Origin of the sequence: Microbacterium sp. SSM24 (assembly GCF_025989145.1) — a bacterium.
Taxonomy (GTDB): Bacteria; Actinomycetota; Actinomycetes; order Actinomycetales; family Microbacteriaceae; genus Microbacterium.
The window spans coordinates 2279332-2510017 of sequence record NZ_JAPDNQ010000001.1; the positions used below are offsets into that span (position 1 = coordinate 2279332).

Annotated in this window: 209 protein-coding genes, 1 tRNA gene and 1 riboswitch (2 of these 211 running past the window's edge); of the genes, 134 read left to right on the forward strand and 76 right to left on the reverse strand. The window is 69.8% G+C overall.

All coding sequences use genetic code 11. The features are described from left to right. From secA to OL358_RS10535, 3 genes are all read left to right on the forward strand, one after another. Positions 1-509: the final stretch of a preprotein translocase subunit SecA gene (gene secA, locus OL358_RS10525; RefSeq protein WP_264709922.1), read on the forward strand. The gene continues 2320 nt to the left of window position 1, outside the view; 509 of the gene's 2829 nt are visible here — the last part of the coding sequence; the start codon falls outside the window, past its left edge; it ends in the stop codon at positions 507-509. 148 nt (positions 510-657) lie between these two features. Next, positions 658-1884 carry a pyridoxal phosphate-dependent aminotransferase gene (locus OL358_RS10530; RefSeq protein ID WP_264709923.1) on the forward strand — a complete coding sequence of 409 codons (1227 nt, stop codon included), beginning with the start codon at positions 658-660 and terminating at the stop codon, positions 1882-1884. A 67-nt stretch (positions 1885-1951) separates the two neighbouring features. Next, on the forward strand, positions 1952-2302 hold the full coding sequence (locus tag OL358_RS10535; RefSeq protein ID WP_264709924.1) for a hypothetical protein: 351 nt from the start codon (positions 1952-1954) through the stop codon (positions 2300-2302). Between the two features lie 46 nt (positions 2303-2348). On the opposite strand, the gene OL358_RS10540 is transcribed toward OL358_RS10535, so the two are convergent. After that, entirely contained in the window at positions 2349-2783 is a 435-nt protein-coding gene (locus OL358_RS10540; RefSeq protein WP_413631507.1) for an Rv3235 family protein, read from the reverse strand. 135 nt (positions 2784-2918) lie between these two features. On the opposite strand from OL358_RS10540, the gene OL358_RS10545 reads away from it, so the two are divergent. Continuing rightward, a complete protein-coding gene (locus OL358_RS10545) occupies positions 2919-3524 on the forward strand; it encodes a hypothetical protein (protein WP_264709926.1) in 606 nt (201 codons plus the stop codon). A 23-nt stretch (positions 3525-3547) separates the two neighbouring features. Here the strand turns inward: OL358_RS10545 and OL358_RS10550 are convergent, their stop codons facing one another. Then, a complete protein-coding gene (locus OL358_RS10550; protein WP_264709927.1) occupies positions 3548-3829 on the reverse strand; it encodes a helix-turn-helix domain-containing protein in 282 nt (93 codons plus the stop codon). 98 nt (positions 3830-3927) lie between these two features. On the opposite strand from OL358_RS10550, the gene OL358_RS10555 reads away from it, so the two are divergent. Genes OL358_RS10555 through OL358_RS10565 form a run of 3 tightly spaced genes read left to right on the forward strand, consistent with a single transcriptional unit; the run spans position 3928 to position 7317 of the window. After that, entirely contained in the window at positions 3928-4557 is a 630-nt protein-coding gene (locus OL358_RS10555) for an SAF domain-containing protein (protein ID WP_264709928.1), read from the forward strand. Continuing rightward, positions 4554-5819, forward strand: coding sequence for an AAA family ATPase (locus tag OL358_RS10560; RefSeq protein WP_264709929.1), 1266 nt, complete (start codon positions 4554-4556; stop codon positions 5817-5819). The genes OL358_RS10555 and OL358_RS10560 overlap by 4 nt, the downstream gene beginning before the upstream one ends. A 10-nt stretch (positions 5820-5829) precedes the next feature. Next, on the forward strand, positions 5830-7317 hold the full coding sequence (locus tag OL358_RS10565; RefSeq protein WP_264709930.1) for a sensor histidine kinase: 1488 nt from the start codon (positions 5830-5832) through the stop codon (positions 7315-7317). Between the two features lie 5 nt (positions 7318-7322). Here OL358_RS10565 and OL358_RS10570 read toward each other — a convergent pair whose 3' ends face one another. After that, positions 7323-7571: a WhiB family transcriptional regulator gene (locus OL358_RS10570; protein WP_018171995.1), complete on the reverse strand. Its 249-nt coding sequence runs from the start codon at positions 7569-7571 to the stop codon at positions 7323-7325. A 249-nt stretch (positions 7572-7820) separates the two neighbouring features. On the opposite strand from OL358_RS10570, the gene OL358_RS10575 reads away from it, so the two are divergent. Beyond that, complete coding sequence (locus tag OL358_RS10575) at positions 7821-8216, forward strand: histidine kinase (RefSeq protein WP_264709931.1); 396 nt, start codon at positions 7821-7823, stop codon at positions 8214-8216. 36 nt (positions 8217-8252) lie between these two features. Here the strand turns inward: OL358_RS10575 and bcp are convergent, their stop codons facing one another. From bcp to aroA, 3 genes are read right to left on the reverse strand one after another with little or no spacing between them, the layout of a single operon-like run. Then, complete coding sequence (gene bcp, locus OL358_RS10580) at positions 8253-8729, reverse strand: thioredoxin-dependent thiol peroxidase (RefSeq protein WP_264709932.1); 477 nt, start codon at positions 8727-8729, stop codon at positions 8253-8255. Positions 8730-8738: 9 nt separating this feature from the next. Beyond that, entirely contained in the window at positions 8739-9827 is a 1089-nt protein-coding gene (gene rsgA / locus OL358_RS10585; RefSeq protein WP_264709933.1) for a ribosome small subunit-dependent GTPase A, read from the reverse strand. Next, positions 9824-11197: a 3-phosphoshikimate 1-carboxyvinyltransferase gene (gene aroA / locus OL358_RS10590; RefSeq protein ID WP_264709934.1), complete on the reverse strand. Its 1374-nt coding sequence runs from the start codon at positions 11195-11197 to the stop codon at positions 9824-9826. The genes rsgA and aroA overlap by 4 nt, the downstream gene beginning before the upstream one ends. Before the next feature lie 62 nt (positions 11198-11259). Between aroA and OL358_RS10595 the strand changes: the two genes are divergently transcribed. Further along, on the forward strand, positions 11260-11949 hold the full coding sequence (locus OL358_RS10595) for a sigma-70 family RNA polymerase sigma factor (RefSeq protein WP_413631413.1): 690 nt from the start codon (positions 11260-11262) through the stop codon (positions 11947-11949). Further along, positions 11946-12188, forward strand: a complete 243-nt coding sequence (locus tag OL358_RS10600) for an alpha-ketoglutarate decarboxylase (RefSeq protein WP_264709936.1) — start codon at positions 11946-11948, stop codon at positions 12186-12188. The genes OL358_RS10595 and OL358_RS10600 overlap by 4 nt, the downstream gene beginning before the upstream one ends. A gap of 19 nt (positions 12189-12207) precedes the next feature. Here the strand turns inward: OL358_RS10600 and OL358_RS10605 are convergent, their stop codons facing one another. From OL358_RS10605 to OL358_RS10625, 5 genes are all read right to left on the reverse strand, one after another. After that, positions 12208-14760, reverse strand: a complete 2553-nt coding sequence (locus tag OL358_RS10605) for an ATP-binding protein (RefSeq protein ID WP_264709937.1) — start codon at positions 14758-14760, stop codon at positions 12208-12210. Between the two features lie 44 nt (positions 14761-14804). Continuing rightward, a complete protein-coding gene (locus tag OL358_RS10610; protein WP_264709938.1) occupies positions 14805-15059 on the reverse strand; it encodes a hypothetical protein in 255 nt (84 codons plus the stop codon). Next, positions 15056-15340 carry a DUF4242 domain-containing protein gene (locus OL358_RS10615; protein WP_264709939.1) on the reverse strand — a complete coding sequence of 95 codons (285 nt, stop codon included), beginning with the start codon at positions 15338-15340 and terminating at the stop codon, positions 15056-15058. Before OL358_RS10615 ends, OL358_RS10610 begins: the two co-directional genes overlap by 4 nt. Positions 15341-15458: 118 nt before the next feature. Next, positions 15459-16364 carry a diacylglycerol kinase gene (locus OL358_RS10620; RefSeq protein ID WP_264709940.1) on the reverse strand — a complete coding sequence of 302 codons (906 nt, stop codon included), beginning with the start codon at positions 16362-16364 and terminating at the stop codon, positions 15459-15461. Continuing rightward, entirely contained in the window at positions 16361-18028 is a 1668-nt protein-coding gene (locus OL358_RS10625) for an FAD-binding oxidoreductase (RefSeq protein ID WP_264709941.1), read from the reverse strand. The genes OL358_RS10620 and OL358_RS10625 overlap by 4 nt, the downstream gene beginning before the upstream one ends. A 34-nt stretch (positions 18029-18062) precedes the next feature. Between OL358_RS10625 and OL358_RS10630 the strand changes: the two genes are divergently transcribed. The 3 genes from OL358_RS10630 to OL358_RS10640 all read left to right on the forward strand — a co-directional run bounded on the left by OL358_RS10630 (position 18063) and on the right by OL358_RS10640 (position 21690). Then, a complete protein-coding gene (locus OL358_RS10630) occupies positions 18063-18641 on the forward strand; it encodes a TetR/AcrR family transcriptional regulator (RefSeq protein WP_264709942.1) in 579 nt (192 codons plus the stop codon). A 14-nt stretch (positions 18642-18655) separates the two neighbouring features. After that, complete coding sequence (locus tag OL358_RS10635; RefSeq protein ID WP_264709943.1) at positions 18656-20188, forward strand: glycerol-3-phosphate dehydrogenase/oxidase; 1533 nt, start codon at positions 18656-18658, stop codon at positions 20186-20188. 86 nt (positions 20189-20274) lie between these two features. Next, positions 20275-21690 (forward strand): APC family permease, encoded by a 1416-nt coding sequence (locus tag OL358_RS10640; RefSeq protein WP_264709944.1) that lies wholly within the window; start codon positions 20275-20277, stop codon positions 21688-21690. 4 nt (positions 21691-21694) lie between these two features. On the opposite strand, the gene OL358_RS10645 is transcribed toward OL358_RS10640, so the two are convergent. Further along, complete coding sequence (locus OL358_RS10645) at positions 21695-25417, reverse strand: multifunctional oxoglutarate decarboxylase/oxoglutarate dehydrogenase thiamine pyrophosphate-binding subunit/dihydrolipoyllysine-residue succinyltransferase subunit (protein WP_264709945.1); 3723 nt, start codon at positions 25415-25417, stop codon at positions 21695-21697. 178 nt (positions 25418-25595) lie between these two features. Between OL358_RS10645 and OL358_RS10650 the strand changes: the two genes are divergently transcribed. Further along, positions 25596-27053 carry a GuaB1 family IMP dehydrogenase-related protein gene (locus OL358_RS10650; protein ID WP_264709946.1) on the forward strand — a complete coding sequence of 486 codons (1458 nt, stop codon included), beginning with the start codon at positions 25596-25598 and terminating at the stop codon, positions 27051-27053. Between the two features lie 319 nt (positions 27054-27372). Here the strand turns inward: OL358_RS10650 and OL358_RS10655 are convergent, their stop codons facing one another. After that, a complete protein-coding gene (locus tag OL358_RS10655) occupies positions 27373-28341 on the reverse strand; it encodes a hypothetical protein (protein ID WP_264709947.1) in 969 nt (322 codons plus the stop codon). Between the two features lie 320 nt (positions 28342-28661). Here OL358_RS10655 and OL358_RS10660 point away from each other — a divergent pair, with 320 nt between their 5' ends. Continuing rightward, positions 28662-29993 carry a hemolysin family protein gene (locus OL358_RS10660; protein WP_264710280.1) on the forward strand — a complete coding sequence of 444 codons (1332 nt, stop codon included), beginning with the start codon at positions 28662-28664 and terminating at the stop codon, positions 29991-29993. Further along, positions 29990-31048 carry a hemolysin family protein gene (locus OL358_RS10665; RefSeq protein WP_264709948.1) on the forward strand — a complete coding sequence of 353 codons (1059 nt, stop codon included), beginning with the start codon at positions 29990-29992 and terminating at the stop codon, positions 31046-31048. The genes OL358_RS10660 and OL358_RS10665 overlap by 4 nt, the downstream gene beginning before the upstream one ends. 228 nt (positions 31049-31276) lie before the next feature. Here OL358_RS10665 and OL358_RS10670 read toward each other — a convergent pair whose 3' ends face one another. After that, entirely contained in the window at positions 31277-32341 is a 1065-nt protein-coding gene (locus OL358_RS10670; RefSeq protein ID WP_264709949.1) for an NADH:flavin oxidoreductase/NADH oxidase, read from the reverse strand. 31 nt (positions 32342-32372) lie between these two features. Here OL358_RS10670 and OL358_RS10675 point away from each other — a divergent pair, with 31 nt between their 5' ends. The 6 genes from OL358_RS10675 to OL358_RS10700 all read left to right on the forward strand — a co-directional run bounded on the left by OL358_RS10675 (position 32373) and on the right by OL358_RS10700 (position 42702). Beyond that, the gene (locus OL358_RS10675; RefSeq protein ID WP_264709950.1) at positions 32373-33206 is read left to right on the forward strand and encodes an NAD(P)H-hydrate dehydratase; all 834 of its coding nucleotides are present in this window, start codon (positions 32373-32375) and stop codon (positions 33204-33206) included. 79 nt (positions 33207-33285) lie between these two features. Beyond that, entirely contained in the window at positions 33286-34491 is a 1206-nt protein-coding gene (locus OL358_RS10680) for a hypothetical protein (RefSeq protein ID WP_264709951.1), read from the forward strand. Between the two features lie 26 nt (positions 34492-34517). Beyond that, positions 34518-34832: an MTH1187 family thiamine-binding protein gene (locus OL358_RS10685; protein ID WP_264709952.1), complete on the forward strand. Its 315-nt coding sequence runs from the start codon at positions 34518-34520 to the stop codon at positions 34830-34832. A gap of 70 nt (positions 34833-34902) precedes the next feature. After that, positions 34903-36120: an MFS transporter gene (locus OL358_RS10690; RefSeq protein ID WP_264709953.1), complete on the forward strand. Its 1218-nt coding sequence runs from the start codon at positions 34903-34905 to the stop codon at positions 36118-36120. A 173-nt stretch (positions 36121-36293) separates the two neighbouring features. Beyond that, a complete protein-coding gene (locus tag OL358_RS10695; RefSeq protein ID WP_264709954.1) occupies positions 36294-37040 on the forward strand; it encodes an NUDIX hydrolase in 747 nt (248 codons plus the stop codon). A gap of 40 nt (positions 37041-37080) precedes the next feature. Then, positions 37081-42702: a DUF11 domain-containing protein gene (locus OL358_RS10700; protein WP_264709955.1), complete on the forward strand. Its 5622-nt coding sequence runs from the start codon at positions 37081-37083 to the stop codon at positions 42700-42702. On the opposite strand, the gene metX is transcribed toward OL358_RS10700, so the two are convergent. Together metX and OL358_RS10710 are read right to left on the reverse strand one after the other, a co-directional pair. Continuing rightward, positions 42699-43904, reverse strand: a complete 1206-nt coding sequence (metX, locus tag OL358_RS10705) for a homoserine O-acetyltransferase MetX (RefSeq protein WP_264709956.1) — start codon at positions 43902-43904, stop codon at positions 42699-42701. The genes OL358_RS10700 and metX overlap by 4 nt on opposite strands. Positions 43905-43969: 65 nt before the next feature. Further along, positions 43970-44989 (reverse strand): DUF2332 domain-containing protein, encoded by a 1020-nt coding sequence (locus tag OL358_RS10710; protein ID WP_264709957.1) that lies wholly within the window; start codon positions 44987-44989, stop codon positions 43970-43972. A 58-nt stretch (positions 44990-45047) separates the two neighbouring features. Between OL358_RS10710 and OL358_RS10715 the strand changes: the two genes are divergently transcribed. After that, complete coding sequence (locus tag OL358_RS10715; RefSeq protein ID WP_264709958.1) at positions 45048-45989, forward strand: hypothetical protein; 942 nt, start codon at positions 45048-45050, stop codon at positions 45987-45989. 75 nt (positions 45990-46064) lie between these two features. Here the strand turns inward: OL358_RS10715 and OL358_RS10720 are convergent, their stop codons facing one another. Next, positions 46065-47387 (reverse strand): bifunctional o-acetylhomoserine/o-acetylserine sulfhydrylase, encoded by a 1323-nt coding sequence (locus OL358_RS10720; protein WP_264709959.1) that lies wholly within the window; start codon positions 47385-47387, stop codon positions 46065-46067. 148 nt (positions 47388-47535) lie between these two features. Between OL358_RS10720 and OL358_RS10725 the strand changes: the two genes are divergently transcribed. After that, the gene (locus tag OL358_RS10725; RefSeq protein ID WP_264709960.1) at positions 47536-48330 is read left to right on the forward strand and encodes an SDR family oxidoreductase; all 795 of its coding nucleotides are present in this window, start codon (positions 47536-47538) and stop codon (positions 48328-48330) included. Next, entirely contained in the window at positions 48327-49184 is an 858-nt protein-coding gene (locus OL358_RS10730) for a metal-dependent hydrolase (RefSeq protein WP_264709961.1), read from the forward strand. The genes OL358_RS10725 and OL358_RS10730 overlap by 4 nt, the downstream gene beginning before the upstream one ends. 20 nt (positions 49185-49204) lie before the next feature. Here OL358_RS10730 and OL358_RS10735 read toward each other — a convergent pair whose 3' ends face one another. Next, positions 49205-50665, reverse strand: coding sequence for an MFS transporter (locus OL358_RS10735; RefSeq protein WP_264709962.1), 1461 nt, complete (start codon positions 50663-50665; stop codon positions 49205-49207). A 76-nt stretch (positions 50666-50741) separates the two neighbouring features. Between OL358_RS10735 and OL358_RS10740 the strand changes: the two genes are divergently transcribed. Together OL358_RS10740 and OL358_RS10745 are read left to right on the forward strand one after the other, a co-directional pair. Then, positions 50742-51440 carry a uracil-DNA glycosylase gene (locus OL358_RS10740; RefSeq protein WP_264709963.1) on the forward strand — a complete coding sequence of 233 codons (699 nt, stop codon included), beginning with the start codon at positions 50742-50744 and terminating at the stop codon, positions 51438-51440. Between the two features lie 9 nt (positions 51441-51449). Then, positions 51450-52067 (forward strand): GNAT family N-acetyltransferase, encoded by a 618-nt coding sequence (locus OL358_RS10745; RefSeq protein WP_264709964.1) that lies wholly within the window; start codon positions 51450-51452, stop codon positions 52065-52067. Between the two features lie 6 nt (positions 52068-52073). Here OL358_RS10745 and OL358_RS10750 read toward each other — a convergent pair whose 3' ends face one another. From OL358_RS10750 to OL358_RS10785, 8 genes are all read right to left on the reverse strand, one after another. Beyond that, positions 52074-52469, reverse strand: coding sequence for a protealysin inhibitor emfourin (locus OL358_RS10750; protein WP_264709965.1), 396 nt, complete (start codon positions 52467-52469; stop codon positions 52074-52076). After that, entirely contained in the window at positions 52441-53517 is a 1077-nt protein-coding gene (locus OL358_RS10755; protein WP_264709966.1) for a M4 family metallopeptidase, read from the reverse strand. The genes OL358_RS10750 and OL358_RS10755 overlap by 29 nt, the downstream gene beginning before the upstream one ends. Positions 53518-53584: 67 nt before the next feature. Then, positions 53585-54376, reverse strand: coding sequence for an ABC transporter ATP-binding protein (locus OL358_RS10760; RefSeq protein WP_264709967.1), 792 nt, complete (start codon positions 54374-54376; stop codon positions 53585-53587). Next, positions 54373-55161 carry an ATP-binding cassette domain-containing protein gene (locus tag OL358_RS10765; RefSeq protein WP_264709968.1) on the reverse strand — a complete coding sequence of 263 codons (789 nt, stop codon included), beginning with the start codon at positions 55159-55161 and terminating at the stop codon, positions 54373-54375. The genes OL358_RS10760 and OL358_RS10765 overlap by 4 nt, the downstream gene beginning before the upstream one ends. Further along, on the reverse strand, positions 55158-56087 hold the full coding sequence (locus tag OL358_RS10770) for an ABC transporter permease (RefSeq protein ID WP_264709969.1): 930 nt from the start codon (positions 56085-56087) through the stop codon (positions 55158-55160). Before OL358_RS10770 ends, OL358_RS10765 begins: the two co-directional genes overlap by 4 nt. Further along, on the reverse strand, positions 56084-57034 hold the full coding sequence (locus OL358_RS10775; protein ID WP_264709970.1) for an ABC transporter permease: 951 nt from the start codon (positions 57032-57034) through the stop codon (positions 56084-56086). Before OL358_RS10775 ends, OL358_RS10770 begins: the two co-directional genes overlap by 4 nt. Next, positions 57031-58539, reverse strand: coding sequence for an ABC transporter substrate-binding protein (locus tag OL358_RS10780; protein ID WP_264709971.1), 1509 nt, complete (start codon positions 58537-58539; stop codon positions 57031-57033). The genes OL358_RS10775 and OL358_RS10780 overlap by 4 nt, the downstream gene beginning before the upstream one ends. A 140-nt stretch (positions 58540-58679) precedes the next feature. Next, complete coding sequence (locus OL358_RS10785; protein WP_264709972.1) at positions 58680-59642, reverse strand: alpha/beta fold hydrolase; 963 nt, start codon at positions 59640-59642, stop codon at positions 58680-58682. Positions 59643-59783: 141 nt separating this feature from the next. On the opposite strand from OL358_RS10785, the gene OL358_RS10790 reads away from it, so the two are divergent. Genes OL358_RS10790 through OL358_RS10800 form a run of 3 tightly spaced genes read left to right on the forward strand, consistent with a single transcriptional unit; the run spans position 59784 to position 61536 of the window. Then, complete coding sequence (locus OL358_RS10790) at positions 59784-60293, forward strand: carboxymuconolactone decarboxylase family protein (RefSeq protein WP_264709973.1); 510 nt, start codon at positions 59784-59786, stop codon at positions 60291-60293. Beyond that, on the forward strand, positions 60287-61018 hold the full coding sequence (locus OL358_RS10795) for a tyrosine-protein phosphatase (protein WP_264709974.1): 732 nt from the start codon (positions 60287-60289) through the stop codon (positions 61016-61018). Before OL358_RS10790 ends, OL358_RS10795 begins: the two co-directional genes overlap by 7 nt. 56 nt (positions 61019-61074) lie before the next feature. Then, positions 61075-61536, forward strand: a complete 462-nt coding sequence (locus OL358_RS10800) for a siderophore-interacting protein (RefSeq protein ID WP_264709975.1) — start codon at positions 61075-61077, stop codon at positions 61534-61536. A gap of 48 nt (positions 61537-61584) precedes the next feature. Here the strand turns inward: OL358_RS10800 and OL358_RS10805 are convergent, their stop codons facing one another. The 4 genes from OL358_RS10805 to OL358_RS10820 all read right to left on the reverse strand — a co-directional run bounded on the left by OL358_RS10805 (position 61585) and on the right by OL358_RS10820 (position 65888). Further along, positions 61585-62043, reverse strand: coding sequence for a Fe-S oxidoreductase (locus tag OL358_RS10805; RefSeq protein WP_264709976.1), 459 nt, complete (start codon positions 62041-62043; stop codon positions 61585-61587). Further along, positions 62040-62861: an arginase family protein gene (locus tag OL358_RS10810; protein WP_264709977.1), complete on the reverse strand. Its 822-nt coding sequence runs from the start codon at positions 62859-62861 to the stop codon at positions 62040-62042. Before OL358_RS10810 ends, OL358_RS10805 begins: the two co-directional genes overlap by 4 nt. A 163-nt stretch (positions 62862-63024) precedes the next feature. Further along, positions 63025-63786 (reverse strand): PspA/IM30 family protein, encoded by a 762-nt coding sequence (locus OL358_RS10815; protein ID WP_264709978.1) that lies wholly within the window; start codon positions 63784-63786, stop codon positions 63025-63027. A 77-nt stretch (positions 63787-63863) separates the two neighbouring features. Continuing rightward, complete coding sequence (locus OL358_RS10820; protein WP_264709979.1) at positions 63864-65888, reverse strand: TPM domain-containing protein; 2025 nt, start codon at positions 65886-65888, stop codon at positions 63864-63866. Between the two features lie 239 nt (positions 65889-66127). Between OL358_RS10820 and OL358_RS10825 the strand changes: the two genes are divergently transcribed. From OL358_RS10825 to OL358_RS10870, 10 genes are all read left to right on the forward strand, one after another. Then, positions 66128-66964 (forward strand): DUF3097 domain-containing protein, encoded by an 837-nt coding sequence (locus OL358_RS10825; RefSeq protein WP_264709980.1) that lies wholly within the window; start codon positions 66128-66130, stop codon positions 66962-66964. 197 nt (positions 66965-67161) lie between these two features. Further along, positions 67162-67827, forward strand: coding sequence for a tRNA (guanosine(46)-N7)-methyltransferase TrmB (gene trmB, locus OL358_RS10830; protein WP_264710281.1), 666 nt, complete (start codon positions 67162-67164; stop codon positions 67825-67827). Between the two features lie 128 nt (positions 67828-67955). After that, a complete protein-coding gene (locus tag OL358_RS10835; RefSeq protein WP_413631508.1) occupies positions 67956-69170 on the forward strand; it encodes an MFS transporter in 1215 nt (404 codons plus the stop codon). A 12-nt stretch (positions 69171-69182) separates the two neighbouring features. After that, positions 69183-70169 (forward strand): CPBP family intramembrane glutamic endopeptidase, encoded by a 987-nt coding sequence (locus OL358_RS10840; RefSeq protein WP_264709981.1) that lies wholly within the window; start codon positions 69183-69185, stop codon positions 70167-70169. Between the two features lie 111 nt (positions 70170-70280). Continuing rightward, positions 70281-70345, forward strand: a riboswitch (guanidine-III (ykkC-III) riboswitch). A 9-nt stretch (positions 70346-70354) separates the two neighbouring features. Beyond that, positions 70355-70675 (forward strand): DMT family transporter, encoded by a 321-nt coding sequence (locus OL358_RS10845; protein WP_264709982.1) that lies wholly within the window; start codon positions 70355-70357, stop codon positions 70673-70675. Positions 70676-71285: 610 nt separating this feature from the next. Beyond that, the gene (locus OL358_RS10850) at positions 71286-71789 is read left to right on the forward strand and encodes a GNAT family N-acetyltransferase (RefSeq protein WP_264709983.1); all 504 of its coding nucleotides are present in this window, start codon (positions 71286-71288) and stop codon (positions 71787-71789) included. A gap of 482 nt (positions 71790-72271) precedes the next feature. Continuing rightward, positions 72272-72613, forward strand: coding sequence for a PadR family transcriptional regulator (locus OL358_RS10855; protein ID WP_264709984.1), 342 nt, complete (start codon positions 72272-72274; stop codon positions 72611-72613). A 1-nt stretch (position 72614) separates the two neighbouring features. Further along, positions 72615-72989 (forward strand): DUF1048 domain-containing protein, encoded by a 375-nt coding sequence (locus OL358_RS10860; RefSeq protein WP_264709985.1) that lies wholly within the window; start codon positions 72615-72617, stop codon positions 72987-72989. Then, positions 72986-73762, forward strand: a complete 777-nt coding sequence (locus OL358_RS10865; protein WP_264709986.1) for an ABC transporter ATP-binding protein — start codon at positions 72986-72988, stop codon at positions 73760-73762. Before OL358_RS10860 ends, OL358_RS10865 begins: the two co-directional genes overlap by 4 nt. Next, entirely contained in the window at positions 73759-74523 is a 765-nt protein-coding gene (locus OL358_RS10870; protein WP_264709987.1) for an ABC transporter permease, read from the forward strand. The genes OL358_RS10865 and OL358_RS10870 overlap by 4 nt, the downstream gene beginning before the upstream one ends. Before the next feature lie 141 nt (positions 74524-74664). Here the strand turns inward: OL358_RS10870 and OL358_RS10875 are convergent, their stop codons facing one another. Beyond that, positions 74665-74964 carry a hypothetical protein gene (locus OL358_RS10875; RefSeq protein WP_264709988.1) on the reverse strand — a complete coding sequence of 100 codons (300 nt, stop codon included), beginning with the start codon at positions 74962-74964 and terminating at the stop codon, positions 74665-74667. A gap of 218 nt (positions 74965-75182) precedes the next feature. Between OL358_RS10875 and OL358_RS10880 the strand changes: the two genes are divergently transcribed. Next, a complete protein-coding gene (locus OL358_RS10880) occupies positions 75183-75662 on the forward strand; it encodes a GNAT family N-acetyltransferase (RefSeq protein WP_264709989.1) in 480 nt (159 codons plus the stop codon). Positions 75663-75690: 28 nt separating this feature from the next. Here the strand turns inward: OL358_RS10880 and OL358_RS10885 are convergent, their stop codons facing one another. Next, positions 75691-76206, reverse strand: a complete 516-nt coding sequence (locus tag OL358_RS10885) for a methyltransferase family protein (RefSeq protein WP_264709990.1) — start codon at positions 76204-76206, stop codon at positions 75691-75693. A 91-nt stretch (positions 76207-76297) separates the two neighbouring features. Between OL358_RS10885 and OL358_RS10890 the strand changes: the two genes are divergently transcribed. From OL358_RS10890 to OL358_RS10910, 5 genes are all read left to right on the forward strand, one after another. Beyond that, entirely contained in the window at positions 76298-76702 is a 405-nt protein-coding gene (locus OL358_RS10890; protein ID WP_264709991.1) for a hypothetical protein, read from the forward strand. Between the two features lie 241 nt (positions 76703-76943). Continuing rightward, positions 76944-78569 (forward strand): SPFH domain-containing protein, encoded by a 1626-nt coding sequence (locus OL358_RS10895; RefSeq protein WP_264709992.1) that lies wholly within the window; start codon positions 76944-76946, stop codon positions 78567-78569. A gap of 136 nt (positions 78570-78705) precedes the next feature. Then, a complete protein-coding gene (locus tag OL358_RS10900) occupies positions 78706-80082 on the forward strand; it encodes a lipase/acyltransferase domain-containing protein (RefSeq protein WP_264709993.1) in 1377 nt (458 codons plus the stop codon). Continuing rightward, positions 80079-84428, forward strand: coding sequence for a hypothetical protein (locus OL358_RS10905; protein ID WP_264709994.1), 4350 nt, complete (start codon positions 80079-80081; stop codon positions 84426-84428). The genes OL358_RS10900 and OL358_RS10905 overlap by 4 nt, the downstream gene beginning before the upstream one ends. Before the next feature lie 179 nt (positions 84429-84607). Then, positions 84608-87457: a hypothetical protein gene (locus OL358_RS10910; RefSeq protein WP_264709995.1), complete on the forward strand. Its 2850-nt coding sequence runs from the start codon at positions 84608-84610 to the stop codon at positions 87455-87457. 19 nt (positions 87458-87476) lie between these two features. Here OL358_RS10910 and OL358_RS10915 read toward each other — a convergent pair whose 3' ends face one another. Further along, positions 87477-88466 (reverse strand): helix-turn-helix transcriptional regulator, encoded by a 990-nt coding sequence (locus tag OL358_RS10915; RefSeq protein ID WP_264709996.1) that lies wholly within the window; start codon positions 88464-88466, stop codon positions 87477-87479. 62 nt (positions 88467-88528) lie between these two features. Here OL358_RS10915 and OL358_RS10920 point away from each other — a divergent pair, with 62 nt between their 5' ends. Then, the gene (locus OL358_RS10920) at positions 88529-89665 is read left to right on the forward strand and encodes an epoxide hydrolase family protein (RefSeq protein ID WP_264709997.1); all 1137 of its coding nucleotides are present in this window, start codon (positions 88529-88531) and stop codon (positions 89663-89665) included. 54 nt (positions 89666-89719) lie between these two features. Here OL358_RS10920 and OL358_RS10925 read toward each other — a convergent pair whose 3' ends face one another. The 3 genes from OL358_RS10925 to OL358_RS10935 all read right to left on the reverse strand — a co-directional run bounded on the left by OL358_RS10925 (position 89720) and on the right by OL358_RS10935 (position 92374). After that, positions 89720-90463 carry an NYN domain-containing protein gene (locus OL358_RS10925; RefSeq protein ID WP_264709998.1) on the reverse strand — a complete coding sequence of 248 codons (744 nt, stop codon included), beginning with the start codon at positions 90461-90463 and terminating at the stop codon, positions 89720-89722. Positions 90464-90551: 88 nt separating this feature from the next. Beyond that, positions 90552-91154, reverse strand: coding sequence for a response regulator transcription factor (locus tag OL358_RS10930; RefSeq protein WP_264709999.1), 603 nt, complete (start codon positions 91152-91154; stop codon positions 90552-90554). After that, a complete protein-coding gene (locus OL358_RS10935) occupies positions 91154-92374 on the reverse strand; it encodes a sensor histidine kinase (protein ID WP_264710000.1) in 1221 nt (406 codons plus the stop codon). Before OL358_RS10935 ends, OL358_RS10930 begins: the two co-directional genes overlap by 1 nt. 153 nt (positions 92375-92527) lie before the next feature. Here OL358_RS10935 and OL358_RS10940 point away from each other — a divergent pair, with 153 nt between their 5' ends. The 4 genes from OL358_RS10940 to OL358_RS10955 all read left to right on the forward strand — a co-directional run bounded on the left by OL358_RS10940 (position 92528) and on the right by OL358_RS10955 (position 93892). Further along, positions 92528-93073 carry a small multidrug efflux protein gene (locus tag OL358_RS10940; protein ID WP_264710001.1) on the forward strand — a complete coding sequence of 182 codons (546 nt, stop codon included), beginning with the start codon at positions 92528-92530 and terminating at the stop codon, positions 93071-93073. A 157-nt stretch (positions 93074-93230) separates the two neighbouring features. Next, positions 93231-93440 (forward strand): hypothetical protein, encoded by a 210-nt coding sequence (locus OL358_RS10945; protein WP_264710002.1) that lies wholly within the window; start codon positions 93231-93233, stop codon positions 93438-93440. Then, positions 93441-93647: a hypothetical protein gene (locus tag OL358_RS10950; RefSeq protein ID WP_264710003.1), complete on the forward strand. Its 207-nt coding sequence runs from the start codon at positions 93441-93443 to the stop codon at positions 93645-93647. A 65-nt stretch (positions 93648-93712) separates the two neighbouring features. After that, positions 93713-93892: a helix-turn-helix domain-containing protein gene (locus tag OL358_RS10955; RefSeq protein WP_264710004.1), complete on the forward strand. Its 180-nt coding sequence runs from the start codon at positions 93713-93715 to the stop codon at positions 93890-93892. A gap of 98 nt (positions 93893-93990) precedes the next feature. Here OL358_RS10955 and OL358_RS10960 read toward each other — a convergent pair whose 3' ends face one another. Both OL358_RS10960 and OL358_RS10965 read right to left on the reverse strand, forming a co-directional pair. Beyond that, entirely contained in the window at positions 93991-94755 is a 765-nt protein-coding gene (locus tag OL358_RS10960) for a hypothetical protein (RefSeq protein WP_264710005.1), read from the reverse strand. A gap of 20 nt (positions 94756-94775) precedes the next feature. Further along, on the reverse strand, positions 94776-97640 hold the full coding sequence (locus OL358_RS10965; protein WP_264710006.1) for a DUF4365 domain-containing protein: 2865 nt from the start codon (positions 97638-97640) through the stop codon (positions 94776-94778). A gap of 220 nt (positions 97641-97860) precedes the next feature. Between OL358_RS10965 and OL358_RS10970 the strand changes: the two genes are divergently transcribed. The 3 genes from OL358_RS10970 (at position 97861) to OL358_RS10980 (ending at position 101416) form a co-directional block, all read left to right on the forward strand. Continuing rightward, complete coding sequence (locus OL358_RS10970) at positions 97861-98946, forward strand: hypothetical protein (RefSeq protein ID WP_264710007.1); 1086 nt, start codon at positions 97861-97863, stop codon at positions 98944-98946. Positions 98947-99557: 611 nt separating this feature from the next. Further along, positions 99558-100709 carry a DUF262 domain-containing protein gene (locus OL358_RS10975; protein ID WP_264710008.1) on the forward strand — a complete coding sequence of 384 codons (1152 nt, stop codon included), beginning with the start codon at positions 99558-99560 and terminating at the stop codon, positions 100707-100709. Between the two features lie 2 nt (positions 100710-100711). After that, positions 100712-101416, forward strand: coding sequence for a HEPN domain-containing protein (locus OL358_RS10980; protein WP_264710283.1), 705 nt, complete (start codon positions 100712-100714; stop codon positions 101414-101416). 293 nt (positions 101417-101709) lie between these two features. Here OL358_RS10980 and OL358_RS10985 read toward each other — a convergent pair whose 3' ends face one another. The 3 genes from OL358_RS10985 to OL358_RS15860 are packed head-to-tail and all read right to left on the reverse strand — an operon-like array spanning position 101710 to position 103935. Beyond that, positions 101710-102375, reverse strand: coding sequence for a hypothetical protein (locus OL358_RS10985; RefSeq protein ID WP_264710009.1), 666 nt, complete (start codon positions 102373-102375; stop codon positions 101710-101712). Then, positions 102330-102686: an AAA family ATPase gene (locus OL358_RS15855; protein ID WP_413631431.1), complete on the reverse strand. Its 357-nt coding sequence runs from the start codon at positions 102684-102686 to the stop codon at positions 102330-102332. Before OL358_RS15855 ends, OL358_RS10985 begins: the two co-directional genes overlap by 46 nt. After that, the gene (locus tag OL358_RS15860; protein WP_413631433.1) at positions 102610-103935 is read right to left on the reverse strand and encodes a relaxase domain-containing protein; all 1326 of its coding nucleotides are present in this window, start codon (positions 103933-103935) and stop codon (positions 102610-102612) included. Before OL358_RS15860 ends, OL358_RS15855 begins: the two co-directional genes overlap by 77 nt. 262 nt (positions 103936-104197) lie before the next feature. Here OL358_RS15860 and OL358_RS11000 point away from each other — a divergent pair, with 262 nt between their 5' ends. Both OL358_RS11000 and OL358_RS11005 read left to right on the forward strand, forming a co-directional pair. After that, positions 104198-105679 (forward strand): hypothetical protein, encoded by a 1482-nt coding sequence (locus OL358_RS11000; RefSeq protein WP_264710011.1) that lies wholly within the window; start codon positions 104198-104200, stop codon positions 105677-105679. Between the two features lie 33 nt (positions 105680-105712). Continuing rightward, on the forward strand, positions 105713-106138 hold the full coding sequence (locus OL358_RS11005) for a very short patch repair endonuclease (RefSeq protein ID WP_264710284.1): 426 nt from the start codon (positions 105713-105715) through the stop codon (positions 106136-106138). A gap of 51 nt (positions 106139-106189) precedes the next feature. Here the strand turns inward: OL358_RS11005 and OL358_RS11010 are convergent, their stop codons facing one another. The 3 genes from OL358_RS11010 to OL358_RS11020 form a co-directional block, all read right to left on the reverse strand. Continuing rightward, a complete protein-coding gene (locus tag OL358_RS11010) occupies positions 106190-107455 on the reverse strand; it encodes a DNA cytosine methyltransferase (protein WP_264710012.1) in 1266 nt (421 codons plus the stop codon). 50 nt (positions 107456-107505) lie between these two features. Continuing rightward, positions 107506-109155: a sigma factor-like helix-turn-helix DNA-binding protein gene (locus tag OL358_RS11015; RefSeq protein WP_264710013.1), complete on the reverse strand. Its 1650-nt coding sequence runs from the start codon at positions 109153-109155 to the stop codon at positions 107506-107508. Positions 109156-109224: 69 nt separating this feature from the next. Next, the gene (locus OL358_RS11020) at positions 109225-109860 is read right to left on the reverse strand and encodes a hypothetical protein (protein WP_264710014.1); all 636 of its coding nucleotides are present in this window, start codon (positions 109858-109860) and stop codon (positions 109225-109227) included. Positions 109861-109999: 139 nt separating this feature from the next. Between OL358_RS11020 and OL358_RS11025 the strand changes: the two genes are divergently transcribed. The 3 genes from OL358_RS11025 (at position 110000) to OL358_RS11035 (ending at position 114006) form a co-directional block, all read left to right on the forward strand. Next, positions 110000-111400, forward strand: a complete 1401-nt coding sequence (locus tag OL358_RS11025; RefSeq protein ID WP_264710015.1) for a transcriptional regulator — start codon at positions 110000-110002, stop codon at positions 111398-111400. Beyond that, positions 111393-113189, forward strand: coding sequence for a DEAD/DEAH box helicase (locus tag OL358_RS11030; RefSeq protein WP_264710016.1), 1797 nt, complete (start codon positions 111393-111395; stop codon positions 113187-113189). The genes OL358_RS11025 and OL358_RS11030 overlap by 8 nt, the downstream gene beginning before the upstream one ends. Before the next feature lie 205 nt (positions 113190-113394). Beyond that, entirely contained in the window at positions 113395-114006 is a 612-nt protein-coding gene (locus OL358_RS11035; protein ID WP_264710017.1) for a DUF3883 domain-containing protein, read from the forward strand. A 64-nt stretch (positions 114007-114070) separates the two neighbouring features. On the opposite strand, the gene OL358_RS11040 is transcribed toward OL358_RS11035, so the two are convergent. Then, positions 114071-115009, reverse strand: coding sequence for a NaeI family type II restriction endonuclease (locus OL358_RS11040; RefSeq protein ID WP_264710018.1), 939 nt, complete (start codon positions 115007-115009; stop codon positions 114071-114073). A 740-nt stretch (positions 115010-115749) separates the two neighbouring features. On the opposite strand from OL358_RS11040, the gene OL358_RS11045 reads away from it, so the two are divergent. Continuing rightward, positions 115750-116283, forward strand: coding sequence for a tyrosine-type recombinase/integrase (locus OL358_RS11045; protein WP_264710019.1), 534 nt, complete (start codon positions 115750-115752; stop codon positions 116281-116283). Beyond that, complete coding sequence (locus tag OL358_RS11050) at positions 116280-116573, forward strand: hypothetical protein (protein WP_264710020.1); 294 nt, start codon at positions 116280-116282, stop codon at positions 116571-116573. Before OL358_RS11045 ends, OL358_RS11050 begins: the two co-directional genes overlap by 4 nt. A gap of 222 nt (positions 116574-116795) precedes the next feature. Here OL358_RS11050 and OL358_RS11055 read toward each other — a convergent pair. Further along, positions 116796-116868: transfer RNA gene (locus OL358_RS11055), tRNA-Arg, on the reverse strand. Positions 116869-116912: 44 nt separating this feature from the next. Continuing rightward, positions 116913-117725 (reverse strand): SGNH/GDSL hydrolase family protein, encoded by an 813-nt coding sequence (locus OL358_RS11060; protein ID WP_264710021.1) that lies wholly within the window; start codon positions 117723-117725, stop codon positions 116913-116915. Between the two features lie 183 nt (positions 117726-117908). On the opposite strand from OL358_RS11060, the gene OL358_RS11065 reads away from it, so the two are divergent. The 9 genes from OL358_RS11065 to prfA all read left to right on the forward strand — a co-directional run bounded on the left by OL358_RS11065 (position 117909) and on the right by prfA (position 129528). Then, the gene (locus OL358_RS11065) at positions 117909-118751 is read left to right on the forward strand and encodes a transglutaminase-like domain-containing protein (protein WP_264710022.1); all 843 of its coding nucleotides are present in this window, start codon (positions 117909-117911) and stop codon (positions 118749-118751) included. A gap of 40 nt (positions 118752-118791) precedes the next feature. Beyond that, on the forward strand, positions 118792-120456 hold the full coding sequence (gene argS, locus OL358_RS11070; RefSeq protein WP_264710023.1) for an arginine--tRNA ligase: 1665 nt from the start codon (positions 118792-118794) through the stop codon (positions 120454-120456). Positions 120457-120458: 2 nt separating this feature from the next. Beyond that, positions 120459-121271, forward strand: coding sequence for a DUF2993 domain-containing protein (locus OL358_RS11075; RefSeq protein WP_264710024.1), 813 nt, complete (start codon positions 120459-120461; stop codon positions 121269-121271). Positions 121272-121411: 140 nt separating this feature from the next. Then, a complete protein-coding gene (gene lysA / locus OL358_RS11080) occupies positions 121412-122842 on the forward strand; it encodes a diaminopimelate decarboxylase (RefSeq protein WP_413631510.1) in 1431 nt (476 codons plus the stop codon). Continuing rightward, positions 122839-124152: a homoserine dehydrogenase gene (locus tag OL358_RS11085; RefSeq protein WP_264710026.1), complete on the forward strand. Its 1314-nt coding sequence runs from the start codon at positions 122839-122841 to the stop codon at positions 124150-124152. Before lysA ends, OL358_RS11085 begins: the two co-directional genes overlap by 4 nt. A gap of 1 nt (position 124153) precedes the next feature. Further along, positions 124154-125242, forward strand: a complete 1089-nt coding sequence (thrC, locus tag OL358_RS11090; RefSeq protein WP_264710027.1) for a threonine synthase — start codon at positions 124154-124156, stop codon at positions 125240-125242. Continuing rightward, a complete protein-coding gene (thrB, locus tag OL358_RS11095) occupies positions 125239-126183 on the forward strand; it encodes a homoserine kinase (RefSeq protein WP_264710028.1) in 945 nt (314 codons plus the stop codon). Before thrC ends, thrB begins: the two co-directional genes overlap by 4 nt. 192 nt (positions 126184-126375) lie before the next feature. After that, entirely contained in the window at positions 126376-128427 is a 2052-nt protein-coding gene (gene rho / locus OL358_RS11100; protein WP_264710029.1) for a transcription termination factor Rho, read from the forward strand. Between the two features lie 21 nt (positions 128428-128448). Beyond that, on the forward strand, positions 128449-129528 hold the full coding sequence (gene prfA / locus OL358_RS11105; RefSeq protein ID WP_413631511.1) for a peptide chain release factor 1: 1080 nt from the start codon (positions 128449-128451) through the stop codon (positions 129526-129528). A gap of 86 nt (positions 129529-129614) precedes the next feature. Here prfA and OL358_RS11110 read toward each other — a convergent pair whose 3' ends face one another. Next, positions 129615-130295, reverse strand: coding sequence for a hypothetical protein (locus OL358_RS11110; protein ID WP_264710031.1), 681 nt, complete (start codon positions 130293-130295; stop codon positions 129615-129617). A gap of 141 nt (positions 130296-130436) precedes the next feature. On the opposite strand from OL358_RS11110, the gene OL358_RS11115 reads away from it, so the two are divergent. Further along, complete coding sequence (locus OL358_RS11115) at positions 130437-130835, forward strand: phage holin family protein (protein ID WP_264710032.1); 399 nt, start codon at positions 130437-130439, stop codon at positions 130833-130835. Between the two features lie 189 nt (positions 130836-131024). Here OL358_RS11115 and epsC read toward each other — a convergent pair whose 3' ends face one another. From epsC to cysK (OL358_RS11130), 3 genes are read right to left on the reverse strand one after another with little or no spacing between them, the layout of a single operon-like run. After that, positions 131025-131615 (reverse strand): serine O-acetyltransferase EpsC, encoded by a 591-nt coding sequence (gene epsC / locus OL358_RS11120; protein ID WP_264710033.1) that lies wholly within the window; start codon positions 131613-131615, stop codon positions 131025-131027. Next, a complete protein-coding gene (gene cysK / locus OL358_RS11125) occupies positions 131612-132562 on the reverse strand; it encodes a cysteine synthase A (RefSeq protein ID WP_264710034.1) in 951 nt (316 codons plus the stop codon). Before cysK (OL358_RS11125) ends, epsC begins: the two co-directional genes overlap by 4 nt. Before the next feature lie 26 nt (positions 132563-132588). Continuing rightward, a complete protein-coding gene (gene cysK / locus OL358_RS11130; RefSeq protein ID WP_264710035.1) occupies positions 132589-133527 on the reverse strand; it encodes a cysteine synthase A in 939 nt (312 codons plus the stop codon). Positions 133528-133654: 127 nt separating this feature from the next. Between cysK (OL358_RS11130) and prmC the strand changes: the two genes are divergently transcribed. The 13 genes from prmC to OL358_RS11195 all read left to right on the forward strand — a co-directional run bounded on the left by prmC (position 133655) and on the right by OL358_RS11195 (position 144741). Then, complete coding sequence (gene prmC, locus OL358_RS11135; RefSeq protein ID WP_264710036.1) at positions 133655-134533, forward strand: peptide chain release factor N(5)-glutamine methyltransferase; 879 nt, start codon at positions 133655-133657, stop codon at positions 134531-134533. Between the two features lie 51 nt (positions 134534-134584). Then, positions 134585-135271: an L-threonylcarbamoyladenylate synthase gene (locus tag OL358_RS11140; RefSeq protein WP_264710037.1), complete on the forward strand. Its 687-nt coding sequence runs from the start codon at positions 134585-134587 to the stop codon at positions 135269-135271. Beyond that, positions 135268-136431, forward strand: a complete 1164-nt coding sequence (locus OL358_RS11145; RefSeq protein WP_264710038.1) for an MraY family glycosyltransferase — start codon at positions 135268-135270, stop codon at positions 136429-136431. The genes OL358_RS11140 and OL358_RS11145 overlap by 4 nt, the downstream gene beginning before the upstream one ends. Further along, the gene (locus OL358_RS11150; protein ID WP_264710039.1) at positions 136428-136955 is read left to right on the forward strand and encodes a hypothetical protein; all 528 of its coding nucleotides are present in this window, start codon (positions 136428-136430) and stop codon (positions 136953-136955) included. The genes OL358_RS11145 and OL358_RS11150 overlap by 4 nt, the downstream gene beginning before the upstream one ends. Positions 136956-137083: 128 nt before the next feature. Next, positions 137084-137875, forward strand: coding sequence for a F0F1 ATP synthase subunit A (gene atpB / locus OL358_RS11155; protein WP_264710285.1), 792 nt, complete (start codon positions 137084-137086; stop codon positions 137873-137875). A gap of 59 nt (positions 137876-137934) precedes the next feature. Next, complete coding sequence (gene atpE / locus OL358_RS11160) at positions 137935-138174, forward strand: ATP synthase F0 subunit C (protein WP_056121278.1); 240 nt, start codon at positions 137935-137937, stop codon at positions 138172-138174. A gap of 28 nt (positions 138175-138202) precedes the next feature. Continuing rightward, positions 138203-138766, forward strand: coding sequence for a F0F1 ATP synthase subunit B (locus OL358_RS11165; protein WP_264710040.1), 564 nt, complete (start codon positions 138203-138205; stop codon positions 138764-138766). Next, positions 138766-139557: a F0F1 ATP synthase subunit delta gene (locus OL358_RS11170; RefSeq protein ID WP_264710041.1), complete on the forward strand. Its 792-nt coding sequence runs from the start codon at positions 138766-138768 to the stop codon at positions 139555-139557. The genes OL358_RS11165 and OL358_RS11170 overlap by 1 nt, the downstream gene beginning before the upstream one ends. Before the next feature lie 75 nt (positions 139558-139632). Beyond that, positions 139633-141273, forward strand: coding sequence for a F0F1 ATP synthase subunit alpha (gene atpA, locus OL358_RS11175; RefSeq protein WP_264710042.1), 1641 nt, complete (start codon positions 139633-139635; stop codon positions 141271-141273). A gap of 20 nt (positions 141274-141293) precedes the next feature. Beyond that, positions 141294-142190, forward strand: coding sequence for a F0F1 ATP synthase subunit gamma (locus OL358_RS11180; RefSeq protein WP_264710043.1), 897 nt, complete (start codon positions 141294-141296; stop codon positions 142188-142190). Positions 142191-142212: 22 nt separating this feature from the next. Then, positions 142213-143661: a F0F1 ATP synthase subunit beta gene (gene atpD, locus OL358_RS11185; protein WP_264710044.1), complete on the forward strand. Its 1449-nt coding sequence runs from the start codon at positions 142213-142215 to the stop codon at positions 143659-143661. A gap of 2 nt (positions 143662-143663) precedes the next feature. Further along, a complete protein-coding gene (locus tag OL358_RS11190) occupies positions 143664-143924 on the forward strand; it encodes a F0F1 ATP synthase subunit epsilon (protein WP_264710045.1) in 261 nt (86 codons plus the stop codon). Positions 143925-143991: 67 nt separating this feature from the next. Continuing rightward, entirely contained in the window at positions 143992-144741 is a 750-nt protein-coding gene (locus tag OL358_RS11195) for a YaaA family protein (protein ID WP_264710046.1), read from the forward strand. Positions 144742-145089: 348 nt separating this feature from the next. Here OL358_RS11195 and OL358_RS11200 read toward each other — a convergent pair whose 3' ends face one another. Further along, positions 145090-145587, reverse strand: coding sequence for a DUF4282 domain-containing protein (locus OL358_RS11200; RefSeq protein WP_264710047.1), 498 nt, complete (start codon positions 145585-145587; stop codon positions 145090-145092). A 157-nt stretch (positions 145588-145744) separates the two neighbouring features. Here OL358_RS11200 and OL358_RS11205 point away from each other — a divergent pair, with 157 nt between their 5' ends. From OL358_RS11205 to OL358_RS11235, 7 genes are all read left to right on the forward strand, one after another. Next, the gene (locus tag OL358_RS11205) at positions 145745-146488 is read left to right on the forward strand and encodes a DUF5684 domain-containing protein (protein ID WP_264710048.1); all 744 of its coding nucleotides are present in this window, start codon (positions 145745-145747) and stop codon (positions 146486-146488) included. 94 nt (positions 146489-146582) lie between these two features. Continuing rightward, on the forward strand, positions 146583-147581 hold the full coding sequence (locus tag OL358_RS11210; RefSeq protein ID WP_264710049.1) for an aldo/keto reductase: 999 nt from the start codon (positions 146583-146585) through the stop codon (positions 147579-147581). 140 nt (positions 147582-147721) lie between these two features. Beyond that, positions 147722-149455 carry an ABC transporter ATP-binding protein gene (locus tag OL358_RS11215; protein WP_264710050.1) on the forward strand — a complete coding sequence of 578 codons (1734 nt, stop codon included), beginning with the start codon at positions 147722-147724 and terminating at the stop codon, positions 149453-149455. Continuing rightward, the gene (locus OL358_RS11220) at positions 149452-151497 is read left to right on the forward strand and encodes an ABC transporter ATP-binding protein (protein WP_413631444.1); all 2046 of its coding nucleotides are present in this window, start codon (positions 149452-149454) and stop codon (positions 151495-151497) included. Before OL358_RS11215 ends, OL358_RS11220 begins: the two co-directional genes overlap by 4 nt. A 49-nt stretch (positions 151498-151546) precedes the next feature. After that, positions 151547-152389, forward strand: a complete 843-nt coding sequence (locus OL358_RS11225; protein ID WP_264710051.1) for a PP2C family protein-serine/threonine phosphatase — start codon at positions 151547-151549, stop codon at positions 152387-152389. Between the two features lie 66 nt (positions 152390-152455). Beyond that, positions 152456-155326, forward strand: coding sequence for an FtsK/SpoIIIE domain-containing protein (locus OL358_RS11230; RefSeq protein ID WP_264710052.1), 2871 nt, complete (start codon positions 152456-152458; stop codon positions 155324-155326). A gap of 9 nt (positions 155327-155335) precedes the next feature. Beyond that, positions 155336-156904, forward strand: a complete 1569-nt coding sequence (locus OL358_RS11235) for an APC family permease (protein ID WP_264710053.1) — start codon at positions 155336-155338, stop codon at positions 156902-156904. Positions 156905-156962: 58 nt separating this feature from the next. On the opposite strand, the gene ald is transcribed toward OL358_RS11235, so the two are convergent. After that, positions 156963-158078 (reverse strand): alanine dehydrogenase, encoded by a 1116-nt coding sequence (gene ald, locus OL358_RS11240; protein ID WP_264710054.1) that lies wholly within the window; start codon positions 158076-158078, stop codon positions 156963-156965. A gap of 56 nt (positions 158079-158134) precedes the next feature. Next, entirely contained in the window at positions 158135-159124 is a 990-nt protein-coding gene (locus OL358_RS11245) for an asparaginase (protein WP_264710055.1), read from the reverse strand. A gap of 51 nt (positions 159125-159175) precedes the next feature. Between OL358_RS11245 and OL358_RS11250 the strand changes: the two genes are divergently transcribed. Next, positions 159176-159652 (forward strand): OsmC family protein, encoded by a 477-nt coding sequence (locus tag OL358_RS11250; protein ID WP_264710056.1) that lies wholly within the window; start codon positions 159176-159178, stop codon positions 159650-159652. Positions 159653-159661: 9 nt separating this feature from the next. Here the strand turns inward: OL358_RS11250 and OL358_RS11255 are convergent, their stop codons facing one another. After that, a complete protein-coding gene (locus OL358_RS11255; protein WP_413631512.1) occupies positions 159662-160378 on the reverse strand; it encodes a lysophospholipid acyltransferase family protein in 717 nt (238 codons plus the stop codon). Between the two features lie 147 nt (positions 160379-160525). Between OL358_RS11255 and OL358_RS11260 the strand changes: the two genes are divergently transcribed. Both OL358_RS11260 and dxr read left to right on the forward strand, forming a co-directional pair. Continuing rightward, entirely contained in the window at positions 160526-161509 is a 984-nt protein-coding gene (locus tag OL358_RS11260) for an FKBP-type peptidyl-prolyl cis-trans isomerase (RefSeq protein ID WP_264710058.1), read from the forward strand. Between the two features lie 25 nt (positions 161510-161534). Continuing rightward, complete coding sequence (gene dxr / locus OL358_RS11265; RefSeq protein ID WP_264710059.1) at positions 161535-162620, forward strand: 1-deoxy-D-xylulose-5-phosphate reductoisomerase; 1086 nt, start codon at positions 161535-161537, stop codon at positions 162618-162620. 9 nt (positions 162621-162629) lie between these two features. On the opposite strand, the gene OL358_RS11270 is transcribed toward dxr, so the two are convergent. The 3 genes from OL358_RS11270 to OL358_RS11280 all read right to left on the reverse strand — a co-directional run bounded on the left by OL358_RS11270 (position 162630) and on the right by OL358_RS11280 (position 165748). Continuing rightward, positions 162630-164294, reverse strand: a complete 1665-nt coding sequence (locus OL358_RS11270; protein ID WP_264710060.1) for a Mur ligase family protein — start codon at positions 164292-164294, stop codon at positions 162630-162632. A 94-nt stretch (positions 164295-164388) separates the two neighbouring features. After that, positions 164389-165093, reverse strand: a complete 705-nt coding sequence (locus tag OL358_RS11275; RefSeq protein ID WP_264710061.1) for a YcnI family protein — start codon at positions 165091-165093, stop codon at positions 164389-164391. A gap of 73 nt (positions 165094-165166) precedes the next feature. Continuing rightward, positions 165167-165748: a hypothetical protein gene (locus OL358_RS11280; protein WP_264710062.1), complete on the reverse strand. Its 582-nt coding sequence runs from the start codon at positions 165746-165748 to the stop codon at positions 165167-165169. An 82-nt stretch (positions 165749-165830) separates the two neighbouring features. Between OL358_RS11280 and OL358_RS11285 the strand changes: the two genes are divergently transcribed. The 3 genes from OL358_RS11285 (at position 165831) to OL358_RS11295 (ending at position 168883) form a co-directional block, all read left to right on the forward strand. Then, complete coding sequence (locus OL358_RS11285) at positions 165831-167177, forward strand: M50 family metallopeptidase (protein WP_264710063.1); 1347 nt, start codon at positions 165831-165833, stop codon at positions 167175-167177. An 81-nt stretch (positions 167178-167258) separates the two neighbouring features. Beyond that, positions 167259-167627 (forward strand): YciI family protein, encoded by a 369-nt coding sequence (locus OL358_RS11290; RefSeq protein ID WP_264710064.1) that lies wholly within the window; start codon positions 167259-167261, stop codon positions 167625-167627. Next, on the forward strand, positions 167624-168883 hold the full coding sequence (locus tag OL358_RS11295) for an RNA polymerase sigma factor (protein WP_264710065.1): 1260 nt from the start codon (positions 167624-167626) through the stop codon (positions 168881-168883). Before OL358_RS11290 ends, OL358_RS11295 begins: the two co-directional genes overlap by 4 nt. 464 nt (positions 168884-169347) lie before the next feature. On the opposite strand, the gene OL358_RS11300 is transcribed toward OL358_RS11295, so the two are convergent. Beyond that, positions 169348-171267, reverse strand: coding sequence for an anthranilate synthase family protein (locus tag OL358_RS11300; protein WP_264710066.1), 1920 nt, complete (start codon positions 171265-171267; stop codon positions 169348-169350). A 146-nt stretch (positions 171268-171413) separates the two neighbouring features. Next, a complete protein-coding gene (locus tag OL358_RS11305; RefSeq protein WP_264710067.1) occupies positions 171414-172670 on the reverse strand; it encodes a low temperature requirement protein A in 1257 nt (418 codons plus the stop codon). 167 nt (positions 172671-172837) lie between these two features. Here OL358_RS11305 and ispG point away from each other — a divergent pair, with 167 nt between their 5' ends. After that, entirely contained in the window at positions 172838-173968 is a 1131-nt protein-coding gene (gene ispG / locus OL358_RS11310; protein ID WP_264710287.1) for a flavodoxin-dependent (E)-4-hydroxy-3-methylbut-2-enyl-diphosphate synthase, read from the forward strand. Positions 173969-174076: 108 nt separating this feature from the next. Then, a complete protein-coding gene (locus OL358_RS11315) occupies positions 174077-175135 on the forward strand; it encodes a hypothetical protein (protein ID WP_264710068.1) in 1059 nt (352 codons plus the stop codon). Between the two features lie 6 nt (positions 175136-175141). Here the strand turns inward: OL358_RS11315 and OL358_RS11320 are convergent, their stop codons facing one another. From OL358_RS11320 to pcp, 3 genes are read right to left on the reverse strand one after another with little or no spacing between them, the layout of a single operon-like run. Then, positions 175142-176161: a 1-aminocyclopropane-1-carboxylate deaminase gene (locus OL358_RS11320; protein WP_264710069.1), complete on the reverse strand. Its 1020-nt coding sequence runs from the start codon at positions 176159-176161 to the stop codon at positions 175142-175144. Beyond that, the gene (locus OL358_RS11325; protein ID WP_264710070.1) at positions 176158-176829 is read right to left on the reverse strand and encodes a GntR family transcriptional regulator; all 672 of its coding nucleotides are present in this window, start codon (positions 176827-176829) and stop codon (positions 176158-176160) included. The genes OL358_RS11320 and OL358_RS11325 overlap by 4 nt, the downstream gene beginning before the upstream one ends. Positions 176830-176881: 52 nt before the next feature. After that, entirely contained in the window at positions 176882-177517 is a 636-nt protein-coding gene (gene pcp, locus OL358_RS11330) for a pyroglutamyl-peptidase I (RefSeq protein WP_264710071.1), read from the reverse strand. A gap of 73 nt (positions 177518-177590) precedes the next feature. Here pcp and OL358_RS11335 point away from each other — a divergent pair, with 73 nt between their 5' ends. Together OL358_RS11335 and OL358_RS11340 are read left to right on the forward strand one after the other, a co-directional pair. Continuing rightward, a complete protein-coding gene (locus OL358_RS11335) occupies positions 177591-179387 on the forward strand; it encodes a proline--tRNA ligase (protein ID WP_264710072.1) in 1797 nt (598 codons plus the stop codon). Between the two features lie 123 nt (positions 179388-179510). Continuing rightward, complete coding sequence (locus tag OL358_RS11340) at positions 179511-181574, forward strand: PhoX family protein (protein WP_264710073.1); 2064 nt, start codon at positions 179511-179513, stop codon at positions 181572-181574. A 167-nt stretch (positions 181575-181741) separates the two neighbouring features. Here the strand turns inward: OL358_RS11340 and OL358_RS11345 are convergent, their stop codons facing one another. Together OL358_RS11345 and OL358_RS11350 are read right to left on the reverse strand one after the other, a co-directional pair. Further along, positions 181742-182263: a pyridoxamine 5'-phosphate oxidase family protein gene (locus tag OL358_RS11345; RefSeq protein WP_264710074.1), complete on the reverse strand. Its 522-nt coding sequence runs from the start codon at positions 182261-182263 to the stop codon at positions 181742-181744. A 71-nt stretch (positions 182264-182334) separates the two neighbouring features. Beyond that, positions 182335-183168 (reverse strand): DUF1206 domain-containing protein, encoded by an 834-nt coding sequence (locus tag OL358_RS11350; protein ID WP_264710075.1) that lies wholly within the window; start codon positions 183166-183168, stop codon positions 182335-182337. Between the two features lie 178 nt (positions 183169-183346). On the opposite strand from OL358_RS11350, the gene nusA reads away from it, so the two are divergent. The 4 genes from nusA (at position 183347) to rbfA (ending at position 188044) form a co-directional block, all read left to right on the forward strand. After that, positions 183347-184336 (forward strand): transcription termination factor NusA, encoded by a 990-nt coding sequence (gene nusA, locus OL358_RS11355; protein WP_264710076.1) that lies wholly within the window; start codon positions 183347-183349, stop codon positions 184334-184336. 76 nt (positions 184337-184412) lie between these two features. Next, on the forward strand, positions 184413-184685 hold the full coding sequence (locus tag OL358_RS11360) for a YlxR family protein (RefSeq protein WP_264710077.1): 273 nt from the start codon (positions 184413-184415) through the stop codon (positions 184683-184685). A 77-nt stretch (positions 184686-184762) separates the two neighbouring features. Then, complete coding sequence (gene infB, locus OL358_RS11365; protein ID WP_264710288.1) at positions 184763-187531, forward strand: translation initiation factor IF-2; 2769 nt, start codon at positions 184763-184765, stop codon at positions 187529-187531. Between the two features lie 72 nt (positions 187532-187603). Further along, positions 187604-188044, forward strand: coding sequence for a 30S ribosome-binding factor RbfA (gene rbfA, locus OL358_RS11370; RefSeq protein WP_264710078.1), 441 nt, complete (start codon positions 187604-187606; stop codon positions 188042-188044). 3 nt (positions 188045-188047) lie between these two features. On the opposite strand, the gene OL358_RS11375 is transcribed toward rbfA, so the two are convergent. Further along, positions 188048-188914, reverse strand: a complete 867-nt coding sequence (locus OL358_RS11375; protein WP_264710079.1) for an A/G-specific adenine glycosylase — start codon at positions 188912-188914, stop codon at positions 188048-188050. Between the two features lie 61 nt (positions 188915-188975). Between OL358_RS11375 and OL358_RS11380 the strand changes: the two genes are divergently transcribed. From OL358_RS11380 to OL358_RS11390, 3 genes are read left to right on the forward strand one after another with little or no spacing between them, the layout of a single operon-like run. Continuing rightward, entirely contained in the window at positions 188976-189662 is a 687-nt protein-coding gene (locus OL358_RS11380; protein WP_264710080.1) for a uridine kinase, read from the forward strand. Further along, positions 189662-190549: a tRNA pseudouridine(55) synthase TruB gene (gene truB, locus OL358_RS11385; RefSeq protein WP_264710081.1), complete on the forward strand. Its 888-nt coding sequence runs from the start codon at positions 189662-189664 to the stop codon at positions 190547-190549. Before OL358_RS11380 ends, truB begins: the two co-directional genes overlap by 1 nt. Next, on the forward strand, positions 190546-190914 hold the full coding sequence (locus tag OL358_RS11390) for a hypothetical protein (RefSeq protein WP_264710082.1): 369 nt from the start codon (positions 190546-190548) through the stop codon (positions 190912-190914). The genes truB and OL358_RS11390 overlap by 4 nt, the downstream gene beginning before the upstream one ends. A gap of 7 nt (positions 190915-190921) precedes the next feature. Here OL358_RS11390 and OL358_RS11395 read toward each other — a convergent pair whose 3' ends face one another. After that, positions 190922-192007 carry a peptidoglycan DD-metalloendopeptidase family protein gene (locus tag OL358_RS11395; protein ID WP_264710083.1) on the reverse strand — a complete coding sequence of 362 codons (1086 nt, stop codon included), beginning with the start codon at positions 192005-192007 and terminating at the stop codon, positions 190922-190924. A gap of 162 nt (positions 192008-192169) precedes the next feature. Between OL358_RS11395 and OL358_RS11400 the strand changes: the two genes are divergently transcribed. The 6 genes from OL358_RS11400 (at position 192170) to OL358_RS11425 (ending at position 197826) form a co-directional block, all read left to right on the forward strand. Continuing rightward, positions 192170-192619: a hypothetical protein gene (locus tag OL358_RS11400; protein ID WP_264710084.1), complete on the forward strand. Its 450-nt coding sequence runs from the start codon at positions 192170-192172 to the stop codon at positions 192617-192619. After that, a complete protein-coding gene (locus OL358_RS11405) occupies positions 192616-193590 on the forward strand; it encodes a bifunctional riboflavin kinase/FAD synthetase (RefSeq protein WP_264710085.1) in 975 nt (324 codons plus the stop codon). Before OL358_RS11400 ends, OL358_RS11405 begins: the two co-directional genes overlap by 4 nt. Next, positions 193587-194321 (forward strand): hypothetical protein, encoded by a 735-nt coding sequence (locus OL358_RS11410; RefSeq protein WP_264710086.1) that lies wholly within the window; start codon positions 193587-193589, stop codon positions 194319-194321. The genes OL358_RS11405 and OL358_RS11410 overlap by 4 nt, the downstream gene beginning before the upstream one ends. 177 nt (positions 194322-194498) lie before the next feature. Further along, positions 194499-195506: a deoxyribose-phosphate aldolase gene (gene deoC, locus OL358_RS11415; protein ID WP_264710087.1), complete on the forward strand. Its 1008-nt coding sequence runs from the start codon at positions 194499-194501 to the stop codon at positions 195504-195506. 17 nt (positions 195507-195523) lie between these two features. After that, positions 195524-196966, forward strand: coding sequence for an aldehyde dehydrogenase family protein (locus tag OL358_RS11420; protein ID WP_264710088.1), 1443 nt, complete (start codon positions 195524-195526; stop codon positions 196964-196966). Then, positions 196963-197826, forward strand: coding sequence for an aldehyde dehydrogenase family protein (locus tag OL358_RS11425; RefSeq protein ID WP_264710089.1), 864 nt, complete (start codon positions 196963-196965; stop codon positions 197824-197826). The genes OL358_RS11420 and OL358_RS11425 overlap by 4 nt, the downstream gene beginning before the upstream one ends. A 74-nt stretch (positions 197827-197900) precedes the next feature. On the opposite strand, the gene OL358_RS11430 is transcribed toward OL358_RS11425, so the two are convergent. Both OL358_RS11430 and OL358_RS11435 read right to left on the reverse strand, forming a co-directional pair. Beyond that, positions 197901-199337, reverse strand: a complete 1437-nt coding sequence (locus tag OL358_RS11430; protein ID WP_264710090.1) for a cell wall-binding repeat-containing protein — start codon at positions 199335-199337, stop codon at positions 197901-197903. A 127-nt stretch (positions 199338-199464) separates the two neighbouring features. Beyond that, positions 199465-200181 carry an NRDE family protein gene (locus tag OL358_RS11435; RefSeq protein ID WP_264710091.1) on the reverse strand — a complete coding sequence of 239 codons (717 nt, stop codon included), beginning with the start codon at positions 200179-200181 and terminating at the stop codon, positions 199465-199467. A 48-nt stretch (positions 200182-200229) separates the two neighbouring features. Between OL358_RS11435 and coaBC the strand changes: the two genes are divergently transcribed. The 6 genes from coaBC to OL358_RS11465 all read left to right on the forward strand — a co-directional run bounded on the left by coaBC (position 200230) and on the right by OL358_RS11465 (position 207733). Further along, positions 200230-201456 (forward strand): bifunctional phosphopantothenoylcysteine decarboxylase/phosphopantothenate--cysteine ligase CoaBC, encoded by a 1227-nt coding sequence (coaBC, locus tag OL358_RS11440; protein WP_264710092.1) that lies wholly within the window; start codon positions 200230-200232, stop codon positions 201454-201456. A 77-nt stretch (positions 201457-201533) separates the two neighbouring features. Next, entirely contained in the window at positions 201534-202445 is a 912-nt protein-coding gene (locus OL358_RS11445) for a glycerophosphodiester phosphodiesterase (protein WP_264710093.1), read from the forward strand. Between the two features lie 72 nt (positions 202446-202517). After that, positions 202518-203162 (forward strand): hypothetical protein, encoded by a 645-nt coding sequence (locus tag OL358_RS11450; RefSeq protein ID WP_264710094.1) that lies wholly within the window; start codon positions 202518-202520, stop codon positions 203160-203162. A 201-nt stretch (positions 203163-203363) separates the two neighbouring features. Continuing rightward, entirely contained in the window at positions 203364-205520 is a 2157-nt protein-coding gene (locus tag OL358_RS11455; protein WP_264710095.1) for a DEAD/DEAH box helicase, read from the forward strand. A 134-nt stretch (positions 205521-205654) separates the two neighbouring features. Further along, the gene (locus OL358_RS11460; RefSeq protein ID WP_264710096.1) at positions 205655-206683 is read left to right on the forward strand and encodes an ATP-dependent 6-phosphofructokinase; all 1029 of its coding nucleotides are present in this window, start codon (positions 205655-205657) and stop codon (positions 206681-206683) included. A 213-nt stretch (positions 206684-206896) separates the two neighbouring features. After that, positions 206897-207733: a type IV toxin-antitoxin system AbiEi family antitoxin domain-containing protein gene (locus OL358_RS11465; protein WP_264710097.1), complete on the forward strand. Its 837-nt coding sequence runs from the start codon at positions 206897-206899 to the stop codon at positions 207731-207733. Positions 207734-207909: 176 nt separating this feature from the next. Here OL358_RS11465 and OL358_RS11470 read toward each other — a convergent pair whose 3' ends face one another. Next, positions 207910-210033 carry a S9 family peptidase gene (locus OL358_RS11470; protein WP_264710098.1) on the reverse strand — a complete coding sequence of 708 codons (2124 nt, stop codon included), beginning with the start codon at positions 210031-210033 and terminating at the stop codon, positions 207910-207912. 190 nt (positions 210034-210223) lie between these two features. Between OL358_RS11470 and OL358_RS11475 the strand changes: the two genes are divergently transcribed. The 5 genes from OL358_RS11475 to OL358_RS11495 all read left to right on the forward strand — a co-directional run bounded on the left by OL358_RS11475 (position 210224) and on the right by OL358_RS11495 (position 214992). Further along, positions 210224-211528, forward strand: coding sequence for an inorganic phosphate transporter (locus tag OL358_RS11475; RefSeq protein WP_264710099.1), 1305 nt, complete (start codon positions 210224-210226; stop codon positions 211526-211528). Then, positions 211525-211857, forward strand: coding sequence for a peptidase (locus OL358_RS11480; protein ID WP_264710100.1), 333 nt, complete (start codon positions 211525-211527; stop codon positions 211855-211857). The genes OL358_RS11475 and OL358_RS11480 overlap by 4 nt, the downstream gene beginning before the upstream one ends. A gap of 31 nt (positions 211858-211888) precedes the next feature. Then, positions 211889-212827, forward strand: coding sequence for a phosphodiesterase (locus OL358_RS11485; RefSeq protein WP_264710101.1), 939 nt, complete (start codon positions 211889-211891; stop codon positions 212825-212827). 118 nt (positions 212828-212945) lie between these two features. Then, entirely contained in the window at positions 212946-214424 is a 1479-nt protein-coding gene (locus OL358_RS11490; protein WP_264710102.1) for an aspartate ammonia-lyase, read from the forward strand. An 88-nt stretch (positions 214425-214512) separates the two neighbouring features. Beyond that, on the forward strand, positions 214513-214992 hold the full coding sequence (locus OL358_RS11495; RefSeq protein ID WP_264710103.1) for a DUF4190 domain-containing protein: 480 nt from the start codon (positions 214513-214515) through the stop codon (positions 214990-214992). 65 nt (positions 214993-215057) lie between these two features. On the opposite strand, the gene OL358_RS11500 is transcribed toward OL358_RS11495, so the two are convergent. Continuing rightward, a complete protein-coding gene (locus OL358_RS11500; RefSeq protein WP_264710104.1) occupies positions 215058-215921 on the reverse strand; it encodes a fumarylacetoacetate hydrolase family protein in 864 nt (287 codons plus the stop codon). 62 nt (positions 215922-215983) lie between these two features. On the opposite strand from OL358_RS11500, the gene OL358_RS11505 reads away from it, so the two are divergent. The 4 genes from OL358_RS11505 (at position 215984) to OL358_RS11520 (ending at position 218742) form a co-directional block, all read left to right on the forward strand. Beyond that, positions 215984-217195 (forward strand): PrsW family intramembrane metalloprotease, encoded by a 1212-nt coding sequence (locus OL358_RS11505; RefSeq protein ID WP_264710105.1) that lies wholly within the window; start codon positions 215984-215986, stop codon positions 217193-217195. 7 nt (positions 217196-217202) lie between these two features. Continuing rightward, positions 217203-217508: a hypothetical protein gene (locus tag OL358_RS11510; RefSeq protein ID WP_264710106.1), complete on the forward strand. Its 306-nt coding sequence runs from the start codon at positions 217203-217205 to the stop codon at positions 217506-217508. Between the two features lie 161 nt (positions 217509-217669). Further along, entirely contained in the window at positions 217670-218038 is a 369-nt protein-coding gene (locus OL358_RS11515) for an FKBP-type peptidyl-prolyl cis-trans isomerase (RefSeq protein ID WP_264710107.1), read from the forward strand. Between the two features lie 140 nt (positions 218039-218178). Beyond that, positions 218179-218742, forward strand: a complete 564-nt coding sequence (locus OL358_RS11520) for a YceI family protein (RefSeq protein WP_264710108.1) — start codon at positions 218179-218181, stop codon at positions 218740-218742. Here the strand turns inward: OL358_RS11520 and OL358_RS11525 are convergent. After that, positions 218705-219733: a DMT family transporter gene (locus tag OL358_RS11525; RefSeq protein WP_264710109.1), complete on the reverse strand. Its 1029-nt coding sequence runs from the start codon at positions 219731-219733 to the stop codon at positions 218705-218707. The genes OL358_RS11520 and OL358_RS11525 overlap by 38 nt on opposite strands. Positions 219734-219816: 83 nt before the next feature. Then, a complete protein-coding gene (locus OL358_RS11530) occupies positions 219817-221124 on the reverse strand; it encodes an MFS transporter (RefSeq protein WP_264710289.1) in 1308 nt (435 codons plus the stop codon). 199 nt (positions 221125-221323) lie between these two features. Between OL358_RS11530 and rpsO the strand changes: the two genes are divergently transcribed. After that, positions 221324-221593 (forward strand): 30S ribosomal protein S15, encoded by a 270-nt coding sequence (gene rpsO / locus OL358_RS11535; RefSeq protein WP_056121136.1) that lies wholly within the window; start codon positions 221324-221326, stop codon positions 221591-221593. A 185-nt stretch (positions 221594-221778) separates the two neighbouring features. Here rpsO and OL358_RS11540 read toward each other — a convergent pair whose 3' ends face one another. The 3 genes from OL358_RS11540 to OL358_RS11550 form a co-directional block, all read right to left on the reverse strand. After that, entirely contained in the window at positions 221779-222819 is a 1041-nt protein-coding gene (locus OL358_RS11540; RefSeq protein WP_264710110.1) for an isopenicillin N synthase family dioxygenase, read from the reverse strand. Positions 222820-222897: 78 nt separating this feature from the next. Further along, complete coding sequence (locus OL358_RS11545; RefSeq protein WP_264710111.1) at positions 222898-225021, reverse strand: RecQ family ATP-dependent DNA helicase; 2124 nt, start codon at positions 225019-225021, stop codon at positions 222898-222900. Between the two features lie 49 nt (positions 225022-225070). Next, a complete protein-coding gene (locus tag OL358_RS11550) occupies positions 225071-226246 on the reverse strand; it encodes an acyltransferase family protein (protein ID WP_264710112.1) in 1176 nt (391 codons plus the stop codon). 115 nt (positions 226247-226361) lie between these two features. On the opposite strand from OL358_RS11550, the gene OL358_RS11555 reads away from it, so the two are divergent. The 4 genes from OL358_RS11555 to OL358_RS11570 form a co-directional block, all read left to right on the forward strand. Further along, positions 226362-227837, forward strand: a complete 1476-nt coding sequence (locus OL358_RS11555) for a carboxylesterase/lipase family protein (RefSeq protein WP_264710113.1) — start codon at positions 226362-226364, stop codon at positions 227835-227837. A gap of 12 nt (positions 227838-227849) precedes the next feature. Further along, the gene (locus tag OL358_RS11560) at positions 227850-228731 is read left to right on the forward strand and encodes an alpha/beta fold hydrolase (protein ID WP_264710114.1); all 882 of its coding nucleotides are present in this window, start codon (positions 227850-227852) and stop codon (positions 228729-228731) included. A gap of 30 nt (positions 228732-228761) precedes the next feature. Then, positions 228762-230519, forward strand: a complete 1758-nt coding sequence (locus OL358_RS11565) for a glycoside hydrolase family 13 protein (protein ID WP_264710115.1) — start codon at positions 228762-228764, stop codon at positions 230517-230519. Positions 230520-230595: 76 nt separating this feature from the next. Further along, on the forward strand, positions 230596-230686 hold the start of the coding sequence (locus OL358_RS11570) for a N(5)-(carboxyethyl)ornithine synthase (protein ID WP_264710116.1). It continues 1061 nt past the right edge of the window; 91 of the gene's 1152 nt are visible here — the first part of the coding sequence; it begins with the start codon at positions 230596-230598; the stop codon falls past the right edge of the window.

Below are 230686 nucleotides of genomic sequence, written 5' to 3' on the forward strand. Positions count from 1 at the left end.
GCTGGCGCGACCACCTCTACGAGATGGACTACCTCAAGGACGGCATCGGCCTGCGCGCGATGGCCCAGCGCGACCCGCTGATCGAGTACCAGCGCGAGGGCTACCAGATGTTCCAGGCGATGATGGGGCAGATCAAGGAGGAGTCCGTCGGCTACCTCTACAACCTCGAGGTCGAGGTGCGTCGCCAGGGCGAGGGCGAGGCCGAGGTCGAGGCGAAGGGCCTGGGCGCGCAGCCCGTCGAAGGCCAGCGCCTCGAGTACTCCGCCGCGAACGACGCCGGCGAGGTCGAGGTCCGCAACGACCGCGGCCAGGTGCAGCAGGCGGCGACGAACCGCCTCCGCCAGGCCGCCGCGGCCGCATCCGCGCAGCCCGCAGGCGCCCCCGCCCCTGCTCCGGCCGCCGAGCCGCAACGCGGGGCGTTCGGCCAGCGGACGGATGCCGCCGCCGCGCCGCAGCAGGCTCCGCAGAACCGCGCCCAGCGCCGCGCTGCCGATCAGAAGAAGAAGTAGACGCTTTCCCGATCAGGAGATCTGGCCGACCCAGGATGGTTCGTCACGCGAACGTCCTGTGCAGGCCGGATCTCCTGATCTCGTCTCCGGGCTGATCCGGGCCACGCGGCGTCCATTGGCCCCCCTGAGGCCCCGATATCCTGGGCCGATGAGTCCCCTCCGCACTCTCGACCAGTCCAGCAAGCTCAAGGACGTCCTCTACGAGATCCGCGGGCAGGCCCTGGTCGAAGCCGATCGCCTGGAGAACGAGGGGCACACGATCCTCAAGCTCAACACCGGCAATCCCGCGGTGTTCGGCTTCGAGGCACCGTTCCAGATCGTGCGCGACATGATCGAGGCCGTGCCGCACGCGCACGGCTACAGCGACAGCCGCGGCATCATGTCGGCACGTCGGGCCGTCGTGTACCGGTACGAGCAGGACCCGTCCTTCCCGTCGTTCGGCCCCGACGACGTCTATCTCGGCAACGGCGTATCGGAGCTCATCACGATGGTGATGCAGGCGCTGCTCGACGAGGGCGACGAGGTGCTGATCCCGGCACCCGACTATCCGCTGTGGACCGCGATGACGAGCCTCGGCGGTGGCACCCCGGTGCACTACGTGGCCGACGAGCAGAACGGGTGGCAGCCCGATCTCGAGGACATCCGCGCCAAGGTCACGCCGCGCACCAAGGCGATCGTCGTCATCAATCCGAACAACCCGACCGGTGCGGTGTACTCGCGAGAGGTGCTCGAGGGCATCGCCGAGATCGCCCGCGAGAACTCTCTGCTCGTGCTCGCCGACGAGATCTACGACCGCATCCTGTTCGACGACGCCGTGCACATCCCGATGGCGTCGGTCGCTCCCGATCTGCTGGTGCTCACCTTCAACGGGCTGTCCAAGACGTACCGTGTCGCCGGATACCGCTCGGGCTGGCTCGTCATCACGGGTCCGAAGGACCACGCCTCCGGGTTCATCGAGGGGATCACCCTGCTCGCCTCGACACGGCTGTGCCCCAACGTCCCCGCGCAGCACGCGGTGCAGGCGGCGCTGTCGGGGGTGCAATCGATCGATGCCCTCATCGCGCCCACCGGACGACTGCTCGAACAGCGCGACGCCGCATGGGAAGGACTGGAGGCGATCCCCGGCGTCACCTGCGTCCGCCCCCAGGGTGCGCTCTACGCCTTCCCCCGGCTCGATCCCGAGGTGCACGAGATCCGCGACGACGCCAAGCTCGTCTACGACTTCCTCGTCGCGGAGCACGTGCTTCTGGTGCAGGGGACCGGCTTCAACTGGGCGACGCCCGACCATCTGCGCATCGTCACGCTTCCCGAGGCCCGCGTGCTGACCGAGGCGATCGAGCGCCTCGGAAACTTCCTCTCGTCGTACAAGCAGTGAGAGGACGGATGCCGCGGCATCCGTCAACCCCGTCGCGCACCGCCCGCAGCGGCCGTACCGTCGCCCCATGGCTATCGAACTGAACCGGCCCGCCCTGCGTCAGGCGCGCGCACTCGTCCGCGAGGGCAAGGTCGTGCGCGACGAGCCGGGGGACTGGTCGGAGGCAGCGCCCACCGCCGACGAGGAGAACGGCTTCATCGAGAGCGATGGCTGGACCGCATACGCCCACTGGCATCTCGGCGTCGACAAGACGGAGAACCGGGAGACGAAGCAGGCGTGGTCGTTCCCTATCGGCGACTTCCGAAGGGTGCACCGTGCGGGGGTGATCGCCGCGGAGAGTCGTGCCGGGCAGTTCGACCACGACGACGTTCGCGACGCGTGCAAGGCGCTGCTCGACCTGATCGACGCGCAGGAGTGACGACCGACCCGCCGCGAAAGTCGTGACGAGGCCGCCGAATCGCCCGCTAGAGCAGCGCGAGGGATGTCGCGCGCCAGCGCCCGTCCATGCCCTCGAGTCGCAGTGCCACCGCGCGCGTGCGCGCGGGACCCTGGACGATCACGACCGACTCGATGACCCCGTCGGCGGGCGCAGACTCGTGCACCGAGAGGATCACGTGCACCGGGCGACGCGCCGGGACGCCCCGGGCGCTGCGCGCGCGCGCGGCGAGGTTCGACCGCGTCACGAGCTTGCGATAGGGGTCTTCGGTGAGCCAGCGTGCGAGCTGGTCGACCTCGCGCACGCCTGCGAGCACCTCGAGCACACCGCGCGTGATGTTGCGCAGGAACGGCTCGGGCGCGGGCAGCGCGGTGGCGGACGTCCTTTGCGGCGCGAAGAACTCTGAGAGCTCTGCGGGGCTTTCGGGCGCGCGGAAAACGTGGGCAGAGCCCGCGGGCAGCATTGCCATGGGTGCCTAACTCGACAGGGGGGATGTCTTGCGGCAAGTAGAACACACGAGGCGCTCTCCACGGGAATCGGAGTGCCGTCATGTGGATAACTTGTGATCATGTCGGGAGGAGTGCTCTAACCTCGCCGAGTGCGTTGGGACCGCTTCTTCGATGATCTCGAGGGTCAGCTCGCCTCCGAGTGGGAGGCCGAGCGCGCCGCGCTCGATACCGAGGCCGAGCGACTTCGACTGGCCCGGGTGAGCCTGCAGGAGCGTCTCTCGCAGCTCGCCGGCCGCGACGGCGCCGCCCCCGCGCTGTCGTTCGACCTGTCCGACGGCGTGACGCTCCGCGGTGCCGTCACAGGGGTGGGTGCGGACTGCGTGGCGATCCTGCCGGCCGAGGGGCGGCCGGGTGCCGTCGTGGTCCCGTTCGCCGCGATCGCCGGGATCGGGATGCCGCACCACGATCTTCTCCGCAGTGCACGCCCCGCGCCCGCGCGGTCGGCTCTCGCCGAGCGCCTGACCTTCGGGTACGTGCTGCGCGACCTCGTCCGCCGGCGAGCGGGGGTGGCGGTGCATCTGCGCAGCGGTCGCGCGCTCCACGGCACCGTCGATCGGGCCGGCGCCGACCATCTGGACCTCGCCCTGCACGACCCGGGAGCCCCGCGCCGTGCGGATGCGGTGACCGGCCATCGCATCGTGCCGTTCGCGTCCGTGTCGTGGGTGCACGTCGATGGCACCGCGCCGCTGCTCTGACGCGGGCAGCCGGGTCAGTCGGGTCAGTCGGAGTGCCGCACCGGGCCGGAGCCCCACAGCTCGGGGAAGCTCGCGTTCTGCGCCTGCTGCCACAGTGCGGTGCGGCGAGCGACCTCGGCCTGGTCGTCGAGGTAGGCGGCCACACTCGCCTCCTCCACACGCCAGCGCGCGGGCGACCCCACACGCATGCCGGTCAGCTGCCCCTCCATGACGAGCGCCATCACCTCGTCGACCGACACGCCGAGCACCTCGCTCACCTGAGCGGGAGCGAGCAGGCGCACGTCCGATGTCGGGATCTCGGGCATGCCCCCATTATGGACCCGCTCCGAAGAGGGAGGATCGGCACCGCAACCGCTGTGGATAACGAAAATCGCCGACGGCCCGGCTCGGCCACGATGGGGGCATGACCGTCGCAGAGCCTGTTCGAACCCGTCGCCGCGCCTTCTGGGGGGACGCGCGCTTCCTCCTCGGAGTCCTCCTGATCGTGGCATCCGTCGCCGGGGTGTGGTTCGTGGTGGCGGCCGCGCGACAGACAGTTCCCGCCTACGCCGCAGCCCGCACGATCGTGCCGGGCGAAGAGGTCGCGTCCGACGATCTGCGGCAGGTCGATGTCGCGCTGGGGCATCTGGGCGGCGTCTACCTGTCCCCCGGCGCCCTGAACGAGGGCATGGTCGCCACGCGCACGATCGAGGCGGGCGAGCTCGTTCCCGCCGATGCCCTCGGCGCGGCGGAACGCGCGCGCACGACCAACGTCGTGGTGCAGAGCGCGGTCGACGTTCCGGCATCCGTCGACGAGGGCAGCGCGGTCGAGATCTGGGCCGCCCCGCTCGTCGAGCCCGGGGAGTACGACGCGCCCCGGATCCTCGTGGCCGACGCGACGGTGGTGTCGGTGACGCGCGACGACACGCTCATGGGCGGCGGGGCCGCGTCGCTCGAGCTGGTCATCCCGAGAGCGGATGTCGCAGCCACCCTGGCTGCGCTCGCCGACGACTCGGCGCTGTCGATCGTGCCCACCATCGGGGGTGGGTCATGACGCTGCTCGTCGCGGTCGACGACGGGGGGATGCTCGCCGAGGCGCTTCGCAGGGAGGGCCACCAGGTCGTGGCGACGTCGGAGGTGGCGTCGTTGGCCGCCGCGGCCGACGATCTGCTCCTCGGGCCCGATGCCGCGACGCTGCTGCGCGCCGTCGCAGACGCCGACGCCGTCGTGCTCGAGATCCGTCGCGACACGCTGACCGCTGCCGTCGTCGCGGCCTGCGACCGGGCCGCGACGCGCATCATCCCGCTGTGTGCCGATGCCCCGTCGATCCGCCTCGCGGAGGCCTTCGGGCTCGAGCAGCCACTGCCGCTGCCCGTCGAGGCGTGGCGGCTGTCCGAGGTGCTGGGGGCGGCACCCGCGCGGCCCGCCTCCGCGCCGGCACCGCACGGACCGCGCGTCATCGTGGTGTGGGGTCCCGCGGGCGCGCCCGGGCGATCGACCATCGCGGTCGAGCTCGCGGTCGAGCTCGCCCGCGGCGGCCGCCACGTCGGGCTGGTGGATGCCGATTCCCACGCCCCCTCGATCGCGCTCGCCCTGGGTCTGGCCGACGAGGGTCCGGGATTCGCGGCGGCATGCCGCCAGGCCGAACGGGGCGGGCTCGACGCGCGGGAACTCTCGCGGGTGAGCGTTCCCCTCGGCGGATCCGGCGTCGACGTGCTGACGGGGCTCAATCGTCCGTCGCGTTGGCCCGAGCTCTCCGAGACACGGGTCGAGCGCGCGCTCTCGGTGTGCCGCGAGTGGGCGGACTTCACCGTGGTCGACGTCGCGGCCCCGCTCGAGCGCGACGAGGAGATCGTGAGCGACCTCGACGGACCGCGACGAAACGCCGCGACCCTCGCGGCACTGCGCGGCGCCGATCTCGTCGTGGCCGTCGCCGGCGCGGACCCGGTGGGCGTCGCCCGCTTCCTGCGTGCTCATTCCGACCTGCGCGCGGCCGTCGGGGCGACGCCGGTCGCGGTGCTCGCCAACCGGCTTCGCCCCGGCGCCCTCGGCGTCGACGCCCGTGGTCAGGTGCGCCGGACCCTCGACCGCTTCGGCGGCATCGGCGACGTGTGGTTCCTCCCGCTCGACGCGCGGGCGGCGGATGCTGCGCTCCTCGCCGCGCGCCCGATCGCCGAGATCGCACCCAAGTCTCCCGTCACGCTCGCGCTGCGGCGGTTCGTGGGCGAGGCCATCGTCACGGCACCCGCGGCGGACGCGTCGCGCCGGGTCTCCCGGCGGTCTGCGCGCGCCGAGCGTGTCTCGGGCGGCGTCTAGGCTGAGAGTCGTGTCGACCCTCAGCGATCTCGTGTACGCCCAGGGCCGTTCCAGCGCGGAGGACGTGGAGTGGCTCCACCGTCTCGCGGGTGACGGCCAGCTGCTCGCCGACCTGGCCTTCGCCGACATCGTGCTGTGGGTCCCGACATCCGACGATTCCTTCGTCGCCGTCGCCCACACGCGTCCGAGCGGCGCGGCCACGCTCTTCTACCGTGACATCGTCGGCGACCGGGTGCGCCCGCAGTGGCGCACGCAGGTGCGCGACGCGTTCCAGACCGGACGGATCGTCGACTCGGCATCGCCCGACTGGTTCGAAGAGACGCCGACCCGCGTGCGGGCCGTCCCCGTGGTCCGCTCGCGGGGGAGCGAGCCCGCGCTGACGATCGGCGTGGTGACCCGGCACACGAACCTCGGCGAGGCGCGGACGCCCTCCCGCCAGCAGATCACGTTCAACGACTGCGCCGATGAGCTGTTCGGCATGGTGGCGACGGGCGACTTCCCCGACATGTCCGCGCCGACGTCGCCTCGGCGCGGCGCACCCCGTGCATCCGACGGGCTCGTGCGGCTCGACGTCGACGGCGTCACGACGTTCGCGAGCCCCAATGCGCTGTCGGCCTTCAACCGGCTGGGGTTCGACGACGAGCTCGAGGGCGAGTCGCTGGTGGAGGTCGTGACGCAGATCCTCCCCGAGAAGCGCCAGTTCGACGAGTCGCTCCCGGTCGTGGTGACCGGTCGTGCACCGTGGCGGGCCGACGTCGAGGCGCGCGGCGTCACCGTGTCGCTGCGCACGATTCCGCTCCGCGATCACGGCAAGCGCATCGGCGCGATCGTCCTGTGCCGCGACGTCACCGAGATCCGGCACCAGGAGCAGGAGCTCATCACCAAGGACGCCACGATCCGCGAGATCCACCATCGCGTGAAGAACAACCTGCAGACGGTGGCGTCGCTTCTGCGCATCCAGGCTCGCCGCTCGCACAGCGAGGAGGCGCGGGAGGCCCTCACGCAGGCGATGCGGCGTGTGTCGGCGATCGCGGTCGTGCACGACACCCTCTCGGAGGGGCTCGCGCAGAACGTCGACTTCGACGAGGTCTTCGCGCGCGTCCTGAAGCTCGTGGCCGAGGTCGCCTCTGCGCCGAACACGCGTGCGCGCACTCACTCCACCGGACGCTTCGGCACGCTGCCGAGCGAGTACGCGACGCCGCTGTCGCTGGCGCTGACCGAGCTGGTGACCAACGCGGTCGAGCACGGCCTCGCCGGTCAGGAGGGCGATGTCGAGATCATCGCCGAGCGCACCGACGAGCACCTCGAGGTGCGCGTGCGCGACACGGGGTCGGGGCTTCCCGAAGGTCAGGTCGGCCGCGGGCTCGGCACCCAGATCGTGCGCACGCTCATCCAGGGTGAACTCGGAGGCACGATCGACTGGCACACGATCATGGGAAGCGGCACCGAGGTCACGATCGAGATCCCGCTCCGCTACATCGAGCGCGGCAGGGGCTGATCAGCTCACGAAGCGCGGCGGGCGCGTGCGGCGCGGCGCTTGAGGGCGCGGCGCTCGTCTTCGGAGAGACCTCCCCATACGCCCGAGTCCTGACCGGTCTCGAGGGCGTACTGCAGGCAGATCTCGGTGACGGTGCACCGGGCGCAGACGGACTTCGCCTTCTCGATCTGATCGACGGCCGGTCCGGTGTTCCCGACAGGGAAGAACAGCTCGGGGTCGACGGTCAGGCAGGCGGCTTTGTCGCGCCAGTCCATGGTGGTGCTCCTTGATGCGGGGGATTTTTTTGACGAAGATGGCGCCGGATTCGGGTCCGGTACCCTGTGGAGTGCGAGGATTGCTCGCCCCACGTCGCTGTGGGAGCACACTGCTTCATCAATCGTCCCATAGCGGTTTACCCAGATCAAGGATGCGCGACAGGAATCTGTGCATTTTGCTGAGTATTCCCTCTGCGACATAGAGGGTTCGCACAACCCCGAGCCGTTCGACCCGAAAGATCACCAGCAATGCGAACAAACCGGATCGGACGCGTCGCGGCCGTCCTCGTCGGACTCGAGGGAGCCGGCCTGGTCGCGCTCGCCGTGTGGCAGATCTTCGCGATCGTCGCCGGCGACACCGCGTCGATCGACAGCGCACTCGCCCTCATCGTGCTCACCGCGGTGGGCGCTGCGGCGGTGATCGCGTTCGCGATCGCGATCTGGCGGGGCCGCTCGTGGGGGCGCTCCGGTGCGATCGTGACGCAGCTGCTGATCCTGGCGGTCGCGCTCGGCGCGGCGACGGGAGCCTACGCCGAGCCTGAGGTCGCGCTGGCGATCGCCGCACCCGCGGTCGTCACTCTGGTGCTGCTCGTCCTCGCCGTGCGCGAGGCCGGGCGGGAGTCGCGGGACGAGGCATCCGTCTGATCGCACGCGCCCGACCCGACGCATGCGTGCCGGGTTCTAGGCGGCGTCCAGTCCCACGAGCTTGCGCACGCGGGCCACGTGACCCGTGGCGCGGACGTTGTACAGCGCCTGCTCGATGCGACCCTCGGGATCGATGACGAACGTCGAGCGGATGACGCCCATGAACGTCTTGCCGTAGTTCACCTTCTCGCCCCACACCCCGTACGCGTCGTGCACGGCGTGGTCGGGATCGCTCAGCAGGTCGTAGGTGAGTCCGTCGCGCTCGCGGAAGCGCTGCAGCTTCTCGGGCTCGTCGCGGGAGATGCCCAGCACCGTGTAGCCGGCGGCCTGGAGCGGCGCGAGACTGTCGCGGAAGTCGCACGCCTCTTTCGTGCAGCCCGGCGTCATCGCCTCCGGATAGAAGAAGAGGATGACCCGGCCACCACGCAGGGCCGACAGCGAGACGGTGCGGCCGTCCTGGTCGACGAGGGTGAAGTCGGGTGCGGGGGAGCCGGTCTCGAGGCGCGTGGTCACCCCACCAGCCTAGGCTCCGTCGCGACCGGCGGTGTCGCGCGAGCCGCTGGCGGCGTCGCGCTTGGCGAACGTCTCGAGCAGGCGCTGGAGCGAGTCCAGACGGGCCGCGCCGCCCGGCCCGAGGCGCCCCTCCGCGACGGCTTCGACGATCGCGCAGTCGGGAGCATCCGGCAGGTGCGTGCAGCCCCGCGGGCACTCCTCGGCGATCTCGGCGAGGTCGGTGAACGCGCGCAGGATGTTCGCCGTATCCACGTGCCCGAGCCCGAACGACCGCACCCCGGGGGTGTCGATCACCCAGCCGTTGCCGTCGGTGCCGACGTAGCGCAGCGACACCGTCGAACTCGACGTGTGGCGGCCGCGGCCGGTGACCACGTTGACGTGGCCCGTCGCGCGCCGGGCTTCGGGTACGAGGGCGTTGACGAGGGTCGACTTGCCGACGCCGGAATGGCCGACGAACACCGTCGAGTGCCCCACCAGCGACGCGCCGATCCGTTCGAGCGGCATCTCGTCCTGCCCGCTCGTGAACACCTCGAGATCGAGGCCCTCGAAGTGCGCGAGGAACGCCGTCGGGTCGGCGAGGTCGGTCTTCGTCACGACGAGGAGAGGCCGGATGCCGGCATCCAGCGCCGCCACGAGGTAGCGGTCGACGAGCCGGGCGCGGGGCTCGGGGTCGGCGGCGGCCACGACGACGAGCATCTGGTCGGCGTTCGCGACGATGACCCGCTCGACCTGATCGGTGTCGTCGGCGCTGCGCCGCAGGAGCGAGGTGCGCTCCTCGATCCCGATGATCCGTGACAGGGTGCCTTCGTCGCCGGAGGTGTCGCCGACGACACGGGCGCGGTCGCCGGTGACGATCGCCGTCTTGCGCAGCTCGCGCGCTCGGACCGCCAGGATCGTGCGCTCGTCGTCGAGATCCTCGTCCACGAGCACCGTGTAGCGGCCCCGGTCCACGCCCAGCACGCGGGCGATCTGAGCGTCGGCGTGCGCGGGCCGGCGTTTCGTGCGGGGGCGGTTCGCCTTCGGGTTGGGGCGGACGCGCACGTCCGCCTCGTCGAACTCGGGTTCGTCGTCCTCGTCGAGATCGTCGAGCCAGCTCACGATGCCCGCATCGTCTCCGTCGCGTGGGCGGCGGGGTCGCCGCCGTCCTCGAGCATCGCCTGCCACAGCTCGGGGAATTGGGGCATCGTCTTCGCGGTCGTGCCGATGTCGTCGATCTCGACCCCCGGGACGGCGAGCCCGATGAGGGCACCGGTCGTGGCCATGCGGTGGTCGTGGTGGGCGCGCCAGGTGCCCCCGTGGAGCGGGCGGGGCACGATGCGGATGCCGTCGGGCAGCTCGTCCGCCTCGCCGCCGAGGCTGCGCAGTTCGCCGACGAGCGCCGCGATGCGGTCGGTCTCGTGCCCGCGGATGTGGCCGATGCCGTGCAGCGTCGACGGGGCGTCGGCGAACGCGGCCAACGCGAAGATCGTCGGGGTCAGCTCGCCTGCCGCGGACAGGTCGAGGTCGATTCCCTGGATGCCGCTGCCCGCCGTGACGGTGAGCGCGCCGCCACGCCGCTGAACGCGGGCGCCCATGAGCGCGAGGATCTCGGTGAGCATCGCGCCGGGCTGCGTGGAGTGGGCGGGCCAGCCGGTGACCGACACGGAGCCGCCGACGAGCATCGCGGCGGCGAGGAACGGCGCGGCGTTGGACAGGTCGGGCTCGATCGCGACGTCCTTGCCGCGCACGGCGCCGGCCGGCACGATCCACTCGCCCTGGGCGGGACGTTCGACGTGGACGCCGCGGTGGGCGAGCGCCTCGACCGTCATGTCGATGTGAGGGATGCTCGGCAGTCGCTCGCCGGCGTGGTGCAGGTGCAGGCCGACGTCGAAGCGGGGAGCGGCCAGCAGCAGGCCCGACACGAACTGGCTCGAGGCGCTCGCGTCGATCGTGACCTCGCCACCGCGCGTGTGCCCGTGTCCGCGGATGATGAAGGGCAGTGCCCAGTGCCCCCCGTCGTCGATGTCGACGCCCACGTCGCGCAGCGCGGTGATCATCGCGCCCATCGGGCGGTGGAGCGCGCTCTCGTGGGCGGTCAGCGTGACGTCGCCCCTCGCGAATCCGCCGAGTCCCGCCACGAACCGCATCACGGTTCCGGCCTGACCGCAGTCGACGACGCTGTCGCCGCGGAGCGGCCACACGGGGGTGACGATGATGTCGTCGCCGAAGCGACCGGCGCCCGGCTCGAGCTCGATGCCCACGCCCAGAGAGCGCAGCGCCTCGACCATGCGAGCGGAATCGTCGGAGTGAAGGGGCGAGATGAGCCGGCTCGGCGCGTCGGCCAGCGCGGCGAGGATCAGCTCGCGGTTGGTCAGCGACTTCGAGCCCGGGACGGTCACGGTGGCGTGGAGCGGGCCGTCGGCGACGGGAGCGCGCCAGGGTCCGCGCCCGTCCGGCGCGCTGCTCGGGGAATAGCCGCTGCCTGTCATCGGGTTCTACCCTACTGAACCCCGCACCCACGGGCCGGGATCGATGACAGAAGTGGAGCCGGATGATCGCCACCCTCGATCGCCTCGATATCGAGGCGACGCCATGGGACCTCTCGGGCAGCCGGGAGGCGCCCGCCGTAGACTTGCGCGTGATGAGCGACCCGATCGACCAGGTGCCGGACGCACGCGCGCAGTTCGAAGAGCAGGCGCTGCCCTTCATGGACCAGCTGTATGCCGCGGCCATGCGCATGACACGCAACCCCGCCGACGCGGCCGACCTCGTGCAGGAGACCTTCGTGAAGGCCTTCGCCTCGTGGAAGACGTTCACGCAGGGGACGAACCTCAAGGCGTGGCTCTACCGCATCCTGACGAACACCTACATCAACATCTACCGCAAGAAGCAGCGGGAGCCGTACCAGGGCACCATCGACGAGCTCGAGGATTGGCAGCTCGGCGGCGCCGAGTCGACGACCGCGACCAGCGCGCGGTCGGCCGAGGCCGAGGCGATCGACCATATGCCCGCGTCGGTCGTCAAGGACGCGCTGCAGTCCATTCCGGAGGACTTCCGGTTGGCGGTGTACCTCGCCGACGTCGAGGGCTTCGCCTACCAGGAGATCGCCGACATCATGAAAACCCCGATCGGCACGGTCATGAGCCGTCTGCACCGTGGCAGGCGCATGCTTCGTGAACTGCTGGCCGACTACGCGAAAGAGCGCGGCATCGCCACCGCCGCCACGAGGAGCACGACATGACCGACTGCGGCTGTGAGAAGGCCCGGCGCGACCTGGAGGAGTACCTCCGCAACGAAGTGTGCAAGACCCAGCACACCGATATCGCCGAGCATCTGGAGCACTGCGACGGATGCCGCGACGAGGCGCTGGTCTCGCGCACCCTGACCGAAGTGGTCGCACGCGCGTGCAAGGAGACCGCCCCTGAAGAGCTGCGTGACCAGGTGCTCGCCAAGCTCCGCGCGGTCCAGGCCACGCACTGACCCCGGACCCCCGGGGCGGTCAGTCGAGTCCGAGCGCAGGCGCGGAGCGCACGATGTCGCGCCGACTTGCCATCCCGAGCTTGGCGAGTACCGCCGAGACGTGGTGATCGGCGGTCTTCGGTGAGATGTAGAGCTCGGCAGCCAGCTCTGCGTTCGTGAGCCCGCGCGCGACGAGGCGGGCGACATCGAGTTGCCGATTGGTGAGGCCCGACGGGTTCGCGGCTGTTCCGGCGCGGGGTCGAGACGGCAGTGAACGGATGCCGCGGGCGGTGAGGTTCGCGCGGGCGCGTGCCGCGGTCGCCGGGACGTCGAGCGCGTCCAGTGCCGCCAGTCCGGCCGCCGCGGTCGCCTCGTCCGAGGAGTGCAGTGCCGCGAGCGCGGCATCGTACGGGACGCCGAGATCGCGCCATCCTTTCGCCGACTTCGCGTGCTGCCCGTCGAGCTCGAGCCGATAGGGCTCGGGCAGGTCCGGGGAACCGATCCCGTTCCGGCCGAGGCGCGCGAGCCAGACCCGCAGGTCGCCCGCAGCCCACTGGGTTCCGGGAATCTTCCATGCCATGGCGAGCTCGCGTTCGGCGTCATCGAGGCGGGCGTCCGGCCGGCCGCGATGCCACGCGAGCTCGGCCGTTGCACTGCGCACCGCAAGCGAGACCAGCGCCTCATCCAGCTCGATCGACAGCGCCCACGCTGCGGCGAGGTGTGCGTCGACCTCGTCGGCGCCACCGCGCCGCATGCCGAGCTGCGCCGAAACGATGTGGGGCCACGCCGCCGCGAGCGGCGCCCCGCGGTCGTCGAGTACAGCCGCCGCGTCCTCTGCTGATGCCGCCCACCGGCCGCGGAGGAGATGGAGCCGAGACCGCATGCCGGTCTGCCATTGCCGGCATACCGGGATGTCGCGGTCGATCGTGAGCGGGATCGACTCGGCCAGCACCGCCTCGGCGTCGCTCAGCCGGCGGTGCTCGATATCGAGCGCCGAAAGGTTCGAATAGGCGGTGGTGCCTATCTCGTCGAGCGAGCGCCGGAGAGCGGAGTTCGCGTGCCGCACGAGCTCTTCCCGGGCCGCCGTGCGCCCATCGACGAGGTCGGACGCCGCTTCGGTGATCGATAGGCGCAGGGAGGCGGCATCCGTCGTGGGCGCAGCGCGCTGGGCGGCCGCGATGCCGCGCGCCGTCTCGAGATCGTGTCGCCGGTAGGCGAGGTAGGCGCGGGTCGCCTGGGCGGACGCCTGCGCATCGGGCCCCGCGCCGCTCGAGGCCGCTGCATCGGCGTGACGCTCGGCTTCGCGGCGCCGGGCCGAGTAGTACTCCACGACCGCGCGACGATCATGGGCCGTGCTGATGCCGTCGCCGTCGTTGAGGTGCTCGCGGATCCGTAGAGCGGCGTCGATGGACGAGAGGGATGCCTGCAGCCGGCTCACCATGTACTGCTCGGTGCTGAGCTGCTCGAGCAGGCCGGCGCGTTCGGCCGTATCGGAGTCGAGCTGTGCGAGGGCCAGCGTGAGGAAGGCCACAGCCTCCGTGTGGGAACCGGTGCGCGTGGCGTCCTCAGCCGCAAGCGCCGCGTATCGGAGCGTTCGCTCGGGGTCGCCCGCCGCCGCCGCGTGGTGCGTGAGCACGGCGTCATCGGCGGTGCCGACTCGCTCCCACGCGTCGAGCACCCGGCGATGGAGGAGGGGTGCGGCACCGAGCCCGCTGCTCTCGACGATCGCCAGGCGCGCCAGCTCGTGGCGGAACGCGATGCCGCCGCGGGAGCGGACGAGCAGACCGGTCGCCTCGAGCCGGCGAAGGGTGGGCACGTCGATGTCCATGTAGGGCAGCAGACGATCGTCGAAGGCATCCGGTGCTGTCGCGATCAGCTGCAGCGCCTCCAGTTCGTCGGACGTGAGGCCGGTCGTGCTCGAGATGACGGCATCCCGCACGGTGCGAGGCAGTCCCTCTCCGCGGTGCCGGGCGATCTCGGCGACGAAGAACGGATTTCCCCCGGTGAGCGCGAGGACGCGCTCCGGGTCGGCCTTGTGCTCACCGAGCACCTGGCGCACCGCATCGGCCGACAGCGGCGGGAGGGAGAGGCGGACGGCGGAATCCATCCGCGCCGAATCGCCGAGGAGCGCGAGAAGGTCGTGGCCGAGGGGGACTTCCCGATGCGCGATCACGAGCGCCACGGGCAGAGATTCGATGCGACGGAGCAGGAATCGCAGCACCTCGACCGATGCGGCATCGATCCACTGCGCATCGTCGATCACCAGGACCGTGGGGACCGCGGCGACGTCAGCCGTGAAGCGGGCCTCCACGCCGAGAAGGCTCTCTGCCGCGGTGGTGTCCCCGAGCATCTGCTGCACGTCGCGGATGGGGCCGAGGGGTCGCGGAGTGGTCAGCGGATCGCAGCCCGCGCGCAGCACGCGCATCCCGGCGGGGAGGTCCGCGAGCGCCGCACCGATGAGGCTCGTCTTGCCGGCGCCCGCGTCGCCGGCCACGGTGACGACGGCGCCCGACCAGGACCCGTCGGTCGCGCGGATGCGACGGACGGCCTCTGCGAGCTCGTCCAATTGCGACGCGCGCTCGAACAGCCCCATGGCGCCATCGTAGGCTCCAGGGGGCTGTTCGAGCGGACTCGATGTCACCGAGGTCGCGGACCGCCGAGCGCCGCTTCGGCGTAGGCGCCGATGCGCATGGCCTCGATCGCGCGGTCGACGAGCCTTCGGCGGGCCATCTCGTCGTGGGTGATCGCGGGGCGGTGGTGTGCGCGGTCGGCGAGTGCCGCGGTGCCGGCGGCCACGAACCGCCGTACCGTCGACCACGCCGCGCGCGCCGTCGCACCGTGTTCGACGAGCGATGCGGGCGTGGCGAAGACCACAGCGGGCATGGCGCTCATGCCGCCGCCTCGTCGGCCGTCCGAGGGCCGAACTCGGCGACGACCTCGGCGACGAGGTCTGCCGGGAAGCCGCCGCGGCGGGCGTGCTCTCGGACGGTCTCGGCGTCGGATGTGCGGTGGACGCAGTAGAACTTGTCGCCCGCGACGTAGGTGGTGACCCACTCGTAAGGTACGCCGAGCGAGTCCACCGCGCGGTTGGACGTCCGTGCGATCTCGGCGAGGTCGGCGAGGCTCATCTGCGACGCTCCCGCGATCTCGCGCTCGATGATGAAGGTGTGCATGGGATCTCCGATCCTGGAGGGATCCGGACTTTCCGGATGCCTCCATCGTCGAGATCCGCCGCCGGCGTGACATCGGGAGCAGCTCCCCATGTTCCGTCGGAAGCCTCCCCAGACTCCGTCAGGCAGCGGGCGCGAACACGCGCAGCGCGCGAGGCGCGACGTCGACGGTGAGCGGCAGTGCCCCGATCGGATCGCCGTCGGCGTAGCCGGTCACTCCGGGCGACGCGAGCCGCACCGATCTCACGCGGTGCATCACGACCTCGGGCACCGTCCCGTGCGTGCCGCGATAGACGCGAGGCAGCAGGCGGAGCAGGCGTGCTCGTCCGGCAGGGCGCACCAGCACGAGGTCGAGCAGGCCGTCGGCCGGGTCGGCGGCGGGACAGATCGGGATGCCGCCGCCGTAGGTGCGTCCGTTTCCGACGGTCGCCATCACGAGGTCGCCCACGACGCGCTCGCGCGCGCCGTCGGCGGTTTCGAACTCGACCTCGTACGGCATGCCGACGAGGGTGAGGAACTCGAGCAGGATCGCGATGTTGTAGCGGGAGCCGCCGCGGGGCCAGCGCATGGCGTTGGCCCGGTCGTTCACCTTCGAGTCGAAGCCGCTCGCCAGCACCGTCCCGAAGAACTCCGTCGAGCCGTCTTCGCGGGTCACTCGCGCGAGGTCCACGTCGCGGGTCGCGCCCGCGGCGATCGTGTCGGCGGCGGCGACGGCATCCAGTTCCTTCAGACCGAAGGTCGCGGCGAAGTCGTTGCCGGTCCCTGCGGGGATGATCCCGAGCGGGATGCCGGTGCCCGCGACCTCCTGGATCGCGAGGCGCACCGTGCCGTCGCCGCCCGCGACCGCGACAGCGTCGACACCGGCGTCGATCGCCGTGCGCAGCAGCGCAGAGGACTCCTCGGCGCTGCCGCCGCTCACCAGGGCGGTGCGCACGCCGTGCTCCCGCAGGCGTTCGGCCGCCTGGGTCGCCGCACCCGTGTGCGCTCCCGCGCGGGCGGCGGGGTTGACGAGCAGCGCGACGTTCACGAGCGGCGGCCGTCGTGCGCGTCGGATGCCTCGCTGTGCGCGACGAGGACGCCGGGGTTCATGATCCCGTGCGGGTCGAGCACTCCCTTCACGGCGCGGAGGACCTCGACCCCGAGCGCGCCGATCTCCGCTTCGAGATAGGGTCGGTGGTCGCGCCCGACGGCGTGGTGGTGCGTGATGGTGCCGCCGGCGCCTCCGATCGCGCGGGAGGCGGCATCCTTCGCACCGGCCCATTGCGCCTGCGGGTCGTCGGTCAGCGCGGCGACGACGGTGAAGTACAGCGACGCGCCGGCCGGGTAGACGTGCGAGATGTGGCACAGGACGATCGGCTTCGCGCCGGTCGAGGTCAACGCCGTCGACAGCGCGTCGGTCACCGCCGTCTTCAGGCCGGCCAGCGCCGACCAGGTCGTCGCGGTCTCGAGGGTCTCGGCGAGCACGCCGGCGTCCATGAGCGTGTCGCGCAGCGCGGGTGACGCGAACCGCCCTCGCTCCCACGACGTCGCCGGGTCCTCACCGCGGGCCTTCGCACCGTAGCGGGCGAACACGGTGGCGAGGTCCTCTCGTGTGCGCTCGGCCTCGGCGGCCTCTGCACCCTCGAAGGTGGCGATGGCGAGGCATCCGCTCAGTCGGGTGAGGTGACCGCCCATCGCGGCGTTGACGCGCGTCTCGGTCTCGTCGCTGAGGCGCAGCACCGTGGGACGGATGCCGCGCTGCGTCGCCTCGCGGAACGCCGCCGCGCCCGATGCGAAGTCGGGGAAGGTCCACGCGGCGTACGCGGTGGCGGCGGGGCGAGGACGGATGCGCACGGTGACTTCGGTGAGCACGCCGAAGGCGCCCTCCGAGCCGATGAGCAGCTGGCGCAGGTCGGGACCGGCGGCGCTCGCCGGGGCGCGGCCGAGGGAGAGCTCGCCCGCGGGGGTCGCGACGCGCAGCGCGTGGACGAGGTCGTCGAAGCGTCCGTACCCGCGTGACGCCTGGCCGCTCGAGCGCGTCGCGGCGTACCCGCCGAGCGAGGCGTGCAGGAAGCTCTGCGGGAAGTGGCCGAGCGTGTAGCCGTGCGCCCCGAGGAGCTCCTCCGCCTGCGGTCCGGTGGTGCCGGCGCCGAAGGTCGCCAGGAGCGACGTCTCGTCGAGATCGAGGAGAGCGGCGGTGCGCTCGAGGTCGAGGGCGATGACGGCGCGCTGCGCTCCGGTCTCGGGGTCGACCCCGCCGACGACGGACGTGCCGCCGCCGAAGGGCACGACGGCGATCCGACGCTCCGCGCACACGGCGATGACCGCCGCGACCTCGTCGTGGTCGGCGGGGGAGACGACGGCATCCGGTGCCGTCTGCGGGTCGTCGAGCCGGCGCCGCAGCAGGTCGGGCGTGCTCTTGCCGCCGAGGTGGAGCATGCGCACCGCGTCCGCGGTGGTCGCGTGGCCGACACCGACGAGTGCGCCGAGGGCTGCAAGGTCGGCGTCATCCAGTCGCGACGGCGTGAGCACGGGCGTGCCGCGCCGTGCGACAGGGTGGGCCTTGCCGGGGAGGAGCGTCGCGATGAGCGCCTTCGCGCCGGCGGGGAGACGTGCCGGCTCGGTGCCCCAGGCATCCCAGTCGGAGCGAGGGCGGGGCGCGGGCACCGCGAGCGGGCGAGGAGGGATGCCGGAGGGCGCCGTCGCGGTCATGGCGACAGTATGACACATTATGTATGGTTGTCACATGGCTGACGGAGTCTCCGACACCGAGACCGCGATCCTCGACGCGGCACTCGCAGAAGTGCTGGCGCACGGCATCCGTAGAACGACCGCCTCCGACATCGCGCGGCGCGGCGGGATCGCTCGGCAGACCCTCTACCGGTACTGGCCCGACGCGCAGGCCATCTTCGCCGCGCTCGTCACACGTGAGCTCCTCGCGGTGCTGCCGTCTGGCGGGGCGGACCCCGCATCGCTCGACGACCTCGTCGGCGTACTCACCGAGACCGCCGACCGCGTGCGACGGATGCCGCTGGTCGACCGCCTGCGCGACACCGACCCCGAACTGTTCGCGCGGTACATCCTCGACCGCCTCGGCACCAGCCAGCGCGCGATCGTCGCCGAGACCGCCCGGCGGCTCGCATCCGGGCAGCGGGAGGGGTTCGTGCGTGCGGGCGACCCGTCGCAGCTGGCCGCGATGGTGCTCCTCATCACGCAGTCGGCCGTGCAGTCCGCGCCCCTCGTCGCCGAATGGCTGCCCGGCGAGGCATGGCGCACCGAGCTCGGCGCGGCGCTGCGCGGCTACCTTGCCCCGGTGTCCGTGTGAACATCGTCGGGCGGATGCCGCACCCGTCCGCGCTCACCGCGGTGCGGCGCGCGCGCGAGCTGGACGCACTCGCCGCCGGCCCGCCGCTCGACGTGCTGGTCATCGGCGGCGGCGTGACCGGCGCGGGGATCGCGCTGGATGCCGCGAGCCGGGGTCTGCGGACCGCGCTCGTCGAGCGGCACGACCTCGCCCACGGCACGAGTCGCTGGAGCTCGAAGCTCGTGCACGGGGGACTGCGCTACCTCGCGACCGGCCAGGTCGCGATCGCGCACGAGAGCGCCGCCGAGCGGCATCTCCTGATGACGCGTCTCGCGCCCCACCTCACGAGGGCGCTCGCGCAGGTCGTGCCCCTTTACGCGCCCGGACACGTACCGCGCGGAGCCTTCGTCGGACTCGGCTACGGCCTCGGCGACGGCCTCCGCCGCGTCGTCGGGACCCCGGGCGCCGTGCTCGGTCCGCCCGGGCCGATCGGACGAGCCGAGACACTGCGCCTGGTCCCCTCCGTCGAGCCGAAGGAGCTTCGCGGCGGAGTGCGCGGCTGGGACGGGCAGCTCATCGACGATGCGCGGCTGGTCGTGGCGATCGCGCGCACGGCGGCCGGGTACGGGGCATCCGTCCTCACCCGGGTCGAAGCGGTCTCGGCCGGCGGCGACGGCGCGGTGCTGCGCGACCGGCTCACAGGGTCGGAGGTCTCCGTGCGTGCGCGTGCCGTGGTGAGCGCCGCCGGCGTGTGGGCGGGCGAACTCGATGCGGACGTGCGGCTGCGGCCGAGTCGGGGCACGCACCTCGTCGTCTCGGCCGCGCGCCTGGGCGGATCGGATGCCTCGCTCACCGTGCCCGTGCCCGGGTCGTCGAGCCGCTTCGTCTTCACCCTCCCCGCGCCGCACGGCCGCGCGTACATCGGGCTCACCGACGTGCCCGCCGACGGCCCGCTGCCTGACGTGCCCTATGCGACCGAGCCCGAGATCGACGCGCTCCTGTCGACCATGAACACGGTGCTCGCGCGGCCCCTGACCCGCGACGATGTGCTGGCGACGTTCGCGGGCCTCCGTCCGCTGCTCGCCGGGGCGGACGGCGCCGACGACACGAGCGACCTGTCGCGCCGCCACGCGATCCTGGAGTCGTCGTCGGGACTGCTCAGCGTCGTGGGCGGAAAGCTGACGACCTACCGGCGCATGGCGGAGGACGCGGTGGATGCCGTCATCCGGCGGGATCCGTCCTTCCCGGCGCGCCCCTCGAGCACCCGCGGGATTCCGCTCGCCGGAGCCTGGCCGCGCCATCGGATGGCCGAGATCGCCGCTCCGCCCCGTCTCGTGCGCCGCTACGGCGCGGAGGCCCCCTATGCGGCGGCGCTTCCCGACGGCCCCGCCGCCGCGCGCGGCGTCACGGCGCAGGAGCTGCAGTGGGGCGTCGCCGTCGAGGGCGCGCTCGGTCTCGACGACCTGCTCGACCGGCGCACGAGACTCGGCCTCGTCGAGGCGGATCGCGAGGAGTCGACGGATGCCGCGGCCGCCGCCTTCGCGCGGGCCGGCGTGGAGCCCGTCTGAGCCCGCGGCACGGGTTGGCAGGAATCCGCAGAACGACGTCCGATCCCCGCGAGCGCCATGTCGGGGGCGCACGCGAGACTGGTTCCATGTCCTCGCCCGACGCCGCACCGACACCGCCCCACGGCGGTCTCGGCGTCGTCCAGGGCACCGCGCTGTACATCGCGTCCGTCCTCGGCACCGGCCTCCTGGTGCTTCCCGGGCTCGCCGCCGAGGCGGCTGGGCCGGCGAGCATCGTCGCCGTGCTCGCGGTGATCGGCCTCTCCATCCCCCTCGCGGGCACGTTCGCCGTGCTCGCCGCGCGCTACCCCGATCCGGGCGGCGTCGCCAGCTACGTGCGCAGGGCGCTGGGCGGCACCGCCGCGCGCATGACCGGCTACTGGTTCATGTTCGGCGTGTGCGCCGGAGCCCCCGTCGTGGCCGTGCTCGGCGCGGAGTACGTCGCGGCCGTGGCGGGCATCGACCGCGCCGCGGTTCCTGTCATCGCCCTGGCGATCCTCGTCCCGCCCTTCGCTGCGAACGCCTTCGGCGTGCGGGTCGCGGGCTGGGTGCAGTTCGTGCTCACCGCCCTGCTGCTCACCGTCGTGGTCGTCGTGGTGTCGCTCGCGGCCCCCGCCGTGGAGCCGTCGAACTTCACCCCCTTCCTGCCGCACGGCTGGGCGGGCGTGGGCACCGCGATCAGCCTGTTCGTCTGGGCGTTCGCCGGGTGGGAGGTGGGCACGCACATCTCGGGCGAGTTCCGCAACCCGCGTCGCGCGATCCCGATCGGCACGGCGATCGCCCTGGTCGTCACGGGCGTCTGCTACCTCCTGCTCCAGGTCATCACGGTGGGCGCGCTCGGCGACTCCGCCGGAGACGGGGCGGTCCCGCTGCTCGAGCTGGCGCGGCTCGGCTCGTCCGGCTTCGGACCCATCGCGGTGGGAACGATCGCCGCCATCGTGGCGCTCGGCGTCATGAACGCCTATCTCGCCGCGTTCGCGAAGCTCGGAGCATCCCTCGCCGCCAACCGCGACCTCCCGCGCTGGTTCGCGGCCGGCGTCGAGTCGGGTGCGGTTCCGCGACGTGCGCTCGCCCTCACCGGCGTCGTGGTGCTGCTCTACTTCTCGCTCATGCTGTGGTCGGGGCTCGAGCTGACTCCGTTCATCCTCGTGCACACGAGCAGCATGGTCTCGATCTACGCGGTCGGCATGGTCGCCGCCGTGAGACTGCTGCGACGGTGGTCCCTGGGCTGGTGGATGGCCGTCGTCGCCGCAGTCCTGTGCGCCGGCATGCTCGTGCTCGCGATCGGTTCGCTGCTTCCGGCGGCGATCCTCGCGGCCGGTGCCGTCGCGGTCACGCTCGTGCGGCGTGCACACCGGCTGCGGACCCCCTCGACGTTCGACTCCGCCGGGGTGAAGACGGCGGACAATCCGGCTCGCGGCGCCGACGACGGGCGTGCGGATGCCGCGGCCGAGCGCGCGTCGGCCCTGGAAGCCGAAGCTCCCAGGGCCGACGTGGCGGGCTGAGCCGCTACAGCGTCAGCGCCTTCTTCAGGATCTCGGTCTGCTCGGCGGCGTGCACCTTCGGCGAGCCCGTCGCCGTCGATGCGGCGGCGGAACGCGAGACGCGCCGCACCGTTCGGCCGTGCAGATGCTTGCTGAGCTCGAGTGCGATGAACGGCCACGCGCCCTGGTTCTCCGGCTCGTCCTGCACCCACACCAGTTCGGCGTTCGGGTACTGGTCGATGACCGCGTTGAGCTCGGTGACCGGCGACGGGTAGAACTGCTCCAGCCGGACGAGCGCGATCTCGGGGTTCGGGTTCTTGTCGAGCTCCGCACGCAGATCCCAGTGGATCTTGCCGGCGTGCAGGAGCACGCGCTTCACGGCGTCCTTCTCGAGGCCGCGGTCATCGTCGAGCACGGGCTCGAAACGGCCCGAGAGGAAGTCGTCGACCGGGCTGGTGGCACCGCGCAGGCGCAGCATCGCCTTCGGCGTGAACACGACCAGCGGACGGCGGGGGCGCGCGTAGGCCTGGCGGCGCAGCAGGTGGAAGTACGACGCGGGCGTCGACGGGCGCGCGACGGTCATGTTGTCCTGCGCGCACATCTGCAGGTAGCGCTCGATGCGCGCCGATGAGTGGTCGGGCCCCTGGCCCTCGTAGCCGTGGGGGAGGAGCAGTGCGACGCTCGACTGCTGGCCCCACTTCTGGTCGGCCGACGAGATGAACTCGTCGATGACCGACTGGGCTCCGTTGGCGAAGTCGCCGAACTGGGCCTCCCACAGCACGAGCGAATCGGCCCGCTCGACGGAGTACCCGTACTCGAACGCCATCGCGGCGTACTCGCTGAGGAGCGAGTCGTACACCCAGAAGCGCCCCTGGTCGGCGGCGAGGTTCGAGAGCGGGATCCACTCCTGCCCGTTCGCACGGTCGTGGAGCACCGAGTGGCGCTGGACGAACGTGCCGCGGCGGGCGTCCTGTCCGGCGAGCCGGACGTTCGTCTTCTCGAGCAGGAGCGAGCCGAACGCGAGGAGCTCTCCGAACGCCCAGTCGATCGAGCCGTTGCGGCTCATGTCGAGACGCTTCTCGAGAAGCTGCTGGAGCTTCGCGTGCACCGTGAAACCTTCGGGCTTGTTGACGAAGGCATCGCCGACCAGGTTCACGACCTCGCGGGTCACGCCGGTCGTCTCGGGCTCGCCCACCGCGGGGGCGTCGTCCGCGACATCCGCCTGAATCACCGGCGACGAGCCGGTCTCTGCCGCGTGGGTCTCGGCGAAGGCGATCTCGAGGCGGTTCTGGAAGTCCTGCTTGGCCTTGTCGTACTCTTCCTCGGTGATGTCGCCGCGGCCGACGAGGGCCTCGGTGTACAGGCGCCGGACCGAGCGCTTCGCCTCGATGAGGTTGGTCATGAGCGGCTGCGTCATCGAGGGGTCGTCGCCCTCGTTGTGACCGCGACGGCGGTAGCACACGAGATCGATCACGACGTCGCGGTGGAAGCGCTCGCGGTACGCGAACGCCAGCTGCGACACACGGGTGACGGCCTCGGGGTCGTCGCCGTTCACGTGGAAGATGGGCGCCTGGATCGTTTTGGCGACATCGGTGGCGTACACCGAGCTGCGCGCATCGACGGGCGTCGTCGTGAAGCCGACCTGATTGTTGACCACGACGTGCACCGTGCCGCCGGTGCGGTAGCCCCGCAGCTGCGACATCTGGAGCGTCTCGAACACGACACCCTGGCCCGCGAACGCGGCGTCGCCGTGCACGAGGATCGGCAGCCATGAGAACGTCCCGATCGGCTTGCGGTCCTGCTTCGCGCGGACGATGCCCTCGAGCACGCCGTCGACGGTCTCGAGGTGCGACGGGTTCGCTGCGAGGTACACCGGCAGCTGCTCGCCGCGGTCGTCCACGAAGGTCCCCTCGGTGCCGAGGTGGTACTTGACGTCGCCGGAACCGCTCTTCGAGCCGATCGCGACGGAACCCTCGAACTCGCGGAACACCTGCCCGTAGGTCTTGCCGGCGATGTTCGTCAGCACGTTGAGGCGGCCGCGGTGGGCCATGCCAATGGCCGCGCCGTCGAGGCCGGCCTCGGCCGCACCCTGGAGGATCTCGTCGAGCAGCGGGATGAGCGACTCGCCGCCCTCGAGGCTGAAGCGCTTCTGGCCGACGTACTTCGTCTGCAGGAACGTCTCGAACGCCTCGGCCTGCTGGAGCTTGTCGAGGATGCGCAGCTGCTCGGCGTGACCGGGCTTCTGGTACTTGAGCTCGACGTTCTCCTGGAACCACTTGCGCTGCTCGGGGTCCTGGATGTGCATGTACTCGAGGCCGATGGTGCGGCAGTAGGAGTCGCGCAGCACGCCGAGGATGTCGCGCAGCTTCATCGTGCGCTTGCCGCCGAACCCGCCGGTGACGAACTCGCGGTCGAGATCCCAGAACGTCAGTCCGTGCTGCTCGATCTCGAGGTCGGGGTGCGTGCGCTGCACGTACTCGAGCGGGTCGATGTCGGCCATCAGGTGGCCGCGCACGCGGAACGAGTTGATGAGCTCCTGCACGCGCGCCTGCTTGTCGACGCGCTCGGCCAGGTCGACGTTGATGTCGGCGGCCCAGTGGATCGGTGCGTAGGGGATGCGCAGCGCAGCGAAGATGTCTTCGTAGAAGTTGCGCTGACCGATGAGCAGCTCGTGAACCCGCTTGAGGAACTCGCCTGATCCCGCGCCCTGGATGACGCGGTGGTCGTAGGTGCTGGTCAGCGTGATCGTCTTGCCGATCGCGAGCTCGTTGAGGGTCTTGTCGCTCGCGCCCTGGAACTCCGCGGGGTACTCGAGGGCACCGGCCCCGACGATGCAGCCCTGCCCCTTCATGAGGCGCGGCACCGAGTGCACCGTGCCGATCCCGCCCGGGTTGGTGAGCGAGATCGTCGTGCCCTGGAAGTCGGCCGCGGTGAGCTTGTTGTTGCGGGCGCGCGTGACGAGGTCTTCGTAGGTGGTGAGGAACTCGCCGAAGGTGAGCTGGTCGGCGCGCTTGATGCTCGGGACGAGGAGCGCACGGGTGCCGTCGGGCTTGGGCAGGTCGATCGCGATGCCGAGGTTGACGTGCGCCGGCGCGACCACCGACGGCTTGCCGTCGATCTCGGCGTAGAACACGTTCTGGCTCGGGAACTCCTTGAGCGCCCGGATGATCGCCCAGCCGATGAGGTGGGTGAAGCTGACTTTGCCGCCGCGGGTGCGGGACATGTGGTTGTTGACGACGATGCGGTTGTCGATCATCAGCTTCGCCGGGACGGTGCGCACACTCGTCGCAGTCGGCACCGTGAGCGACTCGTCCATGTTCGCGGCGAGGGTCTTGGGCATGCCGCGCAGCACGGTCACGTGGTCCTCGGCGCTCTCGGTCGCCGCGGAGGGCTCGACCTTCGGCGCCTGGGCGGGGATCGGCTGCGGCGCCGCGGGGCGGGCCGTGGTGCGGGCCACCGGCTGTGCTCCGATGATCGGCACCGGCGCGGTCACCGGGCGCGGCTCGTTCGCGGATGCCGCGGTCGCGGACGGGCTCGCGCCCTCCGAGACCTGCTGCGCCGGCGCCGGCGGCGGAGCCGCGGTGTCGGCCTCGTCGACCGGGTGGTAGGCCTCGAGGACGGGCCACCACGCCTTGTCGACGGAGTTCCGGTCGATCTTGAACTGCTCGTACAGCTCGTCGACGAGCCACTCGTTGGCTCCGAACTCTCCTTCGTTCGAAACCCCGACGCCCGTCACCTGGCTCGACACGCTGAATCGCCTGCTTTCATCGGTGAAGATCTGGGACGCGCGAGGGCTCCCGAAGGCCCCGCTCGCACGACTCTCAAGCGTAACCCAGTCTGACGCGACGATTCCGGCTGTGGAGGAGCCCCGCCTGAAAGAACTCACATCATTACCTGTACAGGAAGTGTCACTACCCTTGACGGACATGGAGTTCTACGGTGACCGCCCCGACGTCGATCTGACGTATTCCGATGTCTTCCTCGTCCCCCGGCGGTCTTCGATCACCAGCCGCCTCGACGTCGATCTGTCGCCGCGCGACGGGACGACGGCGACGATCCCGCTCGTGTCGGCGAACATGAACTCGGTCACCGGCGCTCGGCTTGCGGCGACCCTCGCTCGTCGCGGAGGGCTCGGCGTGCTCCCGCAGGACATGCCGCTCCAAGAGCTCGACGCCGCGATCCGTTGGGTGAAGTCGCAGCCCGTGCCGTGGGACACCCCGCTGGTGCTGCCGCCCGACGCGACCGTGGCCGACGCCGCCCGGCTGCTGCCGGCGACCGAGGGTCACGGCATCGTGGTGGCGGATGCTGCGGCCGGGAAGCTCGACATCGGCGACATCCTCGGCGTCGTGCCCGCGACGCGCCTGGGCACCGCTCTGCCGGACGCCCGCCTGGGCGACCTCGCACGCGGGCGGACGGCATCCGTCGACGCCGTCGACATCGAGAGCGCGCGGCACGCGTTCGACGTGATCGTGGCCGCGGGCGCCGAGACGGTGTGCGTCCTCGACCACGGGCACCTCGTCGGCACGCTCTCGCGGCGCAGCGCGCTGCGCTCGACCCTCTATCGTCCGGCCGTCGACGCGTCCGGACGGCTCATCGTCGCCGCCGCGATCGGCATCAACGGCGACGTCGCCGCGAAGGCCCAGGCGCTCGCCGCGGCGGGCGTGGACGTGCTCGTCGTTGACACCGCCCACGGCCATCAGGAGGGGATGCTGCGCGCGCTGCGCGCGGTCGCCGACCTCGACCTCGGCATCCCGATCGCGGCGGGCAACATCGTGACCGCCGAGGGCGTGCACGACCTCGTGACCGCGGGTGCGGACATCCTCAAGGTCGGCGTCGGTCCCGGGGCCATGTGCACGACCCGCATGATGACGGCGGTCGGTCGTCCGCAGTTCTCGGCGGTGCTCGAGGCCGCCGAGGCCGCCCGCATCATGGGCGCGCACGTGTGGGCGGACGGCGGAGTGCGCTACCCGCGCGACGTCGCGCTCGCGCTCGCGGCGGGCGCGGCATCCGTCATGATCGGCTCGTGGTTCGCGGGCACGATCGAGGCGCCCGGCGAGCTTCAGGTCGACGCGGCCGGCCGCACCTACAAGGAGTCCTGGGGCATGGCCTCGACCAAGGCGGTCCACGAGCGCTTCGGCCGGCTCGACCCGTACGAGCTCGCGCGCAAGGAGCTGTTCGCCGAGGGCATCTCGTCGTCGAAGATCTACCTCGATCCGCTGCGTCCCGGCCTGGAGGACCTGCTCGACATGATCACGTCCGGCGTGCGGTCGTCGTTCACCTACGCCGGCGCCGCGACTGTCCCCGAGTTCCACGACCGCGCGCGTGTCGGTCTGCAGTCCGCCGCCGGGTACGAAGAGGGCAAGGCGCTGCCCGTCAGCTGGTGAGGCCCGCGTCGTCGCGCCGGCGCTTTCGCGCCGCCCGCGCTTCGCGCTCTCCCGGCGCTTCGCGCCGCCCGCGCTTCGCGCTCTCCCGGCGCTTCGCGCCGCCCGCGCTTCGCGCTCTCCCGGCGCTTCGCGCCGCCCGCGCTTCGCGCTCTCCCGGCGCTTCGCGCCGCCCGCGCTTCGCGCTGCCCGCTTCTGCATCCGCGTGGCTTCGGTCGAGTCGCGTTTGCAGGATTGGACAGCGCGAAGCCCGCGCCGGCGAAGCGCGGATCACCGACCGGCCGCGGGGGAGGGGCGAGGAGCGGATGCCGCGGCCGACACCCTACGGACGCCGCCTCGAGCTCGGCAGCCCATCCGCGGTCAGGATGTCGTACACGCGGCGCTCGTCGTCGAGCTCGATGGCCTCGAGCCGTGAGAACCCCCGCACCTCGCGACGGATCTCGTTCTCGCGATTCTTCTCATCGATCACGATCTCCGCGGGGAGGCGGCCGCCGAGGAATTCAGGGCTCATGTACTTCCCGCGTCCGTCGATCTCGAGCCAGTGATCCTGTTCGGGGAAGTACCGATCGCCGAAGACAAGTCGACCGGAGGCCAGAAGGCGACGCTCCTGTGGCCGCGAGACGGGGAATCCGAGCTTGGCGAGCAGAACGCGGGCGTGGGTCTCGCGCACGTTCGCCGCGCCGTCTTCGGCCAGGTGGACGACATGAAGAGCCCGCACGTCACCGCGTTGAGGCGGTCCGGCATCGAGGAGGGCGAGCAACTCGTCCCTGGTTGCGAGTGCCCCTCCGGGCCGCCCGGACCACAGCGCTTGATCCACCGCCGTTGATGCGCGCAGAAAGGGCAAGGTTCGCGCCAGGTCCAGCGCCGTTTGCGCGGGCGTGGTGAGTGCGTGCACGCCGAAGTCGGTCGTCTGAACCTCTTCGAGCCCGCATGCGTGCCTGCACACGGCGCCGCCGGACCGGCCGCCGGTCGCTCGCTCGATCCGGACATCGACCCGGTCGGGCCACTTGCCCAGAACGTCCATTCCGTGCACGGCCGCCGCGGCGAGATGCGACACGACGGCGCCGGGCTCGAGGCGTCGACACACTTCGTGCACGAAGACGCGATGGCGCTCGATCGGGCGCAGCGCGAGCCAATCCACCCGACGGGCATATGCCCCCGTCGTCACCCGCACCCAGATGCCGGAGCGGACGCCCCTCGCCAGTCGACGGTCGTCGACGGCGTCGAGCTGGTCCCGCCGGCGCAAGACGACGATCGGAGGCTGGTAGTCCAGGATGCGCGGCTCGCTCATGGTCGAGCCTCCGTCGCGAAGGCGGGCACGACGGGCTCAGGCGCCGCTCGCGTGGGTTCCGTCGCGACACACTCCTCTGGGGAGGAGTCGCGGAACGCGGCATCCGCTCATCCCCGACACGCTGCCGATTCCTGCACTCGCGGCCTCTTCGAGCCGCCGCGGATGCAGGAACCGACAGCGCGAAGCCCGCAGACGACGGATGCCGCGGCCCGGCCGGCGGGGGAGTCCTGCCGTAGACTTGTCGGCACGATGGACGACCCTCCCAGTTGCAGACCCTCGCCCCACCGACCCGCCTCCCGTTCGATCGGGGGTGATGCGTGATGGATTACGTCATGCTGGGCGTGGGGCTTCTGCTCACGGTCGGGACCGGCCTGTTCGTCGCGAGCGAGTTCGCGCTGGTCAACCTCGACCGCGCTGACCTCGAGGCTCGCCGCGAGGCCGGCGAAACCCGCCTCTCGATGACCATCAGCGCGCTGAAGATCACCTCGACGCATCTCTCCAGCGCGCAGCTCGGCATCACGCTGACCACGCTCCTCACCGGTTACACGATGGAGCCGGCGATCTCGAGCCTGCTGCGCCCGGTGTTCACCGCGTGGGGCCTGCCCGCAGGTCTCGTGAGCCCGCTCGCGGTCATCATCGCCATCTCGGTCGCCACGATCTTCTCGATGATCATCGGCGAACTGGTTCCGAAGAACTTCGCCCTGGCCATCCCGCGCCAGACCGCCAAGCTCGTCATGCCGTTCCAGGTGGCGTTCACCACCGTGTTCCGCCCCGCGATCGTCGTGCTCAACGGCAGCGCCAACGGCGTGCTGCGGGCCGTCGGCATCGAACCGAAGGAAGAGCTGTCCGGCGCGCGTACGGCCGAGGAGCTCTCCAGTCTCGTGCGCCGATCGGCGAGCGCCGGCGTGCTCGAGGAAGACACGGCGTCGCTCCTCGACCGCAGCCTGACCTTCGCGCGCCTCAGCGCGGCGGACGTCATGACGCCGCGCCCCAGCATCCACGCGGTCTCCGCGGACGATTCCGCCGAAGATGTGATCCAGCTCGCGCGCCGCACGGGACACAGTCGCTTCCCCGTCTACGACGACTCGATGGACGACATCACCGGCATCGTGCATCTGAAGGCCGCCGTCGGCGTGCCCCGCGACCGGCGCACGGACGTGCCCGCGGGGGCGCTGGCGACTGAGCCGCTGCGCATCCCCGAGGCTGTCCACCTCGACGCCCTCGTCTCGGAGCTGCGCGCGCGCGGCTACCAGATGGCGGTCGTCGTCGACGAGTACGGCGGCACGGCCGGCGTCGTCACGCTCGAGGACCTCGTCGAGGAGATCGTCGGCGAGGTGCTCGACGAGCACGACCGCCGTCGGGCGGGAATCGTCCGGGCCGAGGGCTCGATCCAGTTCCCCGGCGAACTCCGACCCGACGAGGTGCTCGATCGCACCGGCATCCGCATCCCCGAGGGCGACGTGTACGACACGGTCGGCGGGTACATCATGAGCGTCCTCGAGCGCATCCCCGTCGTGGGCGACCGCATCGAGACCGAGGATGGCGCGATCGAGGTGCAGCGCATGGAGGGCCGCCGGGTCGACCGCGTGCGCTTCACCCCCACCCCCATGCCGCACGACGTGGCCGCGACGGAAGGGGGTGAGTCCCGATGAACGATTGGGCAGGAATCGCCTGGCTCGTGGTCCTCCTCATCGCGAACGCCTTCTTCGTCGGCGCCGAGTTCGCCGTCATCTCGGCCCGCCGCTCGCAGATCGAGCCGCTCGCCGAGAAGGGATCGCGCTCGGCCAAGACCGCGCTCTACGCGATGGAGCACGCGACCCTGATGCTCGCGACGAGCCAGCTCGGCATCACGATCTGCTCGCTGCTGATCCTCAACGTGTCGGAACCGGCCATCCACCACCTGCTCGCGGAGCCGCTCGCCCTCACGGGCCTGTCGGAGGGCGCCGTCGACACGATCGCGTTCGTCATCGCGCTGCTGCTCGTGTCGTACCTGCATGTCGTGTTCGGCGAGATGGTGCCGAAGAACCTCGCGTTCTCGATCCCCGACCGCGCAGTGCTGATGCTCGCGACCCCGCTGGTGTGGGTGTCGAAGGTCTTCCACCCGGTGATCGTCACACTGAACTGGATCGCGAACCACGTCGTGCGCCTGTTCCGCGTCGAGCCGAAGGACGAGGCAGCCTCGACCTTCACGCTCGAGGAGGTCGCCACGATCGTGAACCAGTCGCGCATCGAGGGCGTCCTCGACGACCTCGCCGGCACCGTCTCGGCGGCGCTGGAGTTCACCGACAAGAAGGCCGCCGACATCGCGGTGCCGCTGGCCGACCTGGTGACGCTGCCCGAGACGACGACGCCCGACGAGATCGAGCGCGCCGTGTCGAAGCACGGGTTCTCGCGCTACGTGATCGTCGACACGGCCCGCACGCCGCTCGGGTACGTGCACCTGAAGGACATCCTGCAGGCGGCAGAGGGGCCGGATGCCGCGACCGACGTCGCCCGTCCGATCCCGGCCAAGCGCATCCACCATATGGTCCCGGTGCTCGAGACCACGGACCTCGAGGACGCGCTGGCGGTCATGCGCCGCGCGGGCCGTCACCTCGCCCAGGTGCGCAACGACGACGGCGAGATCACCGCAGTCCTCTTCCTGGAGGACATCATCGAGGAGCTCATCGGCGAGGTGCAGGACGCGACGCGTCGCGGCCTGCGCTGACCCGCGCGGGCCTGTCCCGGCCTGTCGCGGCGCATAACTCCTGCACATTCTCAGCTGGGCGGCGCCCGTGGTGCGGAAACACGGAGCGCTCCGGCCCCGGATCGGTGAAAGTGCAGGAGTTATGCGCCGCCCGGCGGGGCCGCCCGGCGGGGCGGGGCGGCCGGGGCTGGCGGGGCGAGGCGGGGCCGGGCGAGGCGAGGCGGGGGCGGGTGAGGCCGGGCGCGCGGCTCAGCGCCGGGCGCGCAGGTACTGCTTCGGCCAGTAGTCGATCTCGGCGCCGAGCTCGTCGGCGGCGCGGAGGGCGTAGTGCGGGTCGCGCAGCCACTCGCGTCCGGCCATGATCGCGTCTGCCTCGCCGTCGGCGAGGATCTGCTCGGCGTGCGAAGCGTCGTCGATCATGCCCACGGCGCTCACGGGCACGCCGGCCTCCCGGCGAACGCGCGCTGCGAGGTCGACCTGGTATCCGGGGCCGGTCGTGATCTTCTGGTGCGCGACGAGACCGCCGCTGGAGATGTCGAAGAAGTCGGCGCCGTGCTCGGCCGCCCAGCGCGCGACCACGGCGGTCTGGTCGGCATCCCAGCCGCCGTCCGCCCAGTCGGTCGCAGAGAACCGCACCAGCAGCGGGATGCCGGGCGCGGCATCCGTCACGGCGTCGATCACTCGCAGGAGCAGGCGCGCGCGATTCTCGAGCGAGCCGCCGTACTCGTCGCCGCGCAGGTTCGACAGCGGGGACAGGAACTGGTGGAGGAGGTAGCCGTGCGCGGCGTGGACCTCGAGCACCTCGAATCCGGCGGCCACGGCGCGCCGGGCGGCGGACCCGAAGTCGGCGACGACGCGGTCGATGCCGGCGAGGTCGAGTGCGGCGGGCTCGGCGAAGCCGTCGAAGGCGACGGCCGACGGCGCGACCGTGCCCCAGCCGCCTTCGGCTTCGGCGACCGTGCCGCGGCGTCCCGAGAAGGGCGACCACGTCGAGGCCTTGCGTCCGGCGTGGGCCAGCTGCACGGCGGCGACCGCGCCGCGCGAACGGATCGCGGCGACGATCGGCGCCCACGCGTCGCGCTGCTCGTCGGTCCACAGTCCGGTGTCGTCCGGCGAGATGCGGCCCTCCGGTGAGACGGCCGTCGCCTCGGCGATCACGAGCCCGGCCCCGCCCGACGCGAACTGCGCGAGGTGCGTGTGGTGCCACTCCTGCGGCACGCCGCCCACGGCGCTGTACTGGCACATCGGTGAGACCCACAGCCGGTTGCGAAGGGTCAGGTCGCGCAGCGAGAGGGGCGTGAAGAGTGTGCTCATTCGGGGGAGTCTCCGCGGGTAGGGTGGCGCCATGACCCGGTCATGGACGGCGGCGGACGCCGGTCGCGTCCTGCGAAGGCCAACGGCCTCCGACGACAAGTATTCCCGCGGAGTGCTCGGCATCCGCACCGGGTCCGACACGTATCCGGGCGCCGCGGTCCTGGGCGTCGAGGCGGCGTGGCGCACCGGACTGGGCATGGTGCGCTACCTCGGGCCGGAGCGTCCGACGTCGCTGGTGCTCGCGCGCAGGCCAGAGACCGTCGCGGCCGATGGGCGCGTGCAGGCATGGCTGATCGGATCGGGGACGGATGCCGCGACCCGCCCGTCGCACGAGACGGAGGCCCTGCGCGGCATCCTGCACGACACCGATCCGGTGATCGTGGATGCCGGCGCCCTCGACCTCGCGGCGGACGCCACGGCGCCGCGCATCCTCACCCCGCACGACCGCGAGCACGCGCGGCTGCGCTCGGCACTCGGCCTCGGGCACGCCGGGGTCGATCGCGCAGCGTCTGCCCGCGAGACGGCCGAGGCCACCGGGGCGGTCGTGCTGCTGAAGGGATCGTCGACGATCGTGGCCGCTCCCGACGGCGCGGTGATCGAGGTGTCGGCGGGCACGCCGTGGCTCGCGACGGCGGGCACCGGCGACGTGCTCGCGGGTGCGATCGGCGCGCTCGTCGCGGCGGCGGTTGCGGGGGAGAGGGCGACGGATGCCGCGTCCCTCGCCGCACTCGCCGCGTCCGGCGCCTGGCTGCACGGGCACGCCGGCCGCCTCGCATCGGCCGCGCGCGGCGGTGGGCCGATCACGGCGCTCGATGTCGCGGAGTCGCTCTCCCACGCCGTCGCCGACGCGCTCGACGCCGTGTGACGCGCGCTGCGCGACGGCGCACGCGCGCGCACGGGCCGCGCGGCCCGGTGCCGCGCCCGGCGCGAAATAGGATTGCCGAGTGTCGAGGCGAGCATGGCTGTGGGTCGGGTTCGCCGTGGTGCACGTCGTCGTGGCGAGCCTCGGCTTCACGGAGCCGAACGCGCCGATGGGCGACGTCTCCCTCGTGTACGAGCCGTGGGTGCGCGCGGCGGTCGAGAACGGCTCGATCATGGGAATCTCGCAGGAGTGGATCTATCCGCAGCTCGCGATCGTGCCGATGGTGCTCGCCCTCGGTCTGGCGTGGATCGCCGGCTACGAGGTCGCGTGGGCGATCCTGATCACGGCGCTCAACGCCCTCGCGTTCGCGCTGCTCGTGGGACGTGGGCGCTCCGCCGGCCGTACGGTCGCCGCGGCCTTCTGGCTCCTCTTCATCCTGCTGCTGGGGCCCGTGGGCATGTACCGGCTGGATGCCGTCACCGTGCCTCTCGCGCTCGCCGGCGTGCTGTGGCTCGTCGGTCGCCCGCTTCTGGCGTCGATGCTGCTGGCGGCGGCGACGTGGATGAAGGTCTGGCCGGCCGCCCTTCTTGCGGCGGCCGTGATCGCCGTGCGGCGACGGCTCGTCGTGCTCGCCGGCGCGCTGATCGTCACGGGCCTCACGCTCGTGGCCGTGGTCGCCGCCGGCGGGGGAGCGCATGCCTTCGGGTTCGTCGCCGGCCAGACCGGGCGCGGACTTCAGCTCGAGGCGCCCGTGACGGCGTGGTACCTCTGGCAGGCGGTGGCCGGCGTCGAGGGGGCCGCGGTCTACTACGACTTCGACATCCTCACCTTCCAGGTCACCGGTCCGAACGTCGATCCGGTGATCGCGGCGATGACGCCGCTGCTGGTGCTCGCCGTGCTCGCGGTCGCGGCGCTCGGCGCTGTGCAGGCGTGGCGTGGCGCGAGGTTCGCGGCGCTGTTCCCGCCGCTCGCCCTCGCCCTCGTGCTCGCCTTCATCGTGTTCAACAAGGTCGGCTCGCCCCAGTTCCTCACCTGGATCATCACCCCGATCGCGATCGGGCTCGTGCTCGATCGCCGGCGGTGGTGGGGCGCCGCCGTGGCGGGGCTCGCCGCCGCGCTGCTGACCCAGCTGGTCTACCCCCTGCTCTACGACCGCCTCATCCTCGCCGACGCCTTCGCCGCCTCGGTTCTCACGCTGCGCAACCTGCTGCTGATCGCGCTGCTCGTGTGGGCGGTGGTGCGCGTCGTGCGGGCTCCGCGCGGTGCGCGGGTCCGCCTCGCTTCCTGACATCCATCGACCCCTCGGAGGTTCCCATGCTCGTCGCCTTCTCCGTCGCTCCCAGCGGCACCGGCAGTGCGGACGGTTCGGTGCACGACGCCGTCGCCGCAGCGGTCCGCGTCGTGCGCGACTCCGGCCTGCCCCACCGCACCACCTCGATGTTCACCGAGATCGAGGGGGAGTGGGACGAGGTGTTCGACGTCGTCAAGCGCGCCACCGAGGCCGTCCAGCCGTTCGGCTCCCGGGTTTCGCTCGTCCTCAAGGCCGACATCCGTCCCGGCTGGACCGGCGAGCTCGACGGCAAGGTCGAGCGTCTCGAAGCCGCCATCGAGGAGCAGCGCGACGCGTGAGCGGGGCCGGGCGCGGCATCCGCTTCGAATCGATTCGACAGGATGCCGCACCCGCGGCTAGCATGACCGGGTGACCTCCTCGAATCTGACGAGGGGGGCGGCGACGTGGGCGCTCCTCTCCCTCGCCGTCGGCAGCTTCGGCATCGGCATGACCGAGTTCGTCGTCATGGGCCTGCTGCCGAACATCGCCCAGGACCTCCTGCCCGCGCAGTGGGCGTCGAACCCCGCGGATGCCGTCGCCCAGGCCGGCTGGCTCATCACCCTGTACGCGCTGGGCGTCGTCGTCGGCGCCCCCACCATCGCGGGAAGCGTCGCGAAGTATCCGCGCCACCGCGTCATGATCGGCCTCGCCCTCGCGCTCGCGGCGTTCAACGCGCTCACCTTTCTGCTTCCGACGTTCGAGCTGGTCGCGGCATCCCGTTTCCTCGCCGGCCTGCCGCACGGTGCCTTCTTCGGCATCGGCGCGCTCGTCGCCGCCGATGTGCTCGGCCCCGGCAACCGCGCCAAGGGGGTCGCGTTCGTGCTCACCGGCCTGACCGTGGCGAACGTGGTCGGTGTCCCGCTCGGAACCTTCCTCGGGCAGCAGGTCGGCTGGCGCGCGGCGTTCATGGTGGTCGCCGGGATCTTCGCCCTCGCCACGCTGCTCATCGCCCTCTTCGTGCCCGCGCACGCGGGCGAGCCGGGCCGCACGCTCCGCCAGGAGCTGAAGGTGTTCCGCATCGGGCAGGTCTGGCTGGCGCTCGGCGTCGGGGCGATCGGCTTCGGCGGATTCTTCGCGGTGTACAGCTATGTCGCCTCGGTCGTCACCGAGGGCACTGGCTCGCCCGAGTGGGTCGTGCCGATCATCCTCGTGGTGATGGGCCTCGGCATGACGATCGGCAACCTCGTCGGCGGGCACCTCGCCGACGTCGACCTCAAGCGCACGCTCATCGGGAGCCTGATCGCGCTGACGGTCGTGCTCGCCCTGTTCGCTCTGACCGCGCAGTGGATCTGGGCCGTGGGTCTGTTCGCCTTTGCCACGGGCTTCGTCTCTTCGGCATTGAGCCCGGCCATCCAGTCCCGCCTGCTGGAAGTCGCCGGCGACAACCAGTCGATCGCGGCCGCGCTCAACCACTCCGCGCTGAACATCGGCAACAGCGTCGGCGCGTTCCTCGGCGGCGTGGTCATCGCCGCCGGCTGGGGATACGTTGCACCCGCGTGGGTCGGCGTGCTGCTGGCGCTCGGCGGCCTCGCCCTCGCCGCGTTCAGCCTGGCACTCGAGCGACGGCGGGCCCCCGTCTCGGCCTGATCCGGGGCGCGAGTCCCGGGTGCGCGTCGCCGCGGCGTACCCAACTCAGGAGATCCGGACTGTGTCGGCCTACAGATCCCCGGAATTCCGCGGGCGCGGCGGCGCAGGCGGCGAGTTCATCCTGAGTTGGGTACGCCGGGGGTCGTGCCGATCGGCGGCCTAGAGTGGATCGCGTGTCGGAGCAGACCCCCGCAGACCGCGCCTTGCGTGCCGTCGCCGATTCGATCGAGCGGTCGCGGGCCCGCACGCCGCGCGACGCGGTCGATCCCGACATCCCGGTCGCCGCGACGGTGGTGCTCCTGCGCGATGCGCCCGACGGCGCCGAGGTGCTGCTCATCGAGCGCCCCGACCGCGGCTCGTTCGCCGGTGCCTGGGTGTTTCCGGGCGGAAAGCTCGAACCGGCCGACCTCGCCGACGTCGAGGAGATGTCGGCCCGCCGTGCGGGCGTGCGCGAGACCGTCGAAGAGACGGGGCTGGTGCTGGATGCCGCGGACCTCGTGACGCTGTCGTGCTGGGACCCGCCGCCCGGCATCGCCCTTCGGATCCGCACGTGGTTCTTCGTCGCGGCGGCGCCCGCCGGGGACCTCCGCCTGCACCCGGCGGAGGCCGTCGCGGCGGAGTGGGCGCGTCCCGCCGACCTGCTCGAGCGGCACGGGCGCGGCGAGCTGACGCTCTACCCGCCCACATGGGTCACCCTGCACGGGCTGTCGGCCCATCCGGACGCCGCCTCGGCACTGGGGGCCGCGCGGCTGGCGGGTGTCGAGCGCTTCGAGACCGTCGCCCGGAGAGGCGCCGAGGGGCCGATCCTGATGTGGCACGGCGATGCCGAGTACGAGGCGGATGCCGCGTCCGACGGGTCCGGTGCCCGTCACCGCCTCGAGATCGGCGCGCTCCCGTGGCGGTACACCCAGGCGGGGTGACGCCGCCCCGCTGCGCCGGGCCGCCTGCTACCTTGTGCGTGTGCGGCCGATCGGGGGGTTCCGCCGTGAGTGGCTGAAGACGGGCCTCGTCGCAGCAGTCCTCGCGGTACTGCTGCTCGCGCTCATGCCCGCACCTTCGAGCGCCGTGCCGATCGTGCCCTTCGCGGCTCGGTTCTCGACGGACGACAACGGCACCATCGCGATCTTCGGCAACAACCTGCTCACCTGCCCGCCGACGGATGCCCGATGCGCGGGCGCGCAGGCCGGCACGACGGCGCTCAACAACAACAGCTTCGCGATGCGGCACCTCGACGCCGACGCGGATCCGTCGACCTTCAACTCGTCCAGTGCGCAGGTCACCGCCCCGCCTTCGGGCGAAGTCCTGTGGGCGGGACTCTACTGGGGCGCGCGGCTCAGCCGCGCCGCCGGAGGCGTCGCCGGCGCCGGCGACCGCAAGGCGATGCTGCTGCGCGTGCCCGGTGCGCCGGGCTACGCCTCGGTGACGTCGCAGGCGGGATTCGGGCCGACGGCGGGCGATCAGGCCTATCAGGAGTTCGCCGAGGTCACCTCGCTGGTGCGCGCGGCAGGACCGGGCGCCTACTGGGGCGCGAACGTCGTCGCCGGCACCGGCGAGGACCGGTACGCCGGATGGTCGCTCGTGGTGGTCTACCGAGCGCCGGGCCTGCCGCTGCGCAGCCTGACGGTGTTCGACGGCTTCGCCGACGTGGGCCGCGACGAACCGCAGCAGATCGACCTGTCCGGATTCCGCACGCCCGTGACCGGCCCCGTCGAGACGCAGTTGGGGATGGTCGCCTACGAGGGCGACTTCTCCACGTCCGGCGACTCCGCCAGGCTCAACAGCACACTGCTGTCGACCACGCCCCTGTCGCGGGGCAGCAACTTCTTCAACGGCACGAACGACGACAACGGCGCGAGCGTCTCCGCGCGCTCGCCGGCGCACCTCAACATGCTGGGATTCGACATCAAGAATCTGGCGGCGAGCGGCATCCCGAACAGCGCCACTTCGGCCACGGTCTCCCTGGAGAGCACGGGGGACCGGTACTTCCCGGGTGTCGTCACGACGGCGATCCGCCTGTTCGCACCCGATTTCACCACGAGCACGAAGACGGTGGCGAACCTCGCCGGGCGCACCCCCGCGCTGCCCGGCGACGAGCTCGAGTACACGCTGACGTATCCGAACACCGGTCAGGATCCTGCGACGGGCGCGGTCGTGACCGACACGCTGCCGGAGGGGACGACGTTCCTGTCGGCGGACTCGAGCACGGGCTCCTGCACCGGATCCGGCCGTGATGTGACGTGCGCCGCGGGGACCATCGGCGTCGGGGCGACGTGGTCGGCGCGCATCCGCGTGCAGGTCGAGGCGGATGCCGGGGGCACCACTCTCCGCAACGCCGCGGTCCTCGACTACACGGCCGCGACGCTCGCCCGCGCCCTGCAGTACGTCGTCGCGCCCGCGGTCATCGACGTCGCCGCGCTCGCCGACCTGTCGATCGCCAAGACGATGTCTCCCGATCCCGCGTTCGCGGGCGGGCGGGTGACCTCGAGGCTCACCGTCTCGAACGACGGACCGAACGCGGCGACCGGAGTCGTCGTGACGGACCAGCTCCCGGCGGGAACGACCTTCGTCTCGGCGACCGCCGGCCAGGGATCGTGCGCGCCGGCCGCGGGCGTCGTCACGTGCGAGCTGGGATCCGTTCCCGACGGGGCGGCCGTCGACGTGACGATCGTCGTCGACGTCCCGCCGGAGTCGGGCGCGGCATCCGTCGTCAATGTCGCGGGGGTGTCATCGTCGACCTCGGATCCCGACCCGGGCGACAACACGGCCGGAGCGTCGGTCACGCTCGCGCGCGAGGCGGACCTCTCGGTCACGAAGACGGCGTCGCCTGCGAGCGTCACCCCGGGCGGGTCCACGACCTACACCGTGACCGTCACGAACGACGGCCCGTCGAACGCCGTCGACGTGCTCGTCACCGACACCGTGGACGACCCCGGGCTCGTGGTCACCGACGCGACCGCGCCGGGATCCACCTGCTCGATCACCGGCGCCGTCGCCCAGTGCACCACGCCGGTGCTCGCCCCGGGCGCGTCGGTCGTCATGACGGTCGTGGCCCGTCTCTCGCCGGATGCCGCGACCGGCGTCGTGATCGGCAACACCGCGACGGTCGCCTCGAGCACCCCCGACGCCGACGCCGAAGACAACACCGCGACCGCGTCGATCACCGCGACGAGCCCGCAGGCGGACATCCGCACGACGAAGGCCGGTACAGGGGCCACGGCGGGCGGACAGGCGACCTACTCGATCGTGGTCACGAACGCGGGGCCGTCGACGGCCGAGGCGGTGACGCTCTCGGATCCGCTGCCCGCGGGCTTCACGATCGCGTCGGTCACCACGAGCCGCGGCACGTGCACGCCCGGCACGACGGTGACGTGCGACCTCGGGACGCTGCCGGGTCCGGATGCCGCGGGCACTGTGTCGTCGGCGACGATCACCGTGGTCGCCGATGTGGCGCCCGACACGCAGCCGGGGCCCGTGGTCAACACCGCGACCGCCGCGGCGTCGACCGATGACCCGGAGCCCGGCAACGACGCGGGGACCGTGACGACCCAGATCGCCGCCGTCGCCGACGTCTCGGTCACGAAGACCTTCGAGCCGGCGCAGCCGGCCGCCGGGGACGACGTGACCTTCACGGTCGTCGTCGCAAACGCCGGCCCGTCGACGGCGACCGACGTCGTCCTCACCGATGTGCTTCCGCCCGGGCTCACGCTGCTGTCGGTGACGGCGGACGACGCGATCGCATGCACGGGAACGTCGACCATCACATGCGCCGCCGACGCGATCGGCCCCGGCGAGGCGGTCACGGTCGAGGTCCTGATGAACATCCCGAGCGGCTTCGACCTCGACGCGGGTGCCGAGAACACGGCGACCGCCGTGAGCGCGACACCCGATCCGGTGTCCGGCAACGACACGGCGACCGCCTTCGTGACGGCGCGGGCCATCTCGGATCTCGCGGTCCTGAAGTGGGACACGACAGGGTTCCCGACGCCAGACGAGCCACCGCGCGCGTTCGCTGCGGGGGAGACCGTGACGTACTACCTCGCAGCGCTCAACTTCGGGCCGTCGGATGCCGCGTCCGCCCGCGTCGTCGACACGCTTCCGCCGGGCGTGACGTTCGTCTCGTCCGTACCGGAGTGCGTGTTCACTCCCCCCGACCAGGTGGTGTGCGACCTGCCCACCGTTCCCGACCAGTTCGCGGCGATCTTCCCCGTGGTGGTGCGCGTCGACGCCGACCTTCCCGAGGGCGGGCTGCTCACGAACGTCGCGACGATCGAGCTCACCGATCCGGAGCGCGTCGATCCCGTGTCGTCGAACAACTTCGCCGCACGCTCGAACCCGGTGACGACCCGGGCCGATCTGAACGTCGCCAAGCGCACGTACTCGCTCGATCTCCCGAGTTTCGCATTCGTCGAGCCGTCCGCGGCGCCGGCGGGCGCGCCGACGGGCTACTTCATCGAGGTGCGCAACGACGGACCGTCCGTCGCGCGCGACGTGACGCTGGTGGACTCGTCGACGATGACCGACTTCTTCCTCAACCAGGTGCGCCTGATCCGAGGCGACGGGTCGGTGACCGATCTCACCGCGGCGTGCTCGTTCTCGGGAGGCGACCTCCAGTGTCCGCTCGGCGACCTGCCGGCGTTCGCGGCGGGCGATGCCTCGTGGACGATCCAGGTCGACGGTGTCACGCTCTCGAATGCACCTGCCGGCGAGTACACGAACACGGCGACGCTCACGTCCGCCACCTCCGATGCCGACCAGGGCGACAACACCGCGCAGGCGCCCATCACCGTCACCGACCCGGTGGCGACCCTGACGATCGAGAAGGCGCTCATGGGCGGCAGCGACGTGAACGGGGACGGGGACGTCGACATCGTCCCCGGCACGGGCTTCAGCTATCAGCTCACCGTTGCGAACGTCCTCGACCTGAACCGCGAGGGTGCCTCCGACGCGCCCGGCACGGTGGTGACGGACACGCTCCCCGCGGGGTTCACGGCGACGTCCGCGACGTCGACCCAGGGGTCGTGCGAGATCACGCCGCCGAGCACCGTGACGTGCGCGCTGGGCACCGTGCTCGGCCCCGGCCGCGTCCCCGAGCCCCCGCCGGTCACGATCACGATCTCGGGCGATGTCTCCCCGTCGGTCGCGGGCGTCGCGACGGTGACGAACGCGGCATCCGTCATCTCGTCCATCTCCGCGACGGCGACGGCCGAGGCGACCCACGACGTGGTGGCGGTCGCCGACCTGTCGCTCGTGAAGATCCCGGACTCGTCGGAGATCGTCGCGGGCTCGCTCGCGGGGTTCAGCCTGGTGGTCACCAACGCAGGCCCGTCGGATGCGGTCGCGACAGAGGTGGGCGACCTGTTCCCGCCCGAGATCGTGTTCGACGCCGCCTCGTCCGATCCGTCGTGCGCCATCGCGGTCGATCCCGGCACGGGCGCCGAGTTCGTCTCGTGCGCGATCGGCACGCTGGCGGCGGGGGAGAGCCGCACGGTGCGCGTGTCCGGCCGCGTGGCCGCCGACCAGCCGCCCGTCGACGTCGTCAATAGGGCGGCGGCCAGTTCGCCGGTCACCGGGGAATACGACTTCGGCAACAACCTCAGCGAGGTGCCGCTGACGATCGTGCAGAACGCCGACCTCTCGGTCACGAAGGTCGCCGACACCCTCAGCCAGGCGGTCGGCGAAGACGTGGTCTACACCCTCACGGCGACCAACAACGGACCGTCCACGGCCTCCGACGTCGTGCTCGAAGACCGCCTCCCCGCGGGCGTCGACCTCGTCGAGGCCACCGGTGAGGGCCTCGCGTGCGCTTCGTCCGACGACGGCGTCCGCTGCATCGGCGGCGCGCTCGCGGTGGGGGAGAGCGTGTCCGCCACGGTCGTCGTGACGCTGCCCGTGGGCATGGACCCCGGCCCGGTGGTGAACACGGCCGTCGTCTCGTCCGAGGCGACACATGACGCGGTACCCGGCAACAACGGGACGACCGTGACGGTGGATGCGTTCATCCAATCGGATCTCGCGATCGAGAAGTCCCTCGTGACCGACGATCCCGTCGCGGGCGAGCCGCTCGTCTTCGCGCTCGACGTGAACAACGCCGGTCCGCAGCTCGCGCCGAGAGTCGTCGTGAGCGACACGCTCCCCGCCGGCATGACCTTCGTCTCGGGCGTGGTGCCGGGCGGCGGTTCGTGCACGGTCACCGCGCCGGAGGGCGCCGAGGTCGTGTCGTGCGAGGCGGGCGCGCTCGACGTCGGCTCCGGCATCCGCATCCTTCTGACCGTCGCGACCGACCCCGCGCTGCGCTCCGTCGTCAACGGCGCGCTGGTGGGCTCGGCCGCGCAGGACGAGGCGAGCGCCGACAACTACGACGAGGTAACCGCCCTGCTGGCTGCACCCGTCGATCCGGGGCCGGACCCGGGGCCCGGCGGTCCCGGCGCGGCCCCTCCCGGCGGCGGGCTTCCGGCCACCGGCGGCTCGTGGCCGGTGCTCGCGGCGCTGTGGGGCGCGGTGCTCGCCGTCACCGGCGCGCTCCTCTACGTCGGCCGCGGCCTCGTGGACCGTCGGCGCCGAACGACGGGATGCGGAATCTAGGACTCGAGGAGTCGGCGCACGTGCGCGCCGACGAGATGCGTCTCGATGAGGAAGCCGTCGTGGCCGAAGTCGCTCGCGAGAACGACGGCCCCGTCGCCGTCGAGAGTCCCGCCGATGCCGCGGGCGATGCGATGCTGCCCTTCGATCGGGAACAGCCGGTCGGTGTCGATGCCGAGCACGAGCGCCCGCGCCGTCACCCGGGCGAGGGCATCGTCGATGCCGCCGCGGTCGCGTCCGACGTCGTGGGAGTTCATCGCCTCGACGAGGGTGATGTAGCTGTTCGCGTCGAACCGGCGGGTGAACTTGTTGCCGTGGAAGTCGAGGTACGACTCGACGGCGAACCGCCCGCCGTGGCCGAGGGGACTCACGCCGGACTGCCACGACCGCTGGAACCTCTGGTTCAGCTCCGTGGGGGAGCGGTAGTTCAGCAGCGCCATCCGCCGGGCGAGCGCGAGGCCGCGCGTCGGTCCGTCGCCGTCGGCGGCGTCGTAGTACTCGCCCGACTGGAAACGCGGGTCGATGCGGATCGCCTCGATCTGCACGGAGTTGAGCGCGATCTGATCGGCCGTGTTGATCGGAGGGGCGGACAGGATGCCGACCCGCTCGACGCGGTCGGGGAGCCCGACCGCCCACTCGAGTGCGTGCATGCCCCCCATCGATCCGCCCACGACGGCGGCCCACACGTCGATGCCGAGGGCGTCGGCGAGCCGCACCTGCGCCGCGACCTGATCGCGGATCGTCAGGTACGGGAACCGCGAAGCCCACTCGTACCCGTCGGGCGCGATGCTGGCCGGACCGGTGGAGCCCTGGCATCCGCCGAGCATGTTCGGCGCGACGACGAACCAGCGATCGGTGTCGATCGGCGCGCCGGGACCCACGATGTCATCCCACCATCCGCTGGTCGGATGCCCCGGCCCGGCCGGTCCGCGCACGTGGCTGTCTCCGGTGAGCGCGTGGAGGACGAGCACCGCGTTGTCGCGGGCGATGTTGAGCTCGCCCCACGTCTCGAACGCCAGTCGGTACGCCGGCAGCTCGCTCCCGCCCTCGGTGCGGAACGATCCGAACGCCGCGAACTGCCGCTCGCCGACGGGGTCGCCGTCGCGCCACGCGCCGGTCGCGGGCGGGCGGCCGAGGAGCAGGCGGGCGTCCGCCTCCGTCACCGGTGCCGAGGGCACGGTGTCTTCGGAGGTCTGCCAGTCCATTCGCCCATTCTCGCCGGTGGGCGGGAGGGCGGACCGACTGTTACGCGGCGAGAATGCCCGAGACGTCAGGCGCGGAAGGGCGCCGTCTCGTAGGTCGCGCCGTGCTGGCCGGCGAGGGCGATCGGGCGGGCATCCCAGGTCTGCACGAAGCGGTGGTCGGTCGCGGTCCCCGCAGGGACCCGCGCGTCGATCTCGGGCAGCGTGCCGAGCGTCTCGTTCGACAGCCACACGACGCGGCGTCCGATCCGGTCGCCGAGCCCGGCCATGAGGTCGGCGAACTCCCGGCGCCCCTCGGCGTCGAGATAAAGCAGGACCGCGCTGTGGAACACGACGACGGTGGCGTCCGCAGGGGCGGCGGACGCGGCATCCGTCACCCTCTCACGCAGGTCGCCGCGCTCGATCACGGGCGGATCCGCCGCTGCGATCGCCGCCGCTGCCCGCAGCCGGGCGACCCGGGCGTCGTGGTCGGGGCCGGGCCACACGAGCGTGGCGAGCCAGTCGACGGCGTCGGGGTCGCCGGCGTCGATGGGGTCGAGATCGATCCCGCGGCGCGAGACGACGTCGGGGTAGCGAGCGGGGACGGATGCCTGGTCATCAACGCGGCACGACAGCACGACCTCGCTCGGTCCGGCCGGAGGATCGACGCGACGGATCCCGGAAGGCGTGGCGTAGTCGACGCTGTACCGGTCGGGGAAGAGGCAGAGGCCGGCGGCAGCCCCGACCTCGAGGAGGGCGAGCGGGCCGTCGATGCGGGACAGCGGGGGCAACCACGTCGCGCAGCGATTGGCCTCGTTCGTCTGGACGGTGCGGGCGGCTCCCGTCGCGACGATGCGGTCCCAGTGCTCCAGCAGCCACGGCCGCACCTCGTGGTACGGGCTGAGCGGTGCGCCCTCCCAGCGTGCGGCGGCGAACACGAGGTTCGCCTGCCGCTTCGCGTGCGGGAGCGCGGTGAGGCGGGCGAGCACCTCCGGGTCGCGCGCGATGCCCAGCGCCCAGTCCTCGTAGAGCGGCGAGGTGCAGTGCGCCCAGCGCCGCGCGAAGTCGTCGTAGTACGCGGCGATCTGCTCCTGCTGATCCGTGCCCATGCGGTCACCCTACGAGGTCATCCGGCCGGTGTCGTGGGGCCGGTCTAGCATGCGTGGCATGGACGTCATCGAGTACCTACTGAGCGGCGACCCGGCGATCCGGTGGCAGGTGATGCGCGATCTCACCGACGCGCCGCCCGAAGAGGTCGCGGCCGAGCGGGCGAAGGTCGCCACCGAGGGCTGGGGCGCCCGCATGCTCTCCGAGCAGGCCGACGACGGGTTGTGGGACGGCGGCACCTACCGCCCCGGCTGGGTCGACGAATCGAGGCCGTTCTTCGACGCGTGGACGGCGACGCACTTCTCGCTGCAGTCGCTCGCCGAGTTCGGGCTCGATCCCACCTCGCCCGAGGCGCAGCGCGCCGTGGGCCTCGTGCGCGACAACGCGCGGTGGGAGTACAACGGCGAGCTCTACTTCCAGGGCGAGGCGGAGCCGTGCATCAACGGCATCGCGCTCGCTTCAGGTGCGTATTTCGGGCAGGATGCCGCCCCCATCGTCGAGACGCTCCTCGCGACGCAGCACGCCGACGGCGGGTGGAACTGCTGGGAAGAGGATGCCGCCACCCCCGGCTCGTTCCACTCCACGATCTGCGCGATCGAGGGGCTGTGGGCGTGGGAGCAGGCGACGGGCGGCACCGACGCCGGGCGCGAGGCCCGTCGGCGCGGTGAGGAGTACCTGCTCGAGAGGCAGCTCTTCCGACGCAAGACCGATGGATCGATCGTCGACCCCCGGTTCACGATGACGTCGGTTCCCGGCCGGTGGTTCTACGACGTTCTCCGTGCCCTCGACTACCTCCGGCTGGCCCGGCCCGAACGAGACCCGCGTTGCGCCGAGGCGGTCGAGCTGATCCGCGCCAAGCGCCTCGACAACGGGCTGTTCCCGTTCGAGAACCACCACGAGGGTCCGATGCTGTTCGCCCTCGACGGCGAGCACGACGGCTTCCCGAGCCGATGGGTGAGCCTGCGCGCCCTGCGCGTGCTGCGCTGGTGGGACGAGGGCTGACGCCCCACGCCGTGCCGCAGAGACAGCGGATGCCGCGACCCGAGGGGCCGCGGCATCCGCTGTACGAAACGGCGGTCAGGCGCGAGCGGCCTCCGACACGCGACGAGCGGCGGCGAGAGCCTGCTCGAGGTCGGCCTTGAGGTCTTCGATGTTCTCGAGACCCAGCGACAGGCGCACGAGGCCGGGCGTGACGCCCGTCGTGAGCTGCTGCTCGGGCGTGAGCTGCGAGTGCGTGGTCGACGCCGGGTGGATGACGAGCGAGCGCACGTCTCCGATGTTGGCGAGGTGGCTGAAGAGCGTGAGCGAGTTGACGAACTCGCGCCCGGCCTCGACACCGCCCTTGAGCTCGAACGACAGCACCGCGCCGACGCCCTTGGGGGCGTACTTGTTCGCGGCGGCGTACCAGGGCGACGTCGGCAGGCCCGAGTAGTTGACCGAGGCGACATCCGCCTGGTTCTCGAGCCACTCGGCGATCTCCTGGGCGTTCTGCACGTGTCGCTCGATGCGCAGCGACAGCGTCTCGATGCCCTGGATGAGCAGCCACGCGCTCTGCGGCGCGATGGCGGCGCCGAGGTCGCGCAGCAGCTGAACGCGCGCCTTGATGATGTAGGCCAGTCCGTCGCCGACAGCCGCGGTGTACGAGGCGCCGTGGTACGAGGGGTCGGGCACCGTGAGGCCGGGGAACTTGTCGACGTTCTCGGACCATTTGAAGGTTCCGCCGTCGACGATCACGCCGCCGATGACCGTGCCGTGGCCGCCGAGGAACTTCGTCGCCGAGTGGATGACGATGTCGGCGCCGTGCTCGAACGGCTTGATGAGGTACGGCGTCGCGATCGTGTTGTCGACGATCAGCGGGATGCCGTTGTCGTGTGCGACGTCGGCGACCGTGCGGATGTCGAGCACGTTGATCTTCGGGTTGCCGATCGTCTCGGCGAAGAAGAGCTTCGTGTTCGGGCGCACCGCGGCACGCCACTCCTCGGGGTCGTCCTGGTTCTCGACGAACGTCGTCTCGATGCCGAGCTTGGCCAGCGTGTACTTGAAGAGGTTGTACGTGCCGCCGTAGATCGAGCTCGACGACACGATGTGGTCGCCCGCCTCGGCGATGTTCAGCACCGCGAACGTCTCGGCGGCCTGGCCGCTGGCGACGAGGAGGGCACCGGTGCCCCCTTCGAGCGCAGCCAGGCGCTCCTCGACGACGGCCTGCGTCGGGTTCTGGATGCGCGTGTAGATGTTGCCGAACTCGGCGAGCGCAAACAGGTTCGCGGCGTGCTCGGCGTTGTCGAACACGTACGACGTGGTCTGGTAGATCGGGGTCGCACGAGCCTTCGTCACCGGATCGGGCTGGGCGCCGGAGTGGATCTGCTTGGTCTCGAAGCGCCAGTTCTCGGGTGCGGACATGGTGTGCTCCTGCGGGTTCGGGTGGTGGAGGCGGGATGCTCCGACCGGTTCGACAGTACGGAACCGGCCCTGCTGTCAACAACGAACCGGAAATGTGACGTAACCTCACCCGTCCGCGCCGGGGGCGCCGCGTGGGTAGCGTGGAGGCATGACGATCAGACGTGCAGTGGTGACCGGGGCGAGCTCGGGAATCGGGGCGGCGACCGCGCGGGCGCTGCGGACCCGCGGGTGGGAGGTCGTGGCCGTGGCCCGCCGCGCCGACCGGCTGGCGGAGCTCGAAGCGGCGACCGGTGCCGTGGCGTTCGCGGCCGATCTGACCTCCGACACCGACGTGGCGGCGATCGCCGCATTCCTCGAAGACCTCGGCCCGGTGCACTCGCTCGTGCACGTGGCCGGCGGCGCGCGCGGCGCCGATCGCGTCGAGGACGGCAGGGTCGCCGACTGGCAGTGGATGTTCGACGTGAACGTGCTCTCGGCGCAGCGCCTCGTGGCGGCGCTCCTCCCACAGCTGCGGCGCGCGGCCGCACAGGACGGGCACGCCGACGCGCTGTTCGTCACCTCGACTGCGGCGCAGACGGCGTATGCCGGCGGCTCGGGGTACAACGCCGCGAAGGCGGGCGAGGCGATGATCGCCCACGCGCTGCGCCTCGAACTCAACGGCGAGCCCATCCGCGTGATCGAGATCGCACCGGGCATGGTCTACACGGAGGAGTTCACCGCGAATCGGCTCGGAGGCGACACCGCCGCTGCGGAGCGCGTGTACGACGGGGTGCAGGCTCCGCTCACCGCCGAGGATGTCGCCGACGTGATCGCGTACGCGCTCGATGCTCCCGCACACGTCAACCTCGACCTCGTGACCATGCGCCCCGTGGCCCAGTCCGCGCAGCACCTGCTCGCGCGAGGACCGCTCCGTGCCCGCACCGAGGAGGCGCCGCACGCATGAACCCGACGTCGATCACGTACCCCTCGGGCGCTGTGACCTCCACGGGGACGGTGGTGCACGTCACCGAGGCCGGCGATGGCCGCACGGCGGTCGTGCTGGATGCGACCGCCTTCCACCCGGTCGACACCGCGTGGCCGGATCAGCCCGCCGACCGTGGCACGCTGCGTGCGGGCGGTCGCGTGTTCGAGGTCGTGGACGCCGTCGTGGGGGCGTCGGACGGCGGCGAGCTCCTCCTCGGGCCCGACGTGCCCGTGCGCACCGGCACCGAGGGCTGGACCTTCGTCGTCGCGCACCTGATCGAGGGCGAGGCTCCGCTTGTGGGAGCGGATGCCGCGGTCGACGTCGACGCGGACCACCGCGCCGCGCTCTCGGCGGGGCACACCGCCTGCCACCTGGCCTCGCTCGCCCTCGATACCGCTCTCGCCGATGCGTGGCGCAAGGAGGTGCCGGCGGACGCGCTCGGCGCCCCGGCGTTCGATGCGCTCGCGATCTCGGAGTCCCGCATCCTCCCGGATGCCTCGCGCGACGTGTACCGGATCGGCAAGTCGCTGCGCCGGAAGGGGTTCGATCCGGCCGCGCTCGATGACCTCCCCGGTCTCGCCGCGCGGGTGAACGCCCGCCTCGCGGAGTGGGTCGCTGCGGGTGGAGCCGTGCACATCGAGGTGGAGGGCCCCGCGCTCGCCGACCGCCGCACCTGGGTGTGCGAGCTGCCGGGCGCACAGGCCCGCATCCCGTGCGGCGGAACGCACCTCGCGTCGCTCGCCGAGCTCGAGACGGTATCGGTGGCGTTCGCGCTCACTCCCGTCGAGGGCGGCATCGAGCTGGTGATGACGACGACCGCGACCCGTCGCTGACGGGCCGGGCGCGGCATCCGCTACTCGGCGGCCTCTTCGGGGAGGGTGTCGGCGAACGCGACCTTCGGGACGAAGAACAGCAGGACCGCGGCGAGGAATCCGCCGGCCGCGCAGATCGACCAGACGGCCATGTAGCCGCCGAGCGACGCGGCCGTCTCGCTCGCGACGATGCCCGCGCCTGCGGCGAGCACCACACCGAAGACGGCGGAGGCGAACGTGCCGCCGATCGTCTTCGTCGTGTTGGTGAGCGCCGAGGCGATGCCCGTCTGTCCGTGGGGCGCCGCGGCGGCCGCTGCCGCGGGCAGGGCGCCGACGAGCGCGCCGGAGCCGAGCCCGGCGATGCTGAGGTTGAGCAGCACCTGCCACAGCTCGACGTGGAACGGCAGGAACAGGGCGTAGCCGACGCCGACGAGCGCAGACGCGACGATCAGGATCGCGCGCGGGTTGGCGCGGCGGGAGGTCACCGCGAAGAGGATCGCGCCGACGATCAGCGACACGAGATAGATGCCGATCACATACGAGCGCTGCTCGGCGTCGAGGCCGAGACCGTAGCCGAGTGAGGAGTCGGTGCCCGCGTACGTCGAGAGCGGACCCTGCGCACCGAGCAGGCTGATGCCGACGAGGAACGCCGTCGCCTGGACCGGCCACATCTCGGGTCGGCGGAGCACGCGCATGTCGATCGCGGGGTCGGGCTGACGCAGCTCGAAGAAGACGAAGACGACGAACGCGACGATCCCGAGCGCGAGCAGCAGCCACACCAGCGCGAAGCCCGCGCCGTTGAGGCGAAGGAACGTGAGCGAACTGGTGACCAGCAGCAGACCGAACGCCAGGATGACGAAGCCCCACGTGTCCAGTCGCCGCCCGCGCACCGGCTCGGACTCCGGCACCCCCAGCCAGATCACGAGGCACACCAGGGTCACCGCGATCGCCGGGACCATGAGCGTCAACGTCAGGTCCTGCGTCGCGGTGAAGATGCGGCCCGCGGCGAGGGCGCCGATGATCGCTCCGGCCTGGAGCCCCACGACGAGGAGTCCGGCCGCACGCCGGGTCATCGACACACCGCGGTTCTGACGACGGCCGCGCTCGAAGATCAGCGCGATCTCGAGCGGCAGCCACACGACGTAGAAGCCCTGGAGCGCCCACGCGATCAGGAAGCTCCAGAAATCGCCGGCGAACGCCAGCCACCAGCTCGCGCCCGCGGTGAGGATCGCGGCGATCAGCAGGATGCGCTTGTGGCCGTACATGTCGCCGAGCTTCGCGAGCACCGGCACGACCAGCGCCGAGAGCAGCAGCTGCGCCGCCTCGAACCAGTTCACGTCGGAATCGTGGATGCCCAGCTGGTCGACGATGTCGCTGAACAGCGGCACGTAGTAGCCCTGCAGGATGCCGCTGGTCACCTCCACCAGGACGAACCAGCCGATGAGTCCGGCGGTGATGCCGAGGGCGGAACCGCGCAGGCGGTCGACGGCGGAGGGAGTCACGTGGCAGACACTACCGGGCGGCCTAGGGTGGGTGCGTGCGCGAAACGAGGGATCCGGTGCGAGGCGGAGCGGCCGCATGGCGATGACGCTGGCCGAGCTGGCAGACGCCGGACTCGTCGATCCCGAGTGGGCCGCCGCGCTCACCCCGGTCGCACCCGACATCGCGGACCTCGGCGAGCGGCTGCGCGCCGAGGTCGCCGCCGGACGCTCCTACCTTCCCGCGGGCGACCGCGTGCTCCGGGCGTTCCAGCGACCGCTGTCGGGGGTGCGGGTTCTCATCGTCGGACAGGATCCGTACCCGACGCCGGGGCATCCGATCGGCCTCTCGTTCGCCGTCGACCCCCAGGTGCGTCCGCTGCCGCGCAGCCTCTCGAACATCTACCAGGAGCTCGAGGCCGATCTCGGTGTGCCGCGCGCCGAGCACGGCGACCTCTCGGCGTGGAGCGACCAGGGCGTCATGCTGCTCAACCGCGTGCTCACCGTCGCGCCCGGGCAGCCCGCCTCCCACCGCGGCTGGGGGTGGGAGCGCGTCACCGAGCACGCGATCCGCACCCTCGCGGATCGTGGCGGTCCGCTCGTCGCGATCCTGTGGGGGAAGGATGCCGCGAACCTGCGTCCGCTGCTCGGGTCGACGCCGATCATCGAGTCCGCGCATCCGTCGCCGCTGTCAGCCCGCCGAGGATTCTTCGGCTCCCGGCCGTTCTCCCGGACGAACACCCTGCTCGAGGAGCAGGGCGCCGCGCCCGTGGACTGGGCGCTGCCGGCCCGAGCGTAGGCTGGCGGCATGCTCGAGGAGGAATACGATCGCGACCGCCGGCGGCTGCCGCAGCACCTGCGTCGCCTTCCTGAACCGGAGCGGCCGTTCACGTTCGAGATCCGGCCCGTCGCCGAGGGCGACATCCCCGACATCCGGGAGATCTACAACTACTACGTGACCAACTCCGTCGTGACGTTCGACGAGAAGAAGTGGTCGCTGGCGCAGTGGCGGGAGAAGCGCGAGTTCCTCCGCAAGCTCGACCTGCCGTTCCTCGTCGCGGAGTCGCCCAGCGGGCAGATCCTCGGATACGCGCTCGTGCAGCCCATGTCCAGCAAGTCGGCGTACCGCTTCTCGGTCGAGAACTCGATCTACCTGGGTCAGGCGGCCACCGGGAAGGGACTGGGCAAGGCGCTGCTGATCGCCCTCATCGCCGCGTGCGAGCAGATCGGCATCCGCCAGATGGTGGCGGTGATCAGCGACAAGGGCGCCGAGGGCTCGGTCGCCCTGCACGAGAAGCTGGGCTTCGTCGAGGTCGGCCGCATGGGTCGCGTCGGGTTCAAGTTCGGCCGATGGCTCGGCACGATCTACATGCAGAAGGAGCTCAAGCCGGTGAAGAAGCAGAAGCGGAGCTTGTTCTCCCGCTGACCGGCGTCACGCGTTCGCGGAGCGGCTCCAGTCCCGCACGGCATCGATGAGGTCGCGCCAGGCGCCGACGACCTCGTGGTCGGGCAGCTCCGCCTCGCGTTCGACCTGCTCGCCGCAGCGGGCGCGGATCCACCACGTGAACCGGTCGGCGCCGGGTCCGTCGCTCGCGTCGGCGCGGACCGCAGCAGCCACGTCCGCCGGGGCATCCCAGGGGCACTGCGTGATGAGAGCGATCCAGTCGGATGCCTCGGCATCGCCGGGTTCGGCGAGCCAGCGTTTGGTGAGCCCGGCGAAGCCGCCGGTGCGCGTCACAGCGACCTCGACGGGCGCGTTGGCGGCGTCGGGCGCGCTGGGCGCGTCGGGCCGCGACGGCTCAGCCTCGCTGCTCTGCGGCTCGCTCATCGTCGATCACGCCGACGCCGACCCATCCGGACCGCACGGCGGACACCTCCTCCGACTCCTCACCGTACTCCGACGCTGCGGCCGCCAGGGTGGCGCGGGCGAAGGCGGTGAAGTCGGCCGAGGACGACAGCGTGCCGGTCGTGATCGTGCGGTACCAGATCAGCCCGGCGCGCTCCCACGCCTTGCCGCCGAGCGCGGTCGCGATCAGGTAGAACGCGTGATTCGGGATGCCGGAATTGATGTGCACGCCGCCGTTGTCGTCGCGGGTCTCGACGTAGTCGCGCATGTGCGCCGGCTGGGGATCGCGGCCGAGGACGTCGTCGTCGTAGGCCGTGCCGGGGGCGGCGAGCGAGCGCAGCGCGTCGCCCTGGACCGCGTCGGTGAAGATGCCCTCGCCGATGAGCCACGACGCCTGGTCGGCGGTCTGCCCGAGTGCGTGCTGCTCGGCCAGCGCGCCGAACACATCGGCGATCGACTCGTTCAGCGCACCGGACTGACCGCGGTAGACCAGGCCTCCCTCGTCTTCGATCACCCCGTGGGCCAACTCGTGCGCGATGACGGTGAGCGAGTTCGTGAAGCCCGTGAAGACCTCGCCGTCGCCGTCGCCGAACACCATGCGCTCGCCGTTCCAGAACGCGTTGTCGTAGTCCTGGCCGTAGTGGACGGTGGCCAGAAGCGCACCGCCGGCGCCGTCGAGGCTGTTGCGGCCCCACGCGTCCCACAGGAAGTCGAACGTCGCCCCCAGCCCGTCGAAGGCCTCGTCGGCGGCGGCATCGCCCGTCGCGGGATCGTCTTCGCCGCGCACTCTCACTCCGGGCAGCACCTCGCGCTCCTGCGCGTCCGAGATCTCGCGGTCGGGAGCGGGCGTCGTCTCGGCGACGAGCGTGCCGTCATCCTCGATCGACAGCCGCAGGCGCGAGCGGACCGGACGGTAGTGCCGTGGCGCGGCGAGCGTCGACCGGGCGGCCTCGGCGGCGCGTGCCCACGTGGGCTCCTGCACGGCGGCGATGCGGGCGAGCAGGTACGGGGGGACGATCGCGTGGGCCATGCTCCGAGGCTAGCCCCGGCCTCCGACGAGGCGGACTCGGGTGAGCGACGACGCCGGCGTCGCCGGGTCAGGCGCTCGGGTCGATCACGGGGATCGACGCCAGCAGGCGCCGCGTGTAGGCGACCTGCGGCTGGAGCAGCACCTTCTCGGTGGGGCCCTCCTCCACGATGCGGCCGTCCTTCATCACGACCACCTCGTCGCACAGGTTCTGCACGACCCCGATGTCGTGCGAGACCATCACGAGCGTGATCCCGTCGCGAGCGCGGAGCTCGCCCAGCAGCGCGAGGATCTGCGCCCGCACGGTGACGTCGAGCGCCGACAGCGGCTCGTCGCCGACCAGCAGCCGGGGACGGTGCGCGATCGCCCGGGCGAGAGCGATGCGCTGCCGCTGCCCGCCCGAGAACTCGTGCGGGAACCGGTTCGCCATCGCGGCTTCCAGGCCGACATCCTCGAGCACCTCGCGCACGCGCGCACGTCGGTCGCCGTCGATCCCGAGCGCCCACAGCGGCTCGCCGACGATCCGGCCGACGCTCATGCGCGGGTCGAGCGACGCATACGGGTCCTGGAACACGATGCCGGTCTGCCGGCGGAGCCAGTGGAGCGACCGGGCGCCCGCGGTCGCGTCCACGACCCGCCCGTCGAACTCGACCGTGCCGCCGGTGGGGGTGTCGAGGCCGAGCAGCAGCCGCACCAGCGTCGACTTGCCCGAACCCGATTCGCCGATGATGCCGACCGCCGAGCCCTCGGCCACGTCGAGGTCGGCGTCCTCGAGGCCGGTCGTGAAGACGCGAGGGCCGAAGACCGTGGCTTTCGGCGCGGGGTAGCGGCGGGTGAGCCCGCGCGCTCGCACGAGGCTCATGCCGTGCCTCCCGGGCGCCACAGCGTCGCAGTCGCATCGCGCAGCAGACCCTGCGTGACGGGCGAGACCGGCGCGGTGAGGAGGGTCGAGACCGGGGCATCCTCCACGACCCTGCCGTCTTCGAGCACGACCCCGTGCGTCGCGATCTGCGACAGCACGGCGAGGTCGTGGGTGATGAACACGAGCGACATGCCGTCGTCGCGCACGAGCGACAGCAGCAGGTCGAGGATCTCCGCCTGGATCGTCACGTCGAGCGCCGTCGTCGGCTCGTCGGCGATCAGCAGTCGCGGCCGGCACGCGAGCGCCATCGCGATTGCGACGCGCTGACGCTGACCGCCCGACAGCTGGTGCGGGTAGCGCGACACGATCCGCTCGGGATCGGGCAGGGCGACCCGGGCGGCCTCGGCGATCGCGCGGGCCGCGGCATCCTTCTTCGACGCCTTCTCGTGGATGCGGATCGACTCGGCGATCTGCCGCCCCACGGTGCGGATCGGGTTGAGCGCGGTCCGCGGCTCCTGGAACACTATGCCGATCTCGTCGCCGCGCAGCTCGGCCAGCTCGCGGTCGGTCAGGCCGATCAGCTCGCGACCGTTCCAGCGGATGCTGCCGCTCGCCGTCGCCCCGTCGGGGAGCAGTCCGAGCACGGCGAGCGCGGTGAGCGACTTGCCCGAGCCGGACTCCCCGATGAGCCCGACGCGAGCGCCGTCGGGCACCGAGAACGACACCCCGTCGACGACCCGTCTGCCCTGGATGTCGATCGTGAGGCCTTCCACCTCGAGCGTCACGAGACCACCTCCGGCACGTGGGTGCGGGCGACCCTGCCGGCGCCGCGCGCATGGCTGAGCGTCGGGTCGGTGGCCTCGCGCAGTCCGTCGCCGAGCAGGTTGAGCCCGAGCACGGTGACGGTGATCGCCAGTCCGGGCCACACCACCGACAGCGGATGCACCGTGATGAACTGCTGCAGCTCGGCCAGGAGCAGCCCCCACGACGGCTCGGTGACGGGGGCGCCGAAGCCGAGGTACGACAGGCCGGCCTCGGCCAGCACCGCCACCGCCATCGCCCACGACAGCTGCACGATGAACACGGGCGCGACGTTGGGCATCAGGTGGCGCAGGAGGTTCTGCGCCGGCGTGAGGCCCGAGGCGCGACCGGCGAGCACGAAGTCGCTGTGCAACACGCGCCGCAGCTCCGGCCTGGTCACGCGGGCGATGCTCACGCCGAACCCGATGCCGACCGAAAGGATCACGACCCAGAGCGATCCGCCCCACACCGCCGCGATCATCATCGCGATGATCAGCACGGGGAACGCGATGAGGATGTCGACGAACACCGCCACCGATTCGCGGATCCAGCGGGCGGTGAGCGCCCCGAGCGAGGCCAGTGCGACGCCGACGAGCGTGGCGATGACCCCGGCACCGACGGCGACCCACACGGTCGTGCGCGCGCCGGCCATGATGAGGCTCAGGATGTCGCGCCCGGTCGCATCGGTTCCCAGCACGTGCGGCCAGCCCGGCGGCAGCCACCGCGCGGAGATGTCCACCTGCTGCGGATCGAACGGCGTCCAGAACCGGGCGACGATCGCCGTGGTGACCACCGCGATCACGACGATCAGGCCGAACCGTCCCGTCGACAGGCGCCACAGCCGGCCGAGCCACGCCCAGCGCGACGGAGGTGCGTCGGATGCCGCATCCCGCCGATCTTCGGTGCTCATGCCGCCTCCCGCTGCCGGGGATCGATGACACGGTGCACCAGATCGACCACGAAGCCGACGATCAGCACGAAGCCGGTGAGCACCAGGAGCTCGCCCTGCACCATCGGCAGATCGCGCGCGCCCACGTCGGACACCAGCATGCGGCCGATTCCGGGCAGCGTGAACAGCTGTTCGATCACGACGGCCCCGACGATGATCCCGGCCACCTGCAGGCCGAGGACCGTGATGACCGAGAGGCCGACGTCCGGTAGCCCGTGGCGCACGAGTGCGGCGTTGCGTGTGAGGCCCTTCGCGGCGCCGGTGCGCACGTGGTCCTGGCCGACGGCCTGCAGGGTCGCGCTCCGCACGATCCGCATCAGCATCGCGCCCTCCACGATGCCGATCGTGAGGGCCGGGAGGATGAGGGCACGCATGGCGGCGGCCGGATCCTGCCACCCGGCGCGCGGGAACCCCTGCGCGGGGAGCCAGCCGAGCCACACCGCGAACACGACGACCAGCATCATGCCCGCCCACACCACGGGGACCGCGGCGAGCGCCTGCGCGCCGACGCTCAGCGCCGTCCCGTCGCCGCGGCCCCGCCGCACGGCCGAGAGCACTCCGAGCGGGACGCTGAACAGCACGGCGATGGTGAGGGACAGGATGCCGAGGGGCACCGTGACCTCGGCCTTCTCGGCGAGCTCGCTCGCGACCGTCGACCCGGTGAGCAGCGAGCTGCCCAGGTCTCCGCGCAGCACCCCGCCGATCCAGTCGAGATACTGCACCGGGAGCGGCTGGTCGAGCCCGAGTCGCTCGCGGATCGCCTCGATCTGCGCGGGCGTGCTGTTGACGCCCGCGATCAGCTGCGCGACATCACCGGGGAGCACCCGGAGCGAGAGGAAGATCAGCACGCTGGCGACGAGCAAGCCGAGCAGGAGCAGGGCCAGGCGCGTCAGCGTGTATCGGATCACCCGTTGCTCTTGGCCAGCTCAGCGAGATTGAGGCGCTCGTTGACGTTGATCGAGGGCATACCGGTGATGTTAGTCCCGACCGCGACGACGGATGCCCCGTTGTAGAGCCAGTCGCCCGCAGCGTCCTCCGACACGATGCGCGCCGCTTCTGCGAGCAGCTCGGCCGCCTCGGCCTCGTCGGTCGCGGCGAGCGACTGCGCGTACAGGTCCTGCACCTCGGGGTTGTCGTAGGTGAAGTAGTAGTCGGGGTTCGCCCAGTTCTCGAAGTCGCGCGCCTCGGTGTGGAGCACGAAGCTGAGGTCGTAGTCCTGGTTGATGTACACGTCGTTGAGCCAGGTCGAGAAGTCCACGGACTTCACCTCGAGCGTGATGCCGACGTCATTGAGGTTCGAGACGAGGATCTGCGGGATCGTGGTCGCGTAGAAGTTCGGGATCGTGAGCGTCAGCTCCAGGTCGTCCACGCCGGCCTCGTCGAGCAGTGCGCGCGCTGCTTCGGGGTCGTAGGGTGCGACATCCGAGAGGTCCTCGTAGCCCGGATCGAGCGACGGAATCGGCCCGTAGAGGGTCTCGCCCGACGCACCGGACTGAATGAATGCGTCGTGGTCGATGGCCTGGCGGATCGCCTGGCGTACGCGCTGGTCGGCGAGTGGGCCGGAGGTCTGGTTGAACGCGAGGGTGCCCTTGTCGGTGGACTGGCCGAGCTCGAGGGCGAAGTCGCCGTTCGCCTCGACCTGTTCCTTCAGGTTCGCATCGAACCCGGTGAGCACGTCGACCTCGCCGGCGAGCGCCGCGTTGAGGGCGGCCTGGTTGTCGGGGATGTAGTCGAACACCACCTCGGCCACCTGGGCGGGGTCGCCCCAGTAGTCGTCGTTGCGCGAGAACGTGATGCTGTCGCCCTGGCGCCACTGGTCGAGCCGGAACGGACCCGTGCCGTTGGCGGCCGTGCTGTAGTCGACGGTGTCGCCCTCTTTGAGGATGATCCCGGCGCGACCGGTGAGGTTCCACAGCAGGCTCGAGTCGGGCTCGGCGAGCTCGAGGGTGACGACCTGTCCGTCGGCGGTGACGGTCGTGACGTTCGCGAGCCGAGCGGAGTCGCGCCACTCCGGCGTGTTCTTGCGCGTGGTGAGCGACCACACGACGTCCTGCGGGGTCAGTTCCTGGCCGTCGTGGAAGGTGACGCCCTCGCGCAGGGTGAAGGTGTAGGTGAGGCCGTCCGGCGACACGGTCCAGTCCTCGGCGAGGACCGGCACGATCTCCTGCTCGGGCGTGCGGCCGACGAGGCCCTGGTAGACGTTGTCGACGAGGATCTGGTCCAGCGCGGACCCGGCCGTCTGACGGATGTCGAGGTTGCCGGGCTCGAGCACGAGGCGGATCGCGACCGAGGCGTCGGGGTCGGGAGCGCCGGACGAGGTCGGACCCGGCTCGGCGCCGCCGCTGCAGGCGCTCAGCAGGAGCGCGCCGGCGGCGAGTATCGAAGCCGCGGCGAGGGCGGTGCGACGGAGCATGAGAGTCCTTTCGGAGGGGATCCGCGGGGTTCGCGGGAGCCGACGGGGGTGCTGATCTTCCGGCCGGTCGGCGCGCGAGACAAGCCTAGGGAACGCGCGCCGCCGCGGGAGAACCCGGTACACGGAACGCAACAGAAGCGTTAATCGTTCCCCGCGAGGTCGCGCAGCCGCTCGCCGAGCGCCTTCGGGGCGTCCTCCTGCACGTTGTGACCGGCCGGAAGGACGACGACGGCGGCTTCCGGCTGCCTTCTCGAGAACTCCGCGGCGTCGGCATCCGTCACATAGCCGCGCTCGCCGCGGATGAGCGTCGCCGGCGCGCTCGCCGTCGCGAGATCGTCCCATCCGGCTTCGCCGAGCACGGCCGACACGGCATCCTGCGGGGTGCCGTCGACGGATGCCGCATCCGCCGCCGATCCCGCTGCGGCGGCCGCTGCGGCGAGGTGTGCGAAGTGGTGCTTCCACTCCACCCGTCCGTCGGGCCGTACGCGCGAGTTGAAGTACACGCCCCGTGCGGCCTTGCGCCGCGTGCCGCCGCCGAGGCCGAACGCGAGCGCACGATCGACGAGCTCGTCGCGCGAGGCCCAGTCGGTGGGACCGGCGAAGAACTCCCGGATCTGCGACGGCCCCGCGGACGGATCGATCCCAGGGGTGATGTCGATCACGACGAGCTCGCGGACGAGGTCGGGACGGGATGCCGCCACCGCCGCCGCGGTCAGCCCGCCGAGCGACTGCCCGACGAGCACCTGCGGGCGGTCGGTCCAGACATCGATGCCGGCGGCGACGTCGGGGGCGAGAGCGCGCGCGACGTACGCGAAGTCGTCGCGCCACGACGAGTCGCCGTGTCCTGGGAGGTCGATCGCGAGGGCGGGCAGGCCCAGCGCGATGATCGTGGTGTCCCACGTGTGCGCGTTGAGTCCCGCACCGTGCAGGAAGGTGACGACAGGCGCGGCCGTCGTCCCCTCGGGTGCCCAGCGCAGCGCGCTCAGCGCGCGGCCGTCCGGGAGGGTCAGCGTCAGGCGCTCGCCGTGGGGCAGCGGGCCGTCGATGCCGGCGTCGGCGGCCTGGTCGGTCAGGAACGAGAACTCGTCGGTGGGGTCGCTCACCCCGCCATTGTCTCGTCTCCCGCCACCCGCACGATCCGTTTGTGCGGGCGAATGTGCGCATACTCCGGGCGTGTTGCGTCCATTCGCCCGCACAAACGGAAGGGGGGAGGGGAGGGAGAAGGCCGTGGGTAGGCTGGCGACATGACCGAAGAACGGCGTGTCCACCTGTCGCGTTCCGCTCCGCCGGCCTATCAGGCGCTCTCCGCCTTCTCGAAGACGGTCGGCTCCCTCGCCGCCGAGGGCGGCATCGACGCCCGGCTCAAGGAGCTCGTGCAGATCCACACATCGCAGCTCAACGGCTGCGCGTACTGCGTGCGGGTGCACGTCGAGCGGGCGGGCAAGGAAGGGATCACGCCGGACGTCATCGCGCAGCTGCCGGTGTGGCGCGAGTCCGGCGTCTTCTCGGAGCGCGAGCGCGCCGGCCTCGAGCTGGCCGAGGCGTTCGTGTTCATCCACGAGGAGGGCGTGCCCGACGACGTCTACAACAGGGTCGGCACGATCCTCAGCGAGCAGGAGTACGTCGCGCTGAGCTGGATCCTCGTGTCGATCAACGCGTTCAACCGCATCGCAATCGCCGGTCGCTACAGCGTTCCGCCCCGTGACGATCTCGACGGCGAGGACCGCGACGCCGCGAGCGGGGCCGCGTGGTGACATCCTCCGACGCGCTCGAGGTTCCGGGCGCTGTCAATCTCCGCGACGTCGGCGGTCTTCCGGCGGGCGACTCCGTCACCCGTCACGGGGTGCTGTTCCGTTCGGGCAACCTCGCGCAGCTCGAGCCCCAGGGCACGGCGGCGCTGGGGGAGCTCGGACTGCGGCGGATCATCGATCTGCGCGCCGACGAGGAGGTGGCCCACGCGCCGAGCCGCACCGCCGGCCTCGAGGTCACCACGCAGCGCGTGCCGCTCTTCCTCGGATCGGTGGAGTCGTTCTTCGCCGACGACATCAGCCTCGACGAGATGTACCGGCGCCTCGTGGAGGACTCCTCGTCTCTCGTGGTCGAGGTCGTGCGCGGCATCCTCGCGGATCAGCCGGTGCTCGTGCACTGCACGGTCGGCAAGGATCGCACCGGTGTCACGGTCGCGCTCACGCTCGCCGCCGCGGGTGTGGACACGGATGCCGTCATCGCCGACTACGCGCGGACCGAGGGGCTGCTGCCCGAGCGGCGCAACCGGCGGATCGTGGAGTTCCTGCGCTCGATGCACCCCGAGGCCGTGCATCTCGAGGATCTCGCGACGCGCTCGCCCGCGCCGGTCATGCGGGCGCTGCTCGCGGGGGTGGAGGAGCGCTACGGCACGTCGGCGGACTATCTGCGCGCGCACGGCCTGTCCGATGACGAGGTCGACGAGCTCCGGCGGGTGCTGGTGCGCCCGGTATGACGACGGATTGCGACTGAGGTTAGGCAACCCTTCTTTCGCGGTATAGTGGAGTCGTCATGGAACACTCCACCGAGCACACCGCCGCATCCTGCCGCTCGTCGCGGCACACGCGGGTGCAGCACCTCATCACGGCCGACGAGTCCTCGCTCGCCGACCTCGAGATGATGCTCGCGACGCTGCCGATCTGCTCGACCGGTCGCGTGTTCGTGGAGATTCCGGATGCCGCGGCCCAGGCCGACATCGTCGTGCCGAGCCGCATGGTGCTCACGTGGCTCGATCGATCGCAGCGCACCGGCGCGCCGGGAACCGGCCGCGGCTGCGCGGCCGGCGAGGCGCTGTCGCGCGCGGTGAACGCGTGGGCCGACGAGATGCTGTGCGGTGCCGACGACGAGACCCGCATCCACCTGCTCGGCGGCTACCTCGGTACGGCAGACATCGTCGATCACCTCACGGCGCTGGGCATCGACGCGCAGGCGATCCACACGCCCGCGCAGTACGGTCTCGCGACCGCGCGCTGATCCGGCGCGAGCCGATCCGCCGCGCTCCGATCCGGCGCCCGCTGATCCTCAGCGGGTTCCGCGGGGGAGGTAGTTGCCGTCCTCGAGGCCCGCTTCGATCTCGAAGCGGTTGCGCAGCGGGTCGCGTCCGGAGAAGAGGTAGAGCAGCGGCATCAGGAAGCCGTAGCGCTCCCACTGGCGCTTGTGCGCCGCCTCGTGCCGCAGCAGCCGGTCGGTGACGCGGCCGTCGCCGGTGAGGAAGCATCCGCCCACGCACACGCCGCCGCGCGCGAAGGTCCAGCCCGGCATGCCGCGGAACACCCACAGTCCTTCGCGCTTCTCGACGCGGCCGGTGCTCCACAGCGTTCCCCACACCCAGCCGACGGTGGTGCCGTACCAGTAGCCGACACGGCTCACGGGGGAGTCGAGCAGGAACGCCGGGATCAGGCGGTCGACTCGGCGGCCGCGCACGACCGCGCGCTCCGCCGCCGCGCGCCATCCGGTGGGAGGTGCGGGGATCGGACTCATGCGAGCGCTCCGATGACGCGCAGGATCGCGCCCAGGTCGTCGGTGGCGGTGGCGAGCGAAGCGGGCGAGTACCCGGCGAGCGACGAGCCCACCAGGGGCAGCTCGGCCCGCACGGCAGCGATCGTCGCCGTGAGCTCGGCCACCGTCAGCCCGAAAGGCTCCGGATGCGCGTTGCCGGCGATCTCCGCGGGGTCGAGCACGTCGACGTCGACGTGGATGTACACCGCGTCCGCGCCGCTCGCGCGCACGGCCGCGGCGAGGGCGCCGGGGTCGCGAAGGGCGTCGACGGCGAGTGCGGTCACTCCCAGCTCGGCGACGGCGTCGAGCTCGGCGTCATCGTACGAGCGCACGCCGGCCACGAACGTCCGGTCGGGCGTGATCGCGCCCGCCGGCAGCGCGAGCCCGGGCTCGCCGTCGCCGAGCACCGCGCGCAGCACCATGCCGGCGAAGGCGCCGGACGGCGAGGAGCCGGGAGTGTTGAAGTCGGGGTGCGCGTCGAGCCACACGACCGCGAGCGACGGAACCCGCTGGACGGCGTGCGCGATCGGGGCGAGGGCGATGCCGCAGTCTCCGCCGACCGTCAGCACGGGTTCGTCGTGACCGGCGAGGGCCTCTGCGACCTGATCGCGGACGCGCTGCAGCGCGCTGAGCCGATGGATGCCGGTGCCCAGCGACTCGCCGGCCTCCATCGGCACTTCGAGCACCGTGGTGGACGCGCGAGGGAGGTCACCGGCGATGGTCTGTGCCCCGTCGATCAGCTGCATCGCCCGCGACGAGGGGCTGCCCTGCCACTGCGGGACCACGAGGTAGCGCATCATCCCCTCATCCTCTCGCAGCCGGTGGTCGCCGCGCACCGGTGATGCCACGCCGTCGGCGAACAGGCTCGTCCCGAGCCGCACGCTGCACACGCCGCGCACGCCGCGTACGCCGCACGCGACGGAGGCCGCCGACCACGGTCGACGGCCTCCAGTGCGACGGGTGTTACGGCGTGTACGGGGCGCTCGGTGCGTCGATCGCGGCCTGCGCGGGCGCCGCGCCCGACTTGAGGGCCGCGAGGCGCGCCTCGACCTCGGTCAGCTCCCCGACATCCTCGAGGCTCTCGAACTGCGCGTCGAGGCTCGAGGCGGCGAGCTCCTGCTTACCGGCCGCGAGGGCCTCCTGGCGGCGGACCTTGTCTTCGAAGCGGCCGAGCTCGCTCGTCGGGTCGAGGACGTCGATCGACTTGACCGCGTCGTGCACCTTGTTCTGGGCCTCGGCCGTCTTGGCGCGCGCGAGCAGCTCGGAGCGCTTCGACTTGAGCTGCTCCAGCTTCTGCTTCATGCCGTTGAGGCCGTCCTTGAGCTTGGCGACGACCTCGGTCTGCGAGGCGATCGTGGGCTCGACGGCGCGCGCCTCGTTCTCTTCGCTGATCTGACGCTGCAGTGCGATCTTGGCGAGGTTGTCGAACTTGTCGGCGTCGGCGGTGTTGCCGCTCTGGCGCAGCTCGTCGGCCTTGCGGCTCGCGGCGAGCGCCTTGTTGCCCCACTCGGTGGCCGCCTGCACGTCCTCCTGGTGGTCGCGCTCGAGCAGGCGCAGGTTGCCGATCGTCTCGGCGATCGCCGACTCCGCATCCGCGATCGAGTTGGAGAAGTCGCGCACGAGCTGGTCGAGCATCTTCTGCGGGTCCTCGGCGGAGTCGAGGAGTGCGTTGATGTTGGCCTTCATGAGGGTCGAGATGCGACCGAAGATGGACTGCTTCGCCATGGGATTACCTTCCTATCGGACAGAACTGCTGGTACGTCGGTGAGTGCGTGAGTCGTGGACGAGGGCGGTGGATCGGGTCAGAAGCGGCCACCTCCTCGGCGGGCACGGGTTTCCCCGCCGCCGAAGCTTCCCGGACGGATGCCGCCGCCTCCGGAGGAACCGCCGAGCATTCCGCCCAGGCCGCCTCCGAGACCGCCGCCGGACGACCGGCCGCCGCCGCCCATCATGGAGTTGATGAGGATGCCGCCGAGCACGGCTCCCAGCATCCCGCCGCCGTTGCCGCCGCCCTGGGACTGGCCGCCCCCCAGCATCCCGCCGCCGGAGAATCCGCCGACGTCGCTCTGGGCGAGCTGGATTGCCTGTCCCGCGAGCTGGTCGGCTCGCTGCGCATGCTGCATCGCCTGGTCGGGGTCGTTCGCCTGCAGCTGCTGCGCGCGCACGAGTGCGGCGCCGGCTTCGGCGAGGCGCGTGCGCGCTTCGGCGCCGACGGCACCGCGCCGGGCCGTGATGTAGTCCTCGGCCGTCGAGACCTGCGCCTGCGCCTGCATGATCAGCTGGCCGACCATCTGGCGCGCGCGCTGCGTCTGGGCTTCGGCATCCCGGATGCCCTGCACGAGGGAATCGATCTGCTGATTCGCCGCCTCGAGGCTCTGCAGGGTCACCAGGGGGCGCTTGGCCGGACCCGACAGGTTCGCCTTGGCCGCCTCGATCTGCTGCACGGTGGCGGTGATCGCGGCGGCGACGCGTCCGTCGGGGTCGGGGAGCCCGCGTGCCGTCGCGACATCCTGTTCGAGCTCGATGATCAGTGCTGCGGCGCTCTGCTCGCCCCGGGCGAGGTCGTCGGCCAGTTTTCCGATCGCGTTCTCGAGCAGCACGGCCTGGCCGACCGCTTCTTCGGCGGCCCGGATGCCGACGGCGGCCTCGCCGCCCTTATCCGCCCCGATGTCGGCCTGGGCGGCGGCGAGCTGCTCGTCGGCGAACGCGAGCCGCTGGCGCGCCTGATCGGGGTTGTCGGCGACGGTCGCCAGCGCCTCGGGCGCGTACGACGAGCGCAGGGTCTGCAGACGAGCCGCGGCACCGTCGAGAGCGGCCTCTGCGGTGCCCTTCTCGGCCTGCACCCGAGCGAGCGCCTCGGGGGCGTTCTGCTCGAGCTTGCGCAGCTCGTCGAAATCGGCGGCCTTCTCGTCGAGGAGGGTGTTGGCCTGGTCGCAGAGCGCGATGATCCGCTCGTTCCACGCGCGGGTGTCCTGCTCGGAGTCGGCGGTGGCGTCGTCGAGCTGCTGCTTGAGCGTGAACGCCTCATCGAGGTTCGCCTTGGCCCGGGCGAGCGCCTGCTCGAACTCGACCGTCGCCTCATCGCCGAACTGGGCCTTCGCGAACCCGAGCTCCTGCGCGCTCGTCTTGACGGCGTCGTCGGTCTCGACGAGAGCGGATGCCGCGTGCCGCTCGAGGTCTTCAAGGGGAACCTGCTGCACCGCGGGGCCGCCCGCGACCTGACCGCTCTTCTTTCGGCGACGCAGGAACATCACCAGGAGCACGATCCCGACGCCGATGACGACGACCACGAGGAGCCAGGTGAACCAGCTGCCGCCGCCGGATCCGTCGGAGGGCGCGCCCGATCCGCCGCCCTGGGCATCGGTCAGGCCGTCGGCGGCCGCGTCGACGGCTCCGAGCCAGTCGTCCTGCGCGAGGGCGGGCTGGATGCGCTGCTGCTCGATGGCTGCGAGCTGCTCTTCGTTGACGGGGCCGTCGATGTAGCCGGAGAGGTAGTACTGGCGGCCCTCCGTCGAGACGGCGAGCAGGTACTGGGTTGTGCCGAGGCCGTTGTCGTCAGCCGTCTGATTGGCCCAGTCCTCGGAGTTCGATGGATCGGTGAACTCGTCGACGTATACCACCCACAGGTCGAGGCCGGTGTCGGTCTTGAGCTGTTCGAGACGCGCCTGCGCTTCTGCTTCCTCAGCGGGGCTGAGCACGTCGGCGTCATCGAGGACGTAGCCGGACCCGAGTGTGACGGGGGGAGTGGCCACGGCGGCCCCACTGCCGATCGCGATCACGGCGACCACCGCAGCGGACGCCAGCGCTGCAGCCCAACGCAGTCGCATCGATCCCCCCTCTGGGACTTCGGGTTTCCCCTCCCGCGAGTCTATTCAGGCGCGGGGATACGACGATAGCCCACCGTCCGGACACGGCATGTGAGTTCGCCGAGAACCGCGAGCACGAGCGCGCGAGTCGACAAGACACGCCGCGTCTGGTGCAGGTCGAGCGGCGTGTCTTGGCGACTCGCACGTCGCTGCCGCGGGAGTGCCCGCCGAGCGGGTAGCGTCTGCGATCCGGAGGACTCATGGACGATCGCTACGGCACGGACGTGCTCGCGTCGGGATGGCGCACACAGGGGACCCGGCAGCTTGCCCGGGTCGAAGCATCCCGCGACCTCGTCGTCGAGGTGGCAGCCGACGGCTTCTGCGGCGCCGTGGTCGGCCTCTCGTCGGGGATGGTCGAGCTCGAGGACCGCAACGCGCGACGGCGGCTGTTCCCGCTCGGCGCCGGGTTCCTGGTCGACGGCGAGGACGTCGTGCTCGTGCCGCCGGCGGCGGCACCCGCGAGGACCGGGCCGCAGCGGACGGCCTCCGGTTCCTTCGCCGCGCCCGAGGCCCGTGCCCGAGTGGCGCGGGCGAGTCGCATCCTCGTGGAGGGCCGGCACGACGCCGAGCTCGTCGAGAAGGTGTGGGGCGACGACCTGCGCGCCGAGGGCGTCGTGGTCGAGTACCTGCAGGGGATCGATCTGCTGGATGCCGCGCTCGACGAAGAGCCGCCGTCGGCCGAGCGCCGCTACGGCGTGCTCGTCGATCACCTCGTTCCGGGATCGAAGGAGTCGCGCATCGCCGAGGCCGTGTCGCGCGGTCGGCACGGTGCCCACGTGCGCATCGTGGGGCATCCGTGGGTGGACGTGTGGCAGTGCGTGACCCCGCGCGCGGTCGGCATCGAGCGGTGGCCCGAGGTGCCGCGCGGCATCGACTACAAGGTCGGCGTGTGCCGGGGCCTGGGCTGGCCCGCACGCGATCAGGCCGACCTCGCGCGCGCGTGGCAGCGGATCCTCGCGTCGGTGAAGACCTACCGCGACCTCGAGCCCGCGTTCCTGGGCCGCGTCGAGGAGCTCATCGACTTCGTGACCGGCTGAGTCCGCCGGCGGCGCGTCCGCGCCCTCCGCCGCCCGGCGCGTCCGCGCACCACGGCGGCCGGCGCGTCCGCGCACTCCGCCGGCCGCGGTCGGCGCGCGTCCGACCGCCTCGGTAGCCTGGGAGTGTGGCCGACCTCGAACCTCCCGCCCGCACGTTCCGCGACCGTCCGGTGTCGTTCGTGCGTCGCAGCGGGCGCATGTCCGAGGCGCAGGAGCGCGCGTGGATCGAGCTCGCGCCGCAGTACGTGATCGAATCTCCGCGGGATGTCGCGGCCACCAGCATCCGCCCCGGATCCTCGATCGACCCTGCCCAGGTCTGGGGGCGCGCTGCGCCGCTCGTGGTCGAGATCGGCTCGGGCCAGGGTCACGCGATCGTCCACGCCGCGACGGCGCAGCCCGAGACCGACTTCCTCGCGATCGAGGTGTTCCGCGCGGGACTCGCGCGCACGATGCTCGACGCCGACAAGGCCGGCGCGCGCAATCTCCGGCTGGTCGAGGCGAACGCGCCCGAGGTGCTCGAGCACCTCCTGCCCGAGGCATCCGTCAATGAGCTGTGGGTGTTCTTCCCCGACCCGTGGCACAAGAAGAAGCACACCAAGCGGCGGCTCGTCACGAGCGCATTCGCGGCTCTCGCGTCGCGCGCGCTCGTGGACGGTGGGATGCTGCGCCTCGCCACCGACTGGGAGGATTACGCCCTCCAGATGCGCGACGTGATGTCCGCAGCCGCCGGCTTCGAGGCGGGGTTCGAGGGGGAGTGGGCTCCGCGCTTCGACGGTCGCGTGCTCACGGCGTTCGAGCGCAAGGGCGCGCGCGTCGGGCGCGACATCCGGGATCTCTCGTACCGCCGCCTGCCCCGGTCATGAGCGGGGTACACCCCGCGCCGGACGGGCCGCCCGCCGGCTCCGCCCCGGACGCCCCGCCCGCCGGCTCCGCCGCGGCGCGTCGCGATCCGTGGCGCTTCGTGCGGCCGCTCGGCCACCGCGACTTCCGGATGCTGTTCGGCGCGGTCGTGCTGGCGATCTTCGGCGCCGGCATGTGGGCCGTCGTCATGGTCTACACGGTCATCGACGCGGGCGGAGGTCCGGTCGACCTGTCGGTGGTCGCCGCGGCGAACGCGGTCGGGCTGCTCGTGTGCGCGATCCCGGGCGGCATCGCCGCCGACCGCGTGCCGCGACGAATCCTGCTGCGCCTCGTCGCGCTGACCGACCTGCTGGCGATCACCACGGTCGCGGTGGCCGGAACGCTCGACGGCGTCACGATCCCGCATCTGGCGATCGTCGCGTTCGTGCTGGGCGCGGGCGCCGGATTCTTCTTCCCCGCCTACAGCGCGATCCTCCCGCGCATCCTGCCGCCGGCGCAGCTGCTCGCCGCGAACGGGCTCGAAGGGGCGATCCGTCCCGCGCTGCAGCAGGCTGCCGGACCGGCCGCGGCAGGCGTGATCGTGGCCGCCGTGCTCGCCCCGGCTCACGCGGCCTGGGGCGTGGTCGCCGCGTACGCGATCGCGCTCGTGCTGCTTCTCTTCGTGCGCCCCGAGCCGCCGGCGGCTCCGGACGAGGTCCGCGAGGCGCCTGCGGGGGTGCGCGGAGCGCTCCACGACCTGCGCGAGGCCGTCGTCTTCACGGTGCGCACCCCGTGGCTGCTGTGGACCCTGCTGTTCGCGACGGGCTGGGTGCTCGTCTTCGTCGGTCCCGAAGAGGTGCTGCTGCCGTTCGTGACGCGTGACCGCATCGGCGAGGATCCGCGCCTGTTCGGCTTCCTCCTCGCCATCTACGGCGTCGGCGGCGTGCTCGGGTCGATCTTCGTGTCGTCGATGCGCCTGCCCCGCCGGTACCTCACCGCGATGATGGCCGTCTGGGGAGTGAGCACGCTGCCCTTCGCGATCGTCGGCATCACGCATCAGTACTGGCTCATGGGGCTCTGCCTCTTCCTGATCGGCTTCGGGTTCAGCTACGGCAACGTGATCTGGGGCACCCTCCTGCAGCGGCGGGTGCCGCGCCACATGCTCGGGCGGGTCTCGAGCCTCGACTTCTTCGTCTCGCTCGCGCTCATGCCGTTGTCGATGGCGCTCGCCGGGCCCCTCGCCGAGGTGGTCCCGGTCGAGGTCATCTTCATCGCCGCCGGCGTCATCCCCCTCTTCCTCGGCGCGATCGCGTACGTCGTGGCGCGCATGGCGCGCGACGAGATCGCCCATCCCCTCGACACCTGATCCGGAGTCTCCATGCCCGCCCATCCCGCCGCCGCCCCCGTCGCGACGCTGCCCGCGTGGTCGTGGCGCCTCGCCCCGGCGCTCCTGGTGTGTCTCGCGGCGCCGGCGTTCTTCGTGCTGCGAGTGCCGTGGGTCGGCTGGGCGCTGCTGGCTGCGGGGCTCGCGATAGCGGTGCTCCTGGAGCGAGCGGATGCCTCCGCCCGCCGTTCCGCGGGGCCCGACCGCGACGAGACCGACGCGGATGGGGCCGACGGCGCGGGCGGGGCCGACGGCGCGGGCGGTGCGGCCGCCGCGGGCGGGGCCGACGGTGCGGACCCGGGGGAGCGCAGCATCCGGCGCCCGTCGATCGTGCGCGATCTCTCGCTCATCGCGATCGGCCTGCTGATCGTGAGCTCGATCCCGCTCGCCGCCGAGCTCGACGACCTGTCGATCGTGCGGTTCGGCGTCGTGCTCGGCGGAGCGGTCGCGGTGCCGTACGTGATCTCGCGGTGGGCGTACCGCGATCACGCGATCCGCTTCCCCTGGCGCGGGGGCGGACGGTGGAACGCGTTCCAATGGTCGTGGCTCGCCGCGGTGCTCGTGCTCGGCTGGCTGATCCTGCCGTTCTACTTCATCACGTCGGGCGTCTACCTGAACTGGCCGGTGGTCGACACCCCCGACCTCATCGCGCGCCTGTTCGTGGGCGTGGGCGCGGTCGGCATCTGGGACGAGCTGTTCTTCATCTGCACGTGCTTCGCGCTGCTGCGCCGGCACTTCCCGTTCTGGCAGGCGAACGTGCTGCAGATGGTGGTGTTCGTGTCGTTCCTGTGGGAGCTCGGGTACCAGGCATGGGGTCCGCTGCTCACGATCCCGTTCGCCCTGCTCATGGGGTGGATCTTCATGCGCACGCGGTCGCTCGCCTACGTCGTGACGGTGCACCTGCTGTTCGACGCGGTCGTGTTCCTGGTGCTCGTGCACGCGCACAACCCCGGCGTCCTGGACGGTCTCTTCCTGGTCTGAACCCCGCCGGTGTGTGCCGCCGGCCCGCGCACCGCCGCGCACCGGCGCCCGACTGCGCCCGCCGCCGCCCGACTGCACAGGGGGTGCGCAGGATGCCGGGCTACAGTGGAGAGCGGATCCCCGACCGGATCCCCGGACGACGGATCAGTACCCGGTGAGCGACAAGACTGGCCAGGAGCACAGTCATGGCGTGGGTCATCCTCATCCTTTCCGGCGTTCTCGAGGCCGTATGGGCCACTGCCCTCGGCAAGTCCGAGGGCTTCACCAAGCTCTGGCCGAGCATCATCTTCGGCGTCACCCTCCTGCTGAGCATGGGCGGACTGGCGCTGGCGATGCGCGAGATCTCGACCGGCACCGCTTACGCGGTCTGGGTCGGGATCGGGGCATCCCTCACCGTCGCATACGCGATGATCACGGGCGACGAGGCGTTCTCGATCGTGAAGATGCTGCTCATTCTCGGCCTCGTCGGCTGCGTCGTCGGCCTGAAGGTCGTCGGTCACGAGTAGCAGGCGAGCGGATGCCGCGGCATCCGAAATCTCACCTTCAACGTGACGTCGATATGACTTCGCGATGAACTCTTGACGACGTCGGCGGGCTGAGTAGATTCAGTCCTGCGAAGAGAAAACGGAGACGAAAGGAACCCGCAAGGGAACCCGACACAGAGACCACAGATCGCAGAATGATCGCCCCGAGGCTTCGGCTTCGGGGCGATCTTCGTTGTGCCCGGCGGCGGGTGCTGCGCCGGTCCCGGCGCATAACTCCTGCAGTTTGCGGCGCGTCCGCGTCGACACGCCGACGTGGCCGATGCTGCGGTGGGGGATCTTCGTTGTGCCCGGCGGCGGGTTCGGCGCTGGTCCAGGCGCGTAACTCCTGCAGTTTGCGGCGCGTCCGCGTCGACACGCCGACGTGGCCGGCGTCGCGGGGCCAGGTTGCAGGAGTTATGCGCCGGGGGCGGATGCTGCGCCGGGGGCGGATGCTGCGCCTGTCCAGGCGCGTAACTCCTGCAGTTTGCGGCGCGTCCGCGTCGACACGCCGACGTGGCCGGCGTCGCGGGGCCAGGTTGCAGGAGTTATGCGCCGGGGTGGCTGTTCTGACCGCGCCGCCTAGGCTCGGGACATGGACTCCCGCACTCTGACGGACGGCGCCGTGCTGCGCACCGCGCGCCCGGGCGACGAGCCCGGCATCCTCGCGTGCATCCAGGGCCTCGCCGATTACGAGCGTGAGCCCGACGCGGTGGACAACACCGTCGATGCGCTGAGCGAGAGCCTGTTCGGCGCCGATCCGCGAGTGTTCACGCACGTGGTCGAGCGCGACGGCGAGATCGTCGGCATCGCGATGTGGTTCGTGTCGTACTCGACCTGGACCGGCCGGCACGGCATCTGGCTCGAGGACCTCTTCGTCTACGGCGCGGAGCGTGGCCGCGGCTACGGCAAGGCGCTCCTCGCTTCGCTGGCCGAGGTGTGCGTCGAGCGCGGATACTCCCGCCTGGAGTGGACCGTCCTGGACTGGAACGCCCCGTCGATCGCGTTCTACCGTGCGATCGGCGCCGAGCCGATGGAGGAGTGGACCACGCAGCGCCTCACCGGCACCGCCCTCGAAGCCCTGGCCGCCTCGCGCTGACCCCGCCGCCCGCGGGCGCCCTGCAGCACCGTTCGGCCCGCGCGCGCCAAGACCGCTGCCGTTCCCGACGAGCGCGCCACCTCTTTCGTGTAGCGCGTGCAGGAAACGGCAGCGCTCGACGCGCCCCCCGCCGCGGCACGCCGGCCCGCGACCCCCCGCCCCCGCCCCGCGCGCCACCTCTTTCGTGTAGCGCGTGCAGGAAACGGCAGCGCTCGACGCGCCCCCCGCCGCGGCACGCCGGCCCACGACCCCACGCCCCCGCCCCCGGCACCCCGCCCCGCGCGCCGCGGCACCCCCCAACCGGACCACCCCCGCCCGCGACCCCACGCCCCCGCCCCCGCCCCGCCCCGCCCCCGCCCCCCGCCCCGGCATGCCGGCCGGGCGCGGCATCCGAAGAATTCCGGTATTCAGTGTTGCCAAGTACCGGTACTCAGTGTTACCGTCTAGTGGTAGTCAGCGACACAGAGTAGAGGAGGTGGGCGATGGGCAATCAGATGACCGAGATGCTGAAGGGCACTCTGGAGGGCATCGTGCTCGCCGTACTGGCAGGCAGGCCCGCGTACGGGTACGAGATCACCGCGCAGCTGCGCGATCAGGGATTCTCCGACCTCGTCGAGGGCACCGTCTACGCCCTGCTGGTGCGGGTCGAGCAGAAGGGTCTCGTGGACGTGGAGAAGGTCCCGTCCGAGAAGGGACCGCCCCGCAAGGTGTACACGCTGAACGCGCAGGGTCGCGAACAGCTCGAAGAGTTCTGGGGGACGTGGAGCTTCCTCTCCGAACGGATCGATCAGCTCCGCACGAACCACACCGAAGGAGACAACTGACATGGCCGCCAAATGGTACGAACTGGTCACCGGATCGCTTTCCGACAAGAAGGCGTACCGGCAGTACAGGGCCCGCATCGCCGCGCTGCCCGAGCCCTACAAGACTGCCGCGAACGCGTTCGAGCGCTACTTCATGTACAACGGCGGCATCACCGACGGCGACCCCGCGACCATGATCACGATGCTCAACGACTTCGCTGATCTGTGGGAGCGCGCGGCCGCTGACGAGACTCCGGTCGCCGACATCGTGGGCGACGATCCGGTCGAGTTCGCCGAGGCCTTCGCCGCCGCCTACTCGGGCAAGCGCTGGATCGACAAGGAGCGCAACCGCCTCACCGACACCATCAAGGGTCTCGACGGAAAGGAAGAGCGATGACCACCGCGGCCATCTCCGTGCAGGGCGTCGAGAAGGCGTTCAAGGACCTGAAGGTGCTGCGCGGTGTCGACTTCGACGTCGAACGCGGGAGCATCTTCGCGCTGCTCGGCTCGAACGGCGCCGGCAAGACGACGCTGGTGCGAATCCTGTCGACACTGCTCGGATCGGATGCCGGCACCGCCACCGTCAACGGGTTCGACGTCGCCGCCAGCCCGGGCGACGTGCGTCAGTCGATCAGCCTCACCGGGCAGTTCGCCGCCGTCGACGAGGTGCTGTCGGGGCGCGAGAACCTCGTGCTCGTGGCGCAGCTGCGCCACCTCAAGAACCCGGGTGCGATCGCGGACGAGCTGCTCGCCCGGTTCTCGCTCACCGAGGCCGGCGGCCGCAGGGCCGCCACCTACTCGGGCGGCATGCGGCGCCGGCTCGACATCGCGATGAGCCTCATCGGCGACCCGCCGATCGTGTTCCTCGACGAGCCGACCACCGGACTCGACCCGCAGGCGCGCATCGAGGTCTGGCAGACCGTGAAGCAGCTCGCCAAGAACGGCACCACCGTGCTGCTCACCACGCAGTACCTCGACGAGGCCGAGCAGCTCGCCGATCGCATCGCGATCCTGCACCGGGGAACGATCATCCAGAACGGGACCCTCGACGAACTGAAGAAGCTGCTCCCGCCTGCGACGGTGGAGTACGTCGAGAAGCAGCCCACCCTCGAAGAGGTCTTCCTCGCCCTCGTCGGCGAGGATGACCCGGCCCAGAAGGAGCTCTCATGACCACGCACGCGATCGGCGACACCGCCGTTCTCACCGGTCGGTCTCTGCGGCACATCCTGCGCAGCCCCGACACGATCATCACCACCGCCGTCACGCCGATCGCGCTGATGCTGCTGTTCACCTACGTGTTCGGCGGGGCGATCGACCTGGGCTCGCAGTCGTCGTACATCGATTACATGCTGCCCGGCATCCTGCTCATCACGATCGCGTCGGGCATCGCATACACCGCGTACCGGCTATTCCTCGACATGCAGGGCGGCATCTTCGAGCGCTTCCAGTCGATGCCGATCGCGCGATCGAGCGTGCTGTGGGCGCATGTCTTCACATCGCTCGTGGCGATCCTCGTCTCGATCGCCGTCGTGATCGGGGTCGCCCTGATCATGGGATTCCGCACCGGGGCCTCGGTGCTCGTCTGGCTGGCAGTGATCGGCATCCTGGTGCTGTTCACCCTGGCGCTGACGTGGGTCGCGGTGATCGCGGGACTCTCGGCCAAGACGGTCGACGGCGCGAGCGCCTTCAGCTATCCGCTGATCTTTCTTCCGTTCATCAGCTCCGCCTTCGTGCCGACCGACTCGATGCCCGCACCGGTGGCGTGGTTCGCCGAGAACCAGCCGGTCACGTCGATCGTCGACACGATGCGCGCGCTGTTCGCGGGGGAGCCGGTCGGCACCGAGATCTGGGTGGCGCTCGCGTGGCTCGTCGCGATCCTGGTGGTCGCGTACGGCTTCGCGGTCGCGATCTACCGGCGCAAGATGCGCTGACTCCGCAGCGGCAGAACCCCCGCAGCGAGGCCGCACCCGCGGCATCCGATGGCCATCGACCGGCAGACCAGCCGGCCGGTGGCCATCACGCTGCGGTGGGGACTAGGTTGACGGCGGGTTCCGTCGGGTGTCGAGTTCCGCTCACCGGGGGAGTGAGCGCGGCGCGGGGTGGTCGTCCCCCCGCGCGTGCCGCCGCACGGATCGCGCGGCCACGGCCGTGACGATCGCGATGATCGCGAGTGCACCCAGCCAGATCCAGACGTTGGTCTCGATCCCGAGGACGGACTGCTGAGCCGAGCCGCACTCCGAGGTGCCCGTCTCGTCGGCATCGGAGCACCAGCCGAGCGTGATCAGCGGCGCGAACAGCACGGACGCGACGACGCCCGCCGCGATCCCCGTCCAGATGATCGCGCTGATCTTCCATCGTCGCTGTGCTGCCACGGTCTCATTCAACCTGTTCGCGGGTGCACCGTCGAACGAGCTCGCGCGGAGGCGCGGCGCATAACTCCTGCACTCTCGCGCCACGCGCCCCCTTCCCGGCCGGATCGGGGGCATGCGGCCGGGTTTTGCAGGAGTTATGCGCCCGAACCGACGCCGACCAGTCCACGCGTGCGCAAGAGGCACGGTCCACAGAGCGGCGGATGCTGGTGGGATGGGGTGTGCCGAACGAACTCGTCTTCTCCTCCGACTCGTCGACGATGGACGTCGACCTCGTTCACCGGTGGCTGTCCGAACAGGCCTACTGGGCGCTCGGACGCACGCGTGAGACCCACGAACGGGCGATGGCGGGCTCCCGCAACTACGGGGTGTTCGACGCCGAGACGCGGGAGCAGCTCGCGTATGCGCGGGCGATCACCGACGGCGCGACGTTCGCGTGGATCGCGGACGTCTTCGTCGACCCATCCGCTCGCGGCCGGGGTGTCGGCATCCGGATCATGCAGGGGATCGTCGACGACCTCGAACCCCTCGGCCTCAAGCGCACGGCGCTGTTCACCGAAGACGCGCACACCCTGTACGAGAAGTTCGGGTTCCAGCGGCTCACCGATCCCGAAGGCTGGATGCTGCGCTGGGGCACCGGGTTCGCACCGGCCGCGTCGGAGGTGGCTCCGCAGGTCGCCGGCTCGCCGCTCCGCGACTGACCCGGCGCTGCGAGCGGATGCCGGGACGTCACGTGGTCCCGCGCCACGGCGTGAACCGCGGCCACCACCCCGGCACGTTGCTGCGGTATTCGAGGTACTGCTCGCCGTAGGTGCGGGTGAGCGTCGGCTCCTCGTAGCCCCTGACGAAGGCGAAGACCGCGGCGAAGACGATCACGGCGTAGACCAGCACGCCCCAGCTGCCGAAGAGCAGCGCCTGGCCGAGGATGATCGCGAGCACCGCGAGGTACATCGGGTTGCGGACGAAGCGGTACACACCCGTCACGACGAGCGTCTCGGTCGGCGCGACGGGGGCCGGCGTTCCCTGGTGCAGCGCGAACAGCGCGAAGGCGGAGAGCAGGAACGCCATCCCGAGGGCGATGAGGATCCACGCGACCGGCACGATGATCCAGGCAGCACTGCCCCAGTCGTGCCAGGTCCAGCCGGTGAGGAGCCAGGGGATGAGGCCGGCGACGATCCCGGGCGCGAGAAGGAGGAAGACGATCGTCCCGATCCACGCGCGTGCCTGCGCGGCTGCCCCGGCCATGCGCGACACGCTAGCCCGGTTCGCTCGGCGGTGCGAGACGCATCGCCCTCGATCCCGGCCCGGGGTACGCGATCGGCGGTAGCGTCGGGTGATGAGCTCACGCGCGGGTGCGATGGCCGGCTGGCGCACGGTGGCGCGGTGGATGCTGGTGCTGCTGCTCGCCGCAGCGGGTGCGTCGCATCTGTCGTGGGGGAGGCGGGGCTACCGCATCGTGGTGCCGGACTGGTCGACGCGCCTCACGGGTCTCAGCAAGGACGCGATCGTGGTCGGATCGGGCGTGGCCGAGCTGGCGCTCGCCGGCGCGGTCGCCACGATGCCCCGGGAGCGGAGCGTCGGCTGGCTCGTCGCGGCGTTCTTCGTCGCCGTCTTCCCGGGGAACGTGCACCAGTGGCGCACAGGACGTTCGGCGCCGATGCTCCGCACCGACCGCGCCCGATTCGTCCGGCTGTTGCTGCAGCCGGTGCTGGTCGTGTGGGCGGTGTGGAGCACGCGGTAGCAGCCGCGTCGAGGAGCGCACATCGCGGGGTGGGGCGGAGAGTGGATGCCGCGGCATCCGGAATCACCACCCTGCGGGCCGCGCGATCGCCGTACTTCGCGCGATATGCGGCCTCGACCACGGCGGCACCGCGGAGGATTCCACACTCGGCGCCAGGCGGTCGGGGAACCGCTTCCCATCTGGCAGGGTGGAACCGTGCGCGCGGACGCCGCCGCCCGCCTTGTGCCTGAAGGAGTCGCCCATGGAGGTCGCCGGAGTCATCGGCATCCTGACCATCGTCGGTATCGCGGTCGTCGCCGTGATCATCGTCGGACTGATCACGCTGCTGTTCGCCCGAAGCTGGATCAAGGTCGCGCGCGCCGACGAGGCGCTGGTCATCTCGGGACGCAAGCAGAAGGTGCAGAGCACCGTGATCGGCGTCGACGGCTCCAGCCGGTCCGAGATGTCGGAGTCGCCCGTCACGGTGATCGTCAACGGCAAGTCCCTGGTCAACCCGATCACCCAGCGGCACGAGATCATCTCGCTGCGCTCGCGGCAGGTGTCGCTGAACGCCGAAGCCCAGTCGCTCGACAACGTCACCCTGAACGTCGATGGAGTGGCGATCGTCAAGATCGGCTCCGACCCGCTGTTCGTCCGCCGCGCGGCCGAGCGCTTCGCGTCGCAGGACAAGGCGATCGAGCAGTTCACGACCGAGCAGCTCGAGGGTGCCCTTCGCGGCATCGTCGCGACCCTCTCGGTGGTTGAGCTCATGCGGGAGCGCAAGAAGTTCTCCGACCAGATCGCCGCCGATGTCTCGCACGAGCTCGCCGAGCAGGGCCTCATCCTCGACTCGTTCCAGATCAAGGGCATCACCGACGCCGTGGGCTACATCCGGTCGCTCGGTGCGCCCGAGATCCAGGCGAAGCGGCAGTCGGCCGAGATCGCGCAGACGAACGCCGACCGCGCGATCAACCAGAAGATCATCGCCAACCAGGAGGCGAACCTCGTCGAGCAGACCGCGCTCGACACCAACACAGCGAACGCCAACGCCGGCGTCGGCCGTGCGCGTGCCGAGGCTGAGAAGGCCGAGGAGCTCGCGCGGGCCAAGGCCGAGCAGGCGGTGCTCCAGCAGCAGGCCGAGAACAAGCAGGCTCAGCTGGATGCCGACGTCAAGCGCGTCGCCGATGCACAGCGATACGAGGCCGAGACCCGCGCCCAGGCCGAGCTCTACACGCGAGAGCGCTCCGCCGAGGCCGCCGCGATCGAGCAGGTCAAGCAGGCCGAAGCCCGCACCCGTATCGCCGAGCAGCAGGCCGAGGCCGACAAGGCCCGCGCCGCCGGTGAGGCCACGGCAGCCGAGGCGAAGGCCGCGGGTGAGGCGGCGGCACTGCGCTCGCTCGCCGATGCCGAGGCATCCGCTCGCCGTCTTCGCGCCCAGGCCGAGGCCGACGCGATCCGTGCCGAGGGTGAGGCCCGCGCGCGTGCGCTCGAGGCCGAGGCCGAGGCGATCGCGTCGAACCAGGAGGCCTTCCTCTCGCAGCGCGTGCTCGACGTTCTGCCGTCGATCATGGCCGAGTTCGCCAAGGGCTACGCCGCGATCGGCAACGTCTCGATCATCGGCGGGTCCGACGACGGCGCCACCGGCGTCATCGGAGGCGACAGCGCCAAGGCGATGCGGTCGGTCTTCGACAGCGTGGAGGCGGCCACTGGGCTCGACCTCGCCGCGATCATCCAGGGTCAGGCCGTCGGCCGCGGCATCGGCGCCGGAATCTCCGACGTCGCGACGGCGAAGGCGACCTCGTCGGATGGCGCTGCGTCCGGTCGTGCGAAGAAGGCACCGCGCGCGGCGGCGAACGGCGAGGTCGCGGCACCCGAGACCGCGCAGTAGCGGGGCGCCGCTCGGCCCACGCGGGTCCGGGCGGCGCGACAGCGGAGGGCTGTTGCTCTGCGCCCCCAGCGCCCTATCATCTGGCTCAGGGACAAGCTTCGTCCGGCGTCCCATCTCTGGGGTTGGGGGGACGGCGTTGGATGACCTTGTCGTGATCGTGCCCGGCATCCTGGGCTCGACGCTCCACAAGAACGGCGTGCCGGCCTGGGAGCGCTCGGCGGGAGCGGTCGTGAATGCCGTGCGCACGTTCGGTCGCAGCATCCGGGATCTGCAACTGCCGGAAGGGATCGGTGACGCGGCTCCGGACGACGGAGTCGAGCCGGTCGAGATCATGCCCGACTTCCACGTTCTGCCCGGCGTGTGGACCCCTGCCCGCGGCTACTCGAGGGTCATCGAATGGGCGGCGGCGACGCTCCATGCGATTCCGAGCACCGACGACCGGGCGGGGAGCCTGATGCTCTTCCCCTACGACTGGCGACTGTCGAACCGATACAACGGCGAGCGTCTCGCCCGCGAGGTCGAGCGGTCGCTGTCGCGATGGCGCGACTCGCATCGCTCGCGCCGCGATGCGCAGGTGGTCTTCCTCTGCCACTCGATGGGCGGGCTGGTGGCCCGTTGGGCGATCCAGCAGTGCGGCCTCGCCGAGGTCACGAAGCGCCTCGTGACGATCGGCACGCCCCATCGCGGCTCGGTGAACGCGCTCACGCAGTTGGTGAACGGCATTCGCAAGGGTCCGGCGCCGTTCGCGCTCGACCTGACTCAGTTCGCGCGGAGTCTCCCGTCGCTGCATCAGCTGCTGCCGCAGTACGCGTGCATGGATGCCGGAGCCGGCCTTCGCCGAGTCGACGAGACCCCGCTGCCCGACCTGTCGTCCGCGATGATCGCCGACGCGGTGCAGTTTCATCGGTCGCTCGACGCAGACGCTCAGTGGTGGAGCCGAGGATTCCGGTTCCTGCCGGTGCATGGTCAGAAGCAGGACACCGCGACCACCGCGTCGCTGATGAACGGCGCGATCGTCGCGCATTCGACGATCAAGGAGCGCAACGAGTGGGGCGACGGGACGGTTCCGACCCTCGCGGCGACCCCGATCGGATACCCGGTGGACGGCGACGCTGTGTTCCATGTCACGGACCAGCACGGGAGTCTGACCGGGAACAGCGGGCTGCTCGACCACCTCGAGGGGGTTCTGACGGCGAATCCGGTCCAGCACATGGGGCCGCCCCGAGTTGCGATCAGCGTGAGCGCCGAACCGGTGATCGAGGCGGGGAGCGACATCCGGGTCACCGTCGCGGTGCCGGACGGCGAGACTGTACCGCTCGAGGCGGTTCTGAACCGCCCGGGCGGCGCGAGGGTCCGAACCGAGCGGCTGCTCGCCACGAACGGCACGATGAGCGCGGCCTTTCGCTCCCCGGACGCCGGGGGGTATGAGATCGTCGTGCGCGGCGCGACACCATCGGCGCGTTCGGTCGTCAGCGAGGTCACCGCCTCCACCTTCGTCTGGGACGAGCAATGAGCGGCGAGATGCAGACGGGCCCGCACGCCCGGTTCATCGGAGTCGGAGTCTCGTCCTACGACGACACGCACTTCGACGAACTGCCGGACGTCGCGAACGAGATCGAGGAGTTCGCCCGGATCCTGACCTCCCTCGGCGTCGAGTCGATCGTGGTTCCCGGGCTGGGCGAGTACGACATTCATCAGCGCCTGAACGAGACGCTCGTTCCCGGGGCGACGCCCGATCCATCGTCGCTCGTCATCATCTGGACGGGGCACGCGGATCTCCCTCCGGTCGGCGGGCTGCGGCTGGTCGCGAAGGACTCGGTGCCTGAGCGGCAGGCCCTCCTGTCGCCCGCGCAAGTCGTCGGCGCGGCGCTCGCGACGGGCGCGGGTCAGATCCTCGTCGTCTTCGACACCTGCTACTCCGGAGCAGGAGCGATGCGGGCGCTCGCGACGGCGGATGAATGGAGCCAGAACGCGGGCCCGACGACGCCCCGCAACTGGATCGGCTACGTCAGCTCCGCGATGCATTGGGAGCAGGCGAAGAGCGGCCGCCTCGCGGGTGAGCTGCGTCGCATTCTGCGCGAGGGCGCGCGCGGCGACTCCGACGACGTCACCTTCCTCTGGAGCGAGCACAAGCAATGGGTGACAGGCAGCGACATCATTTCGACGCTCCAGGCCGAATGGCCCGACGCCGACACGCAGACGCCGCTGTTCGTGCAATCCGGCTGGTCCCGTGCCTTGATCCCGAACCCCCGTTTCGCACGCGGTGCGCCACCCCGTGTCGTCGCGCACCTCCTCAAGGCCGCACGCGGGGGCTCGACCGAGGACGAGACCTGGTACTTCAGCGGCCGCCACCGGATCGTCGAGCACGTCGTGGGATGGCTCTCGCATACGCCGTCGGGTGTGCTGGTCGTCACCGGCCCGGCGGGGAGCGGGAAGTCGGCGGTGCTGGGACTTCTCGCGTCGCTGTCGAATCCCGGGGAGCGCGAGGTCCTCCTCGCCCAGCGTGACATCGACTACCCCGACCCAGGCGTGGGGAGCATCGATGCCGTCGTCTACGCGCGAGGGGCGACCGTCGATGACATCGCGAGCCAACTGGACGAACAGTTGTTCGGCAAGGGGCGGAAGCAGAAGGCGCCGCGATCGGTAGCGGAATTCATGACGAGGCTGAAGAGCATCGACGAGCCTCCCGCCGTGATCATCGACGGCCTCGATGAGGCGGTCGACGTGGCTGAGATCATCAACACGCTCATCAACCCACTGAGCTTGCAAGCGCGAGTTCTGATCGGAACACGGTCGATCCCTTCGGCGGACGGTGATCTCCTCACCCGCATGCAGCCGGATCCCGCGAGCGTGCTCGACGTCGTCGAGATGTCGAACGATGAGGACGACATCAGAGAGTACGTGGAGCGCCGACTTCGCGCTGTCGACGCACCGCAGATGGATGTCGAGGCCGTCGCGGCGGCTGTCGCGACCCACGCGATGGACGACGCCGACGGTCGATTCCTGCTCGCCTACCTCGAGACCACTGAGCTTCGTCGTCGACCCGTCGACACCTCTGTGGAGGGCTGGGCGCAGGCTCTGAGCGTCAACCTTTCGACCGGAGTCGATGACGCACTCAGCGGGCTGGACGAGCTCACGCGTGACGGCCTTCCCATCGCGGGCGGCATGCGGACTCTGCTCTCGGCGTTGGCATGGGGCGCCGGCTCGGGTCTGCCGGCGGACGTGTGGAGCCTGATAGCGAATGCGCTGTCGGACGACGCGCCTTTCGAGCTTCGCGACGTGTATCGCGTCCTGAGCATCGCGAGCGCGTACATCGTGGAGGCGGGCGCGTTCGGCGACGCCGTCTACCGCCTTGCGCACGCGATCCTCGCCGAGCGACTTCGCGACCGAGGCACGGAGAGCAGCGATGCGCCACTCCGAATCGCTCGAGCGCTCGCCGATGCGTTCCTCGCGCTCGGTCCAACCGTTGCGGAGGACAGCCCCTACCTGAGGCAGAACCTGTGGCGGCACTGCGCAGACGCCCTACTCCCCGGGATCGAGATCCTCGAGGCGGTGGCCGGCCGATCGGATCTCGACTTCCGCGAGGATCTCGCGAAGGCGAACGCCCACGTTGCCCGCGCGCTCTCCGAATCGGGAAGCCCTCACGACGCTGTTCGCCTTGGTGAGACCGCCGAAGCGCTGTTCACTGAACTCGCCGAAGAGAATCCGGACAACTACCTGCAACTCGCGGCCGTGCTTCTGTCCTCCGGCGCAACTCAGTTCGTCCTCGAGGACACGCGGGCCGCCGAATCCATACTCGAACGAGCGGTCCGGCTCATTCGGGCGATCGTCGACGTGGACGAAAGCTATAGCCCCGCTCTTGTCAGTGCGCTTCGCGCGCTCGCCGGGGCACAAGTCGGCAACGAGGATCTGGCGGGCGCGAGTGAGAGCTTCGGGGAGGCGGCGGCGGTCCTCGAGCGCCTCGCGGCGAGCGATCGGGCCAGTGCGCGAGCATACGCGGACACGCTGATCGATCTGGGTCGTACGCTCAACGAGGCGCACGGCTACGAGTCTGCGGCGAAAGCGATCGAAAAGGCGATCGCGGTCATACTGGACCTCGACTCTGAGTCGGTGAGCAGCGGACGCGCCCTCGCTGTCAGTCGGTCAGAGCTGGCTCGTGCCTATTTCGCACTTGATCGGCCATCCGACGGGCTCGAGCAATCCGAGCGCGTTGTCGATTTCTACGCGAGTCTCGGCGATCGCGGAAACGTCGCGGACGGGATGTCACTGTTCTCGGCGCGGCTGGACCTCGCGGTCGGATACATGCGAGTGGAAGATCTCGCGAAGGCCGCTGAGGTGCTGGACGCCCTTATCGATCAGGCCGGCGACCCTCCGTACGCGAATGAGATCGTGCGACGCGCGATGCGGGATGTGCTCATTCCGCGAGCTCTCATCCTCATCGCTCAGGGTGAGGATGCTCGCGCCCTGGGGTTTCTGATGCCGGCGATGGCACTGCTACGCGACGCCGACGAAGACGACCGCGCGCGACGAAAACTTGCTGATGCACTGGTGACCGCGGCGGGAATCCACGCACGGAGCGACCGCCCGGCCGAGGCGATCGGGGCGTTGCAGGAATCACTGGGCCTGATGTCCACCCTTCCCGTCGACGAGGCGTCGCACCTCGAGCAGGTCGTGGACGCACTTCGCCTCCAGGGCGAGTTGTTCGAGGCCGCCGAGGGTCCGTGTCCTCCCATCCCGCCGATGTCCGCTGTCCTCTCGAATGCTCGCACCCTGACCGCTAGCCACCCCGCCCTTCAAGACACCTACGCGAGCCTTCTGGCAGCGGTCGTCAAGACCCGTGAGTCGGGGCAGCAGCCGCCTGACGCGGAGGTCGCTGGCGCGCTCGACGAGCTGGACGATCTCGCGGCACGACAACCCTCCGTCAGGTCGTCGCTCGTGCAAGCGCAGTTGGCGATTGTGCAGCGAGAGATTCGATTGTCGCAACTCGCCAGCGCCGTTCCACGCATGCAACGGATTGCGTCCGTTACGCGGGAGCTCGCGGCGGAAGACCCAGAACGGTTCGGCGCACTGAGTTCACAGCTCTCGACGACCGCGGGCTTCTTCGCAGCCGTAGCCTGGGCCTGGGACGACGCCATTGTCTGGCTGACGGAGGCCATCGAGGTTCTGCGCGGATTGGCTGTGACGGACGAGTCGCAGTTGCCCGCGCTGGCCACGGCGCTTGCAACCCTTGCCGGGGGGCTCGACGAGACCGGTCGGACTGACGAAGCCCTCCACGTCGCCGAGGAGTCGCTGGCGATACAGCAGGATGCATTCGCGCGGGGTCTGGAGGTCAAGCCGGTCGACCTCGTCGTGTCGCGGTTCTCCGTGGCGTCGTTTGAAGTCGCGCTCGGACTGCCCGGGGACGGCGAGGCGCGCGCTCGCGCCGCAGTCGCGGAGCTTCGCGAGGCATGGCAGACTGACCCGGCCGTGCGGGCCTCTATCGCCGGTCCGCTCAACGAGCTCGGTCGGCTTCTCGTGGACTCCGACGAGGCGATCGGCTGGCTTGAAGAGTCGGTCGAGCTCCTGCGTGAGGAACTGATCGGGGAAGTGAATCTCCGTACGGTCTATCTGGTGGCGTCGCTGAACCTCGCCGGCGGATATGTTGCGCACGGGAGAATGGAAGAGGGGCTTCGCGTTGCTCTCGACGCCATCGAGTTCGCACGCGAATGGCACCTTCCACCTGTGACCGCGTTGAGTGACCTGAGACAGCTGCGACACCTCGCCGACCGTGTCGAGGCGAGCGCGCACGGTCAGGCCCTCGACGCATGGGGCCCGGTGCTGGTCGCGGCGGGACGGAGGGGCTGGCCTGCGGAGGAATAGGCCTTGCGCCCGGGACCGAGACCGACGAGCGCGAACGGAAAGTATCAGCGCGTCGCGGCATCCCTCTCCGCAGTATCATCGTGCCAACATCCGGCGCCACCGACGCTTCCGGAGAGGTGTTCATGACCGACGCGACGACACCGCCACCACCGCTGATCCTCGATATCAGGGTCCACGGCGTGAGCAACAGCCCTCCGGCAGAGATGCTCGAGTCCGAACCCGACGCCATCGAGCGCGTCGACGGTGATCCCCTCGGCTCCTTCTGGGCGAGGAAGGACAAAGCGGCGAAAGACGGCGTCACCTCGACGCATGCCTTCTCGTGGGGTGCTCAGACCCGCACCGGGGGAGGGGCGCTCGCCGCGATCGGAAGAGCGTTCGTGCATGTCGGCTGGTTTCTGCTGCTGCCCTACGCCCTGGTGAACCTCGCCTATTGGACGCGCGAGATCAGGTATCAGCGCGATGGCAGCACGCGCGCCTGGCACGGCGACACCGGTTCGGGGACGGTCCGTGTCTTCGGACTCGTGCTCACGCTCATCGCGGTAGCCGCGTTCTGCTCCGTCGCGATCGACCTCGTCGCTGTGCAGTGCTTCCGCGGGAGTGCGACCGAAGCGAACCAGGTGTGCGCGGCGCTGCCGGCGGTGTTCGACGGTCTGCGCGGCCTCGACGTTGACAGTCGGGCGGCGCTGCTCGGGCTCGTGCCGGTGGTCGTCATCCTCGTCCTGTACTTCATCGCACGCAGCGGTCGCGTGCGGTTCGAGGCGCGGGTCGAGACCTTCGGCAAGCAGATCGGAGGCCAGGGCGAGAAGGGCCGGCCGCTTCTGGCGACGCGCGGATTCTGGGCCGCGGCCCGCAGCCGCGACACCACCGAGTGGCTGCACGTCGCCGGATCGCTGCTGCTGGTGCTCTTCCTGCTCGCGTTCGACGCCTCGTTCCCGAAGGCCGACTGCATCGGCGCCCCGCTGACCAAGGACCTCTCCGATTGCCTCGGTGATCCCGATTGGCGACCGCTGGTTTTCGTCGGCATCGCCGCCGTCGGTCTCGTGTTCGTCGTGATCGGCGTGATCATCTCGTCGAGCACGCCACTGCGAGAGGCCGAGATTCCGACCGATCCGAGCAAGAAGGTCAAAGAGGCGGCATCCCCCGACAAGCGCAATCGCCGCAAGCGCGCGTATGCATTCGTCTGCCTCGTCTACGGCGCGGTCGGCTACATCGTCTGGGTGGCGCTGACCTTCACCCCGCTCACCGACACGTCGAAGGTGACGACCCAGTTCATCGGCCTGATCACCGCTCCGCTCGTGCTCATGTCGGCGGCGCTGTTCCTCGCGCTCTACGCGGTGAGCTGGCGCGTCCGGTCGACCTGGCGCCGTCGCACCAGCGCGACGGTGCTCACTCTCGGCGCCGTGGCGCTGATGCTGAGCCAGGTCCTCTCCGACTCGACCCAGCAGTGGATGCTGACCGGAGCAGCCGTCGTGCTCGTGCTGATCCACCTGCTCCTCTCGCGAACTTCCCAGGCGAACCCCGGTGAAGCGAAGGGCGAGTCGGATGCCGGAGAGCTGCGTTTTCGCGCATGGCGCGGCCAGGGCGCAGCCGTCGTGATGCTGCTCTCGCTCTTCGTGTCGATGGCGCTTTCGAGCTTGCTCGTGCTCGGGGTGGCCTCGTGGCTGGGGACGCCGGAGCCCGGCAAGACCGACCGCATCTGGCGCACTCCCGGAGACCCGCTCCCGGTGACGGACTGGGACGTGCCCGACGCCTATGAGCGCTTCGCGGTGCTGCTCATGGTGGTCGTGGTGGCGATCCTGATCCTGCTCATCGTCGCCGCGATCGTCGTGGTGCCCAAACTGGTGCGATTCACCCTGCCGACGTTGGCGTGGAAGGGCAAGGCGCCGAAGGACGAAGGCGACGCCGAGTCTCGGGGCGGTGTGGAAGCACCGCCGGTCAGGTATCCGGACAAGCTCGTGGACCCGGAGGAGCGGGTGCGGATCCGCGCGACCGCGCGTCGGTCGTCGCATCTCCTTCACCGCGGTGAGCCGCTCTTCGCCTGGATCGCCGTGCTCGCCGCTGTCGGTTTCTTCAGCCTCTCGTCGTCGATCGTGTTCGACGCGGCAAAGGGTGTGCTCGAGGGCTGGGCGCCGGGCCTTCCCGCAGGGCTACGCGCTGCGGCGACGGCGATCCTCGTCGCTCTCGCGCTCGCCGCGGTTGCGGCCGTCGTCGCGAACTCGGCGACGAACGGCGACCGCCCGCTCGGCGTCTTCTGGGACGTGGTCGCGTTCTTCCCGCGCGCGGGGCATCCGTTCGCGCCGCCGTGCTTCGCCGAGCGAGCCGTTCCCGAGCTCGCGGAGCACACCCGGCAGTTCCTGCGGACGTCGGCGGGGGACCCCCTGAAGCCGCGGTCGGCCGTGATCCTGACGGCACACTCGATGGGGTCGACGATCTCGGCCGCGACGATTCTCGCGCTGCGCGGTGAGCGGTTCGTGGAGGAGCCTCCTGCAGGCCCGCAGCTGACCGATCGCATCGCGCTGCTGTCGTACGGCAGCCAGTTGCGGGGCTACTTCAGCCGCTTCTTCCCGTCGGTGTTCGGCTACCAGGTGCTGGGAGTGCCGGGCCTTCTTGCGCCGTCATTGTGGAATCCCGATCCGTGGAAGAAGCAGGTGGTCGCCGAGTTCCCGGCCCCGTCGCAACCGGGCGACGAGACGACGAGGGCGGCGGCGAAGGCAGAAGCGGCCGCGAAGGCGACGGCTCGTCAGGAGGTCAAGACTCACGCGTTCAGGAAGGATTCACTGGCGTGGATGCTCGGAGCGAGCGAGACGACCCTGCCGCGCTGGCGCAACCTGTGGCGCCGCACCGACTTCCTCGGCTTTCCGGTCTTCAGCTACGACAGCGACGAGAATCCGGTGGACCGCGGAGCCACCGAGACGGCCCCCGGCTATCAATGGACGGTCGCCAAGCACTCCGCATATCTCGGCACCGAGCAGATCGAGCTCGCCCGGGTCGAACTGGTGGGGGAGTTGTCGAAGGGTCCGGTGGTCTAGGGGTCGCGCCTGCCCAGCCTCACCGCTCCCGCCGCGACCCGTGAAGCCGCGTCTCGCCCCCGGCATCCGCCGCCCGCGCGAACCTCGCGGCCAACCGCTCGAACGCGCCCTTCAGCTCGTCGCCGTCGATGACTTCGACGTCGGCGTCGAGCTGCGCGAGCAGCAGCGCCAGCTGGTCGGGGTCGTCCGATCCGAGCTCGAGGCGGCACGTGGAATCGTCGATCGCCTCGACGTCGACGGGGATGCGGATCGCCGCGGCGACGGTGGCGGCCGGCGCATGGACGACGACGCGCGCCCGGTACGTCCAGCTCGCCTGGACGATGCGTCGGACCACGTGCTCGACCAGGGCGTCTTCCGCGATCACCCGGGGACGGAACCGCACGCCGGTGGGCGGATGCTGCACCATGCGGTCGACGCGGAACACCCGCCAGTCATCGCGGTCGAGGTCCCACGCGAACAGGTACCAGACGGGTCCCCAGCTCACGAGTCGCTGCGGTTCGGTGTGGCGTGCCGACGCGCTGCCGTCGTGCGTCGTGTACCCGAATCGGAGGCGTTCGTGGCCCCGGATCGCCGAGGCGACCGCGCTCAGCACGGCGACGTCGGGTTGCGGGCCGGCGCCCGGGACCACGCTCGTCGCCTCGCGGACCGCGGCGACCCGTCGACGCAGGCGGGAGGGCATCACCTGCTCGATCTTCGCGAGCGCGGTCAGCGACGTCTCCTCGATGCCGAGTCGCCACGTCGCCACCGCGCCCAGCCCGATCGCGACGGCGACGGCTTCGTCGTCGTCGAGCAGCAGCGGCGGCATCGCGGCGCCCGCGGCGAGCCGGTAGCCGCCGGCGACGCCGGGGCGAGCATCCACCGGATACCCGAGCGCGCGCAGCTTGCCGATGTCGGTGCGCACCGTCCGCGTGCTGACGCCGAGCCGGTCGGCGAGTTCGGGACTCGTCCAATCGCGCTTGAGCTGCAGCAGTGACAGCAGCTCCAGCAGGCGGGCGGACGTTTCGAGCATGATCCGATCATTCCGCATATTGCGGAAGCTAACCTGCCGCATTCGTTGGAATCGTCGGGGGCATGAACAACGACACCGGGCTCACGCCCTTCCGCATCGACATCCCGCAGGCCGACCTCGACGACCTGCGCGAACGACTCGCTCGCACCCGCTGGCCGATCCCCGCACCCGACCGTGACGACCGCGATGACTTCCGCCGCGGCATCCCGCTGCCCTTTCTGGCCGAGCTCGCCGACTACTGGCGCGACGGATTCGACTGGCGCGAGCAAGAGGCGAAGCTCAACGAGCACGAGCAGTTCACGACCGTCGTGGATGGGCAGACGTTCCACGTCGTGCACGTGCGATCGGCGAATGCGGCGGCCACGCCGCTGCTGCTGTGCCACGGCTGGCCGGGATCGTTCGTCGAGTACGAGCGAATCATCCCACTGCTGACCGACCGGTTCCACGTGGTCATCCCGTCGCCCCCGGGCTTCGGTTTCTCCACTCCGCTGTCGGCGAGCGGCTGGGAGCTGGGACGGACGACGGATGCCTACGCCGACGTCATGACGCGGCTCGGCTACGAGCGCTTCGCCGTGCACGGCACCGACATCGGCTCGGGCATCGCCGGCCGCCTCGCGGGTGTCTTCCCGCAGCGCGTCATCGGCACGCACCTCGGAGTCGATCGCATGGTCCTGGGGGTGGTCGGCGACAAGTTCCCCATGCCGGACGGCCTGACTGACGAAGAGGCCGGCCAGCTCGCGGCGCTGCAGGCTTCGCTCGCGGCCGAGAGCGGATATCTGGGCATGCACCAGCACCGCCCCGACACGATCGGCCCCGCGCTGACCGATTCGCCGGTCGCCCTGCTCGCGTGGATCGGCGAGAAGTTCAAGACCCGCCGCGACGACGGTCACCACGTGCCGACCGTCGATCGCGATCAGCTGCTGACGACCGTCGCGCTGTACTGGTTCACGCGCAGCGGCGCGTCGAGCCCGCAGTTCTACTACGGGGCCGAGCACACCGAACTCGCGTTCGCCTTCGCTCCCGAGGTGCCCTCCGCCTGGATCGCGTTCGACACGCACCCGATCATCCGCCGCGCGCTGGATCCGTGGGGAGCGGTGACGCGCTGGACCGACCATGCTTCGGGCGGGCATTTCCCCGCGATGGAGGAGCCGGAGCTGCTCGCGGGGGATATCCGCGACTTCTTCGACGGGCTGGAGTGAGGTGCGGCGCGCCGCGGCGAAGGAGAGCGGATGCCGCGGCGCGCCCGATTCCGTCTACTTCGCGGCCCCCTTGGTGATGTTGCGGACCTGCAGGCCTCCAGCGGGTCGAGGTTCGACGGTGAAGGCTTCGGTCGCGCGCACCAGATCGGACAGCTTCGCGTAGCCCCAGTTGCGCGGATCGAAGTCGGGCTGCTGCTTGCGCATGAGACCGCCGACCGCCGACAGGTTCGCCCAGCCGTCCTCTCCTGAAGCCGTCGCGGTGCACGCACGGAGCCCCGAGAGCAGCTTGGTGTTGGACCGGAGCTCTGCGCGCGTGGCGCGGGCCGGCGCCGGAACCTTGGCCGCCCCCTCGACAGCGGGCTCATCCAGCACGTCCAGGTAGGTGAACTGGTCGCACGCGTTGCGGAACGCCTCGGGAGTCTTCCGTTCTCCGAACCCGTAGACGGTTACGCCGTCCTCCCTGATCCGCGAAGCCAGGCGAGTGAAGTCGCTGTCGGACGACACGATGCAGAACCCTTGGAACCGGCGCGTGTACAGCAGGTCCATCGCGTCGATGATCAGCGCGCTGTCGGTGGCGTTCTTTCCCACCGTGTTCGCGAACTGCTGGATCGGCTGTATGACGTGCTCGCTCGCCGACGCCTTCCAGCTGCTCAGGCGCTGCTGAGTCCAGTCGCCGTAGACGCGCTTCACAGATGCCGTGCCGAACCGCGCGACCTCGGTGAGGACGGCGCCGACGCTGGACGGCGGAACGTTGTCGGCATCGATCAGGACTGCGAGGAGGTCGTTGGGCTGCGCCATGCCCTCAGCATGGCACTTGCGGTGGCGTGGTCTCTCGTTACTCCTGTTTAGATGATGCAAGCAGGAACAATGGGATCGATACTCCTACTCAGATCCAGCCGCGCTCCTCGGCCATCAGCACCGCCTGCTGACGCGTCTGGACCGCGAGCTTGGCGAGGATGGCGGAGACGTGGTTCCGCACCGTCCCTGGTGCGAGGGAGAGCGTTCGTGCGATCTGCCCGGTCGTCTCACCGCGCCGTCCCGCACGCAGGACGTCGAGCTCTCGATCGGTCAGGGGGCACCGCTCGTCACTCAGCGCGTCGGCGGCGATCTCGGGATCGACGTAGCGGCCGCCCGCGGCAACGCGGCGGATGATCGCGGCGACCTCGTCCGCGTCTCGCGACTTCGGCAGGAACCCGGCCACCCCTGCAGAGAGCGCACGCCGCAGCACCCCGGGTCGGGCATGGCGGGTCACGATGATGCATCGCGTCGAGATCATGCGCGTGAGTCTCTTCGCCACCTCGACGCCGTCGAGTCCAGGCATCTCGAGGTCGAGCAGGCAGATGTCGGGCCGCAGGCGGATCGCGGCTTCGACCGCTTCCTCGCCGTCGGCGCACTCTGCCACGACGTCGATGTCTTCCTCGAGTCGAAGCAGCGCCGCGAGCGCGGATCGGATCATCCCCTCGTCGTCGGCCAGCAGCACGCGGATCATCAGGCGACGCCTCGCGCCGGAATGGTCACGACGACCGCGAACTCGTCTCCGTCCTGCCCCACATCGAGCGTGCCGCCGGCTTCGGCGGCGCGGCGCTCGATGCCGGCGAGCCCGGCCCCGTCGTCGGAGCGCACGGCATTCGGAGCGACGTCGTTCGTGATCTCGTAGCGCCACGTACTGTCGGGTGTCCGGGTCAGGGTGAGGTGCGCCCGGCGTCCGCCGCCGTGACGCAGAACGTTCGTGGTCGTCTCGCGGATGACCGGTCCGAGAACGTCTGCGGGCGCAGCATCCGCATCTGGTCCGATCGACGCGTCGGCCGAGATTCCCGCCGCGCGCAGCAGGTCTCGCGCGTTGGCCAGCTCGTCGCCGAGAGAGACGGAGCGGAACCGCGTCGCCAGGTCGCGGGTGCCCTGGCGCGCCTCGTCGACGCTCGTCCGCGCGAGCCGCAGCTGCTCGACCGCGGCTTCGGGGTCGCCACGGGAGAGGAGCTTCTCGGTGAGTTCGAGCTGCAGGGCGATCACCTGGAGGTGGTGTCCTTGCAGGTCGTGGACGTCCGTCGCTACGCGCAGCCGCTCCTGAGTGGCTCCGAGGCGTGCCTCCGAGATCCGGGCGCGGTCGAGCATGATCAGCACATCCCACCACCACAGCGAAAGCACGGTGAGGAACGGGACGAATACCGAGTACAGCCCGAGGGTCCAGATGCCCGCCATGTCGGCGGCATCCCCCGTCGCCGTGAACGGGACACCCATGTCGATCAACCACAGGCAGAAGAGCAGGATCGTGCTCGCCGCGACGAACCGCAGACGCACCCCCCGCTGCCAGGAGAGCAGGACGAGCGACTGCACGATCGGCACCGCGCCCACCAGCCAGCTGCCCGAGACCAGGCCCGCGGCGATCCCGTAGACCACGGCGACGAGCACCGGCACGATGACGCGACGACGAAGGGTGGCGGTCGACTCGTCGCGGTGCCGGTAATCGAAGAGAAGGGGAAGGGTGGATGCCGTCCAGACGAGGCCGCCGATCCCGACGATCAGCACCTCGCCGAGGGGCTTGCCCCAGCCGACGAGCATGAGCGACCAGAAGAGCACGAGCGACAGATTGAAGCCCATCACACCCGACAGCGTGTACCACCACGTGACGGTGACGCCGCGCGACATCCGCAGTGCACTGGGGGCGACGGATGCCGCGCCCGAAGTCGACGCGGATGCCTGATCAGTCACGCGTCCACCCTAGGCGCGTGACAAAAGTCACGCCTCGGCCGTGCGAAGCGCCCGTGGATCGGTGACGCATCGGCACTGTCACCGGAGGCCCCGCGTGGATGGACTGGGCTTGTTGCCTATGGGAGCGCCTTCGCCTCCCACGAAAGGACTGTCATGAATCTCGTCGAGAGTTTCCAGAATCTCGTTGCTCAGGTCCCTGAGCTCATCCAGCCGCTGATCATCGCGCTCGCCGGTGCCGTCCCGTTCATCGAGGGGGAGGGCGCCGCGGCGATCGGAATCATCGGCGGACTCAACCCCGTCGTCGCCGCGATGGCGGGGATCGTGGGCAACTTCCTCTGCGTCGCACTGCTCGTGCTGCTCAGCTCTGGCGCCCGCGGTGCCATCGTCAACCGGTCGCGGGCGCGCCGGGTCGGAGTGGGCGCCGGATCGCCCGCTGTGGCGGATGCTGCGGCCGGGGGTTCGAGCCTGGAGGACGGTTCGCCTCGCAAGGCGAAGTTCCAGAAGGCGTTCGAGCGCTACGGCGTGCCCGGTGTGAGCCTGCTCGGCCCGCTGCTGCTTCCGACACAGTTCACCGCGGTGATGCTCGCCGGTGCCGGTGTGTCGAAGGGGCGGATCTTGGTCTGGCAGGGCATCGCCATTGTGCTGTGGACGACGGCGGTCACCCTCGTGATCACGGGTGTGATCTCGGCGGTCGGATGACGGGTGAGCTGGCCGACGCGACCGTGGCGGCCAACCCCGCCGGCGCCGCTTGTCCTCCGAAGAGGGGACATGAATCACCGTCACAGATCGCGGGAAGAGTCGTCCTGTAAAGAGAGTGCGCGCCGTGTGGTGCGCACGTGTCTCTGAGAGGAACGGCATGCGGAAGCAGACCCTGATTGCGTCGGTGTCCACCGTCGCGTTGGCAGGAGCGCTCGTGGTGGGACTGTTCGCCGGAGCGGTGAGCATCGTCGGATTTCCCGCCCGTGCCGTCGTTGGCGCACTCGGCATCGGGCTTGGCGTGGTTGGCAGCTTCTTCCTCTGGAAGGTCGATCAGCAGCGTTGGAGTTCGAAGAGAGTCTGCTTCTAGATGTACTCGCAGGTCGTCGTTGCACTGGGAATCGTCATCGCGACGATGACGATTGGACTCGTCGGTAGCGTGCTGCGGCGCAGAGCAGCGGTGACCGGAGCGGACCTGCCCACGATGCCCCGCTCGCTCATCGTCACGCTGCTCGGAGTTGGTGTGATCGTGCTGCTGATCACGGTCGTGGGGCTACTCGTCGTCGTGGCAACCTAGGCAGTCTGCAACTCGCGTCGTGTGAACAAGACGGAGGGGTGGCTATCGCAGCGAAGGAGAAAGTCATGAACTCATCGCCGAATTCGCTTGCCCTGACGATGAAGGATGCCGCGAAGCTTGTCGGCGTCGACTACCGCACGATCAAGCTCGGGATTGATAGCGGGACCATCCCCACGGTCCAGCTCGGCCCGCGTCGGATGATCCCGCGCGTGCCGCTGCTGCGCGCCTTCGGTGTCGACGCGTGACGGACGCAACGGCGCGGGGTTGACAGCGGGTTCCGGCGCCTCGAGCACGAGCGGGATACCTACCGAAGCCGCAAACAATCACGATCCGGGATCCGTCGTCACGCAGATGCCCGCCGCGGGTCATCCTCATCGTCATCGCCGTCAGGTGACGCTTCGCGCGCTCGGAAGGTTCCGGTGGGATGTGGGGGCTTCCGCTCCAGCGGCACGGGCTCCGGCGTCGGTTCTTCGACGACGTCAGGCGAGATCTCCATCGCGGTCTCTCCTCCGCCCTCCAGTTGCCCGCGTCCTGCAAGCAACGCAAGCATGTCCTCATCATCGACGATCCGCGCCGCGCGCAGCGTAGCGAGGTGCTCTGCGAGCTCACGGGCAGCCCGCTGCGCCTCTGCGACGCGCCACTCCGCTTCTTCACGGCTGAGTTCGATCGTCGCGCCGCCCACTTCGACATCCGCAAACGGGTCTCGCTCCGACAACTCCTCGACCTCCGCCTCGAGCAGCTCAACCGGCTCAGGCACGATCGCAGCTGTCTTCTTGCTGCGTAGCTCCTCCCATTTGCGATTGATCGCAGGAGCGACTCGCTCCCGCCAGAGCATTGCCGTCCCGGGGATGACCACCTCGCGAAGCAGCACATCGACCGTGACGGCCACGACCTGTGTTCCCAGTTCTTGGGCGAACGCGCGGCCGGCCGATGGAGTGCGCGGCGGATCCGACATCAGCCTGGAGACCGCGTCTGCGTCGAGGTAGTTCAAGTCACGCACTTGCGCTGACAACGTGCCGTCCGCGCGTCGCGTTCCGCCAGCAGCGAGCGTGTCACCGGTATCGCGTACGCGCCCGACGACATAACGCAGATTCTCTTCCTCTGCCATGACATTCCGTCTCTCTCGAGTCAGTCCTGATGCTTCGAAGACTCCCACTTGGCCCTCACAATTTGAACGTGAAGGCGTACCAAAGCGGATGGGTGAGCGGAGAGAAGATCAAGGATCACTTCTGCCCCGTCGGATCGAGGTTCACCGGCAATGGCACGAGTTACATGTGTCGCGAGCCTCACACCCGGCTCCTCCAGAAGGCGTCGGAGAACCGTCTGCGTTGACTCGGCACCTACCCCCTTCGCTACCCATCTCGAAAGCGCGCCGGCCACCGCCGCCCGAACGTCCGTTTCATCGTGCGCCGCGAGTGCCGCAAAGAGTGGGAGGGTCGACGGGTCTTCACGCGCCGCGAACACTCGAACCGCGGTACGGATCTCGTCATCTGATCCCGCAAGCAACTCGAGCAGGCGCTCGTCTCCCACATCGTCGGGGAACAACACAGCTAGAAGTTCCGTCGCAGTTCCCCTTATGTCGGTACCGCGCATGAAGCCGCCAAACATGCCGTCGGACGGCGGCGTAACCGACAGCCGGTAAAGCGAGGCCCGGATCTCGTCACGGACGTCGCCTGGTAAGGAGTCCGCCTGGAGGATCATCAGTTCTAGCCCGGGCAAGACGTCGGCGGGGTTCGATTGCTCCTCACTCAGGGCCTCAATACACGGAGCCCAATCTGCGAGCGCCGGGTGCCAAATGTTGAGGAGAATGAGGCGCCTGAAGGCGCTCGGCCCGCCGAATCCGAACATCCCACTCTTGGAGGCCGCGCTCTCCGCGCGGGTCGCCGCCGCAGATGCAGAGATCATGCCCTGCGCAGCGTCCTGCGGAAGCTCGCGCACATCACCCCACGCAGACAGCGCTTGGACTTCTCCCTGGCGAATCCGAGAAAGTAGCGTCTGCCGATACTCAGGGTCGCGCCGCGCGACGACGAGTTCAGCTGCTTCGGTGAGCTCAAAGTTTTCACCCTCAGCGCGTGAGGCGAGCAAACCCACATCTTCTGATGACCAGTCTTCAGTACTCACGTTTGCAAGCACTCGAGCGATCTGGTGAGCTACAGATTGGTCCGAGACCGTCGGGACGCTCACGACGGTGCGTCGGACGGCCTCCTGCAGCTTCTTGGAGCAGGCAACGTAGAGTCGAGCGATCGTGGTCCAGAGGAGCTCCCGGTACAAGAACCTCAGTCCCAGTGCGGCGGCTCGAGAGGCGGGGTTAGCAACCTCGGCGAGAAGCCAGGTCATGATTCGATCCGCCTCATCCGTGGACAAGATGTTGCTCGCTAGGCCCACGAACTCCAGATCGGTCTGCAACGAACCTCGAGTGCTGAGGTCGAGATCCACATCTTCTAGAGCAAGCTCGATGGCTTCTACGGGTCCGTGGTCGAGCAAGTATTCAACTGCGAGCTTCACCGGCTTAGTGGCTCCAGCGACCCGCAACAGGCTCAGCGCAGCAGCGACTTGGTTCGCATCCTCGTGGCGCATAAGCATGTACTGCGAAAGCAGCGAGGCTTCGTATGCCCAGTTCGCGGTGTCGGCGCCGAACCCAGAAATGAGCGTGGTCGAACGTAACCTCGCCCACGTCTCGTCGTAAGCGCTGAATGTGATCGACTCATCGTTGGACCAGTCCTTGAAGGAGGTCTCAAGGTACTTCGCGAGGCCCGTGGTCATCGTTTGGGAACGCCACCACGAAGCGGCGTTATCGCGCGCCTGGATCATCGCGGCGAGGTCTCCTGCTTGCCACCCATTGAGCGAGAAGATCATGTCCGACGCCACGCCAGTTAGAAAACGTGCCGTGGGATCCGACGGCGCGATCTGACCGACAGGTACGACATTTAGTGCAAGCGTTCGCGCCTCGCTGATCCGACCAAGCTGGACGATGTTTCTCGCCAGATGGAGCGTGAGCCAAGCATGATCCACCGGGTTGTAATCGTCATGCTCGCTGAGTGCAGCCTCGACAACTGCCGCAGCCCTTCGAGCATCTCCACTCTCAAACAGTGCCGCGGCGAGCATCGCTGTATGAGCCGCTCGTACCTCTGCTGGGAGATCGGGGATCGATGCCGTTAGCGGTTCGATTTCTCCCTTCACTGACCAGGTGCGTAGCGCACCGTAAAGCTTCCACACCGGATCCTCGGCCTCAAGGCTCGCTGACTCAGCGAGGAGTGGTTGTTTCTCGAGAAGGTGGTCCTCAATCTCCCAGATCCGGTACGCGGTCAGCAGAGCTATTCCCTGATCAGCTGAAACGTCATCCACTGACGAGTTGCCGTGTGGAGCGATGAGTCTCGGAACAATCATCGCGTAGCGCAACCTGGCGACCTCGGGAATCTGCTCGCCGGGAAGCCAGGCGCTGCCTTCCCACGTCTGTCCAATCGAGCTACTAGTGGCAACCGCGATCAGATCGTCGAAATGCTCTGCATCCACCGTCTGGGACTTCGGCACGAAAATCTTCCGCTGCTTGCCCGTAGACACCGTTGCCTCGGAAGTGATGTGCACCCAGTACGAGACTTTCGCCTCCTTGTCGTAGAAGACCTGGATGTGAGGGACGCGGTGGCCAAGCCAGTAGTCGAAGTGCTCGGCGGAGTCAGAGAACCACCAACCCTCCTGACCGTCGTGCGTGGCTGGTGCATCGAACTCGAGCGCCCAGTTCTTGACCTGGGCACCGACGAGCGCGCCGAGATCGAATCGACGAGCATCGCGCGCCATAAGCCATAGGTCAGTACCTAGATCGTGCTCGAGGTTCGGAGCTACGCCCCACCCCAGCTCCTCAAACTGGCCCTTTACAAAACTCTGACCAGATGTGCCTTTGGCGTTGTTCTCCGGTGACCGCATCGCTGACATCAGTACACGTCCTTTGAGCCGGTGAGTGAATCCGCAGGACTGAAGGCGCTCCATCAGCTTCATGCGTGTGGACCAGTATGGCTGGTCGCCCGGACAGGTGATCCTTCGTTACCCGCGCCTCGCACCGGCAACGACGAGCCGCCCAATCAGCGGCCTTCGAGCGCCCGTGGGCCGGTCGGCCATCGAGCGCCAAGCAGAGTGAATGTGCCCGGCAAAGAAGCGCCACCCGTACCCTGCCCTGCTCGCCCACGAGGGCAACGAATCCAGGAACTACGGTTGGCTCATGTGGATGGTGCATGCGGCCACGTGTCAGCTGGTGCTGGGCGCCCAGCGCGTCGATCTGATCTCGGAACGCGTCTCCCGCGTACGCGAGTGGTCCGACAGGCTCGCGCCGGTGAGACTCCGGGCGTGGGAGCTACCTCGGGTCCAACCCGATGACCTCGAGCGCACCCTTGAAGACGATGAGGAGTGGATCGCAATCACGTTGTCCGATGGATCTGTCCTGGCCTCGAACGACTTCTCCGAACTCGGTCGACTTCGTCGAGTCGCGGCCGTCATCTATCCGGAGGTCGACTCGCGCCTGTGGGCATGGTGGTTGACTCACGCGTGGTCGTCGACCGAGTTGGCCACCGAGAGCGCAGATGCTCTTGCGAGGTGGTCGCTGGCCTCGGCGGCAACCCTCACGCGCTCATTGCTGGAGTCGGTTGCCGCGTTCTCATACGAAACGCGGCAAATCTCTAACTCGTGGCGACGCGCAAAGAAGATTCCTGGGAGCGAGGACCGGCCGCTCAAAGTGCGCCAGGAGATGGGGCCTACGCTTATCAAGGCGTTTCGCGGCACGCGGATGGCTGGCTTCCCCGAGTACGTGCGCGCACCGAACGTGCTGACCTGGATCGAGCGCCTGGGCAAGGATGCAGGTAATCCACTCGTCACCAAATGGTACGAACAGTTGTCGGAGGCTGCCCACCCTGCCTTCTTCGCTCGCACGCTCTACTCGAGCTCAATTCTTAGCCACCCAAGCGGCGCGAAGGCTGACACGTTCTTCTCCCGTAGTCCGATCGCTATTAGTGGGCCGGCTGACGGAGGCGGGGGAGTTGAAGTAGTCGACGGTAGCTTCTCTCGAACGATCGCCGACGTCTGGCTTTTCTGCAGCAGCGTGCTTCTTGAACTGCTCCCGGAGTCGTTCAAGCTGCCCGCCGACTTCTCGCTTACATCACGGGCGGCGGATCTCGCGGCGAGCCACTACCTACAAGGGATCTGGGCCGACGAACCGTGCGCGTGCGGATGTGGCGGACGAATCGACCACAAGTGGTCGTACGACTTTCCTGGGTACCGCCTGTCGAGCCACTCGCCGGTACTCGACTCCTGAGCAAGGGTTTCGTCCGGCCGTACTCCGCGTGAAGTGCGCTGGGTGTCGATGCAACGAGCGAACCCGCCCAGTTGGTCCTCAGCTGGCCGCTGAATGTCGGCCGCGCTGCACAACTAGACGACTCCGGCGCTAGTGTCCAGTTTCGAGCGCCGCCGACACGCTAAAGGTCAGTAAGTCGCAAACGGCCCGGTCAGTATGCAAATGCCGGTCGGCCAGCGTGCGGGATGCCGGTCCGTCTGCGGGCGTCTGTTCAGGGTTGCACTGCGCATCCAATCTTAGGATCGGGGCATGAAGTCGCTGACCTCAGCGTCCGAGCCCAAAGGCGCGCGTGTGAGCATGACCGTCATCCCTCGAATCTTGAGAGCCACCGCACTGGATTCGAACGCTTGCAGCCGCGGCCTGCTCAGGTCGAGACATGAATACTGGAGCCGGTGATGTGGGAGCGGGCCAGGCGTTCTCATGATCTCGCGATGACAACCAACGCGGCCTCGCAGACGGCATCGATCTGGCTCGAGGCCTCCGCCAGTACCCACAACCATCGGGCACCTCGGTCGAGCTCGGCCTGGGGCGACGAACTCGATGGGTAGGCTGGCCGCGACCCAGGAGGAATAATGCTGGATGCTGAAGAGGTAGGCGATGACGACTCAGTTGCTGAGTTGATTTCAGATATCGAAGAGCCCGACGAGCTCGACGAGGATATTGACGACTACGTCGACGTGCCGGTCAAGGGACGCGAGCTGCTCACGAGTGTCCTTGACTACAACCTGAACACTCTCGCCGACCTCGTTTCGAGCGAGCAGATCGATCTCTCCCCGCGGTATCAGCGTCGGGATCGTTGGAAGCCCGAGCGCCAGTCGCGCCTAATCGAGTCCTTCTTCATGAACGTTCCGATTCCACCCGTCTTCTTGAATGAGGACGACTACGGCAAGTACTCGGTGATCGACGGGAAGCAACGCCTAACCGCTATCCACAGCTTCATGCGCGGGCGGCTAAAGCTCCGTGGCCTCAAGGTGTATCAGGAGTTGAACGACCAGACATTCGACGACCTGGACCCCAGCCTCAGGGCGATTATCAGCACCAGAGCGAATCTGCGGGCGACGATCATCCTTCGACAGTCCGACAAGAACGTCAAGTTCGAAGTCTTCCGTCGGCTCAACACAGGTGGCGTTTCGCTCAACCCACAGGAAATCCGTAACAGCACCTGGCCCGGGCCTCTGAATGATCTGATGCTGGACCTGTCCGAAGACACTCGGTTTCGGCGTCTGCTCGGTATCACCCGTCCAGCCTCCTCGACGCTCTACAAAGAGATGAGAGACGTGGAGCTCGTGCTTCGCTATTTCGCCTTTCGCGACGACTGGGCTACCTTCAAGGGCGGTATGGCCAAACGACTCGACCTTTTTATGGCTGAGAATCAGCGGCCGGGTAAAGCACGCCTCGGCGGGTTGCGAGACGACTTCTTGCGCACGCTTGAGGTGGTCGAAGAGGGCTTTGCAGAGCGCGCGTTTCGCCGCTACAACCCCGACTCCAACACATGGCGGAGCCCCATCCTTGCGGCTCTCTTCGACGCTCAGATGTTCTCGTCTATGGGTAGGGACGTGGGGTTGGTGCGCGCGCGTAAACCCCAACTGCAGGCTGGTTATGAACGACTCTTCTCGGATGCAGATTTTCGTCAGTCAATCGACGCTGCCACTAACACGCCGGCGCGGTTTCGCAGCCGCATTGAGATGATGAACGGGCTCTTCGATTCGGTCCTCGGTCAGTGACGATGACCGCTGCCGCCACGGAGTATCGGCAATCGAGCGCGATGGTGGCCTCCCTGATGACACTCGAAAGCAGCTATCAAGACCCTCCGCCCATCGTGGACCGGTCGACCGTGGAGGGACTGAGAGGCGGCGCTGTCGTTCTCATGGTGGGGGCATTTGAGCACTACCTAAAGCAGTCCACAAGCGAATTGCTGGATTCCTTGAATCGGGCGACACCGCCCGTCGTCTTTTCCAAACTCCCGCTCGACCTTCAGGCGCAGGCCGTGTACACGGGCCTCGAGAGCGCGATGAAGGCAAAGTCGTGGGATCCGATCAAGGACCGCACTGCGCGGCTGCCAGGTGTGATCGCCGCAGCGGCCGCGGTGCACAGTGGGGTACTCCTTAGCGCGGACATCGCGAACACGGCGGGCAACCCGAATCCGGAACAGCTGCGAAGCATATACAAGGTCCTTGGGTACCCGGGGGTGTTCGCAAAGATCAAGTCGGCGTTCGACCGCGAGTGGGGAGGGCCTACGGCGAGTACGTTCATCGAGGACACGCTCGACACCGTTGTAAGCCGTCGCCACGCGGTGGCGCATACTGCGTCAATCCTGAACATCTCGCGCACTGACTTGAATCAGTGGCACGGATTCCTCAACGCGCTGGTCACGGTGCTAGACGACACTCTGACGCGCCACGTGAAGCGGATAGCCCGAAAGGCCATCTAGCAGCCAACGATGCAGCGTTGTCCTCGTAGATTAAGCATCTCTAACGGGACGTCGCCAGGTGATCGCTCCTAGCCGGTGACGCGCCCAGGGAACCGACCTGCATACGAAGTGCGGTCCGCGTTCAGGAAGCTTTCCAGCGATCAGCGGGGGTGGTCCCTCGGGTCGTTGATCGTCGAGGGTTCATAGTCAAGACAGGGGAGGAGATGTCGCGAGCGCCCTCATGACACGGCCGAACTCGGCCGAATGGCCTGCCCGACGGTCTGCCCGTTGATTGTCCTGCGAAACGAGCAGCTCTACATCCCGACCCCGCGGCCCGCACTCGGCCCTCCGACCACCGGCCCCGTTGCCATCGCCGCCTCCCGGTTCCGCGCCGCGCGACGCATCTCCGCCTCCGCCGCGCGCACAGCATCCTGCATCGTCAACTCCGGAGTCCCGCGCTGCATCGACTCGGCGAGACACTCGCGGGCCGCGGCATCCGTCCGCGCCAAGACGATGGCGACATTGCTCAGCCGACCCCGCGTGGGACCGACGTAAAGTCCCGCAGCATCCACATCGGGCCCGACGACCGACGCTTCGGCGGTGTCGCCCTGCACACCGTGCACGGTGGACGCGTAGGCGAGCTGCAGGTGCTCGCGCGCGTAATCGGTGGACACCCGCGCCACCTCGCCGCTGTCGCTCACAGAGACGAGAGACAGGTACTCGTAGCGGATGCCGCGCACGATCCACTGCGCGCGATTTTCGACTCCCGTGAGCCGGTCGTTGCGACGCGTCTGGACGGTGTCGCCGACGAGGATGCGCTGCTGCCCGATACCCCACGCGGCGACGCGGACGTCGAGCTCGCCCTGGTCGACTCGCCGCTGCTGGATGGCGTCGTTGATCGCATCCGCCTCCGTATTCGTGCCGGATACCAGCGTCACCCGCTTGCCGCGTGCGTGCCAGTCGAAGTACGCGTCGACCATCCGCTCCCGCGCCGCGTCGTGATGTTCGACCCGGTCGACGTGGCCGTGTCGCCAAGCTCGCCCGCAACCATCAGCGCACGCTCGCGATCACCCGCATCCCGGAGCCGCAGTGTGAGCGTCGCGTAGTCGGGATCGCGGAACCGGTGCACCGTGTCGAGCTCGACCGCGGCGTTCGCGTGCCGGATCGCAGAGCCATCGCACCCGCATGTCCGACCGGCAAACGCCTGGTGCGTGTCACCTACGAACGCCAGCCCGACACCCTGCTCGATCGCGAGCTCGACGAGGACGTTCGCCGTCTGCAGGTCGACCATGCCGGCTTCGTCGACGACGATCTGATCGCGGGAACGCAACACGTAATCGGTTGGTCCGCCGTATATGGCGCCCGTGTTGGGATCGACTTCTCCCACTCGAAGCCTGGTCGACACCTTCGCGCCGGCCTTGTCGGTGCCCCATCGGTAGCCATGGTCCGAAAGCAAGGCATGAATTGGATGCCGCGGCGATTGCGCCATCGCGCCGGTCACGCTCTGTAACGACGCCCGCGCGCGAGAGTGCGCGTATCGCTCCGGCGCGAATGTCGAAGATGCTGAACCGCCCGCCGCATGAGGTGGATCGTTCGTCCGCGTCGACCACCGCCTGTGCCGCGAGCAGATCCAAATCGATGGCGTGCAGCTCTGTGGCGGCAACTGGAATGGGTGCGCGCGGGCCGGTCAGATTCGGATCGATCGCTGCGATCTCGTCGCGGACGCGGACCTCCCAAGCCGCCGCGTCGAGATCGGCCGGCTTGTTCGGACGCGACACGGCCCACGCGCGTCGATCGATCTGCTGCAGCACGTCCACGCTCGGCGCAGATCCCCCGTGCGTGTAACCGTGTCGGGCGAGCGCGGCGATCCAGCCCGGAGCGGTACGGGCGGCAAGCTCGCCCTCGGCGTTGGCGACGGTGTGCAGTTTCATCGCGACGCGCGAGTCGAGGTTCGACCACTTGCCGTCCGCGCCGAGCACCTTGATGTTCAGCCACAGATGCCGGTGGATGTGCGGGTCGAGCGCGCGCGAGCGCCGATGCTGCAGCTCGACGACCTCGATGCGGGCGATCTCCTCACGGATGAGACCTCCGTGCCCGCGTCGCGCATTGAGCTCGGTCTGCCGCATGAGCACGATGCGGTCACGCAGCCGGTCTTGGAACGCCTCGAACTCGGCGGCGAGTTCGGGATGCAGCAGTGCGGCGATGCTGTACGACTTCGGGTGGTTGAGCGTTCCGTCGAGCAGCAGGTCGGCGTCGGGGCTCAGCCGCTGATGACCGCGCTCTCCGCCGGTGATCGGGTCGTGTCCGGTGAGCCAGGCTCGAAGGCCGCCGGCGGTGAGCTCGTCCCTGCCGATCCTGCCGCTCGCGACGATGAATCGCGAGACGGTCGAATTGGATGCCGCGCCATAAGCTTCGAGCGCGTCAACGCCGGGGGAGTGCTGCAGGTGAGCGTCGCAGATGCCCTCAAACGCGTAGGCGATTGCCTGCCGGACCCCGCGAGATCCGACACCTCGCTTCCACCGCTCGAGGCCTCCTCGCATGACGCCAGGGTAGGGCCCGTTTTCCTTATTATCCAGGGATTTTTCCGGTGTGCGGGTGAGTGTAGGAGAGTGTCACTAAAGGGCGTCGACCACCCCACGGTGCCTGCGTGCATTGCGGTATCAGTCGCGCTCTACGCGATCGGCCGACGAGGCTGCACTCACTCTGTGGGGCCTCGGCCTTGGCTGCCGCAGCTCCGACGAGATTGGTGAGGATGACGTGCTCCAATCGGTTACGGACGTGGGAGCTGGCATCCTGGGAACCATGAGTGTGCTGATCCCTGCAGATGACTCCGAGCCCTCTTCCGACGTCGGCGACAAGGTCGAGATGGCGCGGGTTCCACGGCATGTGTGGGCGTACGCCCAAGATCAGACCGATCTCGTCGATGCGGCGCGCGACATTCGGCGCTACCTGCAAGAACTCGCTGAACGAGCGAGCATCCGGATCCACACCATCGAGTCCCGTGCGAAGTCGTTGACTTCGTACCAAGAGAAGTCGGGGAAGATTGGTGCTGACGGTCGACCGAAGTACGTGGACCCAGCGATGCAGATTCATGACTGCGTAGCGGCCCGGGTCATCGTTTTTACAATGCTGGCTCGGAACGATCTTGCGGACCTCATCAGCTCGCATGCTGACGTAATTGAACGTCAGAACCCGGGCGATCTGAAGCACAACGGCTATGACAGTGAGCACCTGGTCATCGCTGCGTTGAATAAGCGGGACGAGCGTGATCGCTATCCAGCGCTTGCGCGTTACTTCGACAAATACCGTGGTCTTGAAATTCAGATAAGAAGCGTAGCCGGGCACGCTTGGGCGGAGTACGAACACGACGTTCGGTACAAGTCGGGCGCATATCAGGAACTCACCGCAGACGGTCGGAGCCAAATCGACCAGTGGTTTGTTGAGGCGGGCGGAATGCGGCACTACATGGATGAGCTGTTCGGCAAGATCGAGGCTCACTTGATTGCTGTCGATGGCGAGAGCGGATCGCACCTGACCTCGCTCGATCTAGCGGACTCGCTCGCACCGATTCCGGCGATCGAGGATGAGGACGTGGCTGAGAGCGATTCGCGTGAGTTGGACACGGAGAGTATGCGCGGTCTCATTCGCGCTCGCTTTCCCGAACACGAGATCGGTGATGAACAGGCAACGGCCACGTTGGTAGCGCACCTCGAACGCCTGGGAGTGAGCACCGTGGGCGAACTGGAAACGGCCTTGGCGAATGTCGAGGAGGGCCAGGTGGCTCGCCTCATGGACTACCCGACCGAAACCGCTGGTGCTCGGCGGCTGGATGATGAGCTTCTGGCGACGTATCAGGACCGCTATGTAGAGACGTCCGCGGACGAGGAGCGCCAGCAGTTCCTGAGACTTCGGTTGCGACGGGTGCGCGGGAAGTTTGCGATCTATTCGGTCGACGACGGGGGTGGCTCGAGCAAGGTCATGACTGCTGCTTCCGCAGTCCGAGAGATTGCGCGCATCGTTGCCTCGGCTGAGGGAGTACAAGCAGCGATCATTGCGGACGCCGTCGCGAGGACGAGGAGTGAGCTGCTGCCGTCAGCGAAGCCGCAGCTCGTACGCACGGTGCAAGGGCCGATCTATGTCGCGACGAACTTCACTCGCAAGCAAGCGGAGGACATCATGTCGCGGCTTGTTCAGCGGGTACAGGTCAAGCCGGTGCGCGTATACCGAGCCGGCGATCTGTTGTTCGATTCATCCGACGCCGCGGCCGAGGCCGATTCCCCGTGACGACAAAGAGGGCGTTGCTCGATCTGACGGTGAATATTTGAAGGGGTTTCAAACCCTCGCCGTCGAAACATGCAAGCGAACAGGCGGCGCGACACAACGCCCGAAATGGCGTTGAGGCGGGCGCTGCATAAGGAGGGACTGCGATATCGCTGCGATCTCCCGATTAGTCTTCCTGAGGGAGTCCGCGCTCGCCCAGACATCGTGTTCACCCGCCGCAAAGTCGCTGTCTTCGTCGACGGCTGTTTCTGGCACGGCTGCCCGCTGCACGGGACCCGTCCGGTCACCAATGCTGAGTACTGGTCAGCCAAGATCTCTGGCAACATACGCCGAGATCAGATGCAGACGCGGGCGCTCAGAAACGCTGGTTGGGCTGTCATACGAATCTCGGAGCACGAGTCTGTTGACAACGTCCGCGCCCAGGTCGTCGCGGCCTTGAACCTCGTGGCGATCGATCGCTAAGTCAACCGGGGTAGAGGCGTCGTATGAGACCTTGACCTCCCAGCCGGGTCATCAACTCACGCGATGGCGGTTCTCTGCCACAAATGCGTGGCGGGAGTGATCGTGCTGGCCCGTGAAACCCTTGAACGCGCCGAGCTTGTAGCGCATGGTACCGTCCTCGTCCTGGGAAACGTCCAGTTCGAAGTCGTGCTTGATAGCGGCGAGCTTTCGCTCGACGGCCGCGAGGCTATCCTCCTGTTGGGCGGTTAGGAGCTCGCCCAGACTGAGAGGCCGCGTGCTGCTTGCAAGCGCCTTGTACACCGGGTCTTGCAGTCCAACGGTGCCTGGCAGGTCACTTCGCCGGGCGGCCTTATGGCCTAGTGCCGAGACAATGCTGGCACCTACCGCCTCTGCGACGGGGGGCGGGAATGCATTGCCGATCTGTCTGTATTGCGAGGTCTTGCGACCAGCAAATGCCCACTCGTCCTCCGGTAGCCAACCCTGAATGCGAGCGGCCATTTCGATTGTTAGACGCGGCATCAGTTCTGTCGCCGAAGGTGCATCGCTCCCGGGAGGCTGATTCGCAACGCCCCGCCCGTCAACGAACAGTTCAGCCCAAGCCTGCTTGGCGCGAGTTGGACCGAGGTCTGCGCCGCCGTGCTTCTTGCTGCCGCCGACCAACGTGGGGCCGACTCCGTTGGCAAGTGAGCGCCACTCGTCGGCGTGTCTCCAGCCGGCCGAAGCCATTTGGGAATGGAGTGCTTCGCCGACGGTTAGGCGCTCTGAAGTGGTCCGGTCAGGCCAATGGAAGTGACTGTGATCTTCAGCGCTCATCGCAACCAAGACAAATCGTGGCCTTAACTGCGGTACTCCGAAGTCTGCTGCGTAAAGGAGCTTCCACTCGCCTACATAGCCCTCGGCGTCAAGCCGGTCGAGCACGCGTTGACGGTAAGCGGCGAACCGCATGGAGGAGAGCCCTCGCACGTTCTCGAGCATGATCGCCCGCGGCCTAATGATGCTCACCTGCTCGATCGTCCAGGCGAACAGGTCCCGTTCATCTGACGACCCCAGCTGTTTGCCCGCGACGGAGAACGGCGGGCAAGGCACTCCTCCCGCGAGCAAAGTGGTACCGACATAGTCGCGGGGATCCCAGACTCGGCGACTCGCGGCGTCGCCCAGCGCGACAGGCACGCGCAGATTCTGCTCGAGCGTTTGCGCCGCTGTCTCATCAATCTCTACGGCGAGCTGATGGCGAAAGCCCGCCTTGTGCAGGCCTAGCGACTGACCACCAGCGCCGGCGCAGACTTCAACGACCGTATAGTCGCCCCGTGATCCCATCTAATGATGGTACGAGCTACCGACGACATTGCGGCAAGGCTCGCGGTGGGTCAGGTGCTCGTCCAAGTGCCGGTCAGCATGCAGTCGGCGATATCGTAATCGCCCCTGGCGCGGAGCTTCTCCGCGATCTGCTGGTGAGACACCTCGGCGGGAAGCCCAACAGCATGCGCAAGTCCTGCCTTCGTGGGCGGGGAGGCGCCCAAGGTTAGTCCCGCCAGAGCAAACGCTCTTAGCGGTCCAGGATCGGGTTCGACCTGGACGGGGACGATGTCGAAGGAGCCTCCGGTCCCGAACACTGCGAAACACGTGTCGCCAATCGCCAGGTGGTCGGCGTCGACGAACCGTTTGATGCTGCCCATCGTCGCCTGCGGGCCACTCCACCCCAGCCTTTGATCGCCAAGGCGGCAGCTCATGAACCGGGCTTCGCCATGGCTCAAACCGAGAACTGCGATCAAAGCACTCGGCAAAGGCGAGCCACTTCCCCGAGCATGGTCGGCGGTGATGGTGAACCGGAGAGCCCATCCCTCGGCGAGACGAAAAAGTCGCCGGGTGTCGTATGGAGACTTTCGCGGGGCGCTGCGCCTCGCTGAGGCAATCTCCACAATCCCGTCGATCGTGGTGAAGGGCGGCACGCTGGCGTAACCGACGACGCTAGTGGCCGACACGCTGAACCTTTCGGTGATGGTGGCGACGAGCTTCGACAGCCTTATCGATCCTCCGTTCGCAGTCACCTCATCCGAAATGAGCCCTCTGATCGACTGGTACGTCGCGAGGCCCCACGATGCGAGGGCCCAGGAGTTTCTGTCCACGCGCACGAAACGCTCGTCGGATCCGAGGGCATTCTTCACTGATCTGACCGATCTCTCGGCGCCTATCCTTGCCGCGATCTCCTCACCTGACATCGGTGATCCCTCGCGCTCGAGCGTTACTGCGGCTCGATCAGGAATTCCAGCCGATGCGAGTAAGGCGTAGCCTTCGTGAACCTGGACCCCGCAGTATCGAATCCAGTCAGCAGACCACGCGAAATCCCTCAACATCGGCAACTCATCGACGCGGAACGAGCGAAGGTCTCCGGCGGCTGTTTGGAGCGCGGATCTGGTCGCAGCAGCAACTGACTTGACAGTCCCGCGGCACCACCATCCGTCGGCGACCTCGAAAGAGGGGTCTAGGCGGTCTAGCACGCGCCATACCGGCTGAGAGACCTTCGTGACGCGCTCCACCAATGCTGGGCTCTCACCGAGGATAGTTTCGAGCGGGGCAACGATGCGCGCGTTACCCAGAGCATGGGAGGCCAAGGCCCTAACCTCGGCCGTAGCTTGCGTCGTTTGAAGCGCCTCGATTGCCCGACTTTCGAGTTGGCGAACCCTCTCGCGCGTCAGTCTAAAATTGGCACCTAACTCGTCGAGGGTTTCCGGAGTGTCGGCGAATACCCGTCGCCTGAGAATGTCGAGTACGCGGGCGTCGAACCGGCCCAACTCGCGGTCAAGTTGCTCGGATGCCGACCACGTCGGCGTCGCTGCGAGCAAGTCGGACGCCGGGATCTGCCTCAGCATCGCCCAAGCTGCGTGTACATGCTCGGGCGCCTCCGCCCCCGGCTCGCCAACTGCTGGCAGCTCCGGCCGCCCGCGCAATAGATTCCAGTTCGCGAGGGCTTCGATCGCCGATTCAAGCGTCTGCCAGGCCTGCGAGTCAGATCTCATTCGGCAGCAATCCCTCTCGAACCCCTGCACACCGGCGCATCGAAGTGGCCTCCTCTGCCCGTGGATCACTCATCGTCGTGCGCGCGCTTCCGCACTCGTCGGATCCTGGCCAAGGAGTTCATCGAGCGCCTCATCCGCGTGCTTGACTGCGATTTCACGCGGGACCCGAGCCGCAAGGGCCATCGCGGACTCCAACGGTGTGAGCATGTCTCCGGCACGGACACGTGCGCGAAATTCACTGAGCTCATCTGTGGAAAGCCGGGACAGATAGGCACGGAGCAGATCAAAGTCAGCCTGTGCCTGACCGGGCGCCCCGTTGGCGCACAAGCCACAAGCCACGATCAGCCCAGCGCCAGTCCGGATTACGCGAAGCTGCGCGAATCCCGCTTCCGATTCGTCTCTTTCACCGAGCTGGACGCCGCACTGGCTGCATCGAAAGTCCGCGGCGGAGATTGCTTCGATTCTCTCCTTTGAGGTGACGCGAATGTTCGGCTTGCTCTTGAAGCTCGGGTCGCCTGGTCGCGGGCCGACGTACACGAGTCGAAGTTCACTAGAGCTCAACTGGGCGTCCTCGCGGTTGGTATCGATACGCCAACCGTGCGAGCGAAGGTCCCGCATGCGCCGATCCACCTGCTCGAACTGCGGCAGCGCAGAGCGAAGCGCCTGTTTCGTGAAGATGCCACCTTCGCCCACTTCGTCGGCCAACCACCGCGCCACGAGAGCGAGACTGCTCGGAGTTCGTGTCATTGGGTCGCTCCCGCCAACTGCACAACCGGTCAACTAGTGTTTCCACACAAGCACAACGCGGGCACCGAAGCCCGTCTTTGACAGGTTAGGGGACCCGTTGAGTCGGCACGAACCGCTTTCGGCCAAGAGCACCGAGGATCTCGTCGCGAGCCGCCTACAGGCTTTGGACGACGAGAAGGGCACTAAGGAGACCGTCCAGGTGGAGTGGCGTGGGGCGCCAAAGAGCCTCCCCGTGATCTCGATGCCGCTGAGCCTGCTTTATTACAATCCGGACACCCATCGCATCCGAGCACAGAGAGACTTCGACGCAGCCGGGAACGCAGCGATTACGGCGGATCCATGGGGGACTGACGCCCAGCAGTATCTCGACTACCTTCTGTCCGCGGCCCCAAATGACCCCAGCAAGGTCGATCCGGCGTTCGAGAAACTTCGGGACGACCTCGCATCCTATGGTCAGAAGGATGCGGGAATTATCACGCCGTCAGGCATTCTCATCAATGGCAACTCCCGATGTGCTGCCTTGCGTGAGGGAAATGCCACACAAATGCGTGTTGCGGTCCTGCCCGCCGACTGGTCGTGGCCAGATGTGACGGCGGTCGAACTCGAACTGCAGATGCGAAAGGACTACCGTCGCGACTACTCTTTCGTCAACACTCTGCTCGCCCTCGATGAGGCCATTGCGGACGTGGGCAGCGAGACCGCGATGAAGGCCTTCAGGATGCAGAAGACGACCTTCAATCGTTCTGTGTGGATTCTCCAGACGATGCGCGACCTTGTCGACAGGAGCGCGAGCTCGGGTGGCTCGTCACTGAACCTCAGGGACTTCGAGAACGACCAGGGAAAGCTCGAGGAGCTATACCGAACCTATAGCGCCACCGCCAAGTCTGATCCCGCCGCGGCTGACCTCCTCCGAGAGTCGCGACTTGTTGGTCTGCTGCTCGACAAGTCAAAGACGGACATGCGGTTGGTGACCGACCGGTTCTTGACCGATTATCTTGACAAGAGTCTCGTGGGTACGCAGTTCGACATGCACCCTGCCGAGCAGGGGACCGCCATACCGGGGCTAGGGCGCGGGCTTCCAAGCGAGCCTGCCGGTCTTCAGAGGGCCAAGAAGCTTGTCGATGCCATCGCGAAGCTCAAGACGGACCTCGCTAGCGACGACCACGAGACTCAGGTGAAGGCGCAGAGTCAGTTCAGCGTGATCGACAAGGCGGTCGAGAGTGCACTTGACGCCGCAGGCAAGTCGGCCCGCCTAAGGAAAACTCAGCAGGCCGCGATCGACAAGATCAATGATGCCGCCGACACACTGGAGCAAGCCGTGCTGGAGGTCGGGGATGCAAAGAGTAAGCACGCCCTGGATGAATCTGCCTTGGATGAAGCGGTTACCAATCTGAGGCGGTCGCTATCTATGTTCGCCGGCTCAGTCTCGCGATTGGCGACGCTTCCAAAGAGTTCTGCCGATTGGCTGAGCGCGCTTCGCGCGATCAAAGATGACTGACGAACCCGCTCTTCGACTCAGCCTCACCGCGAACGGCACCGTTCTCGCTGAGACGAGCCCTGAACACATCAGCCTGCTTCGTCGAGTACAGCTCGACTTTCCTTCCGCTGAGGCGTTCGCGCGAAACGCGTTCGAGGTCGACCTGGGAAGCCTCCTAGGTAACCTCGGTGCGCTCGCAAAATGGAACGTCGGCACAGTCGAATGGTCACCCCGGTTGAGAGAACTCGCCGTGGCCGCCCTCGATGATGCGGATTACCTCGAGCATCTGCGGCATGAACGGCCCGCTGGTGAAGCCGACGTCACACTCGAGGAAGACTGGCGAGGAAATCTCACAGACTTCCAGGATCGTGACCTCCGAAAACTGCTCGGAATGCGCCACGGTGCAAACTTCAGCGTTCCAGGGGCCGGAAAGACCCGGGTTGCACTCGCCTTCTTCTCGCACCTGCGTAGGGTCGGCGACATCTCTCGCGCACTAGTGGTTGCGCCCAAGTCCGCTCACGAAAGCTGGATCAACGAGGCTCGGGAGGTCTTCGCCGAGGGCCGCGATATCCGGATCTACTCGGGTGGCTTGGCGCCGGAGTGCGACGTTCTCATCATCAACTATGAACGGCTCGCTTCATCCAGATTGCAGCTGTCTGCCTATCTAACCCGCGCACCCACTCTCCTGGTACTCGACGAAGCCCATCGCATGAAGCGAGGGGCAAATGGCGTCTACGGGGCCGTGTGCTTGAGCCTGGGACCGTTGGCACGAGCCCGGCTAGTGCTGAGCGGTACCCCCGCCCCAAACGGACTCAGCGATTTGAAGTCAATCCTGGAGTTTGTGTGGCCGGGGAGGGGCAGCCGCCTCCTAGGTGTTGGCTCGGCAGACTGGGATAGCGTCTCGATGACGGTCAAGCCGTTGTTCACTCGCACGACAAAATCGGAACTGGGGCTTCCGCCCTTGGAAGTCAAGACCAAGACCCTCGAGTTGCCTCCGCTCCACCGCGAGATCTATGACGCTCTCCTCGGGCAGATGCGCGTATCTGTGAGCTCAGGCGAGCGCGTCGATGATCTAGGACGGGCGATCGTCTATCTTTTGATGGCGGCAACAAGCCCAGCGCTTCTTGCCGTCGGGTCGAGCCAGTATGAGCCCCTGCAGTTCCGCGTTCCCCCATTTCAGCCGCCGCGGTCCGGACTTCTGAGGTCACTTTTGGCTGAGTTGCCGCGATACGAGATGTCGCCCAAGCTGCTCGAGGCCGCACGCATTGCTCGGGAAAACGCCGAGCGAGGTCGCAAAACGCTGATCTGGTCGACGTTCATTCGCAACCTGTCGACGCTTCAAACCCTCATTCCGGAACTGGACCCGCAACTCATAGCGGGTGCCACGTCGGACGAGGATCGGGGGGAACGCCTTGAGCGGTTCCGCACTCGGCCGGGAACTCACGTCCTGCTCTCCAACCCAGCGACGCTCGGCGAGGGGGTCAGCCTTCACCACGAGTGCCATGACGCCGTCTACATTGATCGAGACTTTGCTGCCGGCCGTTTCTTGCAGAGCCTCGACCGAATTCATCGACTTGGCCTCGCCGCGGGAACTCAGACCAGGGCAACCGTTCTAGTCTCGGGGTCTACCATCGACGAGCTCGTCGCGGTTCGGCTCGCGCGGAAGCTCGCGTGGATGAGCGATGCTCTCGACGATTCGGCTTTGTCGTCGCTTGCCGATCTCGAAGAGGAGCGTGAGAGTGGCGGTGTCCTAGACGCGAGCGACGCGCAGGCGGTTTGGGAATACCTGGGCAACCGTGGACGTAGCTAACTCGATTCTCGTCGGTGCCGCCCGCTGGCTTCAGGAGCTCTCGTACCGAGACGAGGCCGGCGCACGCCTCTCATTAAGGACGCAGGCTCGGTTCAGGGACCTCACTCCTACTCAGTACGAGCTCGCTCTAGATTGGCTAAGAACCAGCGACTTGTACCCGCGGGGGGAGTTAGTCTCCGACTGGACCCGCAGCGCCGGAGGGCGTGTGCTCGAGGCTGCGATCGAAACAACTTGCCCACCCTGGCTACCGGACGCGGATTCACTCATCCGGGGCCCGGAAGATCTCCCAATTGATGTCGCCCTTCTTGGCGACCAGCTCGGTCTGGACGAGCGCGAGATCTTTGACGAGATCGCCCGGGTGTGGCGAAAGTACGACGACTCTGCGCAGCGGGCGCTTGGTGCAGCGGGCGAAACTGCGCTGGTCCACTGGTTGGAGGAGAACGTCAGCGCGAGGGTCGTGCAAGTGTCTTTGTTTGACGACGCCGCTGGATTCGATGTCGCCCTAATCGTCGGTGGGCGTGCTCAAGCGCGTGTCGAGGTCAAGGCCACTCGCCGCGCCGACTCTGTGAAGGTATTCCTCAGTCGAAACGAGCTGGATACCATGCGCGTGCACTCCAACTGGTGTCTCCAGGTCGTTCACCTGAATGCGGACGACACCATCCGATATCTCAGTTGGATCGCGCCGGAGACGCTTCTCGCAGCCGAACCGCGTGATGGGCTGTGGGCATCGTGGCAGTCGATGAAGATCACACTGCCCGCGCACGAACTGCGCTCAGGCACCGCCCCGCCGATCGACGCGCTTCTCCTAAGCCAATAGCTGGCTGTCGCGCCCTCCGATGCCCAAGCGGGCCGCAACCTTGCCGCGTAATTGCCCGATCGCCTCAAGGAGCTTCTCTTGGAAGGTCGGGTGCGGGCAGTATTGTCCGTTCTCCCGGCGCGGCAAGCCGCCACCAGCCCCCAGAGATGCAAGCGCCCTGTCCGGGCGCGGATGGCACCACGCGAACTGAAATGAACTCGTCCCGTCGAGGAGCCGGTGCTCCGAGGTCCCGCGCGATCTGGGCATGATACGCACCGCTCAGGATAAGTAGACCGTCGGGTGCGAGTGCCCGTCGAGAACCGCCACTTCCCCCACGGAGTCTGCGCATGGCGTCTAGTTGGCGCGCGACTGTAAGCACGGCGCTTCGATGGACGATGCGCCCCTCAGCGACCCGAAACAGTTGGTCAGTCCGCTTAGTCCCCGCCTTTAGCGCAACGATCTGCTCGACGGCTGACTGATCCAGCTGGAGAAGCACGTTTGGCCTCAGTGGCTCGTTTCGCCAGAGCCATCGGATAGCCGCGCGGCCCTCCTTGTTCAGGGTGCTCTTCTTGTCTCGATTCGCGCTTTCGGTGCGATACCGCGGAAGAACGCGAACCAGTCCGAGTGACCAGACCGAATCGACATCGCTTCCCGTGGCCACAAGTGCAATATGGCCCGTAACCTCCGGGGGCAGCATCCAGCGCCCGTCCGTCTGGCTCCATTTCGCGTCAACAAGGTGCCCGCAGATGCGGTAGTCGGTCGGATCTTCGTCGATTCCGGCGAACTTGAACTCGCGCTGTGCGTTGATTTCGAAAACCGTCCCGAAGTGGGTCTTCTCGGTCTTCATTAACTGATCCCAGCGATACCGCCCAGTCTCCTGCCCGTTATAGATCATGTCGTAGGTGTGCCTGATGACCGCAGCCCAGGCATCGCCCTGAGGGTCGAGCTTCAGCAGCTCCTCGGCCACATCCTCGAGAGCGGGGTCGGCCGGGGGATCGAACAGGGCTAGGAGGCCATCACTCACGCGAGGAGCATATCGATGCCGGTTACCTCCACCCGGCGACAACTCGCTCGAGGCACACGCGATGCGCGACCCGGGACGCGTTCACCGCTTTCTCAAGTGGCGCGGCTTCAAACCATGGACGCCCGTTCGCGCCGACTGCTGCGACGACATGCGGCTCGGCCTTCACAGTCGCTCCGATGATGAGCGATTAGCGGGGTGACGACGTCGTGGTGGCTCGAATGAGCGGTTGCTTGATAGGTCATGGAGCGGGCATCGGCTCGACAGTCGTCCAGCCATGGCCGGAGCGTGGGAGACGTCAATGTGGAGCACGCGCAGCGGAGCGAGCATGAACGACATTGACGTCGACGACCGCAGGCTGAGGATGGGCCGTCGTGGCGATGGCCTGTCGTGCTTGCTAGCTTGTCCCGTTGGTGACGCGGCCGTCACCGCGTCATCGCGACCGATCGCCTCACTCTCCGGCATCGGAGGGTGGCTCCCTGAGTCCCAACGCCAGTTGACGACGTCTTGCGACATCCTTCCACATCTGAAATCGACCGCGTTGACGACCCCCGTCCGGTGTTCGACACTGGCCCAGTACTCACCGGCGTGCCGGCATGAGCGGAGGTCGAAATGGGAAGCATCACCGCATACGAATCGGCGAACGGCCGCCGCTACCGCGTGCGGTATCGCAAGCCCGATCACACGCAGACCGACAAGCGTGGCTTCCGCGCACCAAGCGCGACGCAGAAGAGTTTCTCCAAATGGTCGAGCTCTCGAAGGCCCGCGGTTCATACGTCGACCCAGCGCCCGCGCGGGTGACCGTCGAGACCTGGGCGCGCGACTGGCTGAGGAGTCAGTCTCAGCTCAAACCGACGACGCTGGTGGGGTACGAGAGCGCGTTGAGCAAGCACATCATCCCGCGGTGGGGGAGGCGCAGTCTCAGCGACATCGGCTACGCCGAGATCCAGCACTGGATCAGCGACCTGTCGAAGAACCTCGCACCTCAGACCGTCCGCAACATCTACGCCGTCTTCTCGCTCGTCTTCTCTTTCGCGGTGAGAGATGGCCGTCTCGTCCGGAACCCCGCGGAAGGCATCCAGCTGCCGCGCCGTATCAAGGCCAAACGCGGGTACCTCACCCACGCTCAGGTCCACCGTCTCGCCGACGAATGCGGGGACTCCCGGACGCTGGTGCTGTTTCTCGCGTACACGGGCCTGCGATGGGGCGAAGCGGCGGCGCGTCGCCAGCGTCAATCGATCCCTGCGCTCCGGAGTCTGTTCATGCTGAGCGTGTGAGCATCGACCCGCATGGAAAGTTCGGTCCGCTGGGCAAGTACGGTGCCTACGGCAGAGTCGGCTCGATCATCAATCTGGTCGGCTGCGTGATCTTGGTTGCTTTCGGCACGGTGATGATCTTCACCCAAGGAATCCCGGGCGGAATGCCGCCCTGGTTCGCCGTTCTCTGGGTCGGGATCGGAATCTTCCTCCTGTCGCGATTCACGTTGATCGCGCGCGAAGTTCGTCGTCGCGAACGGGAGCAGGCGGACTCGCAAAGCGACGCCGGTTCCCGCGCGGACGACGCCTAACGGAAGGCAATCGGTCAAACGCCGGCGCTGCGCGCCGACTCACCAGTCCTCATGGTTCGGCCTCCGACAGGATCCCTCGCGCTCTCCACCCGCCGCTTCGCGGCGCGCGGAGCCTCGGCGCGTGGGGCCCCCGAACACGCCCGCTTCGCGGGCTGTTCGATTGCTTTCAGCGACAGAACGACAAAAGGGACTGGCCCTCCGGGCCGGTCCCTTTCATCGTTGTGCCCCCGACAGGAATCGAACCTGCGACCTTTGGTACCGGAAACCAACGCTCTATCCCCTGAGCTACGGAGGCGTACCGGTCGAGATTATCACCCTGCGGGCGGCGCTCCCGCCGGGTCAGGGGGCGACGATCTCCTCGTCGAGCGGAGCATCCGCCACGACGTCGGTGGGCGCAGCCATGCGCGCGAGAGACTCGGCGACGCGCTCCGCGAGGTAGGCGTGGCCGTCGGTCGAGGGGTGGTCGCGACCGATCGGGCCGGTGTCGATGACGTCGAGGTAGTTGGCCTCGGTGATCCAGCCGTCGGTGACGGGGGAGATGTACCACCAGCCGCGCGCGGCGGCCAGGCCCGCCAGATCCCGGTCGATGCGTGCGGTCGCGGCCTCGACGGGCAGCACCTGCGGCGCGGGGCCGAGGATCACGATCGCGGCGTCGGGATAGAGCCCCGCGAGCGCGTCCCACACCGCAGTGACAGCATCCGTGTAGCCCTCGGCGGGAAGCCGGCGGTCGTTGATCGACCCCTCGAGGATGATCAGGTCAGGATCCAGCGAAGGGTCGAGGGCGGCGACGCGCTCGCCGTACGAGCCGCCGTCGAGGCCGGGCTTCAGATACCCCGAGCCGCGCACGCCGTCGACCACGGCATCCCACCCGAGGTTTTCGCCCAGGCGGTATGCGAAGCCGAGCGTCGGGACGGTGGCGGCGGAGCCGTAGACCCACGAGTCTCCGAACACGAGCACGCGCGGATGATCGGGCAGTTCGAGCATCGCGGGAGCCACGGCGGCGACCACGGAATCCTCCTCGCTCGCGACCGGCGCCGAGGGGGTCACCCACGGGCGCCACATGCCGAGCGCGCACACCGCGAGGACGGCGAGCGCAGCGCCCACGAGCGGCAGCCACGGACGCCGTACGCGGAGGCCTCCGGGCGCGTGCATGCACAGAGGGTACGTCACGAATCGGCGCACGCCGATTCCGACCGCGAATCGTAGGGAAACACGGCGCAGAACCTGAGCCGCACGACCCGTCCGCGGCGGTGCAGATCTCGCCGCTGGACCCCCTTCGTCGCGCATTCTGCACACCCGGTCGAACCGCCCATTTCGCGTGCGTAAGATACTTCGGTGCAACGTGTCCTGACCGCCGAACTCGACCTCGATCTGGGGTCGTCCGTCGACCTCATCTTCCAGATCACGGCGGCCCAGGGAGTGCCCCTGGCGAGCGAGCAGCTGACCTTCACGCAGGGCGACCGCGTGTACACGCCGACCGAGATCGTCGACCAGTCCGGCAGCCGTCTGCACCGCCTGCTCGGCGAGGCCGGACGCCTCGAAGTCCGCTACGAGGCGACCGTCGACGGCCAGACCTCGACCAGCCGCACGAGCGACCTCGAAGCCATCACCTACCTGCGTCCGAGCCGGTACTGCCAGTCCGACGAGGTCTTCCAGCAGGCCCGCCGCCAGTTCAAGGGTCTCTCGGGCCACGACCTCATCGCGGCCGTGTCGGACTTCGTCGCGACGAGCACCACCTACACGCCCGGACTCAGCCAGGGCACCGACAGCGCGGTGACCACCCTCATGACCGGCCAGGGCGTGTGCCGCGACTACGCGCACGTCGTCATCGCCCTGCTGCGCGCGATGGACATGCCCGCCCGCTACGCCGCCTGCTTCGCGCCGGGACTCCAGCCCATGGACTTCCACGCCGTCGCCGAGGCCTACCTCGACGGCGCCTGGTACGTCATCGACGGCACGCGGCTCGCGAACCGCAGCTCGCTCGTGCGCATCGCCACGGGACGGGATGCCGCAGACTGCGCGTTCCTCAGCTACCACGGCGGCTACGTCGGCCTCGATCGCATGCGCGTCGACGCGTGGGTCGTGCCGGATGCCGCCCCGCTCGACGGACTCGAGACGCTGCCCGCGGCATCCGATCCGGAACACGACGACTTCACGTCGCTCGTGCAGCTGGCCTGACGGGAAGCCCATAGCTACGCCGAACTAGACTGGTGCGGCTATGAATCCCGAAGCCCTCTCCGCTGCTCTGCTCGCCGTCATCGCCCCCCTCGCCGAGGCGCGACGACCCGGCGCCGCCGAGGGTCTCACCGCCGCCGATCTGCCGCTCGAGCGCCCCAAGAACCGCGACCACGGCGACTGGTCGTCGAATGCCGCGCTCAAGCTCGCCAAGACGGTCGGCGCGAACCCGCGTGAGCTCGCCGCCGAGATCGCCGAGGGCCTCACCGCCGTCGACGGCATCGCGAGCGTCGAGGTCGCCGGTCCCGGCTTCATCAACGTGCGCCTGGATGCCGCAGCCGCCGGCGCCCTCGCGAAGACCATCGTCGACGCCGGCGCCGCCTTCGGCACCAACACCACCCGCAGCGACGAGATCATCAACCTCGAATTCGTCTCGGCGAACCCGACCGGTCCGATCCACCTCGGCGGCACCCGCTGGGCCGCGGTCGGCGACTCGCTCGCCCGCATGCTCACGGCGCAGGGCGCGCACGTGACCAAGGAGTACTACTTCAACGACCACGGCGCGCAGATCGACCGCTTCGCGCGCAGCCTCGTCGCCGCGCACGAGGAGCGCCCGACGCCAGAGGACGGCTACGGCGGCGCCTACATCGGCGACATCGCGCGCCGCGTCGCGCTCGCCTACGAGGGCGACATCGACGCGCTCGAGCCCGACGCCAAGCAGGAGGCGTTCCGCGCGCTCGGTGTCGGCTTCATGTTCGAGGAGATCAAGAAGAGCCTCCACGACTTCGGGGTCGACTTCGACGTGTACTTCCACGAGAACGACCTGCACGAGTCCGGCGCCGTCGAGCGCGCCGTCGCGCGTCTCACCGAACTCGGCCACATGTTCGAGGCCGACGGCGCGACCTGGCTGCGCTCCACGACCTTCGGCGACGACCGCGACCGCGTCGTCATCCGCTCCAACGGCACCCCGGCGTACATCTCCGGAGACCTCGCCTACTACCTCGACAAGCGCGAGCGCGGCTTCAACCGCTGCATCATCATGCTCGGCGCCGACCACCACGGCTACGTGCAGCGCCTCATGGCGATGTGCGCGGCGTTCGGCGACGAGCCGGGCGTGAACCTGCAGATCCTCATCGGCCAGATGGTGAACCTCGTCAAGGACGGCCAGCCCATGCGCATGTCCAAGCGCGCGGGCACCGTGGTGACCCTCGAAGACCTCGTCGAGGTCGTGGGGAAGGATGCTGCGCGCTACGCCCTCGTGCGCAGCTCCACCGATTCGAACCTCGACGTCGACCTCGACGTGCTGCAGAAGCGCACGAACGACAACCCCGTCTTCTACGTGCAGTACGCGCACGCCCGCACGCACAACGTCGGACGCAATGCCGCGGCATCCGGTGTCGACCGCTCGGAGTTCGCGCCCGAGCTGCTCTCGCACGAGACGGAGTCGGCGCTGCTCGGCGTGCTGCAGGAGTTCCCGCGCATCGTCTCGTTCGCGGCCGAGGTGCGCGAGCCGCACCGCGTCGCGCGCTACCTCGAGGAGCTCGCGGGCATCTACCACCGCTGGTACGACAACTGCCGCGTGATCCCGCTCGGCGACGGTCCCGTCGAGTCCGTGCACCGCACCCGCCTGTGGCTCAACGACGCCACCGGCCAGGTGCTCCGCAACGGCCTCGGCCTGCTCGGCGTCGACGCGCCGGAACGGATGTAGCTATGAGCGCCGGCGACACCGCGCAGCTTCCTCCCGAGTGGCAGGTCGCCGATCCGCCGCGGCGCCGCCGGCGGGCCTGGCCGTGGATCGTCGCACTGGTGATCGTCGTCGCGCTCGCCGTGGCCGCGTTCTTCATCGCGGAATGGGTCGCCCGCGGCATCGTCGAGCGCACCGTCAAGACCGAGATCTCGAAGCAGCTGTCGCTTCCCGCCGACCACGAGGTCGACGTCGACGTGCCGGGTCTGCTGATCCCGCAGCTGCTCGGGGGCAGTCTCGATCAGGTGACGGTGTCGTCGCAGGACGTGCCCGTCGGCGCGTTCGAGGGCGACGTCACAGTGACGGCGACCGAGGTGCCGATCCAGCAGGGCGTCGACATGGGCGGCGCCACCGCGACCGTCACCCTCGACGAGGAGCAGCTGCGCAGCCTGATGTCGACCGTCGATGGCTTCCCGGCCGACACGCTCGGGCTCGCCGCGCCGAACGTGACCATGAGCACCGAGCTGCAGTTCTTCGGGCTCGAGTTCCCGATCGGCGTGGCGCTCACGCCCTCCGTGTCGGACGGCGACCTCGTGCTCACGCCGGCGTCGTTCGAGCTCGCCGGCGCCGAGATCGACGCGGGCGCGCTGTCGGACCGCTTCGGGTCGATCGCCGACATCGTCGTGCGCGACTGGAGCGTGTGCCTGGCCCAGTACATCCCGGCCGGCGTCACGCTCACCGGGGTCGAGGTCACGGGCGGCACGCTCGTCGCCGAGGCGGACGTCGACGGTGGCATCGTGACCGACCCCGCGCTGCAGGCGAACGGCAGCTGCGGCTGAGGTCCGCCCGCGTCACACATCACGGGCTCGGCATGGGCTGTGCCCTAGACTGCAAAGACGCTCGGCACGTGCAATCTCCGGCCGAGGCATCCGCGCCGATCCGGTCGCCCCGGACGGCTCAGCGCCGAAGCTCGAACCGATTGGTCCCACCCGTGTCCGCCCCTTCGCAGTCCCGCTCCCTGGCACCGGACTGGCTCGTCGAGCCGGATGACGCGAACGCGCTCGCACCCCTGGTGTGGCCTGAAGCGGCGACGCGTGATGACGAGGGCGTGCTCGTGCTCGGCGGCATCCCGGCCACGGCGCTGCGGGACCGCTTCGGCACGCCGCTGTGGGTGCTCGACGAAGACGAGGTGCGCGCCCGCGCCCGCCGCACCCTCGAGGCCTTCCGCGCCGCTGCCGCGCTCCACGGCGTGCAGGCGCGCGTCTACTACGCGGGCAAGGCGTTCCTGAGCGCCGAAGTCGTGCGCTGGGTCACCGACGAGGGACTCGCGGTCGACGTGTGCACCGGCGGCGAGCTCGCCGTCGCCCTGGCCGCCGGCGCGGACCCCGCCCGGCTCGGCTTCCACGGCAACAACAAGAGCGTGCGCGAGCTCGAGGCCGCTGTCGAGGCCGGCGTCGGCTCGATCGTCATCGACAGCCTCATCGAGATCGAGCGGCTCGCGGCGATCGTCGACCGCCGCGGCCTCACCCAGGCGGTGCTGCTGCGCGTCAACAGCGGCGTGCACGCCGAGACCCACGACTTCCTCGCGACGGCTCACGAAGACCAGAAGTTCGGCTTCACCCTGACGGATGCTCCCGCCGCCGCCGCCCGCATCCGCGAACTCCCCGGGCTGGCGCTCGTCGGCCTGCACTGCCACATCGGCTCGCAGATCTTCGGCACCGCCGGGTTCGAGGAGTCCGCCGCCCGCATCGTCGAGCTCCACGCCGAGCTCCGCACCGGCGGAGAGCTGCCCGTGCTCAACCTCGGCGGCGGCTTCGGCATCGCCTACACGTCGGTCGACGACCCGACGCCCATCGAGGAGCTCGCCGTCGGGATCGCGGATGCTGTCGCCCGACAGTGCGAGGTGCGCGGCATCCCGATCCCCAACCTGGCGTTCGAACCCGGCCGCGCGATCGTGGGCCGCGCCGGCGTGACGCTGTACGAGGTCGGCACGACGAAGGCGGTCGAGGTCGGCGACGACGCGCAGCGCCTCTACGTGAGCGTCGACGGCGGCATGAGCGACAACCCGCGCCCCGCGCTGTACGGCGCGGAGTTCTCTGCCCGCATCGCGTCCCGCACGAGCGACGCCGCACCCGCGCTCGTGCGCGTCGTCGGCAAGCACTGCGAGTCCGGCGACATCGTCGTCGACGCCGAGTACCTGCCCGGCGACGTGACCCCGGGCGACCTGCTCGCGGTGCCGGCGACCGGCGCGTACTGCTTCTCGCTCGCGAGCAACTACAACTACGTCCCCCGCCCGCCCGTCGTGGCGCTGCGCGGGGGAGAGGCCCGCGTCATCGTGCGCGGCGAGACGATCGACGATCTGCTCGCCCGCGACGCCGGGCTTCACCACCCCGATGAAGGGAAGAAATGACCGACTACCGCCGTCTCCGCGTCGCGCTGCTGGGCGCGGGCGCCGTGGGCTCGCAGGTCGCCTCGCTTCTGCAGAAGCACGCCGACGAGCTCGCCGACCGTGCCGGAGCCCGACTCGAGCTGGTCGGCATCGCCGTGCGCGACGTCGACGCCCCGCGCGACGCCGATCTGCCCCGCGAGCTGCTCACCACCGACGCCGAATCGCTCATCGTGGGCGCCGACATCGTCATCGAGCTCCTCGGCGGCATCGAGCCGGCGCGCACCTACCTGCTCCAGGCGATCAACTCCGGCGCCGACGTCGTGACGGCGAACAAGGCGCTCCTCGCCACGCACGGCCCCGAGATCTTCGACGCCGCCGACCAGGTGGGCGCGGAGGTCTACTACGAGGCCGCGGCCGCGGGCGCCATCCCGATCATCCGCCCGCTGCGCGACTCGCTCGCGGGCGACCGCGTGCAGCGCATCATGGGCATCGTCAACGGCACGACGAACTACATCCTCGACCGCATGGACACCGAGGGCGCCGAGTTCTCGGACGTCCTCGCCGACGCCCAGCGTCTCGGGTACGCCGAGGCCGACCCGACGGCCGACGTCGAGGGCTACGACGCCGCGCAGAAGGCGGCGATCCTCGCGAGCCTCGCCTTCCACACGACAGTGCCGCTCGACGCGGTGCACCGCGAGGGCATCACGGCGATCGACAAGTCGATGATGGATGCCGCCCGCCACGCCGGCTACGTCATCAAGCTGCTCGCCGTGTGCGAGCGCCTCGCCGGCGACTCGGGCGAGACGATCTCGGTGCGCGTGTACCCGGCCCTCGTGGACCGCGCCCACCCGCTCGCGAGCGTGCACGGTGCGAACAACGCCGTCTTCGTGCAGGCCGAGGCCGCGGGCAACCTCATGTTCTACGGCGCCGGCGCCGGCGGCGTGCAGACCGCGTCGGCCGTGCTGGGCGACGTCGTCTCGGCCGCCCGCCGCCACATCGCCGGCGGCGTCGGGGTCGGCGAGTCGACCCTCGCGAACCTGCCGGTCGTGCCCATCGGGCGCGTCACGACCCGGTACCAGATCACCCTCGAGGTCGACGACAAGCCGGGCGTGCTCGCGACCGTCGCCGGCACCCTCAGCGACGGACGCGTCTCGATCGCGACCGTCGAGCAGACGGTGATCGACGCCGAGGGCGACGGGCCGGCCGCCGCGCGCCTGGTCATCGGCACTCACAAGGCTTTGGAGCAGGACCTCAGCGAGACGGTCGACCGTCTCGCCGCGAGCGGCGTCGTCGAGCGCGTCGTCTCGGTCCTGCGTGTGGAAGGAGACTGACATGGCACACGTCTGGCGCGGAGTCCTGCGCGAATATGCGGATCGTCTGGGCGTCACCGACGCCTCGACCGTCGTCACCCTCGGAGAGGGCGGAACGCCCCTCCTGCCGGCCCCGGCGCTGTCGCGCCTCACCGGCACCGATGTGTGGGTGAAGTTCGAGGGCATGAACCCCACCGGCTCCTTCAAGGACCGCGGAATGACGGTCGCCGTCTCGCGCGCGATTGATCACGGCGCGAAGGCCGTGATCTGCGCGTCGACCGGCAACACGTCGGCCTCGGCCGCCGCGTACGCGGCGCACGCCGGCATCACCGCGGCGGTGCTGGTGCCCGAGGGCAAGATCGCGATGGGCAAGCTCAGCCAGGCCGTCGCCCACAACGGTCAGCTCATCCAGATCCGCGGCAACTTCGACGACTGCCTCGAGATCGCGCGCGAGCTCGCCGAGCATTACCCCGTGCACCTGGTCAACTCGGTCAACCCCGACCGCATCGACGGCCAGAAGACGGCCGCCTACGAGGTCGTCGAGCAGCTCGGCGACGCTCCGGACTTCCACTTCATCCCGGTCGGCAATGCGGGCAACTACACCGCCTACACGCGCGGCTACCGCGAAGAGGCCGAGTCCGGCGTCTCGACCCGCGTTCCCCGCATGTTCGGGTTCCAGGCCGAAGGCTCGGCACCGCTCGTGCGCGGCGAGGTCGTGCGCAACCCCGAGACGGTGGCCAGCGCGATCCGCATCGGCAACCCCGCGTCGTGGGAGCTCGCCCTCGAGGCGCGCCAGGCGACCGACGGCTACTTCGGCGCGATCGACGACGCGCGCATCCTCGCCGCCCAGAAGCTCCTCTCCGGCGAGGTCGGCATCTTCGTCGAGCCCGCGTCGGCGATCAGCGTCGCGGGACTCCTCGACCGCGTCGAGGCCGGCGTCGTGCCGAAGGGCGCGCGCGTCGTGCTGACGGTCACCGGTCACGGGCTCAAGGACCCCCAGTGGGCTCTGCGCAACGCCGACGGCAGCCAGGTGGAGCCCACGGTGGTCGACGCGACGACGTCGGAAGTGGCATCCGTCCTGCAGCTCTCGCCCGTGGGGGCGACCGCGTGAACGCAGCCGCCGCCCCGGTGGGGCGTCGGGTCGTGGTGCGGGTCCCCGCGACCAGCGCCAACCTCGGACCGGGCTTCGACACGCTCGGCCTCGCGCTCAGCGTGTACGACGAGCTCGACGTCACGGCGCTGCCCGAGGGCGAGCTCGAGATCGAGGTCAGCGGAGCCGGCGCCGAAGACGTGCCGCGCGACGCCTCGCACCTCGTCGTGCGCGCGATCGCCTACGCGTACGAGTCCGTGGGACGACGGATGCCGGGCCTGCGGCTCCGCGCCCACAACGTCATTCCGCACGGCCGCGGTCTCGGTTCGTCCGGTGCGGCCGTCGTCTCGGGCCTGCTCGCGGCGAAGGGACTGCTCGAGCCGGACGTGACGCTCTCGGACGACACGCTCCTGCGCCTGGCGACCGAGCTCGAGGGACACCCCGACAACGTCGCGCCGGCGCTGTTCGGCGGCCTGACGATCGCGTGGGTCGACGAGAGCGGTCCGCAGCACAAGAAGCTGCTCGTGCACCGCGGCGTCTCGCCGCTGGTGTTCGTGCCCGAGTTCACGATGTCGACCAAGGTCGCGCGCAGCCTGCAGCCGCTGCAGGTGCCGCGCGAGGACGCCGTGTTCAACGTGTCGCGGTCGGCGCTCCTCATCGCCGCGCTCACGCAGAGCCCCGAGCTGCTGCAGGCGGCGACCGAGGACAAGCTGCACCAGAACTACCGGGCCAGTGCCATGCCCGAGACCGACAAACTCGTGCGGATGCTGCGCGCGCAGGGCTTCGCCGCGGTGGTGTCGGGTGCGGGTCCGAGCGTGCTCGTGCTCGCCGACGGGCCGGGCCGCCGGCTCGAGGCCGCGGCCCTCGCCGAGGAGTCTGCCGACACCCCGTGGGAGTCGCTCATGCTCGCCGTCGACTTCAAGGGTGGTACAGTGAAGGAGTACGCGGAGGGTTCCACGTAAGTCGTGAATCTGGCCTCCGTCGCAATCTGCGAACCCCGCACGACCCCCCATCCTGTTGACGGTCTCTGAGCACCATCACGGCATGTATGCCGAACGAAGGGCCTGAGCCCCGCCGAAGGATCGGGCAAGACACCTGCTTTGCAGAGCGTCCGTGCGGACGTGCATTTCCATTCGTAAGACAAGGGAGAACTCGTGGAGTCCATCTCCGAGATCCACACTGCCGACGCATCGGCCGAAGAGCGCACGGAAGCGCCCGAATCGGTCGAGAACGCCGGCACCACCGAGACCGCGGCCGAGGCCGTCGCCCCGGCTGAGACCGAGGTCGCCGCTCCGGCGGAGACTACCGAGACCGAGGCGCCCGCCGACGCGGACGCGCCCGCAGAGGCTCCGGCCGCCGAGCCCGAGGCTCCGGCCGAGGCTGCACCGGCCGAGGCCGCTGCCGCCGAGGCTGCTGCTGTCGAGCCGGAGGCTCCGGCCGCACCGGTCAAGGCGCCCCGCAAGCGCGCGCCGCGCCGTGCGAAGAGCACCGACCCGCAGCCCGAGCCCGCCGCTGAGGCGCCGGCCGAGGCAGAGGCCGCTCCGGCCGAGGCCGCTCCGGCCGAGGCTGCTCCTGCCGAGGCGCCGGCAGAGGCTGCTCCGGCCGAGGTCGCCACCGAGGCTCCGGCCGAGGTCGCCGACGCGCCCGCCGAGAACGCCGACGCGCCCGCCGAGGGCGACGCCGCGGCCGAGGCATCCGCCACCGACTCCGGCGAGTCCGCCGAGGGCGGCGAAGAGGCGCCGAGCCGTGGCCGTGGCCGCAGCCGCAGCCGCAGCCGCAACCGCAACGGCAACGCCCAGGGTGGCCAGGACGGCAACGCCCAGGAAGGTCAGGCGCAGCGCGGGCAGAACCAGCGCGGCCAGAACCAGAACCAGAACCAGAACCAGAACGCCGCGAAGGAAGCGCCTCAGGCCGACGGCGACGACGAGCAGCCCCAGGGCAACGCACGCAACCGTCAGCGCAACAAGCGCCGCGGTGCCACGCAGACCGGTGACGAGTTCGACACCGAGATCGGCGAGGACGACGTCCTGATCCCGATCGCGGGCATCCTCGACGTGCTCGACAACTACGCCTTCGTGCGCACGTCGGGCTACCTGCCCGGCACGAGCGACGTCTACGTCTCGCTCGGCCAGGTCAAGAAGTACAACCTCCGCAAGGGCGACGCCGTCGTCGGCGCCATCAAGCAGCCCCGCGAGGGCGAGCAGTCGAGCCGCCAGAAGTACAACGCGCTGGTGAAGGTCGACTCGGTCAACGGCCTGTCGGTCGACGACGCCGCGTCGCGCGTCGAGTTCGGCAAGCTGACGCCGCTCTACCCGCAGGAGCGCCTCCGCCTCGAGACGGCGCCCGAGAAGCTCACGCAGCGCATCATCGACCTCGTCGCCCCCATCGGAAAGGGCCAGCGCGGCCTCATCGTCGCGCCGCCCAAGGCGGGCAAGACGATCGTGCTGCAGCAGATCGCCAACGCCATCGCGACCAACAACCCCGAGGTCCACCTCATGGTCGTGCTCGTCGACGAGCGCCCCGAAGAGGTCACCGACATGCAGCGCACGGTCAAGGGCGAGGTCATCGCCTCGACGTTCGACCGTCCCGCCGAGGACCACACGACGGTCGCCGAGCTCGCCATCGAGCGCGCGAAGCGCCTCGTCGAGCTGGGCCGCGACGTCGTCGTGCTGCTCGACTCGATCACGCGCCTCGGCCGTGCCTACAACATCTCGGCCCCGACCTCCGGTCGCGTGCTGACCGGCGGCGTCGACGCATCCGCGCTGTACCCGCCGAAGCGCTTCTTCGGCGCCGCGCGCAACATCGAGAACGGCGGATCGCTCACGATCCTCGCCACGGCGCTCGTCGAGACCGGCTCCAAGATGGACGAGGTCATCTTCGAGGAGTTCAAGGGCACCGGAAACAGCGAGCTTCGCCTGAACCGCTCGCTCGCCGACAAGCGCATCTTCCCGGCCGTCGACGTCAACGCGTCGAGCACCCGCCGCGAAGAGATGCTGCTCTCGCCCGACGAGGTCAAGATCACCTGGAAGCTCCGCCGCGCGCTCGCCGGCCTCGAGCCCCAGCAGGCCCTCGAGGTCGTGCTCGGCAAGCTCAAGGAGACGCAGTCGAACGTCGAGTTCCTCGTGCAGATGCAGAAGTCGATCCCGGCGCCCACCACGGGCCACGGCGGCGGACGCAGCCACGCGGACGACAACAGCATCCGCTGACCCGGCATGGTCGAGCCCGCGATGTTCGATTCGGTCCGCGGGCTGATCGAAGAGCACGCAGCCGTACAGGTCGAGCTGTCGGACCCCGCCGTGCACGCCGATGCGGCGCGCGCCAAGCGGGTGAACCGGCGCTACGCCGAGCTGTCGAAGATCGTGAAGGCGTACGAGGACTGGGTCGCGGCATCCGATGACCTGGATGCCGCGCGCGAGCTCGCCAAGGAGGACGACGCGTTCGCCGAGGAGGTGCCGACCCTCGAGGTCGGGGTCTCCGACGCGCAGGAGAGGCTTCGGCGACTCCTGATCCCGCGCGATCCCGACGACGCCCGCGACGTGATCATGGAGATCAAGCAGGGCGAGGGCGGCGCCGAGTCGGCGCTGTTCGCCGCCGATCTGCTGCGCATGTACATCCAGTACGCCGCCTCGCAGGGCTGGAAGACCGAACTGCTCGAGCGCAACGAGTCCGACCTGGGCGGCTACAAGGACGTGCAGGTCGCGATCAAGGGGTCCTCGAGCGACCCCGCGCAGGGCGTGTGGGCGCACCTCAAGTACGAGGGCGGCGTGCACCGCGTGCAGCGCGTGCCGGCGACCGAGTCGCAGGGGCGCATCCACACCTCGACCACCGGGGTGCTCGTGTTCCCCGAGGTCGACGAGCCCGACGAGATCGAGGTCAACCAGGCCGACCTCAAGATCGACGTCTTCCGCTCGTCCGGCCCCGGCGGGCAGTCCGTCAACACGACGGACTCCGCCGTGCGCATCACCCACGTGCCGACCGGCATCGTGGTGTCGATGCAGAACGAGAAGTCGCAGCTGCAGAACCGTGAGGCCGGCATGCGCGTGCTCCGCGCGCGGCTCCTCGCCCGCCAGCAGGAGGAGCGGGATGCCGCGGCATCCGATGCGCGCAAGTCGCAGATCCGCGGCATGGACCGGTCCGAGCGCATCCGCACGTACAACTTCCCCGAGAACCGCATCGCCGACCACCGCACCGGGTACAAGGCCTACAACCTCGATCAGGTCATGGACGGCGCCCTCGGCCCGATCGTGGAGTCGGCCATCCAGGCCGACGAAGAGGCACGCCTCGCCGCGCTCGGCGGCGACGCTTAAGGTCCGGGCCGCGGCGGGGGCAAGGGCCATCCCGCGTCGGTGCTGCACTTCGGCGCATGACCCCGCCTCGAGGGCCGCGGCGGGGGCTACGGCTCGACCGGGCGGGTCCTGACGACGACCGCGATCCCGAGCGCGCCGCACCAGAGGAGCGTCAGCGGGATCAGCGGGATCGCGAGCAGCCACAGTTCCGCAGGCAGGATCCCGAAAGGACCTGCGAGGAGCAGCAGCGCCCGCAGCGCGGGCACGACCGCCGTCCAGACGATCGCGCGGGGGAGGGTGCGGCGGGTGCGACCCACCATGGCGGCCAGCACGGCCCACGCGCACAGCGACATCAGCGCCGCCTGCAGCGCGCCTTGCACGCCGAGGAGCTGCACCGCCGTGTAGCCCGCACGGCCGGCCGCGGGATCGAGGTCGGCGATGTAGAGGAGAGGCCCTCCGCCCAGGCGCAGCACGCCCTGGAGTCCGAAGAAGGCCGCGGCGAAGCATCCGGCGACCGCACTGCACCGCGCGGCGAGGCTGTCGCGCCCGTCGGCGACGAGCCCCGCGATGCCCAGCGCCGCGGGCACGAGCGCGCCGGCCATCACGAGAAGTGCGAGCCCGCCGGTCGCGTACACCCACGGGTGATCCTGCAGGAAGCCGATCATGACGACGGCGCTGTCGGTGTCGTCGTAGCCCATCAGCGGAGGCGTCAGCTCGGTCGCGAACCAGACCAGTCCGGCGACCGCGAACACGATCGCACCGACCCCACCCGATCGCGCGGCTGACATGGCGCGAGCGTACTCCCGCGGCGCGGGCTGGGTGCGCGTGCACCCGGCGAGCCAGGAGGTCGTGTCGAGGCGGGGGGTGCGTGCCGCTCCGCGTCGGCGCGCGTCCGTGTCTCGACGGTGGGTGGGCGCTAGCCTGAGCGCGTGCTCACTCTCGTCATCCGCGGTCTGATCTTCCTCGTCTCGGCGTTCCTCGGCCTCGTCGCCGCCGACCTGATCCTGCCGGGCTTCTCGCTGCACTGGAACGACTGGTGGGGGATCGTCCTGGCCGTCGTGATCTTCGCGGTGCTGCAGAGCATCCTGGCGCCGTGGCTGTTCAAGATCACCCGCCGCCACGCCAACGCCCTCATCGGCGGCATCGGCCTGCTCTCGACGTTCGTCGCGCTGCTGATCGCCGTGCTGATCCCCGCCGCCGGCATCGGCATCGACGGCCCGGTCGCCTGGATCATCGGCACCCTCATCGTGTGGCTCGTGACTGCCCTCGCGACCTGGCTGCTCCCACCCCTCTTCATCAAGAAGAAGGTCGAAGACCGCCGCTCCTGACGCGCTGCGCGGTCCCGTGCGCCGCGCCGCGGGCGCATAACTCCTGCAGTTTCGATCCCGGCGCGGAGTGGTCCTGCGGAAATCCGCGGGTGCGGGTCCGCGGCTGCGCACTTCTGCAGGAGTTGTGCTCGAGAAACCGCCGGCTCATCCCGTCGCGCGGCAGCGCCGGGCGCGCGAGGCGCGAGCGGGTCAGATGTGGTACTCGAGGTACTCGGGGGCCGTGAGGAGGGCGCGGGTGTCCTCGCCGTTGCGGCGGTGCCGGGGCTTCGCGGGCACGCCCACCAGCACGCTGTCGGCGGGAGCGTCCCTCGTCACGACGGCGTTGGCGCCGACGACCGAGCCCGCGCCGATCGTGATCGGGCCGAGGACCTTCGCGCCCGCACCGATCGCGACGCCGTCTTCGATGGTGGGATGCCGCTTCCCGCCCTCGCGCTGACGTCCGCCGAGGGTCACCCCGTGGTACAGCATGACGTCGTCGCCCACCTCGGCCGTCTCGCCGATGACGACGCCCATGCCGTGGTCGATGAAGAACCGGCGGCCGATGGTCGCGCCGGGGTGGATCTCGATGCCCGTCAGCCAGCGCGTCACCTGGGAGCCTGCGCGCGCCAGGAAGCGCGCGCCGCGCACCCACAGTGCGTGCCACACGCGGTGCGCCCAGATCGCGTGGAGACCCGGGTAGAGCACCGCGATCTCGAGACTGCTGCGCGCCGCGGGATCGCGGAGCCGAGCCGCGGTGAGGTCCTCGCGCAGGCGCGCCACCAGCCCGGTGCGCGCGCTCACGATGCCTTCTCGGGCTCGCGCAGGTGCTCGTAGAGCGCGGTCGAGAGGTACCGCTCGCCCGAGTCGGGGACGATCACGACGATGCGCTTCCCGGTCGCTTCGGGCCGTGCCGCGATCTCGAGCGCCGCCCACACGGCCGCGCCGGCCGACATGCCCGCGAGGATGCCCTCGCGCGTCGCGAGGTCGCGCGCGACGCGGATCGCGTCGTCGAACTCGACGTCGAAGATCTCGTCGATCACGGAGCGGTCGAGCACCGCGGGGACGAAGTTGGGCCCGATGCCCTGGATGCGGTGGCCCCCGGCGCGGCCCTCGCTGAGCATGGGGGAGTCCTTGGGCTCGACGACGGCGATCTTCACGTCGGGGTTGCGCTGCTTGAGCACCTGGCCGACGCCAGTGATCGTGCCGCCGGTGCCCGAGCCCGCGACGAAGTAGTCGACGACGCCCTCGGTGTCGCGCCAGATCTCCTCGGCGGTCGTGCGCCGGTGGATCTCGGCGTTCGCCGCATGCTCGAACTGCCGCGCGAGGATCGCTCCCGGCGTGGCCTCGACGATGCGCTCCGCTTCGGCGACGGCCTCGGTCATGCCCTTGTAGGGGTCGGTGAGCACGAGTTCGGCGCCGTAGGCCTTGAGGAGCGTGCGGCGCTCCTTCGACATCGACGCGGGCATCGTCAAGATGACCTTGTACCCGCGCGCGGCTCCGATCAGCGCCAGTGCGATGCCCGTGTTGCCGCTCGTCGACTCGACGATGGTGCCGCCGGGCTTGAGCTCGCCCGCCTCTTCGGCCGCCGTGATCAGCGCGTAGCCGAGACGGTCCTTGACGCTCGAGCCCGGGTTGTAGAACTCGAGCTTGACGAGCACCTCGGCGCCGAGGCCCTCGGTGAGGGCGTTGAGCCTCACCAGGGGGGTCTCGCCGAAGGCTGTGGAGATGTCGGAGTGGATCCCTGGCACGGGGCGCCTTTCTGAAGCGGTGTGAGTCAATCCTCTCGCAGGTTCTCGAACAGCGCGGTCGAAAGGTAGCGCTCGCCGAACGACGGGACAATCACGACGATGTTCTTGCCCTCGGCTTCGGGGCGTGCGGCGATCTGCAGGGCCGCCCAGATCGCGGCGCCCGACGAGATGCCGACCAGGATGCCGTCCTTGACGCCAACCGCGCGTGCGGTCTCGATCGCGTCGGGGAACTCGACGTCGATGACCTCGTCGATCACGCCCTGGTCGAGGATCGGCGGCACGAAGTTCGGGCCGATGCCCTGGATCTTGTGGGGACCCGGGGTGCCCTTGGTCAGCAGCGGCGAATCGGCGGGCTCGACGGCGATCACCTTCGCGCCGGGCACGCGCTCCTTGAGAACCTGGCCGACGCCGGTGATGGTTCCGCCCGTGCCGATGCCGGCCACGAAGTAGTCGACCTGGCCGTCGGTGTCGCGGAGGATCTCCTCCGCCGTCGTCTTGCGGTGGATCTCGACGTTCGCCTGGTTCTCGAACTGGCGGGCCAGCACGGCGCCGGGGATCTCGGCGAGGATCTCGTCGGCCTTGGCGAGCGCGCCCTTCATGCCGCCGGCCGGGTCGGTGAGCACGAGCTCGGCGCCGTAGCCCTTGAGGAGCAGGCGACGCTCGATCGACATCGACGAGGGCATCGCCAGCACGACGCGGTAGCCCCGCGCGGCGCCGACCATGGCGAGCGCGATGCCGGTGTTGCCGCTGGTGGCCTCGACGATCGTGCCGCCCGGCTTGAGCTCGCCGGATGCCTCGGCCGCATCGACGATCGCGATTCCCAGGCGGTCCTTGACGCTGGATGCCGGGTTGTAGAACTCGAGCTTCACGATCACGTTGCCGCCGACGCCCTCCGCGATGCGGTTGAGGCGCACCAGCGGGGTGTTCCCGAAGGCGGAGGTGATGTCGGGGTGGATGCCGGTCATTTCGGGCCTTTCGAGACAAGGTCAGCGGGTGGGAAACAGCCTAGGGGGGCACGTCATCCGTGAGTCCTTGTGTGACGGATGCCTCGCCTCGGCGCGGTACCCTGCCGGGCTTAGGCTGGACGGGCTCATGGCTGCACCCGAACCCCTCACCACGCTGTCCGACGCGCTCCGCGCCGCGATCGCGCGCCTGGCCGACGCCGGCGTTCCCGATCCCGAGGTCGACGGCGAGCTGCTCGCCGCCTTCGTGCTGGGCACCGGCCGCGGGGGAGTGCAGGCCGCCGCGATCCGCGGAGACGTGCTCTCGCCCGACGACGCCGCGCGCCTCACCGACTTCGTGACCAGGCGCGCGACGCGCGAACCCCTGCAGCACATCGTGGGACTCGCGCCGTTCCGCCACCTGGAGCTGCGCGTCGGCCCCGGCGTCTTCGTGCCGCGGCCCGAGACCGAGATGGTCGCGCAGCTGGCGATCGATGCGCTGCGGGCCGCGGCATCCGACTCTCCCGTCGCAGTGGACCTCGGCACCGGAAGCGGCGCGATCGCCCTGGCGATGGCCACCGAAGTGCCCCATGCCCGCGTCTTCGCCGCCGAGAACTCCGTGGACGCCTTCGTGTGGACGAAGGAGAACTTCGCGCGCGTGGGCGCCGAGAACGCCCAGCTCGCGTTCGTCGACCTCGCGCACGCGTTCCCCGACCTCGACGGGACGGTCTCGGTCGTCGCGTCGAACCCGCCGTATGTTCCGGATGCCGCCATCCCGCGCGATCCGGAGGTGCGGTTCTTCGATCCGCCCGCCGCGCTCTACGGGGGAGAGGACGGCCTCGACGTCGTGCGGATCCTGAGCGGTGTGGGTCTGCGCCTGGCGCATCCCGGCGGCACGATCGTCATCGAGCACGGCGAGTGGCAGGGCGAGGCGATCCGCGGAATCCTGCGTGCGGACGGGTGGCGGGCGGCCTCGACGCACCCCGACCTCACGATGCGCGATCGGGCGACGACGGCGATCCGTCCCTGAGGCCTCGCTCGCAGCATCCGTTCACGAGCCCGCAACTAGACTGTGCGCGACATGTCCCCCATCTTCGACTGCCGTGATGAGGCGCAGCTGCTCGACGGCATGCGCCTGGCGCGCCAGGCCATCGGCCGCGGCGATCTCGTCGTCATCCCCACCGACACCGTGTACGGCGTCGCCGCCGACGCGTTCAGCGCCAAGGCCGTGCAGAAGCTCCTCGACGCGAAGGGCCGCACCCGTCAGATGCCGCCGCCCGTGCTGGTCGCCGGCATCGCGACGCTGCGTGCGCTCGTGGCCGAGGTGCCGGAGCCTGTGGAGAAGCTGGTCGAGGCGTTCTGGCCGGGTGGGCTGACGATCGTCCTCCCCGCGCAGCCGTCGCTGTCGTGGGATCTCGGCGAGACGCGCGGGACGGTCGCCGTCCGCATGCCGGCGCATCGGATCGCGCTCGCGCTGCTCGAAGAGACCGGACCGCTCGCCGTGTCCAGCGCCAACCTCACCGGCAGGGCCGCCGCCATCGCCGCGGAGGATGCCGAGGCGATGCTGGGCGCGAGCGTCGCCGTCTACCTCGCCGATGGCCTTTCGACCGACGGCATCGCCTCGACGATCATCGACGCGACCAGCCTGGTCGGCGGGGGCGAGCCCCTCGTCCGCGTGCTGCGGGACGGGGCGATCTCTCGCGCGCAGCTCCGCGAGGTGCTGGGCGATCTGCTGGAGCCCGATCCTGAGGACCCGGGCGCCCCGTGAAGCAGTACGTCTTCATCGTCCTCTTCACGGCCACCGTCACCTTCGCGCTCGCCTGGACGGTCTGGCGTCTGAGCCTGCGGTACAAGCTCTATCCCGGCATCCGTGAGCGGGACGTGCACAAGACGCCGACACCGCGGCTGGGCGGGATCGCGATGTTCGCCGGCGTCGTCGCCGCGTTCCTGGTCTCGTCGCAGCATCCGTTCTTCGCGATCATCTGGAGCGAGCCGCTGCAGATCTGGGCGATCCTCGGCGCGACGTTCCTGATCGTGCTCGTCGGCGTCGCCGACGACCTGTGGGACCTCGACTGGATGATCAAGCTCGGCGCGCAGTTCCTCGCCGCCGGGATCATCGCGTGGTTCGGCGAGCTGCAGATCTACTCGCTCCCGATCGGCGGCATCGCGATGGGGTCGAGCTGGATGAGCTTCACCCTCACGGTGTTCGCGATCGTCGTGGTGATGAACGCGGTGAACTTCATCGACGGTCTCGACGGCCTGGTCGCCGGGGTCTGCCTCATCGCGAACGCCGTCTTCTTCGCGTACACCTACATGCTCTCCCGCGACACCGGAGCGAGCTCGTACTTCAACCTCGCCTCGCTCATCGCGGCGGTTCTCATCGGCGTCTGCGCCGGGTTCCTGCCCCTGAACTGGCGGCCGGCGAAGCTGTTCATGGGCGACTCCGGCGCGCTCATGATCGGGCTGCTGATGGCATCGTCGGCCATCGCGGTCACCAGCAGCATCACACCGGCGATGGTGGGGGACAACGACGAGTTCGGCCGTTCGCAGCTCCTCGGCGCCTTCATCCCGATCCTGCTGCCGGTCGTCATCGTCCTGCTGCCGCTGCTCGACTTCGGACTCGCCGTCGTGCGGCGCATGAGCAAGGGCAAGTCGCCGTTCTCGCCCGACCGCAAGCACCTGCATCACCGGATGCTCGACATGGGTCACTCCGATCTCGGCGCCGTGCTGATCTTCTACGCCTGGACCGCGACGGTCAGCATCGCCGTGCTGCTCATGTACATCGGCACGTCGGAGAACTGGCCGGGCGATTATCTGCTCGGGGTCGCGTTCGGCGTCGTCGGCGTCGCCGCCTGCCTCGTCGTGACCCTCACCCCCTCGCGCCGCCCGGCGCCCACGCCCCGACCCGTCCTGGAGGACGCACCATGACCCCCAGTCCTGTCTCGAGCACCCCCATCCTGCGCACCGTCCTGGTGTGGGCCGGCATCGTCACCGGGGGCCTCGCGGTCGTCGGGGGAGTGATCGGCTACCTCGTCGCCGGCACGGACGGCCTGTGGAGCGCCCTGGTGGGCGTCCTGGTCGCCGCGGGCTTCCTCGGCATCACCGTCGCGAGCATCCTGATCGCGAACCGCTGGTACGGCGACCCGCTCTACGTGCCGGTGTTCTTCGGCATCGTGCTCGGCGGCTGGATCCTCAAGTTCCTCGTCTTCATCGTGATCCTGCTGGTGCTGCGCGGGCAGCCGTGGATCGAGCCCACCGTGTTCTTCCTCGCGGTCGTCGTCAGCGTGCTCGCATCGCTCGCCGTCGACGTGGTCGTGCTGATGCGGATGCGGGTGCCCCACGTGAGCGACGTGCAGCTTCCGACCGACCCCGACGCGGGCGACCGGCGCGACGATCAGGCCGAGCGCGGACAGGATCGTCCGGCGCCGGACTCAGGGACCTCTCAAGTTTGATAGGCTGATCCTGCGCCCGCCGCTCGCTCTGCGAGCACTTGCGGAGTGACGCTCATCGACCATCGTCGCAACGGTTCTCGACCGATGCCCCGAAGCTGGAGCCAGCGCTGTTTACTCAAGCTGCGACCCTGATCGCCCCCATTGCCGCGGACGCTCCGCCGGAGTTCCACGGTCCTTCGATCGATGAGTTCTTCCCGGAGATCCTCTTCAATCTCGCTGGAGTCCCGGTCACCCGGATCCACCTGATCCAGTTCCTCGCGACCGTCGCGGTCATCGTGGTCTTCTGGCTCGGCACGCGCCGCATGAGCGTCGTGCCCGGCCGGTTCCAGAGCCTCGTCGAGATGGGCCTGGACTTCGTCCGGGTCAACATCGGCGAGGACCTGCTCGGCAAGAAGGACGCCCAGCGCTTCCTGCCGATCCTCACGACGATGTTCTTCATGATCCTGTTCATGAACATCACGGGTGTCATCCCGTTCCTGAACATCGCCGGCACGAGCACCATCGCGGTGCCGCTGACGCTCGCGATCGTGAGCTACGTCACCTTCATCTACGCCGGCATCAAGAAGAGCCCGAAGAACTTCTTCAAGAACTCGCTCTTCCCGTCGGGCGTGCCGTGGCCGATCTACATCATCGTCACGCCGATCGAGCTCATCTCGACCTTCATCATCCGTCCGGTCACCCTGACCCTCCGACTGCTGATGAACATGATGGTCGGCCACCTGCTGCTGGTCCTCTTCTTCGCCGCGACGCAGTTCTTCATCGTCGAGATGGGCGGCTGGTGGTCGATCCTCGGCGCCGGCAGCCTCGCGTTCGGCTTCGTCTTCACTCTGTTCGAGATCCTGGTGGCCGTCCTCCAGGCTTACGTCTTCGCCCTTCTCACCGCGGTCTACATCCAGCTCGCGGTCGCCGAAGAGCACTGATACGGGACGGCTCTGCCCAAGCGACGCAGAGCCGCCCACAACCGAAAGGAAACACCCCCGTGGACGCAACTACGGTTCTCGCCGAGGTCACCGGTTCCATCGCCACCGTCGGCTACGGCCTGGCAGCGATCGGCCCCGCCATCGGTGTGGGCATCGTCGTCGGCAAGACGATCGAGGGCGTTGCTCGTCAGCCCGAGCTCGCCGGCCGCCTGCAGGTGCTGATGTGGATCGGTATCGCCTTCACCGAGGCGCTCGCCTTCATCGGCATCGCCACCGGCTTCATCTTCGGCTACGCCTGATCATTCGACCTCTCACTAAGGAGACAGGATGCTGAACGCTCTTGTCGCGTACGCCGCGGAAGAGGGTGCGGAGACGCACAACCCCCTCATCCCCGCGTGGTACGACATCATCTGGTCGTCGGTGTGCTTCATCGTCATCCTCGTCATCTTCTGGAAGGTCGCCCTTCCGCGGATGAAGAAGCTGCTCGACGAGCGTTCCACCGCGATCGAGGGGAACATCGCCAAGGCCGACGAGGCCCAGCGCAAGGCCGAAGCGGCACTGGTGGAGTACACCGCCCAGCTCGCCGACGCGCGCAAGGAGGCCGGTGAGATCCGCGACGCCGCCCGCGAGGACGGCAAGAAGATCGTCGCCGAGGCCAAGGACTCCGCCACCGCGGAGGCCGCACGCCTCACCGCCACCGCGCACGCGCAGATCGAGGCCGAGCGCCAGACCGCTCTCGTGTCGCTCCGCGGAGAGGTGGGCACGCTCGCCCTCGACCTCGCCGGCGGCGTGATCGGCGAGACGCTGTCCGACGACAAGAAGGCTCAGGCCGTCGTCGACCGCTTCCTGGCCGAGCTCGAGGCATCCGAGGCAGAGAAGGCGTCGAAGTAATGGGCAGCGCGACCACTCAGGCCGTCGCGGCGACGACGAAGGCGCTCGACGCCGCGTCGGGCGTCGACCTCGACGTGGCCGGCGAGCTGTTCGCCGCGGCGCGCGCCGTGGGCGACTCGTCGCAGCTGAGCGGCGCGCTCGCCGACTCCGCAGCTCCCGCCGCGGCTCGCGCCCAGGTCGTCGCCGCGGTCTTCGGCAAGGCGGTCTCGCCGACGACGGCGTCGCTGCTCACGACAGCGGTCGCGCAGCGCTGGTCCTCGGCCGCCGACCTGGTCGACGGCATCGAGGAGCTGGCCGTGCGCGCAGCCGCCGTCGCCGAGCCCGCGGCCGATGTCGAAGAGGAGCTCTTCCGCTTCTCGCGCACGGTCGCCGAGAACCCCGAGCTCGAGCTCGCGCTGGGCAGTCGGCTCGGGGATGCCTCGGCCAAGGGCACGCTCGTGGACACGCTGCTCGCGGGCCGGGTCAGCCGGGCCACGACGCTGATCGCGGCATCCCTCGTCCAGGCGCCGCGCGAACGACGCGTGCGCCAGCTGCTGTCGCGGGCGACCAAGCTGGTCGCCGACCAGCGCGGACGCACGGTCGCGACGGTCTACACGGCTGCACCGCTCAGCATCGCGCAGGTCGATCGCCTCGCCGGAACGCTCACCAAGCGCTACGGCACCCAGGTGACGGTCAACACGGTCATCGACCCCACGGTGGTCGGCGGGCTGCGCGTGCAGATCGCCGACGACGTGATCGACGCCAGCGTGTCGTCCCGGCTGGCGGACCTCCGTCAGCGCCTGGCCGGCTAGCACACACTTCCCGCCGCAGGCGGAGATTTCGGGGCTCAGAGCCCCACACACAGAACTTGGAACAAAGGGAAGACCATGGCAGAACTGTCAATCAGCCCCGACGTCATCCGTGACGCGCTGAAGGATTTCGTCGCCGCCTACGAGCCCACCGGGGCAGCGGCGACCGAGGTCGGCACCGTCATCGACGCCGCCGACGGCATCGCCCACGTCGAGGGACTCCCCGGCGTCATGGCGAACGAGCTCGTGACGTTCGAGGACGGCACGCTCGGCCTCGCGCAGAACCTCGACGAGCACGAGATCGGTGTCGTCGTGCTCGGCGAGTTCTCGGGCGTCGAGGCGGGCCAGCCCGTGACCCGCACCGGCGAGGTCCTCTCGGTCCCGGTCGGCGAGGGCTACCTCGGCCGCGTCGTCGACCCGCTCGGCAACCCGATCGACGGTCTCGGCGAGATCACCGGCGTCGAGGGTCGTCGTGCCCTCGAGCTGCAGGCGCCCGGCGTCATGCAGCGCAAGTCGGTCCACGAGCCGCTCCAGACCGGCATCAAGGCCATCGACGCGATGATCCCCGTCGGCCGCGGTCAGCGTCAGCTGATCATCGGCGACCGCCAGACCGGCAAGACGGCGATCGCGATCGACACGATCATCAACCAGAAGGCCAACTGGGACTCGGGCGACACCAACAAGCAGGTGCGCTGCATCTACGTCGCCATCGGCCAGAAGGGCTCGACGATCGCCGCCGTCAAGGGCGCGCTCGAAGACGCCGGCGCGATGGAGTACACCACCATCGTCGCCGCCCCGGCCTCCGACCCGGCCGGCTTCAAGTACCTGGCGCCGTACACCGGCTCGGCCATCGGCCAGCACTGGATGTACGACGGCAAGCACGTCCTCATCATCTTCGACGACCTGACGAAGCAGGCCGAGGCCTACCGCGCCGTGTCGCTGCTCCTGCGCCGCCCGCCGGGCCGCGAGGCGTACCCCGGTGACGTCTTCTACCTGCACTCGCGTCTGCTCGAGCGCTGCGCGAAGCTGTCCGACGAGCTCGGCGCCGGCTCGATGACGGGTCTCCCGATCATCGAGACCAAGGCGAACGACGTCTCGGCGTACATCCCGACCAACGTGATCTCGATCACCGACGGCCAGATCTTCCTGCAGTCCGACCTGTTCAACGCGAACCAGCGTCCCGCGGTCGACGTGGGCATCTCGGTCTCGCGTGTCGGCGGTGACGCCCAGGTGAAGTCGATCAAGAAGGTCTCCGGCACGCTCAAGCTCGAGCTGGCCCAGTACCGCTCGCTCGAGGCGTTCGCGATGTTCGCCTCCGACCTCGACGCCGCCTCGCGCCGTCAGCTCGCCCGCGGCGCGCGCCTGACCGAGCTGCTCAAGCAGCCGCAGTACTCGCCGTACCCCGTCGAGGAGCAGGTCGTCTCGATCTGGGCCGGAACGAACGGCAAGCTCGACTCGATCGAGGTGGAGGACGTCCTGGCATTCGAGCGCGAGCTGCTCGACTACCTGCGTCGCAACACGTCGGTGCTCGACACGCTGCGCGAGACGAACGTCCTCGACGACGACACCGTCGCCGAGCTGACGAAGAAGACCGACGAGTTCATCCTCGAGTTCCAGGCCGGCAAGGGCCAGGCCATCTCGAAGCCCGGCCACGAAGAGGTCGCGGCGGCGGGTGCCGAAGACGTGAACCAGGAGAAGATCGTCAAGGGCCGCCGCTAAGGCGATACCGGACAGAGACAATGGGCGCACAACTCCGGGTCTACAAGCAGAAGATCAGCACTGCTCAGACGACCAAGAAGATCACGAAGGCGATGGAGCTCATCGCGGCTTCGCGCATCCAGAAGGCGATGGCGCGTGTGCGCGCGTCCTCGCCCTTCGCGCGTGCCGTGACGCGAGCCGTCTCCGCCGTGTCGACGCACTCCAACGTGGAGCACCCGCTGACGCGGGAGCGCGAGGTCATCCGCCGGTCCGCCGTCGTGATCTTCGCGTCCGACCGCGGCCTCGCCGGGGCGTTCAACTCGCAGATCCTCCGTGAGGGCCTCGAGCTGGCCGAGCTGCTCCGGCAGCAGGGCAAGGAGCCGGTGTTCTACCTCATCGGACGCAAGGCCGTCGGGTACTTCCAGTTCCGTCGCATGGATGCCGCAGCCGAGTGGACCGGTGACACCGACACCCCGCACTTCACCACGGCGGAGGAGATCGCGGCGACCCTGCTCGACGCGTACGACCGCGGCGGCGAAGACGGCGGCGTCGACGAGATCAACCTCGTCTACAACCGCTTCGTCAGCATGATGACGCAGACGCCCGAGACCGTGCGCCTGCTTCCGCTGGAGGTCGTGGAGGCCGAGGAATCGGCATCCGCTCAGGTGTACCCGCTCTACGAGTTCGAGCCGGACGCCGAGACGGTGCTCGACGCGCTCCTGCCGGTGTACATCCAGAGCCGCGTCTTCAACGCCCTCCTGCAGTCGTCGGCGGCCAAGCACGCCGCGACGCAGAAGGCGATGAAGTCCGCGAGCGACAACGCCGACAAGCTCATCACCGACTACACGCGCCTGCGCAACAACGCACGCCAGGCCGAGATCACGCAGCAGATCGCCGAGATCGTCGGCGGCGCCGACGCTCTGGCGTCGGGCAAATAGACCACACGAAAGAGAAGAAGCCATGAGCCTCACCGCAGAGAAGACCGAGACCGCGGTCGTCGGCCGCGTCGCGCGCGTGACCGGTCCGGTCGTCGACATCGAGTTCCCCCACGACTCGATCCCCGACATCTACAACGCACTCAAGACCACCATCACCATCGATGGCGAGTCGACCGAGATCACGCTCGAGGTCGCACAGCACCTCGGTGACGACCTCGTCCGCGCCATCGCGCTCAAGCCCACCGACGGCGTCGTCCGCGGCCAGGAGGTGCGCGACACCGGCGAGCAGATCACTGTTCCCGTCGGCGACGTCACCAAGGGCAAGGTCTTCAACGTCACCGGCGAGGTCCTCAACGCCGCGCCCGGCGAGACCATCGAGATCACCGAGCGCTGGCCGATCCACCGCAAGGCGCCGAACTTCGACCAGCTCGAGTCGAAGACCCAGATGTTCGAGACCGGCATCAAGGTCATCGACCTGCTCACGCCGTACGTCCTCGGTGGGAAGATCGGCCTCTTCGGCGGCGCCGGCGTCGGCAAGACGGTCCTCATCCAGGAGATGATCCAGCGCGTCGCGCAGGACCACGGCGGTGTGTCGGTGTTCGCCGGTGTCGGTGAGCGCACCCGTGAGGGCAACGACCTCATCCACGAGATGGAAGAGGCGGGTGTCTTCGACAAGACGGCTCTCGTGTTCGGCCAGATGGACGAGCCGCCGGGCACGCGTCTTCGCGTGGCCCTGTCGGCGCTGACGATGGCGGAGTACTTCCGCGACGTGCAGAAGCAGGACGTGCTGCTGTTCATCGACAACATCTTCCGCTTCACGCAGGCCGGCTCCGAGGTCTCGACGCTGCTGGGCCGCATGCCCTCGGCCGTGGGATACCAGCCGAACCTCGCCGACGAGATGGGTGTGCTCCAGGAGCGCATCACCTCGACGCGCGGTCACTCGATCACCTCGCTGCAGGCGATCTACGTGCCCGCCGACGACTACACCGACCCGGCTCCGGCGACCACCTTCGCCCACCTCGATGCGACCACCGAGCTCTCGCGTGAGATCGCCTCGAAGGGTCTGTACCCCGCCGTCGACCCGCTCACCTCGACGAGCCGCATCCTCGACCCGCGCTACATCGGCGACGACCACTACCGCGTGGCCACCGCCGTCAAGCAGATCCTCCAGAAGAACAAGGAACTGCAGGAGATCATCGCGATCCTCGGTGTCGACGAGCTGTCCGAGGAGGACAAGATCGTCGTGTCGCGCGCACGTCGCATCCAGCAGTTCCTCTCGCAGAACACCTACATGGCCAAGAAGTTCACCGGCGTCGTGGGCTCCACGGTCCCGATCAAGGAGACCATCGAGTCGTTCGACGCGATCGTCAAGGGCGACTTCGACCACGTGGCGGAGCAGGCCTTCTTCAACGTCGGCGGCATCTCCGACGTCGAGGAGAACTGGGCCCGCATCCAGAAGGAGAACGGCTGATCATGCCGCTCAACGTGAGTCTCGTCTCCGCCGACGCGGAGGTGTGGTCCGGCGAGGCGTCGCTCGTCGTCGCCAAGACCGTCGAGGGCGAGATCGGCTTCATGGCCGGTCACGAGCCGGTGCTCGCGATCCTCGCCGAGGGTCAGGTGCGCATCACCGAGACCTCCGGCTCGAAGATCGTCGCGAACGCGCAGGACGGCTTCCTCTCCATGGAGGGGGACGATCTCACGATCGTCGCCGGCAACGCGGCGCTCATCTCCTGACACGCACGACATCGCGCTCGGCCGGCCTCTCTTCGAGGCCGGCCGAGCCGTCTTTCCGGGACCTCGCATGCTGATCCTCCTGCCCCCTTCCGAGACGAAGCGCCCGGGAGGCCGTGCGTGGCCGCTGGACGCGGCATCCCTCGCCCTTCCCTCGCTGGCACCGCAGCGGGCCGCCGTCGTCGAGGCGCTCGTCGCGCTGTCGGCCGACGAGGACGCCGCCGCCCGCGTGCTCAAGCTCGGCGCCACGCAGCGGCACGAGGTGGCCGTCAACGCCGCGCTGCGCGATGCGCCGACGATGCCGGCCATCGACCGCTACACCGGCGTCCTGTACGACGCGCTGGACGCGGCATCCCTCCCCGCGGCGGCACGCCGCTGGCTCGGAACCCACGTGCGCGTGCACTCCGCCCCGTTCGGCCCTGTGGGCGCACTCGACGCGATTCCCGCGTACCGCCTCGGTGCGGCCGCGTCTCTGCCCGGCCTGCCGTCGCTGAAGCGGGTATGGGCGGATGCCGTCACCGCCGCCCTCGCGGAGGAGCAGCCGCGCTTCGTGCTCGACCTGCGGTCCGAGGCGTACGTCGCGCTCGGTCCCGTTCCCGCGGGCATCCCGTCGGCGTACGTGCGGGTGGTCGCCGAGGCGGAGGGCGGCGCGGTGCGCGCGCTCAACCACTTCAACAAGCACGCCAAGGGCGCTCTGGTGCGGCGCCTGGCCGAGGGGCGCCCGCGGGTCGCCTCGCGCGAAGGCTTCGTGCGGTGGGCGGATGCCGCGGGCCTGCGGGTGCGCGACGGAGCGGGCGGCGAGCTCGAGCTCTTCGCCTGAGCCCGCCCGGCACGCCCGCTCGGCTCACCGGCGCGGGGGACGTGCGGGCGCTGCGTCCCTGAGCTGTGCGCGCTGCATCCCTGAGCTGCGCGCGCTGTCGTTTCCTGCATTCGCGGCTGAATGAATCGGGCGCGGATGCAGGAATCGGCAGCGCGAAAGCGCCGGCGCAGCGCCCGGCCCGCCCGCCCGGCCGGCCCGCTCGCTCGGCCCGCTCGCTCGGCTCACGGCGCGGGGGACCTGCTCGCGCTGCGTCCTGAGCTCCGTGCGCTGTCCTTTCCTGCATCCGCGGCTGCATGAATCGGGCGCGGATGCAGGAATCGGTAGCGCGGAAGCGCCCGGCGCAGCGCCTCAGCGGCGCGTGTGCTGCGCCGTGCGCTCGGTGTTCTCGGCGATGGCGATGAGGGCCACGACCGCCTCGATGATGAACCTCAGCGCGATGATCGCGATGAACGACACCAGCGGCACGATGATCAATGTCGCGATCAGCGCGGTGATGCCCGCGCCCGCGTTGATCCACAGGAGCGAGGCTCCGCCGACGATGCCGTTCACCAGATAGACGACGAAGCCGATCGCGATCGCGATGAGCCCGACGAGGTAGAACACGCTCGCGAGCCGGCGCGTGATGAACGTGCGGAAGCTGAGGTCGAACAGCGCGGAGAAGAACCCGCGCCCCACGGCGGTCGCGTCCTCGCTGAGCGACGTGGGCACCCCCGTGTTGTCGGGGTCCGTCGCCGGATCGTACGCCGTCGCGGACGCACCGGCGGGTGCGGCTCCCGCGCGGGCCGCCTCGGCCGCCTCGGATGCTGGCTGGTCGGGCAGGGGCGGGACGGAGGTGGAGTCGCTCATAGTCCTCAGGCTACCCACCGCGGCCACGGGGGTCAGCCCCCGAATGCGACGTGTCTGCTGACACGGTCGCGCATGCCTCGATAGCATGTGACGCGCGGGGCGTGGCGCCACGCTCGGTGTGCGCGGCACGCCGATGATCGTTCCGGAGAGGACGTTCATGTACGACGACGACTACGGAGTCGGCGGGCTGCTCGCCGTCTACCTTGTGCTGCTGCCCTTCCTGTTCATTCTCGCGATCGCGGGCTACGTCATCACCTCGTGGTTCTTGATGAAGATCTTCGAGAAGGCCGGAGTGCAGGGCAAGTGGCGTGCGTGGGTGCCGGTCTACAACACCCTGATCTTCGTGAAGCTCGGCGACCTCAACCCGTGGTGGCTGCTGATCCTGTGGGGCGCATCGGCGGTCCTCGGCTGGATTCCGGTGATCGGCGGACTGTTCCCGCTCGCCGCCTTCATCTACACGCTGCTCGCCGCGTGGCGCGTCGGTCTGAAGCTCCAGAAGGAAGCCGTCTGGCTCATCCTCTACTTCTTCCTCTCGATCGTGTGGCTGGGCATCAACGCCTTCGACAAGTCGCGCTGGAACACCGCGATCCCGGCCGCTCCGTGGGCGGGGAACTTCCTCGCCGACAACACGACGTGGTCCGGCGTTCCGAACCAGGTTCCGGCGGGCGGATTCCCGGCGAACCCGGCGACCGCTCCGGCAGCGGGCTACCAGCCTCCGGCCGGCTACCAGCCCCCGGCGGGCTACACGCCGCCGCCCGCAGCGCCGGCCGGTCCTGCTGCGCCCGTCACGCCACCGCCCGCAGCGGCCCAGCCTCCGGTGACGCCTCCTCCGGCCGCCGCACCGCCGGCGCCCCCGGCAGCGACCGAGCCGCCGGCAGCCCCGGAAGAGCCGAAGCCGTAACTCTTCGACACGACGACCCCTCGCCCCTCGGGCGGGGGGTCGTCGCACGTCCAGCGCGACGGATGAGCGAGCGCGCGGGAGATAACGTGGAGGGATGACCTCCGCACCTGCCGTCCCCCTGCGCCGTGTCGGCGCCTCCGGTCTCCTCGTCACCGCCGTCGGCCTCGGCTGCAACAACTTCGGACGGGCCGGCACGCGGACCGAGACGCTCGAAGGCACGCGCGAGGTGCTGGATGCCGCGATCGACGCGGGGGTCACGTTCCTCGACACCGCCGACATGTACGGCAAGGATCCCGGCCTCTCCGAGACCCTCATGGGCGAGGCGCTGAAGGGCCGGCGCGACCGCGTCACGCTGGCGACCAAGTTCGGGCACTTCGGCCGGGACATGGGGTACGAGGTGACCGGGTCGAAGGCGTCGCGGTCGTACGTGCGACGTGCGGTGGAGGCATCCCTCAGCCGTCTGCAGACGGAGTGGATCGACCTCTACCAGCTGCACACGCCCGACCCCGGCACGCCGATCGAGGAGACGCTGGACGCGCTGGCGGACCTCGTGCGCGAGGGCAAGGTGCGCTACATCGGCCACTCGAACCTGTCGGGCTGGCAGATCGCCGAGGCGCACTACGTCGCCGCCGAGCGCGCAGGCGTGCCGTTCGTGTCCGCGCAGAACCACTACAGCCTCCTCGCGCGGGCGGCCGAGCGCGACGTGCTGCCTGCTGTCGAACGCTTCGGGCTGGGCTTCCTGCCGTACTTCCCGCTCCACAACGGGCTGCTCACCGGCAAGTTCACGCGCGATCACGCGCCGAGCGACACGCGCATCATGCGCCAGCGGCAGCATGTCTGGCAGGAGGCCCCGTGGGATGCGCTCGAGGCGTTCCAGGGCTTCTGCGACGAACGGGGGATCACGATGCTCGAGGCGACGTTCGGCTGGCTGCTGGCGCGGCCGTCGCTGGCGAGCGTGATCGCCGGCGCGACATCCCCGGAGCAGATCCGCGCCAACGCCGCCGCAGCATCCGCGTGGACGCCCACGACGGAGGACCTCGCAGCCATCGACGCGCTGTTCCCCCTTCCGGAGGACCCGGGCGCCCGGGTCTGAGAGCCCTTCCGCGCACGGCGCGGGCCGGTTCGCCGAGGGCGTACGCCGAGGGTTTGTCACGCGCGCTCGGCGAGGCGTAGCGTCGCACTCTGTGCGCATACCGCTGTCGCGGCGCCTCTTCGCGCACCGGAAGGACCACCGTGCTCGGAAAGCTCCTGGTGCGCTATCTGCGCCCCGCCTGGGCCCTCATCATCGCCGTCGTCGTCTTCCAGCTCGCGCAGTCGATCGCATCGCTGCTGCTGCCGACGCTGAACGCCGACATCATCGACAACGGCGTCGTCCAGGGCGACATCCCCTACATCTGGGAGACCGGCGGCGTGATGCTCGCCGTCAGCCTCGTGCAGGTCGCCTGCGCGATCGTCGCCGTCTACTTCGGATCTCGCCTCGCGATGGGCATGGGCCGCGATCTGCGGGGTGACATCTTCCACCGCGTGGTGGCGTTCTCGCAGCGCGAGGTCGGGCAGTTCGGCGCACCCTCGCTCATCACGCGCAACAGCAACGACGTGCAGCAGGTGCAGATGCTGGTGCAGGTCTCGGCGACCCTGATGATCTCCGCGCCGATGCTCGCGATCGGCGGCGTCATCATGGCCGTCCGTCAGGATGCCGGGCTGTCGTGGCTCATGGCCGTGGCGATCCCGGTGCTGCTGGTGATCGTCGGCGCGATCGTGTGGCGGATGGTCCCCGCCTTCACGAAGATGCAGAAGCGCATCGACCGCGTGAACCAGATCATGCGCGAGCAGCTCACCGGCATCCGCGTCGTGAGGGCGTTCGTGCGCGAGCGCGAGGAGCGTGCGCGGTTCGCCGCGGCCAGCGACGAGGTGCAGGAGACCGCGCTCAAGGCGGGCAACCTGATGGCCCTCATGTTCCCCGCCGTGATGCTCGTGATGAACGTGTCCAGCGTCGCGGTGATCTGGTTCGGGGCGTTCGAGGTGCAGTACCACGACGTCGAGATCGGCACCCTGTTCGCGTTCCTGCAGTACCTCATGCAGATCCTGATGGGCGTCATGATGGCGACCTTCATGTTCGTGATGATCCCGCGCGCCGCCGTGTGCGCGAACCGCATCGGCGAGGTCCTCGACACCGCGCCCTCGGTGGCGGCTCCCGTGGTCGCGGCACAGGCGCCCGTGCCTGCCGGTCGCGTCGAGTTCGACGCGGTCGACTTCGCGTACCCGGGCGCGGAGGATGCGGTGCTCCGCGATCTCACGTTCTCGGTGGAGCCGGGCACGACGACGGCCATCATCGGCTCGACCGGCGCGGGGAAGACGACGCTCATCGGCCTTGTCGCCCGGCTCTTCGACGTGACGGCCGGGTCGGTTCGTGTGGACGGCGTGGACGTGCGCGAGTACGACCCCGACGAGCTGTGGCAGCGCATCGGCCTCGTGCAGCAGCGCGCGTTCCTGTTCTCCGGCTCCATCGCGTCGAACCTCCGCTACGGCAACGCCGAGGCCACCGACGAGGAGCTGTGGGACTCGCTCGACATCGCCCAGGCGCGCGACTTCGTCGAGGGGCTCCCTGAAGGCCTCGAGGGTTCGATCGCACAGGGTGGCACGAACGTCTCCGGCGGACAGCGACAACGACTCGCCATCGCGAGAGCCCTGGTGAAACGGCCGGAGATCTACATCTTCGACGACTCGTTCTCGGCCCTCGATCTGAGGACGGATGCCGCGCTCCGCCGCGCACTGGACACCCGCCTGCCCGATGCCACGCGGATCGTGGTGGCGCAGCGCGTCTCGACCATCCGCCACGCCGACCAGATCATCGTGCTCGACCACGGGCGCATGGTGGGGATCGGCACCCATGACGAGCTCGTCGAGACCTGCGAGACGTACGCCGAGATCGTCGAATCCCAGCTCACGGCGGAGGCGGCGGCATGAGCGGCGCACAGCGCGGGCCGCAGCAGCGGATGCCGCTCCAGCGCGGCCCGATGGGACAGGTCGCGGGCGGCGAGAAGGCGAAGAGCTTCGGCCCGAGCGCGAAGCGCCTGCTCGGCACGCTCAGCTCCGACAGGCCGCTCCTGGTGGTGGTCCTGGTCTTCTCGGTGCTCTCGGTCGCGCTGAGCGTGATCGGTCCGAAGCTCCTCGGCAACGCCACCAACGTCGTCTTCGCCGGTTTCGTGTCGCTCCAGATGCCGGCCGGCGTCACCAAGCAGCAGGTCGTCGACCAGCTGATCGCCGAGGGCAACCAGGATCAGGCGAACATGATCGCCGCGATGGACTTCGTTCCGGGAGCCGGCGTCGACTTCGAGCAGCTGGCCTGGATCCTCGCCGGCGTTCTCACCGTGTACGTGCTGGCGAGCCTGTTCGGCTGGCTGCAGGCGCGGCTGCTCAACGGGATCGTGCAGCGGGCGATGCACCGCCTGCGCCTCCAGGTCGAGGACAAGATCCATCGACTGCCGCTCTCGTACTTCGACAAGGTCCAGCGCGGCGAGCTGCTGAGCCGGGTCACCAACGACGTCGACAACATCGGTCAGACGATGCAGCAGACGCTGTCGCAGGTCGTGATCTCGCTGCTGACCGTGGTCGGTGTGCTCGTGATGATGTTCCTCATCTCGCCGCTGCTCGCCGTGATCGCGCTCGTGACGATCCCGCTCACGATCGTGATCACGGTTCTCGTCGCGAGACGCTCCCAGAAGCTGTTCGTCGCGCAGTGGACCTCCACGGGCATTCTGAACGCGCGGGTCGAGGAGACGTTCTCGGGTCACTCGATCGTCAAGGTCTTCGGCCACCAGAAGGAGGTCGAGGCAGACTTCCGGGCCGAGAACGACGAGCTGTACAAGGCGAGCTTCGGCGCTCAGTTCCTCTCGGGCATCATCATGCCCGCGATGATGTTCATCGGAAACCTCGTGTACGTCGCCATCGCCGTGGTGGGCGGGCTGCAGGTCGCCGCGGGCCTTCTCTCCATCGGTGACGTGCAGGCGTTCATCCAGTACTCGCGCCAATTCACGCAGCCGCTCAGCCAGCTCGGCTCGATGGCGAACCTGCTGCAGTCCGGCGTCGCGAGTGGCGAGCGCGTCTTCGAGCTGCTCGACGAGACCGAGGAGGAGCCCGACGACGCCGACGCGCAGACCGCGCCGGATCACGCCAGTCGTCTCGCATTCGAGGACGTCTCGTTCCGGTACGTCGAGGACAAGCCGCTCATCGATGATCTGTCCCTCGCGGCCGAGCCCGGAAGCACCGTCGCGATCGTCGGTCCGACGGGCGCAGGCAAGACGACGCTGGTGAACCTCATCATGAGGTTCTACGACGTGGACTCCGGTCGCATCTCGCTCGATGGCGTCGACACGCGCGGCATGACGCGCGACGACCTGCGCTCGCGCACCGGCATGGTGCTCCAGGACACGTGGCTCTTCTCGGGCACGATCCGCGAGAACATCGCCTACGGCCGGCCGGATGCCTCGGAGGAGGAGATCGTCGAAGCGGCCACCGCCGCGTACGTCGACCGGTTCGTCCACGCCCTGCCCGACGGCTATGACACGCTCCTCGACGACGAGGCGACGAACCTCAGCGTGGGAGAGCGCCAGCTCATCACGATCGCGCGCGCGTTCCTCGCCGATCCGCGCATCCTCATCCTCGACGAGGCGACCAGCTCGGTCGACACCCGCACCGAGCTGCTCATCCAGCGGGCGATGTCGCGCCTGCGGGAGGACCGCACCGCGTTCGTGATCGCGCATCGCCTGTCGACGATCCGCGACGCCGATCTGATCCTCGTGATGGAGAACGGCGCGATCGTCGAGCAGGGCACGCACGACGAGCTGCTCACGGCGAAGGGCGCCTACTGGCGGCTCTACAACGCGCAGTTCGAGGCGCCGATGGACGAGGAGGTGCTGGTGGACCCGGTGACTGTCGGAGCCCCGGCATCCGGCGCGTCGCCCGGCCCTGACGCCGAAGACGGGGGAGCGGAAGCCACTAGTATGTGAGGACGCGTCAGGCCACCGGGTCTCGCGAAAGCCGATCGGGAGGACACGCGTGCCCGAGGTCTCCACCCAGTCGCGCACGGTTCCCGTGCCGGGAGGATCGCTCGATCTCGCCTGGGCGGCTGTCACCGACACCGGCCGTCGCCGCGAGGTCAACCAGGACGCCGTCTTCGCCGCCTACCCGCTGTTCGTCGTCGCCGACGGCATGGGGGGTCACGTCGGCGGGGAGATCGCCAGCGCCAGCACCATCGACCGGCTCAAGGCGATGGTCGAGGCCGGCACGGTGAACCCCCAGGCGATCGAGAAGGCTCTCGTGCGCGCGGTGAAGGACATCGCCTCGCACCCCGAGGCCACCGACGACGGCACCGGCACCACGCTCACGGGCGTCTACCTCGACACGAGCGGCGAGTCCGCGCACTGGGTGACCCTCAACATCGGCGACTCGCGCGTGTACCTCGTGCGCGAAGGATCGATCATCCAGATCACGACCGACCACTCGGTGGTGCAGGAGCTCATCGCGTCGGGCAGGCTCAGCCCGGACGAGGCCGAGAACCACCCGTACGGCAACGTCATCACGCGCGCCGTCGGCCCGAGCGAGGGCGTGACGCCCGACTACGTCCGGCTCGACGTGGCGCAGGGCGATCGGTTCGTGATCTGCTCGGACGGGCTCACGAAGGAGCTCACGGACTACGGCATCCGCCATTTCCTCGACGAGAATCGTGATCCGGCCGCCGCGGCGACAGCGATGCTCGATGCCGCGCTCGAGAACGGCGGACGCGACAACATCACGATCATCGTGCTCGACGTCGGAACGCCCGAGGAGCCGGTCGACGACACCGAGGAGTCGGCGGGTCGGGGCGCCGACGAGAGCGACTCCTCCACAACCGAGGACTGACGCTCCGACTTCACGGATTCGCCGTGATGCCGTCGCGAGCGGCGGGATCCGCGCTGCACTGAGGCCGTGCACTTCTCGCCCGTTCCCGCTTTCTCGACGCTCGTGAATCCCATCGACGACTCCGCTGAGCCGCTCTCGCTGCCGGCCGCGTGGGCGCCGCCCGCCAGGCCGCCGTTCCCCGTCGTGGCGGCGATCGTTCCCGTCGTCGGTGCGGTCGGGCTCTGGCTCGTCACCGGCTCGATCCTGTCGCTGTGGCTCGCGGCGCTCGGTCCGCTGATCGCGGTCGCGACGATGGCCGATGCCGCGCGCTCCGCGCGTCGCGATCGCAAGCGGCATCAGGCGGCGGCGCTCCGCACGCGTGCCGAGGTCTCGCGCGCCGTGGACGCACGTCACGAGTCGGAGCGCCGCCGCCTGTGGGCACGGCATCCCGACGTCGCCGCGTTCGCGGCCCGCGAAGACGACGTCTGGCGGCTGTCTCCGGAACGCGGCGACGCCCTGGTCGCGGGGGAGGGCGAGATCGCGAGCACCGTGCGCCTCACCGGCGGCGAGGGGGACCCGGATGCCGCGTCCCTCCGATTCCGCGCGAGCAGACTGGCCGGCGCGCCCGTCGTCGTGCCGGCGACGCAGGGGATCGTCGTCGTGGGTGCGCCGGTCCTCACGGCGGCCGTGCAGCGCGCGCTCGTCCTGCAGCTCTGTCTCGCGCTGCCGCCCGGCGAGCTCGCCGTGGTGGGCGGCCTCGACCCCGCGCAGCGGTGGGCGGACCGCCTGCCGCACCGGCGCGCGTCCGGAGGTCGACGCGTCGCGCTGATCGCACCGGGCGAGGCCGCCCCGCCCGATGCCGACATCGCGATCGCGCGCCGTCTCCCCGGCGAGCCGCTCCCGCCCCGTTGCGCGGCGGTGCTGACGGTCGAGGCATCCGGGGTCGCGCGGCTGGAGCACGCGGGCGAGGAAGTCGACGTGACGGTCGAGGCGATCGCGCACGACCAGGCGGAGGTGCTGGCCGAAGCCCTCGCGCACCGTGCAGAGCGCATGCTCGGCATCGCGACGCGCGACGCAGGCCCGATCGCGCTCGCACCACTCATCGACCCGCGCACGGCCAGCGCCGGCGGGCTCTCCGCCGTCATCGGCCTCGACGGCACGGTGCCGGCGACGATCGACCTGGTCGGCGACGGCCCGCATGCGGTGGTGGCGGGCGTGACGGGGTCGGGGAAGAGCGAGTTGCTGATCACGTGGATCCTGTCGCTCTGCCGCACCCATTCCACGCGGGACGTCTCGTTCCTGCTCGCGGATTTCAAGGGCGGAACCGCCTTCGACGTGCTCGCAGGGGTGCCTCACGTGGCAGGCGTGATCACCGACCTCGATGGGACCGGCGCCCGGCGTGCGATCGAGAGTCTGCGCGCCGAGGTGCGGTGGCGCGAGGCCGCCATCGCCGGCGTCGGAGCGCGCGACATCCTCGATCCGCGCGTCGATGTGCCGCGTCTCGTCGTCGTCGTCGACGAGTTCGCGGCCCTCCTCGCCGACCACCCCGAGCTGCACGCCGTGTTCACCGACGTCGCTGCGCGCGGCCGGGCGCTCGGCATCCATCTGATCCTCGGCACCCAGCGCTCGGCCGGAGTGATCCGCGAGAGCCTGCTGGCGAACTGCCCCCTCCGCATCAGCCTTCGCGTCTCCGATCCTGCGGACAGTCGCACGGTGATCGGGACGGACGATGCCGCCCACCTGCCGGGCGGGCCGGATGGTCGTGGGCACGCGTTCGTCCGCCGCGCGGGCGACGCTCGCCCGCGCCGCGTCCGCATCGCGCTGTCCGCGCCCGCGGACGTGACAGCCGCGTCGGCGTCCCATGACGGACCCGACCCGCGGCGGCCGTGGTTGCCGGAGCTCCCGAGTCTGCTCACCCTCGACGATCTGCGGCTCCGCTCACCGGATGCGGCCCAGCTGATCCTTGCTCTCGCGGACGAGCCGGGCCTGCAACGCCAGAACGTGGTGGGCATCGGGGTCGATGACCGCGCCCTCCTCGTGCTCGGCGGCCCGGGCGCGGGGGCGAGCAACGCGCTCCGGCTCCTCGCTGCGCAGGCCGACGGCGAGGTCGTGGAGGTCCCGGCCGATCCGGAGGGCGTGTGGGACGCGGTTGCCGCGCTCGTCGCCGAACCGCCGCGACCCGGCACGATCGTGTGCATCGACGACCTCGATGCGATCACGGCGCGACTGCCGCCTGACCACGCCCAGGCCGTGGTCGAGCGCCTCGAAGACCTCCTGCGCAGCGCCGGCCCCGGCGGTTTCCTCGTCCTCGCCTCCGCGCGGCGCCTCACCGGCCCTGTTGCGCGCGTCGCCGACCTGTTCCCGCGTCGTCTGCTGCTCGCCTTCCCGACGAGGAGCGAGCACCTCGCCGCCGGTGGCGAGGCGGATCGATTCCGGACGGGCGCGCCGGCCGGCCGGGGCGTGCTCGGTGGCGTGGAGGTGCAGGTCGCGCTCGCACCTGCCCTGGCTGAGCGCCCGCGACGCGCTTCCGCCGAATGGTGTCCGTCCGCGAACCTCACCGGCTTCGTATCCCGGCGATCGCCGGCGGGGCGGGCGGCGTTGGCGGAGTGGGAGGCGCGAGGCATCCGCGTCGCCGGCGTCGACGCCTACGTCGCCGACCCTTCGATCACGGCCGACGGCCCGGTGGTGGTGGCGGGGGAGCCCGACGACTGGCAGCGGCACTGGCGACTCCTCTCCGACGTGCGAGGCGACCACGAGCTCGTGGTCGACGCCTCGTGCGCGGCGGAGCTTCGGCTCCTCACCGGAGCACGGGAGCTGCCGCCCTACTGCGAACCCGGCCGCGGCCGCGCATGGCTGGTGGCCGGCGGTGCCGAGCCCGTCCGCATCGTCCTCCCGTCGCCTGAACTCCGGCCGATCCGTTCCTCCGGCGTTCTTGACCGCCCGGGAGGCACCCCATAGCTTCACAGTGTGGCTACATCTCCGATCGATCTCGAACGGCCGGCAGGAAAAGGACTCGCAGCAGGGACGCTGGGACTCTGGGGCTCGACCGTCATCGGCCTCGCTTCGACGGCGCCGGTCTACTCGCTCGTCGCGACGCTCGGCTTCGTCGTGCTCGCCGTCGGCGCGCAGGCGCCCATCGCGTTCGTCATTGCGTTCATCCCGATGCTCTTCATCGCCTTCGCCTACCGCGAGCTCAACAACGAGATCCCGGACTGCGGCACCACCTTCACCTGGGGCACGAAAGCCTTCGGCCCGTGGGTCGGATGGCTCGGCGGGTGGGGGGTCGCCGTCGCGGGCATGGTCGTGCTCGCAAACCTCGCGCAGATCGCCGGAATCTACTTCTGGGCGCTGATCGACGGGATCGTCCGCAGCCCCGAGGACGCCCTTCTCTCCGACAACGTACCGCTCGTCACGGTGACGGGTGTCGTGTTCATCGCGGCGATGACCTGGGTGAGCTGGCGCGGCGTCGAGATCGGCGAGCGGATCCAGAACATCCTCCTGGCCATCCAGTACGCCGCCCTCGCGATCTTCGTCGTCGCAGCGCTGTGGCACTTCTTCGCCGGCACCGCCCCCGACCCGACGCCCTTCGACTGGTCATGGTTCAACCCGTTCGCGTTCACGGAGTGGTCGGGCTTCGTCGAGGCGATCCTGCTCGCGCTCTTCATCTACTGGGGATGGGACACCTGCCTCGCCCTCAACGAGGAGACGAAGGACCCCAAGCGCATCCCCGGCCGTGCGGCGCTGCTCACCACCGTCATCCTTCTGGTGACCTATGTCGGCGTCACGATCGCGGCGATGATGTACGCCGGCCTCGGCGAGAGCGGCACCGGACTCGGGAACGAGGCGAACGCCGACGACTTCTTCCTCGCGATCAAGGACGGCCTGCTGGGCCCGCTGGGCTGGGTGCTCGTCGTCGCCGTCATGATCTCGGCGATCTCGTCCACGCAGACCACCATCCTCCCGACCGCCCGCGGAACGCTCGCCATGGCCGCCTACAAGGCTCTCCCGCGGCGCTTCGCGACCGTGCACCCGCGCTACAAGACCCCGTCGTTCTCCACCCTCGTCATGGGCGCCGTCGCGATCTTCTACTACGTCGGGATGACCCTCATCAGCGACAACATCCTGCAGGACTCGATCCTGTCGCTCGGGCTCGCCATCGCGTTCTACTACGGCATCACCGGCTACGCGTGCGTCTGGTACTTCCGGCGCGAGCTGTTCACCTCGACGAGGAACTTCTTCTACAAGTTCCTCTTCCCGCTCCTCGGCGCACTGATGCTGACCTACGCGTTCGTCCAGTCGGCGATCGACATGTACAACCCCGACTACGGATACAGCGGCGGAATCGGCAACATCGGCAGCACGTTCCTGCTGGGAATCGGTTCGCTTGCGTTCGGCGTCGTGCTGATGGTGCTGTGGTTCCTGTTCCCCCGCGCGAAGCCGTTCTTCCGCGGTGAGAGCCTCAACCGCGAGACCCCGGTGCTGGTGCCCGAGGATCCGGCCGATTTCGGCCGATCGATCGACGGCGGACTCACCTGACCTCAGACACGGATGCCGCGCCCGGCGAGAACGCGGGGCGCGGCATCCGTTCGTCAGGTCACGCCAGGGCGCTCGCGAGAGGCGTCAGCTCCAGACCGTGAGCGGTCGCCACGCCGGCGTTCACGATCTTTCCGCCGACCACGTTGAGACCGGCGGCCAGAGCCGGGTCGGAGCGCAGCGCTTCCTGCCAGCCGCGTCGCGCGATCTGCCGGATGTACGGCAGGGTGGCATTGGTCAGCGCCGACGTCGACGTGTTGGGCACCGCGCCGGGCATGTTCGCCACGCAGTAGAACACCGTGTCGTGCACCGTGAAGGTCGGATCTGCGTGGGTGGTCGGACGGGTGTCGGCGAAGCATCCGCCCTGATCGACCGCGATGTCCACCAGAACGCTTCCCGGCCGCATGCGGGAGACCATCTCGTTGGTGACGAGCTTGGGAGCCTTCGCGCCCGGGATGAGCACCGAGCCGATCACGAGGTCGGAGTCGACCACCGCGCGATCCAGGTCGAACGGGTTCGACGCCGCCGTCTTGACGCGGCCCTGGAAGTGGTCGTCGAGGTAGCGCAGACGCTGCACGTTCGTGTCGAAGACGGTCACGTCCGCTCCCATGCCCACCGCGATGACGGCCGCATTGGCTCCTGCCACGCCGCCGCCGATCACCGTGACGCGCGCCGGGCGCGTGCCGGGGACCCCGGACATGAGCAGCCCGAGCCCGCCGGCCGAGCGCATGAGCGTCGACGCCCCGACCATCGGGGCGAGGCGGCCCGCGACCTCGCTCATCGGCGCGAGGAGGGGGAGTCCGCCGCCGGCGACCTGGACCGTCTCGTAGGCGATCGCGGTGATGCCGTCGGCGACGAGCTGGTCCGTCAGCGGCCGGTCGGCGGCGAGGTGGAGGTACGTGAAGAGCACGAGGTCGTCGCGGAAGTGCCCGTACTCGCTCGCGATGGGCTCCTTGACCTTCAGCAGCAGCTCGGCGCGCGCCCAGACCTCGGCCGCATCGTCGAGCATCGTCGCTCCGGCGGCCTCGTACTCGGTATCGGGCATGGACGAGCCGGTGCCCGCGCCCCGCTGCACGAACACCTCGTGGCCTGCGGCGACCAGGTCGTGCACGCCTGCGGGAGTGAGAGCAACCCGGTACTCGTTGTTCTTCACCTCGGTGGGGACGCTGATCCTCATCGTGTGGTCCTTTCCGCTCCGCCGTTGGAGCGCTCGGGCTCCTCGTGGGAGCGCCTCTAGAAAGCGGGGCGGATCGCCCCGACATCCTGCCCGCCGCCGGAGATCGACAGGGGAAGCTTCTGCATGGTGGCCGCCACGTCTGCGGGTGACAGCGCGCCGGCGCGCTCGAGGAGCCGCAGTGCGACCGCGGTCGCGGCCCTGCCACTGCCGTCGAGCATCTTGAGGGCTACCGTGGTGCCGTTCGGAGCCACCATCACCATGACGCCTTCGGCGCCGCCCTTCGCGAACACGCCGAGCGACTCGATCGCGATCGTGTCGGGCCGGCCCGGTCCGTCGATCGTCCACGGGTTCTCGCGCACCGCCTGCACCAGCGTGCCGGCACTCCGGTGCAGCGCGAACGGCGAGGTCGTGGACGAGGTGCCGATCCGGTGGATCGCCCGCGCGAGCCCGAACAGCGTCGTCGCGTACACGGGGGCGCCGCAGCCGTCGATCGCGGTCGCCGAGGTCTTCTCGCCGAGCAGGCGCTCCACGACTTCGCGCACGTGGAGCTGAAGCGGATGCCCCGGCGCCAGGTAATCCGCCGTGTCCCAGCCGTTCGCGACGCACGCGAGGAGCATGGCGGCATGCTTGCCCGAGCAGTTCATGCGGATGCGCGCGGGCTCGGCGCGGTCGCGCACGAGCTCGTCGCGCGTGGCGGTGTCACTCGGCCACGCGGGCGGACAGCCGAGGTCCTCCTCGCCCAGACCCGCCGCGCCGAGGATCTCGCGCACCGCCTCGACGTGACGGTCGGTCCCCGAGTGGCTCGCCGTCGCGAGAGCGAGCGGGACGCCCTCGAGCGATGCGCCCGCCGACAGGCACGCGAGGGCCTGGAGCGGCTTGAGGCTCGATCGGGGGAGGATCAGCGCCGACGGGTCGCCGAGGCGCTCGGCGATCGTTCCATCCGACGCGAGCACCACCGCGATCCCGGCATGCCGGGACTCGATGAACCCGCTGCGGTCGACGACGGCGAGCTCGACGGCGTCGGCTGCGGCGAAGGTCTGCGGCACCCGGCCAGCCTACCGCCGAGTCGTGGCGGGCCCGCATGACAGACTGTGCACATGTTGGGTGAGCATCGATACTCCGTCCGGACCACGTGGACGGGCGACCGGGGCACCGGCACCTCCGGCTACCGTGACTACGACCGATCCTCGACGGTCGAGATCGCCGGCAAGCCGACCCTGCTGGCCTCGTCCGACAAGCCGTTCCGCGGCGATCCGTCGCGGTGGAACCCCGAGGATCTCCTCCTCGCGTCGCTGAGCGAGTGCCACCTGCTGTCCTACCTGCACGCCTGCGTGACCGCCGGTGTCGTCGTCGTCGGCTACGAAGACGACGCGTCGGGGCTCATGGTCGAGGACGGCCGTGGCGGCGGGGCGTTCCAGGAGGTCGTGCTTCGGCCGCGGGTGACCGTGGCCGATGCGTCGATGACGGATGCCGCGACCGCCGCGCACGCGCAGGCGAACGAGTGGTGCTTCATCGCGAATTCGGTGAAGTTCCCCGTGCGTCACGAGCCGACCATCCTCGTCGCGGGGGAGTGACCTCGGGCGTCAGCGGCGCTCGTGCGGGAGAACCTGCTTGATGCGCTCGATCGGGGTCTGCGCGGGCACCTCGTTGTAGGCGTTCGCGAGCTCCTGCCCTGACAGTGCGTGGATCGCGGCCATGATGTCGTCCGTCGCGAGCCGGCGGGCGCGGCCCGACTCGGCGGGGCCATGGTGACCGAGGTGCAGCGGCTCGCCGAACTTGACGGTGATGCGTTCGCTCAGTGACGGCCGCTTCGCGCCGACGGGCATGACCTTGTCGGTGCCGATGAGACCGACGGGCACGACCGGTGCCCCGGTCTGGAGTGCGAGGAAGGCGACACCGGTGCGGCCTTTGTAGAGGCGGCCGTCGAGGGAGCGGGTGCCCTCCGGGTACAGCGCCACGGCGCTGCCGTGCTCCAGGAGGACACGCTGCTGGTCGAGCGCGTCGAGCGCAGCCTGGCCGGCTCCGCGCTTCACCGGGATGGCGCCGATCGCCGTGAAGAACTCCCTCGACACCCAGCCCTTGAAGCCGGTGCCGTCGAAGTAGCTCGCCTTCGCCAGGAAGTGCACGGGTCGCGGCGCCGAGACAGGAATCGCGATCGAGTCGATGAACGACATGTGGTTGCTCGCGAAGATGACGGGCCCCGACTTGGGCACGTTGCCGCGACCCTCGACATGGGGCCGGTAGACGAGGCGCGCGAGGGGGGTGAGCACGAATCGGCCCAGGAAATACGTGGCGCCCATGCGCGTCACCGGCTGCTCAGGTGCTTCGTCGGCGGTCGGCTCGTCCGCGTCGGGCACCAGGTCGGAGGTCACTCGTCGAGGGTACTCCCGTTTCCATGCCGTCACTGGCATGGCCGGTTCTCAGCGCAGACAGAGGAAACATGCGGAATGATGGAGCGTCCCCTGACATCGACTCGAGGTCTCACCGTGCGCATTCGCCCGCTCGCCGCCCTGTCCATCGCCGCCCTGTCGGCTGTGCTCCTCGCGGGTTGCGCGGGATCTGCACCGGGGTCGACCCCCGCGCCGACCGACACGAGCGCCGCAAGCGACCTCTGCGCGGTGGCCGTGCCCGAGGGCGACGTCGCCGCATCCATCAGCGTCTCCGGCGAGGTCGGAGAGCTTCCCACGGTGGAGTTCGCGGCGCCGCTCGAGTTCACGACCGCCGAACGCGTCGTCGCCGTCGAGGGCGACGGCACCCAGATCGCCGACGGCGACTACGTCACGTACGCGCGGGTCGTCTACGACGCCGCGACCGGCGAGCAGGTGCAGGCCGCCGGCTTCGACGACGCACCGCTCCCGCCGCAGCAGGTCACGATCGGCTCCGGAGCCGACGCCTACTTCGGCTGCGCGACCGAGGGTTCGCGCCTCGTCGTCATCACGCCCGAGAGCCAGTCCGGCGGTGCGCTCGTCAACGTCATCGACGTGCTCGAAGTGACTCCCGCCGACGCGTGGTGCGCGGCGACCGAGCCCGGCGACGTCTTCCCCACCGTCGAGTACTCGGCCGACGGCATCCCCACGGTCACGATCCCCGAGGGCGACGCCCCCGACGGCGTGCAGCTCGAGGTGCTCGAAGAGGGCGACGGCGCGACCGTCGAGCCTGGCGACACCGTCACCGTGAACTACACGGGCGTGAAGTGGAGCGACGGCTCGGTGTTCGATTCGAGCTACGAGCGCGGTGAGCCCGCCACCTTCCAGACGACGGGTGTCGTCGCCGGCTTCAAGCGTGCGCTCGAGGGCCAGAAGGTCGGTTCGAAGATCCTCGTCACGATGTCGCCGTCCTGCGGCTACGGCGAGGCGGGCTCGAGCGAGCACGAGCTGGCCGGCGAGACGCTCGTCTTCGCGCTGGAGATCATCGAGGTCACCGAGCAGTAGGCCGGCTCGCCGGTAGGCTGGCGCGATGCGACGCGTCCTCGTCCTCGGCTCCACAGGTTCGATCGGGACGCAGGCGCTCGACGTCATCCGGGCGAACCCCGGTCGCTTCGAGGTCGTCGGCCTGTCGGCGGGCACCAATCGTGCGGCGGTCGACGCTCAAGCGGTCGAGTTCGGGGTCGAGCACGTCGCGCTCGGCGCGGTCGAGGCGGAGCAGCTCGTCCGAGATGTCGAGGCCGACGTGGTGCTCAACGGCATCACCGGATCGGTCGGGCTCGGTCCCACGCTCGCCGCGCTGGAGACGGGCCGCACACTGGCACTCGCCAACAAGGAGTCGCTCATCGTGGGCGGCGACCTGGTGACGGCGATCGCCCGGCCCGGCCAGATCGTTCCCGTCGACTCGGAGCACTCGGCCATCGCCCAGGCGCTGCGCTCGGGCGATCGCGCCGAGGTGCGGCGTCTCGTGCTGACGGCATCCGGCGGTCCCTTCCGCGGACGCAGCCGGGACTCGCTCGCCGACGTGACGCCCGCCGAGGCCCTGGCCCACCCCACGTGGGACATGGGCCGGGTCGTCACGACGAACTCCGCGACCCTCGTGAACAAGGGCCTCGAGGTGATCGAGGCGCACCTGCTGTTCGGCGTGCCCTACGGCGAGATCGACGTCGTCGTGCACCCGCAGTCGATCGTGCACTCGATGGTGGAGTTCAGCGACGGCTCGACGATCGCCCAGGCCTCTCCGCCCGACATGCGCCTGCCGATCTCGCTCGGACTGGACTGGCCGCACCGGGTCGCGGGCGTCGGACGTCCGCTGGACTGGTCGGTCGCGGCATCCTGGACCTTCGAGCCCCTCGACGAGAAGTCCTTCCCCGCCGTGCGGCTGGCGAAGTCCGTCGGCCGGGCGGGTGGCACATTCCCCGCGGTGTTCAACGCGGCGAACGAGCAGGCCGTGGACGCCTTCCACGAGGGACGCCTGAGCTTCCCGGGGATCCTCGACACCGTGCAGCGCGTCGTCGACCGCCACGAGGCACCCGAGGCACTCACCCGCGAAACGCTCGCCGAGGCCGAGCGCTGGGCTCGCGAGACGGCCGACCGGGAGATCGCGGCCGTCGCGTAGGACGCCGCGCTACGCCTCGGGGTAGACCGGGCGCAGCGGATCGGACGCGGGCGTCTCGTCTTCGGGATAGGGCACGGGCCAGTGGGGCTCGGGGACGGGCCACCCCGCGGCGCGCAGGGCGCGGCGCGAGAGCTCGCGCGCTGAGTACGGCGTGCGGACCCCCCGGATGTCGCGGTAGTCCTGGTGTCCGGGGCCGGCCCACAGGATCGCATCGCCGTCGCCGACGAGCGCGACCGCCTCGATGATCGCGCGCTCGGGCGGCGAGAACTCGTGGATCTCGGCATCCGGTCGCGCACGCCGTGCACCCTCGATCAGCGTCGCGCGGATCGAGTCGGGGTCTTCGTTGCGCGGGTGATGGTCGGTGATGACGAGGATGTCGCTGCCCTCGACGCCGGTCCGCCCCATGTCGTGGCGCTTGGTCGCATCGCGGTCGCCGTCGGCTCCGAAGAGCATGACGACCGTGCCCGGTGTCACGCGCCGCACCGCGGCAAGCGTCTTCTCGAAGGCGTCGGGGGAGTGGCCGAAGTCGACGTACACGGCCGGGCCGGTCTCGCCCGAGACGAGCTCGGTGCGCCCGGGAAGGTAGGCATCGATGCGGCCGCCGTCGAGTGCGGCGACGAGGCGCTCCCACGAGTAGCCGCCCTCGAGGATCATGACGATCGCGAGGCCGGCGTTGGCGGCCATGTGCCGGCCGATGACCGGCACGAGCGTGGTCAGGGTGCGTCCGTCGCGGGACGTCAGCCGGAATTCCGTGCCGATCTGCCGCTCGTCGAGGATCTCGACGACCCAGTCCGCGTCGGCGGAGGCCGTCGGATCGGCGGCCAGCGCGGGCGTGCCGACCGTGACGGTCGGGACCTGGCTGCGCGCGACGACCTCGGCGCCCTGCTCCGAGTCGACGCAGACGACGGCCCGGCGCGAACGATCGGGGAGGAACAGCGGGAGCTTCGCGTCGAAGTACTCGCGCATGTCGGCGTAGTCGTCGAGGTGATCGTGGGTGAGGTTGGTGAAGCCGGCGACGTCGAACACGATCCCGTCGACGCGGCGACGGCTGAGCGCCTGCGCGCTGACCTCGACGGCGACCGCCTCGACGCCGCGTTCGCGCATGAGGGCGAGCAGGGCGTGCATCTCGTAGGCCTCGGGAGTGGTCAGCCGGGACACGATCACCTGGCCGGCGATGTGGCGCTCCGCCGTCGAGGACAGGCCGGTGACCGCGCCGAGCTGCCCGAGGATGCCCTCGAGGAGGTGCGACACGCTGGTCTTCCCGTTGGTGCCGGTCGTGCCGAAGAGAAGCGGGAGGTCGTCGTCGCGGCCGGTGCTGTAGACCCACGCCGACAGGTCGCCCAGGAGGCCGCGGGGGTCGTCGACGAGGACGACGGGGAGACCGCTGGCCGCGGCGAGGTCCGCGCCCTCCCGGTCGGTGACCACCGCCACCGCGCCCTTCTCCGCGGCTGTCGCTGAGAACTCCGCACCGTGACGGTTCACCCCGCGAACGGCGACGAACACGTCGCCGGGGCGCAGATCCGCGGTCGCGAGGGTGATGCCCGTGAGCGTCACGCCCGCGAGGTCACCGCGCACGTCGACGGCGAAGCGTGCGGCGAGATCGTCCAGGGAGTGGACGGGGGGAGCATCCGGTCGCAGGACGGGAGGGAGGTTCGAAGGCGCATCGGTCGGCATGGCGGATCCATCCTCTCATCCGCGGCGCCCGTCACCCATGCCCGCCACCGTCGGGGCGGGGAGACGCCGGTGAACCGGCGTCTCCCGTCCGACGTCAGCTCTTGCGGGAGCGGCCGCGCACCAGCACCACGACGAGCGCGGCGATGCCGGCGACGAGGCCGCCGGCGGCGAGCCAGCGGGCCACGGGGTCGCCGGAGTCCGACGCGGCGGCCTCGGACGAATCGCCCGAGCCCTCGTCGTGCCCGTCGCCCTCGGCGGCGTCGCCGTGGTCGCCGTGTCCGTCGCCGTCCGCCGAGACGGGCCCGACCTCCACGACGGGTGCCGGCGACTCGAGGTCGTCCTCGGTCTGGCCGTCTTCGGCGACCTCGGTCCACGCCGTCTCGCCGTCCACGCAGACCTGTGTCACGGGGAACGCGATGGACGTGTCGGCCGCGGACTCGTCGAACAGCGCGTCGAGCGAGACCGTCGCCTTGAGGCCGTCCTCGACGGGCACGTCGCTCGTGAACGTGACCTGGGTCGGGACGCCGTCGGCGCTCAGCTCCCGGGTGATCGTCCACCCGCCCTGCACGACGGGGGTGACGTTGCCCACGCCCTCGGGCACGTCGATCACGAGGGCGGACGTGGGCGAGCCGTCGCAGCCGTGGGAGAAGGCGAAGGTGAGGGTCTCGGTCGAGCCGGCGGATGCGGTGCCGGGGTCGACGTGCACGTGAGCCGAGGCGGCGAGCGGCACGCCGAGGGCGATCGCGACGCCTGCGGCGGCGCCGAGGAGCAGGGTGCGGCGGAAGCGGGTGGTGGTCATGGGTGTCTCTTTCGTCGAGGAATGCACGGAGGAACGACACGTGCGCGGATGCACGTGCCGGCGAATGCCGCGGTCAGACGACCGCGTCGACGAACGACGGGGGACCCCGCCGTGAGAGGTCCGAGAGGACGACGCCGCGCGCCGGCGCGAGCGAGAAGTGCGCGAGCGCGCTCCGCACGACAGTGCGCGGTGCCAGCGGGACGACGTCGGACCGCTGCACGACCGAGCGGATGCCGCGGCCCAGAGCTCGCAGCATCCGCTCTCCGCCGTACAGGCCGAGAAGGGTCGCAACAGCGGCGAGGGCGTGCGCGAGGAGCATCGGGGCGTCGGGGACGAGGGCGACGGTGAGTCCTCCGCCGTCGAGGACGAGGTGGTGGACGTGACCTGCGGCCGCAGACGGGTCGGCTCCCGCCACGACGGCGAACGCGACGTGGAACAGCAGCTGCGACGCGACCACGGCCGACGCGATGTGCGACACCGACAGGCGGCGGCCGACGAGGGCGATGCCGATCGGCCAGGCGAGGATGCCGACCACAGCGACGAGCAGGGGAGCGGGAGCGCCGCCGCCGGCGAGCGTGTGGGAGGTCGCCGCGACGATCGTCGCGACCCACGCCGCCGCTGCACCGCGCAGGGTGCGGACATGACGTGGGGTCACGGGATCCTCCTCGGATCGAGCTTAGGCTCCTCCGAGCGGGGTCGGAGCCAACTCCAAGGCGGACGCGGGTACCGTGTGGGTTGTGGAAGCTCTTGCATTCGTCATCGGCGTCGTGCTCCTGGTCGTGGGGCTCGCCGTGTCGATCGCGCTCCACGAACTCGGGCACCTGTGGCCGGCCAAGAAGTTCGGCGTGCGGGTCGGCCAGTACATGATCGGCTTCGGTCCGACGCTCTGGTCACGACGCATCGGCGAGACCGAGTACGGGCTCAAGGCGATCCCGCTCGGCGGCTACATCTCGATGGCGGGCATGTACCCGCCGTCACCGAAGCAGCTCGCGGCCGCGGCATCCGGTCAGCGCTCCGGCCGCGCCGGGGGCGGGTTCTTCGCCACGATGGTCCAGGACGCGCGCGCCGCGAACGACGAGACGCTCGAGGTGTCCGAGGACCGCGTCTTCTACAAGCTCCCGATCTGGCAGCGCGTGGTGATCATGCTCGGCGGGCCCACGATGAACCTCCTGTTCGCGATCGTGCTCTTCGCGGTGCTCCTGTCGGGCATCGGCGTGCAGACGGCGACGACCACGGTGCAGAGCGTGAGCGAATGCATCATCCCGTCGGATGCGGATCGCACCGAATGCGTGGCATCCGATCCGGCCGCGCCCGCGGCGGCCGCGGGAATCCAGCCGGGCGACGTCATCGTCGCGGTCGACGGGCAGCAGGTCGCGACGTTCGCGGCGGCGGCGGCGATCATCCAGGCGTCGCCTGGCCGCGCGATCGACGTGACGGTGGAGCGCGACGGCGGGGAGCAGACGCTCACCCTCACGCCCGCGAGCGTGGAGCAGGTCGTCACGGACGAACGCGGCAGAGCCGTGCTCGACGAGAACGGCGAGCAGCAGACCGAAGAGGTCGGGATCGCCGGCATCCGCCAGGAGGTCGACTATCTGCGTCAGCCGATCTGGGTCGGTCCGCAGACGGCGATCGAGAACGTGGGCGCCGTCGCCGGGATCATCTGGCAGATGCCGGTCAAGGTCTGGGAGGCGGGGAGCACCCTCATCACCGGCGCGGACCGCGATCCGAACGGTCCGCTCAGCATCGTGGGAGCCGGCGTGCTCGCGGGGGAGGTCGCCTCGGCCGAGGCGCCGGTGCTCAACCGCGTCGCGGGCTTCCTCTCGCTGCTGGCGTCGCTGAACATCGCGCTGTTCGTCTTCAACCTGGTCCCGCTCCTGCCGCTCGACGGCGGCCACATCGCGGTCGCGCTGTGGGACGGCATCCGACGCGCGTGGGCGAAGCTCACGCGCCGCCCGCCGCCGAAGCAGGTCGACGCCACGAAGCTCGTGCCGATCACGTTCGTCGTCGTGGTCGCCCTCATCGTGATGGGCGGCGTGCTGATCCTGACCGACATCGTCAACCCGATGTCGCTGTTCGGTCCGTAGTTTTTCGCGACGGCTGTCGAAAACGGTCTTGCCCGTTCGCTGTGGGGATGAAACGGTTCCACTGACGAAAGGACCACGACCGTGAAGTACGTCATCATGTTCACTTCGACGCCCGAGCTCGACGCCGCGGTGCCACCGGAGCGCGCGCAGGAGGTCTACGGCCGCGTCTACGAGTGGTTCCAGGAGCACGACGCAAAGATCAGCGATGCCGGCGCCGAACTGCAGCCGGTCACGACCGCCACGACCGTGCGCCACGGAGCCGACGGTCCGGTCCTCGTCGACGGCCCCTTCACCGAGGCGCGCGAGGCGGTGGGCGGATTCTCGGTCATCGACGTCGACGATCTCGACGCGGCGCTGGCTCTCGCCCGCTCCTGGCCGATGCTCGACCTGCCCGGCACCTCGGTCGAAGTGCGGCCGATGGTGACCGACTACAGCCAGTTCGACCAGTGAGTGGGACGGATGCCGCGACCCCTGACGATCCCGTCGCCGGGGTCGCGGCATCCGATCTGCTGCTCGTCCGCACGGTGCGCGCGGAATCGGGGAAGCTCGTTGCGACGCTGACCCGTTCGTTCGGAAGCCTCGACCTCGCGGAGGAGGCCGTAGCGGAGGCCGTGGAGGAGGCGCTGCGCGCGTGGCGTGGCACGGGTGTGCCGCCGAAGCCCGGCGCGTGGCTGCTGCAGGCCGCCCGTCACAACGCGCTGGACGCGCTGCGGCGGGACCGGGGGATGCGCGATCGGCTGCCGCTGCTCGCCGCCGACGCGAGGCCGGCCGGCGGAGCGGATGCGGAGCCGTCCGACGCCGACGAGCGGCTGCCCCTGCTCTTCGGATGCTGTCACCCGGCCCTGTCGCCCGATGCGCAGCTCGCCCTCACGCTGCGGGCGGTGTGCGGTCTGACGACAGCGCAGATCGCGCGGGCGACGTTCAGCACCGACACCGCGGTGGGGCAGCGGATCGTGCGCGCGAAGCGCAAGATCGGTGCGGCGGGGATTCCGCTGCGGATCCCGGAGGGTGCCGAGCGCGCGGAGCGGCTCGACATCGTGCTCACCATCGTGTCGGTCATGTACAGCGAGGCCCATCTCGTGGCCGGAGGGGACGCCTCGGCCGATCGCGACCTCGCCGACGACGCGCTCTGGCTCGCGCGTGTGATCGCCGAGGCGCTGCCCCGCGAGCCCGAGGCGCTGGGACTGCTGTCGCTGCTCGCGTTCCATCGTGCGCGCGAGGCGGCGCGAGCGGTGGACGGATCGCTCGTGCTGCTGGCCGACCAGGACCGCTCCCGCTGGGACGGTGCGCTGCTTGCCGAGGCGAGGGTCGTGCTCGAGCGTGCGGCGCGCCTGCGTCGTCCGGGCCGTTGGCAGCTGCACGCGGCGATCGCCGCGTGCCATGCCGACGCGGCGGATGCCGCCGCCACGGACTGGCTGCAGGTGCTCACCCTCTACGACATGCTGCTCGCGTACGACCGATCGCCCGTCGTGCGGCTCAATCGCGCGGTCGCACTGGCCCGGGTGGAGGGACCGGATGCCGCGTTGACTGAGCTCGACGCGCTCGCCGGCGCGCTGGAGCGCTCGCACCTGTGGCACGCGGTGCGCGCGTCGCTGCTGCGTGAGCTCGGACGTGACGACGAGGCGCTCGCCGAGGACCTCGAGGCGCTCGAACTCACGGCGAACGAGGCCGAGCGGAGGTTGCTCGCGGCGCGTGCCGGCCGCTGAGCGTGGGGCTCTCGAGCGCTGGGCGGGGCGCGGGGCGTCGCGCGGGGAGGCGAGCGCTAGGCGACGAGCGCTGGGCGGCGAGCGCTAGGCGTCGCGCGGGGACCTCACGAGCGGGGGAGATGGGAATCTGTCCGTGTGGTGCGGCTGCTGCCGGTTCGCATAAGCAGTTCCGCGCATGTGAGTTCGCGTTCACACGCCCCGGATCGCCCTGAGCGAAGTCATGTGAGCCGGAACTCACATGAGGGTGTGTGCGCGGGGGTCACCCGAGTGTCTGTGTGTGAGCCGGAACTCACATGAAGGTGTGTGCGCGGGGGTCACCCGAGTGTCTGTGTGTGAGCCGGAACTCACATGAAGGTGTGTGCGCGGGGGTCACGCGAGTGTCTGTGTGTGAGCCGGAACTCACATGCGAAAACGGGAAGGGTTGGTGTGGCCGCGCAAAGGGTCGTGCGTCGCGGTACGCGCGCCTAGGACCCGACGGGCTCCAGGGCCGCGGCGACGAGCCGTTCGAGCGTCACCATGCCGTCGCGCGACAGGATCGACTCGAGGTGGCCCTGGACCGAGGCGTAGCCCGGACCGCGGAGCGCGTACACGTCGCCGGTCGCGGCATCCGCTGCGATCTCCGTCGCACCGAGCTGCGTCGTGCCCGCCGGAACGCGCGCCGTGAAGGTGTTGTAGAAGCCGATCGAGGCGGGCTGGCCGAAGACGTCCACGGTCTTCTGCAGACCCTGGTGCGGCGCGGCGAGCGGTGCGAGGCCGATCCCGAGCGAATCGGCGAGGATCTGGTGGCTCAGGCACACGGCGAGGAGGGGCCTGCCCGACGCGCGCCGGCGCGCGACGACCTCGCGCATCCGCGTCATGCGAGCGCTGGCCGGGTCGCGAGGATCGCCCGGACCGGGTCCGGAAACCACAAGTTCGGCGGCATCGATCTCGTCGTCGGTCACCTCGCCCCAGGGCACGATGCGTGCGTCCAGCCCGAGGTGGCGCAGCTGGTGGGCGAGCATCGTGGTGAAGCGATCCTCCGCGTCGACGACGAGCGCACCGCGGCCGCGGAACGGTCCGTCGTCGCCGCCCTGCGGCTCGAGCCAGAAGGATGCCAGGCGGCCGTTGCGCGAGGCGAGCAGTGAAGCGATCGCCGGGTCGTCGGCGAGGGCACGCGGTTCGGCGGCCGGTGCATCCTCGTCGATCGCGTCGGGCTCGGCCACGACATCGCGCGCGATCGCGCCGATCGCACCCAGCACGCCCGCGGCCTTGCCGTGCGTCTCGCCGACCTCGCCGTAGGGGTCGGAGTGCCGCACGAGCGTGGCACCGACCGGCACCCGCAGCCGGCCGTCCTCGATGTACGCGGTGCGGATGAGGATCGGGGCGTCCAGATCGTGGGGCTGCTCGCCGGACGCGGCATCCGCTCTCGGCGTGAACAGTGCGGCGACGCCGGAGTAGTACCCCCGCGGAGTCTGCTCGTGGCGCGTGATCACCGTGCAGGCGTTCTGCATCGGCGAGCCGGTCACCGTGGGCGCGAACATCGTCTCGCGCAGGATGTCGCGCGGGTCCAGCCGGCTCCGGCCGCGCAGCACGTACTCGGTGTGCGTGAGACGCGACATCTCCTTGAGGTGCGGCCCCGTGATCCGTCCGCCGTCGGAGCAGACGGCGCTCATCATCTTGAGCTCCTCGTCGACGACCATGAAGAGCTCCTCCGTCTCTTTGGTCGACTCCAGGAACTCGGTGAGCGTCTCGGCGGTCGCGCCGCCCGCCGGGTGGCGGAACGTGCCGGAGATGGGGTTCATGGTCACGACGCCGCCCTGCGCGCTCACATGCGCCTCGGGGCTGGCGCCCACCGCGACATGGCCCGGAGTGACGATCGCGAACGTCCAGTAGGCGCCCCGCTCGTATTCGAGCAGCGCGCGGAACCATGTGAGGGCGGCGGTCGCAGCATCCGTCTCGACGCCCGCGGTGAAATCGCGGCGGATGACGAAGTTCGCACCCTCGCCCCGGCCGATCTCGTCGGCGATGACGGAACGGACGATCTCGGCGTAGGCCTCATCGGCGATGTCGAAACCGGCGTCGACGAGAGGCACGGGCTCAGTCGGCAGCTCGGCGAGCGCGACCTCGCGCGGCACGCTCGTGTGCTCCGACACCACCAGGCACCGCAGCGGAGCGCCGTCGTCGTGACACGCGAATCCGCGCTCTCGCACCTGACGGAAGGGGACGAGGGCAAGCACCTCCCGCGGCACGCCGGCAGCATCCGTCAGCGGGATGTCGGCGAGCAGCTCCACATCGACGACATCGCCGGTGAGGATCTCGACGGTTGCGCCGTCACGGGCGATGAGGGCGAACGGGATGCCGCGCGCGGCCAGTTCACGGAGGGAGGGGTGGGCGGGCCCGGTCATGATCGGTCTTTCGTCGTGGGGGCGGTCAACCCTACGAAAAAGAAGACCGCCACGAGGGCGGTCTGTGGTCGCGCGAACCCACCGCCTATGCGGTGAGCCACCAGGAGAGGCGTGCGGACATGGGCCGAACCTACCACAGGCGCCGATCAGGCTCGGGCTGCGTCCTTCTCGAGCGCCGCGGCCTGGTGCCGCCATCCGACCGTCTCGTAGCCGACGATGATCACGACGGGCGAGGCGGCGACGATGAGCAGAGCGGTGCCGATGGATGCCCCGGCGCTCACCGCGACCACACTGAACGCGAGCATCACGACGGCGCCGACGAACAGCCAGATGTGGAAGGGATCGAACTCGCGCAGCAGGAGCGTGTAGAGCGTGAAGAGCATGATCTGGAAGACGAGCACGGGGACGGCGACGCAGAGCAGGGCGAACGTGGCATCCACGTGCGCTTCGTGCGTGATCACCTGTGCCGCGACGTGCAGGCCCGCCCCGACTCCGACGAGCGATCCGAACAGGATGATGTGTCCGTACCCCCACACGAATCCGCGCTCCGGATGCCGCGCCAGCAGCGTGCCCGACGGCATCATGAAGTACACCCACCACAGACCGAAGGCGAGGCTCGTGCCGCCGAAGGCGACCATGGCGGTCTCGAACGTCCAGCCCTGCGCGGTGAGGACGGCGGAGATCGCGAGGATCGTGCCGAGGATGACCTCGCCGAGGGTGATGATCACCAGCAGCCCGTAGCGCTCGGCGATGTGGTGCGGATGCCACGGCGTTCGCCCGTACTTCAGCTCGGCGAACGGGGGCCCGGCGAGCTCGAACGACGCCAGGATCACCGCGCAGAGCAACGTCGCCGGCAGGGGGAGGTTCACGAAGATCAGCGCGATCCAGCCGAGCTGGGCGATCGAGATGTTGACGACGTACGCGAGACACGTCTTGCGGTGTGCGGGGTCGTGCGCGGCGGCCCGCAGCCAGAGGGCGATGGCGGCGATGCGCATGACGACGTAGCCCGCGACCATCACACCGTTGTCGACGTACTCGCCCTCGTGGATCGACTCGAACAGCGGTGGAACGCCCAACGCCAGGATCAGGACGCCCACCATCTCGATCAGCGTCGCGATCCGGAAGAAGACGTCGTCGTTGTCGTAGGCCGAGGCGAGCCAGGAGTAGTTGATCCACGCCCAGGTGACCGCGAAGCCAGCAAAGAGGAAACCGAGCAGCACCGTGCTCACCTCGCCGACCTCGAGGAAGTGCGCGGCCTCGGATGAGATCTGGCTGAAGGCGACGACGAACGTCAGGTCGAACAGCAGTTCGAGGGGAGTGGCCGCCCTGTGCCGTTCGCGCGGGTCACGGCCCGTCATCCTGGCGACGCGATGGCTGCGGGCGGTCGCGGTCGTTTCGCTCATGCGGGCACGATACCGGGGCGGCATCCGCACCGTCGACGCTCAGCCCATCGCCAGCCCGGGTGCTCGCGCCTTCGGCGCTCGACGCTTGCTCGCTCGGCCCCGTCCGCAAGCGGCCGGGCCTCACTCGCTGCGCGTAGGCTGGGACCGTGCCAGCCGTGAATCTCGGGATGCCCAAGGTCCCCGTAACGCTCGCCCCCCGCCGGAAGAGCCGCCAGATCAAGGTCGGCAAAGTGCTCGTGGGCGGCGACGCCCCCGTCAGCGTGCAGTCGATGACGACCACGCCGACGACGAACATCAACGCCACCCTGCAGCAGATCGCCGAGCTGACGGCATCCGGGTGCGAGATCGTGCGCGTCGCCGTGCCGTCGCAGGACGACGCCGACGTGCTGCACATCATCGCGAAGAAGAGTCAGATCCCGGTCATCGCCGACATCCACTTCCAGCCGAAGTACGTCTTCCAGGCGATCGACGCGGGCTGCGCCGCGGTGCGTGTGAATCCGGGCAACATCCGCAAGTTCGACGACCAGGTCGGTGCGATCGCGAAGGCCGCATCCGATGCCGGGGTCAGCCTGCGGATCGGCGTGAACGCGGGCTCGCTCGACCCGCGCCTGCTCGAGAAGTACGGCAAGGCCACTCCCGAGGCGCTCGCTGAGAGTGCGCGCTGGGAGGCGAGCCTGTTCGAGGAGCACGACTTCCACGACTTCAAGATCTCGGTCAAGCACAACGACCCGGTCATCATGGTGCAGGCGTACCGGCTGCTCGCGGCGATGGGGGACTGGCCGCTCCACCTCGGCGTGACCGAGGCCGGACCGGCGTTCCAGGGCACCATCAAGAGCGCGACGGCCTTCGGCATCCTGCTCGGCGAGGGCATCGGCGACACGATCCGCGTGTCGCTCTCCGCACCTCCCGCCGAAGAGGTGAAGGTCGGCCACCAGATCCTGCAGTCGCTCAATCTGCGCGAGCGCAAGCTCGAGATCGTCTCGTGCCCGTCGTGCGGACGCGCCCAGGTCGACGTGTACACGCTGGCCGACGACGTGACCGAGGGCCTCAAGGACATGACCGTGCCGTTGCGCGTGGCCGTCATGGGCTGCGTCGTCAACGGACCCGGCGAGGCGCGCGAGGCCGACCTGGGTGTGGCGTCGGGCAACGGCAAGGGTCAGATCTTCGTCAAGGGCCAGGTCATCAAGACCGTGCCCGAGTCCGAGATCGTCGCGACCCTGATCGAGGAGGCGAATCGGATCGCCGACGAGATGGGTCCGAACGCGGCCGTCGGCACCGCGCAGGTCGTCACCAGCTGACGACTCCGGGCGGGTCGTGGGGACGCATTCCGCTGCCGGCATGCGCGTGATCGAATCGTTGTGCTGACGCGTAATCGCCTGTGACCTCGGCGTGCGAAGATTTCGGCCATGGGAAGACGTGGCGTCGCTGTACTCGCCTCAATCGCAGCGCTGCTGGCCGTCATGGTGGCGGTGGCTCTGGTGTTCCTGTTCATGAGCGACCCGGCGCCCGCTGCGGGTCCTGAGGTGCCGTCCGCTTCGCCCTCCACCGCGGATCCGGCGCCGGTCGTGGAAGCCGTCCTCGAGCCGACGGTGCCGTTCGGTGGCGACTGCACACGCTTGCTCACCACCGCACAACTGAACGAGTTGCTCGGCGAGGGCTGGACCGAGAGGGGTGGCCCCGTCCTGCCCGACATCCAACACACGACTCTGGGCACTCTGGGCGGGATGGAATGCGAGTGGTTTCCCGAAGAGTCGTCCTCGAGCGAGACGTTGGTCTTGTCGCTCGGTGTCATCGTGCTCCCCGCAGCGCAAGTGCCTGCCGACTTCGCCGCGGCGTACGCCGAGGTGAAATGCGACCCGGCGTACGACGTCGCCGGATGCCGATTCAGCAGGCAGGTAGGCGACTACTGGCTGATGACACGCGTCTACTTCTGGTCCGACGACATCCCGGCCGAACTCCTGGTGAACGCAGCCGACGGCGTTGCAGCCACTGTCGGCGACGGATTCGACGGTGTCGCAGCCGATCGGCAGGAGACGTGGATGACGCTTCCCGACTGCGAGACGCTCTCCACATCGATGCGGCTGGAAGAGTTCCTCGGCACCGGCTACGGCAACGGCTACTGGGAGGGCTCGGCGCAGCCGGAGTCGATCATGCTGGATGCCACTGGCGTAGGCCTGAACTGCCCGTGGGTCAGCGTGGACGGCAGTGCTCCCGGCGGGAAGACCTTCATCTCGGGCGCGAATGTGAGTGCTTGCGGATCGTGGGCCTGGGAGTCGATCGCCGCAATGGACGGGGCAGTCCCGGTGAGCGTCGCCGGCACCGTCGGCGCGGTGACCTTCGACGTGGGCAACGACCGGGTGTGGCTCTTCGCGACCGATGGCGTCAACGTCATCCACCTCCACAACGCGGCGGCGAACGATCTGATCCCGATCGCGGAGCGGCTGCTCGAGACGCTCGCAGGCTGACTCTGCTCAGCTCCAGAGCGAGTGGTAGGCGTTGATCGCCGGCTGCCCGCCGAGGTGTGCGTAGAGCACCGTGGAGTCCTTCGGGATGTCGCCGCCCTGCACGAGGTCGATGAGGCCGGCGAGCGACTTGCCCTCGTAGACGGGGTCGGTGATCATCGCCTCGAGCTGCGCGCCCAGCGCCATCGCCTCCATCGTCGACTCGACCGGCAGGCCGTAGAGCTCGCCCGCCCAGCCTTCGAGCACCCGGATCTCGTCGTCGCGAAGGTCGCGCCCGAGCTCGATGAGCGCAGCGGTGTTCCGCGCGATGCGCGCGACCTGGTCGCGCGTCTTCTCGAGCGTGGCGGATGCATCGATGCCGATGACGCGGCGCTTCACGCCGGTGAGGTCCTCGAGCGCCGCGAATCCGGCGATCATGCCGGCGTGCGTCGATCCCGTGACCGTGCACACCACGATGGTGTCGAAGAAGACGCCCTGCTGCTTCTCCTGCTCCGCGACCTCGAACGCCCAGTTCGCGAAGCCGAGCCCGCCGAGCGGGTGCTCCGAGGCGCCCGCCGGGATCGGATAGGGCGTGCCGCCGGATGCCTCGACCTCAGCCAGCGCGTCCTTCCACGAGTCGCGGATGCCGATGTCGAAGCCGGCGTCGTCCAGGCGCGAGTCGGCGCCCATCATGCGCGAGAGCAGGATGTTGCCCACCTTGTCGTTCACCGGGTCGTCCCATGGGACCCACTTCTCCTGCACGAGCCGGGCCTTGAGCCCGAGGTGCGCGGCGACCGCGGCCACCTGACGAGTGTGGTTGGACTGGTAGCCGCCGATCGACACGAGGGTGTCGGCGCCGGAGGCGAGGACGTCGGGGACGATGTACTCCAGCTTTCGCACCTTGTTGCCGCCGTAGGCGAGGCCGCTCGAGACATCCTCGCGCTTTGCCCACACCTGCGCGCCGCCCAGGTGCTGGGTGAGTCGCTTGAGGTGCTGCAGCGGGCTCGGCCCGAACGTGAGCGGGTAGCGGGGGAACTGGTCGAGCTTCACGGGGTCTCCTCGGATGGGCTCTCGGGGGAGCTCACGGTGAGACTCCGCCAGGTCTGTTCGGCGACGGATGCTGCGCCCTCGGCGTCGCCCGCAGCGCACAGCGCGATGAGGCGATCGTGTCGCGCGACCGAGTCGCGGCCTTCCGTGGAGGCGAAGCGCAGACGCTCGGCGCGGTGAAGGACGGGCTCGTACTGGGCGATCACGGCCCGAACAGCGGCGTTCCCGCACACATCGAGTGCGACGGCGTGGAACTCCTCGTCGGCGGCGAGCGCGGCATCCGAATCCCCCTCGCTCTGCGCCTGCGCGAACCGGGCGTTCGCGGCGCGCATGCGGTCGAGGTGCGCCACGGTCATGAGGGGGACCGAGGTCGCCACGGCGACGCGGTGCATCGCCGCCACGACGTCTTGAGCATCGCGGATCGCGGCGGGATCGAGCGGCGCGACGACCGTCGAGCGGCCCGGCAGGGCGCGCACCAGCCCGGCGCGGCCGAGTTCGAGCATCGCCTCGCGGACCGGGGTGCGGCTCACGCCGAGCCAGAGGGCGATCTCGGTGTCGCGCAGCTGCTCGTCGGGCGCGAGCGTGCCGTCGACGATGGCATCGCGCAGGCGGGTGAGGACCTCGTCGCGCAGCAGGGCCCGGGGAGCGAGCGTCTCGGTGGGAACAGGCACGATACGCAATATATTGCACATCGCCTGCGAACGCCAGTCCGCGTTGGGCGGGTCAGTGCAGGGTGCCGCCTCGGACCGTCGCGTCGGTCTCGACATCGAGCGTCGTGCGTACCGCGACCTCGAGCGCCCGCACGATGTCGGTGAGGGGGAGGGTGAGGGTGTCCGGATCCGGCGCGTGCTCGGCAGACCAGGGGACGTGGACGAAGCCCGCGCGCGTGCCAGGCGCCGACGCCTCGAGCGCGGTGAAGAACACGTGGTTGCATACGAAGGTGCCGGCCGAGTATGAAACCTCCGCCGGGATGCCCGCGTCTTCGACGGCGGCGGAGATCGCCTTCACGGGCAGGGTCGCGAAGCGGGCCGTCGGCGCACCGACGACGCTTGGCTCGTCGATCGGCTGGGCTCCATCGTTATCGGGGATCCGCGCATCGACGAGGTTGACGGCGACGCGCTCGATGCCGATCCGCGTCCTTCCGCCGGCGAGTCCGGCCGCGATCACGACATCCGGCTCGTGCTCGGACATGAGCTCGCGCAACCGGGCCGCTGCTCCGGCGAACGTGACCGGCAGCACCGCGGTCACCAGCACCTCCGGTCCCGTCCAGTGGGCGGCGACCAGATGCACGGCTTCCCCCGAGGGATTGCCGGCATCGCCGCCGAAGGGCTCGAAGCCGGTGAGGAGCACGGTCGTCACCGATCCAGGCTACGGTCGCAGCGAGCACGGCGCGAGGACTCGCGGCCCGCACCCCCCTCTAGACTTGACCCTCGTGGTCACCCGTCTGTCGCACTTCTTCCTCCGCACGCTCCGCGAAGACCCGGCCGATGCCGAAGTCACGAGCCACCGGCTGCTCGTGCGCGCCGGTTACATCCGCCGCGCCGCGCCCGGCATCTTCACGTGGCTGCCGCTGGGTCTTCGGGTCAAGGCGAAGATCGAGGGCATCATCCGCGACGAGATGACGAACGCGGGCGCCTACGAGGTGCACTTCCCGGCACTCCTGCCGCGCGAGCCCTACGAGCAGTCGGGCCGGTGGACCTCCTACGGCGACGGCATCTTCCGTCTGCACGACCGCCGCGGCGCCGACTATCTGCTCGCGCCGACGCACGAGGAGATGTTCACGCTCCTGGTGAAGGACCTCTACTCGTCCTACAAGGACCTGCCCCTGTCGATCTACCAGATCCAGGACAAGTACCGGGACGAGGCTCGTCCCCGCGCCGGCCTGCTGCGCGGCCGCGAGTTCACGATGAAGGACGCGTACTCGTTCGACTACACCGACGCAGGACAGGATGCCTCGTACCAGGCGCAGCGCGACGCCTACGAGCGGATCTTCCAGCGCCTCGGCCTCGAGTACGTGATCGTCGCGGCGGACAACGGCCTCATGGGCGGCGCGCGCTCGGAGGAGTTCCTGCACCCGATCGCCGTCGGCGAAGACACCTTCGTACGCTCGGCCGGCGGCTACGCGGCCAACGTCGAGGCGTACACGACAACCGTGCCCGACGCGATCCCGTTCGACGGGCTCGGGGGGCCGGTGATCTTCGACTCTCCGGACACCCCGACGATCCAGACGCTCGTCGATCACGCCAACGCGCACCTCGAGGCGCCCGCACCCGGCATCGCCGGTCCCGGCACCGACGGCGCGACCGAATGGTCCGCCGCGCACACGCTGAAGAACGTCGTGCTGGCGCTCACGCACCTCGACGGCACGCGCGAACTCGTCATCATCGGCGTGCCCGGTGACCGCGACGTCGACGACAAGCGCGTCGAGGTCGCCTTCGCGCCCGCCGCGGTCGAGCCCGCGACCGAGCAGGACTTCGAGAAGCACCCGCTCCTCGTGAAGGGCTACATCGGACCCTGGTCCGAGACGGGGCCTGTGCTCGGCGAGGAGTCGGCCACCGGCATCCGCTATCTGCTCGACCCGCGCGTGGTCGACGGCACCGCGTGGGTGACGGGCGCCAACATCGACGAGAAGCACGTGCACACCCTCGTCGCAGGACGCGACTTCACGGGCGACGGCTTCGTCGAGGTCGCCAACGTGCGCGCCGGTGACCCCGCGCCCGACGGCTCCGGCCCGGTCGAGCTGGCCCGCGGCATGGAGATCGGCCACGTCTTCCAGCTCGGCCGCTTCTTCGCCGAGACGCTCGGGCTCAAGGTCCTCGACGAGAACGGCAAGCTCGTCACCGTCACGATGGGCTCGTACGGCATCGGCGTGACGCGCATCCTCGCGATCCTCGCTGAGCTGAACAACGATGCGAAGGGCCTGGTGTGGCCGGCGTCGGTGGCACCGTTCGACGTGCACGTCGTCGCGACGGGCAGGGACGCCGTGGCGTTCGAGCTCGCGGAGCGCGTGTCGGCCGAGCTCGAGGCATCCGGACTCGACGTGCTCTACGACGACCGCCCCAAGGTCTCTCCCGGCGTGAAGTTCGGCGACGCCGAGCTCGTCGGCGTGCCGCAGATCGTGATCGTGGGACGCGATGCGGCCGACGGCCAGGTCGAGCTGTGGGACCGCCGCACAGGCGAGCGCGAGGTCGTCCCGATCGCCGAGGCCGTCGCACGGCTCGCGCGCTGAGGCTCCAGACCGCCGGATGAGTCCCTTCTCATGCGGCGGTCGCCTTCTGTTCACCTGCGCTTCCTCCTGATGTAGAGCCCGGCCGCCAGGCTGGCGCGGTCGCTACGCCAGGGAGGGCACATCGTGAGCATCATCGAGTACCACCGTCGGTCGCTTCCGCTCGCGGACCATGCGAAGGGCAAGCGGCTGGCGGTCACCTGCGAGCTCAAGTGCGCGAACGCGTGCACGAATCCGGAGTGCAACACGTCGGGCAACGAGACCTTCCAGGAGATCGCGCACGCTGCGCTGTCGCGTCGCGCTCTCCTCGGGCTCGGCGCCGCTGCGGCCGTGTCGGTCGCTCTCACGGCCACCGGCGGTCGTGCCCCCGTCTCGGGTGCGTCGGCGGCGGGTGTCGGCGGCGCGGGAGCCGCATTCGGACGACCCAGCCACGGAGGGCTGGCGTTCGAGCCGATCGCTCCCGTCGCGGCGAGCGTCGACGCCTTCACGGTGCCGAAGGGCTACAGCTGGCGGCCGATCATCCGTTGGGGCGACCCGCTGTTCTCGAAGGCTCCCGCCTTCGACTTCGGCGCGCAGACGGCGGCGGCGCAGGCCCTTCAGTTCGGCTACAACTCGGACTACCTCGACATCGTCGCCGACCCGAGCGGACGGACCGGTGTTCTCGTCAACAACCACGAGTACGTCAACCCCAACATCATGTTCCCTCCCAGCAGCGACGCGGCCGAGGTGCGTCGCCGCGGCGACATCTACAAGGCGGCGCAGGGGATGTCGGTCGTCGACATCCGTCGCAAGCGCACCGGCGAACCGTGGAGCTACGTGGTCGACGGGAAGCGCAACCGGCGCATCACGGTCGAGACCGTGTTCGAGCTGACCGGACCCGCTGCGGGAAGCGATCTCGTGAAGACGGCGGCCGACCCCGACGGCCGCTGGGTGCACGGCACGCTCGGCAACTGCGCCGGCGGCACCACTCCCTGGGGCACGATCCTGTCGGGCGAGGAGAACTTCAACGGATACTTCGCCTGGAAGGCCGAGACCGCTGCGCAGAAGCGCTACCAGTCCACGTCCTCGACGACGACGTCGACGGGGTGGGAGACCTACGACCCCCGCTTCAACGCTCACGACGCCGGCTACGTCAACGAGCCGAACCGCTTCGGGTACATCGTCGAGATCGACCCGCAGGACCCGAGGTCGACGCCGAAGAAGCACACCGCGATGGGGCGCTTCAAGCACGAGGGCGCGAACGTCATCGTCGCCGAGAACGGCAGGGTCGTCGCCTACATGGGCGATGACGAGCGCAACGACTACCTCTACAAGTTCGTGTCGAAGAACCGGATCTCGCGCTCCCGCAAGAAGAACATGACGCTCCTGTCGGAGGGTGACCTGTACGTTGCGAAGTTCTCTGGCAATTCGCCGCAGAGCGAGATCACCGGCACCGGCGCGCTCCCGTCCGATCAGCGCTTCGACGGCTCCGGTCAGTGGATCCCGCTGACCAAGAACGGCAAGAGCGCCGTGTCCGGATTCACGATCGAGGAGGTCCTCGTCCACACGCGCCTGGCCGCCGATGCGGTCGGCGCCACGAAGATGGACCGCCCCGAGGACGTCGAGCCGAACCCGAAGACCGGCAAGGTCTACCTCGCGCTGACGAACAACTCGGCCCGCACGGTCGCCACGCTCGACGAGGCCAACCCGGTGACGGGAAACCGCTACGGACACGTCATCGAGATGACCGAGACCGCGGGGCAGGCAGGGACCACGTTCGGCTGGAGCATCCTGCTCCTCTGCGGTGACCCGAAGGTGTTTGCGAACTCGTACTTCGCGGGCTTCCCGAAGGAGCTGGTCTCGCCGATCTCGTGCCCCGACAACCTCGCCTTCGACTCGGCGGGCAACCTGTGGATCTCCACGGACGGCGCGCCGAGCACGATCGGCTACAACGACGGGCTGTTCCTCGTTCCGCTGCGGGGAAAGGAGCGCGGCCACGTGCAGCAGTTCCTCTCCGTGCCGCGAGAGGCCGAGACCTGCGGGCCGGTCATCCACGACAAGGAGGGCCTGGTCTTCGTCGCGGTGCAGCACCCGGGCGAGGGGGGAACGGTCGCCGCTCCCACATCGCTCTTCCCCGACTACGGGTCCACCGCGCCGGGCAGTGTTCCGACCGCTCCGCGCCCCTCGGTCGTCCAGGTCTACCGCGGCTGAGCGCCGGCGGCGCCGCGCGCTGACGCTCATCGACTCGGGTCCTCGCGAAGCGAGGCGCATAACTCCTGCACATCGTGCCGCGGTCGGGCTGCGTCGCCCTCGACACGCCGGGATCGCGGTCAAGGTGCAGGAGTTATGCGCGGCGGGCTGGCGGGGCTCGGCGGCCGTCAGCAGGTCACGCGGCCGTGCCGCATCAGGTCGTCCGGCGTGTCCTTGGTGACGAGCGCCTTGAGCATGCCGGCCGCGACGACCAGCTTCCCGTGCGCGGGCTCCCAGAACTCGCACTCGACGGGAGTGACGCGCAGGAGCGCGATATCCGGGGTGTCGAGACCCTTCTCGAACCAGATGTCGAGGCTGGGGGAGTAGAGCTCCTCCATCTTCGCCCGATCGTGCACGATGTTCGCGCGGCCCGCGACCGAGACATAGCGATGGTCCTTCGCGTCGAGATACGACAGTCCCACATCGTGCTCGGGGTCGCTCTCGGCCTGAACGACCTTGTCCGTGTGCTCGAGCGTGAAGAACCAGATGTCGCCGCCCTCATCCATCTGGCGCGTGCTCATCGGGCGGCTCACGAGGTTGCCCGCGGCATCCCTCGTCGTGAGCATGGTGAAGTCGATGTCCTCGACGAGCTCGCGCACGCGCTCGATCGCTTCGGGACCGGTGATCTCGGTGGGTGTCGCCTGTGTCATACGCTCACGTTCCTCCTCGCCCGTACCCGCGGCAAAGGCATTGACAGGACGGATGCCGCGGCCTACCTCTCTCACATGCGCGCGTAGCGGGCGCGGGCGATCGTGAAGGCTCCGTAGGCGATGAAACCGCCGCCGACGATGCCCACCAGCACCGGCCCGAGGGTGAGCTGGAGCAGGGCGTCGAACGCCCCGTCCAGTCCGGCGGCGGTAGCGGCGTCGGTTCGCACGGCGGCGATCAGCAGCAGCACGCCCACGATGATCAGCGCGATGCCCTTCGCGATGAATCCGACGACGCCTGCGATCGTGATGCTTCGACCGACGCCTCCCTCGGGGATGTCCATGCGTTTGCGGAAGCTGCGCAGCACGCCCATCACGACGAACGAGACCCCGCCGGCACCGATGCCGATTCCGATCAGCGCGAGCACGATCGACCCACCCGGTATCTCGAGCAGCCCCCGGCTGGCGTCCTCGGCGGTCTCGTCGGTGGTCGGCCGGGCTCCGAGGGCGATCGCCGCCGCGAAGATTCCGAGCGCGACGAACACCAGGGCCTGACCCCATTCCGCGACGCGGCGCCCCCACTTGCGCGCGGCGCCCGGAAGATCGCCGGTGCGGTCGCGCATCAGCGTGCCCTCGGCGAGGTGCCACAGGCCCAGCGCCCAGAACGCGATCGCGATGAGCCAGAGGAGAACGACGCCCAGCGGCGCGCTCGCGACGGCCTTCAAGACGCCCGCCTGATCCCCTTCGACGCGGCCGCCGAACGCGAGGATGACCACCAGGACGCCGATCAGAACGTGCAGGATGCCGTTGGCGACGTACCCGGAGCGCGCGAGCACGACGAACGCGGGGCTCGCCTCCGCCTCGCGCGCAGCCGCCTTGGCGGCGGCCTTCGGGGTCGACGTCGTCATGCCGCCAGCGTAGGACCGGACCCGCCCGGGGTGGTGCGCCTTGCGCCGCGTCCGCCCGGTGTGCTGACGTGATCCGGCGGCGCAGGTCGTTCCCAGCGTCGCAGGGCGCGGCATCCGGTAACGTAGGAGGGTTCCGGCGGCAGGATGCGTCGGTGAGAGCTGAATACGGAGGCCCAGAGTGGACATCGATCTCGGATTGCTGCGGACTGTCGAGCGTGAGAAGGAAATCCCCTTCGAGGAGCTCGTGCGGATCATCGAGCAGGCCATTCTGACGGCGTACGCCAAGCACACGTCGCCCACCGGCGAGCTTCCCGAGGGCGCGCGCGCCGAGCTCGACCGCAAGACCGGGCACGTGGCCGTCTTCATCCCGCTGCTCGATGACGAGGGCGTCGTCATCGGCGAGGAGGAGTCGACACCCGAGGACTTCGGGCGCATCGCCGCCTTCGCCGCCAAGCAGGTGATCAGCCAGCGCCTTCGTGACATCGCCGACGACGCCGTGCTCGGCGAGTTCCGCGGCAAGGAGGGCGACATCGTCGCCGGCGTCGTGCAGCAGGGACCCAATCCCCGCATGGTGCACGTCGACCTCGGCACGGTGGAGGCCATCCTTCCCCCCGAGGAGCAGGTCGCGGGCGAGGAATACGCGCACGGGTCGCGTCTTCGCGTCTACGTGACCTCCGTGTCCAAGGGGACCAAGGGCCCGCAGATCACCGTGTCGCGCACCCACCCCGGACTCGTCCGCAAGCTGTTCGCCCTCGAAGTGCCCGAGATCGCCGCCGGTCTCGTCGAGATCGTGTCGCTCGCCCGCGAGGCCGGTCACCGCAGCAAGATCGCGGTGAAGGCCAACGATCCGACCATCAACGCCAAGGGCGCCTGCATCGGCGAGCTCGGCCGTCGCGTCCGCGCGGTGACCGAGGAGCTCAGCGGCGAGAAGATCGACATCGTCGACTACGACCCGGAGCTGGCGAAGTTCGTCGCCAACGCCCTGTCGCCGGCCAAGGTGACGTCCAGCTTCATCCTGGATGCCTCCAGCAAGGCCGTGCGCGCCCTCGTGCCCGATTACCAGCTGTCGCTCGCGATCGGCAAGGAGGGCCAGAACGCCCGCCTCGCCGCCAAGCTGACCGGCGCGAAGATCGACATCCAGCCCGACAGCATCCTGGAGGATGCCTGACCGTCGCCCCCGAGACGAAGGTCTCGGCGGATCGTGTGGGAAAGGGGGTCCGGGGGAACTTTCCCCCGGGTGTAGAATGGATCCCGTACGAACGTGCGTCGGATGCCGCACGCGTGCCTCCCGCTCCGCCCTGCTCAGGGTGGTCGTCATCGATTCCGTCCTCGTCCCAGACGAGCGCGCAGTCCTGCCGGGGAGGGGTGCGTGGGTGCACGAGACGAGCGAATGCCTGGATGCCGCGCTGCGGCGCCGCGCGTTCGTGCGGGCATTGCGTGTGTCAGGCCCGCTTGACACGCAGACCATCGAGAAACGGCTGAACGGCTATGGAAAAAAAGTGAACGGCTCGAAATGAGACCCGTCCGCGACTAACGGTCTGCCCTGCCTGGGTAGACCCCAGACAGGAGAATTGTGGCAAACGCCAAACCACGCGTGCACGAGATCGCTTCCGAACTCGGCGTCGACAGCAAGGTCGCTCTTGCGAAGCTCAAGGAGCTCGGCGAGTTCGTGAAGAGCCCCTCGTCCACCATCGAGCCCCCGGTCGCGCGCAAGCTGCGCGCCGCCCTCGAGGCTGACGGCGCCGCGGTGCCCGCCGCCGGCGCGAAGCCGGCCGCTTCGGCGCGCCCGGCCGCGCGTCCCGGGCCCGCACGACCCGCCGCTCCGGCGGCCCCCGCGGCTCCGGCCGCGCCCGAGGCGAAGACCCCCGCACCCGCCGCGGCCAGCGCCCCGGCCCCGGCCCCGGCACCGGCTCCCGCCGCTCCGGCCGCCGAGGCACCCGCCGCCCCGGCAGCCGACACGGCTGCGCCCGATGCGTCGGCCCCGAAGCCCGGAGCCCCGGCCCCGGCCGGCCCCCGCCCCGGCGGTGCGGCCCCGCGTCCGGGCAACAACCCGTTCGCGTCCGCGCAGGGCATGGGGCAGCGCCCCGCCGGCCCGCGTCCGGGCAATAACCCCTTCGCGTCGGCACAGGGCATGGGCCAGCGCCCGACCCCCGGCAACATCCCGCGTCCGCAGGCTCCGCGCCCCGGCGCCCCCCGTCCCGGCGCCCCGCGCCCCGGCGGAGCGGGTCGTCCCGGCGGCGGCGGTCGTCCCGGCGCGCCGTTCCAGCAGCGTCCCGGCGGCGCCGGTCGTCCCGGCGGTGCCGGTGGCGGCGGCGGCTTCCAGCGTCCCGGTGGCGCACCCGGCACGGGTGCACCCGGCGGCTTCGCCGGTCGCCCCGGCGGTGGTGGCGGTCGTGGACGTGGTCCCGGCGGCGGCACCGCAGGTGCCTTCGGCAAGGGCGGCGGCAAGTCCAAGCAGCGTAAGTCGCGTCGCGCGAAGCGGCAGGAATTCGAGATGCGGTCGGCGCCGGTCGTCGGCGGCGTCAATGTCTCCAAGGGAAACGGCGAGATCATCCGCCTGCGCCGTGGCGCATCCATCGCCGACTTCGCCGACAAGCTCGAGGCGCTGCGCGGCTACACCGTGCAGCCCGGCACGCTCGTGACGATCCTCTTCAACCTCGGCGAGATGGCCACGGCCACCGAGTCCCTGGACGAGGCGACGTTCGAGGTGCTCGGTGCCGAGCTCGGCTACAAGATCCAGATGGTCTCGCCCGAGGACGAGGACAAGGAGCTCCTCGAGGGCTTCGGTCTCGACCTCGAGGCCGAGCTGGAGGCGGAGAACGAGGAAGACCTCGAGATCCGGCCTCCGGTGGTCACCGTCATGGGCCACGTCGACCACGGTAAGACGCGACTGCTCGACGCCATCCGCCAGACCAACGTGGTCGCAGGCGAGGCCGGCGGCATCACGCAGCACATCGGTGCGTACCAGGTGTGGACCGAGCACGAGGGCATCGAGCGCGCGATCACCTTCATCGATACCCCGGGTCACGAGGCGTTCACCGCCATGCGTGCTCGTGGTGCGCAGGTGACCGACCTCGCGATCCTGGTCGTCGCGGCCGACGACGGCATCATGCCGCAGACGGTCGAGGCGCTCAACCACGCCCAGGCGGCGAACGTGCCGATCGTGGTCGCGGTCAACAAGGTGGACAAGCCCGACGCCAACCCCGCCAAGGTGCGCCAGCAGCTCACCGAGTACGGTCTCGTTGCCGAGGAGTACGGCGGCGACGTGCTGTTCGTCGACGTCTCGGCCCGTCAGGGCACCGGCATCCAGGAACTGCTCGACGCCGTTCTGCTGACCGCCGACGCCGGCCTGGACCTCACGGCCAACCCGAACAAGGCTGCCCGCGGTGTCGCGATCGAGGCGAAGCTCGACAAGGGCCGCGGCTCGGTCGCCACGGTGCTCATCCAGTCCGGAACGCTGCGCGTCGGCGATGCGATCGTGGCGGGCACGGCCTATGGCCGCGTGCGTGCGATGGCCGACGAGAACGGCGACGCCGTCGAAGAGGCCTACCCCTCGCGTCCGGTGCAGGTGCAGGGTCTGAACTCGGTGCCGCGAGCCGGCGACACGTTCATCGTGACCGAAGAGGACCGCCTGGCCCGCCAGATCGCTGAGAAGCGTGAGGCTGCCGAGCGCAACGCCCAGCTGGCGAAGGCCCGCAAGCGCATCTCGCTCGAGGACTTCACCCGTGCTCTCGAAGAGGGCAAGGTCGAGTCGCTCAACCTCATCATCAAGGGTGACGTGTCGGGTGCCGTCGAGGCGCTCGAGGAGTCGCTCCTCAAGATCGAGGTCGACGATTCGGTGCAGCTGCGGATCATCCACCGCGGCGTCGGTGCGATCACCGAGTCCGACATCAACCTGGCCACGATCGACAACGCGATCGTGATCGGCTTCAACGTCCGCCCCGACACGAAGGCGCGCGAGCGCGCCTCCCGCGAGGGTGTGGACGTCCGGTTCTACTCGGTCATCTACAACGCGATCGACGATGTCGAGCAGTCGCTCAAGGGCCTGCTCAAGCCGGAGTACGAAGAGATCCAGTCGGGCGTGGCGGAGATCCGCGAGGTGTTCCGCTCCTCGAAGTTCGGAAACATCGCCGGTGTCATCGTCCGCTCGGGCACGATCACGCGCAACGCCAAGGCGCGGGTCATCCGCGACGGCGTGGTCCTCGCCGACGGCCTGGCCATCGAGTCGCTGCGCCGCTTCAAGGACGACGTCACCGAGGTCCGCACGGACTTCGAGGCCGGTATCGGACTGGGCAAGTACAACGACATCCAGATCGGCGACGAGATCGAGACCACCGAGATGGTCGAGAAGCCTCGCGGCTGATCGCAAATCGGTGAGGGGCGCCCCTGTGTTCGGACGACGCAGTGCGCCCCTCACCTGTCGAAAGGAACGGACATGGCCGGCGAACGTCAGGCACGACTGGGCGACCGCATCCGCGTGATCCTCGCCGAACGGCTCGAGAAGGGCCTTCGCGACCCCCGACTGGGGTTCGTGACGATCACGGACGTGCGTGTGACGGGCGACCTCCAGCACGCCTCGGTGTTCTACACGGTGCTCGGCACCGAAGAGGAGCGCGCGGCGTCGGCGCAGGCGCTCGCCTCGGCGACGGGGATGCTGCGCTCCGAGGTGGGCAAGCACCTGAACACGCGACTCACCCCGTCGCTCGAGTTCATCCTCGACGCGATCCCCGAGAACGCCGACCACATCGCTGATCTGCTCCGCGAGGCGCGCGAGCGCGACGAGGCCGTGGCCGGACTCGCGTCGTCAGCCTCGTACGCGGGCGACGCCGACCCGTACGTCAAGCCCCGGGAAGCCGACGACGACGACGAGGACTGATCGTCAGGACGGAAGGCGGAGGTGTCCCTCGGATGCCTCCGCCAGCCCGTCTGCGATGAGAGAGTCGATGGCACGATCGCGCTGGAGCGCGTCCGGCCAGTCGCGGGCGACGTCGGTGAGCGGCACCGCGTGGGCGGCGGCATCCCGCAGTTCCCGCAGCACCGCGCCGCGCGCCTGACGGTCGCTGCCCTCGTAGCGCGCTTGGCGGCGACGCTCGTCGCCGGTGTCCGGATACCCCGCGGCGCGCCAGGCGCACCGATCCGCGATCGGGCAGGCGTCGCAGCGCGGCGATCTCGCCGTGCACGCGACGGCGCCGAGTTCCATCGTCGCTGCGTTCATCACGGCCGCCTCAGCGTCGGCGATCGGGAGGATCTCGGCCATCGCGGCCAGATCGCGCCGGGCGGGCGGCCCGGGCTGCGACCGCCCGTCGATCGCCCGCGCGAGCACGCGGCGCGTGTTGGTGTCGACGACGGGGTGGCGGTCCCCGTAGGCGAAGACGGCGACGGCGCGCGCGGTGTAGTCGCCGATGCCGGACAGCGCGAGGAGCGCGTCGACATCGCGGGGGACGATGCCGTCGTGGCGATCGCGGATCTCGACCGCGGCGCGGTGCAGCCACAGCGCGCGACGCGGATAGCCGAGGTTCGCCCACTGCCGCACCGCCTCGGCCGGAGCATCCGCCGCGAGCGAGGTCGGCGTGGGCCAGCGCGCGAGCCACGCCTCGAGATGCGGGATCACGCGGTTCACCGGAGTCTGCTGGAGCATGAACTCGCTCACGAGCGTGCCCCACGCGCCGAATCCCGGATGCCGCCATGGCAGGTCGCGCGCGTTGTCGCGGTACCACTCGATGAGCGGTGTCGCGAGGTCGGGCATGGCGTTCAGCCTATGCTCGACGCGCACCGGGCAGCGCCGCGCGCGGCCGTAGGCTGGTGGCATGCGCCTGCCGATCACCCCCGTCACCACGCTGTGGCGCGAGCTGCGCGACGAGGTGCGCCGGATGTATCCGGGAGGTCGCGTCATCGTCGCGATCGACGGTCTCGACGGAGCAGGGAAGTCGACCTTCGCCGATGGCTTCGCCGAGGTCTTCGCCGAGAAGGGCGCCGCGGTCTACCGCGCGAGCATCGACGGCTTCCATCGCCCGCGAGCCGAGCGCTACGCACGCGGCCGCACGAGCGCGGACGGGTTCTATCGCGACTCCTACGACTACGCCACCTTCCGCCGCGTGCTCATCGACCCTTTCCGCGACGGCGCGCAGACCGCGGGCGCGACCGGGTTCCAGCTCGCCGCCTTCGACGTCGCCCGCGACGCGGTCGAGGAGGCCCAGTGGGTGACCGCTCCCCGCGACGCGGTGCTCGTGGTCGACGGCATCTTCCTGCACCGGCCGGAGCTGCGCGACCTGTGGGACTGGTCGGTCTGGCTCGACGTCCCCGAATCCGTCGCCGCGCGGCGGCTCGCGGACCGCGACGGCAGCGACCCCGATCCGGACGCGCCGGCGAACGCGCGCTATCGCCAGGGGCAGAGGATCTACCTGCGCGAGGCGCAGCCCGAGGCCGCGGCATCCGCCATCGTCGACAACAGCGACCTCGCCCACCCGCGGCGTGCGTCCGGAGTGCTCGGCTGATGGCGGCCGCCGGCATCCTCCTCGTCGACAAGCCGGGAGGCATCACCTCGCACGACGTCGTCGCGCGCGCCCGCCGCGCGCTGGGGACGCGCAAGATCGGGCACGCGGGCACGCTCGACCCCATGGCCACGGGACTCCTCGTGCTCGGCGTCGAAGGGGCCACCCGCCTGCTGACGTTCATCGTGGGCCTCGACAAGACGTACCTCGCGACGATCCGGCTCGGCGTCGCGACCGACACCGATGACGCCGACGGTCAGGTGCTGGCCCAGACGGATGCTTCGACCATCGCCTCCGCGGCGATCGGGGTCGCCATCGAGCCGCTCACCGGCCGCATCTCGCAGGTGCCGAGCACCTACTCGGCGATCAAGGTCGATGGCCGCCGCGCCTACGACCTCGCCCGCGCGGGGGAGGAGGTCGAGCTCAGGGCCCGCGAGGTCACGGTGTCGCGTTTCGAGGTCCTGGCGGAGCGCCGGGACGGGGAGTTCGTCGACCTCGATGTCGTCGTGGACTGCTCGAGCGGCACGTACATCCGCTCGCTCGCCCGCGATCTCGGCTCCGCCCTCGGGGTCGGCGGGCACCTCACGGCGCTCCGCCGCACCCGCATCGGGCCCTTCCCGGTGACGGATGCCGCGCCCGTCGACGGGATCGCCGAACAGCGACTCGTCGCCCCCGCCGCGGTCGCGGCCGCCGTCCTCGGGAGGGTCGACGTGACCGCCGATGAGGCGCGTGATCTGCGCCACGGGAAGCGCCTCGCCGGTGCTGCCGAACGGCTCGAGCGCGAACGAGCCGCGGCGATCGATCCGACCGGGGCTCTCGTGGGCATCGTGAGCGCACGAGGATCCGACATCAAGAGCATCATGAACATGCCCGAGGAGGCACCCCGATGATCCTGTGGTTCACGATCGTCGAGGTCGCCGTCGCGGTGCTCGCGGGACTGCTCTGCCTCATCGCCGGGCTTGCGGGTCGCCGGCCCAGCGACCTCACCGTGGGATCGCTGGCGCTCCTCGAGCTGCTGCTCATCGCCCAGATCGTCGTGGCGATCATCGCGCCGTTCGCGGGCAACCTCCCGACCGGCAGCGCGCTCGAGTTCTGGGTCTACCTCGTCTCGGCGGCACTCCTGCCGGTCGCCGGGGTCGCGTGGGCGCTCCTCGAGCGCAGTCGCTGGAGCACCGTCATCATGGGAATCGCGGCGCTCGCGGTGGCCGTCATGGTGTGGCGCATGTACGCGATCTGGACGGTGCAGATCGCGTGACGCGAGGTCAGCGCTTGGCGAGGTAGGCCGAGTGCACCCAGCCGGTCTTGCCGGCGTAGGACACCTTGCGCCATTCGCCGCTCGACGCCTGGATGACGCCGACGTTCGCGCCCTTCGGGATCAGCAGGATCCGCGCGTTCGCCGTCGAGGGGCCGGTCCGGAGGTTCAGCGCCGCCGTCGCGGCGTAGGTGGGCGGCTTGGGTGCGGGCGCCGGCTTGACGGCCGCGGGTGCCGGCGGCTTCGTCGGCGAGACCAGCGACGCAGACACCCATCCCGACTGCGTGCCGACCTTGACGGGGATGAATCCCGTCGTGATGGTGCCGGGAACGTGGACCACCGCCGTGCCGAGCGGCAGCATCCGGATGGTGGAGTAGCTGGTCGAGGGGCCGGTGCGGAAGTTCACGCCGCCCACGGTGTAGTAGGTGCACGTCGCCGGGGTCGGCTTCGCGTTCACGCGCGACGCCGAGGTGTACAGGTCGACGCCCTTGCCCTTGAGGAAGGCGGCAGCATCCGTCGCCACCGTGCCTGCGGCGGTGGACTTCCACAGCTCCAGGTGGAGGTGGTTTCCGGACGAGGCGCCACTGGTGCCGACCTGGCTGATGCGCTGCCCCGCCTTGACGGTCTGACCGACCTTCACGTGGGTCGTGGACACCCACATGTGCATGTAGACGGCCTTGTACTCGACGCCGCCGATGACGCTGCGCACGGAGATGTAGCCCTCGCGGGAGGTCGTGCCGTCCACCGTCGCGGTCACGGTTCCTCCCGTGATCGCGTAGATGGGAGCGCCGCCCGCGGCCGCCATGTCGACGCCGCGGTGAACCGTGGGGCCGTACCGGACCGGGATGCAGCGGGGCCCGAAGTAGGAGGAGACGGTGTAGCTCTTCGCAGCGAGCGGAAGGCGGTACGCGGGCGCCGGCGTCGGTGTGGGGGTGGGCGTCGGCGTGGGGGTGGGCGTCGGGGTGGGAGTCGTGGTCGGCGTCGGCGTCGGCGTGGGCGCGCTCGGCTGGATCGCGGCGGTGGCGGGCGAGACGCTGCCGAGTGTCAGAGCCGCCGTGGCGGCGACGACGAGCAGAAGATGACGGGTCGATCGCATGGGGTGCACTTCGCAGAGGAGAGGCGGATGGGGAAGTCCGGTCGGGTCCGTGCTGTGAATATTGTCACTTATCGGTGTGTCTGTCCATTCCTGTGACAGAAGTGGCTTATGTGACTCGATTCGCGAAGCCGCCCATCACAGCCGAACTAGGATTGACAGGCCATGACATCGCCTGCTCGTCCTCGCCGCCGCATGACCGGAATCGGCCGTGTCCTCGTCATCGTCTACGGGATCATGGCGCTCGCCGCCACCGGTCGCTCGTTCGTCCAGATCGTGCAGGGCTTCGATGAGGCACCGCTCGCGTACACGCTCTCGGCCGTGTCCGCCGTGGTCTACATCGTGGCGACGCTCGCGCTCGTCTTCGCCGGCTCCCGCGGCTGGTACCTGGTCGCGTGGATCGCGATCGTCTTCGAACTCGTCGGGGTGCTGGTCGTCGGCGCGCTGAGTCTCCTCATCCCCGAGCTCTTCGCCCACCCGAGCGTGTGGTCCTGGTTCGGGCTCGGCTACGTGTTCGTGCCCCTCGTGCTGCCGTTCTTCGGATTGTGGTGGCTCACGACGCACCGTCCCCTCGCGCAGGAGACGGCCGGCGAGCGCGCCGCGGTGGCCTCGTGATCGTCTTCCGCGATCCCGCGGAGGTTCCCGAGGGTTTCGGGCCCTCCGTCGTCGCGATCGGCAAGTTCGACGGCGTGCACTCCGGGCATCGCGCGGTGATCGACCGAGCGAGGGTGGATGCCGCGGAGACCGGGGCCCGCGTGGTCGCCGTGACCTTCGACAGGAATCCGCTGGCGCTCCTCCGCCCCGAGATCTGCCCGGACAGCCTCGTCGGCGCGAACCAGAAGCTCGACCTGCTGGCGCGGGCGGGCGTCGACGCGACGCTGCTGCTGACCTTCGATCGCGCGCTCGCCGATCTCGGCGCGCGCGAGTTCGTCGAGCACGTGCTGGTCGGCGCCCTCGGCGTGCGCATCGTCATGGTCGGAGGCGACTTCCGGTTCGGGCGCGGGGGAGCAGGCACCCCCGCACTGCTGCGGGAGCTCGGTGCGGAGTTCGGGTACGAGGTCGACGTCGTCGACGACGTGCGCGCCATCGACGCCGGGCGCCGGGTGTCCTCGACCTGGGTGCGCGAGCTCCTCGCGGACGGCGACGTCGCAGGAGCCGCGAAGCTCCTCGGCCGCGCACACTCGGTGCGCGGCGAAGTCGTCCACGGTCTCAAGCGCGGGCGCGAACTCGGATTCCCGACCGCCAACCTGTCGTCCGACCTCGAGGGCTTCGTTCCGGCCGAGGGCGTGTACGCGGGGTGGCTGGTCGACCGCGGCGCGCCCCGCGCCGACCGTGACAGCGACCCGCGTTCCAGCATCCGCTATCCCGCCGCGATCAGCATCGGCACCAACCCGACGTTCGCCGACGTCGTGGTGCGGCAGGTCGAGGCGTATGTCCTCGACGAAACCGACCTCGACCTCTACGGGCACACCGTGGAGATCGAGTTCGTGGCGCGCATCCGGGGTATGGTCGCGTTCGAGGGGATCGGCCTGCTCATCGAGCAGATGACCGACGATGTCGTTCAGGTGCGCGAGGAGCTGACATGACCGGTGTGACGGAGCAGACCCGACCCCGTGCGTCCGTTCTGCGTCGCGTGATCGTCGGCGTCATCATCGTCTCGTTCGGGCTTGCCGCCCTCGGCGGCATCGTCGTGCTGCTCGGCGCCGAACTGGGCGATCCGGCATGGAAGGTCCTGGGCACGACGGCACTCGTCGGGGCTTTCAGCGTCGCCGTGCTCTGCTGCGCCTCGCTGCTCGGGAAGCGCCTTCAGGTCATCGGGCTCGTCGGCGCGGTCGTTGCACTCATCGCCGCTGTGCTGTCGATCATCGCGCTGTGGAGCCAGCCGTCCTGGGAGGCGGAGCTGTTCTGGGACGTCCTGTGGACGACGGTGGCGGCTTCGGTGGGCCTGTCGTTCGCCTGCCTGCTCCTGCTCCTGGCGGACCGGCGGCAGCGCGTCGTGCGGATCGGCCTCATCGTCACGCTCGCGCTGTTCGCGCTCGTCTTCGTGCTCGTCGTGTACCCGGTGTGGACCGACGACGCGGGCGGTGAGGCGTACTCGCGCACCCTCGGCATCGCCTCGATCCTCGCGGCCCTCGGCGCCATCGTCGTGCCGGTGCTGTCGCTCCTCCTGCGCGGACGCCCTGACGATGCCGCACCGCGACCGGATGCGCTGTCGCCCTCGACGATCGCCCGGCTCGAGGCCGAGGCGGCGCGACGCGGCGTCACTCCCGATGAGCTGGTGGCAGAGCTCATCTGGCCGGCCACGCCCCCTGCGTAGGCCCGGCGACCCCTAGCCCGGCCAGGGCCGACGCGCCTACGATCGAGCCGTGCACGGCATCGGGCGGCGCGCGCGAACGTGGTCTCGTCCGCCGCAGCCGGGTAGGATTGACGTTTTGCGCGACGGGGCGAGCGATCCTCGCCCCCGCCAGCAGGTTCACCAGACAGAGGGAGCACCATGAGCCGCACCGATCTGCAGACGCTGCCCGAGCGGGCCGTCGCGCTGCTCGGCGGGGAACCCGACGACACGACCCTCCGCCGCTACCTGCACGGACTGCCCGGCGTCGACGCCGTGGGCCTGGAGCAGCGGGCGGCCGGACTCGGCACACGGTCGATCAAGACGTCCTCCAAGGCGTGGGCGCTCGACAAGATCATCGACCTCATCGACCTGACGACCCTCGAGGGCGCCGACACTCCGGGCAAGGTGCGTTCGCTGGTCGCCAAGGCCCTGAACCCGGATGCCTCCGACCCGACGTGCCCGCGCGTGGCCGCGGTATGCGTGTACGGCGACATGGTGCCGTACGCCGTCGAGGCGCTCGGCTCCGCGCACGGCGACCCCGACGACGGTCTCGTGTCGGTGGCGGCGGTCGCGACCGCGTTCCCCAGCGGCCGCTCCTCGCTCGAGATCAAGCTCGCCGACACCGCCGATGCGGTCGCGGCAGGAGCGGACGAGATCGACATGGTGATCGACCGCGGCGCGTTCCTCGCGGGTCGCTATGGACTCGTGTTCGATCAGATCGCCCGGGTGAAGGAGGCCTGCCGTCGAGAGGACGGCACCTACGCCTCGCTCAAAGTGATCCTCGAGACGGGCGAGCTGAACACCTACGACAACGTCAAGCGCGCGTCGTGGCTCTCCATCCTCGCCGGCGGCGACTTCATCAAGACGTCGACGGGCAAGGTGCAGCCTGCCGCCACTCTGCCGGTCACGCTGCTGATGCTCGAGGTCGTGCGCGACTGGCATCGCGCGACCGGCGAGAAGGTCGGCGTGAAGCCGGCGGGCGGCATCCGCACCTCTAAGGACGCGATCAAGTACCTCGTGACCGTCGCCGAGACCGTGGGCGAGGAGTGGCTGCAGCCCCACCTGTTCCGTTACGGCGCGTCGAGCCTGCTCAATGACGTGCTCCTGCAGCGCCAGAAGCTGAAGACCGGTCACTACTCCGGCGCCGACTACGTGACGATCGATTGATAAGCGACGGTATCCCCATGAGTTTCCTCGAGTACGCACCCGCCCCCGAGTCCCGCGCGATCCTGAACCTCCGCGACGAGTACGGGCTCTTCATCGACGGCGAGTTCCGCCCCGGCGGCGGCGAGAGCTTCGCCACCATCTCCCCGGCTGACGAGAAGCACATCGCCACGATCGCCACGGCGAGCGAAGCGGATGTCGCTGCCGCTGTGACAGCCGCGCGCCGCGCCCACGACAAGACGTGGTCGAAGATGAGCGGGCGCGATCGCGGCAAGTACCTCTTCCGCATCGCCCGGCTCGTGCAGGAGCGCGCCCGTGAGCTGGCGGTCGCCGAGAGCCTCGACAACGGCAAGCCGATCAAGGAGTCCCGCGACGTCGACGTGCCGCTGGTCGCCGCCTGGTTCTTCTACTACGCCGGCTGGGCGGACAAGCTCGACTACGCCGGCCTCGGCCCGAACCCCCGCGCGCTCGGCGTCGCGGGCCAGGTGATCCCGTGGAACTTCCCGCTGCTCATGCTCGCGTGGAAGATCGCGCCCGCGCTGGCCGCGGGAAACACCGTCGTCATCAAGCCGGCCGAGACCACGCCGCTGTCGGCACTGATCTTCGCCGAGATCCTGCAGCAGGCCGACCTGCCGCCGGGTGTGGTGAACATCGTCACCGGAGCCGGCGCGACCGGCGCCGCGCTGGTGCGCCACCCCGACGTGAACAAGGTCGCCTTCACCGGCTCGACCCCGGTGGGCCGCGAGATCGCCAAGTCCGTCGCCGGCACCGACAAGAAGCTCACTCTGGAGCTCGGCGGCAAGGCGGCGAACATCGTCTTCGAGGATGCTCCGATCGACCAGGCCATCGAGGGCATCGTCAACGGCATCTTCTTCAATCAGGGCCACGTGTGCTGCGCCGGCAGCCGGCTGCTCGTGCAGGAGTCGATCCACGACGAGGTCGTCGACCGGCTCAAGACGCGCCTGTCGACCCTGCGCCTCGGCGACCCGCTCGACAAGAACACCGACATCGGCGCCATCAACTCCCGCGCGCAGCTGGAGCGCATCCGCGAGCTGAGCCGCATCGGCGAGGAGGAGGGCGCGGAGCGCTGGAGCGCCGACTGCGTCATCCCCGAGAACGGCTTCTGGTTCGCGCCGACGATCTTCACGAACGTGCAGGCCTCCCACCGCATCGCGCGCGACGAGATCTTCGGACCGGTGCTGTCGGTGCTCACGTTCCGCACGCCCGCGGAGGCGATCGAGAAGGCCAACAACACCCCGTACGGCCTCTCGGCTGGCATCTGGACCGACAAGGGCTCGCGGATCCTCGCGGTCGCCGACCGCCTGCGCGCCGGTGTGATCTGGGCGAACACGTTCAACCGATTCGACCCGTCGAGCCCGTTCGGCGGCTACAAGGAGTCCGGCTACGGCCGGGAGGGCGGCCGCCACGGCCTCCTCGCGTACCTGAAGGGAGCGGCGGCGTGAGCAAGCGACTGACCGTGCCGAAGACGTACAAGCTGTTCATCGGCGGGGCGTTCCCCCGCACCGAGTCCGGACGCACCTACGAGGTCGTCTCGGCGAAGGGCGATTTCCTCGCCAACGCCGCCCTCGCCTCGCGCAAGGATGCCCGCGACGCCGTGACCGCCGCCCGCGGTGCGGTGAAGGGGTGGGCCGGCGCGACCGCGTACAACCGCGGCCAGGTGCTCTACCGCGTCGCCGAGCTGCTCGAGGGTCGCCGTGCGCAGTTCGTCGACGAGATCGTGCAGCAGACCGGCGCCTCGAGCTCCGCCGCTCAGGCCGAGGTCGACGAGGCCATCGACCGGTGGGTGTGGTACGCCGGCTGGTGCGACAAGTTCGGTCAGGTCGCAGGCAACGGCAACCCCGTCGCCGGCCCCTACTTCAACATCTCGGTCCCGGAGCCCACGGGCGTCGTGGCCGTCATCGCCCCGCAGGACACCGCGCTCCTGGGGCTCGTGTCGGCGATCGCTCCCGCGCTCGTCTCGGGCAACTCGGTCGTCGTGGTGGCGTCGCAGCGATTCCCGCTGTCGGCGATCAGCCTGGCGGAGGTCCTCGCCACCAGCGACGTGCCGGGCGGCGTGGTGAACGTCCTCACCGGATCGCCCGCCGAACTCGCGCCCTGGCTCGCCTCGCACCCCGACGTGCACGGCCTCGACCTCGTCGGCGCCGGCGACCTGGAATGGGTCGACCTGCAGATCGCGGCCGCCGAGACGCTCACGCGCGTGCTTCCCCCCGAATCGGGGAAGGATGCCGCGGCCCCGAGCCTCGAGCGCATCGCCGCCTTCACCGAGACCAAGACGGTCTGGCACACCAAGAGCCTCGTCTGATCGTTCGCTCCTCACGCGGAGCGACGACGAAGGGCCGGAACCCGCGCACGGGTTCCGGCCCTTCGTTCGATGCGTCAGCCCTGGCAGACCTGGAGGTTCTCCACGGCCGGGCTGAGGGTGGTGGGTCCGCCCAGCAGCACGGCGCCGTTGCTTCGGTGGTCGAGCAGCACCGAAGCGGCCGAGAGGCTCAGGCAGTTCGGCTCGGTCAGGTGCAGCGGGGCACCGAGTGCGCCGGCGAGGACCGTGCCGGCCAACGCGTCGGGGAACTTCGCGCCGGTGGTGAGGATGCCGTAGTCGGGCCGATCGAAGAAGTTGTAGTTGATCAGCATCGCCGTCTCGTAGCGGTTGCCGCCCGCGAAGCGGTAGACGCCCTCGGCGCCCAGGAGCGTCGCGAGATCCTTCTCGATGCCGGCCGAGACCATGTTCGTGCCGCCCGCGATGAACACCTGCTGCACGCCGAGGTCGGTCAGCAGCTTCTTCGTATCGGCGGGGAGCGTCTTGGATCCGCCCTCGACGAGGATGACCGGCGCGCCGATGTGACCTGCGGCGGCGCCGGCGGAGAGCGCGTCGGGGAAGTTCCGGCCGGTCACCATGAACGCGACAGGGGTGTCACCGGCGGGGAAGGCGTCGCGGATGATCATCTCGGCGGTCACGAACCGGTTGGTGCCGCTGAAACGTTCGACGGATGCCGCGGGCAGCGCCTTCTTCACGTCCTTGAAGACGGCGTCGGAGACGGAGTTGGCCTGGCCGAGCACGATCACCCGCTGGGGGGCGAGCTCGATGAGACGCTGCTTGGTGACGGCGGGGAGGACCTTGGGGCTGGTGAGGAGCAGAATGCCCTGCTTCGCGATCGCGGCCGGTCCGGCAGCGAGCGCGTCGGGGTAGTTGGTCCCGTCCGCCAGATACACGGTGTCGACCGTCTCGCCCGGCGCCACGGTCTGCCGCGAGGCCTCGACAGCGGTCCCGAACCGATCCTGACCGGTCAGGCGCCAGACGTCGAACACGCGGGGGGTGAGGACGATCTCGCCGAGCGGGACCGAGCTGCCCTCGGCGACGACGACGTCGTTGCTGTCGTAGAAGTAGCGCGCGTCGTCGTAGTACTCCGAGCCGATGTAGTCGGGGTAGGCGTCGAAGCGGAACGAGTACGTGCCGGCTGCGAGGGAGCCGATCACCCACTCGCCGGTCTCATCGCGGTAGGTCACCGGCGAGGTGTCGGTGACGTCTTCCCAGATCTCCCACTCGACGTCGAGCTTCCAGATGGTGACGACGACGTCGCCCGGAATCGCGAGATTCAGGGGCGCCCCGCCGTCATCGGGCTGGTACACGAGCTTCGAGATGGTCACTTCCGACGTGGCCGCGGCAGCCGCATCGACGTCGGCGACGACACCGCCGTTCGGGGCGAGTGGCTGGACGCCGGCGAGACCGGCGGCCTGCGCGGGCGACGCGAGGGAGAGGGCCGCGCACAGGGCGACGGCGAAAACGGCAAGGCGGGGGGCATGACGGGGATACATAGGGCGGGAGTCCTCTTTACGGGGATGAAAGAACTCTCATCTTCATGATGAGTGGTCGGACTCTAGCATTTGCATCCGGACAGGATTGACCGGACGCGTCATCGCTGTGGAAAACGTGCTCGGCGACTCAGCCGAGATCGAGTCCGCCCCACTGGCCGGGGCGGTTCAGCTCGCCGTAGTGCACCACGAGATCATCGGGTGAGACCGACGCGACGCACGCCAGCAAGGACAGCGTCGGATACCCGTAGGGGCGGTTGTCGCGGATGATCGCCCGATCATCCGTCGGATCGAGTTCGGCGGAACGGCGCAGGACCTCGACCCACGGAATCCACCATACGCGATCACCGGCGGGCGCGGCGGCGCGGAACTCGTCGAGCCATGCGGCGATGCGGGGTGTGCCGGGATCGTCGATGTCGTCGTGCGCGATCATGTGCGTTCCGGGCGGGAGCTCGACGGTGCGAAGCGCCTCGCCGTCCCACGTCGTCACCCGGGCTGCGTGATCGTCCACTTCGACGAGATTGAACCCGTGCGTCGGCGGATCGCCCGCCGGGGAGCGACCGGCCACGGAGTCGAGCACGATACCGCCGCGCGACACGAGCTCCGACTCGGGGCGGGACGAGGCATCCGCTCGATTCAGCAGCACCGCGAGGCGACGGGTGCCGGGGTCGGCGGCCAGCCACGCGCCGCCGGCGCGGACATCGCGCACCCCCACCACCCCGTCGTGCGCCTCGGGCCACCACGGCCCGAGCGGGTTCCACGGGCGCTCCGGATCCTCGTCGCGGATCGCGAGCAGCCGCACGGGCTCCCGGGGCGACTCGGGCACGCGGATGACGACGGTGCACATCGGGTCTTCTCCTGCCTGCGGCGATCCGGGTCGTGCCAAGATCGGAGGGTGTTCGTCGTGGTCGGAGTCACGGGCGGGATCGCCGCCTACAAGTCGGTGCATCTCGTGCGCCTCCTGGTGAAGGAGGGCCACGAGGTGCACGTCGTGCCGACCGCGGACGCGCTGCGCTTCGTCGGCCTGCCGACGTGGGAGGCGATCAGCCGCAACCCGGTCACGACCTCCGTCCACGAGGACGTCGCCCGCGTCCGTCACGTCGCGCTCGGCCAGTCGGCCGATCTCGTGATCGTGGCGCCCGCGACCGCGAACACGCTGGCGAAGATGGCGGCCGGACTGGCGGACGATCTCCTGGGAACGACCCTACTCGCCACCATGGCACCGGTCGTCGTGGCGCCCGCGATGCACACCGAGATGTGGCGGCACCCCGCGACGGTGCACAACATCGCGACGCTGCGCGAGCGCGGCGTGATCACGGTCGGGCCCGACGACGGCGCCCTCACCGGCGGCGACAGCGGCCCGGGACGGATGTCGGAGCCCGAGCAGATCGTGGCCGAGGCGCTCGCGGCGACGGGAGCCCGCAGCGCTGATCTCACCGGAGTGCGGGCGGTCGTATCGGCCGGCGGAACACGCGAGCCCATCGATCCCGTGCGCTTCATCGGCAACCGCTCCAGTGGGAAGCAGGGGATCGCGGTCGCGCTCGCGGCAGCCGATCGGGACGCGGACGTGCTCCTGATCGCCGCGCATGTGGACGAAGGCGTGCTCTCCGAGGCATCCGCCCACCCGCGCGTGGAGGTGGTGCGTGCCGGGACGGCCGCGGAGCTCGCGGCCGCCGTCGGCGACGCCGCGGCAGGGGCTGACGTCGTCGTGATGGCGGCGGCCGTCGCCGACTACCGCGTCGCGGAGGTGTCGGACGCGAAGCTGTCGAAGGATGCCGCGGCCGGGCCGGGCATCACGCTGCACCTCGTCGAGAACGACGACATCCTCGCCGGCCTGGTCCAGAGCCGGCGCGACGGCCAGATCGTCGTGGGATTCGCGGCCGAGACACCCCAGGACGGCGAGACCCTGCTCGACCGCGGACGCCGCAAGGCCGCGCGCAAGGGCGCCGATCTGCTCGCCGTGAACCAGGTGGGCTGGGCGCAGGGATTCGAAGCGGATCGCAACGAGGTGACGCTGCTGGATGCCTCCGGTGAGGTCGTCGCGACGGTGGACGGAACCAAGCGCGCCGTCGCCGACGCGATCTGGGATGCCGTGCGCGGCATCCGCTCCAGAAATAAGTAACAGAAAGGTAACGACGCATGTAGAGTGGGCGCACCGTGTCGACGATGACACGGTGTTCGACCCGGAGGACATGCCCGATGCCCCCTGCCGCGGCATCCGATCGCACCAGCGACCGGACCCACGCTCTGCTCGTCGTCTGCGTGCTCGCGGCCGCCAGCCTGGTGATCGCCTTCCTCGGCGCCAGTCCTGCGCGCGTGAGCGCCACGGAGCTCATGGGGGATCCGCGCACGCCCGGAGACGCGGCGTTCATCGCCAGTCACCGCGGCGGCGGCGCCACCGCACCCGAGAACACCCTCCCCGCCATCGCGGCCGCGCTGGCCGGCGGGTTCGACTACGTCGAGGTCGACGTCGCGCTCACGGCCGACGGGCACCCCGTGCTTCTCCATGACCGCAAAGTGGATCGCACGACCGACGGCACCGGGCCGCTCGCCGAGCTGACGCTCGCCGAGGTCCGCGCCCTCGACGCCGGCTCGTGGTTCGATCCGGCGTACGCGGGCACGCGGGTGCCGACGCTCGCCGAGTTCCTCGACGTGCTCGCCGCCGCGCGAGGGCGCGCGATCGTCGAGCTCAAGGGCACGTGGGATGCCGCAGCCGTCGCCCGCGCGATCGATGAGATCGCCGCGCGAGACCTCGAGCGCAGCGTCGCCCTCGCGAGCTTCGACGCCCGCACGCTCGCCCTGTGTGCGACCGAGTCCGAGGTCGTCTCGCGCCTGCTCATCCTCAAGCACCTCCCGAAGGACGCCGCGGCCGCCGCCGCGGAAGCCGGAGTGCGCGGCATCGTCGTCTCGCGCAAGGCTGTGCTCGAGCGACCCGAAGTCGTCGAGGAGATCCACGCCGCGGGTGGGCGCATCGTCGTCTACACGCTCAACGACGACGCGCAGTGGGATGCGGTCACCGCGCTCGGCGTGGACGGCATCGTGACCGACGACCCGCACCTGCTGTCGCAGTGGCAGGCGGCGTCGGCCGGCCACGAGCGCGTCGGCCCATGACCGCGGCGCGTCCCTCGGATTTCCCCGCGCGGGCGTCGTAGGGTCGAGAGGTCCTACGAGCACGGAGGCAGGATGCTGCACGATCGACGTCGGATCGCGGTCCGTTCCCTGGGCACGATCGGCCTACTGGCCGTCGCGGCCGCCCTCATCGTGGGCTGCCGCCCCGAGGCGGGCCCCGGCTCCACGGGAGATCCGACGCCGTCGATCTCGACGCGTCCCACCGGTGCCTCGCCGACGCCGATCGAGACGGAACTGCCCGGTGCAGGATTCGAGGTCCCGGCGTCGTGCGAAGACGTCTACTCCGCGGCCATGCTCAGCAGTCTCACCGCCGACAACCCGCCGCTCAACGACCCGGACGTGACGATGCTCTCGACGCAGGACATCGACCTCAACCAGATCATCGACGGGGGCGCGGCGACCCTCCGCTGCTCGTGGGGGCTGCCCGGCGAGTACGGGCTGGCGACGAACGTCACCGCGATCGATGCCGAGCAGGGAGAGTTCATCCTCGCGGAGCTCGCCGCGTCGGGGGCGGCGTGCGAGCCCCTCGGGAGCGGCACGGTGTGCCGGTTCGAGCAGAAGGGCGTCACCCAGGACGACCAGGTTTACACCAGCGGCGAGACCCACTACGTGGGTGACGGCGGCTGGGTGTCGACGTCGTGGCTCAACTTCGCGCCGGAGGGTTACACCGAGGACATCGTGGATACGGTCTGGGGCTGAGCCACCGGCATCCGCTAGACTGACACCCGGGGAATCCGCTGTCGATGTCGCAGCTCGCTGAAGCGAGTGCCCGCGGCCGACGGTGAGAGCACCCGCCCCGTGTTCGCGACGGCGTCCGCGCCGCCAGCGGGAGCATCGCAGTCGTTTCGGTGTCCGCACCGATTCATCGCCGGTTCGCCGGCATTCACGCTCAGGAGGAGCATGCCGCCCACGGCACCCGCCCAGACGTCGGCGCAGCGCCGCCGCAAGTCTTCGGCCGCACGTCGAGACGACGAGGCGCCCATCATCCCGATCCTCGCGCGCAAGGTGCGCGAGGTCGAGGCCAAAGCCCAGCGAGGCAAGCTCGGTCCGACGAACCGCGTCAAGTTCCAGGTCATCGCGTTCCTGGTGCGCGAGGAGCGCGCCCGTGTTAAGAGCGACACCGCGGTGACGGATGCCGCGCGCGCCGAGCTGCTCAAGCGGCTCGACGGCGTCGCCACCATCCTCGCCAAGACGGCGGCACGCGACACGTCGCTCATCCAGCTGCTCGAAGTCGATCAGGCCGCCTCGCCGGTCGCGCGACGCATGCGCCGCGACTGGCTGCTCGAGTCGGGTGCGGAGCTGCCCCCGGACGAGCTCATCATCACCGACGCGGCCCCGGTCGCGGCCACGGTCGTCCCCGCCGCGCTGGCCGAGCGTCAGGTCGTGCCGCTGCAGGTGGAATCGCGCCGCGAGTCCAACCCGTTCCTCGCGCCCGACCTCTCCCTCCGCGCCCCGAAGCCGACGCCGCGCCGCCGTCTCGACGGCTGGGAGCTCATGGGTCCGCTCTACAAGGCGTTCGAGACCGGTGCCGGCGGCGGTGCCGCCACCATGGACCTTCCGCCCGTGCCCGAGTTCGACAGGCTCTCTCCCAAAGGCCTCGAGATCATGGTGCACCAGTCGCGCTTCCTCGAGTCCGTGCGCGAGGGCCACCGCACCTTCCTCCTGGCCGACGAGCCGGGACTCGGAAAGACCGCGGAGTCCGTGCTCGCGGCATCCGTCGCCGGCGCCTATCCGCTGCTGGCAGTCGTGCCCAACGTCGTCAAGATGAACTGGGCCCGCGAGGTGGAGCGCTGGACGCCCCACCGCCGCGCGACGGTCATCCACGGTGACGGCGAGGCCATCGATGCGTTCGCGGACGTCTTCATCGTCAACTACGAGGTCCTCGACCGGCATCTGTCCTGGCTCGGCGACCTGGGCCTGAAGGGCATGGTGGTCGACGAGGCGCACTTCATCAAGAACCTCTCGTCGCAGCGCTCGCAGAACGTCCTCGCGCTCGCCGCACGCATCCGCGAGCAGGTGCGCAACCCGCTGCTGCTCGCGCTGACGGGAACCCCGCTCATCAACGACGTCGAGGACTTCGACGCGATCTGGCGGTTCCTCGGCTGGACGACCGGCGAGAAGCCCGGTCCCGCGCTGATGGAGAAGCTCGACGACACGGGTCTCACCCCGGCCGACAAGGCGTTCTACCCCGAGGCCCGCGACGCGGTGATCTCGATGGGCATCGTGCGTCGCAAGAAGAAGGACGTCGCCGCCGACCTGCCCGACAAGCTCATCGCCGACCTCCCGGTCGAGCTGGACGACGAGTTCGGCCGCTCGATCCGTCAAGCGGAGCGCGAACTCGGCGAGCGACTGGCCGCGCGCTACCGCCGCATCATCGAGGCCCGCGGCGACCGCGGCCTCGCGCCCGGCGAGATCGACGGCGACATCGTGCGTCTCGTGGCGCAGAACGAGCTCGAGGAGTCCAAGGCCGCCGGGACCGGCTCCGAGAACGTGTTCACCATGGTGCGCAAGATCGGCCAGGCCAAGGCGCTCCTCGCGGCGGACTACGCCGTGCAGCTGCAGCGCTCGGTCGGCAAGGTCGTGTTCTTCGCCAAGCACATCGATGTGATGGATGCCGCAGAGGCGCACTTCGCGGGCGCCGGCCTGCGCACGGTGTCGATCCGCGGTGACCAGACGACGCCGGTCCGCCAGCAGGCGATCGACGACTTCAACAACGACGAGGGCGTGGGGATCGCGGTCTGCTCGCTGACCGCGGCAGGCGTCGGGCTCAACATGCAGGCGGCGTCCAACGTGGTGCTCGCCGAACTCTCGTGGACGGCCGCCGAGCAGACGCAGGCGATCGACCGCGTGCACCGCATCGGCCAGGACGAGCCGGTCACGGCGTGGCGCATCATCGCCGCGCACACGATCGACACGAAGATCGCCGAGCTGATCGACTCCAAGCAGGGGCTCGCCCAGCGGGCGCTCGACGGCGAGGCCGTCGACCCGCAGTCGAGCGACTCGGTGCAGCTGTCGGCGCTCATGCACCTCACGCGCCAGGCACTCGGCGCGGACTGACAGACGGCGCGGCCGACCCCGTCTCGACGGGGATCGGCCGCGGCGGCGCGTGTGGCAGGGTGCGGCATCCGGGCACTAATGTCGGGTGAGGCAGCGTCGCCGACCCTCTTCTCCCTACAGCGAGGACCACAGCCATGAAGATCGGCATCCTGACGAGCGGTGGCGACTGCCCCGGACTCAACGCGGTCATCCGCGGCGTCGTCCTCAAGGGGACCACGTCGTACGACCTGGAGTTCGTCGGCATCCGCGACGGCTGGCGCGGCGTGGTCGATGCGGACTTCTTCCCGCTGACCCGTCACGAGGTGAAGGGCCTGTCGAAGGTCGGCGGCACGATTCTCGGCACGAGCCGCACCAACCCGTACGAGGGTCCCCGCGGCGGGGCCGAGAACATCGCCAAGACCCTCTACGGCCACCGGATCGACGGCATCATCGCGATCGGCGGCGAGGGCACCCTGGCAGCTGCCAACCGCCTGGCCAACGACGGCATCAATGTGCTGGGCGTGCCGAAGACGATCGACAACGACCTCCGCGCGACCGACTACTCGTTCGGCTTCGACACGGCGGTGAACATCGCCACCGACGCGATGGACCGCCTCCGCACCACGGGGGACTCGCACCAGCGCTGCATGGTGGCTGAGGTCATGGGGCGCCACGTCGGGTGGATCGCCCTGCACGCGGGCATGGCCGCAGGCGCCCACGCGATCTGCATCCCCGAGGTGCCGATGTCGATCGACGAGATCTGCGACCTCGTCTCCAAGGCTCACGACCGCGGCCGCGCACCCCTCATCGTCGTCTCCGAGGGCTTCAAGCTGAAGGGTCAGGACGAGGCGTTCTCCGACAAGGGGCTCGACGCCTTCAACCGTCCGCGTCTCGGCGGGATCAGCGAGGTGCTCGCGCCCGAGATCGAGCGGAGGACGGGCATCGAGACCCGCTCGACGGTGCTCGGACACATCCAGCGCGGCGGCTCGCCCTCCGGCTTCGACCGCGTGCTCGCCACGCGGCTGGGCCTGCACGCGGCCGACGCGGTCGTCGACGGGGCGTGGGGCCAGATGGTGGCCATGCGCGGCACCGACATCGTGCGCGTGCCGTTCGCCGAGGCCCTCGGCGAGCTCAACACCGTGCCGCTCTACCGCTACGAAGAGGCCGCCGCCCTCTTCGGCTGAGTCGGCTGCGCCATGCGTGCCGCCGGCTGCGCCATGCGTGCCGCAGGAGAAATCGGCTGTGCAGGACGATCCTGGACAGATCGTCCTGTGTAGCGGATTCCTCCTGCGCTGGGGACGCGCTGCGCCTCCTCCACAAGGCGGAGGTTCGGCGCAGCGCCTCACATCTGCGCGGTCCCGGAGGTGGCCGGATGCCGCGGCCACAATCATCGTCGGATGCGATCAGTTGACGAGCTCGCGCGACGGCTCGAGTCACGCGGCGGAGCGATGCGCACCGAGGACGCTCGCCAAGAGGGTTTCACGGTGCACGGCATCCGGCGGGCCGTCGCGGAAGGCGTCGCCGAGCGCGTGCGGAAGCGCTGGATCGTCTCGGCGACGTGCGACCCCGACATCCGCTGCGCGGTCGAGGCCGGCGGCCGGCTGACCTGCCTCACCGCGGCGAAGCGTGCCGGGCTCTGGACTCCCGATCACGACGCGATCCATCTCGCGGTACCGCCGACCGCGGCGCGCGTCGACCAGATCGGCCTCCGAGTCCATTGGAGCAGGGGTCCGGCGCCCGTGCCCTCCGGTTCTGTCACCGACAGTCTCATCAACGTCCTGTTCCACGTGGCCAGATGCGTCCCGCCGCTGGAGGCGTTGGCTGTGTGGGAATCCGCGGTGCGCTCCCGCGCCGTCGACCCACTCGTCCTGAAGCGGGTCGAATGGCGCAGCGAGGCCGCGCGAAGGCTGGCGGCGGAGTCCTCCGACCTGTCCGATTCCGGGATCGAGACGCGATTCCTGATCCTCATGCGCACCAGTGGGATCACGGTGCGGCAGCAGGTGCGGCTCATCGGCCATCACGTGGACGGACTGATCGGGCGACGATTGATCGTTCAGCTCGACGGATTCGCCCACCATCAGGCGGCCGATCGTCGGCGCGACATCCGTCACGACGCCGACCTGGTGCTGCGGGGCTTCACGGTGCTGCGGTTCGACTACTACCAGGTGCTGTTCCAGCCCGACGCCGTTGTCGCGACCGTCCAGATGGCCATCGCCCAGGGGCTCCACCGCTGAGTGCCGGGAGTGCGTGCCACGATCCGTAGCCAGGAGAAATCCGCACGACAGGATGCTGGCCGTGCAGATCGTCCTGCCCATCGGATTTCTCCTGCGCAGCGAACGCGACAGCAGCGGCGGGACGGGCGAGCGGATGCCGCGCCGCGCCGATGCCGCGCCGCGCCGTCGCCGCAGGGTCAGGCGTCGGCGACGCCGAGGACGTCGAGCAGCCAGGCCAGTTCGAACGCCCGCTCGCGCCAGGCGTTGTAGCGGCCGGAGACGCCGCCGTGACCGGCGACCATCTCGCACTTGAGCAGGGCGTCGGCTCCGACCTCGCGAAGACGTGCGACCCACTTCGCCGGCTCGACGTAGAGCACGCGGGTGTCGTTGAGCGACGTCACGGCGAGGATCTTCGGGTACGCGGCATCCGTTCGCACGTTCTCGTACGGCGAGTACGACTTCATGTACGCGTAGACGCCGGCGTCGTGCAGCGGGTCGCCCCACTCGTCCCACTCGATCACGGTCAGGGGGAGCGACGGATCGAGGATCGTCGTGAGCGCGTCGACGAAGGGCACGTCCGCCAGCACGCCCGCGAACAGCTCGGGCGCGAGGTTGGCGACGGCGCCCATGAGGAGTCCTCCCGCAGACCCGCCCTCGGCGACCATCTGCGACGGCGTGGTGTAGCCGCCGTCGACCAGATGCCGGGCGCAGTCGACGAAGTCGGTGAACGTGTTGCGCTTGTGGAGGAGCTTGCCGTCCTCGTACCACTGACGCCCCATCTCGCCGCCTCCGCGCACGTGAGCGACCGCGAAGATCACGCCGCGGTCGAGTTCCGAAAGGCGCGGCACCGAGAAGCCGGGTTCGATCGAGTGCTCGTACGAGCCGTAGCCGTACAGGTGCAGCGGCCGCGGGGTCTCGCCGGCCTCGCCGAACGACCGCTTCCACACGAGCGAGAGCGGGATCTGCGTGCCGTCCTGGGCCGTGGCCCACACGCGGGCCTGCGCGTAGGCCTCCGGGTCGTACCCGCCGAGGACGGGCTGGCGCTTGCGCAGGAGCAGGTCGCCGCTGGCCAGGTCGTAGTCGTACACCGTGCCGGGGGTCGTGAACGACCCGTAGCCGATGCGCAGCAGCGGCGGCGCCCACTCGGGGTTTCCGCCGGAGCCGACGGCGTAGAGCGGTTCGTCGAACTCCAGCTCGTCCACGGCGCCGGTGGTGTAGTCGAGCAGACCGAGCCGGGGGAGCCCGCCACGGCGATAGCCCACGACACCCCAGTCGCGGAACGTCGAGACGCCGAGCAGCCGGTGTCCGGCGCGATGGGGGATCACGACGGTGCGCTCGCCGCGGGGATCGGATGCTGCGACCCGCACGAGCTCGAAGTCCAGCGCGCCGTCGTTGTGCAGCACGAAGAGCACGTCCTCGCCGTCGATGACGGCGTGGGACGACTCGTACTCGACCCCCTCGGATCGCGGCCACACCACACGCGGCTCGGAGCGCAGGGCCGCGGCATCCACCAGCCATTCCTCCGACGTGATGGACGACCCCACCTCGATCATGAGGTAGCGGTCGCTGCGGGTGAAGCCGGCCCCGACCCAGTACCGCTCGTCGGGTTCGTGGAACAGCTTCTCGTCGCTGTCGACCGGGGTGCCCAGCTCGTGGAGCCACACGGTGTCGGGTCGCCATGCGTCGTCGACCGTGGTGTACACGATGAAGCGCCCGTCGGGCGAGAACGTGGCCCCGGCGAAGGTGCCGGGGATCTCGTCGGGCAGCTGCCGGCCGGTCTCCACGTTGCGCACGCGCACGGTGTAGCGCTCATCGCCGGCGACGTCGACGCCGTAGAGCATGAGGGTGCCGTCGTTGGAGATCTCGAAGCTGCCGAGCGAGAAGAACTCGTGGCCGTCGGCCTCGACGTTGCCGTCGAGGAGGATCTGCTCGCCGGGCACGTCGACGTCGGGGGAGAGCTCGGGGGGCGTCCAGTCGTCGGGGGAGGCGAGCGGCGATCGGCACTGGATGCCGTACTGCTTGCCCTGGAGCGTGCGGCCGTAGTACCACCACTCGCCGCGGCGCGTGGGCACCGACAGGTCGGTCTCGAGGGTGCGGCCCTTGATCTCGTCGAAGATCTTCGCGCGCAGGCCGTCGAGGTGCGCGGTGCGCTGCTGCGTGTACGCGTTCTCGGCCTCGAGGTGGGCCAGGACGGCGGCATCCTCTTTGGCGCGCAGCCACTCGTAGCGGTCTTCGACGTCGTCGCCGTGATGGCTGCGGACGACGGGCCGGGAGTCGGCGACGGGGGCGGATGCTGCGGCGGGGGTGTCGTGGACGGTCACGGTCCCACGGTAGCCGCGTCGGAGCGTGACGGGACCCTCGTTCCACACCCCGTCCCGAGTTGACCGAAGGGCGGGGCGGTGTAAGGATTCTTTCTGGCCGGTTGCCGGTTCCTGAACTCACGGTGAACTGTTCGTTCGTCACGCCGATCCCGTCGGCATCTTCTCCACATCCCCTTACGGAAAGCGAACGGTGGAAACCGCAACCCTCATCATCGTGCTGGTCATCGCACTCGCGTTGTTCTTCGACTTCACGAACGGTTTCCACGACACTGCGAACGCGATGGCGACGCCCATCGCGACGGGTGCGCTCAAGCCCAAGACCGCGGTGCTCCTCGCTGCGCTGCTGAACCTCGTCGGCGCGTTCCTGTCGACGGAGGTGGCGCAGACGATCTCCGGCGGGATCATCAAGGAATCCGAGATCTCCGCGACCATCTTCCCGGAGATCATCTTCGCCGGACTCATCGGCGCGATCACCTGGAACATGCTGACCTGGCTCCTCGGGCTTCCGTCGTCGTCGTCGCACGCCCTCTTCGGCGGCCTGATCGGCGCCACGATCGTCGGCGTCGGCGTCATGGCGATCGACTTCGGGGTGGTGATGTCGAAGGTGATCCTTCCGGCGATCATCGCGCCGCTCACCGCGGGCATCATCGCGTTCACGGCCACCAAGATCGCCTACGCGATCACGCGTCGCTACGACAGCAAGCCCGACGGCCGGGACGGATTCCGCGTCGGACAGATCTTCACGTCCTCGCTGGTCGCGCTCGCGCACGGCACCAACGACGCGCAGAAGACGATGGGCATCATCACCCTCCTCCTGATCACGTCGGGCCTGCAGTCGGCGAGCAACCCCGAGCCGCAGACGTGGGTCATCTTCGCGTGCGCCATCACGATCGCCCTCGGCACCTACATGGGCGGCTGGCGCATCATCCGCACGCTCGGCAAGGGACTCACCGACGTGAAGCCCGCCCAGGGCTTCGCGGCCGAGAGCTCGACGGCCTCGACCATCCTGGCCTCCAGCGCGCTCGGCTTCGCGCTGTCGACCACGCAGGTGGCGTCCGGCTCGGTCATCGGCTCGGGTCTGGGGCGCCGCGGCGCGACGGTGCGCTGGCGCACCGCCGGCCGCATCATGGTCGGCTGGCTGCTGACGCTCCCCGCCGCGGGCACTGTGGGCGCGCTCGCCGCGCTGCTGGTCGTCTGGCTGCCCGTGTGGGGCGTCATCATCGACGCGATCATCGCGGTGCTCATCATCCTGTTCCTCTTCATGCGCTCCCGCCGCGATGAGGTCACCGCCGCCAACGCGATGAGCGAGGTCGCCGACTCCGGCAAGGCCGTCAAGGTCAAGCGCAACCCGCCGCCGACGCGCCGTCAGCGCGCCATCGTCCGCGAAGAGGCGCGTCAGCGAGCGGCGCAGGATGCCGAGGCCAAGAGGTCTGCCAAGGCCGCGAAGGCCGCCGAGCGATCTGGACGCGGACCGACGAACGGGGGCGACGCGTGATCGTCATCAACTGGCTGGCCTTCGTCCAGGTGTTCATCGCCGCCTTCATCGCCGCGACGATCGTCGTCGCCGCCTATGCGACCGGACTGCGCCTGCTCGTCCGCGCCGGCCGCGCGCCCGTCGTGGCACCGGCAGAGTTCACGGATGCGATCACCGTGATCACCGAGAAGGAAGCGCGGAGGGCTGAGAAGGCCGCCGCGAAGGCCGCCAAGCGCAGTCCGCTCACCGACGGCCAGAAGCGCGTGGCGCTCGTCGGCGCCTACCTGTCGTTCGGTGTCGCGGGGGCGGCCGTCCTCGGCGGACTGCTGCTCATCGTCTTCAACCACTGAGCCCGTCGGAGCCCGGCCGTAGGCTGGGGGAATGGTCGCCACGCCTCCCTCTGCCGCCGGGGCCGCGGCATCCGTCCCGTTCGGGCAGTACGCCCCCGCGAAGCGCACGCTGCTGCATCTGAGCGACACCCACCTGCTCGCCGGCAACCGTGCGCTCGCCGACCGGTTCGACACGGCCGCGAACCTGCGGCTGACGCTCGAGGCCGCAGAGGCCACGGGCATCCGCCCCGATGCCATCGTCTTCACCGGCGACCTCACCGACCTCGGTGAGCCCGAGGCCTACGTCGCCCTCCGCGAGGCGGTCGAGCCGGTCGCCGCCCGTCTGGGTGCACCGGTGATCTGGGTCGCGGGGAACCACGACGAGCGGCCCGCGCTGCGACGCGACCTGCTGGGGCTCGAGCCCACCGAGCAGCCCGTGACCGGCGTGTGGGACCTCGGGGGTCTGCGGCTCGTGGTGCTGGACTCCACGGTCCCGGGGTGGCACCACGGCGATCTCGACGCCGCCCAGCTCGCGTGGCTCGCCGACGTGCTGGCCACTCCCGCCCCGCTCGGCACGGTGCTGGCGATGCACCATCCGCCGCTGCCGTCGCACGTGCCGCTCTTCGACATCCTCGAGCTGCGCGACCAGAGCCGCCTCGCCGAGGTGATCGCCGGCACCGACGTGCGTGCGATCCTCGCCGGCCACCTGCACTACTCGACGAGCGGCCTCTTCGCGGGCGTTCCGGTCAGCGTCGCCGCCGCCACCTGCTACACGATGAATCTCGCGCGGCCGGCGGCCGAGGTGAACGGCATGGATGCCGGGCAGTCGTTCCACCTCGTGCACGTCTACGACGACACGATCACCCACGCCGTCGTGCCCGTGGTCGATGCGCCGACGGGCGACTTCTTCTCCGCGGAGTGGGTGGAGCGGATGTCGCACCTCACGCCCGAGCAGCGTCTCGAGGCCTTCTCCCGCAAACCCGCGCGATAGACGCGGCGTATAGGGGAGCGCGACGGATGTACCCGGAGTACACCGGCGCCGCTGCGGGTCCGCGCGTAGGGTTGAAGAGTTCCCACACCGCCGTGACCAACCCACAAGGACCAGCACCATGGCTCTGGACGCAATGACGCGCACTCGCACCGAGACCGACTCCCTGGGATCCCTCGAGATCCCCGCCGACGCGTATTGGGGGATCCACACCGCCCGCGCGCTGGAGAACTTCCCCATCTCGAAGCGGCCGATCTCGGTCTACAAGGACCTCGTCGTCGCCCTCGCGATGGTGAAGCAGGCCTCCGCCCGCGCCAACCGCGAGATCGGCGTGCTCGATCCCGCGAAGGCCGACCTCATCGACCGTGCCGCGCAGCTCGTGATCGACGGCGAGCACCACGACCAGTTCGTCGTCGGCGTGATCCAGGGTGGCGCCGGCACGTCGACGAACATGAACGCGAACGAGGTCATCACCAACATCGCGCTCGAGCTCGCCGGGCGCGAGAAGGGCGACTACGCCTTCCTCTCGCCGATCGACCACACCAATCGCAGCCAGTCGACGAACGACGTCTACCCGACCGCGATCAAGGTCGGCCTCGGCCTCGACCTGCGCTCACTGCTGGACGAACTCGATCTGCTGCGCAAGGCGTTCCTCGCCAAGGCCGTCGAGTTCCACGACGTCCTGAAGGTCGGACGGACGCAGCTGCAGGATGCCGTGCCGATGACCCTGGGGCAGGAGTTCCACGGCTTCGCGACGACACTCGGCGAGGACTACAGCCGCCTCAACGAGAACGCCTACCTCCTCTACGAGATCAACATGGGCGCGACGGCGATCGGCACCGGCATCACGACGCATCCCGCCTACAGCGCGGCCGTGCTGCGCCACCTGCGCGAGATCAGCGGCCTCGATCTCGATCTCGCGACCGACCTCGTCGAGTCGACGAGCGACACCGGCGCGTTCATGTCGTTCTCCTCGTCGCTCAAGCGCAACGCGATCAAGATGTCGAAGATCTGCAACGATCTGCGGCTGCTGTCGTCGGGTCCGCAGGCGGGCTTCGGCGAGATCAATCTCCCCGCCCGCCAGGCGGGTTCCAGCATCATGCCCGGCAAGGTCAACCCCGTCATCCCCGAAGTGGTGAACCAGGTCGCCTTCGCCGTCGCGGGCGCCGACCTCACCGTCACGATGGCCGTCGAGGGCGGGCAGCTGCAGCTGAACGCGTTCGAGCCCGTCATCGCGCACTCGATCTTCCAGTCGATCACCTGGATGCGGCGGGCGATGTGGACCCTGCGCGTGAACTGCGTCGACGGCATCACGGCCAACCGCGAGCGTCTCGGTGCGATGGTCGGCTCGTCCGTCGGCGTCGTGACCGCGCTGACGCCCTTCATCGGGTACGCCGCCTCCGCCGCGCTGGCCAAGACGGCGCTGCTGACGGGCCGCAACGTCGGCGATCTCGTCGTCGAGGCCGGCCTCATGTCGGCCGAGGACGTCGCCAAGCAGCTCTCTCCGGCACGGCTGTCGGGCCTCGAGGTGATCACCGCCGCCATTCCGGTGATTCCACCCGTGGACGAGCCGCTCGTCGTCGACGACCCGCAGATCTGACGCGCGACGCGCCGTGTCGGCGCGGTCGTTGCCTGGCCGATGCGTCGCCCGATACGGTCGTGCACAGGCCCACGTGAGAGGAACACGCATGACCGATCCGCAGAACCCCAACGACCCGGCGTCGAACATTCCGCCGGCACCGCCCGCCTATGGCGCTGCGCAGCCGCAGTACGGCTCATCCCCGCAGCCGCAGTACGGCGCCGCACCCCAGTACGCGGCGGCGCCGCCGCCCGCCTACGGCGCCCCGGCGAACGCCCCCGTTCCCGGGCGGACGATGGGCATCATCGCGTTCGTCCTGTCGATCGTCCTGAGCACGCTGGCGATCATTCCGCTGATCCTCGGCATCGTGGCGCTCGTCCAGAGCAAGAAGGCCGGGCGCGGCAACGGCTGGGCGATCGCGGCCATCATCATCAGCGCGATCGCGATCGTCGTCGGAATCATCGTGCTGTTCGCGCTCGTGATCCCGTCGTTCTCCGCGGCCAGCACGTGCATCGCCAACCCCGACGCGACCGTCACGGTCTGGGGCGTGCAGGTTCCGTGCAGCGAGGTCGTGAACACGACCCCCTGATCGCGATCCCTTTTCGAGGGCGGTCAGCCAGCCGGCGGGCCGCCCTCGCCCGTGCGGGCGAGGTCTCAGTCGAGGATGCGGCAGTGCGTGGTCAGCTCGCCGATGCCGTCGATCCCGACGGTGACCGTCGACCGGTCGCGGATGAAGACCTGCGGGTCGCGCGAGTAGCCGGCCCCGCCGGGGGAGCCGGTCGAGATGAGCGTTCCCGGGAGCAGCGTGGCGGACGTGGAGAGGTGCGCGATGAGGGTCGCGACGGAGCGGACCATCTGGTTGGTCGACGCGTCCTGCATCGTGTGACCGTCGAGCACCGTCCAGATGTGGAGGTCCTGCGGGTCGGGGATCTCGTCCCGCGTCACGACGAAGGGTCCGGTCGGGGTGAAGCCGTCGAAGGACTTGCAGCGCGACCACTGCGCCTCGGAGTACTGGATGTCGCGCGCGGTGATGTCGTTGACCACGGTGTAGCCCCACACGTGGTCGAGTGCGTCGTCGGCCGAGACGTCCTTGGCGGGCGTGCCGATGATGACGCCCAGCTCGGCCTCGTAGTCGATGGACTCGCTCAGCGAGCGGGGCCACGTCGTCGTCCCGTCGTGGCCGGTGAGCGAGTTCGGCCACAGCACGAACACGGTCGGGGTCGAGTCGGTCTTCAGGCCGAGCTCGCTCGAGTGCGCGGCGTAGTTCAGGCCGATCGCGAGGATCACCGGCGGGTTGAGCAGCGCGGACGCGTAACGGTGATCCGAGAGCGGATGCCGCGCCCCGGCATCCGCCGTCTCGCGCACGCGCTCGAGCAGAGCGTCGCCGCCGGCGATGAGGTCCTCGAGGCGTCGCGGTGCCCCGTCGAACAGCTCATCGACGAACACGGCGTCATCGCCGTCCACGAGGACGAGGCGAGGGTCGCCCTGGCCAGGCCGGGTCACATGGGCGAAACGCATTCCTCCAACCTACCGGCCGCACGCATCGGGGTCCGGGCGTCGGGCGGCCATAGGCTGAGCGCATGACGCACGCGCAGGGCGACGACCGGCCATCGCTGGTGCCGCCCGACTTCCCGTCGGCCCTCGCCCAGCCCCGGCAGGCGACGCCGGCCGTCATCCCCACGGCCACGGTGTCTCCCGCCGTGGTGCCGGTGCTTCCGCGACCGGGTCGCACCGCGCCGATCTGGATCGCCGGCATCCTGGTGGTCGTCCTCGTGGCCCTCGTCGGCTACTTCCTCAACGCGATCGGTCCGGCGGCGTCGCTCATCGGCATGCTCCTCGCGCTCATCCCGCTCGCGGGTGTGCTGGTCGCCGTGAGGATCGTCGACCGGTGGGAGCCGGAGCCCCGCAGCCTGGTGATCTTCGCCGTGGCGTGGGGCGCGATCGCGGCGGTCGGCATCGCGCTCGGCGTCGACGTCCTCCTGACGATGGTGTTCGGTCGAGCCGCGAGCCCCGAGGCCGAGGCGGTGTCCGCCATCATCCAGGCGCCGATCGTCGAGGAGTTCGGCAAGGGGCTCGGCGTGTACATCATCTTCCTCGTCGCCCGGCGGGCCTTCGACGGACCGGTCGACGGCATCGTCTACGGGGCGCTGATCGGCGCCGGCTTCGCGTTCACCGAGAACATCCAGTACTTCGCGATCAGCTTCCTCGAGGGCGGCGCCGCCGACACCACGATCACGTTCTTCATGCGCGGCATCCTGTCGCCCTTCGCGCATGTCATGTTCACGAGCGTCACCGGGTTCGCGCTGGGGCTCGCGGCTCGCAGGGGCTCGCGCGGCGGGCGCGCCTTCGGCGCCTGGATCGTCGGGATGATCGGCGCCACGATCCTCCACGCCATCTGGAACGCCTCCGCGGTGCTCGGCGACTTCTGGGGGCTCTACCTGACGCTGCAGGTTCCGCTGTTCGTGGGCTTCATCCTCGGCATCATCGCGCTGCGCCGTGAGGAGTCGCGCCTGACCCGTCGACGGCTGGGGGAGTACGCCGCCGCCGGCTGGTTCACGCCTCAGGAGGCCGACATGCTCGCGACGGGCGCCGGCCGCAAGGCCGGTCTCGCATGGGCCGCAACGCTGCGAGGCGATCGCACGGCGCTGATGAAGGGCTTCATCGCGGATGCCACGGCCCTCGCGGCCGCGCGACAGCGCGCGATCACCGGACGCGACCCGAGCGCCGCCGAGGACGAGCGGATCCTCCTCCAGCGAGCGACCGCGGCACGCGCCGCGCTCTTCGCTCCGTAGGGCACGGATGAGCATCGACGACCCGGGATTCGAACCTGCCTCGCTCTATCTGGAGGCGAGCCTCGTTCCACGCGGCGGCCCCGTGTGGGCGAGGGCGCTGCGGACGGTCGCCACCATCGCCGCGGGCTTCGCGGGGGATCTCGAGGCCGGCCCGTCCGAGACCGACCTCATCGTGGTGCGCCTCGAGACCGGACGCGAGGTGCTGCGCGTGTCTGCCGGCACCGTCGCGGAGGCGGATCTGCTGCTCCAGCGCGTGCGCCGCGATCTCGCCGGGAAGAGCGTCGCGGACTTCGTCGCGGAGTGGCGGGCGTAGGCGCGAGGGGGTTGACACCTTCGCACCCGCCCCGGCATCCTGAGGGCAGATCAACTCAGCGCCCGGTTGTAACGCAGGCATCGCCGCGACACCGGGCGCTGAGTCTTGTCATGAGGGCCTGTCGCGTTGACCGGGGCGACCGGCTCGGGTTGGATGGATGCATGACTGACGACCGCACCAAGCCCGAGTTCGACGCCCCCGAGGGTCCGGCCCCCACCGAACTGGTCATCCGCGACATCATCGTGGGCGACGGCGCCGAGGCGAAGCCCGGCGACACCGTCACCGTGCACTACGCCGGTGTCGAGTACGAATCCGGCGAGGAGTTCGACTCCTCGTGGAGCCGCGGTGAGAGCATCCAGTTCCCGCTCCGCGGCCTGATCCAGGGCTGGCAGGACGGCATCCCGGGTATGAAGGTCGGCGGACGCCGCGAGCTCGTGATCCCGCCGCACCTCGCCTACGGCCCCGCCGGCGGTCACTTCCTCGGCGGCAAGACCCTGGTCTTCATCATCGACCTCATCGCGGTCGGCTGACCGACTCGCTCACAGCTCCGAAAGGGGCGGATGCCGCGGCATCCGCCCCTTTTTCTATTCATGGGAATAGAACCCCGGCGCCCGTGCGTTGGACCTGTCATGCCGCCGCGACCGCGGCACTCCCCAGACGAAGGAAGACCATGACCGACTCCACCACGATCGACGTTCCCGGCTACAAGGCGGGCACCTGGGTGCTCGACCCCTCCCACAGCGAGGTGACCTTCAGCGTGCGCCACATGATGATCTCGAAGGTGCGCGGCACGTTCGGCATGAAGAGCGCCACGCTCGTCGCTCCGGAGAACCCGCTCGAGGCAACCGTCGAGGCGAGCGTCGACGTGACATCGGTGGACACCAAGGACGAGGGCCGCGACAACCACCTGCGCTCGGCCGACTTCTTCGACGTCGAGAACCACCCGACCATGGAGTTCCGGTCGACTCGCACCCGCGTCGAGGACGGCGACTTCCTCGTCGACGGCGACCTCACCATCCGCGGCATCACCAAGCCGGTGACCTTCGACTTCGAGTTCGGCGGCTTCGGCACCGACCCGTGGGGCAACTACAAGGCCGGAGCGACCGCGAAGACGGTCGTGAACCGCGAGGACTTCGGCCTCACCTGGAACGCCGCGCTCGAGACCGGCGGCGTGCTCGTGGGCAAGGACATCACCATCACGCTCGACCTGCAGGGCGCTCTGCAGCAGGACTGAGCTCGTCCGCATCGGCGGGTGGGGGGACGGATGCCGCGGCGTCCGTCCCTTCGTCGTTCCGGCGACGCCGGCGCAGGCGGTCCTGCGCGAGGAGGATGCCGAGGAACACGATCAGCGCACCGGCCGGCTCGTTCCACGTCACGGTCTCGCCGAGGATCAGGATGCCGAGGATCACGCCCACCACCGGGGTGATGTACGTTACCGTCGAGGCGCGGGTCGGCCCCCACGCCCGGACCGTGTTCTGGTTCCACACGTAGGCGATCGCCGTGCCGAGGCATCCGAGCAGCAGCAGGCTGACGATGATCGGCACGTCGAGGGCCACCGGGGTGAGCACGAGGAAGGGCGTGAGCAGGGCCATGACCGCGCCGGCCATCGCGATGTACCCGAACGTGAAGCCGAGCGCCGACATCCCGGTGTTCGACACGAACTTGCGCATGTAGGCGAAGCTGAAGCCGTAGCTGGCGGTGGCGCCCAGGATCGCGAGCTCCGCCACCAGGCTGCCGTCGAGCGAGATGCCCTGCCACGGCGCGATGATCACGACGACACCCAGGATGCCGACACCGATGCCGAGCACTTGGACCAGGTTCAGCTTCTCGACCCGGAACACCAGCCACGCCATGATCGCCGTCATGATGGGCGTCGTCGCGTTGAAGATGCTGGCGACGCCCGAGCTCACGTGCTGCTGCGCCCACGAGAAGAGCAGGAACGGGATCACGCAGAACGTCACTCCGAGCACGGTGAGGTGAGCCCACACCTTCAGGCTGCGCGAGAGCGCCTCCCGCCGCAGCAGCACCAGGGCGCCGAGCGTCAGTGCACCGAGCAGGATGCGGGTCCACGCGACCTGCGCCGGCGAGATGCCGGTGAGCGCCACCTTCATGAACAGGAAGCTCGCACCCCACACGATTCCGGCGAGGACGAACTGGGTCGTGACCCAGCCGGACGACGCCGTGCGATCGCGCGGAAGCGCGGCGGGGGCGTCGGTGGAGGGCACCCGGCGACTCTACGCCGGGGCGGTGACGCCCGGCCGCGCCGCCGAGTGCGACGTCCGAAATCCGCCGCAGCGCGACCGTCCGGCTACGGTTCGGGATGCTCGGCGTCGTACGCGCGGAACCGCGGACTGAGCCGCACGAGGAAGGCGACGAGGCCCAGGATGATGAACCCGCCGAGCAGCGGCGGGAACCACAGCGCGGTCAGCGTGGCCAGCGTGCCGGCGTAGAGCGCACCGAGGCGCGGGCCGCCCGCCACCACCACGATGAAGATGCCCTGGAGGCGCCCGCGGAAGGCATCGGGCACCGCGGCCTGCACCATCGTGCTGCGGAAGATCGCGCTGACGTTGTCGGAGGCGCCGGCCACCGCGAGCGTCGCGCACGCCAATGCGATGAGCACGAGATTCGGCGACGTCGCGTCGACGACCTCGGGCGCCAGCCAGCCCAGTGCCGCCGCACCGAGGACGAGTCCGAACGCGGCGATCGCGGCGCCGTATACGAGGATCGCCCGCTCGATGCCGAGGCCCTGATGCCGAACCCGGCCGACAGGCCCGGAGAACAGGCTCGAGAGGAACGCGCCCGCGGCGATCGCCGCCGTGAGGACGCCCGTCGTGATCGGTCCGCCGCCGAGCAGCACGGCTCCGATCGCAGGGAACAGCGCGAGCGGCTGCCCGAACGTCATCGCGATGATGTCGAGCAGGAACTGCAGGCGGATGTTCGAGGCCCGCCGCAGGAACCGGACCCCGTCCTTGAGCGACTCCAGGCCGGGCCGCACGAGGTCGCCCTCCGGCAGCAGGCGAGGGAGCGTCCAGAGGCCGAGGAACAGCGAAAGCATCAGCACGACGTCGAGGGTGTAGGTCCACGCGTAGCCCACGAAGGCGACGAGGAGGCCGGCGAGGGCGGGCCCCGCCATCACCATGATCCCCACCGTGATGCCGCCGAGGGCGGACGCCGCCGGCAGCAGCTCCCGGGGGAGCAGCCGGGGCACGATCGCCTGGCGAGCCGCCATGACGATGGAGTTCGCGGCCGAATTGACGATGCTCAGTGCGTACAGCCACCACACCGTCTCGAGTTCGGCCCACGCGAGCGTCGCGAGGATCACCGTCGAGCCGAACGTCACGGTCGCCGCGACGAGAGCCACGAGCCGCCGGTCGAACGCGTCGGCCAGCATCCCTCCATAGAGTCCCGCGACGATCATCGGAACGAGACCCGCGACGGCGATCATCGCCACGGCGAAGGTCGACTCGGTGAGCTCGTAGACGTGGAGCATGATCGCGACGATGGTCAGCTGACCGCCGAGCCCGGCGAGAGTGGAGCCGATCCACATGCGCGTGAACGCCGGACTGGTCGTGAACGGCCGCAGGTCGATGAAGTGATCGCGACGCAGGCGCGCCATCACCGGGCGTGCCCGGCGGGCGGAGGGAGAGGCATCCTTCGAGGCTATCCCGGCCTCGCGGCATCCGACTCCGCCGGTTACCGTCCGCGTCATCCGGGCTGGTAGACTCTTGAGGTTGCCGTTTGATCGGCCGCGGATAAAGAGAGCTCGCGCATCAGGCGTCGGGCACCGCGCAACGACGAGAAAGGGGATCCCATCTATGCCGCTCGAATCAGACGCCAAGAAGGCGATCATCGAAGAGTACGCGACGCACCCCGGTGACACCGGATCCCCCGAGGTGCAGGTCGCGATGCTGACGCAGCGCATCAAGGACCTCACCGAGCACCTCAAGGAGCACAAGCACGACCACCACTCACGTCGTGGTCTGTTCCTGATGGTCGGTCAGCGTCGTCGTCTCCTGGGCTACCTCCAGGACATCGACATCAACCGCTACCGCTCGCTCATCGAGCGTCTGGGCCTGCGGCGCTAATCGCGTCCAGCGTTCTATCGCGCAGAACATTCTTGTGAAGGCCTCCCCACGGTGTGGGGAGGCCTTCTTCCATTCCGGATGCGGTGAGCACGACTCCTCCACAGGAGATCTGCGCTCGCGCAGGAGCGTGCAGGCACGAATCCTCCTGCGGAAGCGCAGATCTCCTGTGGAACGGATGCCGCAGGCTACGAGGCCGAGGCGGACCGGGCGGCGACGAGGTCGGCGTGGTGGATGGCGGCGACGTCGGGGTGCGCGCGCAGGCGCGACTTGAGCGCGTTCTCGCCGTAGAGGGCGTGGATCGGGTTGGCGGGATCCTGCGTGACGCCGCGCGCCGCAGCGGCGAGCTCGGCGGGAAGCTCGATCAGCGGCAGTCGCTTGTCGAGCGCGGGGTTGAAGAAGAACGGCACCGAGATGCGGTCGTCCGGGTAGCGCGGCGAGATCACGCGGTGGTTCGTCGCCACGAGGTATCCCTGCGTGGCGTACTCGAGCAGCTCGCCGATGTTGACGACGAACGCGCCGGGAACGGGCGGAGCGTCGACCCAGTGCCGCTCCCCGGTGGCGCCGTCCTCACGTTCCACCTGCAGGCCGCCCTTGCCGGGCTCCACCCACAGCAGCGTCAGCACTCCGGAGTCCTTGTGGGCGCCGACTCCCTGCTGCGGCGTCGGGTCCTCCTTGCCGGGGTACCGGACGATCTTGATCAGCGTCGACGGTTCACCGAAGTGCTCGTCGAAGTAGTTCTCGGGCGCGCCCAGCGAGAGCGCCCATGCGCGCAGGAGCTTCCGTGCGACTCCCGAGAGGTGGTCGTGCCACTCCGAGACGACGTCCTGAAGCTCGGGCTGGGCCGCCGGCCACAGGTTGGGTCCGATGAGCCGGAAGAAGTCGGCGGCGTCGGGGTCGGGGATCGCCTCGCGTTCGGGCCCGATGTCGATCTGCTCGCGCCAGTCCACCTTGCCCTGCGTGCGCTCGCCGCCGACGCGCGTGTAGCCGCGGAAGTGGGGGCTCTTGACGTTCTCGATCGCCAGCTTCTCGGCCTCGGGAAGGGCGAAGAAGGTGCGCGCGGCGCGGTGCAGGCGCGACTCGAGCTCGGGCGTGACGCCGGTGCCGGTCAGGTAGAAGAAGCCGACCTCGTGCGTCGCGGCGCGCAGGTCGTCGCGGAACCGCGCGGCGGCCTCGGGGCCCCGATCGAGCTCGGACAGGTCGAGGATCGGCAGGTTGAGGTCGCTCATGCAGCGAGAGTAGGCGGATGCCGCAGCATCCGCCCGTTTGTTTCGGAGGGTTAAGCGCGCGGCGTTACGCGCGCGGCGTCACGCGCGCGCCGCCAGCGCGAACGGCAGCACCGGACCGGCACCGGCCCGCCGCAGCAGTCGTCCGGCCACGGTGAGGGACCAGCGGCTGTCGACGAGGTCGTCGATCAGCAGGATCGGAGCGCCGTCGAGGGCCGCCAGCGCCTCGGCGAGCTGAGGCTCGACCAGGAAGCTCTCGGCGACGCCCGCCAGCCGGTACGCGCTGTTTCCGCCTTCGCCGCTGGGCGCGGTGCCGGTGAGGACGAGCGAGCCGAGGAGGGGGAGGCGTCCGACCTCTGCGATCGTGCGCGCGAGCGACGCCACCAGCAGCGGATGCGAGCGCGACGGCATCGCGACGACCGCGGCCGGGCGGGCCTCCCACTCCCAATCCGCCAGCACGCGGACGCACGCGGCGGCGAGGGACGGCGAGATCTCGGCGTCGGGCGTCCCCGCAGCGAACACGGTGCGCAGCGTGCCGCCCCACCCGAGGTCGGTCAGTCGCGCAAGAACCCGGCCGGGTTCGAGACGCTCATCGCGGGCGATGTTGCCGCGCAGACCGATCCCGAGCCTGTCCATGCCCGACGGCCACTGCGCGCGCGGCTCGAGGAGGACGCCGACGCGGTTGATCGCGGCATCCGCCACCGCCGTCTGCGTGGCCGCGACGTCGGTCGGGTACCAGGGCGCCGTGCAGTTGTCGCACCGCCCGCACGGCGCGGCGGCGGGATCGTCGAGCTCGCGCTGGAGGAACTCCATGCGGCACCCGGTCGTGTTCTCGTACGCGATCATCGCCTGCTGCTCACGGGTGCGCGCCTCGGCGATGCGCCTGTAGCGCTCCGCGTCATAGCTCCACGGGACTCCGGTCGACACCCATCCGCCCTGCACGCGCGCGACCGCTCCGTCGACGTCGAGCACCTTCAGGAGCAGCTCGAGGCGGCTTCGGCGGATGTCGACGCGGGCCTCGAGGGCGATGGTCGAGAGCGGTCCGCCTTCGTGGGCGAGTTCTTCGAGAACCGCCGTCGCCTTCGCCTGTTCGGGCATCGACGATGTGGCGAAGTACTGCCAGATCGCCTGATCCTCCGGTCCGGGGAGCAGCAGGACGTCGGCGCGGTCGGACGCGCGACCCGCGCGACCCACCTGCTGGTAGTACGCCACGGGGGTGGACGGCGCGCCGAGGTGCAGCACGAAGGAGAGGTCGGGTTTGTCGAACCCCATGCCGAGCGCGCTGGTGGCGACGAGCGCCTTCACCCGGTTCTCCTTGAGGAGGCGCTCGGAGTCCTCCCGCTCGGCGGGGTCGGTCTGGCCGGTGTAGGCCCGCACCTCGTGACCGGCCTCGCGCAGCATCCGGGCGGTGTCCTCCGCGGCCGAGACGGTGAGCGCGTAGATGATGCCGCTGCCCTCGAGATCGCCGAGGTGGCTCAGCAGCCACGCCAGACGAGTCGCCGCGTCGGGGAGCCGGAGCACCCCGAGGCGGAGCGACTCGCGTCCGAGCGGCCCGCGGATGGTCAGCACGCCGACGCCGCCCGCGCCCAGCTGCTCCTCGACGTCGTGCACGACCCGCTCGTTCGCCGTGGCCGTCGTGGCGAGCACGGGCACGCCGGCCGGCATGCCGACGATCAGGTCGCGCAGCCGGCGGTAGTCGGGACGGAAGTCGTGACCCCAGTCCGAGATGCAGTGCGCCTCGTCGATGACCAGCAGGCCGACCCGCGCCATCAGGGCGGGCAGCTGATCGTCGCGGAACCGCGGGTTGTTCAGTCGCTCCGGACTCACCAGCAGAACGTCGACCTCGTCGTTCTGGAGCCGGGAGAGGATCTCGGCCCATTCCAGCGGATTCGCGGAGCTGATGCTCGCCGCACGGACGCCCGCGCGCTCGGCGGCCGCCACCTGATCGCGCATGAGCGCGAGGAGGGGCGAGACGAGGACGGTCGGCCCGGCGCCGCGCCGCCGCAGGAGCAGGGTGGCGACGAAGTACACCGCGGACTTCCCCCACCCCGTGCGCTGCACGACGAGCGCTCGCGCGCGGTCGCCCACGAGCGACTCGATCGCCTCGAACTGCCCGTCGTGGAACGTCGCGCGGTCGTGGCCCACCAGTCTGCGCAGGGCCGCGAGTGCCTCGTCGTGCAGGTCGCCGGGGGTGTCGTCGCTCACCCCGTGACCGTACAGGGAGTCGCCGACGTCACCCGCATCGAGACCGGGCTCAGCCGTTCTGACGCGGGTCCGCCTGCGCCCGGGGCTGCTGCTCGCGCGGGCGACGGCTTCCGGTCGGGTCGCTGCGGCGCCCCTCGCGGCCGGCGAGCGTGCGGTCGGCGAAGAGCCATGTGGGGCGCGGCTCGACGAGGGGCCGGAACACACGGCGCACCGGCTTCGTCGCCAGCCCCAGCGCGATGAGCACGGACGCCACGATGACGATCGGCAGCCACAGCCAGGTCGGGTCGAGGTCGCGCAGCGCACCGGACTCGCGGAACGGATAGAGGACGAACGAGTGCAGCAGGTAGACGTACATCGTGTACTGCCCGAAGTGGGTCCACCAGTGCGAGCCGCGGGGGAGCAGCGCGAAGAACGCCGCGCTCAGCACGATGGCCACGACCATGAGGGCGAGACGCACGCCGCCCGCCCACCACATGGTCCCTCCGATCGCCGCATAGTTGTCGTCGTAGAACAGCCACTCGCGCAGATTCATCGCCCGCCAGTCGTCCACGAAGAACCAGGCCGCCCAGCCGGCCACGAGGAACGCGCCGGTCGCTGCGGCGAAGGCCCACCACGGCCGGCGTCCCAGCAGCCGCCAGCGTTCCACGACGTCGTGCTCGCGCAGCCACCAGCCGAGCGTGAAGAACGGCAGCAGGCCGAGCGTCCGCGAGAGCGAGAAGGTGGAGTCGATGTTCGGGAGGTACCCGGCGCCGATCGAGATGAGGACGGTCCACAGCAACGGCCAGCGCAGCAGCGCGAGGTACGGCAGGACGAGCCGGAAGATCCCCAGCGCCAGCAGGAACCACAGCGTCCAGGAGGGCTCGGTGATGTTGGGGTTGGCGCGCCCCTCGACGATCCACTTCGTGAGGGTCCACAGCCCTTCGAAGATCACGTACGGCACCAGGATGTCGGTGATGACACGGGCCATCTGCCGGCGGCTGGGTGCGTCGGACTTCGAGAAATAGCCGGAGATGATCGCGAACGCGGGCATGTGGAACGCGTACACGACCAGGTAGAGCCCGAGCGCGATGTCGGAGTCGTAGGTGAGGCGCTGCACCGCGTGCCCGAGCACGACCAGCACGATGCACGCGAATCGGGCGTTGTCCCAGAACGGCACGCGTCGCCGGGCGCGGGCGATCGGCCCCGTCGGGGGTGCCGTCGTCGGCGGAGCGCTCCTGTCGGTCATCCTGATCCCTTCCGCCGGACGATCACCAGGCTATCCGCCCCCTTCCTGCACCGCCCGGGCTTGACACCGCGTCCCGCACTCCCTGAGTCTGAGGTTCCGGCTGCGAGGAGACACGATGGCGGATGCTGTGAGCCCTGATCACGAGCGCCCTGCGGCGGAGGTGACGACCGGCCGATTGCGCGGCGCCCGCACCGAGGGGATCGACCGGTTCCTCGGCATCCCGTACGCGTCGCCGCCGACGGGTGAGCGTCGATTCCGCGCCCCGGAGCCACCCGCGGCGTGGGACGGGGAGCGGGATGCCGCGGCCTTCGCCGCGACGGCCCCGCAGGCGCCGTATCCCGCCGCGCTCGCGAAATACCTGCCGACGGTCGACGTCCCCGGCGACGGGTTCCTCTCGCTCAACGTCTGGACGCCGGCGGACCGCGCCGATCGCGGGCCGCTGCCGGTGCTGGTATGGGTGCACGGAGGCGCGCTCACGCGGGGATCCGCGGCGCTCGCCGCGTACGACGGGACGACGTTCGCCCGCCACGGCATCGTCTTCGTCTCGCTGCAGTACCGGCTCGGTCAGGAGGGGTTCGCCGTCCTCGACGGCGTGCCGCAGAATCTGGGCGTGCTCGACCAGCAGGCGGCGCTGCGCTGGGTGCGACGTGAGATCGCCGCGTTCGGGGGCGACCCCGCGCGCGTCACGGTCATGGGGCAGTCGGCGGGAGCGAACACCCTCACCGCGCTGCTGGCGCTTCCGCACGCGGCCGAGCTCTTCGACCGCGCCATTCTGCAGAGCGGTCCGCTGTCGGCGCAGTCGCGCGACAAGGCGGGCCGCATGACGCGAGCCGTCGCGAAGCGGGCGGGAGTGGCGGCGACACGTGCGGGTTTCGCCGGGGTTCCGGCATCCGATCTGGTCATCGCGCAGTCCGAGGTGTCTGCCGGATCCTCGCCGCTCGGCCGCGGCCCGGCCGTCGCGCTCTCGGTGGGCGGCGAGGCGGTCCCGGTCGATCCGCTCGCGGCGCTGCTCGCCGGCTCGAGCCGGGACATCCCGGTGCTGATCGGGTCGACGAGCGAGGAGTACCGCCTGTGGTTCGTCCCCGGTGGCACGGTCGACCGCATCGGCGGCTGGACGCTGACGCTCGCCCGGCTCGCGTCGCGCGTTCCGAAGCGCGTGGTCGATGCGCACCGTCGTCGGCGACCGGATGCCTCGCCCGGCGAGATCCTCGGCGAGGTGGTCACCGACGTGCTGCTGCGCGGGCCGATCACGCGCTTCGCCGACAGTCGTGTCGACGGCCCCGCGCCGACGTGGGTGTACGAGTTCCGGTGGCGCAGTCCCGTCGACCGGCTGGGCGCCGCCCACGCGATGGAGCTCGGCTTCGTCTTCGACCGCCTCGACGCACCGGACTCGATCGCCCTCGGCGGGCCGGATGCTCCGCAAATGCTGGCCGACGCTATGCACGGCGCGTGGGTCGCCTTCGCGAAGGGCGACGAGCCCGGATGGGAGGCGTGGTCGTCGAGGCGTCCGGTGCAGGCGTTCGACGCCGACGGCGGCCATATCGACTACGCGCCGCGGCAGGACGAGCTCTCGGGGCTGCCCGAGCGGTAGTCTGACCGCGCCATGACGACGATCGACGACGCCCTCGCCCGGGATCGGGCTCTTCCCGACATCGACTGGCGCGTCTTCCCGGAGGGGACGGTCCACGACAGGTTCGCCGCGCCGAGCGGCGCGCTCGCGCGCGTGCGAATGGGCGACCCCGCTGCGCCGCGCGTTCTGCTGGTCTCCGGCGTAGCGGGATCCAAAGAGGACTTCATCCTGCTGTTCCCACTGTTCGCCGCGGCCGGGTACCGGGTCGAGTCGTACGACCTCGCGGGTCACTACGGATCGGTCGACGCGGGGCCGCAGAACCTCGATCCGCCGCGCGAGCACTACGACTACCGGCTCTTCCTGGACGACTTCATTGCGATCCTCGAGGACGGCGGCGGGCCGGTGCACGTTCTCGGCTACAGCTTCGCCGGCCTCCTCGCCGAGCTCGCTCTCGTCGAGCGTCCGGACCTGTTCGCCAGCATCACGCTCATGGCTGCGCCGCCGGCGACCGGCCAGGTCTTCCGCGGGGTCAAGCACATCGGCCCGATCTCCGACATGCCTCCGCACCGCGCGGCGGGCCTCATCCTGTGGGGCATCCGCTACAACCTCAATCGCACGCCGCCGTTGCGGATCGCGTTCGTGCGCGAGCGGATGGCCGTCACGCAGCGCCCGGTGATCGACGACGTCGTGGGGCTCATGATGGCGACCCCCGACTTCGCCGACGACGTCGCCGGCATCGGCATCCCGAAGCTCATCGCGGTCGGCGAGTCCGACCTGTGGCCCACCGAGCAGCATGCCGCGTATGCCGAGCGCATCGGCGCGCACGTCGCGGTGTATCCGACCGGCCATGCCCCCTGCGAGACCGCCCCGCACCAGCTCGTGCGCGACATGCTCGCGCTGTTCGCCGAGGCCTGACTCCGGACCGCCGATCACGAGGAAGCCATGATGTCCGCCCACCCCACCACTCCTCCCGCCGCGCTCACGCCCGCGTGGTGGACGTCCGCGGTCGTCTACCAGATCTATCCGCGTTCGTTCCAGGACTCGGACGGCGACGGGGTCGGCGACCTGCGCGGCGTGCTCCGGCGCATCGACCACCTCGCCGCACTCGGCGTGGACGTCGTGTGGTTCTCGCCCATGTACCGCAGCCCGCAGGACGACAACGGCTACGACATCAGCGACTATCAGGACATCGACCCTCTCTTCGGGACGCTCGACGACCTCGATGAGGTCGTCGAGGCCCTCCACGCACGGGGCATCAGGGTCGTGATGGACCTCGTCGTGAACCACACGAGCGACGAGCATCCGTGGTTCGTGGAGTCGCGCTCGTCGATCGACAGTCCGAAGCGCGACTGGTACTGGTGGCGCCCCGCACGGGCGGGCTTCGCACCGGGTGAGCCCGCCGCGGAGCCGACCAACTGGGAGTCGTTCTTCTCCGGCTCGACGTGGGAGCTCGACCCCGGCTCGGGGGAGTACTACCTCCACCTGTTCAGCCGGAAGCAGCCCGATCTCAACTGGGAGAACCCGCAGGTGCGGGAAGCGGTCTACGCGATGATGCGGTGGTGGCTGGATCGCGGGATCGACGGCTTCCGGATGGATGTCATCAACCTCATCTCCAAGGCGACCGGTTCCGACGGCTCGCTGCCGGACGGCGCGGTCGTGCGCGGACGGTTCGGCGATGCGGGGCCGTTCACGATGAACGGGCCCCGGCTGCACGAGTTCCTCCAGGAGATGCACCGAGAGGTCTTCCACGGGCGTCGCGACGGCCTGCTGCTGGTCGGCGAGACGCCGGGCGCGACCGTCGAGGACGGCGTGCTGCTCACCGATCCCGCGCGCGCCGAACTCGACATGGTATTCACCTTCGAGCACATGGGCCTCGACCACGGTCCCGGCGGTCGCTTCGATCGTCGACCGCTCGATCTGCGCGACCTGAAGGCGACCATGGCCCGCTGGCAGCGCGGGCTCGAGTCGACCGGGTGGAACTCGCTCTACTGGGAGAACCACGACCAGCCGCGCATCGTCTCGCGGTTCGGCGACGACGGCGCACACCGGCGGGACTCGGCGACCGCGCTCGCCACGCTGCTCCACCTCCATCGCGGCACGCCCTACGTCTACCAGGGCGAGGAACTGGGCATGACGAATGCCCACTTCGCCGCGCTCTCGTCGTATCGCGACATCGAGTCGCTCAACTTCGCGGACTCCGCACAGGGGCAGGGACTCCTCGACGAGCAGCAGCTGGTGGAGGCGCTCGCCTTCGGCAGCCGCGACAATGCCCGTACGCCGATGCAGTGGGATGCGACGGCCCACGCGGGCTTCACGACGGGAGAGCCGTGGCTGCAGGTGAACCCGAACCACGTCGAGGTCAACGCCGCCTCCGAGCGCGCCGACGCGGCATCCGTCTTCCATCACTACCGGCGACTGATCGCGCTGCGTCACGACGATCCTGTGGTGAGGTTCGGCGACTTCCGGATGCTGCTTCCCGACGACCCGGACGTGTACGCCTTCACGCGATCGCTCGAGGGCACGACACTCGTCGTCGCGTGCAACGTCTCCGGCTCGCCGCGATCCGCCTCGATCGACGAGCTGGCGGCTGCGAGCGAACTCGTGCTCGGAAACCTTCCCGGCGAGCCGGCGATCCATGGTGGGGTCGTCACGCTCCGCCCGTGGGAGGCGGTGGTCCTCCGCGTGCGCGGACCGATCGACTGACGGCGACGCGCCGCGCCCGGGTGTAGCGTCGGGAGCCCGGGGACTCTCCTGCCCTCCGCACGGAACGAGGCCCACCATGACGACTGCTGGACTGACACTCGGCGTGATCGGAACGTCGCGCAAGCCCGATGAGCGGCGCGTGCCGATCCATCCCGCTCACTTCGAGC

Coding starts and splice junctions, on each gene's coding strand:
- OL358_RS11170 (WP_264710041.1), top strand. CDS start 138,766: ATGGGCAGCGCGACCACTCAGGCCGTCGCGGCGACGACGAAGGCGCTC.
- OL358_RS11400 (WP_264710084.1), top strand. CDS start 192,170: ATGACATCGCCTGCTCGTCCTCGCCGCCGCATGACCGGAATCGGCCGT.
- OL358_RS11435 (WP_264710091.1), bottom strand. CDS start 200,181: ATGTGCACCGTCGTCATCCGCGTGCCCGAGTCGCCCCGGGAGCCCGTG.
- OL358_RS10870 (WP_264709987.1), top strand. CDS start 73,759: ATGACCACGCACGCGATCGGCGACACCGCCGTTCTCACCGGTCGGTCT.
- OL358_RS10815 (WP_264709978.1), bottom strand. CDS start 63,786: ATGGCGAAGCAGTCCATCTTCGGTCGCATCTCGACCCTCATGAAGGCC.
- OL358_RS11485 (WP_264710101.1), top strand. CDS start 211,889: ATGGTCGCCACGCCTCCCTCTGCCGCCGGGGCCGCGGCATCCGTCCCG.
- OL358_RS11045 (WP_264710019.1), top strand. CDS start 115,750: ATGGTCGAGCTCTCGAAGGCCCGCGGTTCATACGTCGACCCAGCGCCC.
- OL358_RS10940 (WP_264710001.1), top strand. CDS start 92,528: ATGAATCTCGTCGAGAGTTTCCAGAATCTCGTTGCTCAGGTCCCTGAG.
- OL358_RS11555 (WP_264710113.1), top strand. CDS start 226,362: ATGGCGGATGCTGTGAGCCCTGATCACGAGCGCCCTGCGGCGGAGGTG.
- OL358_RS10895 (WP_264709992.1), top strand. CDS start 76,944: ATGGAGGTCGCCGGAGTCATCGGCATCCTGACCATCGTCGGTATCGCG.
- OL358_RS11565 (WP_264710115.1), top strand. CDS start 228,762: ATGTCCGCCCACCCCACCACTCCTCCCGCCGCGCTCACGCCCGCGTGG.
- OL358_RS10930 (WP_264709999.1), bottom strand. CDS start 91,154: ATGATCCGCGTGCTGCTGGCCGACGACGAGGGGATGATCCGATCCGCG.
- OL358_RS10800 (WP_264709975.1), top strand. CDS start 61,075: ATGGAACACTCCACCGAGCACACCGCCGCATCCTGCCGCTCGTCGCGG.
- OL358_RS10675 (WP_264709950.1), top strand. CDS start 32,373: ATGACCCGGTCATGGACGGCGGCGGACGCCGGTCGCGTCCTGCGAAGG.
- OL358_RS10600 (WP_264709936.1), top strand. CDS start 11,946: ATGACCGACTGCGGCTGTGAGAAGGCCCGGCGCGACCTGGAGGAGTAC.
- OL358_RS10825 (WP_264709980.1), top strand. CDS start 66,128: ATGGACGATCGCTACGGCACGGACGTGCTCGCGTCGGGATGGCGCACA.
- OL358_RS10865 (WP_264709986.1), top strand. CDS start 72,986: ATGACCACCGCGGCCATCTCCGTGCAGGGCGTCGAGAAGGCGTTCAAG.
- OL358_RS10665 (WP_264709948.1), top strand. CDS start 29,990: ATGAACGATTGGGCAGGAATCGCCTGGCTCGTGGTCCTCCTCATCGCG.
- OL358_RS10655 (WP_264709947.1), bottom strand. CDS start 28,341: ATGAGCGAGCCGCGCATCCTGGACTACCAGCCTCCGATCGTCGTCTTG.
- OL358_RS11450 (WP_264710094.1), top strand. CDS start 202,518: ATGCTGCACGATCGACGTCGGATCGCGGTCCGTTCCCTGGGCACGATC.
- OL358_RS10955 (WP_264710004.1), top strand. CDS start 93,713: ATGAACTCATCGCCGAATTCGCTTGCCCTGACGATGAAGGATGCCGCG.
- metX (WP_264709956.1), bottom strand. CDS start 43,904: ATGGACTGGCAGACCTCCGAAGACACCGTGCCCTCGGCACCGGTGACG.
- OL358_RS10530 (WP_264709923.1), top strand. CDS start 658: ATGAGTCCCCTCCGCACTCTCGACCAGTCCAGCAAGCTCAAGGACGTC.
- OL358_RS11270 (WP_264710060.1), bottom strand. CDS start 164,294: ATGCCGACCGATGCGCCTTCGAACCTCCCTCCCGTCCTGCGACCGGAT.
- cysK (WP_264710035.1), bottom strand. CDS start 133,527: ATGACCGGCATCCACCCCGACATCACCTCCGCCTTCGGGAACACCCCG.
- OL358_RS10570 (WP_018171995.1), bottom strand. CDS start 7,571: ATGGACTGGCGCGACAAAGCCGCCTGCCTGACCGTCGACCCCGAGCTG.
- OL358_RS11140 (WP_264710037.1), top strand. CDS start 134,585: ATGTCCCCCATCTTCGACTGCCGTGATGAGGCGCAGCTGCTCGACGGC.
- OL358_RS10555 (WP_264709928.1), top strand. CDS start 3,928: ATGACCGTCGCAGAGCCTGTTCGAACCCGTCGCCGCGCCTTCTGGGGG.
- OL358_RS11345 (WP_264710074.1), bottom strand. CDS start 182,263: ATGACACAGGCGACACCCACCGAGATCACCGGTCCCGAAGCGATCGAG.
- OL358_RS10970 (WP_264710007.1), top strand. CDS start 97,861: ATGTGGATGGTGCATGCGGCCACGTGTCAGCTGGTGCTGGGCGCCCAG.
- OL358_RS10920 (WP_264709997.1), top strand. CDS start 88,529: ATGAACAACGACACCGGGCTCACGCCCTTCCGCATCGACATCCCGCAG.
- OL358_RS11210 (WP_264710049.1), top strand. CDS start 146,583: ATGACCTCCGCACCTGCCGTCCCCCTGCGCCGTGTCGGCGCCTCCGGT.
- OL358_RS11010 (WP_264710012.1), bottom strand. CDS start 107,455: ATGGGATCACGGGGCGACTATACGGTCGTTGAAGTCTGCGCCGGCGCT.
- OL358_RS10610 (WP_264709938.1), bottom strand. CDS start 15,059: ATGAGCGCCATGCCCGCTGTGGTCTTCGCCACGCCCGCATCGCTCGTC.
- OL358_RS11495 (WP_264710103.1), top strand. CDS start 214,513: ATGACCGATCCGCAGAACCCCAACGACCCGGCGTCGAACATTCCGCCG.
- OL358_RS10860 (WP_264709985.1), top strand. CDS start 72,615: ATGGCCGCCAAATGGTACGAACTGGTCACCGGATCGCTTTCCGACAAG.
- aroA (WP_264709934.1), bottom strand. CDS start 11,197: ATGACAGGCAGCGGCTATTCCCCGAGCAGCGCGCCGGACGGGCGCGGA.
- OL358_RS11465 (WP_264710097.1), top strand. CDS start 206,897: ATGCGATCAGTTGACGAGCTCGCGCGACGGCTCGAGTCACGCGGCGGA.
- OL358_RS10945 (WP_264710002.1), top strand. CDS start 93,231: ATGCGGAAGCAGACCCTGATTGCGTCGGTGTCCACCGTCGCGTTGGCA.
- OL358_RS10540 (WP_413631507.1), bottom strand. CDS start 2,783: ATGCTGCCCGCGGGCTCTGCCCACGTTTTCCGCGCGCCCGAAAGCCCC.
- OL358_RS11015 (WP_264710013.1), bottom strand. CDS start 109,155: ATGAGATCTGACTCGCAGGCCTGGCAGACGCTTGAATCGGCGATCGAA.
- OL358_RS11460 (WP_264710096.1), top strand. CDS start 205,655: ATGAAGATCGGCATCCTGACGAGCGGTGGCGACTGCCCCGGACTCAAC.
- OL358_RS10550 (WP_264709927.1), bottom strand. CDS start 3,829: ATGCCCGAGATCCCGACATCGGACGTGCGCCTGCTCGCTCCCGCTCAG.
- thrC (WP_264710027.1), top strand. CDS start 124,154: ATGGCACACGTCTGGCGCGGAGTCCTGCGCGAATATGCGGATCGTCTG.
- OL358_RS10805 (WP_264709976.1), bottom strand. CDS start 62,043: ATGAGTCCGATCCCCGCACCTCCCACCGGATGGCGCGCGGCGGCGGAG.
- OL358_RS11390 (WP_264710082.1), top strand. CDS start 190,546: ATGATCCTGTGGTTCACGATCGTCGAGGTCGCCGTCGCGGTGCTCGCG.
- OL358_RS11350 (WP_264710075.1), bottom strand. CDS start 183,168: ATGACGACGTCGACCCCGAAGGCCGCCGCCAAGGCGGCTGCGCGCGAG.
- OL358_RS10725 (WP_264709960.1), top strand. CDS start 47,536: ATGACGATCAGACGTGCAGTGGTGACCGGGGCGAGCTCGGGAATCGGG.
- ald (WP_264710054.1), bottom strand. CDS start 158,078: ATGAGGATCAGCGTCCCCACCGAGGTGAAGAACAACGAGTACCGGGTT.
- OL358_RS10835 (WP_413631508.1), top strand. CDS start 67,956: ATGCTGTTCGGCGCGGTCGTGCTGGCGATCTTCGGCGCCGGCATGTGG.
- OL358_RS11560 (WP_264710114.1), top strand. CDS start 227,850: ATGACGACGATCGACGACGCCCTCGCCCGGGATCGGGCTCTTCCCGAC.
- OL358_RS10595 (WP_413631413.1), top strand. CDS start 11,260: ATGATCGCCACCCTCGATCGCCTCGATATCGAGGCGACGCCATGGGAC.
- OL358_RS11195 (WP_264710046.1), top strand. CDS start 143,992: ATGCTGATCCTCCTGCCCCCTTCCGAGACGAAGCGCCCGGGAGGCCGT.
- OL358_RS15855 (WP_413631431.1), bottom strand. CDS start 102,686: ATGGTCGACCTGCAGACGGCGAACGTCCTCGTCGAGCTCGCGATCGAG.
- OL358_RS11510 (WP_264710106.1), top strand. CDS start 217,203: ATGAGCATCGACGACCCGGGATTCGAACCTGCCTCGCTCTATCTGGAG.
- OL358_RS10780 (WP_264709971.1), bottom strand. CDS start 58,539: ATGCTCCGTCGCACCGCCCTCGCCGCGGCTTCGATACTCGCCGCCGGC.
- OL358_RS10770 (WP_264709969.1), bottom strand. CDS start 56,087: ATGAGCACCGAAGATCGGCGGGATGCGGCATCCGACGCACCTCCGTCG.
- OL358_RS10715 (WP_264709958.1), top strand. CDS start 45,048: ATGGACGTCATCGAGTACCTACTGAGCGGCGACCCGGCGATCCGGTGG.
- OL358_RS11220 (WP_413631444.1), top strand. CDS start 149,452: ATGAGCGGCGCACAGCGCGGGCCGCAGCAGCGGATGCCGCTCCAGCGC.
- OL358_RS10965 (WP_264710006.1), bottom strand. CDS start 97,640: ATGAAGCTGATGGAGCGCCTTCAGTCCTGCGGATTCACTCACCGGCTC.
- OL358_RS10575 (WP_264709931.1), top strand. CDS start 7,821: ATGCGAACAAACCGGATCGGACGCGTCGCGGCCGTCCTCGTCGGACTC.
- OL358_RS11360 (WP_264710077.1), top strand. CDS start 184,413: ATGGATCCCGTACGAACGTGCGTCGGATGCCGCACGCGTGCCTCCCGC.
- OL358_RS11445 (WP_264710093.1), top strand. CDS start 201,534: ATGCCCCCTGCCGCGGCATCCGATCGCACCAGCGACCGGACCCACGCT.
- OL358_RS10790 (WP_264709973.1), top strand. CDS start 59,784: ATGACCGAAGAACGGCGTGTCCACCTGTCGCGTTCCGCTCCGCCGGCC.
- OL358_RS10885 (WP_264709990.1), bottom strand. CDS start 76,206: ATGGCCGGGGCAGCCGCGCAGGCACGCGCGTGGATCGGGACGATCGTC.
- OL358_RS11530 (WP_264710289.1), bottom strand. CDS start 221,124: ATGGCGCGCCTGCGTCGCGATCACTTCATCGACCTGCGGCCGTTCACG.
- OL358_RS10635 (WP_264709943.1), top strand. CDS start 18,656: ATGCCGCACCCGTCCGCGCTCACCGCGGTGCGGCGCGCGCGCGAGCTG.
- OL358_RS10855 (WP_264709984.1), top strand. CDS start 72,272: ATGGGCAATCAGATGACCGAGATGCTGAAGGGCACTCTGGAGGGCATC.
- OL358_RS11315 (WP_264710068.1), top strand. CDS start 174,077: ATGGGAAGACGTGGCGTCGCTGTACTCGCCTCAATCGCAGCGCTGCTG.
- OL358_RS11190 (WP_264710045.1), top strand. CDS start 143,664: ATGCCGCTCAACGTGAGTCTCGTCTCCGCCGACGCGGAGGTGTGGTCC.
- OL358_RS11420 (WP_264710088.1), top strand. CDS start 195,524: ATGAGTTTCCTCGAGTACGCACCCGCCCCCGAGTCCCGCGCGATCCTG.
- OL358_RS11500 (WP_264710104.1), bottom strand. CDS start 215,921: ATGCGTTTCGCCCATGTGACCCGGCCTGGCCAGGGCGACCCTCGCCTC.
- OL358_RS10820 (WP_264709979.1), bottom strand. CDS start 65,888: ATGCGACTGCGTTGGGCTGCAGCGCTGGCGTCCGCTGCGGTGGTCGCC.
- OL358_RS11490 (WP_264710102.1), top strand. CDS start 212,946: ATGGCTCTGGACGCAATGACGCGCACTCGCACCGAGACCGACTCCCTG.
- OL358_RS11075 (WP_264710024.1), top strand. CDS start 120,459: ATGAGCGCCGGCGACACCGCGCAGCTTCCTCCCGAGTGGCAGGTCGCC.
- OL358_RS10560 (WP_264709929.1), top strand. CDS start 4,554: ATGACGCTGCTCGTCGCGGTCGACGACGGGGGGATGCTCGCCGAGGCG.
- OL358_RS11375 (WP_264710079.1), bottom strand. CDS start 188,914: ATGCCCGACCTCGCGACACCGCTCATCGAGTGGTACCGCGACAACGCG.
- prmC (WP_264710036.1), top strand. CDS start 133,655: ATGGCTGCACCCGAACCCCTCACCACGCTGTCCGACGCGCTCCGCGCC.
- OL358_RS10630 (WP_264709942.1), top strand. CDS start 18,063: ATGGCTGACGGAGTCTCCGACACCGAGACCGCGATCCTCGACGCGGCA.
- OL358_RS10925 (WP_264709998.1), bottom strand. CDS start 90,463: ATGGCGCAGCCCAACGACCTCCTCGCAGTCCTGATCGATGCCGACAAC.
- OL358_RS10710 (WP_264709957.1), bottom strand. CDS start 44,989: ATGGGCACGGATCAGCAGGAGCAGATCGCCGCGTACTACGACGACTTC.
- OL358_RS11000 (WP_264710011.1), top strand. CDS start 104,198: ATGAGTGTGCTGATCCCTGCAGATGACTCCGAGCCCTCTTCCGACGTC.
- OL358_RS11550 (WP_264710112.1), bottom strand. CDS start 226,246: ATGACCGACAGGAGCGCTCCGCCGACGACGGCACCCCCGACGGGGCCG.
- ispG (WP_264710287.1), top strand. CDS start 172,838: ATGCCCAAGGTCCCCGTAACGCTCGCCCCCCGCCGGAAGAGCCGCCAG.
- OL358_RS10745 (WP_264709964.1), top strand. CDS start 51,450: ATGCTCGAGGAGGAATACGATCGCGACCGCCGGCGGCTGCCGCAGCAC.
- OL358_RS10625 (WP_264709941.1), bottom strand. CDS start 18,028: ATGACCGCGACGGCGCCCTCCGGCATCCCTCCTCGCCCGCTCGCGGTG.
- OL358_RS11205 (WP_264710048.1), top strand. CDS start 145,745: ATGTACGACGACGACTACGGAGTCGGCGGGCTGCTCGCCGTCTACCTT.
- OL358_RS10685 (WP_264709952.1), top strand. CDS start 34,518: ATGCTCGTCGCCTTCTCCGTCGCTCCCAGCGGCACCGGCAGTGCGGAC.
- OL358_RS10755 (WP_264709966.1), bottom strand. CDS start 53,517: ATGGCCCACGCGATCGTCCCCCCGTACCTGCTCGCCCGCATCGCCGCC.
- OL358_RS15860 (WP_413631433.1), bottom strand. CDS start 103,935: ATGCGAGGAGGCCTCGAGCGGTGGAAGCGAGGTGTCGGATCTCGCGGG.
- OL358_RS11410 (WP_264710086.1), top strand. CDS start 193,587: ATGACCGGTGTGACGGAGCAGACCCGACCCCGTGCGTCCGTTCTGCGT.
- OL358_RS11430 (WP_264710090.1), bottom strand. CDS start 199,337: ATGTATCCCCGTCATGCCCCCCGCCTTGCCGTTTTCGCCGTCGCCCTG.
- OL358_RS10850 (WP_264709983.1), top strand. CDS start 71,286: ATGGACTCCCGCACTCTGACGGACGGCGCCGTGCTGCGCACCGCGCGC.
- OL358_RS11275 (WP_264710061.1), bottom strand. CDS start 165,093: ATGACCACCACCCGCTTCCGCCGCACCCTGCTCCTCGGCGCCGCCGCA.
- OL358_RS11060 (WP_264710021.1), bottom strand. CDS start 117,725: ATGCACGCGCCCGGAGGCCTCCGCGTACGGCGTCCGTGGCTGCCGCTC.
- OL358_RS10810 (WP_264709977.1), bottom strand. CDS start 62,861: ATGATGCGCTACCTCGTGGTCCCGCAGTGGCAGGGCAGCCCCTCGTCG.
- OL358_RS11150 (WP_264710039.1), top strand. CDS start 136,428: ATGACCCCCAGTCCTGTCTCGAGCACCCCCATCCTGCGCACCGTCCTG.
- OL358_RS11505 (WP_264710105.1), top strand. CDS start 215,984: ATGACGCACGCGCAGGGCGACGACCGGCCATCGCTGGTGCCGCCCGAC.
- OL358_RS10760 (WP_264709967.1), bottom strand. CDS start 54,376: ATGAGCCTCGTGCGAGCGCGCGGGCTCACCCGCCGCTACCCCGCGCCG.
- OL358_RS11030 (WP_264710016.1), top strand. CDS start 111,393: ATGACTGACGAACCCGCTCTTCGACTCAGCCTCACCGCGAACGGCACC.
- atpD (WP_264710044.1), top strand. CDS start 142,213: ATGAGCCTCACCGCAGAGAAGACCGAGACCGCGGTCGTCGGCCGCGTC.
- OL358_RS11250 (WP_264710056.1), top strand. CDS start 159,176: ATGTTGGGTGAGCATCGATACTCCGTCCGGACCACGTGGACGGGCGAC.
- OL358_RS10615 (WP_264709939.1), bottom strand. CDS start 15,340: ATGCACACCTTCATCATCGAGCGCGAGATCGCGGGAGCGTCGCAGATG.
- OL358_RS10650 (WP_264709946.1), top strand. CDS start 25,596: ATGGAGTTCTACGGTGACCGCCCCGACGTCGATCTGACGTATTCCGAT.
- OL358_RS11395 (WP_264710083.1), bottom strand. CDS start 192,007: ATGCGATCGACCCGTCATCTTCTGCTCGTCGTCGCCGCCACGGCGGCT.
- argS (WP_264710023.1), top strand. CDS start 118,792: ATGAATCCCGAAGCCCTCTCCGCTGCTCTGCTCGCCGTCATCGCCCCC.
- OL358_RS10915 (WP_264709996.1), bottom strand. CDS start 88,466: ATGCTCGAAACGTCCGCCCGCCTGCTGGAGCTGCTGTCACTGCTGCAG.
- trmB (WP_264710281.1), top strand. CDS start 67,162: ATGTCCGAGGCGCAGGAGCGCGCGTGGATCGAGCTCGCGCCGCAGTAC.
- OL358_RS11515 (WP_264710107.1), top strand. CDS start 217,670: ATGACTGACGACCGCACCAAGCCCGAGTTCGACGCCCCCGAGGGTCCG.
- OL358_RS10960 (WP_264710005.1), bottom strand. CDS start 94,755: ATGGCAGAGGAAGAGAATCTGCGTTATGTCGTCGGGCGCGTACGCGAT.
- OL358_RS10905 (WP_264709994.1), top strand. CDS start 80,079: ATGAGCGGCGAGATGCAGACGGGCCCGCACGCCCGGTTCATCGGAGTC.
- OL358_RS10985 (WP_264710009.1), bottom strand. CDS start 102,375: ATGGTCGACGCGTACTTCGACTGGCACGCACGCGGCAAGCGGGTGACG.
- OL358_RS11085 (WP_264710026.1), top strand. CDS start 122,839: ATGACCGACTACCGCCGTCTCCGCGTCGCGCTGCTGGGCGCGGGCGCC.
- OL358_RS10605 (WP_264709937.1), bottom strand. CDS start 14,760: ATGGGGCTGTTCGAGCGCGCGTCGCAATTGGACGAGCTCGCAGAGGCC.
- OL358_RS10980 (WP_264710283.1), top strand. CDS start 100,712: ATGACCGCTGCCGCCACGGAGTATCGGCAATCGAGCGCGATGGTGGCC.
- OL358_RS11520 (WP_264710108.1), top strand. CDS start 218,179: ATGACCGACTCCACCACGATCGACGTTCCCGGCTACAAGGCGGGCACC.
- OL358_RS10720 (WP_264709959.1), bottom strand. CDS start 47,387: ATGTCCGCACCCGAGAACTGGCGCTTCGAGACCAAGCAGATCCACTCC.
- OL358_RS10845 (WP_264709982.1), top strand. CDS start 70,355: ATGGCGTGGGTCATCCTCATCCTTTCCGGCGTTCTCGAGGCCGTATGG.
- prfA (WP_413631511.1), top strand. CDS start 128,449: ATGTTCGATTCGGTCCGCGGGCTGATCGAAGAGCACGCAGCCGTACAG.
- deoC (WP_264710087.1), top strand. CDS start 194,499: ATGAGCCGCACCGATCTGCAGACGCTGCCCGAGCGGGCCGTCGCGCTG.
- OL358_RS11165 (WP_264710040.1), top strand. CDS start 138,203: ATGCTGAACGCTCTTGTCGCGTACGCCGCGGAAGAGGGTGCGGAGACG.
- OL358_RS11305 (WP_264710067.1), bottom strand. CDS start 172,670: ATGAGCGAAACGACCGCGACCGCCCGCAGCCATCGCGTCGCCAGGATG.
- OL358_RS10890 (WP_264709991.1), top strand. CDS start 76,298: ATGAGCTCACGCGCGGGTGCGATGGCCGGCTGGCGCACGGTGGCGCGG.
- truB (WP_264710081.1), top strand. CDS start 189,662: ATGGCGGCCGCCGGCATCCTCCTCGTCGACAAGCCGGGAGGCATCACC.
- rpsO (WP_056121136.1), top strand. CDS start 221,324: ATGCCGCTCGAATCAGACGCCAAGAAGGCGATCATCGAAGAGTACGCG.
- OL358_RS10950 (WP_264710003.1), top strand. CDS start 93,441: ATGTACTCGCAGGTCGTCGTTGCACTGGGAATCGTCATCGCGACGATG.
- OL358_RS11300 (WP_264710066.1), bottom strand. CDS start 171,267: ATGACCGGGCCCGCCCACCCCTCCCTCCGTGAACTGGCCGCGCGCGGC.
- OL358_RS11540 (WP_264710110.1), bottom strand. CDS start 222,819: ATGAGCGACCTCAACCTGCCGATCCTCGACCTGTCCGAGCTCGATCGG.
- OL358_RS11180 (WP_264710043.1), top strand. CDS start 141,294: ATGGGCGCACAACTCCGGGTCTACAAGCAGAAGATCAGCACTGCTCAG.
- OL358_RS10535 (WP_264709924.1), top strand. CDS start 1,952: ATGGCTATCGAACTGAACCGGCCCGCCCTGCGTCAGGCGCGCGCACTC.
- rbfA (WP_264710078.1), top strand. CDS start 187,604: ATGGCCGGCGAACGTCAGGCACGACTGGGCGACCGCATCCGCGTGATC.
- OL358_RS10640 (WP_264709944.1), top strand. CDS start 20,275: ATGTCCTCGCCCGACGCCGCACCGACACCGCCCCACGGCGGTCTCGGC.
- OL358_RS10730 (WP_264709961.1), top strand. CDS start 48,327: ATGAACCCGACGTCGATCACGTACCCCTCGGGCGCTGTGACCTCCACG.
- OL358_RS11110 (WP_264710031.1), bottom strand. CDS start 130,295: ATGTCAGCCGCGCGATCGGGTGGGGTCGGTGCGATCGTGTTCGCGGTC.
- OL358_RS10660 (WP_264710280.1), top strand. CDS start 28,662: ATGGATTACGTCATGCTGGGCGTGGGGCTTCTGCTCACGGTCGGGACC.
- OL358_RS11380 (WP_264710080.1), top strand. CDS start 188,976: ATGCGCCTGCCGATCACCCCCGTCACCACGCTGTGGCGCGAGCTGCGC.
- OL358_RS11200 (WP_264710047.1), bottom strand. CDS start 145,587: ATGAGCGACTCCACCTCCGTCCCGCCCCTGCCCGACCAGCCAGCATCC.
- dxr (WP_264710059.1), top strand. CDS start 161,535: ATGCGACGCGTCCTCGTCCTCGGCTCCACAGGTTCGATCGGGACGCAG.
- OL358_RS11260 (WP_264710058.1), top strand. CDS start 160,526: ATGATGGAGCGTCCCCTGACATCGACTCGAGGTCTCACCGTGCGCATT.
- OL358_RS11255 (WP_413631512.1), bottom strand. CDS start 160,378: ATGGGCGCCACGTATTTCCTGGGCCGATTCGTGCTCACCCCCCTCGCG.
- OL358_RS10670 (WP_264709949.1), bottom strand. CDS start 32,341: ATGAGCACACTCTTCACGCCCCTCTCGCTGCGCGACCTGACCCTTCGC.
- atpA (WP_264710042.1), top strand. CDS start 139,633: ATGGCAGAACTGTCAATCAGCCCCGACGTCATCCGTGACGCGCTGAAG.
- OL358_RS10975 (WP_264710008.1), top strand. CDS start 99,558: ATGCTGGATGCTGAAGAGGTAGGCGATGACGACTCAGTTGCTGAGTTG.
- OL358_RS10840 (WP_264709981.1), top strand. CDS start 69,183: ATGCCCGCCCATCCCGCCGCCGCCCCCGTCGCGACGCTGCCCGCGTGG.
- OL358_RS10750 (WP_264709965.1), bottom strand. CDS start 52,469: ATGAGCGAGCCGCAGAGCAGCGAGGCTGAGCCGTCGCGGCCCGACGCG.
- OL358_RS10740 (WP_264709963.1), top strand. CDS start 50,742: ATGGCGATGACGCTGGCCGAGCTGGCAGACGCCGGACTCGTCGATCCC.
- OL358_RS11455 (WP_264710095.1), top strand. CDS start 203,364: ATGCCGCCCACGGCACCCGCCCAGACGTCGGCGCAGCGCCGCCGCAAG.